Here is a 227752-nt window from a genome sequence, read left to right as displayed (position 1 = left end):
GGTGGCGCGGACCACGTCGACGGCCGCCAGCAGTGCCTGCGGTGAGTCGGTCCGCCGCCCGGCGAGGAACTCCAACTCGAACTGGTTGGGCGTCACGATGTCCGCCCGGGGCACCACCACGTCGCGCAGGTACTCGGGGATGCCCGGCCGGACGAACATGCCCCGACCGACGTCGCCCATCACCGGGTCGCAGCAGTAGACGGCGTCCGGGTTGGCGGTCTTCACCAGGGTCACCGCGTCGAGGATCACCGCGCCCATCGCCGGGTCACCCTGGTAGCCGGAGAGGATCGCGTCGGCGTCACCGATGACGCCACGGTCGGCGATGCCGGCGATCACCTCGGCGACGTCGGCCGGGGCGAGCAGCGGGCCACGCCAGGCGCCGTAGCCGGTGTGGTTGGAGAAGTGCACGGTCAGCACCGGCCAGACCTCGTGCCCCAGCCGTTGCAGGGGGAAGACGGCGGCGGAGTTACCGACGTGGCCGTAGGCGACCGAGGACTGGATGGACAGGATCTTCACCCGGTCATCATCGCGGTTCGCGGATGCTCGATCGGCGCAGGGGCGCCGCCACGGCCTGCCGGGTGGCCGCGGCGTTGCGGCCGCGACCACCCGGATCGAGCACCGGATAGATCAGCCGGTCGGTGCGACGACCGTCTGCTTGTTGAAGTTCTTGCCGTTGCCGTCCGGCTTGTAGTTCTTCTCCACGTTGCCGGCCGCATCCACCGAGAACCAGTGGACCGTGGTGCCGGCCGGGACGGTCAGCGTCTCGCCGCCCTCCCGGATGCCCGCCGACCCGTACAGTGCCGAGTCGTAGGTGGGCTTGGCTCCGTCGAGGGTGTAGAAGACCGCCGCCGGTTCGCTGGTGTCGAACTTCAGGTCGACCATGCCCGGCGTGGCGCTGGCGCTGACCGACACCGTGCTGGTCGGCCGCTGGTGGTCGGTGTCGAAGTCCCGGGCCACCCGCAGCATCTCGACCAGACCGTTGGAGAACTCCATGGTCTCCTCGTGCGCGGAACTCCACGGCGGCTGGAAGGACGTGCCGACCTCGAAGTTCCAGGCATAGATGCCGTACTTGTACCAGAGCATGTCACCGGAGTTGCCGGCCGCCGAGTAGAGCACGTCGGCGATCGGGCCGGTACGCGCCGGGGTGACCGCCAGGTTGCGGTGCCGCTTGATGGCGGTCAGGATCCGCGACGAGGCACCCCAGAACAGCGACTCCTCGGCCAGCGTGGGCCGCGGCGCCGAGATCCGGCCCGGGGTCGCGTACGAGCCGGGCGACCACATGAAGTAGTTGCCGGAGGAGTGCAGGTTCATCGAGAACTTGATGTTCGGCTGCGAGGCGAGCCAGTCCACGTTGCGGCTCTCCGGCTCGGACAGCTCGGCCGGCCCGGCGTACGTGCCGCTGGTGCAGCTCGTCGAGGCGCCCGAGTAGCCGTCGAAGAGGCTGTACTCGATGTAGTTGCGGTTGTTGTCCACGCCCCACGAGGTGCGGCCGAGGAAGTCACCCGACGTCTCCGGCGTGCAGTGGTTGGTCATGTTCTTGCGCTGCGAGGCGAAGTCGTAGAACGAGTAGTGCCCGCCGTCCGGGTTGATCGACGGGGCGATCCAGATGTCGAGGTTGTCCACCAACTGCTTGGTCTTGCCGTCGTGGCCGTAGTTGCGCAGCAGCCGTTCGGCGGTCTCGATGGTCACCAGCGGTGGTACCCACTCGCGGGCGTGTTCCTGCGCGTACGCGAGCACGCCCAGCTTGGAGCCGTCGCGGTGCTTGCCGATCCGGATGGCGTACACCGAGTGCGGGTCGCGGGAGACCGAGTCGGGCGCGGAGAGGCCGTCCGACAGCGCGGTGCGCGCGGCCGGCGCGACCACCCCGGCACCGGCGTTACCCCGGTAGGTGTACGCCTTGAGCAGCGTCCCCGCCTGGGCGTTGAGCGCGGCGGCCACCTGGGCGGCGGTGCTGGTGATCGCCCCGGCGGCGTTGGTGGCCAGGCTGACCCGGACCTGGGTACCGGTCACCGTCACGGTCAGCGGCGCGTCGGCGGCGCCCGGGTTGACCAGCTCGACCGAGATGTCGTTGCCGCCCTCGTGGCCCCAGGCCAGCGAGTCCACGCCGACCCGGCTGGCGTTGGCGCTGCCGAGCACGGCCTGTGCCTTGCGGCGGTAGCCGTTGGTCTGGTACGGCAGCTCGACGATCTCGGAGATCTTCGGGTACTGCGCGGCCAGTGCCTTGATCCGGTCGTACAGCTCGGTGGGGGTGAGGTAGCTGTTGACGAAGTCCTTCTGGTAGCCCGGCCCCTCGGGGGCGTCGCCGGAGATGGGCAGCCACTCCTGCACCTTGGCCACCGCGACGTCACCGGTGGGGCTGGTGATCCGCACGTAGTCGGGTCGGGTGGTGACCTGCGCGGCGCCACGGTGGTACAGGTAGACGCCGCCGTCGACGAAGCGGGTGATGTTCTGCGTACCGCCGGAACCGATCTCGGTGCCCGGGCCGCTGTCCCGCTCGACGGTGAGCGCGCTGGTCACGGTCTGACCCTGCGCCCACTTCGCCTCGACCGACAGCACCTGGTTCTCGCCGGAGGTGTAGTAGTCGGCACGGATGATCTTGACGTCGGAGACGGCGCTCTGGGCCGAGAAGGTCGCCGCGGCGGCGAACTCCCGGTTGTCGGCCAGGTGCTCGGCGATGGTCGCCTCACGCTCGGCCACCCGGGCCTGCGCGTCAGCCGGGGTGTGCAGGACCTCGCCGAAGGTGAAGCCGGCCGCGGCCAGGGTGGCGACCTCGTTGCCGGTCACCACGGCGTGCACCACGATGCCGTCGTCGGTGTGGTCGACGTGGTGGTCGAGGTCGACGCCGGTGGCCACCAGCGCGTCCAGTTCGGCGCTGTCGGCCAGCACCACCTCGACCACGTTCGGCGCCTCGTCGGCCAGCCGGCCGAGGTCGGCGGGGATCTCGGTGGTCGGCGCGGCGGCCTTCGGCACGACCGCCGCCGCCGGGCTGACCAGCAGCATCATGGCGGTGCCGGTGGCCAGCGCCACGGAGACGGGTAGCCGGTGTCGCCACCGGTTTCGGGTAAGGATCTCGGGCATGAGGGCTCGTGGCCCCTTCTCGGCGTGCGGCGGACAGGGGGTCTGCGGCTCGCCTGGGCTGCTCTCAGCTCCGTGAACAGCCATGGGCGATCCGCTCGGCGGCCGACGCTGCCCGCATCGCCGATTACGCAGCGTCACGCATCCGTCAGTAGGGAGTGATCATGTCGCGGATCACTCTCGTCCGCCGGAAGTGATCTGTCAATCGTCCCAAGGACTAGGACAGGTGACCGCGCCCACCTCGCCCCGACCGGCCCGGAAAGTGCGTTTGGCCTGCGTGCAGACTGGAGACGTAGAGCGTGGAGCTCGAATACGAGGGGGATCACGCGTGTCCGACAACGCCGACCGGCCCAGCCACACCACCGACCGGCCCGCCGAGGTGACCGACCCGCTGCTGTGGCGGCTCGGCCTGGACGTCGCCGACGCCCACGCCCCGGCGGAGGACGGCGGGTGCGCCCACCCGATCTGCGCCGGCCAGGACTGGCCCTGCGGGCCCTGGCAGCAGGCCCAGCGGGCGCTCGCCCTGGCCCAGGGCGGCGCGCCGGAAGAGGCGACCTCCGCCGCCGGGCAGCACGACGGATGGTCCACTCCGGCCGCACTGCCCAGTTGGGCGGCGCAGCAGTCGCGCCGCGGATCCGCCGCCGCCTGAGCGCCGCGGTCGGCCCGCTCGTCGCCCGACGGGGTTCGCTCGCCGTCGCCACCGCCGGCACTGCCCGGTTCGCCGCCGGCTGCCTGGTGCGCTGCCTGCCCTGCCTCGCCACCTCGTCCGGCCGTGGCCCGGCGCGGCCCGGCCCGGGCGGTTGACCGGCCAGCGGCGGTCACGGGGACGTCGCGGTGTCCTCGTCAGCCGCCGGATGGCACACGGTGAGCGCGGCGGGTACCGACCGGACCTTGAGCCGGCGGGTTCGCCCCCGCGCGCCGCCGTCCAGCTCGTACGTCTTGGCCTCGGCGAACCGGACCTTGATCCGGCGGCCCCGGGTGATCCGGACGAACGGCGAGTCCGCCGAGCGGCCGGCGGCCATCCGGCCGAGCGTACGCGCCCAGTCGACGGCACCGCTGGCGGTCGACACGCCGATCTCCAACGCCCCGTCGTCGAGGCGGGCGTCGTCGAAGGCGGGAATGCCGCCGGTGATCGTGCCGACGTTGCCGAAGAGGACGCAACTCGCCTCGCCCTCGAACCAGGTGTCCCCGTCGACCCTGATCCGGGTCCGGGTCAGCTCCCCGCGTACGTGGCGCAGCCCGGTCCACACGTAGGCGAGCCGACCGAGACGGCCCTTCAGCTCCCGGTCGGCCGCGCGGATCAGCTCGCCGTCGAAGCCGGCGCCGGCCAACACGGCGAAGTGTTCCCCGTTGAGTCGGCCCAGGTCGAGGCGGCGGCGCGGGCCGTGCAGGCCGATCCGGACCGCCGCCGGCAGGTCCTCGGGGATGCCGAGGTTGCCGGCGAAGAGGTTGGCGGTGCCGGCGGGCAGGATCGCCATCGGCGTACCGCTGCCGGCCAGCACATCGGCGCAGCGCTGCACCATGCCGTCGCCACCCCAGACGAAGACCAGGTCGGCGCCCCGGTCCAGGGCCTTGCGGACCTTCTTCGGCGCCTTGCGGCTCTTCGGCACCTCGTACCAGAGCAGGTCGCCCACCCCGGCGCCGCGCAGCGTCGCCCGCAGTTCGTCGAGGCCGCCGCCGAGGGTCTTCTTCCGGTGGGCCACCACCGCGACGGTGCCGGTGCGGTCCGCAGTGCTCGTGTCCATGGCCGCTTGGCTTACCCCGCCGCCGGCCGCGGCACGCCTGGGCCGGTCCGGGATCGAGCGGCCGTCACCCTGGCAGCTCGATCCCGGACCCGGCGCGGTCCACCGTGGTACGTCCGGCGGCTACAGGGTGCGGGTGAGGCGGTCGGCGAGGATCCGGGCGAACCGCGACGGGTCGGCCAGCTCGCCGCCCTCGGCCAGCAGGGCCAGGCCGTACAGCAGTTCGGCGGTCTCGGTGAGCGTCGCCTCGGCACCGCCCTGCTCGTGCGCCTTGCGCAGCCCGGTGACCAGCGGGTGATCCGGGTTGAGCTCCAGGATCCGCTTGACCTTCGGCACCTCGTGGCCCATCGCCCGGTACAGCTTCTCCAGGGTCGGGGTGAGGTCGTGGGCGTCGCCGACCACGCAGGCCGGTGAGGTGGTCAGCCGCGCCGAGAGCCGGACCTCCTTGACCGAGTCGGACAGTACCCCGGTCAGCCAGCCGAGCAGGTCGGCGTACTCGGTCCGCTGCCGCTCCCGCTGCGCCTCGGCCTCGCCGCGCTCCTCCTCGGTGTCCAGGTCGACCTCGCCCTTGGCGATCGAGCGCAGGGTACGGCCCTGGTAGCTGCCGACCCGCTCCACCCACACCTCGTCGACCGGGTCGGTGAGCAGCAGCACCTCGTAGCCCTTGGCGCGGAACGCCTCCAGGTGCGGGGAGTTCTCGAGGGTGGTGCGGTTCTCGCCGGTGACGTAGTAGATGTCGGCCTGGCCGTCCCTCATCCGGCCGACGTAGCCGGCGAGGTCGGTGAGTTCGGCCGGGTCGTTGGTGGAGGCCACCGAGACGATCTCCAGCAGGGTGTCCCGGTTGTCGGCGTCGTCGACCAGCCCCTCCTTGACCGCGGCGCCGAACTCGGTCCAGAAGGTGCGGTACCGCTCCGGCTGGTCGGTCTTGAGGTCCTTCACCGTGGCGAGGACCTTCTTGACCAGGCGGCGGCGCACCGCCCTGATCTGCCGGTCCTGCTGCAGGATCTCCCGGGAGATGTTCAGGCTCAGGTCGTGGGCGTCCACCACACCCTTGACGAAGCGCAGGTAGTTCGGCATCAGCGCGTCACAGTCGTCCATGATGAACACGCGCTTGACGTAGAGCTGCACCCCGCGCCGCCCCTGTGGCGAGAACAGGTCGATCGGCGCGTGCGACGGGATGAACAGCAGCGCCTCGTACTCGAAGGTGCCCTCGCCGCGCATGTGGATGGTTTCCAGCGGGTCGGCCCAGTCGTGGCCGACGTGCTTGTAGAACTCGTGGTACTCGGCCGGCTCGACCTCGCCGCGCGGGCGGGCCCAGAGCGCCTTCATCGAGTTGAGCGTCACCGTCTCGGTGGTGGCCTCGGCGCCGTCGGCACCGGGACGCTCGACGGCCATCCGGATCGGGTGGGCGATGAAGTCGGAGTACCGCTTGACGATCTCGCGGATCGTCCACTCGGCGGTGTAGTCGTGCAGGTTGTCCTCGGTGTCGGCGGGCTTGAGGTGCAGGGTCACCGCGGTGCCCTGGGGTGCCTCGTCGAGCGCGCCGAGGGTGTACGTGCCCTCGCCGGTGGACTCCCAGCGGGTGCCGCCGCTCTCGCCGGCCTTGCGGGTGGTCAACTCGACCCGGTCGGCCACCATGAACGCCGCGTAGAAGCCGACGCCGAACTGCCCGATCAGCTCCTGCGACGCCCCGGCCTCCTGGGCCTCCCGCAGTTGGCGCAGCAGTTCGGCGGTGCCCGACTTGGCGATCGTGCCGATCACCGAGACGACCTCGTCGCGGCTCATGCCGATGCCGTTGTCCCGCACGGTGAGGGTTCGGGCCTCCCGGTCGACCTCGATGGTGACGTGCAGGTCGTCGGTGTCCACCGCGAGGTCCTTGTCCCGCAGCGCCGCCAGCCGCAGCTTGTCCAGCGCGTCGGAGGCGTTCGAGATCAGCTCCCGCAGGAAGACGTCCTTGTTCGAGTAGATCGAGTGCACCATCAGCTGGAGCAGCTGACGGGCCTCGGCCTGGAACTCCAACGTCTCGGGCCGGTCGTTCACACCTTCTCCTTCCCACTCTCCTCGTCGGCCTCGACGATTCGCGGAAAGGATACGAGTGGTCGCTGTCCGCGTGCGCCGGGTGGTCCCCTCTTCGACACGGCGCCGGCCCGCCCCGGTGACGGGACGGGCCGGCGTGCCGGACGGGGTCAGCGACGGCGGCCGTACGCGCCGGCCACGAGGGAGACACCGAGCGCGGCGAAGGCGATCTGGATGAACAGTTCGATCCAGTCGATGCCGGCGGTGTCGTCCACGCCGAGCAGGGCCGCGACGAACGTGCCGACGACCGCGGCCACGATACCGATCAGCATGGTCAGCAGGATCGGGATGCGCTGGCGTCCCGGCACGACCAGCCGCCCGAGCGCGCCGATGATCAGGCCGATGATGATGGCGGTGAAGAAGCCGGTGATTTCCACGAGAGCCGTCCCTCCAAGCGTTCGGGTCGCCAGTCTGGTGCCCGCACCGGTGGTTCGGTCAAACTCCACCACCCACCCTCGGGCGCTTTGTGTCGGGACCGTCACACCGTCGCGGGACAACCGTCATGAAGGGGCTCAGCGCGGGCTGATCAGTGCCGCGTAGTCGGCCGCGGTGAGTGGCTCCGACGACAGCGAGGAGTCGGCCCGGGGAACGCTCAGCGGGACACCGTCGCGCAGGAAGCGCACGGCGGTCACATCGGTGCGGGCGGTGAGCGTACAGACGATCTGCCCGTACGCGAGCAGTTCGTCGATGCGGCCGGTCTCCGCGGCGGCCGGTGCGACGGTGACCGCGGCCTGCCCCTCGACCAGTTCGACCACGGCATTGCTCAGCGCACCCGGCAGGGCGCTGGTCAGTCCGTCGTCACGTTCGGCCGGAGTGGGCCCGGCCAGCAGGTCACGCAGTTGGGCGTCGGCCTCGGGGACCTCGTCGATCCGGCGGATCACCGGCACCAGCCGGTCCTCCCGGGTGAAGTAGAGCATCTCGGTCACCGCACCGGTCTCGGCGGCGGTGGGCATGGCGGTCGCGGTGTACGGGAACGGGCCGGGCGGCGGGGTGACCGTGCGGGGCCGGTCCTCACCCGGCACCCCGCAGGCGGTGACCAGGGCGAGCAGGGTGGCCGCCAGGACGCCCCGCACGGTGCGTACGGCGGTCACGACGACACGCTCCCGGGCAGGGTGACCCGGAACCGGGCACCGCCCTCCGGACGGTCACCGACCGAGGCGCCGCCGCCGTGCGCGACGGCGTGCTGGGCCACCAGCGCCAACCCGAGGCCGGTGCCGTCACCACCGCCGCGGTAGTTGGCCGCCCGGCCGCGTACGAAGCGGTCGAAGATGGCTTCGCGGTCCGCCACCGGCACCCCCGGGCCCTCGTCGTCCACCTCGATGATGCCGGTGTCCCCGTCGTGGGACAGCCGCACCTCGACCGGACCGGCCCCGTACCGTTCGGCGTTGTCGAGCAGGTTGGCCAGAACCTGCGCGACGCGACGCTGGTCCACCCGCCAGGTCGACGGCGTACCGGCGGACAGCCGCACAATCGACTCGGGCAGTTCCCGGTCGCGGCAGGCCTGCCGGGCCAACTCGGCCAGGTCGACCGGCTCCCGATGCGCCGGCTGGTCGCTGCGGGCGAGATCCAGCAGGTCGTTGACCAACTGCTGGAACCGGTCGATCTCGTCGGCCACCAGTCGAGCCGCGGTGGCGGTCCGCTCGTCCTGGTTCTCCCGACGCCGGGCCAGCACACTGGCCGCCGCGGCGAGGGTCTGCAGGGGCGAGCGCAGTTCGTGACTGACGTCGGCGGCGAAACGCCGGTCCCGGTCGATGCGCTGGGCCAACTCGTCCACCATCCGGTTGAACGAGGTGGACAGGCGGGTCAGGTCGGGATCCGTGTCCGGCGCGAGCCGGGTGGTGAAGTCGCCGGCGGCGATCCGTTCCGCGGCGTCGGCGACGGCGGTGAGTGGCCGCAGTCCGTGCCGGGTGGCGTACCAGCCGAGCGCCGCGCCGGAGCCGGCGACCATGATGGCGACCGCGGTCAGCGCCAGCGCGAGGATCTGGAAGGTCTGCTCCAACTCCCGCAGCGAGGCGAACTCGTAGAACGACGCCGACTCGGACAACGGCACGCCGACCAGCATGACGGGATGGTCGTCGACCCGGACCCGCTGCACCGCCGGCTCGCCCGCGGTGACCAGTTCCCGCAGCCGGGCGGGAACGGCGGCGGTCAGACCGTCGTTGTCGGCCGCCCGGCCGTACCACTCGCCGTTGAGGTACAGCACCGCCCGCCGGCTGGTGCCGGTATCGAGGGAGCGCAGCGCCTCCCCCACGTCCGGGTTCTCGGTCGCCAGGCCGGCACGGACCACCGCCGCGTCGTAGTAGGCCGCCCGCACCACGGCGCGTTCCCGCTCGTCGAGCAGGGTACGACGGGTCAGCTCGTAGGACACCAGCGCCATCGAGGCCGACAGCAGCAGTGCGCCCACGGCGAAGGCGGCGGTGACCCGGGCACGCAGTCCGAGGCGTCTCATCGCTGCAACTTGTAGCCCAGCCCGCGCAGGGTCACCAGATGTTTCGGATTGGCCGGATCGGCTTCGATCTTCTGGCGCAGCCGGCCCACGTGCACGTCGACCAGCCGCTCGTCGCCGGTGTCGTACCCCCAGACGCGGCTGAGCAGCTGCTGTCGGGAGAGCACCCGTCCGGCGTGCTCGACCAACTCGCAGAGCAGCCGGAACTCGGTACGGGTGACCGCCACCGGCTCACCCGAGCGGCGTACCTCCCCCGCTTCGGGGCTGACCTCCAGGTCGCCGAAGGCGTACACCGGGACCGGCTCCTCCGCCGGGGTGACGGTGCGGGCGCGGCGGCGCAGCGCGCGCAACCTCGCGGTCAGCTCCTTGATCGCGACCGGCTTGACCACGTAGTCGTCGGCGCCGGCCTCGAGCGCGGCGACGATGTCGTGCGTGTCGTCACGGGCGCTGACCACGACGATCGGCACGTCGTCGTCCCGCCGCAGCTGACGGATGCACTCGAAGCCGTCGATTCCGGGCAGCATCAGGTCGACGAGGACATAGTCGGCCGGGTTCCGGCGTTGCGCGCGCAGCCCCTCCTCGGCGGTCGCCGCCCCCTGGGCGTCGTAGCCCTCGTCCTCCAGGGCGAGCAGTAACGCCAGCCGGATCCGGTCGTCGTCCTCGATCACCAGTACCGCTGTCATACCCGGAATCATCCCCAAGCCCCCGCCGACCAGCCAATCGCCACCGGCATACGGGGGTTTTGTCACGCAACTGTCATACGTCCGCGCGGTGCCTGCCAACCCCGCTGGGCAGGGTGAGAGCCGACCTCGGGACAGCAGGGAGGGGGCACCGACGTGACCACGCCACGAGGCCCCGAGTGCACCGTGCCACTGGTGGAGGTGGCCATCACCGAGTTCGACCTGGCCTGCCTGCCGGAGACCGGCGCGGTCTTCGACCAGCTGCTCGCGCTCCACCCGAGACAGGTGACGATCGACCTCTCCGGTTGTCGGCACATCGACGCCGCAGCCATCGGCCTGCTGCTCGACGTGCACCGCCGGCTGGTGCGCAGCGGTGGCCTGCTGGCGCTCCGCAACCCCAACCCGCGCATCGCCCGCATCCTGCAGACCGCCCGGTTGGACCAGATCCTGCCGGTGCACACCGACAACACGACCGCCCCCGTCGAGGCACCGGCGGCGTCCACCAAGGCACCGACGGCGTCCACGGAGGCCGTCGCGCCGTCGACCGCCGGCCCGCCGCACGGTGTCGCCGGCCGCGCGGCGGCGTTCGGCCGCGCGGCCGTGCCCGTCCGGACCTGACACCGCAGACACCGCACCGAGGAGCAGGATGACCGTCGCCGGGATCGTCGCGGCCCTCGCCGTCGGCCTCGCCGTCGGCGCGCTCGGCCGACTCGCCGTCCCCGGCCGGTCGGGCGTCCCGCTATGGCTCACCATGACCATCGGCGCCGCCGCCGCACTGCTGGGCGCGATCAGCGCCTGGCTCGTCGGGGTCCGTGGGTTCAGCCTGCTGGGCCTGGTCGTCCAGGCCGGTCTCGCCGCGGTCGGCGTGGTGATCGTGGCCGCCACCGCCGGCAAGGAACGCTCCGACTCCCGCTGATCGTCTGCCCGGCGACGGCGCAGCCGCCCGTCGCCCCCGAGCCCGTGTCCCCGCCAGAGCCGGCGCGGCACCGGAGAGGAAGCAGGATGACCGTCGTACCGGACGACAATCTGATGACCCTGATCTGCGACGTGTGCGGCGAGACCACCACCGGCACCGCCTGTGTACTGCCCGACGCCGAGGTCGTCTGGACCCTGGTCTCCGACCACGGCTGGAGCGGTTCCCCGTTCGCGACCGGTCCGCACCGTTGCCCGCGGTGCAGCACCCTGCCGGCCGGCAGCACCCCACCCGACGACGACCGCCCGGTGGGCGGGGTCGGGGTCGAGCAGGTGGCCGAGGTGACGGTGACCGACGTCGCCCCGGACGCCGGTGACGCGCTGCGCGTCGCGCTGCGCACCGCCCTCGACGTGGGCGGAACGGTCGTGGTGGACCTGACCCGGGTCCAGGTCATCGACTCCGCCGGGCTGGGCCTGCTGGTACGGGCCCACCGCGACGTACGCGACCGTGGTGGGCGGCTCTGCCTGGCCGCACCGTCGAGGTTCATCCGCACCGTACTGCACACCATGAAACTCGCCGGGGTCTTCCCGATCTTCGACAGCCACGACGAGGCGCTCGCCCAACTGGGGGTGTCCCGGGACGGCGCGGCACTGGTCGACGTCACGCCGGCCGAGGCCGGGCGGCCCCGTACCGTCGCGCCCCGGTCCGCACCGGCGGCCCGGCAGCCCGCCGCCCGCGTCACCGTCTGATCCGCTCGCCGGCAGGGGTGCCCGACGTTCGTCCGGTACCGCCCGGGGCAACGTCGGCGCCGCGGACCGGGCTACTCGGCCACCGATTCCTTCCACTGCTGCCACCAGGCGCCGTCGGTGAGTTCACCGGCGGCGCGAAGCACGGCGACCAACGCGGCGGCGGGCAGCGCGGGCTCTTCGAGGCGTACGTCGGCGAGAATCCGTTCGAGTTCCCGTTGCCGTTCCCGCATCCCCCGCCCGACCAGATCCTTACCCGCGGAGGTCAACCCGACCCAGGCGGCCCGGCGGTCCTCGACGCGTTCGTGCCGTGCCACCAGTCCCTTGCGGACCAGCCGGTCGCACATCCGGGTGGCGGTGGACGACTGCACGCCGAGCAGCTTCGCCAGATCGATCACCCGCTGCGGGCCGGGTACCAGAACCACCAGTGTCCGGAACTGTTGCAGCGTGACGTCGGCGTCGATGCGCGCCAGTGTCCGCATGGCGACGGCGACCATCATCCGGCTCAGCGAGACGAGCGCGCCGACGAACTCGTCGGCCGACTCGACACTGTCACGCTCCGTGATCACCGACGACTCCGACTGGGTGGTCATGCCCCATGCTGGCACATTATGTTCCGGGGCCGGGCACCCGACTCGGTTGGCGACCACATCACTACCAGAGGTGATCACGGCCCGCCGAAGCCGGGCGACGCGAAACGCCTTCGACCGGCACCGGCGGCGCCGACGCGGAGTCTCGCCTCCTACCGTTCGTGCCCGGCGGCCCACCGCGCAGCCGACTACCCGGGCCGCCGAGAAACCGTCCGGCACAGCGACGCGATCGGCCATTGGCGAAGCGGATAATCATTCGCCGGCACATAGCAGAGAAAGCCAACTGTTGCCGAACAGCCGCGGAGAATGGTCGGCCGCCGACGATCGACGAAGGCTTGCGGCAGCCTAACATCGATCCGTGCACACCTGCAACGAACTCGCCACAGGGCGCCGGCCCCTGGCGAACATAGCGGATCCAATCAGGACTTATCTCCCCACGATCCGCGAGCCTGATCCAGCGGCACGTCGTCGAGGAATTGACTGTTGTCACCCGAGAGAATGCTATGTAGGTTGCGGTGGTCGCCATTCAACCGATGTTCACAACCCGCCGGACGGCTCGGAGGTCGGCAAGCCCATGCCCGCATTCGGACCGGTCGCCGCGGCGGCGACGCGGAGCAGGCGACCGCGGATCCCGTCCGGCACCGGCGGCGACACGCCGAGCCCCGCGCGACCCGCGACACCCACCGCCACGTAGTTGCAGAGTCACCGTCGGCACGGAAGCCTCTACCACTGACCCGAACCCCGCCATCTTCTCCGACGAGGAGCGTCGATGTCCGCTGCGGACGACAGCCAGCCGCGTGGCGCCCGGTTGGTGCTGCTCATCCTCCTGGTGGCGCAGATCATGGCGACGATGGACAACTCCATCGTCGCCGTCGCCACCAAGACCATCCAGGACGACCTGAACACCTCGGGTGCGGTCCTACAGCTCATCCTGTCCGGGTACACGTTGATGTTCGCGGTGCTCGTGGTCACCGGCGCGCGCCTCGGCGGCGACGTGGGACACCGCCGACTGTTCATGATCGGGCTGACCGGCTTCACGGTCAGCTCCCTGCTCTGCGGCATCGCCCCGACCGCCGGCACGCTGGTCGCCGCCCGCCTCCTGCAGGGCGCCTTCGGCGCCATGATGGTCCCCCAGGTCCTCTCGGTCATCCAGGTCGTCTTCACCGGCACCGCAAGGGCCCGGGCGATCGGGCTCTACTCGATGGTCCTCGCCCTCGGGGTCGCCGCCGGTCAGATCGCCGGCGGCGTGATCGTCAGCGCCGACCTGCTCGGCAGCGGCTGGCGAGCCGCCTTCCTGGTCAACGTACCGATCGGCCTGGCCCTGCTGGCGGCGGCGCCGCGCTACCTGCCGGGACACACCCCCACCGGGCGGTTCCGGCCGGACATCCTCGGCATCGTCCTGCTCGCCACCTCGATGGGCGCGGTGGTCGCCCCGCTGGTCTTCGGCCGCGAACAGGGCTGGCCGGCCTGGGCCCTGGGCAGCGTCGCCGCCGGCACCGTCGGCCTGGTGCTCTTCGTGCTGTACGAGCTACGACTGGCCGCCCGTGGTGGCCAACCCGTGCTGGAGATCGAAGCGCTACGCCCCCGTGGCGTGAAGTCCGGGCTGCTGGCCTGCTGCATCCTCAACTTCGCCTTCGCCGGGGTGCTGTTCCCGCTCACCCTGCACGTGCAGAACGGCCTGGGCTACACCCCGCTACAGGCGGGCCTGATGTTCATCCCGTACCCGGTGGGGTTCGCGGCGGTGAGTCTGACCTGGACGCGGCTGCCCAAGCAGCTGCACCGCCCCCTCCCGGTCGCCGGCCTGCTGGTCTTCGCCGCCGCGCTGGCCGCCCTGGCGGTCGTGGTCGCCGGCGGCTGGCCGATCCCGGTGGTGTCGGCACTGCTGCTGGTGGCCGGCGCGGGCATGGCGGCCGGGTTCAGCACGCTGGTGGAGCAGACCGCGGCCGCCGTCGGCCCGCGCTACGCCGCCGCGTTGTCCGCGCTGGTCTCCACCGGGACGCTGCTGGCCAGTGTGGTGAGTGTGGTCGTCGTCGGCGGCGTCTACCTGGCCACCGCCGAGAACGACCCGAGCCGCTCCGCGCTGGGCCTGAGCCGCAGTCTCTGGATCGACGCCGGCCTGCTGACCCTGGGCTTCCTGCTGGCGTACCGGACCTGGCGGCTGTCCACCCGCACCCGGGCCACGCAGACCGGACCGGACTCCCCCACCGAGACCGACGACGCCGAGACGGCAGCGGCGGGCGACACCACCGCAGCCGACCGGCGTGCGGTGACCGGTGCGGTCGCCGGTGGCCGGGGCGGACCCGACCGCGACGGCAGCGCCTGACCGCTGTCCCGGCGCGACGCCCGGCCCACGACGGTGGGCCGGGCGTCGCCCGGTGGGATCAGCCGGCCGGTAGCAGCTGCCGCACCTCCGCGTCGATCAACGCCGCCAGGGCGGGCAGGTTGGCCGGGGTCCACATCGAGTAGTGGTCGCCGGGCAGGGTCACCACCTCCATCGCCGGTGCCCACCGACGCCAGGCGGCGCGGCTGGCCTCCTGCTCCGCCTGCACCAGCACGGTCCGCCCCGGGTACGGGGCCGGACGGTAGCCGTAGATGGCCCGCATGTTGGCCCGGAACACGGCGTACCGGTGTGCGACGAAGTCCGCGTGCACGTCCGGCGGGATCAACCCGTGCCGGACCAGGAACGCGGTGAGCGCCGCGATCGGATCCGCCGCGTCGACCACCTCGGCACCCAGTGGCAGCGCCGCGGTGCCGGAGAGCCCGGCCAGGTCGGCCACGAACGTCTCCATGACCTGCCGCTCGCCGGGCAACGGCAGCGGACCCGGCGCATTGGAGTCGATCATCACCACGAGGTCGGGTGCCGCACCGTCGGCGGCGAGCTGACGGGCCATCTCGAAGCAGAGGAAGCCCCCCATCGACCAGCCGGCCAGCAGGTACGGCCCGTGCGGCTGGCGCTGCCGCAACGCGGCCACGTACCGGGCGGCGAGGGCCACCAGGTCCTCGACCGGCTCGGCGTCGCCCTCCAGCCCCGGCGCCTCGAAACCGTCCATCGGCTGCTCCGGATGCAACGCCCGACTCAGCGGCAGGTACCAGTACGGCGAGCCGGAGACCGCGTGCGGGCAGTACAGCCGGGGCCGCCCACCGGCCGCCTTGAGGGTGACCAGCGGCGAGGAGTCCGCCACCGGGCCCCGGCCGGCCAGCCGGGCCACCGCCCGGACCGTGGGGGTGGCGTAGAACTGCTTGAGCGGCACCGACACGCCGAGCCGCCCGGCGACGCGGGACAGCACGTGGGCCGCCTGCAACGAGTGCCCACCCAGGTCGAAGAAGGAGGTCTCGACGCCGACCCGGGGTGCCCCCAGCACCTCGGCGAAGATCTCCGCCACCTGCCGCTCGGTCGGGGTGGCCGCGGCGACCCCCGGCGCGGCCGGGTCACCCGCCTCGGGAGCCGGCAACGCCCGCCGGTTCACCTTCCCGCTGGTGGTCAGCGGCAGGGCCGGCAGCCGGACGAACTGGCCGGGCACCAGGTGCGCCGGCAGTTCCGCCGCCAGGTGCGTACGCAGTGCCGCGTCCGGCGCCGGCCCGGCCCCGTCCACCAGGTAGCCGACCAGCCGCTGTACGCCGTTGCCGTCCCGGACCACGGTGACCGCGGCCCGGGTGACGGCCGGATGCCGGTTCAACACGGCCTCGATCTCGTCCAGTTCGATCCGCAGCCCACGCAGCTTGACCTGGCCGTCCAGCCGGCCGCCGAAGTGCAGCCGGCCCTCGGCGTCCCAGTGTCCCTGGTCGCCGGTGCGGTAGACCCGCCCGCCAGGGTCGAACGGGTCGACGGTGAACCGCTGCCCGGTCAGCTCCGGGTCATTGAGGTAGCCGGTACTCAGGGCGGCCCCGCCGACCAGGATCTCGCCGCGTACCCCGACCGGCACCGGGTTGTCCCAGCGGTCCACCACGTAGGTGCGCCGGTTCGGCATCGTCCGCCCGATGGGCGGCGGTGACGGTGCCGTCCAGTCGGTGCAGTCGTACGCCAGACAGCCCACGGTGGCCTCGGTCGGACCGTACAGGTTGACGAACCGGCGACCCGGCCGGGCCCAGCGGGTCACCAGGTCGGTCGGGCAGACCTCGCCGCCCACCATCACCTCCCGCAGCGCGTCGAACCGGGCGGTGTCGCCCTCGGCCAGACCGAGCGTGGTCGGGGTCAGGAAGAGGTGGGTGATCCGTTCCTGGGCCAGGGTCTCGGCGAGCCCACCCGGGGAGAGCAGCCGGTCCTTGCCGATCACCACGACGGTGGCACCGGAGGTGAGCGCGGCGAGCACCTCACCGGCGGCCAGGTCGAACACGGGCGCGCAGCCGTGCAGCACCCGGTCACCGGGCCCGCAGCGCCACTGCCCGCGCATCCAGTCCAGATAGGTGACGAAGCCCCGGTGCGGCAGTTGGACGCCCTTCGGGTCGCCGGTGGTGCCGGAGGTGTGCAGCACGTACGCCAGGTCGTCCGGGCCGGTCGACGGCTCCGGTTCGACGCCGTCGGCCGGGTCACCGGTGTCGAGCAGCAGCGTCTGCCACGGCCCCGGCGGCACCCCGTCGGCGTGTTCGGTGCGGGTCAGCACCAGCCGGGCGGCGGCGTTGGTCAGGATCCGGCGCAACCGGTTCGGCGGGGCGGCGGTGTCCAGCGGCAGGTAGACCCCGCCGGCGTGCCAGACGGCGAGCGGGGTCAGCACCTCGTCCACGCCGCGGTCCAACAGCACCGGCACCAGGTCACCGGGGCGCAGCCCGGCGGCGCGCAGCCGGGCCGCCCGGCGGGCCGCCCGGTCCAGCAGATCCCGGTAGGTCAGCTGGTCGCCGTCGTGGCGCAGCGCCACCGCCGCCGGGGTGCGCTCGGCCTGGGCGCGGACCAGCTGGTAGACGGTGGCCGGGGCGGTCTCGCGCCGCGGCCCCGCGCCGAGCGCCAACACCCGGTCCCGTTCGGTGCCGGCGAGCATCGGCAACCGGGACAGCGGGGTCGCCGGGTCGGTCAGGCCGGCGTCGAGCAGCCGGGCCAGGTGTTCGAGCATGGTGCGTACCCGCTGCTGGTCGAACAGGTCGGTGGAGTACTCGGTGAGCACCGAGTACCGGTCGCCGTGGTCGACCAGGCTGACCATCAGGTCGAACCGGGACCGGTCCAGCCGCAGGTCGACCGGGGCGCTGTCGGTGCCGGGCAGGGCCGGCCCGCCCCAGGTGGAGCCGTCGAGCAGTTGCACGGCCACCTGGAACAGCGGGTTGCGGCTCGGGTCGCGGGGCGGCGCCAGCCGCTGCACCACCCGCTCGAAGGGGGCGTCCTGGTGTTCCCACGCGCCCAGACAGGTGTCCCGGGCCCGGTCGACCAGGGTGACGAAGCTGGGGTCGCCGGAGGTGTCCAGCCGCAGCACCCCCATGTTGGCGAAGAAGCCGACGACCGGCTCCAACTCCGGACGGCTGCGCCCGCTGAAGGTGGTGCCGACGGCCAGGTCGTCGGCGCCGGTGTAGCGGGCCAGCAGGGCGCCGAAGCCGGCCACCAGCACCATGAACGGGCTCGCCCCGGTCTCCTTGGCCAGTGCCTGCGTCCCGGCGTGCAGCTGCGGGTCCAGCGGATGGTCGAGCATGGCGCCCCGGAACGACGCGGTCGCCGGCCGGGGCCGGTCGGTGGGCAGATCCAGGGTGGGCAGGTCGGCCAGCCGGTCCGCCCAGTACCGCAGGTGGTCGTCCAGCTCGGCGGTGTGCTCGCGCTGCCACCGGGCGAAGTCGGGGTACTGCAACGGCACCGGGGCCAGTTCCGGCACCCCGCCCCGGCGGTAGGCGGCGTACGCGGCGGCCAGCTCACGGACCAGCAGGCCCATCGACCAACCGTCCACCACGATGTGGTGCACGGCCACCGCGAGGGCGTGTTCGGTCGGCCCGAGGCGGACCAGCCGGGCCCGGAACAGCGGTCCGGCGGCCAGGTCGAACGGCCGGTGCACCTCCCGGTCCTGTAACAGCGCCAACGCCGCCGGGCGGCGCCGCCCGGCGGGCAGGTCGGACACGTCGTCGACGGCCAGCTCCGCCGGGGCCGGCGGCCGGACCCGCTGGTACGCCGTACCGTCGACAGTCTCCAGCACGGTACGCAGCGCCTCGTGCCGGCGGACCACCTCGTCCAGCGCCCGGCGCAGCGCGCCGGTGTCCAGTTCCCCGGTCAGCCAGGAGGCCTGGACCAGGTTGTAGGTCGGCTCGGCGGGGGCGAGTTGGGCCAGGAACCACAGCTGCTCCTGGGCCCGCGACAGCGGTATCCGCTCGGCACCGGCGGGGCGTGCGGTGATCGTGGCCGGCTGCGCCCGGCGTTGGCGGCGCAGTCGTTCCAGCAGCAGCCGCCGGCGCTCGTCCAGTTGGGCGACCCTGCCGTCGAAGGTCTCGTCGGACATCTCACTCCTTTCGGGGGCACCGCGGCCCCGCCGCGTCGGCGGCGGGGCCCACGGGGTGACCGGCGATCAGTCCGCCGCCAGCAGCCGTTCCACCTCGTCGTCGCTTAGCTGCTCGATCTCGTCCAGCAGCTGCCACTGCGCCGCCTGCTCGGCGGCCCGCCGACGCCCGGCCAGCTCCGCCAGCGCGGCGACGCTCGGCGCGGTGTAGAAGTCCCGCACCGTCAGCGGTACGCCCAGCACGTCGGTGAGCCGGCCGACCGCCCGGATGGCCTGCAACGAGTTGCCGCCGCGCAGGAAGAACTCGTCCTCGACACCGACCCGGTCCAGGCCGAGCAGGTCGGCGAAGACACCCGCCACGGCGCGCTCGTCGTCGGTACCCGGTGCCACGTAGGCGGTCCGCGTGGCGCCGCCGTCCGGGGCGGGCAGTCGCTTGCGGTCCACCTTCCCGGTGCGGGTCAGCGGCAGCTCCGGCAGGCGCAGCACGACGTTGGGCACCATGTACCCGGGCAACCGGTCGGCCAGCGCCGGACGCAGCGTGTCGAGGTCGGCGTCGGTCAGCTCACCGACCACGTAGCCGACCAGGACCGCGTCGGCTCCGGAGCCGTGCACCGCGGCGGCCGCCAGCCGCACCCCCGGCGCCGCGCGCAGGGCGTGTTCGATCTCGCCCAGCTCGATCCGCAGCCCCCGGAGTTTCACCTGCCCGTCCCGGCGGCCGAGGAACTCCAACTGCCCGGCCCGGTTCCACCGGCCCAGGTCACCGCTGCGGTAGGCCCGGCCGTCGCCGGCCCGGTCGTCGGCGCCGAAGGCCGCCGCGGTCAACTCGGGACGGTCGAGGTAGCCGCGGGCCACCCCCGGCCCGGCGATCACCAGTTCGCCGGGCACCCCGACCGGGGCCAGCTCTCCGGTGTCGTCGACGACGTAGACCCGCCGGTTGGGCATCGGCCGGCCGATCGGCACCGGCGGTACCGGTTCGGCACCGGTCGGGCACTCGTACCAGGTGCAGCCGACCGTGGCCTCGGCCGGTCCGTACAGGTTGAACACCCGCCGGCCGTCGACGTTCCAGGTCGCCACCAGCGACGGCGGGGCCGGCTCGCCGGCCATCATGACCGCGCGCAGGTCCGGCAGCCGGGTCGGATCGAGCAGCCCCAGCACGGTCGGCGTGGTGAACACGTGGGTCGCCCCGGTGGCACGGGCCAGTTCGGTCAGCGCGCCCGGCTGGTGCACCTCGTCGGGGCCGGCGACCACGACCGCCGCCCCGGCGGCCAGCGCGCTGAACATCTCCCCCACCGCCAGGTCGAAGACCGGGGCGCAGCAGTGCAACACCCGCGCGTCCGGGCCGACCCCGAAGTCCGGCACCATCCACTCCAGGTAGCCGACGACCATCGCGTGCTCGATCAGCACCCCCTTGGGTTCGCCGGTGGAACCGGAGGTGAACAGCACGTACGCCACCGCGGACGGGCTCAGCTCCGACCGCCACGGCTCGTCCGCCGCCGCCGGCAGCTCGGCGTGCGGGTCGACCGCGCTGACCCCGTCGAGCGTCGCGGCCAGCGCAGGGTCGCCCACCACCACCCGGGCGCCCGTGTCGCGCACCTGGAAGGCCAGCCGGGCCGCGGGGGCCGCCGGGTCCATCGGGGCGTACGCGGCACCGGCCCGCAGCACCGCCAGGACGCTGACCACCTCGGCCACGCCCCGGTCGAGCAGTACCGGCACGATGTCGCCGGTGCGTACCCCCTCGGCGCGCAGCCGGGCGGCCAGCCGGCGGCTGCGCTCGTCGAGTTCGGCGTAGCTCAGCGTGCCCTCGCTGCTGATCACCGCCGGGGCCTGCGGGGCTCGGGCGACGCTGGCCGCGAAGAGTTCCGGCAGCGTGGTCGGCCGGTGCTCGCGTCGCTCGCCGCGGGCCAGGGTGAGCAGTTCGGCCCGCTCGGCGTCGTCGAGCAGCGGCAGCGCCGACAGCGGTGTCTGCGGCGCGGCGACGGCGGCGCGCAGCAGCCGTTCCAGGTGCCCGAACATCGCCCGGACCCGTTCGACGTCGAACAGGTCGGTGGCGTACTCGATCCGGAAGGTGATCCCGTCGGTCTCCTCGTACGCGTTGATCGCCATGTCGAAGCGGGAGACACCCGGGTCGACGTCGAGGAACTCGGCCGCCAGCCCGGGGAACCGGAAGTCGACCAGGTCGCCGCTAAGCAGGTCGATGGAGACCTGGAAGACCGGGTTGCGGCTGGGGTCACGGCGCCGGCCGAGACCGCCGACCACCCGCTCGAACGGGGCGTCCTGGTGTTCCCAGGCCGCCAGCAGGGTGCCCATGGTGCGGCGCACCGCCGTGGCGAAACTCGGGTCGCCGGAGAGGTCGGTCCGCAGCGCCAGCATGTTGACGAAGAAGCCGACCAGGTCCTCCAGCTCGGGCCGGTCCCGGCCGGCACCGGCGGTGCCGACCACGATGTCGTCCACGCCGGTGTAGCGCATCAGCACCGTCTTGAACCCGGCCAGCAGCACCGCGTACGTGCTGGCCTGTTCCTGCTGCGCCACCTGGCGCAGACCGTGCAGCACGTCGACGGGCATCCGGTGCACCAGCAGCGCGCCCCGGTTGCTGGCGGTGGCCGGACGGGGCCGGTCGGTGGGCAGGTCCGCCGTCGGCGCGTCGGCCAGCTGCCGCTGCCAGTACGCCAGCTGCGGCGCCAACTCGCCCGCGTCGAGGCGTCGGCGTTGGGTCAGCGCGTGGTCGGCGTACTGCAACCGCAGGGTGGGCAGTTGCGGCTGCCGGGCGTGGCGCAGCGCGTCGTAGTACTCGGCCAGGTCGCGGACCAGCACGCCGGCCGACCAGCCGTCCGCGCAGATGTGGTGCAGTACCAGGCTCAGCACGTGCTCGGCGCCGTCGAGCCGGAGCAGTCGGGCCCGCAGCATCTGGTCACGGCCCAGGTCGAACGGGGTGGTGGCGTCGCGTTCCAGTTCGACACGCAGCGCCTGGTCACGGTCGGCGACGGTGCTCAGGTCCGACACCGGCAGCGCGACGTCACCGGCCGGGGACACCAGCTGGTACGGGGTGTCGTCGTCGGCGCCGAAGGTGGTCCGCAACGCCTCGTGGCGGGCCACCACCGCGGTCAGCGCCTGCCCGAGCAGCTCGGCGTCGAGCGGGCCGGTCAGCCGGACCGGCACCGGGATGTGGTACGTCGGCTGGCCGGGGGCGAGCTGTTCCAGGAACCACAGCTGTTCCTGGGTCGGTGAGAGCGGCAACCGCTGCCCCTCGTGCCCGGCGGGCCGGCTGTCGTCGGCGCCCTGCTGCCCGGCGAGGGCCGCGCGGGCCGCCCGCAGCCGCTGTTCGAGGTCGGCGATCTCCTGCTCCAGGCGGGCCCGGGCCGGGTCGGCTGCCGGCTCGGCGACCGGCTCGGCGGGACCGGCGCCGGTCAGCAGTTGGGCGATCTCGCTCACCCGCGGTCTGGTGTAGAAGTCGCGCATGGTCGCGCTGACCCCGCCGACCTCGGCGATGCGGGACAGCACCCGGGCGGCCATCAGCGAGTTGCCGCCCAGCTCGAAGAAGTTCGCGTCCGCGCCGACCCGGTCGACGCCGAGCACCGCCGCGAAGATCTCGGCGACCTGCTCCTCCTGGACGGTACGGGGGGCGACGAACGCCTCCTGCGCGGCCGGGCCGGCCTCCTCGGGTGCCGGCAACCGGTTGCGGTCCACCTTGCCGACGCTGGTCAGCGGCAGCACCTCCAGGGCCACGAAGACATGCGGCACCATGTACGGCGGCAGGTCGGCGAGCAGGTGTTCCCGCAGTTGCTCGGTGTCCGGCGCCGGGCTGGCCGCCGGTACCACGTAGCCGACCAGCCGTTTGGTGCCGGGGCTGTCCTCGCGCAGCGCGACGGCGGCCTCGGCGACGCCCGGGTGTGCGGTCAGCGTCGACTCGATCTCCTCCAGCTCGATGCGCAGGCCGTTGAGCTTGACCTGGGTGTCGATCCGGCCGAGGAACTGAATCTGCCCGTCCTCGCTCCACACGCCCAGGTCGCCGGTGCGGTACATCCGCTCCCCCGGCCGGTACGGGTCGTCGAGGAACTTCTCGGCGGTCAGCTCGGGCCGGTTCAGGTAGCCGCGGGCCAGTCCCTCACCGCCGGTGACCACCTCACCGGGTACGCCGATGGGCTGGAGGTTGTTGAACCGGTCCAGCACGTACGCCACCCGGTTGGGCATGGCCCGGCCGATCGGCGGCTGGCCGGTCCAGGTGCGGTGCTCGCACTCGTAGTAGATGCAGCCGACGGCCGCCTCGGTCGGGCCGTACCCGTTGATGAACCGGCGACCCGGGGTGTTCCACCGGTTGATCAGGTCGCCGGTCACCGCCTCCCCACCGGCGATCATGTACTTGAGGTCGGGGTAGGCGCCCGGCGGGATGCGGCCCAGGATGGCCGGTGGGCCGCCGATGTAGGTGATCCGTTCGGAGACCAGCAGTTGCCCGATGACGTCCGGGTCGGTGCGGTGCTCCTCGGGTACGAACACCATGGTCACGCCGCGGGTCAGCGCGGTGAAGATCTCGCCCTCGGCGAAGTCGAAGATCGGCGCCATGTGTTGCAGCAGCCGGTCACCGGGGCCGAAGTCGAAGATGTTGCCGAGCCAGAGCAGGAACGTGTTGAGCGCGTGGTGCTCGATCATCACGCCCTTGGGCTTGCCGGTCGACCCGGAGGTGTAGAGCACGTACGCCAGGGAGTTCTCGTCGGCCAGTTCGGTCAGCGGTGCCGCCGCGCCGGCCGCCTGCTCCAGCGCCGGCCAGTCGGTGTCCACCAGCACCCGGGTGGCGCCGCTCTCCTCGGGCAGCCGGTCGGCCAACGCGTCGCGGGTCACCACCGCCTTGGCCGCGGTGTCGGCGAGGATGAACTCGATGCGGCGTACCGGGTGGCCGGGGTCCATCACCACGAAGGCGCCGCCGGCCTGCTGCGCGGCGACCATGCCGACGATCAGGTCGAAGCCGCGTTCCAGCAGCAGCGCGACGATGTCTTCGCGGCCCACGCCCAGATCCCGGAACCGGTGGGCGAGCACGGTGGCGCGGCGGTGCAGTTCGCCGTAGGTCAGCTCGGCACCGTCCAGGGTGGCCGCCACCAGGTCGGGACGCTCGGTGGCGAGCCGGGCGATCTGTACGTGCACCGGTTCCCGGGCCCGCTGCCCCTTCGGCCCCTGCCAGGTGTGCAGCAGCAGGGTGCGTTCCTCCTCGTCGAGCAGCGGCAGCGCCGACAGCGGGGTGTCCGGGGCGTCGACGGCGGCGCGCAGCACCCGTTCCAGGTGCCGCAGCAGCCGGGCCATCCGCGGCTCGTCGAACAGGTCCACCGAGTAGTCCGCGACCAGCCGGAGCTGGTCCGGGCTCTCGGTGGCGGTGATCGACAGGTCGAACGGGTGTCCGCCGGGGTTGGCGTCCAGCGCCGAGACGGTGAGGCCGGGCAGGTTCGGCTCGGTGCTCTGGGTGGCGCTGCCGAGCAGTTGCAGGCCGACCTGGAACAGCGGGTTGCGCGACGGGTCCCGCACCGGCTGGATCCGTTCCACCACCTTCTCGAACGGCACCTGCTGGTGTTTCCACGCCTCCAGCACCACGCCGCGTACCCGTTGCAGCAGTTGCCCGAAGGTGGGGTCGTCGGCCACGTCGGTGCGCAGCACCACCATGTTCACGAAGTACCCGATCAACGGTTCCAGCTCGGCCGGTTCCCGCCCGGTGGTGGTGGTGCCCACCACGATCTCGTCCTGCCCGCTGTAGCGGGCCAGCACCGCCTGGTACGCCGTCATCAGCGTCATGAACAGGGTGGTGTTGTTGCGGGCCGAGAGCTGCCGCAGCCGGTGCAGCAGGTCACCGCCGAGGGTGTGCGACACCGCGGCGCTGCGGTACGACATGGTCGCCGGTCGTGGCCGGTCGGTGGGCAGTTCCAGGGTGGGCAGCCCGCGCAGCCGCTGCTGCCAGTAGTCGAGCTGGCCGTCGAAGACCTCGTCGCTGAGCTGGTTGCGCTGCCAGGCCGCGTAGTCGCCGTACTGCACCGGCAGCGGTTGCAGCGCCGGGGGGCGACCGGCGTGGTGGGCCGCGTACAGCTCGGACAGCTCGTTGGTGAGCACCGCCTGGGACCAGCCGTCGGAGGCGACGTGGTGCATGGTCACCGCGAGCAGGTGGTCGGTGTCGTCGAGGCGGACCAGCAACGACCGGAACAGTGGCCCGGTCGCCAGGTCGAACGGGCGCCGGATCTCCTCCTGCACCCGGCGCTGCCCCTCGGCCAGCCGGGCCGGTGGGTCAGCGATGTCGCTGAGGTCGTCGACGACCAGTTGGTGCGGTTGTTCGCCGGGCTCGGCGACGTGCTGGTACGGCTCGCCGTTCTCGGCCCGGATGGTGGTCCGCAACGCCTCGTGCCGTTCGACGATGTCGGCCAGGGCCCGACGCAACGCGGTCAGATCCAGCGGGCCCCGCAGCCGGAACACCGACGGCACGTTGTACGTCGACTGTCCCGGCACCAGTTGGTCGAGGAACCAGAGCTGCTCCTGGAGGTACGACACGGGTGCGCGGTCACCGGCCTGGGGCCGGCGGGGAATCCGGGTGCTGGGCCGCTGGCGCTCGGTCAGCTGGGCGCCGACCTGCTTGAGCAGCAGTGCACGCTGCTCGGCGGTGAGGGTGGACAGGCGTTGGGCGTGCTGGGTCATGTCGCTCCTCGTCAGGAACTGCGGTGCGGTGCGGAAGGTCGGTGGGGTTCTGAGGTCATCGGGGGTCCACGACGGACAGCGCCTCGTCGAGGATCTCCAGGCCGGTGCGGACCTCCTGCTCGGTCGCGGTGCACGGCGGCAGCACGTGGACCCGGTTGGTGTGCAGGAAGGGCCACAGCCCGCGCTTGCGGCAGGCCGCCGCGAGTTCGTCCATCGGCCCGGGCGGTCCGCCCGGCGGTCCCAATGGCGGCAGCATCTCGCGGGTGTCCCGGTCGCGGACCAGCTCCAGCGCCCAGAACACGCCGAGCCCGCGTACCTCGCCGACCACCGGATGCCGGTCGGCCAGTTCCCGCAGGCCGGGGCCGAGTACCTCGGTGCCGAGCCAGGCGGCGTGCTCGACGATCCGCTCCTCGGTCATGGCGGTGATGGCGGCGACCGCGGCGGCGCAGGCCAGTGGGTGCCCGGAGTAGGTGAGCCCGCCCGGGTAGGGGCGGTCGGCGAACGCCTCGTGGACCCGCGGGCCCATCAGCACCCCGCCCAGCGGCACGTACCCGGAGTTCACCCCCTTGGCGAAGGTGATCAGATCCGGCACCACGTCCCAGTTCTGCACCGCGAACCAGCGGCCGGTGCGGCCGAAGCCCGCCATCACCTCGTCGGCGACGAGCAGGATGCCGTGCCGGTCGCACAGTTCCCGCACCCCGGCCAGGTACCCGGGCGGCGGCACCAGTACCCCGTTGGTGCCGACCACCGGTTCCAGGATCACCGCCGCGACGGTGCCCGGCCCCTCCAGGGCGATGACCTGTTCGAGGTGGGCCAGGGCCCGCTGCGCCTCCTCCTGCTCGGTACGGGCGTGGAACGCCGTGCGGTACAGGTACGGGCCGAAGAAGTGCACCACCCCGGCCGTCCCGGTGTCCACCGGCCACCGTCGCGGGTCGCCGGTCAGGTGCAGCGCCAGGTGCGAGGCGCCGTGGTACGACCGGTAGGCGGCGAGCACCTTGGGGCGGCCGGTGACCAGCCGGGCCATCCGGACCGCGTGTTCGACCGCGTCGGTGCCGCCGTTGGTGAACAGCACCCGGTCCAGGTCGCCCGGGGCGCGTTCGGCGATCAGCCGGGCCGCCCGGGCCCGCTGGTCGTTGCCGAACGCGGGGCTGACCGTGCAGAGCCGGGCGGCCTGCCGTTGGATCGCCGCCACCACCTTGGGGTGCTGGTGGCCGATGTTGACGTGGACGAACTGGGAGGCGAAGTCGAGGTAGCGGTTGCCCTCGTAGTCCCAGAAGTAGGAACCGAGCGCGCCGGCGACCGGCATCGGTCGCAGCGCCCGCTGCGCCGACCAGGAGTAGAACAGGTGGGCGCGGTCCTCGGCCAGGATGCCCGGCGCGGTCTCGGGTAGCGGATCGGTGTCGTGCTGGTGGTCGCTCACGCGGCTGCTCCCGTCGGGCCGAGTTGGTGGATACTGCCGGACATCGACAACGGAGAGGGGTGGTCGTGGTGCGCAAGGTCGCCGTGGTGTCCGGAGGTGGCACCGGCATCGGTCGGGCCATCGCCGACCAACTGGCCGCGGAGCACGAGGTGGTGCTGCTCGGCCGGCGCGCCGAGGTGCTGCGGGAGGCCACCGAGGAGCTGTCGTACGACGGGCGCCGGGTCCGCTCCGTCGTCGCCGACCTGTGCGAGCCGGCCGAGGTACGCCGGGCCGCCGAGGAGATCACCGCGGCCGGCGCGACGGTGGACGTGCTGGTCAACAACGCCGGGGGCAACTTCGCGCCGTACCCGAGCGACGACCTGGACACCACTCGCGAGCAGTACCTGCGCAACCTCGGCGGCAACGTGCTGCCGGTGGTGCTGTTGACCCAGGCGCTGCTGCCGGCGCTGCGCCGCCCCGGCGGCCGGATCGTCACGGTGAGTTCGATCGCCGCCTTCCGCGGCAACACCTCCTACGGTGCCGCGAAGGCCGCGCTGCACCCCTGGTCCACGGAGCTGGCCGGGCAGTTGGCCGCCGACGGCATCACGGTCAACGTGGTGGCGCCGGGTTACATCGGCGGTACGGATTTCTTCCGCGAGCGGATGACCCCGGAGTTCCACCGGCAGCGTTCGGCGCAGGCGCCGGTCGGCCGGGGCGGCACCGTCGCGGACGTGGCCGAACTGGTGGCGTACCTGGCCGGTCCGGGTGCGGGTTTCGTCACCGGTCAGATCATCCAGATCAACGGTGGTGCCCTGATGGGTCGGGGCTGACCGGACCGGCACGCGCCGGCCCGGGCGTGGACCGGGACCGGACCGGTGCCCCGGCCGGTCCCGGCAGCGGGCACCGGTCACTCCCGACCGCCCAGCCACTTGCGGGCCTCGGCCGCCGTACGGTGGGTCAGGTCGGCCGAGGCACCGAGGTAGCCGGCCGGGTCGAAGATGACCTCGATCTGCTCGTCCGACAGCAGCTCGCGCAGGTCCGCGCAGCCGTCCAGCAGCTCCCGCAGCGACCGGCCGGCATCCTGGGCGTGCTGGCTCAGCTCGTAGACCCGCTCGTGGGCGGTCTGCTTGCCGACGTGCTCGCCGAGAGCGAGCATCAGTCGCTCGGAGGCCAACTGGTCGGCGACGCTCCGGGTGTTCTCGCGCAGCCGGTCCACGTTGACGGTCAGCCCCTGCACCAGTTCCCGGGTGATCTCACAGGCGGCCAGGGTGTAGTGGGACACGTCCGGTACGCACGCCCACTCCACCCGCAGCGACCGCGAGTCCCGCTCGTGGTCGCCGATCATGCCGGTGAACGCGATGCCGGCCTGCGCGGCGGCCAGCTTCGCCATCACCACCACCTGCTCGCAGCGCTCCGGGTTGCGCTTGTGCGGCATGGTGCTCGACCCGACCTTGCCGTACCGCCACGGCTCGGTGACCTCACCGAACTCGGGTCGGCCGATGGTGCGGATCTCGTCGGCGATACGCCCCAGGGTGCCGGCGACCATGGCGGACGTGGTGACGAACTCGACCATCCGGTCCCGGGCCACGTGCCAGCCGATCGTCGGTACGCCCAGACCCAGCTGGGCGGCGAAGCGTTCCAGCAGGCCGATGCCCTCGCCACCGAAGCCGGCCATGGTGCCGGCCCCGCCGAACAGCTGCGCCACCACCACCCGGGAGCGCACGGTGGCCAGCCGCTCGGTGTGCCGGAGGATCTCGTCGATCCAGCTGGCGATCTTGAGGCCGAAGCTCATCGGCAGGGCGGCGCGGGCGTGGGTCCGCCCGACGGCGACCGTGTCGGCGTGCTGTTCGGCCAGCTCGACCAGGCAGGTGAGGATCTCCGCCAGCTCCCGGTCCAGTTCGTCGAGGGTGTCCCGGATCTCCAACGACTGGCCGGTGTCCTGGATGTCCTGGGTGGTGGCGCCGAAGTGGATGAACTCGCCGCTGCCGTCGGGGCAGGCGGCCTGGAAGACGCGCAGCAACCCGACCAGGGAGTGCCCGGAGCGGTCGATCTCCTCCTGCACCGCGTCGAGGTCGATGCGTTCCAACCGGGCCGCAGCGACGATGCCCTCGACCACGTGACCGGGGATCATGCCCAGCTCACCCTGCGCGCGGGCCAGCGCCGCCTCGATGTCGAGCCAGCGTTGCTTGCGGCAGACGTCGCAGTAGATCCGGCGACTGGCAGCGGTGGCGTACCGGTTGCCGTAGAAGCGTGAGTCGGTGATGTGCCCCCGCTCGTGGCGGCAGGTGTCGACCGAGTGTGCGTGGGTGACGGACATGGGTGCCTCCGGTTCAGCGACGGACGGGATGGCTGGCCGTGGTCAGCGGTCGGGTACGGAAGGGACTGCCGCCGTACGGCGCCTCGCCGGGGAACACCCGGGCGGCGGCGGCGGTGTCGTAGGCGACCTGGCGCAGCGGCAGGTCGCGGCGCCGGGCCTCGTCGGTGAGGTGGTCGACGAGCTGGCGCATCAGCTCGGTCACCCCGTCGAGCACCCCCTTCGGGCTGGGGCAGCGGGCCGGACCGAACAGCGCCTCCATCGACGCGGACCCGCCGATGCCGCCGACGAAGTCGGGCACCACCAGCACCCCGGCACGGTGCAGGGCGTGCTCCGCCTGCGGGCTCAGGCCGCAGTTCGCGCCGACCACCACCACCGGGGCCGCCAGCCGGTCGGCCCGCTCGGCCGGCAGGCCGTCCGCTCCGGCGGCGAGCAGCACCAGGTCGGTCGGCAGGTCGAACAGGGCGGTCGGCGGCATCCGCCGGGCGTGCGGCGCGAGCGCCGGCACCGGGGTGCCGGCCGGTTCGGTCAGCATCGCGGCCACGTCCAGCCCGCGCGGGTCGGCGACGCAGCCGTACTCGTCGGCGATCCCGGTGATCCGGACCCCCTCCTGCGACAGGGTGTACGCCGCCGCCCGGCCGAGGTTGCCGAAGCCCTGCAGGGTGCAGGAGAGCGGGCCGGGCAGGGCACTGGCCCGCGCCGCCATCACCGCCGCCTGGGCCAGCGCGTGCCCGGCCCGGCGCTGGGCCAGGGTCAGCGCGCCGACGTGCTGGTCGAGCAGGCTCATCCGGTCGACGAACTCCGCCGCGCTGAAGCCCTGGGCGCCGCGCACCGCGTACTTGATCGACGGGATGCCCTCGGCGGCGGCCAGTTGTTCCAGTTCCTCCCAGCGGGTGCCCATGTCGCAGCCCATGCTGAAGCGGGTCATCAGTTGGCCGCGCAGGAAGCCGAGGAACCGGCGCAGCGCCTCGGCCTTGCCCGGCGCGTGCGGGTCGTAGTCGATGCCGCACTTGGCGCCGTCGACGTTGATGCCCAGCAGCCGTTCCTTCAGGGTCATCCGACCGGCCAGTTCGGACAGGTCGGCCGCGGTCAGGCCGGGGGTGACCCGGCACCCCCCGGCGGCCAGCCGGCAGTCCAGTCCGTCGTAGGCCAGCCAGCCCCGGAAACCCTCGACCGGGTCGACGTACTCGATGACAGTGTTCACTGTTCCCCCAGCGGCGAAGGTGCGGACAGGCCCGCCGGTCGACCCTCGGCGAGGTAGCCGACGAGGCACCGTGCGGTCAACAGGCAGCTCGGGCGGCCCCCGTCGACCACCAGCAGGGCGGCCGACGGGTCGGTCAGCAGCGGGATCACGTCCGGCAGCGGCATCCCGGCGCCGACCTGCGGCGGCACCGGGCCCAGGTGGGCACCGACCGGCTCGTCCGGGCCGGCGCCGGCGGCGTACGCCCGGGCCAGCACCGCCGCGGTGACCGTGCCCAGGATCTCGGCCAGGCGTACCGGTGGCGGTGCGGCACTGACCAGCAGGTGCGTGGTGTCGGCGTCGCGCAGCAGCTTCACCGCGTGGGCGAGGGTCTCGTCGGGCCGGATCAGCGCCGGATGACCGCCGATGGCCGCGTCGCGGACCCTCGGCTGGTCGGTGGGCGGGTCGTGGAGGCCCAGGCCGGCCAGCCAGTCGTCGTTGAAGATCTTCGACAGGTAGCCCCGGCCGGAGTCGGGCAGCAGGACCACGACCAACGCCTGCGGACCGGCCTCGGCGGCGACCCGGGCCGCGGCGGCCACCGCCATCCCACCGGAGCCGCCGGTGAGCAGGGCGTCCTCGCGGGCCAGCCGGCGGGTCATCATGATCGCCTCGTGGTCGGCGACCGGAATGATCTCGTCCACCACGGTCGGGTCGTAGGAGTCCGGGTAGCTCGGCTGCCCGACCCCCTCCAGCAGGTACGGGCGGCCGGTGCCGCCGGAGTAGATCGACCCGTCGGGGTCGACCCCGACGACCCGCACGGCGCCGTCGGAGACCTCCTTGAGGTAACGGCCGGTGCCGGAGATGGTGCCGCCGGTGCCGATGCCGGTGACGAAGTGGGTCAGTCGGCCCTCGGTCTGCCGCCACAGCTCCGGTCCCGTGGTGTGGTAGTGCGAGTCCGGGTTGCTCTGGTTGGCGTACTGGTTCAGCTGCACCGCGCCGGGCCGCTCGGCGGCGATCCGGCGGGCCACGCTGCGGTACGAGTCGGGATGCTCGGGCCGCACCGCCGCCGGGCAGATAACCACCTCCGCCCCGTACGCCCGCAACACGTCGATCTTGTCGCGGGAGACCTTGTCCGGGCAGGTGAAGACGCAGTGGTAGCCCTTCTGCTGGGCGACGATGGCCAGCCCGACGCCGGTGTTGCCGGAGGTCGGTTCGACGATCGTGCCACCGGGCCCCAGCAGCCCCTGCGCCTCGGCGGCGGCCACCATCCGCAACGCGATGCGGTCCTTCACCGAGCCGCCCGGGTTGAGGTACTCCACCTTGGCGTACAACGGTGCCGAGTCGGCGGCGACCACCCGGCGCAGCCGGACCAGCGGGGTGTTCCCGATCAGGTCGGTCAGCGATTCGTACCGGCTCACGCGACACCCACCTCCACCTCGGTCGAGCCGCTCACGTCGATCCGCCGGTACGCCGAGATCCAGGACAGGCTGGTGCGTACGTCGACGACCACCGGTCCGTCGTGGGCCAGGGCGCGGGCGAGGGCCGGTTCGACGTCCTGCTCGGTGCCGACCGCCAGCCCCAGCGCGCCGTACGCCCGGGCCAGCGCGACGAAGTCGGGATTGTCCAGGTCGGTGGCGATGACCCGGCCGGGGTAGGCCCGTTCCTGGTGGGCCCGGATGGTGCCGTAGCTGCCGTTGTTGGCGATCACCACGATCAGCGGCAGCCGGCGGCTGACCGCGGTGGCCAGTTCGGAGCCGGTCATCAGGAATCCGCCGTCCCCCACGATCACCACGGTCGGTCGACCGGTACGCAGCGCGGCGGCCACCCCGGCCGGCACGCCGAACCCCATCGCGCTCGATCCGATGCCGAGCATCCGACCCGCACCGGTGAGCCGCAGGTAGCGGTAGAGCCAACTGGTGAAGGTGCCCGAGTCGAGGGTCACCACCACGTCGCCGCCGGTGAGTTCGTCCAGCCCGGCGACGAGCGCGCCGAAGGCCAGCCCGTCGTCGCTGGGATGGGTCGACCAGCGGGCCTTGGCCACCTCCACCCCGTGCAGTTCGTCGACCCACGCCACCCGCCCGGCGTCCACCCCGGCCGGGTCGGCCGCGGCGAGTTGTCGCAGGAACTGCACCGGGTCGGCGGCCACCCCGACCGTCGGCGGATGGGTCCGTCCCAGCCGCTGCGGATCGGGGTGGACGTGCACCAGCGGCTGCCGCGGGTTGCCCGGGCGCGGCAGCCGCCGCCCCAGCGTGGTCACGTCGTCGAGCCGGGTGCCGACCGCCAGGACCAGGTCGGCGCGGTCCAGCAGCGCCCGCTGCGCCGGCTGGGTGTTGTTGTGCAGGTGGCCGGCGTAGCAGGGATCCCGGTTGTCGAAGAGGTCCTGCCGCTTGTTGCTGGTCAGCACCGGCAGGTGGTGCCGGTGGGCGGCGGCGGCCAGCAACCGCCGGCCGGCCGGGTCGGCCAGCCCGCCGCCCGCCAGCAGCAGCGGACGCTGCGCGTCGCGCAGCAGGTCGAGCACCCGGTCGAGGTCGGCCGGTGCGACGGCGGCGGCGCCCGGCTGCCACCGCGCCGGCAGCGCCCCGTTCGGGTCCGCCGACTCCAGCACGTCCTCGGGCAGCACCAGCACCACCGGGCCGGGGGTGCCCGACTGCGCCACCCGCAGCGCCCGGGTGACGAACTCGCCGGTGCGGGCCGGCTCCAGCAGCACCAGCACCTCCTTGGCCAGGCCGCTGAAGGCGCGGGCGTAGTCGATCTCCTGGAACGCGTCGGTGCCGAGGTCGGACCGGGGCGCCTGGCCGACCACGAGCAGCAACGGCGCGGCGTCCTGCAACGCCGAGTGCACCGCGATGCTGGCGTTGGTGGCCCCCGGGCCGCGGCTGACCAGACACACCCCGGCGCGTCCGGTGAGTTTGGCGTCGGCGAGGGCGGCGAAGCCGGCGGACGCCTCGTGCCGGTTGGTCACCACGTCGATCGTGGCCGTGGCGTGCAGCTCGTCGAGGACCGCCAGGTAGCTCTCCCCGGCCACGCAGAACACCCGGTCGACGCCGTGGGCGCGCAGTGCGGCCACGACGGTGGCCGCGGCGGTGCGGGGTGGACCGGCCACCCGGTCCGCCCCGGTGCCTGTTGTCACGGCAGCTCCCCGTCGGCCGCCGAGGGCCGGAACTTGCTGTCGGCCAGGTTCGGCGGGTAGATGACCGCGGCGTCGTCGAAGGTCTGCCCGACCGTCTGGTACTGCATGACGACCAGCTCCGGCGGGTTGTGGTGCCAGTGCTCCGCGCCGCGCTCGAAGCGCAGCGGCCCGCGCCAGGTGTCGAACTCGGTGGACTCCAGGGCGTCGAGCAGCGCCTCCCGGCTGTCGGTGCCGGCCACCTCCAGTGCCTGGCCGATGATGGTGACGTCGGTGAACGCGCTCAGGCAGGTGTCCGGCGGGGCGAAGCCGTAGCGCTGCATGAACCGGTCGGTGAACCAGCGGCCGATCGGCGTCATCTCCGACCACGAGGGACGGAACTTGGTCGCCGGCCACATCACCCCGTTGCCGCCCGGCCCGGCCATCCGCCAGTAGTCCTGCGAGCGCATCGGGAAGCCGAAGGTCACCATCATCGGCACCGACGGCAGCAGGCCGACCTCGATGGCCTGCCGCAGGATGAGGTAGTTGTTGCCGACCGGGCCGCCGCCGGCGGCGACGTTGACGCCGTCGTTGATGAAGGCGTCCGGCCCCCACTCCTTCATCTGCCGCAGCTGCTCGGTCCAGTCCAGCACGCTCTCCTGCGCGAAGTCGAAGCGCAGGAACTCCATCCCGTGCACGGACTCGCCGTACTGCTGGAGGGTGTCGGCCATGGACTGACCGAAGACCGTGTCGGTGGCGATGATGCCGATCCGCCGGGCGCCGATGTCGGCCAGGCAGTCCATCATCAGCGGGGCCCGGTCGGCGATGGAGAAGTAGGTGCGGTAGATGGTCCGCCGCCCGTGGGTCACCGTGCTGTGGCCGTTCTCCACGAACATCGGCACGCCGATCTTCTCGCACATCTCCGCCACCCACGGCGTGGTACGCAGGTGCCACTGGCCGAGCACGGCGAGCACCTCGTCGACCATGGCCAGCTTCGCCATGCCGGCGACGGCGGAGCGGGGGAAGCCCTCGTGGTCGGCGGTGGCCATGTCGTTGTAGGCGACGAAGGAGACGTTGCGCCCGCCCAGGACGCCGCCGTGTTCGCGCAGGTACTCGGCGCCCAGCCGGGCCCCCCGGGAGACCAGCACGCCCGCCATGGCGTCGCCGGGGCGGGTCATCGGCGACAGGATCCCGATCTTGATCGGGTTGTCACCGGCGACCGCGTTCACCGCCTCGACCTCCTGCATGGCCAGTTCCATCGGGGTGGCGGCCGGCGCCGCCGGCTGCGGCTCACGCGGTGCGGGTACCTGGGTGTTCGTCGTGGTGGTCACGGCATCTCTCCTTCTGTGGGGTGGAGCGACCGGCAGGAGCGGAGGTCACAGTCGGTAGGCGGCCCGGTAGTCGGCGAAGCGGCGGCGGACACGGTCCTCGTCGAGCCCGTAGTCGGTCAGCCGGTACTGGTGGCGGCCGGGTGCGCTGCCCGAGGAGGCCCGGGCGGCGTCGCGGACCGCCCGCCGGGCCGTCGCGTCGAAGGGCAGTCCGGCGAACGCGCAGACCCGGGCGAGGGCCGCCATCGGGTCGGCGACCAGGTCGCGGTAGCGCAGATCGAGCACGGGCAGCCCGGCGAAGGCGTCGGCGCCGCGCAGTCCGGGCACGGCGGCGGCGGTCCGGTCGAGCCAGAACGCCCCGATCTCGTACGGGTCGACGTGGCCGGAGCGGGCCGCCCGGACGGTACGGGTGAGGCTGCACACCGAGGCGACGGTCGCCACCGGATCCCGGTGCAGCCGGACCACCCGGGCCTGCGGGTACGCGGCGGCCAGGTCGGCGCCGTGCCACAGGTGGAACGGGCACTTCAGCACCACGTGCCCGGTGCGACCCCCGCCGACGATCGCGGCCAGCTGTGCCCGGTGCAGCGCGTACGCCGGGCCGTGGTCCTGCCTTGCCAGCCAGTCCAGGTAGCCGGGCACGTGGTAGCGCAGGCCGAAGATCTCGGAGTGGAAGCTGTTGGCGATCAGCCGGTGACACTCCTCGGGCTTGCGGGCGTGCAGCGGGTGGATGGCGGCGAACGCGGGCGCGGCCCGGTAGTACTCGTCGACGTACCGGGTGGCGGCGGCGACCAGCTCGTCGACCGGCTGTGCCGCGGCCGGGGCCAGCAGCTCCCACAGTTGTGGTGCGCGCACACCGGGGTGGGCGGCGAGCAGCGACTGCAGCAGGGTGGTGCCGGTGCGGTGCAGCCCGGTCACCACGGTCACCGCCGGTGGCGGGCCCGCCGGCGGTCGGGCCGCCAGGCGCAGCTGGGTGCGCAGCGAGTTCACCAGCGAGGCCCGGGCGACCCGGGCGCCGTCGGCGGTCAGCCGCGCCTCGTCGTTGATCGCCTGCACCAGTCGCCGCAACGCGGGTTGGAAACGCAGGTCGGCGGGGCCGCCGGTGTCGAGGGCGGCCCGGGTCAACTCGTCGGCGTCGAGCACGGTGTCGGTCATCGGGCACCTCCCGGGCCGGTGACGGCGGAGCGGGTCGGGGCGGCGCGGGTCGCCAAGCGGGCGGCCTGGCTGCGCGTCTCGGCCTGGACGAAGAAGTTGATGTCGGAGCGGATCTCGTCGATCAGGCGTCCGCTGAGGCTGGCCCGGTCCACCCGCAGGCACTGCTCGTTGCGGCGTAGGGTGGGCCGGCTGAACGGCAGCCGACCGGCGCCGAGGTAGCGGATCGCGCCGGTGGAGTCGCGCTTGGGGATCACCTCGGAGCGGGCGTGCACGCTGGCGCTGAACGGGATGTCGAGGCGTCCGTCGGTGAACGCCTCGACGATCGCCGCGGACAGGTCCGGCGCCGCCAGTACCGGCTCGACCAGCTCGGCGACCTCCCGCTGCAACCAGTAGGTCTCCTCCTCCACCGTGGCCTCGTCCACCCGGACGAAGTCGAGCAGGTCGGTGCAGGCCAGCGCGGTGGTCCGGATCCCGGCGACGTTGGCCTCCGCGTCGGGGATGCCGCGCGCCTCCTGGTTGGTCTTGTTGATCACCTTGGCGGCGCCGCCGAGCCGGGCGGTGAGCCCGCCGTACAGAATCAGCGCGTCGGCCACGTCCGGATCGCGGGGGAAGACCCCCATGAACTCGTGCAGGACCGGGAAGACCTCCACGTGCTCCGGCAGGTACCGGCGGGCCAGCACCGGGATCGACCGCAACGCGGCGATGTCCTGGTGGACCTCGCCACCCTGGGGGTACGCCACGGACAGGCAGCGCACCCCGGCCAGGCTCGCCGCCCGGGCCTCCAGCAGGCAGACGGCCAGGCTCACCGACGGTGGCACCAGCACCGCGGTGAGGGTGCCGAACAACTCCCGGTCCACGATCACCCCGGTCTCGGCCAGTACGCCGCAGAGCCGGTCGACCTGAGCCCAGGCGGCCAGCGAACGGGCCAGCGGCACGTCCTTGGAGTACGGCAGGTTGTAGTCGATGCCGCCGCCCTCGAACGAGGTGAAGCCCGAGGCCAGTGCGACCGCGAACAGCTCGCGCGGGTCGGGCGAGCCGTGCCGGACCTCGATCGGGGCATCCACCAGTTCGTTGAGTTCCCGGCCGCGCCGCCAGCCGTGGGTCACCAGCGGGTAGCCGTTGAGCCCGGCCGGGTCACGTTGCAGCGTCTGGGCCGCGGAGCGGAACTGTTTGAGCCGGGTGAACGAGTCGATGGTGATGGTCAGGATGTCCGGCCGCCCTCGTTGTTCCAGGGTGGTCAGCAGGGTCCGCATCTCGCCGTGCCCGCCGACACCGCAGCGGGGCTGCACCACCGGCCGACCGCGTGCCGCCGCCGCGCGCAGCACCTCGACGGTCTGGCGCTTCGGGGACTTGCGGATGTACTGCATGATCTCCGTCCAGGGCGGCAACATCGCCGCGACTCGTGGCTCGAGGTCGAGCTCGGGAAGGTCAGACACCGGTCAGCGGGGTGACGCGGGCCGCGTGCAGCAGGTCCAGCAGCAGGGGGATCTGGTCGGCGTCGTCGAGGATGTGGTCCACACCCAGCCGCAGCAGCCGCTCCCGCTCGTCGCCGTCCTTGTGGCTGCCGACCGAGAGGTTCCCGCCGACGATCACCGGGCAGTGCAGGCGGCCGGCGGCGCGCAGCGCCGGCAGGTCGGCGAGATCCTCGTAGGCGTGCCCGTTGAGGCTGCCGATCAGCACCGCCTCGGCGTCGGGGTGGGCGCTCAGGGCCTCGGCGAACTCCTCCAGCGGCGTGCAGACGCCGAGGTTGACGACGAGGAAGCCGGCCTCCCGCAGCCGCATCGCGATGAGGTGGTTGGCCACCGCGTGCGCGTCGCTGCGGGCCACGCCGATGATCACGGTTCGTTGGGTGTTCCGGCTGGTCATGTGGGTCTTACCTCCTGGATGGACGGTCGTGGCCGTCAGTCGTCGAAGGCGGAGAAGACACTGCGTCCGCTCACCTGGGCGATCCGCGCCCGGTCGTACTCCTGCGGGTCGGCGTGCCGCAGCGAGTCGAAGACCAGGTTGATCGCCGGAACCAGCCCCCAGACCTCCCGGTACGGCGGCCAGCCCCGGTGCCCGGCGTCGATGTCGGCCTGCCGGGCGAAGATGTAGTTCGCCCAGTCCCGGCTCATCGGGTGCCGGTGGTGGAAGTCGTGCACCACCGTGTCGCCGGTGAGCACCAGATACCGCGCCGGGAAGTGCACCGTGAGCATCCGCAGCCACCAGCGGGCCCAGCGGGCGGCGCGGCGCAGCGGCCCACCCGGCGCGTCGGTCGGCGCCCGCTCGCCGATCATGATGGCGTTGGTCAGGCTGGCGAAGTACTCCCGCCCCCGCCGCTGGGACACCTCGGGTGCCGGGAAGGTGTGCTTCACGCACAGCCGCAGCGTGTTGCTGACCTGGTAGAAGAACGTCATCGGCAGCACCCAGGCGACCAGCAGGAAGACCCACTGGTCGAACCAGACGGCCAGGCCCACCACCGCGGCGTAGCCGGCCACCGTGGTCAGCCGCAGCGCCCAGCTCGCCGGGGCGAAGTAGGACTGCACCCGGCCGAGCAGGAAGTTCAGGTGGAACGTCGGGGACAGCAGCTTGCGCAGGATCAGGTGTCGCCACATCTGCCGACGGCTCATCCCGGGCCGCAGCTCCAGCCCGATCAGGAACGCCTGCACCGTCGGGTCCCGGACGGTCATGTGGTGCACCGCGTGGTGGTCGATGACGTGCTCGGTGCTGTACCGGGAGAAGTCCTGGACCATCAGCGCGGCGGCGACCAGCCGGCCGACCAGCTGGTCACGGCGGGGCCGAGCCCACATGTTCCGGTGCGCCGCCTGGTGGTACATCATCATCCGCAGGTTGCGGGCACCGTGCAGCGTCATCGACCAGCCCACCAGCAGCAACGCCAGCCACCACCCGCCCCGCCACAGCGCCACCCAGCTGACCGCCAGCCCGGCGAGCATCGAGGCGGTGGCCGCCCAGAGGTGGAGGCCGGGGGTCAGCCGCACCGGACGTTGACCGGTGTGCGGCTTGCCGGTGAGGAAGGTCAGCGGCAGGGCCAGCACCCCGGGCAGCCGGCCCATCGAGTCACGGGTCGACACCGACTCGTCGGTCGGGGTGTAGGCCAGGGTCGTACCCTGCGTCTGCGTCACCATCGTCGCGCTCCCTGACGATCTCTTCCGGCGGGCGTCAGGACCGGCCCGCCGCCTCCAGCGCCGCGCCCGCGGCCAGCACGTCGTCGATCACCTGGTCGAGCTGCTCACCGGTGGTCGCCGGGTTGAGCAGCATGAGCTTGAGCCACACGTCCTTGCCACCACCGGCGTTCGGCAGGAAGACCCGGGCCAACATGGCGTGCCCGTCGCGCATCAGCTGCCGGCGCAGCCCGCTGTTGAAGGTGTCGACGTCGGTGTCGCCGTCGGGCAGGTAGCGGAACAGCACCGTGCTCAGCACCGGCTCGGCGGCCAACTCCAGCTTCGGTTCCCGGCCGACCCGCGCCGCGCCGTACCGGGACAGGTCGTGGCAGGCGTCGACCATCGCCCCGATGCCGTCGCGGCCGTACGCCCGCAGGGTGGCGGCGATCTTCAACGCGTCGCACCGGCGGGTGGCCTGGATCGAGTGCCCGTACCGGCCGACGAAGCCCTCGGCGACGTCGTCGGGGGCGTTGAGGCTGGTCTGCTGGGCGGCGAGGTGCTCCAGGTGCGCCGCGTCGCGGGTCAGGAAGATCCCGGCCGACGCCGGTACCCAACCGAACTTGTGCAGGTCGAGGGTGACCGAGTCGGCCTCGGCGAGCCCGTCGAAGAGCGGCCGGAGCCGGTCGGAGAAGAGCGCGCCGCCGCCGTAGGCGGCGTCGGCGTGCAGCCAGACACCGTGTCTGCGGGCCACCTCGGCGAGTTCGGGCAGCGGGTCGACCCAGCCGAAGTCGGTGGAGCCGGCGCAGACGAACAACATCACCGGCAGGTGGCCGGCGGGCAACTCGGTCAGGATCCGGTCGGCCTCGGCCGGGATCATCCGGCCCAGTTCGTCGGCGGGCACCCGGATGATGCCGTCCGCGCCGATGCCGGCGATGCTGGCACCCCGGTCGACGGAGAAGTGCACCGTCTCGGTGCAGAGCACCACCGGGCGGACCCCGCCCACGGCGATGCCGCTGTCGAAGGTGGACCGACCGAACCGGCGCTGGTACGCCTCGTCCCGGGCCACCAGCATGGCCATGATGTTGGAGATGCTGCCGCCGGCGGTGACCGTGCCGCCCGCGTCGGTGCCGTAGCCGACCAGGTCGGCGAGGTCCTGGATCAGTCGGCGCTCCAGTTCCAGCGCGAACGGTCCCGCCTCCCAGGCGTGCATCGACTGGTTCAGCGCGCTGGTCACCAGGTCCGCGGCCACCGCCACGGCGGTGGGCGGGCACTGCATCCGGGCCACCGTGGCCGGGTGGCTGACGTCGACCGCCCAGTTGGCGTAGGCCTGGACGAGTTGCCGCAGCACCTCGGCGGGCTTGCCACCGGCCGCCGGGAGCAGCGGCTCGGCGAGCACGTCCTCGGCGTACGCGCGGACCGCCGTCGGGCCGCCGGGCGCGACCGGGGTGGCCCGGCCCTCGCCGACGTCGCCGAGCACGTCCAGCACGTCGCCGACAAGTGTCCGGAGTTGTCGCATGCTGTCGTGGTCGGTGGTGGCCACGAACGCGGGATCGTCACCGATGTTCGGCACTGGCACGGCACTTCCCTTTCTGGAGCGGAGGGGCGGGAAAGGGCAATCGGGCGCGGACCGGGCCGGGCCGTACGCGTTAGCGCGTCGACCCGTAAACGGTCGCCGAATTGGTCAGCCGACAGTAGTTTGCGAGCAGGAATGTCCGGGTTCGACGGATCGGGAGGCGACCCGACCGGCGAACCGTCCAACGCGATTGGCAGACAACTGCCCTCGCCTGCCGACGACGTTACAACCGCCCGGGCCATTGCGCCAGTGGAGAATCGAGGAACTAGAATCTCCGGCATGTCCGATTTGGAAAGACTGAGTACGACCAGTTGGGAACGATCCGATCGGCTGTTCCTGGAAATGGGCAAGCTCGATCGCACGACGGACGGCTTCCGCCTTTCGGGCACCGCGCTGTATCGGGGCCGCGGTGGTCCGACCAGCGCGACGTACCTCGTCGAGACCGACGGGGCCCGGCGTTCGCGGTCCGTCCGGGTGGAACTCGACGAGCCGACCGGCCCCCGTGTGCTGGCCCTGCGGGCCGACGAGGACGGCCGGTGGAGTTCCGCCGAAGGCCCGCTTGACCTGGACTTTCCCTGCGACGACGTGGACCTGGCGGTCACCCCGGCGACCAACACGCTGGCCATCCGCCGGCTCGGCCTCGCGGTCGGCGAGCAGGCCACCGCCCGCGTCCTGTGGATCCAGGTCCCCTCGTTCGGGCTGCGCGCCGTCGAACAGGGATATCACCGGATCGACCGCGACACCTACCGCTACAAAGGACGTTACGGCAGCTACAAACTAACGGTCGACGCGAATGGAATGGTGCTCGACTACCCGGGCGGCGGGTGGCGGTCGGCAGCACACAAGTTGAGCCGTCGACTGCCGTGACAATTCTCGCGACCCGGGCCGGGAATGGTGACCCGGCCCGGGCCCGCGATGACGGCGTCAGCCGCCGATATCTGCGAACATACGCTCCAACTCCTCTGCCGGGATAGCCTGAAGCATCCGCTCCTCGATGCGGTTGGCGAGCGCCTCGAGAACCGGAACCTCGAAGATGTCCTGCACGGCGAGATCGATACCGAAACGCATACTGACCGCCGCGATCATCGGTACCGCACGCAGTGAGTGCCCACCGAGTTCGAAGAAGTTGTCGTCCAGCCCGACCGACGGCACGCCGAGGATCTCCTGCCAGATCTCGGCGACGGCCTGCTGGGTGCTGGTCTCGGCCGGTCGGTGCGCGCCGCCCGCGCCGAGCGCCGGTTCGGGCAACGCCCGGAAGTCGACCTTGTTGTTCGGGGTCAACGGGATCGTGGGGATGGTGACGTAGTGGGCGGGCACCATGACGCTGGGCAGCGCGGCAGCCACCCGGGCGCGCACCACGGCGGGGTCGAAGGTCTGCGGGTCCGCCGGCACGACGTACGCGACCAGGGTGCGACGCGCGCCGATCACCGGTGCCGTCACCACGGCCGCGGCCACCGACTCGTCGTCGGCGACGGCGCTCTGGATCTCACCCAGCTCGACCCGCAACCCGTCGATCTTGACCTGGGTGTCCAACCGGCCGTGGAACTGGATGGTGCCGTCCGGCAGCCAGCGGCAGCGGTCACCGGTGCGGTAGAGCTGGTGCCCGTCGCCCGGGCGGAACACGTCCGGCAGGAAGCGCTCGCGGTTGAGGTCGGGTCGGTTGTGGTAACCCAGCGCCACCCCGGGACCGCCCAGGTACAGCTCGCCCCAGACGCCGATCGGCACCGGCTGGGAGAGCGGGTCCAGGATGTACGCCGTGGTGTTGTGCATCGGTCGGCCGATCGGGATCGACGGCCAGTCGGGATCCACGTACGTGATCTTGTGGCTGACGCTGAACGCGGTGACCTCGGTCGGGCCGTAGCCGTTGACCATCGACACGTGCGGCAGGCGTTCCAGCACCTGCCGGATGTGCGGCAGGGAGAGCACGTCGCCGCCGGCCATGAACTGCCGCAGCTCGCGCAGGTCGTCCAGGTGGGTGTCGATGGTGAGGTTGGCCAGCGGCGCGACCAGCCAGAGCGTGTCGACGCCCTGCTCCCGGACGGTACGCGCGACCCGGGCCGGGGTAGGCACCCCGGGTGGCAGCAGCACCACCCGGCCCCCGTTGAGCAGCGGGCCGAAGATCTCCAGCGTGCAGGCGTCGAACGAGAGCGGGGAGATCTGCAGATAGCTGGTGCGCTCGTCGAGCTGGAGGATGTCGGTGTTGATCACCAGACGGGCCACGCCGCGGTGGATGGTCTCGACGCCCTTGGGCCGCCCGGTCGAACCCGAGGTGTAGACGATGTAGGTCAGGTCGTCGGCGGTGTTCACGTTGACCGGGTTCGCGGCGGGCTGCGCGGCGATCGACGCCGCGTCGTCGGCGTCGTCGAGCACCAGCACCGTCACGTCCGGGCCGACCGGGGCCAACTCGCGGAGCCGGTTCAGGGTGACCAGGAACCGGGCCTGCGTGTCGTCCAGCATGAACGCGAGCCGGTCGGTCGGGTACGCCGGATCGAGCGGCACGTACGCACCACCGGACTTGAGCACCGCCACCACGGCGACCATCAGCTCCAGCGACCGTTCCAGGCAGAGCGCCACGAACGTGCCCCGGCCCACCCCGGCGGCTCGCAGCCGGTGGGCCAGCCGGTTCGCCTGCTCGTTCAGCTCGCGGTAGGTCAGGTGCTGGCCCTCGATGGTGACCGCCCGGGCGTCGGGGGTGCGCAGCACCTGCTCCTCGAAGAGTTCGTGCACGGTGACGTCCGACGGGTACGGCACGTCGGTGCGGTTGAACTCGTCGAGCAGTCGGGCCCGTTCCGCGTCGGCCAGGATCTCCAGGCGCTGCACCGGGGAGTCCGGTTCGGCCAGCGCGGCGCCCAGCAGGTTGACGTAGTGGCCGAGCATCCGTTCGGTGGTGGCGGCGTCGAACAGGTCCGCCCGCCAACTGAGGGTGAGCCGGACGTCCTCGCCGTCGGGCTGGGCCAGCAGCGCCAGGTCGGGCAGGGTCGCCGCGGCCGGCACCAGGCTCTGGGCGACGACCTCCACGGCGCCGAAGCAGTCGGTCGGGGCGGTGATCTCCTGGGCGGTGAACGCCGCCTGGAAGACCGGGTTGCGGGCCGGGTCGCGGGGTGGGCGTACCTCCTCGACGAGGGTCTCGAACGGCAGCGGCTCCGGGGCACCGGCAGCGGCGCAGAGCGCGGTGAACGGCGTGGCCTCGTCGGTCTCGGAACGCGCCACCCGCCAGGTGCTCGCCGGCCCCACCAGCTCACCGGTGGTCGCGTCCCGGCGGTCGTCGGCCACCCCGAGGGCCAGCACGGGCTGGCCCGACCACCGGTGCAGCAACGCCTGGAACCCGGCGCGCAGCACGTCGGCGGGGCGCACGCCGAGCCGGTCGGCCAGGCCGTCGACCTGCTCACGCACGGCGGCGGGCAGCAGCACGTCGACGGCACCGGCCTCGTACCGGGGCTGGACCCCGCGTACCCGGTCGGTCGGCAGTTCCAACGGCGGCACGTCCGCGAGGTGTTCACGCCAGGCGGCACCGGCGACCACCCGGGCCGCCTCGGCGGCCGTGCGCTCCCGTTGGGCGAAGCCGGCGAAGTCGTCGTCGGTGCCGGGACCGGAACGGGGACGGGCCGGGCCCGCCGCCGCACCGCAGCGCGTCCGGTAGGCCGCGCCGAGCCGGGCCACCACCAGCGCCAGGGACGTCGGGTCCGCCACCGCCCGGTGCGCGACGAGCAGCAGCAGGTGGTCGTCGGCGGCGAGGCGGAGCACCTCGGCCCGTAGCAGCGGACCACGCCCGAGGTCGAACCGGGTCGCGGCGGCCCGCTCGACGGCCCGCCGGGCCGCCTCGTCCCGCTCGGACTCGGGCAGCTCGGACAGGTCGGTGCTCGGCAGCACCGTCGGCACGGGCGCCGACCGCCGCTGGTGGGCCCGTCCCTGTTCCGAGCCGATCGCCCAGGACAGTACGTCGGCGCCGGCCACCACGTCGCCGAACGCGGCGGCGAGCGTGTCGGCGTCCAGTTCCCCGCGCAACCGCACCCGGTCGACCAGTACGTCGACGGGTGCGTTCACGTACTGGTCGATGAACCATGACCTCTCCTGTCCGAGCGACAGGCTCCGGCCGGTGTCACCTTGCTGCATCTGCTCGTCCCTCTCCCATCTCGACGCGATCGGGTCGTACGGATATCCGAAGGTCGGTGCGGCGGGCGCCGGCCCGGCCGTGGACCTGGTTCAGCCCCCGGGGGCCACCACCCGGTGAGGTTCGGGGCCGCCCTCGAGAACCGGGTAGGAGCCGCGGGTGTGCGCGTTGTGGAACAGCAGCGCGATGCCGAGCAGGACGACACAACCGAGCAGCACCGGCGCGAACAGGAACAGCCAACTGGGCTGGACCAGCATCACCAGCACGGTGTCGCCGCCGGCCGGCGGGTGGAACGAGCGGGTCAGTCCCATCACGGCCATGGCGAACCCGACGGCGACGCCGATCGCCCACGGCGCGGCGCCCAGCATCGACACCGCGACCAGGCCGACCACGGTGCAGATGAGGTGTCCGCCGAGGACGTTGCGCGGCTGGGCGAAGGGCGCCTGTGGCGCGCCGAAGAGCATCATGCAGGTGGAGCCCATCGGGGCGATCAGCAGCGGGGCGCCGGAGAGCAAGCCGAGCAGTGCCACCGTGCCGATGCCCAGTGCTCCGCCCACCCCGGCGAGCACCGCTGTCCGCAGCGACCAGGGTCGACCGACCCCGTGCGCCAACGACCGTACGACAAGCACGCGTCTCCCCCAGCCATGCCTTGACGTTGCCGTTCCGTAAACGGAGTGCTGCCCCCCGGCGTCACGCTCACGCGACCTCCGGTGCTGCGGCGCGTGCCCCTCCCCGAACTCTGGTACGCCCCCGGACAGCTCCCCCACCAGGCAGGACATTGGATCCGAGACCCCCGTCGCACGGGATCCAACATCGGGCAGCCTAACGCTTTAAGTGCATCCTGTCACTGGATAGCGTGTGACACGCAAGTGACAAACGCTGATGTTGTTAATTTATGGTTATCCCACCCGAGTGGGTGAGAACCGGACACCGTCGACATCGGATCCGGGGTTCTCCGCGCGCGGATTGAACCGATGTAGCAACGTGGCCGTACCTCTCGCCGAAGGGAGTGGCCCATGAAGCGCCTGACCCCGTTGCTCACCCTCCTGTCGGGGGCGGTGACGGCTGCTGTGCTGTTCACGATGAGTGCGCAGGCATCCCCGCCGGGCACCCAACCGGTCGCGGGGAACGGCCCACCGGCCGCCGCCGCGCCACCGGCCGACGACGTCGAGACCGACGTCGAGGCCGAGACACCGGCGGACGAGGAGCAACCCGACCCCGCGAGTACCCGACCGGCCGAGGTGTCCCCACCGTCCGGCCCGGGCCGGTCCGACAGCACCGAGGTCAACACGGTCGAGCAGAACTGGATCGGCCAGTTGGAGAACGGTGCCACCATCGCCATCACCGTCAAGGGCGGCAAGGCGGAGGCGTACGTCTGCGACGGCCGGGCGATGGAGGTGTGGCTCTCCGGCACGGTCCGGGACGGGAAGATCGAACTGACCGGCCCGGACGCGAAACTGACCGGCATCATCCGGGGGGACAACGCCAGCGGCGAGATGATCGTCGGCGTCCGGCGGTGGAAGTTCACCGCCGAGCCCGACGAGAAGGCGGTCGACGAGGCGGTCACCAAGTCCGGCTCGGGCACCGCCGCGGCGATCTACCGCGCCGACGACGAGGTCCGCAAGGCCGGCATCGACGGTGGATGGATCATGCTCCCCGACGGGACGCAGATCGGCATCGTCACCTGGAACGGCAAGCCGATTCCCGCACCGCCGTTGGATCCCGCCTTCTACAGCACCGTCGTCAACGGGGTCACCATCAACGCCGTACCGGTCGTCCCCGGGGCGCGGTGATGTCCCAGCACCGACAGGGCAACGTGCGTACGGTCCCCCGCCGGGCGCCCGCACCCGACGTCGAGGTGATCCGCGAGTTCGGCGGCCCGCCGCCGGGCGCCCAGCGGCGGCGCCCCTCGATGGTGGTACCGCTGCTGGTCGGGGCCGCGGTGGCGGTGGCACTCGGCGTCTACGGCCGCACCCACACTCCGACCGGGATCGCGGTCAACGTGGCCGGCTTCTCGTCGCCGCTGACGGTGAAGGTGTGGCTGGGCACCGGCGCGGCGTTCTTCGCGGTGATCCAACTGCTGTCCGCACTGGCGATGTGGGGGCGGCTCGGTGGCTTCTCGCCGTCCTGGGCGGGCCCGGCGCACCGCTGGTCCGGCCGGATCGCGTTCCTGCTCACCGTCCCGGTCGCGGTGCACTGCCTGTACGCGCTCGGCTTCGCCGACTTCGACACCCGGGTGCTGCTGCACTCCCTGTTGGGCTGCTTCTTCTTCGGCGCGTTCGCCACCAAGATGCTGACCCTGCCCAAGCGGGGTCTCGCCGGCTGGGTGCTGCCGGCGGTCGGCGGGGTCGTCTTCGTCGCCCTGATCGGGATCTTCCTGACCTCGTCGGTCTGGTACTTCACCACCTTCGGCATCCAGTTCTGAAACCTCGGGAAAGGCAAGGCAGCACAGATGAACCACGAGCAGGCCGGCTGTTGCCGGTCGCGGCGGGCCTTCCTGGCCGGCACCGGCGCGGCGGGAGTCGCCGCGCTGACCGGCTGCGCGACCTACGGTGAACCGGCCGCGGCACCGCCCGCGCCGGTCTCCCCCGGCGGCAGCGCCGACCCCTCCGGTTCGGGCGCGCCGGACGACGGCAGCGGGGCGCCGGCGTTGGCCACCCTCGCCGACATCCCGGTCGGCGGTGGCGCGATCTTCGCCGCGGCGGGGGTGGTGGTCACCCAACCCACCGAGGGCGAGATCAAGGCGTTCTCGGCCAAGTGCACCCACCAGGGCTGCACCGTCACCTCGGTGAACGACGGCGTGATCACCTGCGCCTGCCACAACAGTGTCTTCGACATCGCGGACGGTTCCGTCCGTAGTGGACCGGCCGGAGCCCCGCTGCCCGCCGCGAACGTCACCGTCGACGGTGACGCGATCCGGTTGGTGTAGGCGTACCCGATGACGCGGCCCACCCCAGGCCCGGGCCGCGCGGGGCCGTCCGGGGCGGTCACCCGACACCCGGACGGCCCCTGCCCCGACCCGTCCGGCGGGTGGGGCAGGAAGGGCCGCGCACCGTCTCGGCGGAATGGTGGTGACCCCGCCGACCGGAAACCGCCATTCCGCCGACAGGAAGTTGATCAGCCGACTAAACGGCGAGCGCCTCCCGGACGGTGCGTTCCGCGTCGCCGCCGCCGTCGCCCGCGGAGGTGACCCGCCCGGACTCCAACACGTGGTAGCGGTCGGCCACCCGCAGCGCGAACCCGAGGTGCTGCTCGACCAGCAGCACGCTGAAGCCGGTCTGCGCGATCAGCGCCACGATCCGGTCCTGGATCTCGGTCACCACCGAGGGCTGGATACCCTCGGTCGGTTCGTCCAGCATCAGCAGCCGGGGCCGGGTGATCAGCGCCCGGGCGATGGCCAACTGCTGGCGTTGCCCGCCGGAGAGCAGCCCGGCCCGGCGGCGCAGCAGCGTACGCAGCGCCGGGAACAGGTCCAGCACCTCGGCGGTGGCCGCCGCCCCGTCGCGCCGGCCGTCGGCGACCAGGCGCAGGTTCTCCGCCGCGGTGAGGTGCGGAAAGCACTGCTGGCCCTGCGGCACGTACGCGATGCCCCGGGCGACCCGCTGGTGCGGGGCGAGCCGGGTGATGTCCTCGCCGTGGAACTCGACCCGACCGGCGCTGGGCCGCAGCAGGCCGGCGGCGACCCGCAGCAGGGTCGACTTGCCGGCACCGTTGTGGCCGAGCACGGTGGCCACCCCGTCGCCGGGCACCGTGACGTCGACGCCGTGCAGTACCCGGCTACGTCCGTACCCGGCATGCACGCCGCGGATGGTGAGCATCATGCCTCCGTAGCCGTCGGGGCCGACCCGGCGTCGACCGGGTGGCCGAGGTAGACCTCCTGGACGCGCGGGTCGGCCTGCACCTGCGCGACGGTGCCCTCGCTGAGCACCCGACCCGCGTGCAGCACGGTGACCGTACGCGCGAAGCGGCGCAGGAAGTCCATGTCGTGCTCGATCACCACCACCGTACGGTCCTGGCTGACCTGTTCCAGCAGTTGCCCGGTGGCGTCGCGTTCCTCGTGGCTCATCCCGGCGACCGGCTCGTCGAGCAGCAGCAGCCGGACGTCCTGGACGAGCAGCATGCCGATCTCCAGCCACTGTTTCTGCCCGTGGGCGAGGGTGCCGGCGAGTTGGTCGGCCCGGCCCGCCAGGCCGATCACCTCGAGCGCCTCGGCCACCTCGTCGGGCACCCCGTGCCGCCGCCGCAACAGGGTCGCCCAGCTACGCCGGGCCCCGGCGGCGATGTCGAGGTTCTGCAGGACGGTCAGCTCCTCGAACACCGTCGAGGTCTGGAAGGTCCGGCCGACACCGAGACGGCTGATCCGGTGTACCGGGCGACCGAGCAGTTCCCGGTCGCCGAAGCGGACCGAGCCGGTCGCCTTCACCAGCCCAGTGACCGCGTCGACCAGGGTCGTCTTGCCGGCACCGTTGGGTCCGATGAGGAACCGGATGTCGCCCGGTGCCACGTCCAGGCTCACCCCGTCCACGGCGGTGAACCCGTCGAAGCTGACCCGCAGGTCGCGGATGGACAGCCCGTACAGCTGCTCGGTCATCAGCCCGCCTCCACCCTGGAGCGACGCAGCCGGACCAGCGGCCCGGGACGCCGCCCGCCGTCGGTGCGGCGACGGGCCAGGCCGACCAGCGAGGCCAGGCCGCCCGGCAGGAACGCCACCACCACCACGAAGAGCAACCCCTGCAGGTACGTCCAGGTGCCCGGGAAACGTTCCGACAGGGCGGTACGCGCCCAGGCCACCGCGACCGCGCCGAGCACCGGACCGAGTAGGGTGGCCCGCCCACCGACGGCGACGCCGATGACGAACTCGATGGACGGCACGATCCCGATCAGGGCCGGGGAGATGATGCCGACCGCGGGCACGAACAGCGCACCGGCCAGCCCGGCCATGCCCGCGGCCACCACGTACGCGACGAGCTTGACGGTGGCCGGGTCGTAGCCGAGGAACCGGACCCGCTCCTCACCGTCGCGCACCGCCACCAGCAGTTCGCCGTAGCGGCTCTGCATCAGGTGCCGGGTCAACGCCAGCAGGGCCAGCAGGATACCGGCGATGATGAAGTAGACCATCCGCTGGTTGACCGGGTCGTCCAGGTCGTAGCCGAAGAAGCCCTGGATGTCGGTGAGGCCGTTGGTGCCGCCGGTGGTGCCCTGCTGTCCGATCAGCAGGATCACCATGGCGGCGGCGAGGGCCTGGCTGAGGATCGCGAAGTAGGCGCCGCGGACCCGGCGACGGAAGACCAGCGAACCGAGGACGAAGGCGACCGCCATCGGCAGCAGCACCGTGGCGGGCAGCGCGAACCACGGGCTGGCGAACGGCCGCCACCACAGCGGCAGTTCGTCGAGTTGCCCGTACAGCATCATGAAGTCGGGCATGTTGCCCGGACCCGCGTCGGCGAGCTTGAGGTGCATGGCCATCGCGTAGCCGCCGAGGCCGAAGAAGACGCCCTGGCCGAGGGCGAGCATGCCGCCGCGCCCCCAGGCCAGGCCGATGCCGACCGCGACCATGGCCACGCAGAGGTACTTGGCCAGCAGCGACAGCCGGAAGTCCGAGAGCACCAGCGGCGCCACGGCGAACAGCAGGGCGGCGCCGAGGGCGAATCCGGCGGCGGCGCGGAAGCGGTGCCGCGACGGCCCGGCGGCCGGCTTCTCCACGGGCGGTGTGGGATCGACGTCGGTGGCGGGATCTCGGGCGACGGTGGTCATGCCAGACTCCGGGTTCGCAGGGTGAACATGCCCTGGGGCCGCCACTGCAGGAACGCGACGATGGCGACGAAGACCATCACCTTGGCGACGCTGAGGGTGGTCAGGTACTCGCCGGTGGCCTGCAGCACGCCCAGGCCGAAGGCGACGATCACGGTGCCCTTCAGCTGGCCGATCCCGCCGACCACGACCACCAGGAAGGCATCGATGATCAGGTTGGTGCCCATGGTGGGGCCGATCGGACCGAGCAGGGTGAGGGCGACCCCGGCGATCCCGGCCAGGCCGGAACCGATGAAGAAGGTCATCCGGTCGACCCGGGCGGTGGCGATGCCGGAGACGGCGGCCAGGTCGCGGTTCTGCACCACGGCCCGGATCCGGCGCCCCAGCGGCGTCACCCGCAGCGCGACGGTCAACGCGACGACCGCGCCGCCGGCCAGCGCCAGGATGAACAGCCGGTTGTTGGCCACGGTGATCCCGCCGGGCAGGGCGATGTTGCCGGTGAGCAGCTCCGGGGCCCGGGTCTGCACGTTGGGGCTGCCGAAGACGTCCCGGGCGAGTTGTTGCAGGATCAGCGACACCCCCCAGGTGACCAGCAGGGTGTCCAGCGGTCGGGCGTAGAGGCGGCGGATCAGCAGGATCTCCAGCAGTACGCCCATCGTGCCGGCCACCAGGAAGGCGACCGGCAGGGCGACCAGCAACGACCAGCCGGCCACGGTGACGACCTGTTGCAGGACGTAGGTGGTGTACGCGCCGGCCATGATGAACTCGCCGTGCGCCATGTTGATCACGCCCATCTGGCCGAACGTGAGGGCCAGGCCGAGCGCGATGAGCAGCAGCACCGCTCCGATGCTGACGCCGGTGAAGAGTTGGCCGATGAGAACTGTCACGGTGGGTGCTCCGTACTGCTGGTGGGGTGCCGACCCGGGCGGTGCGTGCCGCGCCGCCCGGGTCAGGGTCATCCGGATCAGCTCAGGCCCGTGGCGTCCGGGCCAGGGCCGGCCCGGTCAGCTCAGGCCGCCGGCCCACGGGTAGCTCTTGAGGTACGGATCCGGCGTGATCGGGTCGCCGGAGTTCCAGACCTCGGTGATCAGTCCGTCGGCGCCGACCTTGCCGACGCGGGCGGTCTTCGCGATGTGCTGGGTGGCGCCGTCCACCGTGACCAGCCCCTCGGGAGCCTCGAAGGTGATCCCGTCGGAGGCCTCCCGGACCTTCTCCACGTCGAAGGCGCCGGCCTTCTCCACCATCGCCTTCCACAGGTAGACCGAGACGTACGCGGCCTCCATCGGGTCGCTGGTCGGCTTGTCCGCCCCGTACTTGGCCTTGTACGCGGCGACGAACTTCTCGTTGGCCGCGCCAGGGGTGGTCTGGTAGTAGTTCCAGGCGGTCAGCTGGCCCTCCAGGTACTGGGTGCCGATGCTCTTGACCTCCTCCTCGGCGATCGACACCGACACCACCGGCATGCTGGTGGCGGTCAGCCCGGCGGACTTGTACTCCTTGAAGAACGCCACGTTGCTGTCGCCGTTGAGAGTGTTGAAGACCGCGTCCGCCCCGGCGGACTTCACCTTGTTGGTGATGGTGCCGAACTCGGTGGAGCCGAGTGGGGCGTAGTCCTCGCCCAGCACCGTCATTCCGTTTGCCTCGGCGTACGCCTTGATGATTTTGTTCGCGGTACGCGGGAACACGTAGTCGGAACCGACCAGGTAGAGCGACTTGGCGCCCTGCGCCTTGAGGTAGTCCAGGCCCGGGACGATCTGCTGGTTCGTCGTGGCGCCGGTGTAGAAGATGTACGGTGACTGCTCCAGTCCCTCGTACTGCACGGGGTAGAACAGCAGCGCCTTGTTCTTCTCGAACACCGGCTTGACGGCCTTTCGGCTGGCCGAGGTCCAGCAACCGAAGACCGCCGCGACCCGGTCCTCGCGGATCAGCTTCTCGGCCTTCTCGGCGAAGGTCGGCCAGTCCGAGGCACCGTCCTCACCGACCGGCTGGACCTTCTTGCCGAGCACTCCGCCGGCCGCGTTGATCTCCTCGATCGCCAGCATGATCGAGTCGCGGACGGTGACCTCGCTGATGGCCATCGTGCCGGACAGGGAGTTGAGCAGGCCCACCTTGACGGTGTCGCCGGAGACGTCGGCGGTGACGCCGGCGGAGGTGTTCGCGTCGGTGGTCTTGCTGCCGCACGCGGCCAGCGCGGCCGCGGCGACCAGGGTCATGGCACCCGCCAGGATGCGGCGTCCCCGGAACAGTGTCATCAATTCTCCCTGCGTCGGGCGTCAGGCGTGGAGTCAGTTACCCGGGAACGGGCGTCGGTCCCGGGTCGAGGTTGCTTCGGCGGTTTGCGGTGCGGTCCGTCGGAACGTCGCGCGGCGCCCGGCGCTGCGGGTGGACGCCGGCCGGACACCGATTTCGGATATCGGGCAGGGAAAGCTTCGATCCGCTTCGTTGCGCGGATGTTTCCCGATCCTCAATAGACTGTTTCCACTGCCGAGAGAGCGCAGGCGAGTGGCCACAAAAAATGCCGATGCCACGCCGACAGAAATCGGCTCAATGGCATCGGCATACGATTATCGGCCGCCGCGACGATTCATTTACGAGCACCCGTCGGACGGGTGACGACATTCGGTGCGGCGACCGAATACTTCACACAGGAAGTATCTTAGGCGGCAGGCGGTCCGCCATGTCAAGGCGCGGCCCGGCCCCCGAAGGTCACAGTTCGGCGAGGACGGTGAAGTCCAGCCCGTCGGCCTCGGCGAGGTAGATGCGCTGACGTACGTGCCGACGCCGTAACCGCAGCTCACCGCGGGGACCGTCGTACGACACCACGTCGGCGGAGGCCTCCACCGCCCGGACGTCCAACGTGCCGGCCTTGGCGATCAACGCGGCGAGCAACATGACTCCCTCGTAACAGGACTCACCGAGACTGCCCAGCGGCGGCGCCTCCAGGCCGAAGCGGCGGGCGAAGGCGCCGTGGAAGTCCAGGTTCTCCGGCGTGACCAGGCCGGCGAAGAAGCCGGCCGTGCTGAACAGCCGCCGGGTGTTGGCCGCGCCGCTGCCGAGCAGCATGTTCTCGTCCATCAGCGTGCTCAGCCGCAGGCAACGCTGGTCCAGTCCGGACCGGGCGAACGCCCGGTTGAACCGCACCGCGTCCGCCCCGACCAGCAGCATCAGCACCGCGTCGGCGTCACTGCGCTCGACCCGGCGCAGCACCTCGGCGTAGTCGTGGGTCTCCAACGGCAGGAAGTGCTGCCCGACCACCCGCCCGCCACTGCGCAGCGCGTACCGGTGCGCGGCACGGGTGGTGCGGCGCGGCCAGACGTAGTCGTTGCCCACCACGAACCAGCGCCGCACCCCCAGCTCACCGGCGAGTACCCGCATCGCCGGCCAGAGCTGCGCGTCCGGGGTCTCGCTGGTGAGGAAGACCCCCTCGGTACGCTCGCCGCCCTCGTACAGGGCGGTGTAGACGTACGGCACCCGGTGCGCGATCCGCGGCGCCACCGCCTGACGTACCGAGGAGATGTGCCAACCGGTGACGCCCTGCACCGCGCCGACCGACACCAACGCCTCGACCTCGGCGGCGACCTCGGCCGGCGGCGCCCCGCCGTCGACCGGGACGAGCCGCAGTTCCCGGCCGAGCACCCCGCCCCGCCCGTTGACCTCCTCGACCGCGAGCTGGGCGCACGACTCACAGCTCGGGCCGAACATGCCGGCCGGTCCCCGCATCGGATACACCAGCGCGATACTGACCACGCCCCGGTCGACGGTGAGCCAGGACGCCCCGGCGGTGATGCTCTCCCCCGCCTGCGGGCGCCCGTACCCCGGTGCCGGCGCGGACATGAACACATGGTGGCCGCCACCGATGGTGATGACCAGCCCTCCCCATCCAGCGGGACATCTCGGTACGATGACCCGGCAACCGCAAGGCGGGAGTGCCATGTCAGACCTTCCCGGCTCCGCAGCCGACCTGCTGCCCCTGCTCACCCGCGCCGAGCGGCTGCTCTCGCGCCGGGTCGGCGGGGTGCTCGCCGACGAGGCGCTCAGCATCGAGGCGTGGCGGGTGCTCAGCCTGCTCGCCGACGGCCTGGGCCACCCGATGAGCGAGGTGGCCGCCGAGGCGTCGCTGCCGCCGGGCACCCTGACCAAGCTGGTCGACCAGCTCGTCGACCGCAACCTCGTCTTCCGCCGGGTCGACCCGATCGACCGGCGTCGCATCCGGGCCTACCTGAGCGCCCGGGGCCGACGCGAGCACGAACGGCTCGCCGCGCTGGTCCAGGCCGAGTTGGCCGGGCTGGCCGGGGCCGACGACGCCGAGCTGGCCGGGCTGCTCGACGGCCTGATCGGCCGGCTGGACCCGAACCGCCGCCCGGCCCGCCACCCGGCCCCGAGCCCGGTCTGACCGCTTACGCCGGGCCGGACCCCGACGCACGTCCGACCCGGACCTCACCCGACCCGTCCGACCCGGACCTCACCTGATCGGCATGATCACGCTCGATCCGGGATCGAGTGGCTTCCGGGTGGTTCCGACACCACTCGATCCGGGATCGGGTCGGGCCGCACCTCGCCCAACGCGCAGGGTCGAGGGTCAGCCGCCGTCGACGGGACGGAACCGCGGGACGGAGTGGCGGACGCGCGAGGCACGGTTGGTGACCGGGCCGATGGCGTCGAACATGGTCCGGCCGAGCACCGCGTGGGCGCGTACCGCCGGATGGGTGCCGCCGTAGTTGTCCAGGTCGCCGAGGGAGTCGGCGAAGAAGGCGTAGGTCAGCGTCGGCGCACCGGTCGGGTCGAACATGATGCCGGCCTCGTGGCGGGCGGCGCCCAGCGAGTCGTAGTCCGCGCCGTACTTGGTGGCGACCCGACTGCGCTCCGCCGAGGACATGTCCCGGCGGATCCCGTCGTGGTAGCCGTTGATCCAGCGCAGGATCCCCAGCAGGAAGTCGCTCGACCGGGCCGACAGCAGGGTCTTGTTGGCCAGCCGCCACAACAGGTCGTGGGTCTCCCGCGGGGTGGTCACACCCAGGAAGAACCGGTTCGGGTTGGCCACCGGCTCGACCCGGGTGTGGGTGAAGCCCTTGGCGGCGAGGATCTCGTTGATCTCCAGCGCCGGCACCACCCGGCCGCACATCCGCACCGCCGTGTTGTCCGAGACCAGCAGCAGCGCGGTGAGGAAGTTCGCCACCGTGATCTCGTCGCCCCAGACGGTGTGCAGGAAGTAGATCCCGCTACCGCCCAGGATGATGTCTCCGGTCAGGTCGAGGCGCTGACCGAGCGACAGCTCACCACGGTCGATCTTGTCCATCACGGCCACCGCGACGGCGAGCTTCTGGACGCTGTAGCCGTGGGTCACCCGGTCCGCGTCGTCGGCCACGACCACGCCGAGCGCGCCGGCCGCGTCGACCATCGCGACGTGGGAGTGCCACACGCCGCCCGCCCGCGCCTTCTGGCTCTGGTAGGTACGCCGGATCAGCTCGGACGCGGAGCGGGGACCGCCCACGGAACCGGCACCGGCGAGTGGGACGCCGGTGCCCCCTGCCGCACCGCCCGGCGCCGCGGCGGCACCGTCCGGTGTCGCCACCAGCGCCGCCGTTGCCGCCCCGATCCCGATCGCGGCTCGACGACTCACCTGACTGACCATGCGTCACTCCCTACCTCGCGCGGTCCCGCCGACGGATGCCGGCATCGGACACACGGTGCCATACCGGCCGATCCGGCGGGGCACCGGTCCGAAGTGGACGGGCCGGGCCTCGGTCAGCGGCGGATCAGTGCGAAGACGCCCCAGCCCAGGTACTCGCGGCCGTAACGGACGTGACGTACCGGATCCTCGGTCAGCTCCCGCCGCAGCTCGTCGGCGAGCGGGTCGTCCGGGTTGTCGTCCAGCCACCGACGCAGGTTGAGCCAGTGTGCCGCCGCGTAGCGGTCCCAGCTGTCCTGGTCGGCCAGCACCATCTCCACCAGGTCCCAACCCAGCTCGGCGAAGAGGCCGACCAGGCCGGGCAGATCTCGGAAGTCGTCCCGGGTGCTCGCGTGGCAGCCCAGCACCGTCACCTGGTCGGGCGGGTCGATCCGCCAGTACGGCTCGCCGACCAGGGCCATCCCGCCCGGGCGCAGCTGCCGATCAAGGATCTCCAGGGTGCCGGCGACACCGCCGCCGATCCAGGTGGCACCGACGCACGCCGCCACGTCGACCGGCTCGCCCACCGGATGGTGGGCGGCGTCGCCGTGGACGAACCGGACCCGCTCGGCCACCCCCAGTTCGGCCGCCCGCTGCCGGGCGGCGGCGGTGAAGGCGCTGCTGATGTCGACTCCGGTGCCGACCACACCGTGATCACGCGCCCAGGTGCAGAGCAGTTCGCCCTTGCCGCTGCACAGATCGAGGATCGAGGTACCCGGTGCGAGCTTCACCGCCCGGCCCAGGGTGGCCAGCTTGTCGGCGTCGAAGGGGTTGAGAATCCGCAGGTCACCCTCGCGGATGACGAAGCTTCGAGGCAGGTCCATGAGGCACGCAGGATAACCGCCCGCGCTGGCCCGACCAACCGGTTTAGCGCCGCGAAGTCCGTACCGGGCCTACGGCGCCGGGGGCAGGTCCACCACGTCTGGCACGACGCGCAGGCCCAGCGCCCGCTGCTCCAGCCAGTCCAGCCGTACCGAGGTCCGCTCGGCCCGCTCGGCCAGTTCCAGCCGTACGCTCCAGATTGCCAGCAGCAGGGCCTGCAGGGAGTCCACCCCGAACGCCTCCTGGACCGAGTCGTCGCCCAGACCGTCGATCTGGAACGGGCAGCCCCAGTCGCCGGAGGTCGACAACGGATCAGGATGCGGTCTGCCGAACCGGACGAGCACCTCCGCCGAGTCGCCGGCCGGACCGGTCAACGCGATCCGTCGCTCCGCGACGACCTCCCCCAACTCGGACAACCTCAGTCCCCTCCCCGTCGACCGGAACCGCGATGCTATCCGGCGCCGCCAGCAGTTGCTCACGTTCCGATTCGAGCAGGGTACGCAGGGTGTGCGCGTCCGGTGCGGTGGCGGTCCACAGGGTCGCGGTGCCGCCGGTGAGCGGCAGTCGGGCCACGGTCCCCCGTACCGCGGGTGGTTCGGTGGGTCGGGCCGGGTCGACCACCAGCAGGGATCCGGTGGCCGGCGCGCCGCCGAGCACCGCCGGACCGGCCCAGCCGGGCGCGTCCGGGCCGACCGCGAGGCTCTGCCGCAGCAGCGGCCGGCCGGCCAGGTCGACTCCGGTGTTGACCTCGGCCCGGCCGGGCTGCTCGCCGTGCCGGCCGCAGATCAGCTCGTCGCGCCAGTGCAGGACGCCGTCCTCGGCGACGTCGACCTCGGCGTCGGCGACGTGGGCGCAGCCGGCCGCCGCGACCAGCTGCTCCGGCAGCCAGTGCAGGGCGGCCCGTTCGGCGACGGTCGCCCGGACCAGCATCCGGGAGACCGCGCCGGGGCGGCCGGGCAGGGCGATCGAGGCGGCCACGGTGTGCATCCGCACCCGCGCACCGGGGCCGACCTCGACGTCCAACCGCAGGTCGTCGCCGGCGAGCGGACCGGCCGCGCCGCCGACGACGTACACCGTGACGCCTCCGTCCCCGGCGGGGACCTGGCGCAGCAGCAGCGGGCTCTCGCCGCGCAGCTCGGCCAGGGTGGTCCGGCCGTGCCGGTCGGCGCGGGCCACCAGCCGGGCGGTGGCCCGCATCAGGCCGGCCCGGCCGCGACCGCGACGGCGGGCGTGGCCCGGTCCACGTCGGCCGCCGCGGCACCGCGGTGGTGGGCGAGTTCGTGGCGGATCCACGCGGCGACCCGGGTGGCGAGCGGGTCCTCGGTGATGGACTGGAACACGGTGGGCAGGTCGCCGCGGCGGGCGCGGGCGTCGCGGTCCATCACGGACAGGTCCGCGCCGACCATCGGCGCCAGATCGGTCTTGTTGATCACGAGCAGGTCGGCCGCGGTCACGCCGGGGCCGCCCTTGCGCGGCACCTTGTCGCCGCCGGCCACGTCGACCACGAAGATCTGCCGGTCGACCAGGCCTCGGCTGAAGGTGGCGGTCAGGTTGTCACCGCCGCTCTCCACCAGCACCAGGTCCAGCGGTCCCAGCGCGTCGGCCAGTTCGTCGATGGCGTCCAGGTTGGCGCCGATGTCGTCACGGATGGCGGTGTGCGGGCAGCAGCCGGTCTCCACGGCCCGGATCCGGGTCGGGTCGAGCACCCCGGCCCGCTTGAGGAAGTCGGCGTCCTCGGTGGTGTAGATGTCGTTGGTCACCACGCCGAGGCGCAGCTCGTCGGCGAACGCCCGGCACAACGCGGCCACCAGGGCGGTCTTGCCCGAACCGACCGGACCGCCGATGCCGACGCGCAGCGCCCGGACGGCGGCCGGCAGCGGCGCGTGTGGGTCGACTCCCGGTTCGGGGTGGGTGTGGGGAACGGACTCGTCGTGGTCGGCTTCAGGACGCAAAGAGACGCACCTCCCAGGTGGCGTGTGCTTCGGCATGGATGTCGGCAAGTGGCGCCGCGGCGGCCGGCAGCCGCCGCGGTGGTTGTTCGGCGGCCCGCGCCGCCCGCGCCGCGGTGGCGTCGCAGGCATCGGCGAGCCGTACCAGCAGGGTCTGCACCTGGTACGGGTCAAGGCCGAGCAGGCGTACGGCGGCGCTGGCCGAACCGGTCACCGTGGCGTGCACGGCGACCGTGGCGACCTGCGCCGGGTCGAGGCCGGCGGCGGCACCGACCAGCCCGAGTACGAGCGGCTGGTGCGGACCGCCCGGTGTGGCGGGCAGGTCGTCGAAGCCGGCGGTGGGCCAGATCGCCCGGCCGGCCCGCAGCAGGGCCCGTCCCTGCCGGCGGGACACCGTTCGCTGGGCCGGCGAGGCGGTCCGCGCGTCCAGTTCGACGTCGAGCCGAGCCAGCGCCGACCGCCGGTGCCGACCGTTCGGATCGGTACCGGGCGCCGATGCCGGCGGGTCCACCCCGGCGGCCCGGCAGGCCGCCGCCGCGAACGCCGCCGCGACCAGCCCGGCGGTGGCCAGTCGGCCGCGCAGGTACTCCGCCAGCGTGCTCAGGTCGGTGACCCGCCCGGCGGCGACGGCGGCCTCCAGACCCGACGAGTGGGCGTGTGCCCCGGCCGGGAACCGCCCGTCGGCGAGCAGCAACAGCATCGTCGACGCGGACATCAGAACAGGAAGTACCGCTGGGCCATGGGCAGTTCGGTCACCGGGTCGGGTTCGACCACCACACCGTCGATCCGGACGGTGAAGGTGTCCGGATCGACCTCGATGCGCGGCAGGGCACTGTTCTCCGGCAGGTCGGCCTTGCCGCGCGACCGTACGTCGGACACCGGCACCACCCGACGCCGCACCTCCAGTCGCAGCCCCGCGTCGAGCGCGGCGGGGGCCACGAACGCCAGGCTGGTGGCGGCGGCCGCACCTCCGTACGCGCCGAACATGGGCCGGGGCAGCATCGGCTGCGGCGTCGGGATGGATGCGTTCGCGTCGCCCAGCTGCGCGTACGCGATCATGCCGCCCTTGATCACCAGGTGCGGCCGGACGCCGAAGAACGCCGGCTCCCAGAGCACCAGGTCGGCGAGCTTGCCCGCCTCGACCGAGCCGATCTCGTGGTCGAGCCCGTTGGCCATGGCGGCGCAGATGGTGTACTTCGCCACGTACCGCCGGGCCCGGTGGTTGTCGGCCGCGCCGTCGCCGGGCAGCGCGCCCACCCGGGCCTTCATCACGTGCGCGCTCTGCCAGGTCCGCAGCACGATCTCACCGACCCGGCCCATGGCCTGCGAGTCCGAGCCGATGATGGAAATCGCGCCCAGGTCGTGCAACAGGTCCTCGGCGGCCATGGTGGACGGCCGGATCCGGCTCTCCGCGAACGCCAGGTCCTCCGGCACGGCCGGGTTCAGGTGGTGGCAGACCATCAGCATGTCGAGGTGCTCGGCCAGGGTGTTGCGGGTGTACGGGCGGGTCGGGTTGGTCGACGAGGGCAGCACGTTGGGCTCACCGGCGACGGTGATGATGTCCGGCGCGTGCCCGCCGCCGGCCCCCTCGGTGTGGTACGAGTGGATCGCCCGGCCGCCGACCGCCCGCAGGGTGTCCGCGACGAACCCGGCCTCGTTCAGGGTGTCGGTGTGGATGGAGACCTGCACGCCGGAGGCGTCGGCGACCCGCAGGCAGGCGTCGATGGCCGCCGGGGTGGTGCCCCAGTCCTCGTGCAGCTTGAACCCGCCGGCCCCGGCCCGCAGCTGCTCCCAGAGCGCCTCTTCGGAGACGGTGTTGCCCTTGCCCAGCAGCAGCACGTTGACCGGGAACGTGTCCAGCGCCTCGTGCATCCGCGCCAGGTGCCAGGCGTTCGGGGTGACGGTGGTGGCGCGGGTGCCCTCGGCCGGTCCGGTACCGCCGCCGACCAGGGTGGTGACGCCAGCGGCGAGCGCCTCGGTGACGATCTGCGGGCAGATGAAGTGCACGTGGGTGTCGACGGCGCCGGCGGTGAGGATCCGGCCGTTACCGGCGATCACCTCGGTGGCCGGGCCGATCACCAGGTCCGGGTGCACACCGTCCATGGTGTCCGGGTTGCCCGCCCGGCCCAGCGCGACGATCCGCCCGTCGCGCAGCCCCACGTCGGCCTTGACGATCCCCCAGTGGTCGAGGACGACCGCGCCGGTGATGACGGTGTCCAGCGCCCCCTCGGCCCGGGTGGCCCGGGACTGGCCCATCGACTCACGGATCACCTTGCCGCCGCCGAAGACCGCCTCGTCGCCGCCGGCACAGTGGTCGTGCTCCACCTCGATCAGCAGGTTGGTGTCGGCCAACCGGATCCGGTCCCCGGTGGTCGGCCCGTACAGCGCCACGTAGCGGTCGCGTTCCACGAAGCTCACGCCTCCGGCCTCCCGTCCAGTGCTCCGGCACACTCGCCGCGCAGGCCGGGCACGATCCGGGCGCCGCCCAGCGGCACCAGGTCGACGCTGCGGCTGACCCCCGGTTCGAAGCGCACCGAGGTGCCGGCCGGTACCGCCAGCCGCCGCCCCCACGCGGCGGCGCGGTCGAAGTCCAGGGCCGGATTGGCCTCCGCGAAGTGGTAGTGCGAGCCGACCTGCACCGGCCGGTCGGCGGTGTTGACCACCAGCAGGGTGGTCACCGGACGACCCGCGTTGATCTCCACCGGATCGGCGGCCGGCAGGATCTCCCCGGGGATCACGGGATCGGGTGGTGCACCGTCACCAGCTTGGTGCCGTCCGGGAACGTCGCCTCCACCTGCACCTCCCCCAGCAGCTCGGGGATGCCGTCCTGCACGTCGTCCCGGGTCAGGACGGTGCGGCCGGCGGCCATCAGGTCGACCACGGACCGTCCGTCGCGGGCGCCCTCCAGCAGGAAGGCGGTGATCACCGCGACGGCTTCCGGATAGTTGAGGCGCAGGCCGCGTTCGCGGCGGCGCCGGGCGACGTCGGCCGCCACGTGGACGAGCAGACGATCCTGCTCGTGTGGGGTGAGGTACACGGGTGCTCCCGGTGGGTGTCCGCGCTCCCGACAACCGCGGGCCCGGCGCCTCGACGCGCCGCCCGCAGGTCGGGGCTCGCCCGCCGGGTCGTCCGCCACGCCTGCGCGGGCGACGGGATTCCACCATCCCGGCCCGGCGTCGCGGAGCACCGGCGGTGTCTTCTCGGATGCGGACCGCACCACCCACCGCTGAGCAGACCGTAAGGGATCACGCGGGCCGCCGGCAACCGTGCGGCACGGACGATCCGGGAACCGGTATATCGCCACACCGAATAGTGCGGTACTGCTACGGACCGCGCTGACCGGTGCGGTACTCGGCAGCGTGCTCGGCTACGACCTGCTGTACACGCTGTATCCGCTGTTCGTTCGCATGATCGACATTCCGCGCTCGGTCGACGTACCGATCCAGGTGGGGGTCGGCGTCTACTACGGGCTACCGGCGGCCGGCATCGTCGTCACCCCGGTCACCATCGCCTTCGCCTGGTCCACCGACTACAGCACCGCACCGAAGGTGGTCGCCGTCGAGATCACCATGGTCCTGGCGGCGCTCGCCGGCGCCACGGTCCTGACCCGGCGCCTGGCCCTGCACCTCCGCCCGGTCCGGGCGTGAGGGTGGTCATAACGGGTGGACGCCGCCCCGTCACCGACTGCTAGCCTCGGCGACAGGTCATGAGCGCCAGCGTCAAGCCCCGGCTCGCTGGCCGGCAACCCTCGTCCGCGCAGGGGTGCCCCGGGTGAGGACCAGGCATCGGAGCTACCTCCGATGCAAGCGTGGCCTGGTTCCCCAGGTCATCACGACCTCGAGGAGACCCATGTCGTACGGAAGTCGACCCGCACCCGACGCGATCCGTCCGGGCCTGACCCGGCGCCGGCACGTCGACATGATGCGGGTCTGTAGCGCCGCGTGTAGCTGACCGCGTCGCCGCCAGTCACCGAGCCCTGCCGGATCGGCTGACCGTTCCCCTTCCCTCTCGTCCACCCATCCCAGCGGTCCGTCCCACGACGGACCGCCGGTGTGGCACGTCCGTGCCCGCCGCCGCTCAGCCAGGAGACACCTGTGCGAATCCTTCCTGCCCTGACCCGGGCCGCTGCCCTCGGCGTGGCCGCCACCCTGGCTGCCGCCACCCTCACCGCCTGCGGCGCCGACTCCGCCGGCACCGCCGAGAACCCGTACAACCTGCTCCAGCCGGGGGTGCTGCGGGCCGGCACGCTCACCGACGCGCCGCCGAACGTGTATCTCTCCGACGGCAAGTTCACCGGCTTCGACAACGACCTGCTGGTCGCCGCGGCCGACCGGCTCGGCCTGCGGGTGGAGTTCGTCGGCACCGACTTCTCGGCGTTGCTGTCGCAGGTCAACACCCGCAAGTTCGACATCGGCAGCTCCTCGATCACGATCACCGAGGCGCGGAAGAAGACGGTCGACTTCGGCAACGGCTACGACTTCGGCTACTTCGGCCTGGACGTGCCGGCCGGCTCGGCGCTCAGCAGCTTCGACGAGCTGCCCGGCAAGCGGGTGGTGGTGGTACAGGGCACCGTCCAGGACGACTACGCCACCAACCGGGGCCTCGACCCGGTGCGGGTACCCGACTACAACGGGGCGATCAACCAGCTCAAGGCGGGCACCGCGGACGCCTGGATCGCCCCGGCCGAGATCGGTGAGAAGACCGCCGCCGACAGCAACGGCAAGATCAAGGTCGCGGCGAAGGAACTCAGTCCGGCCCCGACCGCGTACGCCTTCGCCAAGGGCAACGACGCGCTGCGCGAGGCGCTGAACAAGGCGCTCGACGAGGTGATCGCCGACGGTACCTGGACCCGGCTACAGGAGCAGTACTACCCGGGCCGGCCGATCCCGGCCGACTTCACTCCGGGCAGCGGTGACGTCACCGCACCGGCCGGATCGGCGGCGCCCTCGGCGTCGGCCGCCTCCTGAGGTAGGACGACGAGCGAGTAGGGCGGAGGTCGACCGTGGATCCGTTGCGCACCCTGTGGGAGACGTTCTTCGACTGGGAGTCCATGCGCGAGGCGCTACCCGAGATGCTCACCGTCGGGTTGCCCAACACGCTGATCCTGGCGGTCACCGCCGCCCTGCTCGGCTCGGCGCTGGGCATCCTGCTGGCCGTCGCGGGCATCTCCCGCACCCGCTGGTTGCGGTGGCCGGCCCGGGTCTGGACCGACGTGTTCCGGGGCCTGCCGGCCGCGGCGACGATCCTGCTGATCGGCGTCGGGCTGGCCCCACTGGGCATGCAGGTGTGGGGGCCCAACCCGTACCCGCTGGGCATCCTCGCGCTGTCGCTGATCGCGTCCGCGTACATCGGGGAGATCTTCCGCTCCGGCATCCAGTCGATCGAGGCCACCCAACTGGAGGCCGCCCGCGCGCTCGGACTCTCCTGGGGCGAGGCCATGCGGTTGGTGATCATTCCGCAGGGCATCCGGCGGATCCTGCCGGCCTGGGTGAACCAGCTGATCGCCCTGATCAAGGACTCCAGCCTGGTCTACTTCCTCGGTCTGCTGGCCAGCCAGCGGGAACTGTTCCGGATCGGGCAGGACTACGCGGCCAACACCGGTAACCAGTCGGCGCTGCTGCTGGCCGGGCTCTGCTACCTGGCCCTGACGGTGCCGCTGACCCACGCGGTCAACTGGATCGACCGTCGGCTGCGGCACGGCCGACCGGCCACCGGACCGGCGCACGACGACCCCGACGACCTCGACCTGGCGCTGCCCGGCGCCGCCGGAGGGAACCAACGATGAGCAGCTCGGTCAGCCTGGCCCTGCGCGACGTGCACCTGGCCTTCGGCCGCAACCAGGTGCTGCGCGGGGTGGACCTGGAGGTGGCCCGGGGTGCCACCGCCTGCGTGATCGGCCCGTCCGGGTCGGGCAAGTCCACCCTGCTGCGCACCGTCAACCGGCTCCTCGAACCGGATCGGGGTGACGTGCTGCTGGACGGGCGCAGCGTGCTGCGCGACGACCCGGACGTCCTGCGTCAGCGGGTCGGCATGGTGTTCCAACAGTTCAACCTCTTTCCGCACATGAGCGTGCTGCGCAACGTCACCCTCGCGCTGCGCCGCAAGCGCCGGCTCGGCGACGACGAGGCGGTGGCGGTGGCCCGCGAGCACCTGGACCGGGTGGGGCTGGCCGCCAAGGCCGACGCCCGCCCCGGGCAGCTCTCGGGCGGGCAGCAGCAGCGGGTCGCCATCGCCCGCGCCCTGGCCATGCAGCCGGAGGTGATGCTCTTCGACGAGGCGACCTCGGCACTGGACCCGGAACTGGTCAAGGGCGTGCTGGCGTTGATGGCGGAGCTGTCCGCGCAGGGCATGACGATGGTCGTGGTGACCCACGAGATGGGCTTCGCCCGCGAGGTCGCCGACACGGTCGCCTTCATGGACGCCGGCGTGGTGCTGGAGGCCGGCGCGCCGAACGCGATCTTCGAAGCGGCGCAGCACCCACGCCTGCGCCGCTTCCTCTCCCAGGTGCTCTGAGCGACCGACCTCGGCCGTACGGTCGGGTCAGCCGTCTCCCATCGGCAGCTGCGCGTCGAGTTCCGGGCAGTACTTCATGGTGTAGTCCGACACCGGCGGCATGACCTCCCTGAGGTGCTCGGCGGCCTTGGCGAGGCGGGCGAAGCCGTCGGGATCCTCGGCCATGCTCTTGCCCGAGGTGTCGATGACCGCGCCATAGAACTCGCTGAGCGCCGCCGCCTCCGTCTTGATCTCGGCCGGCGCCGCTGCCACCAGCTCCCGCAACCGGGCATGTGCCTGAGCCGCATCGCCCTTCGCACCGCTCGCGCCCGGCTCGAACAACGGCTCCACCGAGTCGTTGAACGCCTTCACCACCTCACACCAGCTGTCGGCACCGGCCGGCTCGGCCCGGTCGGTGTCCTTCCCGCCGTCGGCCTGGGGACTCGCGCCGCCGGTGTCGGCCGTGCTGCCGCCGGCGGCCGGTGCCGGGTCGCCCGCATCGGGACCGCAGCCCGCCAGCAGCAACCCGACCGCGAGCGCGGCCAGCGCCTGGGCGGCCCGCCCTGGACCCCGCCGAGTTCTTCTCATCGATCTCTCCTCCGAGCTGCCCCGCCCCCGTCCGCCGTACCGGCGTCCGCCGACGCCACCAGCGCCGGCGATCCGGTTCCGGCAGCGGGGCACGCGTACTTTCCTGTGCGCAGTCTGACCGGCCGGTTTCGGGCGGGGTTCAGGAATCGTTCAGGCGGGCGGGCGAGCCCGCTCCGGGTGGGGGAAGACAGCGGGCTCGACATCCATCTCCCGCATCCGCGCGCCGTACTCCTGGTACCGGCGGTTGGCCTCGCCGTGCCGCCCGACCGCGGACAAGGCGCTGATCAGCCCGAGATGGGCCGGCTCGTCGTAGCCGTCCTCGGCGGTGAGGCGTAGGTACCAGCCGATCGCCGCCTCGTTACGCCCCAGGCACAGGCATCGCCGCGCCAGCCGGTGGGTCGTCTCGCGGTACAGGTCGGCCAGGACGGCGCGGGGCCGGTGCACCGAGTCTCCGGCGATCTCACCGTCGTCGCAGAGATCGCCGGTGTACATCGCCACCACCGCCTCCAGGCGGGTCAGCAGCCGGATGTCACCGTCGGTGGCCGCCGGATCCGGACTGCCGCTCGACGACGCCTTCGACGGGCTCGCGCTGTCCGCCACGATGACGGCGCGGGCCGCCTCCTGGAAGCGCACCGCGTCCACGGCGACGTGCGCCGGGTCGATCCGGACCGTGGTCGCATCCGTGACGAGGTAACGGTCGGCCGGATACCGCCGCTCCGGGTCGAACACGCCGCGCACGGTCGAGATCAGCACCGACAGGCGGCGTAGCGCCACCTCGGTTGCGGCCTGCGGCCACAGCGCGGCGGCCAGCGCGTCGCGGGTCACCGCCCTCCCGAGCTGCCCGGCCACCAGCCTGAGCAGTTCCCGCGCCTTACGGGACTGCCAGCTGCCCACCGGCACCGGCACCCCGGCCCGGCGGACCGTGAACTGCCCCAGGAGCTGTACCTCCACCTCGGGGACCGGAGCCGGCCCGATCGCCGCCAACGGTCCGGCGACGTGCCAGGCGCCTTCCTGTACGCCGGACTGGCGTAGCCGCTCGTACGCGATCTCCTCGGCCGCCCGGTCACCGGCGAGGCGGGCCTGGAGCAGGGCGTTGGTGGCGAGGGCGAACTCGTTGCCGAGTTCGGCCCAGATCGTCGCGGCTTCGACCAGGTCGGCGAGCAGCCGGCGGACAGTCCGGGGTGGGACCGTCACGGGGCTGGCCCGGTGGGTGGCGAGCGTGACGAGTTCCATCGCCTCGGCCAGCCCGGCGCGGTCTCGGCGCCGACCGGCCTCCGCGCGAACCTGTTCGCCGTACCGCAGGGCGGTCGGTGGGTCCGCGGAGCAGAGGGCGACCCACCCGGCGGCCAGTTCCGCCACGGTGGGCCCGGCGGAGCTGGGCATCGACAGCGCCCGTTCGGCGAGGCGGGTCGCCGCCGCCGGATCGTCGGCGTAGCTGATCCGGGCGAGCCCGGCACACGCCTCGACCAGCACCTGCGCGTTACCGTCCGGCTCACCCATGGCCAGGGCCGCCCGGTACGCGGCGACCGCCTGCCGGGTCGCCCCGCGGACCCGGTGCACCCGGGCGGTCAGCGTCAACCCGAAGGCCGCCAGCGGCGATCCGGCCCGCTGCCACCGGGCCAACGCCTGGTCCGCGTCACCGCGCGCACGACGCAGCTCGCCCAGCCCCAACCACGCCTCCGCCCGATTGTGCAGCGCCAACGCGAGCAGCATCTGGTGCCCGTGCAGCTCGCCCAGCCGAACCGCCTCGTCGAGTTCCGCGACGGCCGACCGGTAGTGTCCCTCCTCGACGAGCCGCGATCCGACGTTGCACCGGATGCGGAGTTGCTGCCCGAAGTCACCGGCTCGTTCGGCCGCCGCGAGGGCCTGGGCGTACGCGTGCTCGTTACCCGCGCGGTCACCGGCGCCGAACGCGGCCAACGCCTGCGCCAGGTAGGCCGCCGCCACCGCGGCGTCGTCCCCGCTCTGCTCCGCGACCCGGACCGCGTCCGCGGCCAACTGCCGGGTACGCGCCTGGTCGCCCTTCGCCCAGCGGGTCGCGGCCCAGCCGGCGAGTACCTGGGCCCGGTCCGCCAGCGCCAACGGGAGCCGGTCCCCCGGGTCGAGATCGGCACGCCGGTAGCAGGCGTCGGCCGCGTCGAACCGGCCACGCTGGTGCAGCAGCACACCGAGGCGCCAGGCCAGTCCCGCCGGCAACGGCAGATCCGCCGGCACGTTCGCCAGCCGGCGTAGCGCCTCGTCCTGCTGTCCCCGCTGGACGGCCGTCTCGATCGAAGTGAGCAGCTCACGCATGTGCGGACCATCCATGCCCGTGGTCTGAGCGTCCCCGTCCCACCGGGTCGAGTCTAGTGAGTTCCGCGTAGCTACCCCGGCGACGCGCGGCCGGCAACGGGGGTACCGGTGTGCCTCGGGCCGCCCCGGGCGCTCACCGCGGGGTGTCCCGCCTGCCGAAGGTGACCAGTCCGAGGGCGAGCAGGGCGACGGCCACCCCGGTCAGGGTGACCAGGGGCAGCACCGCGACGTCGGCGGCGGGCACCGAGGGTACGTGGGTGTAGGGCGACAGGTTGAGTGCGGCCTGCGGCAGCTCCAGCACCGCGCCCAGCTGCCCGAGCAGCAGAAAGGCGATCAGCACCGTCCAACTCAGCGCGACCGACCAGCGGGGCAGCGCGCCGAACAGGGCGGTCACCACCCCGGCGACCACCAGCAGGGCGGGCAGCCGCAGCGCCGCCGCCCCGGCCAGCTCGACGGTCCAGCCGATCGGGTCACCGGCGACCAGGCCGTACCCGAAGCCGGTGGTGACTCCGGCCAGCAGCACCAGCGCCAGCGCACCGAGTACGGCGCCGAGCACCTGCGTACCGAGCCAGCGGGTGCGGCTGACCGCCGTGGCGAGCAACGCCTCGAGGATGCCGTCGGACTCGTCGGCCCGGGTCCGCAGCAGGGCCTGCACCACGTACGCCCCGATGGTCAGGGCGAACAGCCCGAGCATCGCGGCCAGGTACGCGTCGACCAGTTCCGCGCCGCCGCCGAGCTGGGCGATCGCCTCGGCCGCCTGCGGATTCTCGGCGATCATGGCGTCGATCTCGTGTCCGGCCACCCCCATGCAGAGGCCGAGTACCGCGACCGCGACCGCCCAGCCGAGCAGGGCCCCACGTTGCAGTCGCCAGGTCAACCCGGCCGGGCTGAGCAGTCCGGCGGCGGCTCGGGCCGGCCCCCGCCGGGCGGCCAGCAGGCCGGCGCCGACGTCGCGGCGTTCGGCGAGCAGGTAGGCCACGGCGATCCCGGCGACCAGCAGGGCCGCCGGCAGCGCGAGGACCCACCAGCGTTGCGCCCCGAAGGCCCGGACCTGGGTGCCCCAGCCCAGCGGCGACAGCCAGGTCGGCCAGGCGCTGTCCAGTCGGATCGCGCCGGGGGCGCGTTCGCCGAGCACGTCACCGGCGGCCCGCAGCAGGAACGCCACGCCGACCGTGACGGCGGCGAGCGCGTTCGCGCCGCGGGAGGTGACCGAGAGCTGGGCGGCGACCGCGGCCAGGCCGGTGAAGGCCACCCCCACGCCGCCGATCGCCGCCGCTGCGGCCACCGACCCGGCGACCGACAGGCCGCTGCCGACGAGGGCCAGGGCCAGCAGCGCGGCGGCCGCCACGTTGGCGCCGACCACGACCACCAGGGCGGCGGTGAGCAGGGCGTACCGGCCGACCGGGGCGGCACCGAGCAGTTCGGCCCGCCCGGTCTCCTCGTTCTGCCGGGTGTGACGGATCACGGCGAAGGTGCTGAGCAGCGCGGCGAGCAGGGCGAGGGTGAGGTACGTCTCGGTGACCACCACGGCGCCGAGGTCGGTGCTGGCGATCGGGCCGTTGAAGGCCCGGGCGACGACGCTGCCGATCACGGTCTCGGCGTACCCGACGCGGGTCTGCTCGTCGGGGTAGAGCCCGGCGACGCTCTCGGCGAGGGCGTACCCGATCAGCGGGGTGCCGAGTACCCAGATGCCCAGCCGGATCCGGTCCCGGCGCAGGGCGAGCCGGGCCAGCCGGCCGGTGCCGGTGAGGCTGCTCATCGTCCACCACCGACGGAGGTGGACGACTCGACGGTGTCGCCGTAGTGGCGGAGGAACAGCTCCTCCAGGGTCGGCGGTGCGCTGGTCAACGCGCGGACCTGGAAGCGCACCAGGTGGCCGAGCAACGTGTCGAGGTGCGCGGGCTCGACCTCCAGCCGGACCCGGCCGTCGACCGTGCGGACCTCGTGCACGCCGGGCAGCTGCGCCACGCCGGTGAGTGGGCGTACCGTCTCGACGGTGACCGTGGTCCGGGCCAGGTGCCGCAGCTCGGCGAGGGTACCCGACTCCACCACGCGGCCCTCGCGGATGATGCTGACCCGGTCGCAGAGCGCCTCGACCTCGGCGAGCACGTGGCTGGAGAGCAGCACGCTGGCACCGGCCCCGGTCAGCCGCCGGACCTCCTCCTGGAAGACCGCCTCCATCAGCGGATCCAGTCCGGAGGTGGGCTCGTCCAGGACGTACAGCTCGACGTCGGAGGCGAACGCGGCGACGATGGCGACCTTCTGCCGGTTGCCCTTGGAGTAGGTGCGGCACTTCTTCGTGGGGTCCAGTTCGAACCGGCGCAGCAGCTCGTCCCGGCGCCCCTCGTCGAGGCCGCCGCGCAGCGCGCCGAACAGGTCGATCGCCTCGCCGCCGGAGAGGTTGGGCCAGAGGTTGACGTCGCCCGGCACGTACGCCAGCCGGCGGTGCAGCGCGACCGCGTCCCGCCACGGGTCGCCGTCGAGGACGCGCACCTGGCCGGAGTCGCGGCGCAGCAGGCCGAGCAGGATCCGGATGGTGGTGGACTTGCCCGCGCCGTTGGGCCCCAGGAAGCCGTGCACCTCCCCCGGTTCCACCCGCAGGTCGAGCCCGTCGAGGGCGCGTACGCCGCCGAAGGTCTTGACCAGGTTGTCGATGGAGATCACGGACATGGGGTGCCTCCCGCCGTACCGGTGCCTACTAGCGACTGCACTGACCGATGGTAAGGGACCGCCGCCACGCCCCTTCCGCCGGTCAGCGGCGGCTATCGTGATGGCCATGACCTGGGCGGAGACCGACGGCACCCGCAGCCGGATCCTGCGCGCCGCGCTCGACCTGTTCGCCGAGCAGGGCTACCAGCGCACCTCACTGCGCCAGATCGCCGAGCGGTTGCGGTTGACCAAGGCGGCGATCCTCTACCACTTCCCGAGCAAGGCGCACCTGCTCACCGACCTGGCCGAGCCGCTGATCCGGGATCTGGAGACCCTGCTCGACGCCGCCGCCGCGCTGCCGCCCGCGCGGGCCCGGTGGATGCTCGTCGAGGGTTGGGCGGACACCATGCTCAGACATCGTCGCTCCCTGGGCATGCTCTACCACGACCTGGCCCTGGTCGACCGGGGCAGCAACTACCAGCGGCTGGTGCGGATCGTGCTGCGGGCCAACGAGATCGTCGCCGGGCCGGATGCCGGTGTCGGCGAGCGGATCCGCGCGGTACAGGCCCTGTCGGCCTGCGGCGATCCGGTGTTCTTCTTCACCGACGTACCCGACGAGGTGTTGCGCGCCGACATCCTCGACGGCGTACGCCGATTGTTGGCCGACTCGCCGCCGGCAGGCCACGGCGCGGACCGGGCCGGGCCGACGCCGCCCACCGGCGGCACCCCTTCCGACCGGCGTCGACCGGGCCGGCCGCCGGCGCTGGGGCCGGAGCAGGTGTCGGCCGTTCGCCGGATGTACGCGGCGGGCCGCCACTCGGTCGACGAGATCGCCGCCGCGTTCGGTGTCTCCCGGGCCACCGTCTACCGGCATCTCGAATCGTCGGACAATAACGAGACAGTTTCGAGCTAGTTCTGCGACAGCCCCGCCGGGCGACCGGAGCCCGCGGCGGTCAGCGCACCAGACCGATGCCGCCGTACGTGCGGTCGTGGGCCGGGAAGTTCTCGGCCGTGTACGGCGCGTAGATCCAGGTACGCAGCGAGTTCGCCGCCGTGTCGACCTCCACCAGCCGCACCGGGTTGGTCCGACGGGAGTGGAACGTCTGCAGGAACGAGTAGATCCGGTTGCCGTGCACACCGGTGTCCACCCGGGAGGCCGCGGTGCCGGTGTGCCCGGAGAAGACCATCCTGATGTTGGGATAGCGCCGGATCAGGTTGTCGTAGAGGTACTGCGGGCTGGTGGAGCCGAAGCCGGCGCTCTGCCCGATGGTCGCGTCACTCTCCAGGTAGTGGTGGGTGACGACGACCACGTTGTGCCGGGGGTGGGCGGCGACGACCGCCTGGGCCCAGGCGACCGCGGCCCGGCGCGGCCACAACTCCAGCGTCAGCACCAGCCAACGCACCCCGCCGGCCGCATAGGTCGCGTACGCGTTGTCCACCTTGCCGCTCTCGAACCGGCCCTGCACCCCACCGAAGCGCTCGGCGGTGAAGTAGCGGTTGAACACCGTCGTGTCGCGCAGCAGCGGACCCGCCGGGCTACGTCGCTCACCGTCGGGACCGAAGACCTGCCCGTCGTGGTTGCCGATCGCGAGCGTGTACGGCACCCCGACCGTCTCCAGTGGTCGCAGCGCGGCGGCGGCCCGGACGTACTGCACGTGGTCGGGGGTGTCGTAGTTGACCACGTCCCCGGAGTGCGTGACGAAACGCAGGTCGAGCGCGGCGCGCTGGGCCACCAGCCAGTCGACGCGCTGCCGCAGCCGGGTGTCCGAGGCGGTCAGCACCTCCTCCTGGGTGTCCGGTACGACCGCGAAGCTGAACCTGGTGTCGACCACCGGCGCCGACTCCACCCGGGCGTACGCCAGATGCACGTTCCGGTCGCACTGGCCGGTGAAGCGGTCGTTGACCAGGTCGACGCGGACGGTGTGCTGCCCCGCCGGCAGCGCCGCCCCCACCTGGTGGCTGCCGTAGTCGGTGGTGCTGTCGACGGTGACCTCGCCGACCGGGCTGCCGTCCACGCTGACCCGGACCACGGGCCACCCGTCACAGTGGTCGCCGATGGCGCCCAGTACCAACGTGCCGGGGCCGAGCACGGTGGTCAGCGCGTGGCTGCCGTTGTGCCACAGCGTGGCATGCGTGCCCGATGGCGGCAGCGGTGTTCCGGTGGCCGGCTGGATCGTCCCGTTCACCACGACGAACGGCGACGGTCCGGCCGCGTTCGCCGAACCCGCCAACACGCCGGCCGACAGTACGACCACGACCGCGACGATCGCGCGGGTGACCCGCATTGGTTTGCCCCTCTCCACGGCAGGCTCCCGGGCCCGATATCGGGATGCTAGGGCAGACCGTCCAGGTTCGCCCGTCACCGCGCCGTCACCGTACTGGCACAGCCGGTATGCGAGCCGCGGTCATCCGGCCGCCGCCGTTCACGCCACGTCCACCCAGTCGAGGGTGCGCCCGACCGCCTTGCGCCACCCCGCGTAGCCGGTCGCGCGCTGCTGCGCGGACCAGGACGGCTGCCAGCGCCGGCTCTCGTGCCAGTTCGCCCGCAACTCGTCGGTGTTCTTCCAGAAGCCGACGGCGAGGCCCGCGGCATAGGCCGCGCCGAGGGCGGTGGTCTCGGCGACCACCGGCCGGCTGACCGGCACGCCGAGGATGTCGGCCTGCAACTGCATGCACAGGTCGTTGACGGTGACCCCGCCGTCGACCTTGAGGCACTCCAGGGCCACCCCCGAGTCCTGCGCCATCGCCTCGGCCACGTCGCGGCTCTGGTAGCAGATCGCCTCCAGCGTCGCCCGGGCGATGTGGGCGTCGGTGTTGTAGCGGGACAGCCCGACGATGGCGCCCCGGGCGTCGGCGCGCCAGTACGGGGCGAACAGGCCGGAGAAGGCCGGTACGAAGTAGACGCCACCGTTGTCGTCGACCTGGCGGGCGAGGTCCTCGCTCTGCGCGGCACTACTGATGATCTTCAGCTGGTCGCGCAACCACTGCACCGCCGACCCGGTGACCGCGATGCTGCCCTCCAGCGCGTACACGGCCGGCTGGTCGGCGAACTGGTAACAGACCGTGGTGAGCAGCCCGGCCGCCGAGCGGACGATCTCGGTACCGGTGTTGAGCAGCATGAAGTTGCCCGTCCCGTAGGTGTTCTTGGCCTCCCCCGGCGCGAAGCAGACCTGCCCGACGGTGGCCGCCTGCTGGTCACCCAGGTCCGCGGTGATCCGGACCGGCCCGGCGAACGGGCCGCTCGGCCGGGTCACGCCGTAGCCGTGCGGGTCCGACGACGCGACGATCCGCGGCAGCATGGCCCGGGGGATGTCGAAGAAGGAGAGCAGTTCGTCGTCCCAGTCCAGCGTCTCCAGGTTCATCAGCATCGTGCGGCTGGCGTTGGTGGGGTCGGTGACGTGGGCGCCGCCGTCGGTGCCGCCGGTGAGGTGCCAGAGCAACCAACTGTCGGTGTTGCCGAAGACGGCCGTACCGCGTTCGGCGGCCGCCCGGACGCCGTCGACGTTCTCCAGGATCCACTGGATCTTGCCGGCCGAGAAGTAGGTCGCCGGCGGCACGCCGGCCTTGCGCCGGATGACCTCGCCCCGGCCGTCGCGTTCCAGCGCCGCGGCGATCCGGTCGGTGCGGGTGTCCTGCCAGACGATGGCGTTGTAGTACGGGCGGCCGGTGCGCCGGTCCCACACCACCGTGGTCTCCCGCTGGTTGGTGATGCCGAGCGCGACCAGATCCGAGGCGGCCAGGCTGTGCGTGTTCAGGGCGGTCCGTACGACGGTCTGGGTCCGGTCCCAGATCTCCACCGGGTTGTGCTCCACCCAACCGGCCCGCGGCAGGATCTGCTGGTGTTCGAGCTGGTGACGACCCACCTCGTTACCACCATGGTCGAAGATCATGAATCGGGTGCTGGTGGTGCCCTGGTCGACGGCACCGACGAAGTCGGCCATGCGAGAGGTCTCCCTGTCGTGGTCGTCGCGCCCGCGGCGGATTCGGGTGCCAAGCGTTGCGCGGATTGAAGCAGAGCAAAGCACGTGCCGGGGACGGCGGCCAGCGGAGTGCGGCACGGGACCGGGTCGGGCGACACCGGTCGGGCCAGTGACCAACCGGCCGCACGGGGTGATCCCGGTCACCCGACCACCGGGCTCAGGGCCGCCGGAAGACGCAGAACTCGTTTCCCTCCGGGTCGGCCAGCACGGTCCAACGCGGCAGCGTACGGACCACGGTGGCGCCCGCCGCCAGGATGGCGTCGAGTTCGCCGTCCCCGATCGCCAGGTCCAGGTGGATGCGGCCCACCGGGGGCAGTTCCTCGGCGGGCGCTACCCAGATGTGCAGGCCGTCCCCGGTCGACGCACCCAGCAGCACCGATTCGGCCGGTCCCAGGGCGCGTTCTGCCAGCTTCTTGAGATCGTCGGGGACGATGGGCAGCCCGGTGACAGTGCTCCAGAACGGGGCGATCAGGTAAGGGTCACGGCAGTGGATGACGATCGCGGCAAGCTGTGGCATGCGGCCACGGTAGCGGTGCCCCCAGGCCACCCCCGGTACGGCGTCCTTGCTGCTGGGCAAGGGTCGCGGATGCCGCCGGACGACGTACTCTGCCTGCATGAACAACCTCGGTCGACCGGATGCCAGTGGCCCGAGCGGCCCGTCTCCCGGCGATGACGAGGTCACCTCACTGCTCTCGCTGCCGTTCACCGCGCAGACGGTGACCACGCTGCGCCACCTGCTCGCCGCGCGGATCGCCGCCGCGGGCCTGCGCGGCGACGCCGCCGAGGATCTCGTGCTGGCCGTCCACGAGTTGGTCACCAACGCCGTGCTGCACGGCGGCGGGCAGGGCCGGCTCGACCTGTTCCGACACGCCGACCAGCTGGTATGTGAGGTGACCGACCACGGCCCCGGCGGCGCCGACCTGACGGTGAACCTGCCGGCGACGAACACCCCGGGTGGTCGCGGGCTGTGGCTGGCCCACCAGCTGACCGGCGCGCTGACCCTGACCCGCCGACCGGACGGCATGACCGCCAGCGTCACCGCGAGCCTGGACCAGCAGCCGCCCGCCCAGCCCGGGGTGATCAACACGACCGGCCTGCCGCCCACCAGCACGCCGAGCGGGGACGGGCCGCCGCCCGGATAGACCGGTCCGGCGGCCCGACCCGGGTCAGCCGTTCTGCTTCTGCTGGCAGGGTACGCAGAACCGGGCGTGCGGCAGGATCTCCAGCCGCTCCCGTGGGATGGCCGTACCGCACTTCTCGCAGTCGCCGTACCGCCCCGCGGCCAGTCGCCGCAGCGCACCGGCGATCTGCTCGATGCTCTGCCGGGCGGCGATGATCAACGCGGCGTTGGTGTGCGCCTCGGCCGGGTCGCCGGTGTCGGCCGTCAGCTGGGTCAGCCGAGCCGTCTGCGTCTCGTACTCGTGGGTCAGCGTCGACTCCAGTTCGGTGAGCCACTGCTGGTCGTACATGTCGGTGCTCATGTCGAGAAACTCCCTCCGGAAAAAGAAAAGGCCGAAGCCGTTGGCTTCGCCCTTGGTCGTCCGTGCTGGGTGGACGAGTTCCGGAGGGCTCCGGCCGGCGGGGCGGGGCTGGCCGTCACCGGCCTGCGCGCAGATCCGACCCCGACGGGTCGCCGCGACGGACAGCGAGGTCGCCGTGGCTACGGCGACGCGGTCCGAGAGTGCGGCGGGGTACATCGACCCACCATAGGCCGACCGACACCGGAAGCCAATCGCATTCGTCCACGACGGCGACCGCCCTCGGCCCGGCCGGCTTACCGCACATCACCACATACTCGAACTAAAGTCGCTAAAGTCCCATACAGTGACAGGGCTTGACCGACGCGCGTGCCGCGGGTTCGGCTCCCCAGCCGCCGACCGCCGTCGGCCGGGCACGGCCCCGGGAGGTGCGATGTCGGACGCGGTGAGCGACTTCTTCGAAGGCCTCGCCCGCAACGGCGCGCGGATGCTGCGGCAGATCTCCGGGACGGTCCGTTTCGACCTCGACGGCCCCGACGGCGTGGAGCACTGGCTGGCCGCCATCGACCAGGGCCGGATCACCGTGGGCCGGGGTGGCGCCGAGGACGCCGACACGGTGATCAACGCCGACCGGGAGCTGTTTCTCCGGATGGCCCGCGGCGAGGTGAAGCCGGTACCGGCGTGGCTGCGCAACGACTTCACCGCCGACGGCGACTTCCGCCTCGTGATGGTTCTCGAACGGCTGTTCGCCCCGCCCCCCGGCGCCCGCCACCCGCGGGCGGCTGCCGGGCGGCAGCAACCGACGGGCGGTTCGGCGGCGTGATGAAGAAGCTGGTCCGGATCCTCGACGGCAACATCTTCGCGCTCAGCGAGGACAACGGGGACATGACCTTCAGCCCCACCAACCCGGCCGGCTTCTTCGGCTTCGACACCAGGCTGCTCTCCACCTGGCGGTTGAGCATCGACGGGGAGCCGCTGCACCCGCTGGCGGTGCACGAGCCGAGCTACTACCGGATCCGGTTCTTCCTGGTGCCCGGCAATCCGACCCACTACGTCGACGCCAAGGCATCGGTCATCCGCGACCGGTGGATCGCGGACAGCAGCTTCACCGAACGCCTCACCGTGCTCAACCACACCGGCCAGTCGGTCGACCACGTGGTCCGCATCGACATCGACTCCGACTTCGCGCCGATCTACCACGTGGTCTGGCCGCAGGCGTCGGCGCTGCGCGGTTACCGGGAGGTCGCGGAGGACTGCCTGCGGCTGGGCTACCGGCGAGACAAGTTCCACCGGGTCACGGACGTCTCCACCAGTGAGGCGGCGGAGGTCGACGAACGCGGGTTCACCTTCCGGATCCGGATCGGCCCACAGGGCAAGTGGAGTACGACGCTGCGCGTCAAGGGGTTGGTGCTGCGGCCGGACGGCGCCGACGTACGGGACCGGTTGCGGTACGCCGAGGCCCAGGTCGGTTCGCAACTGCGCCACGACCTGACCCACTGGCTGGCCGACGCGCCCCGGCTGCACTGCGACTGGGAACCGATGACCATGACCTACCAGCGCGGCCTGGTGGATCTGGCCGGGTTGCGCTTCTCCCCCCTCGCCATGCCGCACGAGACGATGCTGGCCGCCGGACTGCCCTGGTCGGCCACGATCATCGGCCGCGACTCCATCATCACCAGTTTCCAGACCCTGCCCTTCGTCCCCGGGCTGGCCGCCACCACCCTGCGGCTGCTCGCCCTGGACCAGGGGTCGGTGCTCGACGACTTCCGGGACGAGGAGCCCGGAAAGATGCTCAACGAGTTCCGGTACGGCGAGATGGCGGCGTTCGAGGAGCGACCACAGTCGCCGTACTTCGGCGGCGCCGACGTCACGCCGCTGTTCGTCGTACTGCTCGACGAGTACGAGCGCTGGACCGGCGACGCCGCCCTGGTGCGCGAGCTAGAGGACGCCACCCGGGCCGCGCTGCACTGGATCGACGAGTACGGCGACCTGCGCGGGGACGGTTACCTCTGGTACCAGCCGCGCAACGAGCGCAGCGGCGCGCTGAACCACTGCTGGAAGGACTCGCCGGAGGCGATCTGCTACCGCGACGGCCGGTTGCCCGGGCTGCCCCGGGCCACCTGCGAGTTGCAGGGCTACGCGTACGACGCCAAGCGGCGCGGGGCGCGACTGGCCCGCGAGTTCTGGGGTGATCCGGCGTACGCCGACCGCCTGGAGCGGCAGGCGGAGGAGCTGAAGCGGCGGTTCAACCAGGACTTCTGGATCGCCGACGGCGAGTACTTCGCGTTGGCGCTCGGCCCGGACGGCGACCAGGTCGACGCGCTGGCGTCGAACATGGGTCACCTGCTGTGGAGCGGGATCGTCGAGCGGCCCAGGGCCGAGGCGGTGGCGGGCCACCTGCTCGGGCCCCGGTTGTTCTCCGGCTGGGGGGTACGCACCCTCGCCACCGGCCAGACCAGCTACAACCCGCTCGGTTACCACGTCGGCGCGGTGTGGCCGTTCGACAACTCGCTGATCGCCTGCGGGCTGTACCGGTACGGCTTCGTCGCCGAGGCGGGCCTCATCGCCGAGAGCATCATCGACGCCGCCCAGCACTTCGCCGGGCGGATGCCGGAGGCGTTCGCCGGCTACGACCGGGAGCTGACCCGGTACCCGGTGCCGTACCCGGCGTCGAACAGCCCGCAGGCGTCCGCCACGGGGGCGACCTTCCTGCTGCTGCGTACCCTGCTGGGCCTGGAGCCGTACGGCGAACACCTGGTGGTGCATCCGGCGGTGCCGCAACGGTTCGGCCGCATCGAACTGCTCGAGATCCCCGGTCGCTGGGGACGGATGGACGCGATCGGCAACGCCCGCCTGGTCACCCGTTGACCCGGACGCAGCACCACCGCGGCGGCGCCGGTAACGTGCATCGGCATGACCGGGGTGGCGTACTCGCACTGCTCGTACTGCGGCACGGCCTATCCGGCGGACGCCGGCTGGCCCCGGCTCTGCGCCGCCTGCGACCAGACGGTCTGGCGTAACCCGCTGCCGGTGGCGGTGGCCCTGCTGCCGGTACGCACACCGACCGGGCCCGGCGTGGTCGTCGTCCGGCGCGACATCGAGCCGGCCCGCGGGCTACTCGCGCTGCCCGGCGGTTTCATCGAGTACGGCGAACAGTGGCAGGACGCGCTGGTCCGCGAGTTGCGCGAGGAGACCGGGCTGCACGCCGACCCGGCCGGGGCGAGGCTGGTCGCGGTGCACAGCGCTCCGGCCGGCGGCACGATGATGATCTTCGGCGAGTTGCCCGCCCGCCCGGTCGGGGAGCTGCCGCCGTCGGCGCCGACCACGGAGGCCACCGAGTGGCTGGTGCTGACCGCCCCCACCGAGCTGGCGTTCTCCACCCACACCCAGGTGTTGGCCGAGTTCTTCGCCCGCCGGCAGGGGTGAGCCGGTCGGCGGCCTCAGCTGGCGGCCGGGGTGAGTTCGGCTGCCGGCGCGCTGTCGAGGGGGGATCCGGACGGTACGGGCGGCGTGGCGAACGGGATCCCGGCGGGCTGGGCGGCGGTCGCCGGGTCGCCCGCCGGATGCCGCCACAGCCCGCGCTCGCGCAGGACCGGCAACACCCCCTCACCGAACCAGTACGCCTCCTCCAGGTGCGGCTGTCCGGACAGCACGAACTCGTCGATGCCGAGGGCGTGGTACTCGGCGATCCGGTCGGCCACCTCGGTGTGGTCGCCGACCAGGGCGGTACCGGCGCCGCCGCGTACCAGCCCGAAGCCGGCCCACAGGTTGGGAGCGACCTCCAGGCCGTCCCGGGCGCCACCGTGCAGGTCGAGCATCCGGCGTTGGCCCTCCGACTCGCTGCGGCGCAGCCCCTCCTGCGCGGCCCGCAGGTCGGCCTCGGCGATGCCGGCCAGCAGCCGGCGGGCCTGGGCCCACGCCTCGTCGCTGGTGTCCCGCGCGATGACGTGCAGCCGGATGCCGAAGCGGACGGTACGCCCGGCCGCGGCGGCCAGCCCTCGGATCCAGTCGAGCTTGGCGGCGACCTGGGCCGGCGGCTCCCCCCAGGTGAGGTAGACGTCGCTGTGCCGGGCCGCGACCGGACCGGCCGCCGCGGACGAACCGCCGAAGTAGACCGGCGGCGCCGGGTCGGGTAGCCGGGCCAGTCGGGCCTGTTCGACCCGGACGTGTTCGCCCGCGTGGTCGACCGTCTCGCCGGCCCACAGGGCGCGTACCACGTGCAGGAACTCGTCGGTGCGGGCGTACCGGGCGTCCTTGTCCAGGAAGTCGCCGTAGGCGCGCTGCTCGTGGGCCTCGCCACCGGTGACGACGTTGACCAGCAGCCGGCCACCGGACAGCCGCTGGAAGGTCGCGCCCATCTGGGCGGCGAGGGTCGGCGAGAGCAGGCCGGGCCGGAAGGCCACCAGGAACTTCAGCCGCTCGGTGACCTCGGCCAGCATGGCGGTGCTCAGCCAGGCGTCCTCGCACCAGGCCCCGGTGGGCGTCAGCGCGCCGACGAAGCCCAGCTGTTCGGCGGTGCGGGCGATCTGCCCCAGGTAGGCGACGGTGGGCGGGCGGGAGCCGCCGGCCCGGCCCACCGGCACGCCGTGGCCGCCACCGACGATGTCCCGGCTGTCGCCGTAGGTGGGCAGGAACCAGTGGAACGTCAACGACATGGCTCGATCCTCCGGGGCGAGGTGTGGCTGGTCGGGTCGACCGGCTCCGGGGGAGTCGTGCCGACACCCGAACAGACTACCCATAAAACCTATCGGGTTAGTAGGCTGTTGGCGCCGCCGGACGGTCGTCGATGTCCGCCGGTTCCCCCTGCCGCTGTCGAGGAGTCCTCATGCGTACCCCTGCCCCACGCCGCTTCCGCGTCACCGCCGCCCTGGCGACGCTCACCCTGGTCGCCGTCGGCGCGCTGACCGGCTGCGGCGGCGAGTCCGCCGGCGGCGACACTCCCCGACTGCGCATCGGCTACCAACGCTTCGGCGGACTGAGCCTGGTCAAGGCCCGCGCCGAGGCGCCCGACGCCGAGTGGTCGCTGTTCGAGAGCGGCCCGGCGCTGACCGAGGCGCTCAAGGCGGGCTCCATCGACATCGGCCAGACCGGGGAGGCACCACCGATCTTCGCCGCCGCCGGCCGGATCCCGTTCCAGATCATCGGCACCTCGGAGCCGATCCCGCAGGGCGAGGCGGTACTGGTCAAGGAGGACTCCGGGCTGCGCACCTTCGCCGACCTCAAGGGCCGTACGGTGGCGCTGAACAAGGGCTCCAACGTGCACTGGCTGCTGGTCCGCCTGCTGGCGGCGAACAACCTGACGTTGCAGGACATCAACGTCAAGTACCTCAAGCCCGCCGAGGGCCGGCCCGCCTTCGACAACGGGCAGGTCGACGCCTGGGTGATCTGGGATCCCTACTTCGCCCTCGCCGAGCGACCGGGGGTACGCATCCTCGCCGACGCCACCGGCCTGGCCAGCAACCGCGAGTACGTGCTGGCCCATCCGGACGCGTTGGCGCAGAAGTCCGAGCAGATCGAGGCGTTCCTGCGGACGTACCGGACGGTCACCGACTGGGGAATCGCCAACCCGGCCGAACGCGCCGCGGTGCTCGCCCCGGAACTGAAGATCCCCGAGGACGTCACCAGCCGGGCCCTGGCCCGCAGCGCCCGCGCCCTGGCCCCGGTCACCCCGGCCGTCGGCGACGAGTTGCAGGCCATCGCCGACGGCTTCGCCACCCTCGACCTCATCCCCGAACCGGTCGACATCCGCGGCCGAATCGACGACCGCTTCACCAAGGTGTTCCAGTGACCAGGGCAGCCCTCGTACCGCCGGCACCGGTGACCGCCCCGGCCACCACGCCGGGCCCCGCCCGACGGCCCGGACGCACCCTGGCCTGGCGCCGGTCGGCCACCCCGCTGCTGCTGGTCACCGGTTGGGAGGCGGCGGCCCGCTTCGGGCTGCTGGCGCCGGAGAAGCTGCCCGCACCCAGTACGGTGCTGGCCACCGGTTGGCGGCTGGCCCGCGACGGCACCCTGCTGACCCACCTGCTCGACTCGCTCACCCGGGCCGGCACCGGCCTGCTCATCGGCGGCGGGCTCGCCCTGCTCCTCGGCGCCCTCGCGGGACTGCTGCGCGTCGGCGACGACCTGGTCGACCCGCCGGTGCAGATGGCCCGGATGCTGCCGCATCTCGGCCTGGTACCGCTGCTGATCATCTGGGTCGGCATCGGCGAGTCGCTGAAGGTCAGCCTGGTGGCGCTCGGCGCCTTCTTCCCCCTCTACTTCAACACGTACGCCGGCATCCGGGATATCGACGAGCGGCTGGTGGAGGCGGCCCGTACCTGCGGGCTGGGGCTCGCCGCCCGGCTGCGGCACGTGGTGCTGCCCGGTGCCCTGCCCGCGCTCTTCCTCGGCCTGCGGTTGGCCATCGGCGCCGCCTGGCTCAGCCTCGTGGTCGGCGAGCAGGTCAACGCGCAGACCGGGATCGGCTTCCTGATGATGGAGGCCCGGGAGTTCAGCCAGACCGACGTGGTGGTCCTCGGCCTGCTCGTCTACGCCCTGCTCGGCCTGCTCTCCGACGTGGCCATCCGCACCCTGGAGAGGAGGACGCTGTCATGGCGACGCGGACTCCGGGCCACCTGACCGGCGCACCGGTGCTGACCGCCGCCGACGTACGCCGCGACTTCGGTGCCGTACCGGTGCTGGCCGGCGTCTCGCTGGGCATCGCACCGGGCGAGGTGGTCGCCCTGCTCGGCGGCAGCGGCTCGGGCAAGAGCACCCTGCTGCGGATCCTCGCCGGGCTGGACGCCGAGGCCACCGGCGAGATCGACCTGCGGGGCACCGCCGCGGTGGTCTTCCAGGAGCACCGGCTGCTGCCGTGGAAGCGGGTCGCGGCCAACGTCGCGCTCGGACTCGCCGGACCGGACGTGGCAGGCCGGGTCGCCCGGGCGCTGGCCGAGGTCGGCCTCGCCGACCGGCACCGGGCCTGGCCCGCCGAACTCTCCGGCGGGCAGGCGCAACGGGTCGCGGTCGCCCGGGCGCTGGTCCGCGAACCGGACGTACTGTTGCTCGACGAACCGTTCGGTGCGCTCGACGCGCTCACCCGGCTGCGCATGCAGGGTCTGTTGCGTCGGCTGCGCGCCGAACACGGCTTCGCCGCGCTGCTGGTCACCCACGACGTGGAGGAGGCGCTGCTGCTCGCCGACCGCCTGCTCGTACTGGAGGACGGTGTCATCGCCGAGGAGTTGCCGGTGCACCTCGGGCCGACCCGGTCCCCCGACGATCCGGCGTTCGGTGCGCTGCGCCGCCGCCTGCTCGACCGCCTCGGCGTGCCGGCACCCTGAGGCGCCGGCGTACGCCCCGGCCGGCGGCGCCGCCGTGCCGGCGCCCCCGTGCCGGCGCCCCCGTGCCGGCGCCCCCGTGCCGGGGACCGGTTTCGCCCGGTCCCCGGCCGCGGGCCGTCGGCGAGATCAGCTGACCGTGAAGCCGGCGAACAGCAGCGAGGCCAGGCCGAGCGCGAGGACCAGGTTGAACACGGTGGCCGCACCGAACACCGCCACCGGACGCCAACCGGCCTGCCGCAGCGCCGCCACCCGCACCTCCAGCCCGATGCTGACGAACGCCAGGATGAAGAACCAGGTCCGCAGGTCGTTGACGATCGAGATGGTCGCCTTGCCGTCGGCACCGGCCGCGTCGAGGTACCAGGTGGCGATCACCGACGCCGCGACGAAGCCCAGGACGAACTTCGGGAATCGACGCCACAGCTCACCGAGCCCGGGACGAGCCGCACCGGCCCGCCGCTCGACGTGCAGCGCGAAGTACGCGGTGAGCGCCACCGCGACCACTCCCATCAGGGCGTTCTGAGTGACCTTGACGATGCTGGCGATCTGCAGGGCGTCCTCACCGGCCAGCGCACCGGCCGCGGTGACCGCCGCGGTGGTGTCGATGTTGCCGCCGATCCAGGCGCCGGCCACCGCCGATTCCAGACCGAGCAGGTCGGCCAACCAGGGCAGCAGGAAGATCGACGGTAGGGCGAAGACGATCACCAGGCTGGCCGTGTAGGCGAGTTGTTCCCGGCGGGCGCGGACCGCCCCGGCGGCGGCGATGGCCGCGCTGACCCCGCAGATCGAGACGGCCGAGGCGAGCAGGGCACGCAACCTGTCGTCCAGGCCGAGCCGGCCGGCCAGCCACCAGGTGAACAGGAACACCCCGGTGATCAGCAGAACCGCCTGGGCGATGGCCGGTCCGGCGGCGCTGGCGATCACGGCCAGGTTGATCGAGGCGCCGAGCAGCACCAGGCCGGTCTTGATGAAGAACTCGGTACGGAAGGCGGCGGCGATCCGGTCGCGCAGCCCGGTCAGCGTGACCACGAGATTGCCGAGCAGGCCCAGCAGGATGGCGTAGACCGGGTACTCGATCGCCGCCGCGACGTCCTCCACCGCGGTGCCGGCCGCCCACTCGGGCACGTTCTGTTCGAGATAGCGGGTCAGCCCGGCGAGGACCAGGACCACCAGCAGACCGACGGCGGTCCAGGCCCAGAACGGGCCGGATCGGGCAGCCGCAGCGGGCGGCACGGCCGCTGGATCCGCTGGCGGGTCGGCCGGCTCGGTCGACGGCGGCTCGGTCGACGGCGGCTCGGTGCTGGTGGCGACCGGTGGCCGGTGGTCCGACGGGTCGGCGTCCGGTACGGGTCGGGTGGCGTCGGCGGTCATCAGGGCACCAGCCCGGCGGGGATCGCGCCGACCAGGACCAGGCCGAGCAGGGCCAGGCCCAGGATGGTCGCGGCCCAGTCCTCGTTGAAGGCGAACCGGCTCTCGGGCGCGGTGGGTGACGGTCGGGGTTCCGGGTTGCTCATCGGAGTTCCTTCGGCGGGTCGGGAGGGATGGGCGAGCGCCCGCCGCCGACGGCGTACCGGGCGAATCGCATCCCTATATTCCTACCGAGAAAGTAGGATTACAAGCCCGGCTTTGTTGATCGGTCCACCCGAACGCCCGAGTCGCCCGAGTCGCCCGAGTCGTCCGGGTCGGCACCCCCGCACCGCGCAGGCGTGAGCGTCGCCGGGATGGGTAGTCGTGGGCGCCGCGCCGTAGCGGTCCGGCCGGGGCCGGTAGACAGGTAGCGGCCCGGCCGGGGCCGGGGCCGGCCCGGCCGGTGGACACGTTCCGGGGAGCAGATGAGCAGTGCACCGCAGACGTCGGACGACGTCATCGAACTGCGGGTTCACGGCGTCTCCGGCGCCGGGGCGGAACAGATCCTGGGCCGCCCGCACAGCCACCAGGTCGCCGGGGACGCCAGCGGCGGTTTCCACCGGCCGTTACCCGGCTATCCGGACGCCAAGGGCCCAGCCGGGATCACCGTGGAGGCGTACCGGTGGAGCGACCTGCCCTCCGGGACCACGGTGCGCACGCTGTCGCTGGTCTTCCTGCTGCCGTTCATGCTCTGCAACGTCGCGATCTGGATGCGCCCGGCCCACCGGGGTGCCTCCGGCGCCTGCCTCAAGGCGCTGTGCCGGCTGCTCGCACTCACCCTGACCATGCTGTACGTGCTCGCCGCGATGGGGGTGGCCCTGGACGTCATCGCCTGGCGCTGCCTGCCGAACGAGTCGTGCCTGGCCGGGCGGCCCTGGTTGTCCTGGCTCGGCGGGCGGCCCACCGGGCTGCGCCTGGCGGTGTGCGCCCTGCTACCGGCCGCCGCCCTCGGTCTGGTCTGGCGACTCGGTGCCCGACCGGGCCACAACTTCGACGCCTTCCACACCACCACCACGACCGGCTCGGCCGCACACCAACTCAGCGCCGTCGGCCAGTGGGACAGCGCACCGGTGGTGGGTCGACTCCGTTCGCTGCACGTCGCCACCGGGTTCACCACGCTCTGTCTCGGGCTGCTGGTGGCCCGGGTCGCCGCGGGCCCGTCAGCCCTGGGCATCGCGCTCCTCGTCGGCACCGCCGCGCTGCTCGGCAGCTGCGCCGTACTTCTCTGCGTGCACCCGTGGATCGACGCCGTGTCCAACGGCTTCGTGGACCGGCTCTGCACCGGCGTGCGTACCGTCGCCTGCCTGCTGACGGTCCTGGTGCTGGTGGCCGTCGCGATCGACCCGACACCCTGGCGGCCCGGCGTGGGACTGCCGGGGTACAGCCTGACCGGCGCACTGGTCATCCTGGTCCAGGCCGTCCTGCTGCTGGTACTCGGCACCATGGTCTTCGCCAGCCGGGGACAGCTGCGGGGCACCGTCGCCGGTCCCGCCGACCCCACCGGCCGGCTCGACCCGGACGAGATGCGTCGCGGTCTCGGCCGCGACGGGCTCGGCGCCGGGCCGTTGCAGGGCCTGGGCGCACCGGTCATCGCCGCCGTCGCCACCGGCCTGGCCGTCGCCCTCTCCGCGGACCTCGTCTTCCGGGTCGCCGACCTGCTCAACCGTCGTGCCGCAGCCGACGGCGAGCGGAACATCGGCGCGCCGCTCGGCTTCAAGTGGGCGATCTTCGTCTTTCTGGTGGCCGCCGTGATCGTACTGCTGACGGCGATCGTGGTGACCCTGGCCAGCCGCCCCGCCCGGATGCGAACCGCCCGGGCGACCGTGGCCCGCGACTTCCCCGACGCCCCACCCGCGGCCCGGCACCGGTTGTACCAGGTCGAACGGACGATCGCCCGGGCCCGGTTCACCGAACGCCTGGAGCTGCTCGCGGTGGTCTACGCCTGCACGGTGGGCGCGGGCATGCCCACCATCCTGCTCGGCATGCAGGAGCTCTCCCCCGGCGTGGTCGTACAACGCCTCACCGGGATACCGGAGGCGGCGACGAACTTCGGCATCCAGGTGGGCAGCCTCCTCATCGCGGTGGTGGTCCTCGGCCTGCTCGTCGGCGGCATCTTCGCCTACCGCACCGCCGAGTTCCGGCGCTACGTCGGGGTGGTGTGGGACCTGGGCACGTTCTGGCCCCGGGCGGCGCACCCGTTCGCGCCGCCGTGCTACGCGGAACGGGCGGTACCGGAACTCAGCCGGCGGATCACCTACCTCACCGAACAGGGACACGGCGTGCTGCTGACCGGCCACAGCCACGGCGCCGTACTGCTCGCCGCCACCGTGTTGCAACTGCCGCACCAGGTGTGCGGCCAACTGGCCCTGCTGACGTACGGGTCACCGCTGCGCCGGCTCTACGGACGGCTCTTTCCCGCGTACGTCGACGACGAGGTGCTGTGCGAGGTGGGTGATCGGGTGAACTGGCGGTGGGTGAACCTTTGGCGGGACACCGACCCGATCGGTGGCTGGGTGTTCTCGCCGCACCGACCGGGGCGGCAACCGATCCGGTCCGGCCCGCCGGGCACCGTCGACCGGCGGCTGCGGGATCCGGCCGACGTGGTGTCGCCGCCGGGCGACAGCGTTCCGCCACCCATCATCGGGCACTGGCCCGGCGAGTCCGACCCGCGGTTCACGGCCGCGATGACCGAACTGGTGGGCAAGCTGCGGGCCCGGCACCGGCGGCGCTGACCGGCGCCGAGGGCCCGGGCAGCGGCTATCCTTCGCCGGTGAGCACCTCCCGCGACGGCGAGCGGACGCTTGTCGCGTCCAACCGCAAGGCCCGGCACGACTACACGATCCTCAAGACCTACGAGGCCGGCATCGTGCTGGCCGGTACCGAGGTCAAGTCGTTGCGGGCCGGCCGCGTCTCGTTGGTGGACGCCTTCGCCCACGAACGCGACGGGGAGATCATGCTGTACGGCCTGCACATCGCCGAGTACGGCTACGGCACCTGGACCAACCACGCCCCCCGCCGGACCCGCAAGCTGTTGCTGCGCCGGGTGGAGATCGGCCGGATCCTGGCCCAGATCCGGGAGGGTGGATTCACCCTGGTACCGCTGTCGATGTACTTCTCCGGCGGCTGGGCCAAGGTCGAACTGGCCGTGGCGAAGGGCCGCCGGTCGTACGACAAGCGGCAGGCACTCGCCGCCCGCGACGCGGACCGGGAGATCGCCCGGGAGCTCGGCCGCCGCCTCAAGGGCAGGTCACGACCCGACTGAGGTCGACGCCGGATAGCCCGGCACCAGGCCCGTGCAGCGCGGATCCGGCGGGCCGACGGGGCGGCGCGGCAGCAGCCACTCCAGGGCGGTGTCCTCCACCGGCCACCCGGCCACATCCACCCGACTGTTCGGCACCCGGTCCGCGTCGGGGCAGAGCACCTGCGCCTGGACGTGGTCGTTGGGCAGGAAACGGACCTCACCGGAGCGACTCAGCACGAGGGTCATCCGGTCGGTCACCGTCACCGCCTCGCCCAGTACCACCTCCTCGGTCTGCGCCTCGCCGACCTCGACGGCCACCGCCGGCAGCAGCGGCACCCGCAGGAACACCACCCCGGTCACCAACGGCATCAGGGCACCGGCGGTGTAGACGACCGCCCGGGTCAACGCCGGGGCCGGCCGCGACGGCACCGGCCCGGTCAGCACCAGCGCACCGGCCGGCGGCAGCGCCAGCAGCAGCGCGGTGCCCAGCTCGCCGTGCTCCACGGCGGTCCGGATGGCCGGGGCGAGCCAGGTGTAGCCGGCCGCGGCCACGACGATCGGCAGGATCACGCCGGTGGCCAGCAGCAGGCGCGGCCGGTCCGGGAACCGGGCACGGGACTGCAGGGCGACCAGCCACACCAGCAACATCACCAGGGTCGGCAGGAACCGCAGCTGCCAGGTGAGGGCGGCGAGGGCGGCCGACACGACCAGGACCCAGCCCGGCGTACGCGCGGCGGCGTAGGCGAGCAGCGAACGCTCCGCGTCGAACCGGTCCGGTGCGCTGACCTGCCACAGCCGGCCGAGCACCACGGGCACCAGCACCACCAGCGGCACCACCCAGACCAGGGCGATGAGCAGGGCGCTGAGCAACCCCAGCGGGCTGACGTACTGCACGAGCAGCAGCATCGTGGACATGTCCTGCCGGCTGAGCCGCCACAGCCGCAGCACCAGCAGCAGCACCGGGAAGGCCGGCAGCAGGGTCAGCAGCCACTGTTGCGTCTGGCGCGCACCCGAGCGGCGCCGGGCGACGGGGCCGGCCGGGGCCGGTTCGGGTCGGGCAGCGCGAACCTCTCCCACGGCCAACGCCGCACCTCCACCTTGTCCGATGGCGCCGGCGGCGGTTGCCGATCCACCGCGACCTGCTGATCGACGTTGTACTGCTGCGCGTGGCCGAAGTACTTGTCGAAGGCTGCCTGCCACCGTTTGCCGTTGCGACCGGTCCGCGCCTCTTCCAGGGAGAGGTTGACCAGGTCACGCATTGCCGGGTCGGGGCCGGTGTTCACGCCCCAGAGTTCGTCACCGTCGGCACCGATGTCGGCGTGGTGCAACGGCTTCGGGTTCGTCAGCTTGGTCATCGGCGGTAGGTCGCCGACCGGCGGCGGCGCCACGAAGCCGGCCAGGATCGCCGCGTCCGTGGTGACCGCGTCGATCTCGCCGTCGTACAGCTCCTGGATGCACTGGCTGATCCGGTTGCGGCCGTGGGCCTGCGCCCCGGCCGCGGTCAGGTTCTGCTCGGCGGTCGAGGTCGCCAGCGTGCAGACCTTCTTGCCGGCGAGATCGGCGAAGGTGGTCGGCCGCAGGCCGCCGGACTTCAGGGTGACCACCGACTGTTCGGTCTGCAGGTAGGGCGCCGAGAAGATCACGCCCTGCTCGCGGCGCTTCGCGGTGATGCTGTACGAGGCGACGACCAGGTCGACGGTGACGAAGCGTCCGTCGGGGGTGCGCGCCTGGCGGCGGGCCCGATCCTCACTCTCGATGGGCAGGAACTTCACCCGGGCCGCCTCGAAACCGAGATCCTCCGCGATCAGGTATGCGATCTCGATGTCGAAGCCCGCGAACGTGCCGCCCTCCAGCAGCTGCGACACCCTGGGCTGGTCGTCCTTGACCCCGATGAGCAGTTCCTGCTTGCCGGTCAGTCCGGCTTGCTCCCGCAACTGGGCGCGGCTGGGCGGGCCGGCCACGCTGACCGCCCGCACGATCGCCACCACGGCCACCACCAGCAGGAGGATCAGGGCGGCCAGGCGGAGCCGGCGCACCCGCGCCGACGCACCCGGGCCATCCGGCACACCCGGGCCATCCGGTCGCCCGGCCGGCGGACCCGCGGCGGGCGAATCCAACTCGCTCATCGTCACCCCCGTAACCGGCTGATCGTGGCGCTCCATTGTGGCCGACCGAGGCCACCGGGCGACGCACAGTTGCCCAAGCGTGACCCGGGCCGCCGCGGCGGGGTGTGGTCAGCCGGCCAGGCGGTCGGCGTGGGCGGCGCGCAGTCGGGCCAGCGCGGGATCACCCGGCGCGGCCCGTCGCTCCAGCTCCGTCCACGCCTCGGCGAGCGCCGCCCGGATCGCCCGCAGCTCGGCGGCGTGCCGGCGGCCGGTCTGCTCGCGCAGTGCCTCGAGGCGCCGTGCCCAGCCGGCGGTGACCTCGGCCAGCCGGTCGGCGTCGGCGCGGACCTGTGCGGCGGTGCGGACCGCGGCGACCGGCACGATCGCCGCGACGGGTCGAGGGTCGCCGTCGCGGGTGACCACGGTGACGGTGTCGGTCAGCTCCGCCATCGCGACGAGCTGACTCAGTCTGGTGCGCGCCTCGCGCAGTGGCAGCGAGCGCGGCGGGAGGTCGCGTGGGGTGAGCGCAGGGACAGCCATGGATACATCTTCGGTGTCGGGTACGACACTTTCCGCGACCGTCCGGCCGGGACGGCCGCATGGGGTTGGACAACCAGTACCACGGCATGGGCAGCGCCGAGTTCCACGCCGCGATGACCGACATGCTGCTCGCCGGCTTCCCGGTCGCCGGCAACCCGGATCGCCGCTTCCCCGCCCTGCGGGCGGACCAGGTCGCCTTCGGCGCACCGTCCTCGGTCAGCGCCGGTAACGGCTACCTCGCCCCGGCCGGTGTCCAGTCGGCGGTCACCTGCCTGGTCCGAGGAGAGGGCTGCGGCGGCTACACCCCGCGCAGCGGCACCAACCCCGACTTCCGCGGGCTGATGACCTGGTCGATCAACTGGGACCGCTACTACCAGTGGGAGTTCAGCCGCAACCACGGGCCGTACCTGAGGGCCCTGTCCTGACCGGGTCGTGGCCCCGACCGACGTCGCTCGGGGCCACGACCGGCCCGGCCGGCACCGCGTGGGTCAGCGCGGAGGGTGGTCCCGCCGGGACGGGAACTGCGCGCCCGGTCGGGCCAGGGTGGAGCGGGCGCGCAGCCCCACCGGATCGGGGACGTCGACCGCGGCCGGCTCCGCCGCCGCCGGCCGGACCTGCCGGGTGCCCAGGTACGCCGCCGCGGCGAGGTCGTCGTCGGTGGGCGCGGCGAGCAGCGCGTAGATCAGCCCCACCACACCGAAGATCACCAGCAGTACGATCGGGATCAGCAGCGTGCCCACCTCGGCACCGGTGACGTCGCCCTGTCGTTCGTGCAGGTGCACCGAGAGGGCACTCATCCCGGTGAAGTGCATGCCGTTGACCGCCACGCCCATCACCAGCGCCGAGGCGAAGATCGCCAGCCCCCGGCGGACGGTCATCGCGAGCCAGAGCGCGACGGTGGCGGCGACCACGGCGATCAGCACGGAGAGCGCCACCCGCACCTGGTCGTAGCCCAGCCGCCCGTCCATCCGCATCGCGGCCATGCCCGTGTAGTGCATCGCCGCCACCCCGGCGCCGGTGAACAGGCCCCCGACGAGGACGCGTACCACCGAGAGTCGGCCGGTCCCCACGATGGCCAACCCGATGCCGACCGCCACCACCGCGATCAACGCGCTGGCGACGGTGACCGGCACGTCGTACCGGATCCGGGAGCCGGTGACGGCGAAGCCGAGCATGGCCATGAAGTGCATGGTCCAGATCGCGGTGCCGCCCAACGCCCAGGCCGCGAGCACCCCCCACCAGGCCCGCTGACCGGCGCTGGGCGCGGTACGGATCCGGCTGGCGCAGACCAGGCCGAGGATGGAACCGAGCACCGACAACGCATAGCTGAGCGCCGGTGTGATCCATCCGTACTCAAAGTGATTGATTTCTGCCAAGGTGGCTCCCCCCAGAGCTGTGCCGGCACGCAGCTGACGCGCCGGTAACATGATCGGGGAACGCCCTACCAGGCACAATAGGATCACCGGACACTGCTTTCGGTGCCCTCACGATGACGCAGAGCTGCGTCGATTCGACCGCCCGGTGATCACTCTGGGTAATGCTCAGGCGGGCGCATGGTAGGCGAGCACACCCCGGTTGACCACTCCGATCGCCTGCCGTGCGGTGGCCCGCAGCTCGGCCGAGGCACCACCGGAGTCGGCCAACTGACCCAGCAGGTCGACCACCTGGCGGGCCCACCGGACGAAGTCGCCGGCCGGCATCTCACCGTCGAGTTCATGCCCACTGGCCAGCACCTTCGCCAACGCTTCGCCCCGGGCCCAACGGTAGATCGGCCACGCGAAGCCCAGATCCGGCTCCCGGGTGACGGTCAGCCCGCGCGCCGCCTCGTCGGCCTCGATCTCGCCCCACAGCTTCAGGGTCGCCTCGACCGCCTCGGCCACCGGACCGCGTGGCAACGAGGCGCGCTCGTCGACGTCGCGGCGGGCCTCGAAGACCACCACGGAGACCGCCGCGGCCAACTCGGCTGGCGACAGTCCGTCCCAGACCCCCCGGCGCAGGCACTCCGCGACGAGTAGGTCGGCCTCCGTCCAGATCCGGGCGAGCATCCGTCCGGCGTCGGTCACCTCCGCCTCGGCGGTGAGGTACCCCCGGGAGGTGAGCAGCGCGACGATCCGGTCGAAGGTCCGCGCCAGCGAACCCGTCCGACCGGCCACCCGCTGACGCAGTTCCTCGGTGTCCCGCTCCAGCCGCCGACGGCGCTCGGCCCACCGGGCGTGCTCCTCCCGTTCCGGGCAGGCGTGGCACGGGTGGCGCCGGAGTTCGGCGCGCAGCTGGGTGACCTGGTGGTCCTCCCCCGACTGCCGGCCCCGGGCGCCCCGACGGCTGTGCCGGTCCAGGCCGGTGCCGCTGACCTGCGCCGCCAGGTCCCGCCGGGCGGCGGGGTTACGGTGGTTGAAGTGCTTCGGCACCCGGATCCGGGCCAGCACCTCGGCGGGCGTGGTGAAGTCGGCGGGACTGACCCGCCCGGCCCAGCGGTCCTGGGTCAGCACCAGCGGGCGGGGCTCGCTGAACCCACCGGCGGCCGGGTCGAGCACGACGGCCAGACCGGCCCGCCGCCCGGAGGGCACCCGGATCACGTCACCGACGCGCAGGCGTTCCAGCGCCGTCACCGCCGCCGCCCGGCGCTGGCTCTGCCCCTGTCGGGCGATGGCCCGTTCCCGGTCGGCGATGGCCACCCGCAGCGCGAAGTACTCGTCGAAGTCGCCGTGGTGGCACTCCGCCTCCACTCCGTACGCCTCGATGGTCTCGTCGTTGCGCTGCACCTGCCGGGCCAGCCCGACCACCGACCGGTCCGCCTGGAACTGCGCGAACGAGGACTCCAGCAACGCCCGGGCCGGCTCCGCGCCGACGCTGCCGACCAGGTTCACCGCCATGTTGTACGACGGTCGGAAGCTGGACCGCAGCGGATACGTGCGGGTGGAGGCGAGACCGGCCACGTGCCGGGGGTCGGTCTCCGGGGACCACACCACCACGGCGTGCCCCTCCACGTCGATGCCCCGGCGCCCGGCCCGCCCGGTGAGCTGCGTGTACTCCCCCGGTGTCAGGTCGACATGCGCCTCGCCGTTGTACTTGACCAGTCGTTCCAGCACCACGCAGCGGGCCGGCATGTTGATGCCCAGCGCCAGGGTCTCGGTGGCGAAGACCGCCTTGACCAGCCCCCGGACGAACAGCTCCTCGACGACCTCCTTGAACGCCGGCAGCATCCCGGCGTGGTGCGACGCCAGCCCACGCTCCAGGCCGTCGAGCCACTCCCAGTAGCCGAGCACCGACAGGTCCTCACCCGGAATGGCGGTGATCCGGGACTCCACCACCCGGCGGATCTCGGCCCGCTCCTCGGGCGAGGTGAGCCGCAGCCCGGCGGCCAGGCACTGCTGCACCGCGGCGGCGCAGCCGGCCCGGCTGAAGATGAACAGGATCGCCGGCAGCAGCCCCTCGCGGTCCAACCGCTCGACGATGTCGGGCCGCATCGGACCGCGCCAGCGCGGTCCGCGACGCCCGCCGCCGGGCCCGGCCGAACGCCCCTCACCCAGGTCGAGGCGGCGCATCGTCTCCCGGGTGTAGCGCAGCAGCTCCGGATGCACGTCGTGCTTGCGGGCGGCGGCGGCGTCGTGGAACAGGTCGAACATCCGCTTGCCGACCAGCATGTGCTGCCACAGCGGCACCGGCCGGTGCTCGCTGACCACCACCGTGGTCTCGCCGCGCACGGTGATCAGCCAGTCGGCGAACTCCTCGGCGTTGGAGACCGTCGCCGACAACGACACCAGGGTGACCGACGCGGGCAGGTGGATGATCACCTCTTCCCACACCCCGCCCCGGAACCGGTCGGCCAGGTAGTGCACCTCGTCCATCACCACGTACGCCAGGCCCTGGAGAGTGGCCGAGCCGGCGTAGAGCATGTTGCGCAGCACCTCGGTGGTCATCACCACCACGGGCGCGTCGCCGTTGATGGCGTTGTCGCCGGTGAGCAGCCCCACCTGCTCGGCACCGTAGCGGTCCACCAGGTCGTGGTACTTCTGGTTGGACAGCGCCTTGATCGGCGTGGTGTAGAAACACTTGCGCCGGGTGCCGTCGGTCGGCGCCGGCTGCCCCGGCGTGCCGCGCAGCGCCAGGTGTACGGCGAACTCGCCGACCACCGTCTTGCCGGCACCGGTCGGCGCGCACACCAGCACACCGCTGCCCCGCTCCAGGGCCTGACACGCCTCGCGCTGGAAGTCGTCGAGGTCGAACCCCAGGTCAGCGGTGAACTCTTCCAGCGCCGGGAACTGTGAGGCCTGGGCGGCCCGGCGGCGCGCCGCGGCGTACCGCTCGGCGGGGCTCGACATGTCCCCAAGATTAGTCCGTGCCTGCGACGGGCACCGGGCAAGGCCGTCCGGCAGGGCGGTCGGAGTGGGTCGGTAGGGTGCACCACGTGCCGGATCATGCCGAACCGACCGACCCCGTACGCGACGGTGACGCCGCCGCCCGCCCGGGCCCGTCCCGCCGGCCCGTGCAGGCGGTGCTGCTCGACTTCCACGGCACGCTCGCCCAGGTCGAGGAACCCCGCGAGTGGGTGCTGGCCGCCGCTGCCAGCTGCGGCGTGGAACTGGACCGGGTCCGGGCCACCGCCCTGGCCGACCGGCTGCTGACCGCCGGCCGGGCCGGTGGGCCACTGCCTACCCGGGTGCCACCACACCTGGCCGAACTCTGGGCCGACCGGGATCTGTACGAGCACGCCCATCGGGGCGCGTACACCGGGCTGGCCGAGACCGTCGAGACCGGCATCGGCGGTCTCGCCGACGCGCTCTACGAGCGGCTGCTGGTGCCGGCCGGCTGGGTGCCGTACCCGGACACCGCGCCCACCCTGACCGCCCTGCGGGCGGCCGGCGTACGGGTGGCGGTGGTCAGCAACATCGGGTTCGACATCCGACCCCACTTCGCCGCCTGGGGCCTGGCCGACCTGGTGGACGCCTTCGTACTGTCGTACGAGGTGGGCCGTTGCAAGCCGGATCCGGCGATCTTCTGGCGGGCCTGCGGGATGCTCGGTGTCGACCCGGAGCAGGCCCTGATGGTCGGCGACACCGCCGCCGACGCCGGTGCCGTCGCCGCCGGTTGCACCGCCCTGGTCCTACCCACCGCCGACCCGGGCCGCCCCAACGGCCTGGGCTCCGTCCTCTCCCTGGCCCACCCCTGACAGCACCCCGCCGCCCGCCGCGCCCCGCCCTCACCCCCCGCCCCGCCCGCGATCTTGCGGTTTCGGTCGCCGATACAGGGGGTTTTGTTCGCTTTCGTCCCGACGGCAAGTACAAGATCGCGGAGGCGAGGGCACGGCGAAGGCGCGGCGAGGGCGGGGGCCCCGGGGAGTGGGGGCGGGGAGGGAGGGGCGGGGGGTGTCAGCGGAGGAGGTGGATGGCGGCGGGGACGGCGGTGATGGTGACCGGGAGGGGCAGCGAGCGCTCTCCGTCCGCGTAGGTGGTGATGCCGCCCTCCGCGGCGACCGTGACGGTGCGGACCCGGTAGGTGCGTACCAGCGGGTGGGTGACATGGGTGCCGGCGTAGATGCGCGGCTTGACCCGGATCAGCGTGCGTCGGTCGAACCGGCCGCCGACCACCACGTCGAGCAGCCCGTCGGTCGGGTCCGCAGCCGGGCAGATCCGCATCCCACCGCCGTAGCTGGCGCCGTTGCCGACCGCCACCAGCACCGCGTCGACCTCGACCCGCTCGCCGTCGAGGGTGAGGGTGTAGCGGCGTGGCCGCAGCCGGGCCAGTTCCGCGACGATAGCCAGGTCGTACCGGCGGGGGCCACGCGGCCAGCGCATCCGGTTGGCCCGCTCGTTGACGATCGCGTCGAAGCCGGCCGCGAGAACCGCGCCGTACCAGCGGACGGTGCCGGCGGAGCCGGTCATCCGGGCCAGGTCGACGGGGCGGCTGCGGCGCTCCCGCAGGGCCGCCGTGATCACGTCCACCGCCGCCCGCGGTTCGGCCGGAAAGCCGGTGTCGGCGGCGAAGTCGTTACCCGTCCCGGCCGGGACCGGGCCGAAGGGTACGGCGGTGCCGGCGACCGCCTGCACGGCACGGTGCACGGTACCGTCGCCGCCCACGGCGACCAGCGCGGCAGCTCCCTCGGCGACCGCCGACCGGCAGGCCGACTCGGCCTCGTCCGCGCTGGCGGCGGGCAGCAGCCGCACCGGCCGACCGGCCGCCGAGAGCCGGTCCAGCAGGTCCGGCAGCAAACCCCGGTGCCGGCCACGCCCGGCGGTCGGGTTGGCCAGTACGGCGACGGGCCCGTCGGGGATCGGGCGGTGATCGTCTGCGGTCACGGCGTGCACCGTACCCGTCGGACCGTCGGCCCTGTCCAGCCCGCGCCGTGCGGATTCGGCACCGCGGCCCCACGCACGCACGAAACGCCGCCCCCGAAGGGACGGCGTTCCATGGTCGATCGGTCCCGATCAGGTCACGTCGTCGTAGCGCCGTTCGATCGGCCTGGGTGCGGCCACCGGTTCCGGGGCGTCGATCGGGCTGACCCGGTCCACCGGGCGTCCCGACTCCACCGGGTCACGGTCGAACTCCAACGGCGATACCTCGTCGTCATCGATGCCGGCGTAGATCTCCTTGCCGCGTCCCCGCCGCTTGTCGTTGAGGAACGCCACCCCGACCGCGATGAAGTAGAGCAGGCTGAGGCAGAGCGCCAGCAGCGTCATGCCGAACGGGCCCGGGTCCGGCGTGGCCACCGCCGCGAACGCGAAGCAGATGAAGACCACCACCCGCCACCAGCTGAGCAACCGCTTGGCGCTGACCACCCCGGTGAAGTTGAGCATCAGCAGGGTGAGCGGGAACTCGAAGGCCACCCCGAACAGCAGGATCATGGTGGTGACGAAGCTGATGTAGCGGGTCACCTCGAGCTGCGAGTCGGTGCCGGTGACGCCGGCCTCCATCAGGAACGCCAGGCCCTTGTCGACCACGAAGAAGGCGAGCACCGCACCGGCGGCGAACAGCGGCGCCGCGATCGTGACGAAGACGTACGCCCACTTGCGCTCGTTGCGGTGCAGCCCGGGCGCGATGAACGCCCACAGCTGGTAGAGCCAGACCGGGGCACCGATGATCAGCCCGATCCAGAGCGCCAGCTTGAGCTTGAGCACGAAGCCGTCGGCGGGGGCGAGCATCAGGAACTGCTGGCACTCGCCGTCGACGATCATCCCGGGCAGCCGGCAGTACGGCTGCGCCAGCAGGTCGAATGCCGGCTGGGCGAGCAGGTAACCGATGATCAGTCCGACCACGATCGCCAGTGATGCCCGGAACAATCGGGTACGCAGTTCGCGGAAGTGCTCGATGAGGGTCATCGAGCCGTCGGCGGCCCGTTCGAAGTTGCTCGGACCACGCTTACGCAGGGCGAAGGCCACGGCGCTCGGGCCCCTCGCTCAGTTTTCGCGGACGCGCTGCACCGGGTCGACGACCGGCTGCTGCACCGTGCCCTGGTACGGCTGCTGCTGGGGCTGCTGCGGCGCGAGTGGCTGGTAGCCGGCCTGCGCGTCAGCCTTGCTGGCCAGGTCGCGGTCGTCGTCGTCGGCCAGGCTCTTGGTCTCGGCCTTGATGATGCGCAGCGAGCGGCCCAGGGAGCGCGCCGCGTCGGGGAGCCGCTTCGCGCCGAAGAGCAGGATCAGCACGACCACGAGTACGGCGATGTGCCAGGGCCTGAGGGCACCCATGTGAAGCTCCAGTCGCTTGTGTCAACGGGGGTGGTACCGCAGCCCATGGTACGTGCGCCAGAGGCTGTTGCCACCCACCGGGCGGTGGTGGAATTCTCCCGGCGGGTGAAGTCTCGGCCACCTGCGAGTGTCGCGTCAACCACTGGTTGGATCTTCGTAGCCGGAACCGGGCCGCTGGACCCGGCAGCGCCGATCAGTCGCCGCGCCGCGACCTGATCAGAGTCAGTCGCTGCTGGCTGGTCTCCAGCCGGCTCTGCAGCCCCTCGGCCCGCTGTTGGAGGCTCTCCGCCGCCGCGCGCAGCGCCGCCGCCTCGTCGGCCCGTTGCTTCAGGCGCACCGCGGCCCGGCGCAGCTGCGGCAGCCGGGCCAGCACGGGTCGGACCGCCAGCGCGAGCACGATCAACGGCACCAGCACCAGGGCGAGCACGATCCACTTCAGCACCGGGTCAGCCTACTGCCTGGGTGCGGTCGCCGCCGGGTCGGCGCCGGCCGGCACCGGCGCCGCGTACGCGTCGAGGGCGGCCACCGCCGTGTCGCGGACCTGCTCGGCCAGCTCGGCCGGGGCCAGCACGGTGACCTCCGGGCCGAGGCCGAGCACGAACCGGCGGGCCCAGCCCAGGTCGGTGACCCGCAGCGAGACCACCCAGCGCTCGCCGTCGGACTCGACCCGCTCACAGGGGTAGTACTCGGTGATCCAGCGCTCGCCCCGGCCGATCCGCAACGTGATCAGCGGCAGGTCGGGCGAGGGCCGGAACACCCCTTCGCTGAGGTCGTGCGGGCGGGCCTGGGGCGGCACCACGGCCGGCTCGTCCAGCTCGGTGACCGCGTCGATCCGGTCGGCCCGGAACAGCCGTACCGCCTCGGCCCGCCGGCACCAGGCCTCGACGTACGCCCGGCCGCCGAACATCAGTACCCGCAGCGGGTCGATCACCCGCTCGGTGGTCTCGTCCCGGGCGGCGGTGTAGTAGGTGATGCCCAGCGCGCGCCCGCTCTGCACCGCGGCGCGCAACTGCTCGACCCGCCGCGAGTCGCCCGGCAGCCGCACCTCGACCGGCGCGCTGACCAGGTCACCGGCCGCGTCCTCGATCTTGGCCAGGGCCCGCTCGACGGCCTCCCGGTTGGCCACCCCCGGCGTCTCGGCCAGCATCCGCAGCGCGACCACCAGGGCGAGGGCCTCGTCCGGGGTGAGCCGCAGCGGACGGTCGATGCCGGCGTCGTAGGTGATGGTCACCCGGTCGCCGTCGAAGGCCATGTCGATCAGGTCGCCGGGGCCGTACCCGGGCAGTCCGCAGACCCACAGCAGCTCGAGATCCTCGCGCAGCTGCCGCTCGGTCACGCCCAGGTCACCGGCCGCCTCGGCGATCTCGATGCCGGGGCGGGCCAGCAGGTAGGGCACCAGGTTGAGCAGTCGCGCCAGCCGGTCGGCGGAGGTCCGCGAGGCCGGTCGGGTCATCGGGTCACCGCCATCGAGTCGTGCCGGGCGGCGATCTCCTTGAGTCGCTGGATGACCGCGTCGCGTACCTCGGGTGGTTCGAGCACCCGTACCTCGGGGCCGTAGCCGACGAGGTGGCCGGCGAGCTGCTCCGGGTCGGAGTACGGCAGGATCAGCCGGTCCGCGGCGGGCCCGGTGGTGACGCTGACCGCCCAGCGGCGCAGCCCGGCGGCCCGGCCGGGGGTGACCAGCACGGTGGCCCGGCCGGCGTGTTCGGGTGAGCCGGACCAGCGGGCCACGTGGCTGATCAGGTCGACGCCGACCGGCGGCTGGTAGGCGCCGGTCGGACCGGTGGCCCGGACCTGGCCGACCACCCGGGAGAGCCGGAAGCAGCGGGCCGCGTCGCGGTCCAGGTCGTGCCCGACGACGTACCACCGGCCGCGCCAGCAGACCACGCCCCACGGTTGCAGCCGGCGGCGGGTGGGGGCGTCCTGGTCGGGTACCCGGTAGTCGAAGCGGACCTCGCGCCGGTCCCGGGCGGCGGCGGTCAGCGGCGCGAACGCCGGGTCGACGGTGACCATCGGCTCCAGCCCGAGGGTGGCCTGCGGATCCACGTCCACCCCGGCGGCACGCAGCTTGGCCAGGCCGGAGGACGCGGCGGCGGCGAGGCCGGCATGCTGCCACAGCCGCGCGGCGATGCCCACGGCGGCAGCCTCGTCCGGTTTGAGCGGGATGTCGGGCAGCGCGTACTCCCGGCGGGCGATCCGGTAGCCGGGCTCCGCGTCGAACGCGCTCGCCGTCCCGGTCTCCAGCGGTACGCCCAGCTCCCGCAGTTCGGCCTTGTCCCGCTCGAACTTGCGCTGGAATGCCTCGTGCTCACGGGCGTCGTCCGGGTCGTGCTCGTAACCCGGCACGGTCGCGGCGATCTGCGCGGCGGTCAGGAACCGACGCGTGGACAGCAGGCAGATCACCAGGTTGACCAGGCGTTCGGTGCGGCTGCGCGACACCCCGTAGACGCTAGCAGCCCGCCGTCCTCCCGACGCACCCACGCGCCGCCGGTCCACACCCACCACCACCCCAACTCGCCGATCATGAACTTGATGTCGCCGCTATGTCGTCTTTGCACCATCTTGTCCCGACCGAAACTCCGTGATCGACGGCGCGGGTGGGCCGCGCACGGGCGCGCGGGGGTGGGGCAGGGCGGCGTGGGGGTGGGGGTTAGCGTCGGGGGATGGTGCGGTGGCGGGTGGGGACGGTGGCGGGGCTGCGGCGGCGGTGGGCCGGGGCGGTCGAGCTGGACGTCGAGTTGGCCGACGGTACGGCGATGCGGGCGCTGGCCTACCCGGAGCTGGTCGGCACACCAGAGCCGGGCGACCGGGTACTGCTCAACGCCGGCGCCCTGCTGATGGGACTCGGCACCGGCGGGTACGCCCTGGTCGTGGCGCTGCCGGACCGGCTACCGCCGGACCCGCCGCAGGCGTCGGAGAGCCGCGACGCCGGTCACCTGGTGAAGGCCCGCTACACCCCGCTGCAGCCGATCCTGCTCGGCGTCGACGAGGAGGCGTCGCCGCACCACGCGGTGGTGGCCGCCGCCGAGGACGTGGCCGGACTGCCGGTGGTGACCGCCGACCTGCACTCGGCGCTGCCGGCGATCCTGGCCGGTATCCGCGCCGACTCCCCACAGACCCGGGTGGCGTACCTGCTCACCGACGGCGGGGCGCTGCCCGCCTGGTTCTCCCGCACCCTCGACGCCCTGCGCGACGAGTTGGTCGGCACGATCAGCGTCGGGCAGGCGTTCGGCGGTGACCTGGAGGCGGCCACGCTGCACACCGGCCTGCTCGCCGCCCGCCACGTGCTGCACGCCGACGTGGCGGTGGTCGCGCAGGGCCCCGGAAACCTCGGCACCGGCACCCGGTGGGGCTTCTCCGGGGTGGCGGTCGGTGAGGCGGTCAACGCCATCGCCACGCTGGGCGGGCGCCCGGTCGGCTCGCTGCGGATCTCGTCGGCCGACCCGCGGCCCCGGCACCGTGGCGTGTCCCATCACAGCCTGACCGCGTACGGCCGGGTGGCGCTGGCCCGGGCGGAGCTGGTGGTGCCCGACGGCCTGGAGCCGGCGCTGGCCGCGCAGGTCGACGCCGCGTTGGTGCCGCTGGCCGAGCGGCACGACGTGCGGACGGTGGACACCACCGGACTGGACGCGGCGCTACGCGCCAGCCCGGTGCCGCTGTCCACGATGGGCCGCGGGCTGGACGCCGACCATGCCTACTTCCTGGCCGCCGCCGCGGCGGGCCGGTACGCCGCCCGCCTCAGGCAAGAATGATCAGAGCCAGCCAGGCGCCGACGATCAACGCCAGGGCCAGGGCCAGCACCCAGGTCGGAACGGTGTACTCGCCGCGGCGGTTGCGCTCGACCTCGGCGCGGACCTTGTCCCGGCGGCGTTCCAGCCAGCCCTGTCGCTGGGTACCCGGGGTGGGGGGTTCGGGAGGCATCATGGTCCGCCCAGCGTACCCGGGCCCGCCCGTACGCTGGGCAGGCCCGGTGCCGCCGGTCACATGCTGGCGATCAGCCGCTCCACCCGCTCGTCGTACGCCCGGAACGGGTCCTTGCACAGCACGGTGCGCTGCGCCTGGTCGTTGAGCTTGAGGTGCACCCAGTCCACGGTGAAGTCGCGCCGCTTCTCCTGGGCGTGCCGGATGAACTCACCGCGCAGCCGGGCCCGGGTGGTCTGCGGTGGCGTCTCCTTCGCCTCGAAGATCTCCGGATCGGTGGCCACCCGGTCCACGTCGCCGCGCCGCTCCAGCAGGGCGTAGAGGCCCCGACCCCGGCGCAGATCGTGGTAGGCGAGGTCCATCTGCGCGACCCGCGGATGCGACAGCGGTAGGTCGTGCTTGCGCTGGTAGCGCTCGATCAACCGCAGCTTGGTCACCCAGTCGATCTCCCGCGAGACCGGCTCCAGGTCGCCGGTCTCCACCGCCCGCAGCACTCGACCCCACAACTCGACCACCCGCTTCGCGGTCTGGTCACCGCCCCGGCGCTCCACGAACTCGGTCGCCTTGGCCAGGTACTCCTGCTGGATCTCCAGGGCGCTGACCTCCTTGCCCGAGGCCAGCCGCACCTTGCGCCGCCCGGTGATGTCGTGCGACACCTCCCGGATCGCCCGGATCGGGTTCTCCAGGGTGAGGTCACGCATCACCACCCCGGCCTCGATCATCCGCAGCACGATGTCCGCGGTGCCGACCTTCAGCAGCGTGGTGACCTCGTTCATGTTGGAGTCACCGACGATGACGTGCAGCCGGCGGTACCGTTCGGCGTCGGCGTGCGGCTCGTCCCGGGTGTTGATGATCGGGCGGCTGCGGGTGGTCGCCGAGGAGACCCCCTCCCAGATGTGCTCGGCCCGCTGGGACAGGCAGTACACCGCGCCGCGCGGGGTCTGCAGCACCTTGCCCGCGCCACAGATCAGCTGCCGGGTGACCAGGAACGGGATCAGCACGTCGGCCAGCCGGCCGAACTCGCCATGCCGGGAGACCAGGTAGTTCTCGTGGCAGCCGTACGAGTTGCCGGCCGAGTCGGTGTTGTTCTTGAACAGGTAGATCTCGCCCGCGATGCCCTCGTCGTGCAACCGCTTCTCCGCGTCGATGAGCAGCCCTTCCAGGATCCGCTCGCCGGCCCGGTCGTGGGCCACCAGGTCGACCACCGAGTCGCACTCCGGGGTGGCGTACTCGGGGTGCGAGCCGACGTCCAGGTAGAGCCGAGCGCCGTTACGCAGGAAGACGTTACTCGATCGGCCCCAGGACACCACCCGGCGGAAGAGATACCGGGCTACCTCGTCAGGGGACAGCCTGCGCTGTCCGCGGTAGGTGCAGGTGACGCCGTACTCGGTCTCCAGACCGAAGATTCGCCGCTCCATGATGAGACATTAGCCGTACCGAGGCCCGGTTCGTCACTGTCGCGGCACCTGCACCCGATCTCGAGGTCACCCTCGGCCGGGTGACGCCCCACCGGACCGGCCCGCCAGGTACCTCCGGCACGCCTCGTAGTCGGGCAGCAGACCGGAGGCCCGGGCCTGTGCCAGGCTCGGCGCGGCGGCGTCGCGGGCGGACAGCAGCGGGGTACCGGCCGGCCACCGGATGGCCAGCTCCTCGTCCAGCGGATGCACGGCATGTTCGGCCGTCGGGTTGTACGTGGTCGAGCAGAGGTAGCTCAGGGTGGCGTCGTCGGTCAACGCGCAGAAGCCGTGGCCGAGCCCCTCGGCCAGGTAGACCGCGCGCCGGTCGACGTCGTCCAGCCGGACGCCCTCCCAGCGGCCGAAGGTGGGCGACCCGACCCGCAGGTCCACCACCACGTCCAGCACCGCGCCCCGCACACAGGTGACGTACTTCGCCTGCCCCGGTGGCACGTCGGCGAAGTGGATGCCGCGCACCACGTCCCGGGCCGAGACGGACAGGTTGCCCTGCGCCAGCCGCAGCGGGTGCCCGACCGCCTCGGCGAGCCGGTCGAAGCGGTACCACTCCAGGAACAGCCCGCGCGGGTCACCGTGCTGCTGCGGGGTGACCTCCCAGGCGCCCTCGATGCTCAACGGCCGCAGCTTCATCCGGCCACCCCCGGCCCGGCGGGCGAGCCGCTCGGCTCGACGCGGCCGGCGGCGAGCAGCGCCAGCAGGTAGTCGCCGTAGCCGCTCTTGGTCAGCGGTTCGGCCAACGCCCGCAGCTGCCCGTCGTCGATCAGCCCGGCCCGCCAGGCGACCTCCTCGACGCAGCCGATCTTCATGCCCTGGCGCTCCTCGATGACCCGGACGAACTCGGCGGCCTGCATCAGCGAGGTGAAGGTGCCGGTGTCCAGCCAGGCGGTGCCCCGGTCCAGGACGGTCACCGACAACTCGCCCCACTGCCGGTACGCCTCGTTCACCGCGGTGATCTCCAGCTCGCCGCGGGCGCTGGGGGTGAGCCCGCGGGCGATCTTCACCACCCGGTTGTCGTAGAAGTACAGGCCGGGCACCGCGTAGCGGGACTTCGGCCGCGCCGGTTTCTCCTCGATCGACCGCACCCGGCCGTCGGCGTCGAAGTCGACCACGCCGTACGCCTGCGGGTCGGCCACCGGGTACGCGAAGATCCGCCCGCCCACCGGGTCACCGGCGTCGGCGAGCTGCCGGCCCAGCCCGACGCCGTGGAAGATGTTGTCCCCCAGGATCAGCGCCACCGCCTCGTCGCCGATGAAGTCCGCACCGAGCAGGAACGCCTGGGCGATGCCCTCCGGCCGGGGCTGGGCGACGTACTCCAGCCGCAGGCCGAACTGGCTGCCGTCGCCGAGCAGCCGCTGGAACTGGTGCTGCTCCTCCGGCGTGGTGATCACCAGGATCTCGTGCACCCCGGCCATCACCAGGGTGGACAGCGGGTAGTAGATCATCGGCTTGTCGAAGACCGGCATCAGCTGCTTCGACACCGCCCGGGTGATCGGCCACAGCCGGGATCCGGTGCCACCGGCGAGCAGGATTCCACGCACCCGGGGAGCCTACCGGTAGCCGCCGGGCCCGGCACGTCGCGCGTACCCGGCGGTTGGGGGCGGTTCGCGTAGACTTCCGGACCCGTGAGGATCCTGGTAACCGGCGGCGCCGGGTTCATCGGTTCGGAGTACGTGCGGATGCTGCTCGGCGTGCCCGGCGGCACCGCCGAGGGCGTACCCGCGTTGGAACCCACGGGCGTGACGGTGCTCGACGCGCTGACGTACTCCGGCAATCCGGCCAACCTGGCGCCGGTCCGCGACGACCCTCGACTGCGGTTCGTCCAGGGTGACATCCGTCACGCGGAGGTGGTCGACGAGGTAGTCGCGGGGCATGACGTGATCGTGCACTTCGCCGCCGAGTCACACGTCGACCGCTCGATCGCCGGGGCCGCGCCGTTCGTCAGCACCAACGTGCTGGGCACCCAGGCGCTGCTCGACGCCGCCCTGCGCCACGGGGTGCGGCGGTTCGTGCACGTCTCCACCGACGAGGTGTACGGCTCCATCGCGGAGGGCTCCTGGACCGAGGACTGGCCGCTGGCGCCCAACTCCCCGTACTCGGCCTCGAAGGCCGGCTCGGACCTGCTCGCGCTGGCCTACCACCGCACCCACGGCCTGGACGTGGTGGTGACCCGCTGCTCCAACAACTACGGGCCGTACCAGTTCCCGGAGAAGGTCATCCCGCTGTTCGTGACCAACCTGCTCGACGGCGGTACGGTGCCGCTCTACGGCGACGGCGGCAACGTCCGCGACTGGTTGCACGTCCACGACCACTGCCGGGGCATCGCCATGGTCCAGGAGAAGGGCCGCGCGGGCGAGGTGTACCACATCGGCGGCGGTACCGAGCTGACCAACAAGGAGCTGACCGGCCGGCTGCTGGACGCCTGCGGCGCCGGCTGGGACCGGGTCGTCACCGTCCCCGACCGCAAGGGTCACGACCGCCGGTACTCGCTGGACATCACCAAGATCAACCGCGAGCTGGGGTACGCGCCGAGCATCACCCTGGGCGCCGGGCTGGCCGAGACCGTGGCCTGGTACCGGGACAACCGCGCCTGGTGGGAACCGCTGACCGGGACCGCGAACGCATGAGGATCCTGGTGACCGGCGCCGGTGGGATGCTCGGGCGGGACCTGGTCGAGGTGCTCGCCGAGGCGCCGGAACACACGCTGACCGCCGCCACCCGGGCCGACCTCGACATCACCGACCCCGCCGCCGTACGCGCCGCGGTGGCCGGTCACGACGTGGTGGTGAACGCCGCCGCCTGGACCGACGTCGACGGCGCCGAACGGGACGAGACCGCCGCGACCGCCGTCAACGGCACGGCGGTGGCCCACCTCGCCACCGCCTGCGCCGCCCACGGTGCCCGCCTGCTCCAGGTCTCCACCGACTACGTCTTCGCCGGCGACGCCGGCACCCCGTACCCCGAGGACGCGCCGACCGCACCGCTCAACGCGTACGGCCGCGGCAAGCTCGCCGGTGAACAGGCGGTGGCTCGGCTGCTGCCCGACGCCGGCTACGTGGTGCGCACCGCCTGGCTCTACGGCGGCCACGGCCGCAACTTCGTCACCACCCTGCTCGACCTGGCCGAACAACGCGAGTTCCTCGACGTGGTCGACGACCAGCGGGGCCAACCCACCTGGTCGTACGCGCTGGCCCGGCAACTGGTCGGGCTCGCCGGGGCCGCCCTGGCCGGTCGGGCCGCGCCGGGCGTCTACCACGGCACCTGTGCCGGCGAGACCACCTGGTACGGCCTGGCCCGGGCGGTGTTCGCCGGACACGGGCTCGACCCCGACCGGATCCGCCCCACCACCAGCGCCCGGTTTCCGCGTCCCGCCACCCGCCCGGCGTACAGTGTGCTAGGGCACGGCCGATGGGCCGACGCGGGCCTGCCGCCGCTACCGGACTGGCACGCCACGCTGATCGAGGCGCTCACCCCCGCCGCTCCACCCTCCCCGTGGAAGGTCGCATGAAGCTCACCCTGGTCACCGGGCTGACCGGACTGGTCCTGCTGGCCACGATCGTCGAGCTGCTGCGCCGCCGGCAGCTCCGGGAGAAGTACGGCATGCTCTGGCTCGGGCTGCTGTTCGTGGTCATCCCGCTGTCCCTGTTCCCCCGGCTGCTCGACGGCGTCGCCGACCTGCTCGGCGTGGCCTCCGGGGTCAGCCTCGTGCTCTTCCTCGGCATCGTCTTCCTGCTGCTGGTCTGCATCCACCTCAGCTGGGAGGTCAGCGCGCTGGAGGAGGAGACCCGGACGTTGGCCGAGGAGTTCGCGCTACTGCGCGCCGAGGTCGAGGCCGACCGGGCCGAGCGGGCGGAGCGGCCGGAACTGGTGAGCCGCGATGGTTAACGGCAAGCGTCTGCTCGTCATCATCCCGGCCCTCAACGAGGCCGGCTCGATCGCCGACGTGGTCCGCGAGATCCGCGGCGAGCTGCCCGGCGTGGACGTACTGGTCGTCGACGACGGCTCCGCCGACCGCACCGCGGCCGTCGCCACCGCGGCCGGCGCCCGGGTCGCCCGGCTGCCCTACAACCTTGGTGTCGGTGGGGCGATGCGGCTGGGTTACCGCTACGCCCACGAGCACGACTACGACGTGGCGGTGCAGATCGACGCGGACGGGCAGCACGACCCCCGGTACGTGCCGAAGCTGGTCGACCTGCTCGACGACTACGACCTGGTCATCGGCGCCCGCTTCGCCGGCGAGGGCGACTACACCGTACGCGGGCCGCGCCGCTGGGCGATGGGCATGCTGTCGACGGTGCTCTCCGGCCTCGCCGGCACCGCGCTGACCGACACCACCTCCGGATTCCGCGCCGCCAACCGCCGGATGATCGAGATGTTCGCCCGCTGGTACCCGGCCGAGTACCTCGGCGACACCGTCGAGACGCTGGTGCACGCCGCCCGCCGCGGCTACCGCATCCAGCAGGTCCCGGTGGCCATGCGCCGCCGGATGGCCGGCACCCCGAGCCACTCCCCCGCGAAGGCGATGGTCTACCTCGGTCGGGCACTGGCCGTGCTCACGCTGGCGCTCATCCGCCGGTGATCCGTCGACTGCTCCGCCTCGTCCCACCCGGCACCCTCCCCGTCGGCGGCGGGCTGGCCCTGGTCGGCCTGGCCGCGTACGTGCACCTCGCCGTCGCCGGGCACAGCCTCACCGCCGACGACTACTCGTCGTTGTCGGTGCTCTGGTCCATCGTCTTCACCGTCGGCATCGGCGTGTTCCTCCCGGTCGAACAGGAGGTGGCCCGGCTGGTGGCCGCCCGCCGCACCCGGGGGCTGCCCCCCGGGCCGGTGCTGGCCCGGGGCGCCACCGTCGCCGCCGCCGTACTCACCCTGCTGCTGGCGGCCACCGTCGCCACCGCCGACACCCTCGCCGACCGGCTCTTCGCCGGCGACCGGACGATGGTGGCGGCGCTCGGCGGCGCACTCGGCGCACTCGCCCTGGCCCACACCACCCGGGGCGTGCTCTCCGGGCTGCACCAGTTCGGCTGGTACGGCACCCAACTCGGCGTCGACGGCGGCCTGCGCATCGGGTTGGTCGCCGCGCTCGCCCTGGCCGGCGTCGACTCGCCGGTGGCGTACGCCCTGGTGCTGGTCGTCGCGCCGCTGCTGGCCGTCGCGCTGACCGCGCCACCGGTGGCCCGGGCCGCCGGCGGCGGGAACCCGGTGCCGTGGCCGCCCCTGCTGCGCGGCCTCGCCCTGCTCACCGTCTCCAGCCTGCTGTCCCAGGTCGTGGTCAACGTCGGCGTGATCAACGTACGGCTGCTCGCGCCGGCCGACGTCGCCACCGCCGGGGCGCTGCTCTCCGCGCTGGTGCTGGTGCGGATCCCGCTGTTCGTCTTCGGCTCGATGCAGGCCGCCCTGCTGCCCGGGCTGTCCACCGCCGCCGCCACCGACGACGAGGCCGCCTTCGCCGGTCTGCTGCGCCGGGCGCTGGCCGTGGTGACCGCGCTGGGCATCGTCGGTGGCACACTGGCCGTACTGCTCGGACCGTGGCTGGTCCAGCGCCTCTTCGACGCCCCCGACGTGCTCGGGCACGCCGACTTCGGCTGGCTCGCCCTGGCCACCCTGGCGTACCTGTGGGCGATGGTGCTCGGCCAGGCGCTACTGGCCCGCGACCGGCACCACGCGCAGGCCACGGCCTGGACCGTCGGCGTCGTCGCACTGGCCGCCGCTACCCTCGCCCCGCTGACCGTCGCGCTGCGCGTCGAACTCGGCTACACGGTCGGCTCCGTGGTGGTCGCCGCCGTCATGATCGTCCTGCTGCGCCGCCGGCAGACCCCGACCCCGCCCCCGCCCCCGTCCGCCGCGCCGGCCGCCGTGCCCGCGACCACCCCCGGAGGGAACCGATGAGCGCACCCCGCGTGACCGCGGTGATGCTCGCCTACGGCGCCGAACCCTGGCTGGTCGACGCCGCGCAGGCGGTACTGGCCAGCACCGGCGTCGAGATCGAACTGGTGGTGGTCGACAACGGCTGCACCGGCGACGGCATCGACGTGGTCAAGGGACTACCCGGCGTACGGCTGATCCGCCCGGAGGCGAACACCGGCTACTCCGGCGGCTGCAACCTGGGCGCCGCCGAGGCCACCGGCGACTGGCTGGCCTTCGTCAACTCCGACGCCGTGGTGGCACCCGACGCCCTCGCCAAGGTCGTCGCGGTCGCCGCCGAGCCCGGCGTCGGCGCCGCGATGGCCTCCATCCGGCTCGCCGACCAACCCGACCTGATCAACACCTCCGGCAACCCGCTGCACTTCACCGGCCTGTCCTGGGCGGGTGGCAACGGGGAACCGGCCACCGCGCACGCCCACCGTACGGTCGTACCGTCGCTCAGCGGCTGCTGCTTCGTGATCGGTCGGCAGCGCTGGACGGAGCTGGCCGGCTTCGCCGACGAGTACTTCGCCTACCACGAGGACACCGAACTCAGCCTCCGGCTGTGGCAGCGCGGCCTGCGGCTGGAGTACGTACCGGACGCCGTGGTCCGCCACCACTACGAGTTCTCCCGCAACGACCTCAAGCTCTACCTGGTCGAACGCAACCGCCTGATCACCCTGCTCACCGCGTACCAGGGCCGCACGCTGACCCTGCTGGCCCCGATGCTGCTGCTCACCGAGACCGCCATGCTCGCCGCCGCGCTGGCCGGCGGCTGGGGCCGGCAGAAGGTCCGCGGCTGGGCTTGGCTGTGGCGGCACCGCGACTGGGTCCGCGCCCGCCGCCGTCGGCTACAGGGCGAGCGTAGGCTCGGCGACGGCGCCATCGCCCACCTGATGACGGCCCGGGTGGCCCCCTCGAACGTCGCCGCACCCCCCGGCATGGGCGTCTTCAACGCCGTCGCCGCCGCCTGGTGGGCCCTGGTCCGGCCGCTGCTGGCCCGCGACTGACCCGACCTGCCGCCGTCGACCGACCGCCCGAGTGGGCGCGCCACGCGGTCGCGCGGCACACCGGTCCGGGACGCCATCCTGCGCGCTCACCCTGATCGCGGTGTTGATGCTGCTGCGCGACGCGAGGAGGACTCCCCCGGCACGCCCCGCTCTGCTTCACTCCGCGCACCGGTTCGGCCCGGTTTCGTTGCGTGGAGTGAAGCAGAGCAAAGGGTCCACAGCGCACCTCGGGTCGGGGCGCCGGTGCCGGCCCCGGGCCGGGCGGCGTCAGCTCTCGGACTTGTCGCCCGGCTTATCCTCCAGGTCGGCGGAGCCCGCCGAAGTGGTCGGCTTGTGCGCTTCCTCCGTCGGCGTGGTGGGAGTCCTCGCCCGGTCGCCGGCCGACTCCGCGTCGCCGGCCGACTCCGCGTCGCCGACCGCACTGCCGTCGAGCAGGGCGGTCAGGGCCGCGCCGGTGATCCGCCGGAAGGTACGCCCCACCCGGTTGCGGTCCAGGACCGCCACCTCCAGCTGGTTGGCGGCGATCGTCCGGGCGGCACCGCCCTCACCACCGACGCTGCCCAGCGCCTGCACCGCCACCCGTACCGCCTCGCCGAGCGACATGTCCGGCCGGTGGTTCGACTTCAACACCCCGGCGATCGCCTCGGACTGCCCGCCCATCGCCATCCGGCCCGGCTCGTCGGTCACCGAACCGTCGTAGGTGTTCCGGTAGAGGGAGTCCTCCTCGGGCGTGGCACCCACCTCGGCCACGCAGATCTCCACCTCGAACGGCTTGGACTGTTCGGTGAAGATGGCGCCGAGCGTCTGCGCGTACGCATTGGCCAACCCGAGGCCGGTGACGTCCCGCCGGTCGTAGCTCAGGCCGTTGAGGTCCGCCATCCGCACCCCGGCCCGGCGCAGGTTCTCGAACTCGTTGTACCGGCCGACGGCGGCGAAGCCGATCCGGTCGTAGATCTCACTGACCTTGTGCAGGGCGCTGGACAGGTTCTCCGCGACGAAGAGCACCCCGCCGGCGTAGCTCAGGACCACCGCGCTGCGGCCCCGGGCGATGCCCTTGCGGGCGAGCTCGGAACGGTCGCGCATGATCTGCTCGGGCGAGGCGTAGAACTGCATGGCCACGGCGGCGGCTCTCCTTCGGGCACGGTACGGGACAACTGCGGGTCAGCTACGGGCGGGCGGCTCAACCGCCCGGGTTCTCCATCCGGCCGGCGACCACGCTCTCGGCGATCGCCGACGTCTCCGCGTCGGTCAGCCGGTACGTCCCCTCCGCCGTCGCGGTCATCACCACCGGGTAGATCCGCCGGGTCAGGTCCGGCCCGCCGGTAGCGGTGTCGTCGTCGGCGGCGTCGTAGAGCGCCTCCACCGCCAACCGCACCGCGTCGTCCACGGACAGCCCGGCCCGGAACCGCTTCTTCAGCGCCGACTTGGCGAACAGCGAGCCCGAACCGATCGCGTCGTAGCCGGTCTCCTCGTACGGGCCACCCGTGACGTCGAAGCTGAAGATCCGTCCCGCCCGGGCCGGATCCTTCGCGGCCAGGTCGAACCCGGCGAACAACGGGATCACGGCCAGGCCCTGCATCGCGGCACCGAGGTTGCCCCGGATCATCGAGGCCAGCCGGTTGGCCTTGCCGTCGAGCGAGAGCATCGCGCCCTCGATCTTCTCGTAGTGCTCCAGTTCCACCTGGAACAGTCGCATCAGCTCGATGCCGATGCCGGCGGTGCCGGCGATGCCCACCAGCGAGTACGCGTCGGCCGGGTGCACCTTCTCGATGTCCCGCTGGGCGATCAGGTGGCCCATGGTGGCCCGCCGGTCGCCGGCCATCACCACACCACCGGCGGCGGAGATGGCCACGATGGTCGTGGCGTGCGGGGCCAGGTCGGCGGCCATCCCCGGGGGCAACGGCCGGCGGCCGGGCAGCATCTCGGGAGCCACCTTGCTCAGGAACGAGGTGAAGGAGGACGTCCCCGCGTTGGTGAACACATCTGGTAGACGCCCGGATGGATCAAAACCCGCTGCCACGTGGTTCCTCTCAGGTACGTGATGGCCCGGGCCAGCCTCGTCGGACTGTCACGGAACTGGCCGAGACCACCGTTGCAGTTGAAGCAGAGTATCCCGCGCACCCACCCGGTGCGATGATCGTGGTCCACATGTTCCGGATCGGGGTCACCGCACACCCCGCAGACCCCACCCTGCTCGGCCAACAGCTCGTCGAACTCCGCCTGCCCGATCCCGTAGCGACTCCGCAGGTGGTATTCGCGGGTCCCACCGTAGAGCCGCTGTTTCGTCTCACGCGTTCGGGTGTTGTGGCAGGGCTTGCAGTAGGTGGCGTAGCCCGAACTGTCGGCGCGGTTGCGGGGAAACTCGGCAAGCGGTTTGACGCTGCCGCAGTCCGCGCAGAATCGGTGCCCGTCAGGCACCTCTCGGGCTGGCTTCACTTCCCGGGCATGCTGAAGCTTCACCCGTTTGGCGTAACTGGCCTTCGACCGGATGTTGAAACATGGCTTGCAGTAGCTACCTCGACCATTGGGACGCTTGCTGTTCGAGCAGAATTCTTCAGGCGCCTTCCACTGACCGCAGTCACGGCAGCGAAGCTGACCGCTTCCGTCGTCCCGCACTCCCGCCATGTCCGATTTAGGCCTATATGTTCACTGGCCTCCCTTTTGCACGTATCCTCTCACGAATTCCTCGGCGTTCTCCTCGAGGACGGAGTCGATCTCGTCGAGCAGGTCGTCGACGTCCTCGGTGATCTCGGCGTGCCGCTCGGCGACCTCCGGGTTCGCCTCGACGGTGACGTCCTCGACCTCTTCGCCCTGGCGGGACTTGCCCGACTGCGACTGACCGCCGCTGTCACGAGTGGCCACTGTTGCCTCCTCCACGATCTCCCTGCGATGAACTTACCTCGCGGGAGCGACGAAACGCCCGCCGCGCGCCGGTTCGAAAGCGGCGCGCGGCGGGCGTACCCGGTGCCGACCGGTCGCTCAGCCGCCGGTGAGCGACTCCAACAGGTCCTTGGCGCTGGCGCAGCGGTCGAACAACGCCCCGACGTGCCGCCGGGTGCCGCGTTCCGGCTCCATCATCGGCACCCGCACCAGCGATTCCCGGCCCACGTCGAAGATGACCGAGTCCCAGCTGGCCGCGACCACCTCGGAGGCGTACTGCGCCAGGCAGCGGCCCCGGAAGTAGGCGCGGGTGTCCTCCGGCGGTTCGGTCATCGCCGAGCGACTCTCCTCGTCGGTCAGCAGCGTCTTCATCGAACCGCGGGACACCAACCGGTGATAGAGGCCCTTCTCCGGGCGCACGTCGGAGTACTGCAGGTCGACAAGTTGGAGCTTGTGCGAACCCCAGGCCAGCTTCTCCCGGTCCCGGTAGCCCTCCAGCAGCCGCAGCTTGGCCACCCAGTCCAACTCGTCGGCGCAGAGCATGGCGTCGCGGCCGAGCCGGTCCAGCACGGACTCCCAGCGGTCCAGCACGTCGGCGGTCTGTTCGTCGACGTCGCTGCCGTAGCGGTCCTCGACGAACGCGCGCACCCGTTCCAGGTACGCCCACTGCACGTCCAGCGCGGTCAGTCGGCGTCCGTCGCGCAGCCGCATCCGATGCGACAGCGACGGGTCGTGACTGACCGCCCGCAGCTCGCCGACCGGGTCGGCGATGCCCAGGTCGGCACCGAGCGCCTTCTCCTCGATCATCGTCAGGATCAGCGCGGTGGTGCCCACCTTCAGGTAGGTGGAGATCTCCGAGAGGTTGGCGTCGCCGATGATGACGTGCAGCCGGCGGTACTTGTCGGCGTCGGCGTGCGGCTCGTCCCGGGTGTTGATGATCGGCCGCTTGAGCGTGGTCTCCAGGCCCACCTCGACCTCGAAGAAGTCGGCGCGCTGGGAGATCTGGAAGCCGCTCTGCCCGCCGTCCTGGCCGATGCCGACCCGACCGGCGCCGCAGACGATCTGTCGGGTCACGAAGAACGGGGTCAGGTACGCCACGATGTCGGCGAACGGGGTCTGCCGCCGCATCAGGTAGTTCTCGTGGGCGCCGTAGCTGGCCCCCTTGTTGTCGGTGTTGTTCTTGTAGAGGTGGATCGGCGCGGTACCGGGAATGGTGGCCGCCCGACGGGCCGCCTCGGCCATCACCCGCTCCCCCGCCTTGTCCCAGCGGACCACGTCCCGGGGGGTGGTCACCTCCGGAGTGGAGTACTCGGGGTGGGCGTGGTCGACGTAGAGCCGGGCCCCGTTGGTGAGTATGACGTTCGCCAGCCCGAGATCCTCGTCGGCCAGCGCCTCGGCCGGGTCGTACGCCGCGCCCGAGTAGGTGAAGCCCCGGGCGTCCCGCAGTGGCGACTCCTCCTCGTAGTCCCAGCGGGCCCGGCCACCCCGGTTCAGTTCCGGTCGGGCTCCGTAGGCGTTGACCACCTGGGAGGAGGTGACCATCGGGTTGGCTCCGGCCTGGCCGGGCACGGAGATGCCGTACTCGACCTCGGTGCCCATGATCCGTCTTACGCTCATCGACCTACCCGCTTCGCTTGCCCGATCGGTCCCCGTCCCTTCCGAGCGTAGTCGGCAGTCGGGCCCACGGGGGCGTGGCGGTGTGGTCGGTACGCAGCGGGTCGTGCGGGTCAGCTCGGCGGATCATCGACGATCATCGTCTCGACGGTGATCCGATCGGCCAGCTCAGGGTACTCACGCAGCATCCGGTTGACCCGTACCCGGGCCCCGTCGGTGGCCATCACCAGGCGGATCTCGCCCGGCACCCGGTGCAGCATCTGCGAGGTCCGGTCCGGTTCGACGAAGACCATGTCGTAGATGCCGGCCTCGGTCTGCGCGGTGGTGCCCTGCAGGGTGGAGAGGCAGATGCTGGCCAGGTAGGACTGGTAGGGCCGGCGGTCGAGGATCAGCGTGGTGACGCCGTCGACCGCCGGGTACCGCTGGTATGCCTGCTCGCACACGGCCGCGGCCCGGCCGGGCGGGTCGAGCTGCTGGTGCACCCACCGCTCGGCCCAACTCTGCCGGTCGACCACGAGCAGGCTGCGGTGCCAGCCGGTGACGCCGACGAAGAAGACCGTGGCGGCGGCGACGGCGACGGCGGTGAGACCGGCCAGCACGGTACGCACCGGGCGGCCCCGCCGCGGCACCGGCAGCAGCCGCACCACGGCGGCGGTACCGACGATGAGCAGCACGGTGGTGAGGTGCCCGGCCTTGTTGAAGTAGTAGCCGACCTCGCCGCCGAGGCTGAGGCTGGCCTGGCCGATGGCCAGGGTGAGTAGCATGCTGACCAGCAGCACGAACAGCCAGCGACGCCAGGCCGGGTCGACCCGGCCGACCCGGACGGCGTGCACCAGCAGGGCCGGTACCACGAACGCGCCGAGGCCGCCGAGAGCGAGCCAGGTCTCGGTGACGTCCGGCCCGACGGTGGCGGCGAGTGACTCGGTCTGGTTGGCACGGAACACGCCGAGCAGGATCGGTACCGGGGCGAGGACGGCGGTGGTGACGCCGATGAGCAGCGAGGTGGCCAGCCGACGGCGGATCTCCCGGCGCCGCAGCAGCAACGCGCCGAGCACGAGGATCCCGGCAGCGGGCAGGAACAGGTAGTAGGTGTAGCCGATGCCGACCAGCAGGGCGCCCAGCAGCAGGAGATGTTCGCGGGGTGCGGCGACCGGCCGGGCGACCAGTACCGCGAGGACGACGGTGAGGGTCAACCCGAGCGTCTCGGTGGGATAGCCGGAGAGCAGCATCCGGGGCATCTGGGTGCCGAGGACCAGGGCGCCGACGACGACGGTGAGTACGGTCCGGCTCAGCGGGTGCAGCGGCCCGGGTAGCCGTTGCGCGGCCCAGAACAGGACGAGCACGAACAGCCCGAAACCGGCGAGGTTCCACCAGAGGAACGGCTCCACGGCTGCCGCGCCGGCCGGCGCGGTGCCGGGCGCGGTGCCGGGCGCGGTGCGGTGCCCGTCGAGCAGGGCGACCAGCAGGTGCCAGCCCTGGGGGTAGTAGACCAGCAGGGAGAGCAACTGGTCGCGGACCGCGGCCGGGTCGAGGAAGACGTACCCGCCGTGCTGGCCGATCACGTCGACCAGGCTGAGGTGGCGCAGGTAGTCCTCGCCGCGACCGAAGACGGTCAGTCGTCCGACCAGGTCACCGGCGCGCAGCAGGGGCTGGGCGAGGTACCAGACGAGTCCGGCGGTGGCGGCCACGGAGAGCAGGTCGGCCCAGCCGGGGCGGGGCAGGGTGGGCCGGCGGCCGGTGGCCAGGGCGGTCAGGACGAGCACGGTGAGGGCGGTCCCGCCGACCGGTAGCGGTGCCATCCCCCACGGCCAGACCGTGAAGAGCAGCCCGGCCGCGGTGGTGAGGCAGATCAGCAGGACGGCGGCGAGTAGCACCCGGTCGAGCAGGGTACGGCCGCCACGGAGCAGGCTGGCGGTGGCGAGCAGCACCAGCGGAGGCAGGGCCCACCGGGCGTCGAGGGCGACCGCGACGAGCGGCAGCAGCCAGGCCGCGGGCAGGGCGACCAGCGCGACGAGGAGCCGTCGGCGGTACGGGGAGCCGGGGCTGGGGGTCAGGGCCGGGGCGACCGGCGGTGCGAGGGCGCTCTGCTCGGCGGGCACGCGGGATCCTTGACGGGGTAGGAGGAGATGTCCCGGAGTCTACCGGTGTCGCCCGGTTCCTGCCCGCCGCCGTGGGGCGTACGCCGCGTGCGCAGGGCCCGTGACGCGAGGCGTCACGGGCCCTGGTAGCGACCCGGTCAGAGGTACTGGCCGGTGTTGCTGGCGGTCTCGATGGAACGGCCGGCCTCGGTGCCCTTGCCGCCGGAGACGAGCGTGCGGATGTAGACGATCCGCTCGCCCTTCTTGCCGGAGATGCGGGCCCAGTCGTCCGGGTTGGTGGTGTTGGGCAGGTCCTCGTTCTCGCGGAACTCGTCGACGCAGGCGTCGAGCAGGTGCTGTAGGCGCAGCCCCTTGCGGCCGGAGGTGAGGAACTCCTTGATGGCCATCTTCTTGCCCCGGTCGACGATGTTCTGGATCATCGCACCGGAGTTGAAGTCCTTGAAGTAGAGGACTTCCTTGTCGCCGTTGGCGTAGGTGACCTCGAGGAAGCGGTTCTCCTCGGTCTCCGAGTACATCCGCAGGACCACCGCGTCGATCATGGCGGCGACCGTGGCCTGTGCCTCTCCGCCGTGCTCGGCCAGGTCGTCGGCGTGCAGCGGAAGCCCGGCGAGGATGTACTTGGAGAAGATGTCCTTGGCCGCCTCGGCGTCCGGACGCTCGATCTTGATCTTCACGTCGAGTCGGCCGGGGCGCAGGATCGCCGGGTCGATCATGTCTTCCCGGTTGGAGGCGCCGATGACGATGACGTTCTCCAGCCCCTCCACGCCGTCGATCTCGCTGAGCAGCTGCGGCACGATGGTGTTCTCCACGTCGGAGGAGACACCGGAGCCCCGGGTCCGGAAGATCGAGTCCATCTCGTCGAAGAAGACGATGACGGGGGTACCCTCGCCGGCCTTCTCCCGAGCCCGCTGGAAGATCAGCCGGATGTGCCGCTCGGTCTCGCCGACGTACTTGTTGAGCAGCTCGGGGCCCTTGATGTTGAGGAAGAAGCTGGTGTGCTTCTCCTCGCCCCGCCGTTCGGCGATCTTCTTGGCCAGCGAGTTGGCGACCGCCTTGGCGATCAGCGTCTTGCCGCAGCCGGGCGGGCCGTAGAGCAGGATGCCCTTCGGCGGCCGGAGCTGGTGCTCGCGGAACAGGTCGGCGTGCAGGAACGGGAGTTCCACCGCGTCCCGGATCTGCTCGATCTGGGAGTGCAGGCCGCCGATGTCGGCGTAGTCGACGTCCGGCACCTCCTCCAGCACCAACTCCTCGACCTCGCTCTTCGGAATCCGCTCGTACGCGTACGCCGAACGCGGTTCGATCATGAGCGAGTCGCCGGCCCGGATCGCACTGCCGATCAGGGTCTCGGCCAGGTGCACGACCCGTTCCTCGTCGGAGTGCGAGACCACCAGCGCCCGGTCACCCGGTGCGCCCTCGGGGCCCGCGAGGATCTCCTTGAGCATGACCACCTCGCCGACCCGCTCGTAGCCGAACGCGTCCACGATGTTGAGCGCGTCGTTGAGCAGGACCTCCTGGCCGCGCCGGAGTTCACCCACGTCGAGCGAGGGCGAGACGGCCACGCGCAGCTTGCGCCCGCCGGTGAACACGTCCACCGTGCCGTCTTCGTGTCGGGCCAGGAAGACGCCGTAGCCGCTCGGCGGCTGGGCGAGCCGGTCGATCTCCTCCTTGAGGGTCACGATCTGCGCGCGAGCCTCCTTGAGGGTGCTCACGAGCCGTTCGTTGTTCTCGGTCAGCCGGGCCAACTGCGCCTGGGTGGCAGCCAGCCGCTCTTCGAGCTGCCGGACGTGTCGGGGGCTTTCGGTCAACTTGCGCCGCACCAGAGCGAGTTCCTCTTGAAGGAACGCGACCTGCGTGGAGAGATCGTGGGCCTCCTTCTCCCACCGTGCGGCGCGCGAGTCCGCGTCGTCGCTGCGTGCCACGTCCCACCTCCCCGGGGGGCTTGAACGTTCTGACCTAACACTAGCCGCTATGAGCCCGATTCGGTCCTCCGCAACGCGCCCGTCACCGAAGCTTGATCGCCAAGGGTGGGTTCGCGGACGGGTACCGGCATTCGGGTACCGTCGGGGGGTGGGACGGGAGAACATGGGGGGTGCGCCGGTGGCCGAGGTCGCAACCGACGAGCTGCAGGTCTGGGTGGATCAGGATCTCTGCACGGGCGACGGGCTGTGCGTGCAGTACGCACCCGAGGTCTTCGAGTTCGACGTCGACGGCCTGGCCTACGTCAAGGGTCCCGACGGCGAGCTGCGGCAGTCCCCGGGTGCCCGGGTCGACGTGCCGGAGCATCTGCGCCTTGAGGTGATCGACTCGGCGCGGGAGTGCCCGGGCGAGTGCATCCACGTCGTACGCGGCAGCGACGGCGTCGAGGTGGCCGGGCCGGAAGCCGAGGACTGACTCCCCGTCCGGCGGGCGATGCCGGGCCGGCCTCCGGCCGGGCTGCGGGGTCGCCCAGCCCGCGGGCGACCGTCGACCAGCTCGGCGCAGTGGGGCCGCCGACCGTCGACCAGCTCAGAGCAGCGGGCGGCCGACCACCGAGGCGACCAGCCGGGCGAACTCCTCCAGCCGGGCGATCTGCCCGGCGCCGCCGTCGTCGAGGGTCTTGCCGAACCGCAACGCGTCGTGGCGCGGCCCACCGGGCGTCTCCTCGCTCGGCGGGGTCTCGTCGAGCGAGGTCAGCAGCAGGTACACGTCGATGCTGTCGACGCGGATCTCACCGTTGTCGTGCCGGAACAGCCGCCGACGGCAGCCGACCTCGGTGACCGAGGAGACCGGCACCACCCGCAGCGAAGAGGTCATCGACCCCGGTGGCCCCTCCCCCGGCGGTACGTCCTCGCCGTGCCAGAGCACCAGCCGGCTGCCGTCGCAGACGACGACCTCCTGCCACACGCCGTTGACCTCGTTGACGAACCGTTCCAGGGTGAAGCCGAGCACCGAGGCCCCGCGCAGTACCCCGCCGAGCGCCTCGAGGGCCACGTCCGGGTCGCGCAGGTACGCCCGCGCCGCCGATTCGAGGTCGGTGTAGGGCGACCAGTCGGGGAAGACCGCCGGCAGGTCGCCGCCGCCGAAACCGGGACGGCTCATGCCGTCGCCTCACTGCGCCGACCTGCGTCCAGGATCAGCCCGTTCACTCCCAGCCGCCCCATTCCGCCGTCACGGCCTGTCCGCCTCCTGCGTCGCGTCCAGTCGGGCCCCCGGTGCGGTGCCCGCCTGCTGGGCCGCCTCCGCCGCCCGCAGCGCCTGGCGACGTTGCGCGTACGCCTCGGTGCCCTTGCTCGGCTTGCGCCGCCGGGGCGGAGCGGTGACTCCGGGGGCGAGCTTACGCGCCGAGACGAGGAACGCCGTATGCGCGATCATCCGATGGTCGGGCCGGACCGCCAGCCCCTCGGCGTGCCAGTCCCGGACCAGTGACTCCCAGGCCCGCGGCTCGGTCCAGCCGCCGCGCTCCCGCAACGCCTCGACCAGCTCGGACAGCTGCGGGGTGGTGGCCACGTAGCCGATGAAGACGCCGCCGGGCAGCAGCGCCCGCTCGACCATGTCGAGGTTCTCCCACGGGGTCAGCATGTCCAGGATGATCCGGTCGAAGCCGGTCTCGGTGCACTCGGCGACGTCGCCGACGTGCAGGTGCCAGGCCGGGTGCGGGGCGTTGAAGAACGCCTCCACGTTGCGGCGGGCGATCTGGGCGAAGTCGTCGCGCACCTCGTAGGAGTGCAGTTCACCGGTGGTGCCGACGGCCCGCAGCAGCGAGCAGCTCAACGCACCGGACCCGGCGCCGGCCTCCAGCACCTTGGCGCCGGGGAAGATGTCGCCCATGGCGACGATCTGCGCCGAGTCCTTGGGGTAGATCACCTGGGCGCCGCGGGGCATGGAGAGCACGTAGTCCGACAGCAGTGGCCGCAGCGCCAGGAAGGCGGTGCCGCCGCCGGAGGTGGTGACCACGCTGCCGTCGGGCAGCCCGATCAGGTCGTCGTGCGCCAGGATGCCCCGGTGGGTGTGGAACTGCTTGCCCGGCTCCAGGGTGACCGTGTGCATCCGGCCCTTGGGATCGGTCAGCTGGACCCGGTCGCCGGGCCGGAACGGGCCCCGGTGCACGGCGGGCAGCTCCGGCTTCTCGGCGGGCACCGCGGTGCCCGGGGCGGCCGGGTTCGATTGGGTCACGGTCACGAGTTCATCTTCCGGTGAGGTTCGAGCAGTTGCGCCAGATCCGCGATGTGCAGAATGCCGACGACATCTTCGCCTGCCGTCACGAGGTACTGCGCGCCCGGGTGTGCCTGCACCGTCTCCAGCACCTCTTCTCCGGCGGTGGTCACCGGCACGGTCGGCAGGTCGGTGACCGCGCGGGCCACCACGTCCACCGCCAGCCAGGGCCGGCGGGCCGGCGGTACGGCCGCCGCCGCGGCCGGGTCGACCAGGGCCGTCGGCCGGCCCGCGGAGTCGGTCACCAGCAACGCGACCGGTCGCTGCGACGCCAGCTCGGCGGCCCGCCGCTGGGCCTCGGCCAGCGGGGTGGCGGTCGGCACCCGCAGCACCGGGCGGGCCAGTCGGGCCAGGTCGACAAGCGGGAGCCGCCGGGCGATGCGGGCCATCCGGATCGACTGCCCGGCGCCCTGCCAGATGGTCAGCGCGACCAGGGCGGTCAGCGGCAACGCCAGCAGGCTCAGCAGGTCGGCGGCGTAGAGCAGGCCGACCAGCGCCACCGTGCCGACCGCGAGGACGCGGCCGACCCAGCCGGCCACCTCGGTGGCCCGGTGCCGGTCGCGGGTGAGCGCCCACAGCACCGCCCGCAACGCCCGCCCGCCGTCCAGCGGCAACCCGGGCAGGATGTTGAACAGGGCGACGATGACGTTGCTGACCGCCAGTTGGAAGGCGAGTTGGTCGGCCACGGTGCGGTCGGGCAGGGCCAGCGTGGCAGCGACCGCCGCCACGCCGAGCACCGCCGAGACCGCCGGCCCGGCGAGCGAGACCAGCAGGTCCACCCGCGGCGACGGCGCCTCGCGTTCCATCTCGGTGTACCCGCCGAGCAGTTCGAGGGTGATCCCCCGCACACCGATGCCGAAGTGTCGGGCGGTCAGCGCGTGGCCGAGTTCGTGGGCCAGTACCGACCCGAGCAACGAGACGACGAACCCGGCGCCGACCAGGTAGCCGACCGCCGGCGACAGTTCCAGCCGCTGCCCGGCCAGTTCGCCGTAGAGCACGATGATCAACAGCGCGAGCAGCAGGATCGAGGCGTTCAGGTACAGCGGCACCCCGAAGACCCGGCCGACCCGTAGCCCGGGTCGACGTGCCGCCCGCGGCTGCCTGCTGCGCTCCATCGGCCTGATGCTACGCGCCGGGAGATCACCTACCGGTGCGGCGGCGGCGCCACTGTCACAGCGGTGCCCTACTCTTCCACGGCATGACGGCGGATCCGGTGATCACCCAGCAGGCTCCGACTTCGACGCAACTGCCGGCGACGGTGCGCGCCTCGCTGTCACCGTCGCGGGCGGCGGACTTCAAGACCTGCCCGTTGCTCTACCGGTTCCGCAGCATCGACCGGCTGCCCGAGCGGCCCACCGTGGAGCAGGCCCGGGGCACGCTGGTGCACGCGGTGCTGGAACGGCTGTTCGACCTGCCGCCGGCCGGGCGCACCCCGCAGGCCGCCGGTGACCTCGTGGCACCGCAGTGGGATCGGCTGGTCACCGAGCAGCCGGAGCTGGCCGGGCTGTTCGACGACGAAGGCGGGGTCGACGCGGCCGAGTTCCTGCGTTCGGCGGCGGCCCTGCTGGAGGGCTACTTCGCGGTGGAGGATCCGCAGCGGCTGGAGCCGGCCGAGCGGGAGAGCCTGATCTCCGCCGTGATCGACGACGAGTTGCTGATCCGCGGCTACCTCGACCGGCTCGACGTCGCTGCGGACGGCGCGCTGCGGGTGGTGGACTACAAGACCGGTGGCGCGCCGCGGGAGGCGTTCGAGGCCCGGGCACTGTTCCAGCTCAAGTTCTACGCGCTGGTGCTGTGGCGCACCCGGGGCGTGGTCCCCCGGGTGTTGCGCCTGCTCTACCTGCGCGACGCCGAGGTGTGCGACTACACCCCCGACGCGGAGGAACTGGTGCGTTTCGAACGCACCGTGGTGGCGCTGTGGCGGGCGATCGAGCAGGCCACCGCCGCCCGGGACTTCCGGCCCCGACCGAGCCGGCTGTGCGACTGGTGCAGCCACCAGGCGCACTGCCCGACCTACGGCGGCACGCCACCGCCCTTCCCCGAGCCGGCGGCGGCGCCGGACCCGCTGCGGGACGCCCGCTCCGGGCCGGTCGCCCCCGGCGCCGACGAGTGACTCCTCCGCAGGGATGAGGCCCGGCTCCCCATCGGAGACGATCTTTCGCCGCCGAGGGCGGTTAGCGTCAGGGACGTGGGTACGCGGCTGAGACAGTGGCTGCGTCGGCGGCCACCGGCCGGCGACGCGCTGCTGGTCGTCGGGCTGGTGTTGGCGGAGGCGCTGTTCACCGTCCTGACACCGCAGGAGTTCTGGCCCCAGCCACTGCCGGCGGCACTGAGCTGGAGCCTGCTCGCTGCCGCCCCGGTGGCGCTGCGCCGGGTGGCCCCGTGGCCCGCCGTGCTGGCCGCGCTGGCGACGCTGGCCCTGCCCGTCGCGCTGGACGTGACGCCGACCACGCAGAGCCTGACCCTGGTCGTGCTCACCTACACGATGGCGGCATACCAGCCGGTGCGTCCGGCGTTGCTGGCCGCGGTGGCGATGTGGGTGCCGGTGGCGGTGGTGGCCGCCGAACGGCCACCGGAGGTGCTGCCGCAGGTCAGCGCGGCCTACCTGGTGGCGAACAACCTGCTGGTCGGGATCGTGGCGTTCTCGGTGGGGCGGACCGTGCAGGCCCGGCGGGCCTCGACCGAGGCGCTGCGGGAACGGGCCCGGGTCGCCGAGGCCAACCAGCGTTCCCTCGCCGAGCAGGCGGTCGCCGACGAGCGGCGCCGGATCGCCCGGGAACTGCACGACGTGGTGGCGCACCACGTCAGCGTGATGGGGGTGCTCGCGACCGGCGTACGGCGGGTGTTGCGGCGGGATCCGGACGCCGCCGACGAGGCGGTCGGCACGATCGAGGAGACCAGCCGGGCCACCCTACGGGAGCTGCGCCGGCTGCTGGACGTGCTGCGTACCGAGTCCGAGCCGGCGGCCGAGTTGGCCCCGCAGCCCGGGCTCGCCGGCATCGAGGCGCTGACCGAGCAGGTCAGCGAGGCCGGGCTACCGGTGACGCTGACCGTGGCGGGTACGCCGGGGGCGCTGGAGGAGGGCGAGGCGTTGACCGTGTACCGGATCGTGCAGGAGGCGCTGACCAACGCGCTCAAACACGCCGGCACCGCCACCGCGCAGGTACGGGTGAGCTTCACCGGTGACGCCGTCGAGGTCGAGGTGACCGACACCGGCCGGGGGCCGGCGCCGACGCCGCAGCGGGTCGGGCACGGCCTGGTGGGGATGCGGGAACGGGTCGCCCTCTACGGTGGGATCCTGCACACCGGGGCGCGGTCCGGCGGCGGCTACCGGGTGTACGCGCGGATTCCGGTCGAACCGCTGGCCGGTACCCGGTGAGCGACCCGCTGACCTCGGAGGAGGACCAGATGGCCGACCGGACGGCACCGGCCCGGCCGGTACGCATCCTGCTCGCCGACGACCAGCCGTTGCTGCGTACCGGCTTCCGGATGGTGCTGGGCGCCGAGCCGGACCTGGACATCGTCGCCGAGGCCGGTGACGGCGTGGAGGCGGTGGAGTTGTCCCGCCGGCTGCTGCCCGACGTGGTGCTGATGGACATCCGGATGCCGCGGATGGACGGGGTGAGCGCCACCCGGGCCATCGTCGACGCCCGGCTGCCGGTCCGGGTGCTCATCCTGACCACCTTCGACCTCGACGAGTACGTGGTGGGTGCGCTGCGGGCCGGCGCCAGTGGCTTCCTGGCCAAGGACGTACCGGCCGAGGACCTGGTCACCGCCATCCACACGGTGGCCGGCGGCGACGCGGTGGTCGCGCCGCGGATCCTGCGGCGACTGCTGGACCGCTTCGCCGACGTGCTGCCCGATCCGACGGCGTCGCCGCCGAAGGGACTGAGCGCGCTCACCGACCGGGAGCGTGAGGTGTTGGTGCAGGTCGCCCGGGGGCTGTCCAACGCCGAGATCGCCCGGGCACTGTCGGTCAGCGAGACAACCATCAAGACCCACGTGGGGCACGTGCTGACCAAGCTCGGGTTGCGGGACCGGGTACAGGCGGTGGTGCTGGCGTACGAGTCGGGCCTGGTCCGACCTGGGGCGTAACGCGGCCGTTGCATCCGTCACCTACCGTGACGATCTGCGTTGGTATCCGGTTGACCCTCACGTGGCGGCAGCGTCGACGATGGTCGCGCGCCGCCCGGCGGACGGGTCGGCGGCGCGGGATCGGGGACAACCCTGACTTCGCGTGGGGGGTACCCGCACCCGGAAATCCGTCTCGGCTCCACCCGGAGTCGGACGGATCGGCGTCCGGGGGCGCAGATGATTGGACTCGTGCCGGACCAGCGGGGGCGGCGCGATGGGACAGCTACGGAGAGGTTCTTGACGTGACCGCTACGACAGGCGAGCCGGCATCGGTCGCGGCCCGGGCGAGCGACGTGTGGAAGGTTTACGGCAGCGGCGAGGCTCAGGTCATGGCGCTGCGGGGGGTGAGCGCCGAGTTCGAGCGCGGGCGGTTCACCGCGATCATGGGCCCGTCGGGGTCCGGCAAGTCGACGCTGATGCACTGCCTGGCCGGTTTGGACACGGTGACCCGGGGGACGGTGCAGGTCGGCGAGACCACGGTCACCGGCCTCGGCGACGCGGGGTTGACGAAGCTGCGCCGCGACAAGGTCGGCTTCATCTTCCAGCAGTTCAACCTGTTGCCGACGTTGACGGCCAAGGAGAACATCCTGCTGCCGCTGTCGATCGCCGGGCGCAAGCCCGACCCGGCCTGGTACGACGTCGTGATCGAGACGGTGGGGCTGCGGGACCGGCTCGACCACCGGCCGGCGCAGCTCTCCGGTGGCCAGCAGCAGCGGGTGGCGTGCGCCCGGGCGCTGGTGGCCCGCCCCGAGGTGATCTTCGCCGACGAGCCGACCGGCAACCTGGATTCCCGTTCCGGCGCCGAGGTGCTGAACTTCCTCCGCAACTCGGTACGGGAGCACGGCCAGACGATCGTCATGGTCACCCACGACCCGACGGCCGCCGCGTACGCCGACCGGGTGGTGTTCCTCGCCGACGGGCAGATCGTCTCGGAGCTGATCGAGCCGACCGCCGACACGGTGCTGGACACCATGAAGAAGCTGGACACCCCCGCCGAGGTGGCCCGCTGATGTTCCGGGCGACACTGAAGAGCCTGCTGGCCCGCAAGGTCCGCCTGGTGCTGTCCGGGCTGGCGGTGGTGCTCGGCGTCATGTTCGTCTCCGGCGCCTTCGTGCTCACCGACACCCTCGGCCGTTCCTTCGACTCGCTGTTCGCCGACGCGTACGCCGAGGTGGACGTCAACGTGGCGGCCAAGCCGAAGCTGGCGGTCAACGAGTTCGAGGGCGAACAGTTGCAGACCCCGTTCCCCGCGTCCGTGGTGGACACGGTGCGGGCGGTGCCCGGGGTGGCCGAGGCCACCGGCACGGTGGTCGCCGACGGCGCCCGGTTGATCGGCAGCAACGGCAAGGTGGTCGCCTCGTTCGGCCCGCCGCAGCTGGGCGGCAACTGGGTCGGCGAGGGTGACCTGGTCCAGCTGCGGGAGGGCCGGGAACCGCGGGCCGACGACGAGATCGTGATCAACAAGGGGCTGGCCGACGCCGGCCGGGTGGCGGTCGGCGACCGGGTCGGTGTGCTCACCCTCGCACCGCGCAAGGACTTCACCATCGTCGGCATCTTCGGCTACAGCGGTGACCGGGACTCCCTCGGCGGGGTCAACGAGGTCATGTTCACCACGCCGACGGCCCAGCAGTTGATGCTCGGCGAGCCGGGTGCCTTCAACAACATCGTGGTCACCGCCGCGTCCGGGGTCTCGGACGAGTCGCTGCGCGACGCGGTGGCCGCGGCGGTGGGCGACGACTACGTGGTCAAGACCGGTGAGCAGCTCTCCGCCGACGCCGCCGCCGGGCTGAAGGAGGGGCTGACCTTCTTCAACCGGATCCTGCTCGGCTTCGCCGCGGTGGCGTTGCTGGTCGGCACGTTCCTGATCCTGAACACGTTCTCGATCATCGTGGCGCAGCGCACCCGGGAACTGGCCCTGCTGCGGGCGGTCGGCGCCAGCGCCCGGCAGATCATCGGTTCGGTGGTGCTGGAGGCGATCGCCATCGGCCTGATCGCCTCGCTGTTCGGCCTGGCCGCCGGCATCGGCATCGGCGCGCTGCTGGCGTACCTGTTCAGCAACCTCGCCGGTGGGATGGCGCTGGCCGGGATCGCGGTGCCCGCCTCCGCGGTGATCGGCGCCTTCGGCGTCGGCCTGGTGATCACCGTGCTGGCGGCGCTGCTGCCGGCGCTGCGGGCCGCGCGGATTCCCCCGATCGCGGCGATGCAGGACGTGGCCACTCCGGACCGCCCCCTGACCAAGATCACCATCGCCGGTGCGGTGGTCACCTCGGTCGGCGCGGTGCTGCTCTTCCTCGGCCTCGGCGGGCACGCGGGCGGCAACACCCTGGCCACCATCCTCGGCGGCGTGCTCTTCGCGTTCATCGGCGTCGCCCTGCTCACGCCGCTGATCAGCAAGCCGGTGGTGGCAGCGCTCGGCGCCGTCTTCTCCGGCTGGGTGCCGGGCAAGCTGGGCCGGCTCAACTCGGGCCGCAACCCGCGCCGTACCGCGATCACCGCCGCCGCCCTGATGGTCGGCATCGCGCTGGTCACCGGCATCACGGTGATCCTGGACTCGGCCAAGAGCAGCATCAGCGGGCTGGTCCAGGACAACGTCCGGGCGGAGTTGGTCATCGCCGGGGCACAGAGCGGACCCCGGCCGCCGAGCTTCGACCCGGCGGTGCTCGACCAGACGAAGGCGATCCCCGGGGTTCGCCTGGTCGACGGCCAGTACGGCGACATCGCGCTGCTGGGCGACCAGCGCACCTGGGTGGGTGCGGTCACCGAGCCGGCCGCGATGCGGCAGGTCTACGGTGCCACGCCCGTGGCCGGCGACATCGACCGGCTGGCGGCCGGGCAGATGATGATCAGCTCGGATGCGGCGGAGTCGCGCGGGTTGTCGGTCGGCTCCACGGTGCCGGTGCAGTTCGCCCGCGGCGAGCCGCAGACCTACACGGTGACCGGCGTCTACGAGAGCTCGCCGATCCTCGGCCCGGTGATCATGCCGGCCGACGCCGCCCGCAACTTCAGCATCACCCAGCCGATCCAGGCGTTCATCCAGCTCGAACCAGGAGCCCGGGTGGCCGACGTCCTGCCGCGGGTCGAGGCGCTGTTGGCGAACAGCCCGGAGGTGTCGGTGGCCGACCGGGACGCGTTCATCGAGGAGCAGACCGGGCAGCTCGACAGCCTGCTCACGATGATCCAGATCCTGCTGGCGCTGGCCATCGTGATCGCCGTACTCGGAATCATCAACACCCTCGCCCTGTCGGTGCTGGAGCGGACCCGCGAGCTGGGCCTGCTGCGCGCCATCGGGCTGCGCCGGTCGCAGACCATGGGCATGATCACCGTCGAGGCGGTGGTGATCTCGGTGTTCGGCGCGCTGCTCGGCGTGGCCGTGGGCACCGGACTGGGCGCCGCGGTGGTCGAGGCGCTGCGCGAGGAGGGCATCAACAAGTTGGTGCTGCCCTGGGGACAGATGGGGATCTTCCTCGGCCTGGCCGCGCTGATCGGCGTGATCGCCGCGGTCCTGCCCGCGATCCGCGCCGCCCGGATCAACGTCCTGGGCGCCATCGCCCACGACTGAGATGCTGGGAAGGGCCCGCTCTCCATGCCCGGCGTGGAGAGCGGGCCCTTCTGGGCGTCCCGGCTCAGCGCAGCAGGCCGGCCAACAGGTCCAGGTCCGCCGCGAGCAGGCTCTCCAACTGGTGTACGCCGTCGCTGGGCGCCAGCGGCACCTCGGCCGGTACGGCCAGCACCGCCGCACCGGCGGCGACCGCACTTGCCACCCCGGTGGCCGAGTCCTCGATCGCCACACACCGTTCGATCGGTACGCCGAGCAGCCGCGCGGCCGTCAGGTACGGCTCCGGGTGCGGCTTGGTCGCGTCGACCTCGTCACCGCAGACCACCACGTCGAAGCTGTCCCGGCCCAGGGTGTCCAGGGCGATCTCGACGAGTGCCCGGCCGCTGGAGGTGACCAGGGCGGTCGGGATCCGCGCCGCCCGCACCGCGCCGAGCAACGCCAACGCTCCCGGCCGCCACCGCAACCCGGTGCGGAAGAGTTCGAGGATCCGCGCGTTGATCCACGCCGCGCTGGCCGCCGGATCGCGGTACGGCTGGCCCAGGTCGTCGTGCAGGATCCGCATCGAGTCGGCCATGCCGGTGCCGACGATCGCCCGCCGGGCCGCCCCGGAGAGGGTGCCCCCGTAGGTCTCGGCGAGTTCGGCCAGGGCGACGTCCCAGAGTCGCTCGCTGTCGACCAGGGTGCCGTCCATGTCGAAGAGCACGGCGGCGGGATGGCGGCTGGTCACCGGATCCTCCTCGGTTCGGGTACCCGCTGAATCCTGTCAGCCCGTCACCGCCGTACACCCGGCACAGTGACCTTTCTCAACCCAACCCGCAGGCCGACAGGGACTGCTCGTAGCCCCGGAAGAACGCCTCGGCGCGCTGTTCCGGGGTGCCGTGCGAGCCCTCGGCGAACCACGGCTGGCCCGGGTCGTCGCCGACGGCGAGCAGTCCCTCGTGGAACTCCTCCAGGTCCCCCTCGGCGAGGGTGAGCCAACCGGCCCGCACCGACCCGCCCAGGTACGCCCCGGCCATGCAGTCGGCCTGCAACTCCTGCTGGATGGTGAAGTTGTACTTGACACCCAGGCGGGTCTGGATCCCGTGGGCGTACTCGTGGCCGATCAGGTAGTACACGAACGCGTCGCCGACCTGCCGGAACGCACGGAAGGACCAGTTCACGTCGTACGCGATGTAGTCGCTGACCGTGCAGTAGACGGCGTTGTTGCGGGGCACCTCCTGCCCGCCGCAGGAGATCTCCCCGTCGCGCTGGTACGGGATCACCCGCCGGATCGGCCGCAACGACGACCCGGACGCCTCGAACTGCTGCGCCCAGTAGCGTTCGGCGGTACGCAGCGCCACCGAGACGTCCTCCTGGAACTCCTCGACGGTGTCGGTGCCGTCGGCCCGGGTCACCTCGACGCTGGGTGACGCAGGTTCGCCTGGCCCGGTCGGTCCGGTCGGCCCGGTCGGTTGCCCCACCGGGTCCACCATGCACGCGGCGGCGGCGACCAGCGCCACCACCAAGCCGGCGATCCTGCCCGGTCGCCGCCCACGACCCGCTGACGCCACCGCATCCTCCCGCCTCGGCGATGCCGGATCCAGTACCCGAAGGGTACGGTCGGCATGCCATGTTGCCGACTGGTACGCCGTACCGCCCGTTCCGGTTCACCGCCACGCCGCCCGGAGGCCGAAGCGACCCGGCGGCGGGCGGCTCAGGGGCTGGCGGCTCAGCGGCGGGCGACCCGGCGGGCTGGCGGCTCAGGGGCTGGCGGCTCAGCGGCGGGCGACCCGGCGGGCTGGCGGCTCAGGGGCTGGCGGCGAGGAAGACGAAGGCGGCGAACAGCACCAGGTGCACCCCGCCCTGCAACAGGGTGGCCCGCCCCGGTACGACGGTCAGCACGCCGGTGACGACGGTCAGGGCCAGCAGGGTGACCTGGGTGCCGCCGAGGCCGAGCAGCAGCGGTCCTTCGAGCCAGATCGAGACGATGGCGATGGCCGGGATGGTCAGGCCGATGCTGGCCATCGCCGAGCCGAGGGCGAGGTTGAGGCTGATCTGCACCCGGTCCCGACGCGCGGCACGGGCCGCGGCGAGCGTCTCGGGCAGCAGCACCAGCAGGGCGATGATGACGCCGACGAACGCCGGTGGCAGGTTCACCGCGGCCACCCCGGCCTCGATCGCCGGGGAGACCGACTTGGCGTCGCCGACCACGGCCACCAGGGCGACCAGCAGCAGACCCAGGCTCATCATGGCCCGCCGGGTCGACGGCGGGTCGGCGTGCACCTCCTCCGGCAGTGCCTCGCCCTCGCTGCCCACCGGCAGGAAGTAGTCCCGGTGCCGGCCGGTCTGCACCATCACGAACAGGGCATACAGCGCCAGCGACACCACGGCGGCGAAGGTCAGCTGGGCGGGGCTGAACTGCGGCCCGGCCCGGCCGATGGTGAACGTCGGCACGACCAGGCTCAGGGTGGCCAGGGTGGCCACGGTGGCCAGCGCGCCACCGGTACCCTCCGGGTTGAACACGGCCAGGCGTCGACGCAACGCGCCGATCAGCAGGGAGAGGCCGAGGATGCCGTTGCAGGTGATCATGACGGCGGCGAAGACGGTGTCCCGGGCGAGCGACTGGGTCTTCTCCCCACCGCTGATCATCAACGTGACGATCAGGGCCACCTCGATGACGGTGACCGCCACGGCCAGCACCAGCGAGCCGTACGGTTCGCCGACCTTGTGCGCCACCACCTCGGCGTGGTGCACGGCCGCGAGGACCGCGCCGGCCAGGAACAACGCCACCACGACCACCAGCACGCCGCCGAGCTGCCGGTTCCAGGTCAGCCCGAGCACCAGCAGGGCGGCGATCGGTACGAACACGGTCCAGGTGGTCATCGTGCGGCGCAACGCGAGCATGATCTACATCCTGCCAGCCATCATGATCATGAGCGGCGAAGCCTCCGAGAGTCCCCCGTCTGCGCGCCGACTTCCACCGCCGGGCGTCCGCCGGACGTCCGGCGCGCGACTTCCGCCAGACGACGGGCGGGGCGCGGGCGCGGGGCGACGGGGCGACGGGGCGACGGGGCGACGGGGCGACGGGGCGCGCCTACCATCGATCCCGTCCGGGCGGCGGCCGTCCGGGCGGGACGGGGGCCATGGAGACGGCAGCAGGTACGCCGCGGTGGGCCGGCGTGCCCCGCCGGATCCGCGTCGTGGTCGTCGCCGCGGCGGGCGTCCTCGCGTACGGCGGAATCGTCCACCTGGGCGACCTGGTCGGACTCCGGCCGGGCGGACCGGACGCTTCCTCGACGCCCGGTTGGCTGCTGCTGTACTTCACCTCGCTGACCGTGCTGGATCCGCTCGCGGCGCTGCTGCTGGCACTGCGCCGACTCGAAGGGCTATTCCTGGGCTGCGCCATCCTGGTCACCGACGCGGCGGCCAACGGCTACGCCAACTACGTCCTGGATGGCACCGCGGGAGTGACCCCCGGTCGGGTCGGGCAGGCGGTGATCACGGCCCTCGCCGTAGCGTTGCTCCTGGCCACCCCCGCAGTGGCACCCTGGCTACGCCGCCCGGGCGGCCTTTGGAACTGAGCCGACCGGCCTCCGGAACTGAGCCGACCCGGGCGACGTCCGGGACCGAACCGACCCGGGCGACGTCCGGGACCGAACCGACCCGGGCGACGTCCGGGACCGAGCCGGCCTGGTTCGCGGCGACCCGGGCGGTCGACACGCCGGGCGTGGACCGCCCCGGGTCCGCCACGAACCCGCCCCCCGAATCGCCAGGGGCGCTCACCGTGGCCGCAGGCGCGCGCGGTCGTGACACCGCTCCTCGAAGCGTTGCTGGGCATCGAGGACCGCGTCGGCGTAGCGGTTGGCCCAGGCGCCCATCAGCCGCATCGGCTCCAGCAGTGCGGCACCCGCTTCGGTGAGCGCGTAGTCGACACGGGGCGGTGCCTGCCGGTACGGCCGGCGTTCCACCAGTCCGTTGTACTCCAGCCGGCGCAGCGCCTCATTGAGCACCTTGGCGCTGATCCCGCCGATCCTGGTCCGCAGTTGCGCCGGGCGGGTCGGCCCGTGGGCGGCCAGGGTGTAGACCACCACGCTGTCCCACCGGTTGGCGAGAATCTCGAACGCCAGGCGAGCCCGGCAGTCGGAGGTGAAGCCGTCGGCCAGTTCCATGGACGCGCCCATGCCACCATCCTGCCCCAGGCGTCGGGCACCGTTTGGTCTCCATCGGCCTGCCTAGCGTCCACGGTGGTGGGTCGCCCGGCCCGCCGATCGGGTGTTGGGAGCGTACGGATGAAGATCGGGATACTCGGTACGGGTGGGATGGCGGCGGCGCTCGGCGGTGCCTGGGTTGCCGCCGGGCACGACGTGCTGGTCGGTGGCCGAAGTCCGCTACGGGCGCGCCGGACCGCCGAACTCGCCGCCGCCGGAGCCGGCAGCCTGGCCGACGCGGCGCGCCACGGCGACGCCGTCCTGCTGGCGGTGCCGGCAGCGGCGGCCCCACGGTTGGTCACCGAACTGGCCGACGATCTCGCCGGACGTACGGTCGTCGACTGCACCAACCCACTGGTACCGACGGACGACGGGTTGCTGCTCGACGTCGGGGAGACCGGTTCGATCGCCTGGCGACTGGCGACCGCCGCGCCCGGGGCGTACGTGGTCAAGGCGTTCAACCTGTGTCACGTCAGCAGCTGGACGCTGCGTCCACCCACGTTCGAGAACGTGCCGCTGGCCGTGCCGTTCTGTGCCGACCATCCCACCGCGGTCGCCGCGACGCGGACCCTGATCGACTCGATCGGTTGCACGCCGGCACCATGCGGCGGGCTGGTCCGGGCGGCGTATCTGGAGGCGACGGCGGCGTTGGCGATCGGCATGTGGTGGGCGGGCCTACAACCGCGGAACGCCTTCCCGTCTCCCGCCGAGGCGCCGCAGTCCTGGGCGGCCTCCCCCCGTTCCTGAGGGGTCGGCCGTGGTCGGACGGCTCGGCAGTTGACCCGGCGGGCCGGCGTCGGACCGAGACGGGGCCGGCGTCGGACCGACGAGCCGGTATCGGGGCGTCGAACTCTCGGGTCAGAGCGGCAGGCCGGCCGGACCGGTGGTCCGGTCGGCCTGCGCGCGGGCCTGCGCCAGGATTGCGTCGGCCTCGGCCCGGGCCGCCGCCAGAATGCCCTCCGACTCCCGCTTCGCCTCGTTGCGATGGTCGGCGGCCTGTTCTTCGGCCATCTGGAGGATCTGCTCGACGCGGGTACCCAAGCCGGCCAGCGTCGGCCCGTCGTCGGCCAACTGGAACCCGCGGATGCGCCGCGGCACCGGCGCGCGGTCAGCCCCGTCGAGGTGGGCTTCCGCGCTGAGGGTGGGTGCCGACGAACCGAACACGGTCATGGTGCCCCCGGCCAGGATCACCACCAGGGCAGGCCAGATGGCCACCTCGCCGAGGAGGATGCCACCTATGGCACCGAAGCCGAATCCGAAGAGCAGGGTCTGAGCGGGCTTGACTCGCATCCGTCCTCCCGGCTGATCCGCAGGCGACGTCCCCGAGCGTCCGGGTGCGCGTACCTGGACGTCCAGGTTCGCAGACCGGGTCAAGCCCAGACGCCGGTCACCCAATGCCCGGGCCCCGGCGGGGTGCCGGGCCCGGTGCGGGTGCCGCCGTTGCGCCGTAACAGAGCACACCCCAGACGCGGGATGCCACCCTTGCGGCGGAACGGAGTCGATCACGTCGGTCGGCCCCGGCGGCACTAGCCCGACCGTACGCACGAGTGCCCCGACCGGTCAGCCCACCCGGCGGCCTCACCACGGCCTGAGCGCCCACCGGAACAGTGTTCGTGCAGCTCAGGCCGGGTGACGGCGTCACTTGGCGTTGAAGTAGCTGGCCTCCGGGTGGTGCACGACGATGGCGTCGGTGGCCTGCTCCGGCATGAGCTGGAACTCCTCCGACAGCTGCACGCCGATCCGGTCGGCGCCGAGCAGCTCCACGATCTTCGCCCGGTCCTCCAGGTCGGGGCAGGCCGGGTAGCCGAACGCGTACCGGCAGCCGCGGTAGTCGGTGCGCAGCAGGCCGGCCAGGTCGGTCGGGTCGTCGTCGGCGACGGTACGGCCGCCGGGCAGGGTCAGCTCGGCCCGGACCCGCTTGTGCCAGTACTCGGCGAGTGCCTCGGTGAGCTGCACGGAGAGCCCGTGCACCTCCAGGTAGTCGCGGTACTCGTTGCGGGCGAACAGTTTGGCCGCGTACTCGCTGACCGGCTGCCCCACGGTGACCAGCTGCAACGCGACCACGTCCAGGTCGTCGCCGCGGGGGCGGAAGAAGTCGGCCAGGCAGAGCCGGCGTTCCTGACGCTGCCGGGGGAAGGTGAACCGGGCCCGCTCGGCGTGCCCGTTCTCGTCCAGCACCACCAGGTCGTTGCCCTCGGAGTAGGCCGGGAAGTACCCGTACACCACTGCGGCTTCCAGCACCTGGTCGGCGATCAGGCGGTCGAGCCAGTAGCGCAGCCGGGGCCGGCCCTCGGTCTCCACGAGTTCCTCGTACGACGGGCCCTTGCCGCCGCGCGCACCGCGCAGGCCCCACTGGCCCATGAAGGTGGCCCGCTCGTCCAGCAGCGCCGCGTAGTCGGCCAGCGGCACCCCCTTGATCACGCGGGTGCCGTAGAACGGCGCGGCCGGCACCGGTACGTCGAGCGCCACGTCGGAGCGGACCGAGGCGTCGCTCAGCTCGGGCAGCGACTCGGCGACCACCGCGCGCTGCCGTTCCCGGCGGGCCCGGCGGGCCGCGAGGGCCGCCTCCCGCTCGGGGTCGACGACCGGGGCGCCGCCGCGCTTGGCGGTCATCACCCGGTCCATCAGGGACAGTCCCTCGAAGGCGTCGCGGGCGTAGTGCACCTGGCCGGGGAACATCGACCGCAGGTCGTCCTCGACGTACGCCCGGGTCAGTGCCGCGCCGCCGAGCAGGACCGGCCAGCGCTCCGCGACCCCGCGCGAGGTCATCTCGGCCAGGTTCTCCTTCATGATGACCGTGCTCTTGACCAGCAGGCCGGACATGCCGATGGCGTCGGCCCGGTGTTCCTCGGCGGCGTCCAGGATGGCGGAGATCGGCTGCTTGATGCCGATGTTCACCACCTCGTAGCCGTTGTTGGACAAGATGATGTCCACCAGGTTCTTGCCGATGTCGTGCACGTCGCCCTTGACGGTGGCGAGCACGATGCGGCCCTTGCCGCCGTCGTCGGCCTTCTCCATGTGCGGTTCGAGGTACGCCACCGCGGTCTTCATCACCTCGGCGGACTGCAACACGAACGGCAGCTGCATCTGGCCGGAGCCGAACAGCTCACCGACCACCTTCATGCCGTCGAGCAGAATGTCGTTGATGATGAGCAGCGGGGCGGTGCCGGCGGCCATCGCCGCGTCCAGGTCGGCCTCCAGGCCGTTGCGCTCGCCGTCGATGATCCGCCGCTTGAGCCGCTCGTTGAGCGGCAACGCGGCCAACTCCTCGGCCCGGGTGGCCCGCGCCGAGGCGGCGTCGACGCCCTCGAAGACCTCGATGAACCGCTGCACCGGGTCGTAGCCCTCGCGGCGGCGGTCGTAGACCAGGTCGAGGGCGATCTCGCGCTGCTGATCGGGGATCTTCGACATCGGCAGGATCTTGCTGGCGTGCACGATCGCCGAGGTCAGCCCGGCCTGCACGCACTCGTGCAGGAAGACCGAGTTGAGTACCTGCCGGGCCGCTGGGTTGAGCCCGAACGAGACGTTCGAGATTCCCAGGGTGAAGTTCACGCCGGGCCAGCGGCGGGCGATCTCCCGGATCGCCTCGATCGTCTCGATGCCGTCGCGGCGGGTCTCCTCCTGGCCGGTGGCGATCGGGAAGGTCAGCGCGTCGATCAGGATGTCCGCGCGGCGCAGCCCCCACCGGCCGGTGAGGTCCTCGATCAGCCGCTCGGCGACGCGTACCTTCCACTCCTTCGTCCGCGCCTGGCCCTCCTCGTCGATGAGCAGCGCGACCACGGCGGCGCCGTGCTCGGCCACCACCGGCATCACCTTGGCGTACCGGGACTCCGGGCCGTCGCCGTCCTCGAAGTTCACCGAGTTGACCACGCACCGGCCGCCGAGCATCTCCAGCCCGGCCTCGATCACCGCCGGCTCCGTCGAGTCCAGCATGATCGGCAGGGTGGACGCGGTGGCGAACCGCCCGGCCAGCTCGCGCATGTCGGTGGTGCCGTCGCGGCCCACGTAGTCGACGCAGAGGTCCAGCAGGTGCGAGCCGTCGCGGGCCTGGCTGCGGGCGATCTCCACGCAGGACTGCCAGTCGGCGGCGAGCATCGCCTCGCGGAACGCCTTGGAGCCGTTGGCGTTGGTCCGCTCCCCCACCATCAGCACGCTGGCGTCCTGGGCGAACGGGACGTGGTGGTAGATCGAGGAGACGCCCGGGTCGGCACGCGGTTGACGCGGACCGGGCCGGGCGCCGTGCAGCCGCTCGGCGAGCAGCCGGACGTGCTCGGGGGTGGTACCGCAACAGCCACCGATCAGGGAGACGCCGTACTCGGTCACGAACCGTTCCAGGGCGTCGGCCAGCTCGACCGGGGTCAACGGGTAGACCGCGCCGTCGGCGGTGAGCTGCGGCAGGCCGGCGTTCGGCATCACCGACAGCGGCACCCGGGCGTGCTGGGACAGGTAGCGCAGGTGCTCGCTCATCTCGGCCGGGCCGGTGGCGCAGTTCAGCCCGATCAGATCGATGCCGAGCGGCTCGATCGCGGTCAGCGCGGCACCGATCTCACTGCCGAGCAGCATGGTGCCGGTGGTCTCCACGGTGACGTGGCAGATCAGCGGCACCCGCCGGCCCAGCTCCGCCATCGCCCGCTGCGAGCCGATCACGGCGGCCTTGACCTGGAGCAGGTCCTGGCAGGTCTCCACGATCAGCGCGTCCGCGCCGCCCTCGATCAGGCCGGCCGCGTTCTCCTGGTACGCGTCGCGCAGGGTCGCGTAGGCGGCGTGACCGAGGGTGGGCAGTTTGGTGCCGGGCCCGATCGAGCCGAGTACGAACCGGGGCCGCTCGGGCGTGCTGTACGCGTCGGCCGCCGCACGGGCTATCCGGGCGCCGGCCGCGGACAGTTCCCGGATGCGGTGCTGGATGTCGTACTCGGCGAGGTTGGCGAGGTTGGCACCGAACGTGTTGGTCTCGACGCAGTCCGCACCGGCCGCCAGGTACTCCTCGTGCACCGCGCGTACCACCTCGGGGCGGGTGACGTTGAGGATCTCGTTGCAGCCTTCGAGCCCGTCGAAGTCGTCCAGGGTCAGGTCGGCGGCCTGGAGCATCGTCCCCATCGCCCCGTCGGCGATGAGGATCCGTTCTGCCAGCGCATCGAGCAACGTAGTCCGCACACCCTCAGGGTAGTGCGGCAGCGGGTACCGACATCCCCACGCGCCACCGGTTCCCACATTGTGTCACCCGGATCACGTTGTCCGCTTCCGCCACAGATGCCGGGCCTGTCGCCCGATCAGGGTGGGCTCGGCGGCCCCGGACCCGGCTGGACTGCTCCCCCGATCCGGCGCGGCCGACGGGCCGCGTCCCGGCGCGGCACGTAGGCTGACGGATGTGAGGGACTACAGCGACACCACCATGCACGGCGGGCGGACCACCGGGGTCGCCGACGACCCGCGCGGTGAGGTGACGGCGTGACCGAGTTCGACGGACTGCCGGTGCTGCGGTCTCCGGTGGCGATCGCCGCCTTCGAGGGCTGGAACGACGCCGCCGACGCCTCGACCGCCGCCGTGGAACATCTGGAACAGGTGTGGGAGGCCCGGCCGATCACCGAGCTGGACCCGGAGGACTTCTACGACTTCCAGGTCAGCCGGCCCACCATCACGATGGCCGACGGCGCCACCCGGCGGGTGGAGTGGCCGACCACGCGATTCACCGTGGCCAGCCCGTCCGGCACCGATCGGGACGTGGTGCTGATCCGGGGCATCGAGCCGAGCATGCGCTGGCGCACCTTCTGTGAGCAGGTACTGGAGATCTGCCACAGCCTCGAGGTCGAGCGGGTGGTGCTGCTCGGCGCGCTGCTAGCCGACGTGCCGTACACCCGGCCGCTGCCGATCAGCGGCAGCGCCTCCGACGCCGACGCCGCCAAGCGGTACCAGCTCACCCCCACCCGCTACGACGGGCCGACCGGCATCGTCGGCGTACTGCACGACGCCTGTACCCGCGCCGAGGTCGACGCGGTCTCGTTCTGGGTGCACGTACCGCACTACGCCAACAACCCGCCCTGCCCGAAGGCGACCCAGGCCCTGCTGCACCGGGTCGAGGAGGTCCTCGACCTGCCGGTACCGATGGCCGACCTGGCCGAGGAGGCCGCCGAGTGGGAGCAGCGGGTACGCAACGCCGCCGAGCAGGACGCCGAACTCGGCGAGTACGTCCGTGAACTGGAGGAGCGTGTCGGCGACGCCGGCATCACCCCGCTGACCGGCGACGAGATCGCCCAGGAGTTCGAGAAGTACCTGCGCCGTCGCGGCGGCTCCGCCGGCCCCACCGCCGGCTCCTGGTAACCCACCCCCACCCCCACCCCCGCGCCCGCGCCCGCGCCCGCGCCCGCGCGGTTGATCATGAGGTTGGCGGCACGCTGGAGATCAACCAGTGCCGCCAACCTCATGATCAACACGGACTTCTGGGCGGGTTGGGGTGGCGGAGGGCTGTCTGCGTAGGGCATCCTAGGAGCCTAGTGCTGATGGGGGTTCGAGGATGCAGATCAATCCGGGGGCGGCGGAGTTTCCGCATCGGCAGATCGCCGCGCAGCTCAAGGCACAGATCCGGCGCGGCGACTGGGGGCCCGGTGAGCGCCTACCGTCGATCCCGGCCGTCGCCGAGCTGTTCGGTGTGGCGAAGCAGACCGCGCAACGCGCCGTCGACCAGCTGCGGGTCGAGGGCATCCTGATCACCAAACCCGGCTCCGGTACGTACGTACGGGGCACCCGGCGGCGGCTCAACCGGCTATCCCGGGGACGCTACGGCGGCTTCCGCGGCTACCACACCGATCTGGCCGCCCGGTACCGGCAACAACTCGTCACCGTCGGCCGCTCCCCCGCGCCACCGGAGGTGGCCGACGCGTTCGGCGTACCGGACGGCACCGAGCTGCTCTGCCGCCGGCACCTGGTCCGCACCGAGGACTCACCGGTCGAGGTGGGAGCCTCCTGGTTCCTACCGGCCGAGACCGCCGGCACCACCCTGGAACGCGCCGAGGCGTTCGGGCGCCCGCTCTACCAGGAGGCCGAGGAGGCCACCGGCCGGCGGTACGCGACCGCCACCGACACGATCAGCGCCCGCCAGCCCAGCCGGGAGGAGGCCGAAACCCTCCAGATCCGGCCGGACACCCCCGTGCTGCACCTGCTGCATGTGGCGTACGACGCGCACCGCAAGCCCATTGAGGTGGCCCAGGCGACCTGGCCCGGCCCGGTCACCACGCTCACCGAGGAGTACAAGATCCCCGCCCCGACCCCGACCCCGACCCCGACCTAATCCTCGGCTAACCCCCACCCCCACCCCCACGCGCCCGCCCGCCCCATGCCCGCCTCGCCTCACGCCCGCCTCGCCTCACGCCCGCCTCGTCTCACAGGGGCCTGTCTCGCCAACGGTGTTTCCGGGGGGCCACAAATGCCCCGTAAGAAGGGCGACTGGAACTGCAAGATCACCGAGACGGAGCCGGGGAAGCGCGGGGGGAAGCGCGGGGGGAAGCGCGGGGGGAAGCGCGGGCGGGGAAGCGCGGGCGGGGAAGCGCGGGCGGGGAAGCGCGGGCGGGGCGGTAGGGGCGACGGAAGGGAGGGAGGGAGAGGGAGAGAGAACGAGGGTGGCTGTTAGAGGCGGATGCCTAGGAGGGCGTCCAGGGTGTCGGCGAACAGGGCCGGTGCGGCCGGGTCGGTGGTGGCCTCGGCGGCCCCGGTCAGGGTCAGCTCGGCCCACTCGTCGGCCAGCCGTAGCGCACCGGGCGAGTCCAGGTCGTCGGTGAGGCGGTCCCGTACGCCGGCCAGGAACGCCGCGCCGGACGGCCCCGCGGGTGCGACGACGGCCTGCCGCCAGCGGCCCAGTCGTTGCTCGGCGGCGGTCAGCAGGTCGTCGGTCCAGGAACGGTCGGCGCGGTAGTGGCCGGAGAGGAGCGCCAACCGCACCGCCATCGGGTCCACCCGGTCGGCGCGCAGCCGGGAGACGAACACCAGGTTGCCCCGGGACTTGGACATCTTCTCGCCGTCCAGGCCGATCATCCCGGCATGCACGTAGTGCCCGGCGAAGGGGGCCGCCCCGGTCAGCCGCTCGGCGTGCGCGGCGGAACACTCGTGATGCGGGAAGATCAGGTCGTTGCCGCCTCCCTGCACGTCGATGGTGGCATCGAGCAGGCCCAGGGCGATCACCGCGCACTCGATGTGCCAACCCGGCCGGCCCGCGCCGAGGTCGCCGCCGGGCCAGGACGGTTCGCCGTCGCGGGCGCCGCGCCACAGCAGCGGGTCCAGCGGGTCACGCTTGCCGGCCCGGTCCGGGTCACCACCGCGTTCGGGGAAGATCTCCAGCATCTCGGTGCGGGACAGGTTCGACTCGTAGCCGAAGCGCGGGGCGGCCGAGATGTCGAAGTAGACGTCGCCGGTACCGTCGTCCAGGCGGTACGCGGCACCGTCCTTGAGCAGTACGAGCACCTTCTCGGCGATGTCCGGGATCGACTCGACGGCGCCGACGTAGTGCGCCGGCGGGATGATCCGCAGCGCCTCCATGTCCTCCCGGAACAGCGCGGTCTCCCGCATGGCCAGGACCTTCCAGTCCTCGCCGTCGCGCTCGGCGCGTTCCAGCAGCGGGTCGTCGATGTCGGTGACGTTCTGGACGTACCGCACCTGGTGGCCCGCGTCGCGCCACATCCGCTGCACCAGATCGAAGGTGATCATGGTGGCGGCGTGCCCCAGGTGGGTGGCGTCGTACGGGGTGATGCCGCAGACGTACATGGTCGCCGGACCGTCCGGATCGGCCGGCTGCACGCTCTGCCGCGCCGAGTCGAACAACCTCAGCGGCCCGCCCCTGCCCGGCAACCGCGGCACCTCGTGCCCCACCCAAGACTCCATGCCCGTCAGCCTAACCAGCCTCGGGTCACGGCCACGGCGGGCCAGGAGTGATCAAGACCTCAGGCTCACAGCGGGGGCCACGGCACGGCCGGCCACTCCGCTGACGGCTGGGGGAAACGGCAGTGCTCGCGCAGCCGGTCGACCCGGGCCGCCAACTCGGCGATCTCGCCGAGGGTGAGATGCTCGGCGAGTTCCGCGCCGAGCGGGCCGGCGACCTGGCGGGCGAGCCGGTCGAGGGCCTGGACGCCGTCGGCGGGCAGCAGCCGGCCGGCCCAGCCCCACAGGACGGTACGCAGCTTGCCCTCCACGTGGAAGCTGACCCCGTGGTCGACACCGTAGATCCGGTCGTCCGGTCCGAGCAGGACGTGACCGCCCTTGCGGTCGGCGTTGTTGATCACGGCGTCGAAGATCGCGAGTCGGGCCAGCCGCGGATCGTCGGCGTGCGCCAGGGCGTACGGGGTGCCGTCGTCGTCGCGGGCCGCGGCGACCGGGAACCACCGGGGCGGCAGCGCGTCGGCCGGCACGAACCCGACCAGCGGCTCGGCGTCGTCCGGCTCGTCGATCCACAGCTGGCACGAACCCGGACCGAACGGCCCCTCGCGTAGCACGGTCGGCGGCACCAGGTCCCAGCCGGTGGCCACGGAGACGAGGTAGGCGGCGACCTCACGCCCGGCCAGGGTGCCGTCCGGGAAGTCCCACAGCGGTCGTTCGCCCCGCACCGGCTTGTACACACACCTCGCGGTCTCGCCGTCCAGGGTGAGGATGCCCCGCAGGGTGGTGTTCGAGGCGTCCACGAGCCGGCCTTCCACGGTCAGCTCACCGTCGCGCAACAGCCGCAACGCCGCCTCGCCGTCCTGCCGGGGTGCCACGCCGGACGAGGTCACCGGTGGTAGCCGTTGTTCCGCGGGCAGAGGTGACCGGCCGGGTCGAGCGGCTGGCCGCACAGCGGGCAGGGCGGGCGGCCGGCGTTGACGACCCGCCGGGCTCGTTCGATGAACGCGCGGGTCGCCTCCGGGGTCAGCCGCACCCGAAGGCGGTCGAGGTCCTCGTCGGGTTCGACGTCGTCGGGTTCGTCGTCCTCCTCCGACTCGCCCAACTCGATCTCGGCCTCCGCCTCGCCGACCGCGATCGCCTCGATCACCACGGTGGCGGTGTCCGCGTCGAAGGCGAGGCCGAGCGTGCCGACCCGGAACTCCTCGTCGACCGGTGTGTCCAGCGGCTCGTTGTCACCGAGCGACGTCGGCGCCTCGGGTAGGTCCACGCCGAAGCGGCGCTGTGCCTCGGTGAGCAACTCCTCCAGCTTCTCGGCGAGCAGAGAGACCTGGACCTTCTCCAGCGCGACGCTGACCAACCGCCCGCCGCCGCGTGCCTGCAGGAAGAACGTGCGTTCCCCCGGCGGCCCGACGGTCCCGGCGACGAACCGCTCCGGCGGCTCGAAGGCGTGCACCTGGTGGGTCATACCCACGACCCTATCCGGCGACCCCGGGGACCGCGCACCCCACCGACCCGAAAGCCGGTAAGCTCCCGGGCCACCATCCGCCCGGTCGCGGCTGCTCCGTCGGCCCACCGCGCCGCCGCACCGCCGTCGATCCGCCGCGCGGCCGCGCCGACGTCAGCCCGCCGCGCCGCCGCGCCGCCGTCGATCCGCCGCGCCGCCGCGCCGCCGGTCACCGCGCGGCTCCGGCGCCGCCGCCGACCGCGGCGTCCGAGTCGGCCCGGCGACCGGTCCGGCGGCGCCGCTTGCCGGGCGGCGGCACCAGCCCGGCCAGGTCGCCGCCGACGTCGTTGAGCCGCAGCAGAAACGGGCGCAGCGGGGTGTAACGGATCGCGGTGACCGACGCCGGGTCCACCACGATCCGCTGGAAGAGATCAAGGTGTACGCCGAGGGCGTCCGCCACGATTGCCTTGATCACGTCCCCATGGCTGCACGCCAACCAGACCGCCTCCGGGCCGTGTTCCGCGTTCACCCGGGCGTCCCTGGCGCGTACCGCGGCGACAGCCCGGGCGGCCATCTGGGCCATCGCCTCGCCCTCGGGGAAGACGGCCGCGCTGGGATGCTGCTGTACCACCGGCCAGAGCGGCTCCTTGGCGAGCTTCTTCAGCGGCTGCCCCTCCCAGGTGCCGTACCCGCACTCGATGAGCCCGTCGTCCAACTCTGGCGAGGCCTGTGGCAGCGCCAGTTCGAGGGTCTGCCGGCAGCGGACCAGCGGGCTGCTCACGACGGCCGCGAACGGCAGTGCCCGCAGGCGCTCGCCGACGGCGCTGGCCTGGGCCCGGCCGGTCTCGTCCAGTTCGACGGGTTGGCGGCCGGCCAGGCCACCGTCGGCGTTGGCGGTGGTACGTCCGTGCCGCAGGAGCAGAAGTGTCGCCACGTACCCACCCTAGGTGCCCGATGTCCGGTCTCCGCCGGTGGTGGGTACACCGCCGGTCGCGCGGCGTACCGGCGGTGCCGGGTTCGACCGGCGTGGGCGGCGGGTGACTGGACCGCCCGGGTACGCCGAATGTCGGATATGCCGGCCTCGGGTGGGCCGGCTCCGGGCGGAATGCCGGGCGAGTGGGGGGCGTTGTAACGGGTGGCTGACCGAGCAGGGCCCCGCGACGCACCCCGATCAGACCCCCGGATCGAGACGGTGGCGCCTCGGGAATGACCCGCCCCGGTCGGTCGTTGTAACCGGTCCCGGCGCCGCGAAGAGCCATCGGCCCGCGAGCCCGCCGGTCCGTTCTTCAACCTCTCTGCTCTGCCAGGCGCCGATCCGGCGCCGGTGTCACCACGGCCGCCCCCAGGCGGTGACACCCGACCCCCGGAATGGAGCATCCCCATGAACACCATGCTGCGTAAGAGCGTCCTCGCCATCGCCGGCCTCACCGTCGCCGGTGGCCTCGCCGCCGGACCCCTGAACCACGCCACCGCCGACACCACCACCACCACGGGCAGCCTGTCCGCCGCCGTCCAGGCCGACCGGCCCGACACGGGCAAGCTCATCCCGCACGGTGTGCAGGGCGCCCAGTCCCGGATCGACCTGAACGACGAGCAGACCGCGAACACCAAGGCGATCATCGCGGCGACGAAGAAGGCCGGCATGGACGAGCGTGCCGCGGTCGTCGCCATCGCCACCAGCCTGCAGGAGTCGAAGCTGGAGAACCTGGGTCACCTGGGTGACCGTAACGACCACGACTCGCAGGGCCTGTTCCAGCAGCGTCCGTCCAGTGGCTGGGGCACGGTGGAGCAGATCACCGACCCCGAGTACTCGACCCTGGCGTTCCTGAAGGGTCTGCAGCAGGTCGACGGGTGGCAGGACATGCCGCTGACCGTGGCCGCGCAGACGGTGCAGGTGTCGGCGTACCCCGACCACTACGCCCAGTGGGAGCAGCAGGCCGCCGACCTGGTCGCCCAGCACTGGAACAGCTGACCCACCGCACGACAACGATGGCCGGCACCCGGTATCCGGGTGCCGGCCATCGGCGTCTTCACCACCCCGATGTCGAGAGGGGTCCGTCCGCTACCCGAGGCGTCGAGAAGGAACCCTTCCTGTCCGCTCAGGTGGCGCTGATGGTTCCGGTGAGCAGGAGGGCGAAGACCAGGGTGCCGACCGCCACTCGGTAGAGCACGAAGACGTACAGGGTGTGGTGGGCGACGTAGCGCAGCAGCCAGGCGATGGCCGCGTAGCCGACCGCGAACGCGATGAGCGTGGCGACCACCATCTGCGCCACGGTGGGCACCGACGTGCCGGGCGCCGCCGGTTCGAAGACGTCGCCCAGGCTGAAGATCCCGGACATCACCACCGCCGGGATGGCCAGCAGGAACGAGTAGCGGGCCGCGGTCTCCCGGGTCAGGTTGAGGAACAGGCCGAAGGTGAGGGTCGCTCCCGACCGGGACACGCCGGGGATGAGGGCGAGCGCCTGGGCGAAGCCCATCACCACGCCGTCACGCATCCGGAAGTCCTTCAGGGTCCGGGTCTGCCGGCCCCAGTACTCGGCGAAGGCGAGCACGAAGGCGAACACGATCAGGGTGGTGGCCACCACCCACAGGTTGCGGGCGGTCTCCCGGATCTGGTCCTTGAACAGGAAGCCGAGGGCACCGATCGGGATCGAGCCGACGATCACGTACCAGCCCATCCGGTAGTCCAGGCTGCTCCGGACCGATTTGTCCCAGATGCCGACCACCCAGGTCCGGCCGATCCGCCAGATGTCCTTGGCGAAGTAGAGCAGCACGGCGGCCTCGGTACCCAGCTGGGTGACCGCGGTGAAGGAGGCACCGGCGTCCTGCTCGAAGAAGATCGCCGAGGTGATGCGCAGGTGCCCCGACGAGCTGACCGGCAGGAACTCGGTCAGGCCCTGGACGATGCCCAGGACGATGGCTTCGACCCAGGTCACTCCCCGACTCCCGAGAGGTCGAGTGCCTCGGCGACGGTACGCAGGGTCTGTACCCCGCTGTCGCGGTCGGCGGCGAACAGGGTCACCGAGAGGGTCGTCACGCCGGCCTCGGCGTACTGGCGCATCCGCTCGGCGATGCGTTCCTTCGGACCGAGCAGCGAGGTCCGGTCGATGAACTCCAGCGGCACCGCGGCGGCGGCGTCGCGCTGCCGCTTGGCCAGGTAGAGGTCCTGTACCTCGCGGGCGGCGTCGCCGTAGCCCATCCGGGTGGCCAGTTGGTTGTAGAAGTTCTGCTGCCGGCTGCCCATGCCGCCCACGTACAGGGCGGCGTACCAGCGGACCAGTTCGGCGCAGGAGTCGAGGTCGTCGCCGACCACCACCGGCACGGAGGGCACCACGTCGAACCCGGCCAGTTCCCTGCCGGCCCTGGCCCGCCCGGCGGTCACCGAGGCGAGTTGCTCCTGGGCGTACTCGGGGGCGAAGAAGACGGCCAGCCAGCCGTCGGCGATCTCGCCGGCCAGTTCGAGGTTCTTCGGGCCGACGGCGGCCAGGTAGATCGGGATGTGCTCGCGCGGCGGGCGGAAGCCCAGCCGCAGCGCCTTGCCGGGGCCGTCGGGTAGCGGCAGGGTGTAGAACTCGCCGTCGTAGGCGACCTCCTTGCGGCCCACCGCGAGCTTGACGATGTCGACGTACTCGCGGGTGCGCGCCAGGGGCTTGCCGAAACGTACGCCGTGCCAGCCCTCGGAGACCTGCGGGCCGGAGACGCCCAGCCCGAGCCGGAACCGGCCGCCGGAGAGCGCGTCGATGGTCGCGGCGGTCATCGCGGTCATCGCAGGGGTACGGGCCGGAATCTGCATCACGGCGCTGCCGATGTCGATCCGCTCGGTCTGCCCGGCCATCCAGGCGAGCATGCTCGGCGAGTCGGAGCCGTACGCCTCCGCCGCCCACACCACCGAGTAGCCGAGCCGGTCCGCCTCCTGAGCCAGGGCCAGATGATCAGCCGGTGTGCTCCACGCTGTCTGATATCCGAGGCTTAGCCCGAGTCGCACAGAGTCCTCCCCCATCCGCAGTCGCATCAGGTTACGCAATGGCGGCGGTGGGGACGATCACCGGCTCACCGGAGAATCGCCGGCAGACTTGACGGGAGCGAGGATATCGGTCCGGCCCGGTTCGAAATAAGGTTCACCCATGCAGCAGCGACCGCTCGGCCGAAGCGGGCTGGCGGTTTCCCGGCTCGCGCTCGGCACCATGACCTGGGGCCGGGACACCGACGCCGACGATGCGGCGGCGCAGCTGAAGAGTTACCTGGACGCGGGCGGCAACCTGATCGACACCGCCGACGTGTACGGCGACGGCGACGCCGAGGCGGTGATCGGCTCCCTGCTGGGCACCCTGGTGCCGCGGGAGGACCTGCTGATCGCCACCAAGGCCGGGCTGCGGCCCGGTGGTGGTCGGCGCCGGGACGGCTCACGCGGGCACCTGCTGCGTACCCTGGACGCCTCGCTGCGGCGGTTGGGCACCGACCACGTCGACCTGTTCCAGGTCCACGGATACGACCCGCAGACGCCGCTGGAGGAGACCCTGGCCGCGCTGGACCACGCGGTGGCCAGCGGCCGGGTGCGCTACGTCGGCGTGTCGAACTTCTCCGGTTGGCAGACCGCCCGGGCCGCGGCCTGGCAGGCGGCCTGGCCGGGACGGGCCCCGGTGGTGGCCGCCCAGGTGGAGTACTCGCTGCTGGAGCGGGGGGTGGAACGAGAGGTGCTGCCGGCCTGCGACGCGCTGGGGCTGGGGGTGTTGCCCTGGTCGCCGCTGGGTCGGGGGGTGCTCACCGGCAAGTACCGGCACGGCCGCCCGGCGGACTCCCGGGCGGTGTCGCCGCACTTCGAGCGGTTCGTCGCCACCTACCTGGAGCCGCGCTGCTCCAGCATCGTGGAGGCGGTGGCCACCGCCGCGAGCGGGCTCGGGGTCTCCCCGCTGGAGGTGGCGCTGGCCTGGATCCGGGACCGGCCCGGGGTGACCGCGCCGATCCTCGGTGCCCGCACCAGCGGGCAGCTGCTCGGCGCGCTGCAGGTGGAGCGGATGACCCTGCCGGAGGAGATCACCACGGCGTTGGACGACGTGTCGGCGGTGGAGGTCGGCTACCCCGAGCGGGACGGCTGAGCCACCGGGCGGCGCGGGTCACCCGGTTCAGGGTGGCGCCGGGCGGGTCCGGCTGGGCAGCATAGGCCCATGGACTACGAGTACGCGCCGCTGCGGTTGCCGCCGAACGTCGACCGGTTGACCGCCGCGGCGCAGCTGGCGATCCAGGCGGAGTTCTCCGGATGGGAGCTGGCCCGGGTGCAACTGTTCCGGGACGGCACCCGCCAGGTGGTGCTGCGCCGTCGCCGAGTCGGTACGCCGCAGCCGGGCCTGTCGTACTGACCCGGCGGCCCGGGCGCCGCGGACCCGCCGGGTCCGGGGCCGGTGCCCTTCGTGCCACCAGCCGCGTGCCGGGAGCCAATCACGCTCTCGGCAGCCGGACCAGCACCGCCGGGATCGGCGGACCGGCCCCGGCGGCGACTTCCTGATCCGTTTACGCGCTCAGCTCGACAGGCCCCGCAACGCACACCGGCGAGCCCCGGCCGGGGCTCGCCGGCCGGTGCTCAGTGCGCGTGGTCGTGTTCCTCGTCGAGTTCCAGGAACGGGTGCTCGTCGAGCCGGCCGACCAGCCGGTCGTCGGCCGCCGGCTGGAACGGGCCGACCGGGTCGTCGTCGTCGAAGGACTCCAGGTCGACCGGGGTGCCGACCTCGCTGACCATCACCACGCCGTCGAGCGGCTCCAGCTCCGGCACGTCGAGCGCGCCGAGCGAGCCGTCACCGCTCTGCAGCAGTTCCAGCACCGCCTCGCCGACGCCCTCCACCGGCGGCACCTCCTCGTCGGCCGGGGTGCCCTCGCGCCGGGCCGCCTCGGCGATCCGGATCAGCGCGGAGACGCTGGGCACCCGGTAGTCGCGCCGCTGGCGTACCGAGATCACCTGCGGGTGCGGGTCCGTCGGCTCGACCCCGTCGACGCCGGCGAAGCGCTGGTCGGCCTCGTCCGGGTCGATCGACTCGACGTCCCACGGAGTCACCTCGCCGAAGGCGTCCATGAGTTGCTCGTCGTACGCGAACGACGCGTTGTTCAGCGCGACGTACGCCCGCCAGACGTCGTCGTCGTCGATCCGGCCCTGCGCGGCGCGGACGGCGGCCAGGTGGTGGCGGGCCGCTTCGATCACGCGCTCGAGGGCGGCGTCCAGCTCACCGTGCTGGTCGGTCATGTGCGGCGTCCCTTTCACGTTGGGGTGAATCCGAGGTACTGGCGTCCATCCGGACGCCGGTTAGCAGGTACGCAGGAACCGGTCGAGAACCCGCACGCCGAACTGTAGTCCGTCCACCGGAACCCGCTCGTCGATGCCGTGGAACAACGCCGAGAAGTTCAGATCGGCCGGCAGGCGCAGCGGCGCGAAGCCGAAGCAGCGGATGCCCAACTGCGAGAACGCCTTGGCGTCGGTGCCGCCGGAGAGCATGTACGGCACCGGCCGGGCGCCCGGGTCCTCGGCGACCAGCGCGGCGGACATCGCCGCGACCAGGTCGCCGTCGAAGGTGGTCTCCAGGGCGGGCTGGCGCTGGACGTACTCGATGGCGATGTCGGGGCCGACCAGCTCGCGCAGCTGCCGTTCCAGCAGCTCGGACTGGCCGGGCAGGCTGCGGCAGTCGATGGTGGCGCTGGCCCGGCCCGGGATCACGTTGTCCTTGTAGCCGGCGGCGAGCCGGGTCGGGTTGGCGGTGTTCCGGATGGTCGCGCCGATGATGTTGGAGATCGGGCCGAGCTTGGCGATGGCGGCCTCCGGGTCGTCCGGGTCCAACTCGATGCCGAGGACCTCGGAGACCTCCTCCAGGAAGGCCCGTACGGTGTCGGTGACCACCACCGGGAAGCGATGCCGGCCGATCCGGGCCACCGCCTCGGCCAGGGCGGTGACCGCGTTGTCGTCGTGCACCATCGAACCGTGGCCGGGCCGGCCCTTGGCGTGCAGCCGCAGCCAGTCGATGCCCTTCTGCGCGGTCTCGATGAGGTAGAGCCGCCGCGAGTCGTCCACGGTGTACGAGAAGCCGCCGACCTCGCCGATGGCCTCGGTGCAGCCGTCGAAGAGTTCCCGGTGCCGGTGGGCGAGGAAGTGGGCGCCGTACTCGCTGCCCGCCTCCTCGTCGGCGGTGTACGCCAGCACGATGTCGCGGGTCGGGCGGACCCCGGTGCGCTGCCAGTGCCGCACCACGGCCAGCACCATCGCGTCGAAGTCCTTCATGTCGATGGCGCCACGGCCCCACAGGTACCCGTCGCGCAGCTCACCGGAGAACGGGTGCACCGACCACTCGTCGGCGTCGGCCGGTACCACGTCCAGGTGGCCGTGCACCAGCAGCGCCCCCCGGCTGGGCTCGGTGCCGGGGATTCGGGCGACCACGTTGGCCCGGCCCGGGGCGGATTCGAGCAGCACCGACTCGACGCCGACCTCGGCCAGCTTCGCCGCGACGTACTCCGCGGCGTGGCGTTCCCCGGCGCTGGTGGCGTTGTCCCCGGTGTTCGTGGTGTCGATGCGCAGCAGGTCGCGGCAGAGGTCGACGACCTCGTCGGTGGGCGCGGGCGCGGGGAGGGCGGAGTCGGCGTTGCTCGTCATCGCCTCTTCATACCAGTCGACCGGCCCTCGCGGCGCGGCGCAGGTCACCGCGCGGTCCGAGGATCCGGCCGGCGGGTACGCCGCGGCGACGGTTTCGGCGCGGGCGGGTGCGGGTACTGCCGCGCGCGGCCGTTGCCATATCATCGGCGCTCCGCCCGCCCGTCGAGGAGGCGACCGTGTCCGTCCACCTGCCGCCGCTGCCGCCCGTACCGGGCGACGGCTACCAGCCCGCCGGGCGCAGCATCGCCGCCACCATCGCCGAGGAGCACCAGCAGCTGCTGGAGCTGACCCGGCGGCTGGTCGGGCCCGAGCCGGATCCGGCGCACGGGCGGGAGATCCTGATCGCCGCGCTGTCCCGGCACCTGTCGGCCGAGGAGCAGTACCTGTTGCCCGCCATCCGGCAGGCGCTGACCGACGCCGACGAGCCGGTCGGTGAGGTGTTGGCCGGTGACGCCGCCCTGCTGATGGCGCTGCGGGGGCTGACCGACGACCGACTGGCGATGGTGGCCCAACTGGTCGAGGCGCACGTGACGGCGGTCGACGCGCTGGTGCAGCGGCTCTGTGCCGCCGCCACCGAGGAGGAACTGATCCGGCTGGGCAACCGGCTGGAGATCGCCGAGGAGGCCGCGCCGACCCGCCCGCACCCGGGCATCCCGCACACCCCGCCGTGGAACCGGATCGTCGAGCCCGCGGTGGCCCTGGTCGACAAGTTGCGGGACGCGGTGACCGGCCGACACACCCAGCTCAGCGAGCTGAACGAGCCGCCGTCCCGCTGAGCCGGCCGGCGACAGGTTCATGGTCGTTGATCCGTCCGGGCCCTTCCGCCAGCTGCTCCGTGGCCCTACGGTCACGCTATGAATCTGGAGTTGCGCCACCTGCGGGTGGTCTGCGCCATCGCGGAGACCGGGAGCGTGACCAAGGCGGCCTCGACGCTCGGCCTGGCCCAGCCGGCGCTGACCGCCCAGCTTCAGCGCATCGAACGGACCCTCGGCGGGCCGCTGTTCGAACGGGACCGCCGGGGTGCTCGCCCCACCGCCCTCGGCGAGCTGGTGCTCGCCCGGGCCCGGGTACTGCTGCCGGCGATGAAAGGGCTGCAGGACGAGGCGGCCCGACTGGCCGGGGCGGGTGACGCGCCACGCCGCTACCGGTTCGGTGGGGTGAACAGCCCCATCCTGGGCCGGCTGGTGCACCGGCTCGCCGCCGAGCAACCACAGGCCCAGATCACCACGTACGCGTCCTGGTCGGTCGACGAACTGGCCCAGATGGTCGCCGGAGGGCGGCTGGACTACGCGCTGACGGGGGTGTGCGGTGACTCCACCCCGTCGGCGGACTACGGGTTGAGTTGGCGGGAGGTCGCCGTCGACCCGGTGATGGTGCTGTTGCCGGAGGTGCATCCACTGGCCGACCGGGACGAGGTGGCGCTGGCCGAACTGCGGCAGGAGCAGTGGGTGGCGGCGCCGGGTGACGGCTGTTTCGGCGACTGTTTCGCCGCGGCCTGCGCCCGCGCCGGTTTCACTCCGCGCAAGCTGTACGAGGCCGACGTACGTGGCTGCATCGACCTGGTGGACGCCGGTGAGGCGGTGGCGTTGTGTCAGGCCACGTTCCGGCCGGTGGCCGGGCTGGTGACCCGCCGGCTGGCCGGTGCGCCGCTGCGCTGGCGGCTGATGCTGGGCTGGCATCCGGAGTCGCCGGCCGCCCGGGTGGCCGAGCTGGTGCTGGAGACCGCGCTGACGGCGTACACCGATTCGCTGGCCCCGCACCCGGCCTACCTGGCCTGGTTGTTGCGCAATCCGACGTTCGGGTTGCGGCGCCCGGTGACGGCGGTGGCCGAACGTGGGGTGCGAACCGCCTGACGACGGGTAATGGGTCGCCCATGACCGACCTCTATCCCGCCGCCGACGACCGTGAGGTCCTGCGCGAGGCGGCCGCGCGGCACACCGCCGCGGTCCGGGACGTGGAAGCCTTCCTGCGCCGGTTGCCGGAGGTGCCTGACCCGGCCGACCTGACCGAGTACGCCAACCTCATCACCCGCGAGGAACAGACCCGCGCGGACCGGCAGGGCGCCGCGGACGGCGCCGGCCTGACCATCGCCAGCCTGGAGTCCGAGTAGCCGACGCCGCGTCGTCCCGGCCCGTCGGGGGCCGGGACGACAGCGGAGGTACGGCGGACGACGGGCCGGTCAGCGTTCGACGAGTACGTCGTGCCCGAGGTCGAGCAGCGAGTGCCGCCACTCGTCGTCGGCGTTGCCGCGGCCGGGTTTCGCCGCGGTCAGCGAGCGGATGCGCTCGACGGCGTCGCGCATCACCTCGATGTCCTGCGGGGTCAGGTCCACCTTGCGTTTGCGCAGCACGGCGAGGATCTGCCGGCCCGGTTCCGGCAGGTCCAGGTCCGGGTTCGGGCCGAACGCCTCCGCACCGGAACCCCGGGTCAGCAGCCACTGCCGCAGCTGTTCGGACGGCACGTTGACCTCGGCGTGGAAGTCCTCCCAGAGCACTTCCACCTCGGGGTCGAGTCGCTGCTCGCGTACCATCAGCCCTCCTCTGCCGGTGGCGACCCGGGTGCCCCCGGGTGCCCCTCGTCGGTCTGCCCGCCCAGCCCCTCCGCCGGCACCTGCACCCGGGCGGGGTTCGCGGTCGGCGAGGCCACGATCGGGTCGACGCGGTCCTCGTCGCGGGCCTGCTCCGGTTCGGTCATCGATACCTCCCGGTCAGCGGGGATGCCGGTCAACGCGGGTGGGTGGTCGAGGCCGCCCGGTAGCCGTGCTCACCGGCCGCCACCTCGAAGTTGAGCTGCCCGTCGCGGGCGTCGACGGTGACCCGTTGGCCCGGCGACACCTGCTGGTCCAGCAGCATCCGGGACAGTTGGTTGTCCACCTCCCGCTGGATCACCCGACGCAGTGGCCGGGCACCGAACTCCGGCTGGTAGCCGTGCTCGGCGAGCCAGTCGATGCCGGCGTTGGTGAAGTCCACCTGGATGTCCTGGGCGTGCAGCCGGCGGCGGGTCTCCTCGAGCATCAGCTCGGTGATCTGCCGCAGCTGCGTGGCCTCCAACCGGCGGAAGATGATCACTTCGTCGATCCGGTTGAGGAACTCCGGGCGGAAGTTCTCCTGTAGCCGGCGCATCAGCCGTTCCCGCAGTTCGTCGCTCTCCTGCTGGCTGCCGGGCTCGCCGGCACCGAAGCCGACCGCCCGCTGGGCGCCGGTGATCAGCTCGGAACCGAGATTGCTCGTCATGATCAGGACGGTGTTCTTGAAGTTGACCGTACGGCCCTGGCTGTCGGTCAGCCGCCCCTCGTCGAGGACCTGCAACAGGATGTTGAACACGTCCGGGTGGGCCTTCTCGATCTCGTCGAGCAGCACCACCGCGTACGGGCGGCGGCGTACCGCCTCGGTGAGCTGGCCGGCCTCCTCGTACCCGACGTAGCCGGGCGGCGCGCCGACCAGCCGGCTGACGGTGTGCCGCTCCTGGAACTCGCTCATGTCCACCCGCACCATCCGGTCCGCCTCACCGAAGAGCGCCTCGGCCAGGGCCCGGCCCAGTTCGGTCTTGCCGACGCCGGTGGGGCCGAGGAACAGGAAGCTGCCCATCGGGCGGTTCGGATCGGCCAGTCCGGTACGGGAGCGGCGTACCGCCTCGGCCACCGCGGCGACCGCGTCGTCCTGCCCGACGACCTTCTCGTGCAGGTGACCCTCCAGCCGCAGCAGGCGGACCCGTTCCTCCTCGGTGAGCTGGCTGGCCGGGATGCCGGTGGCCCGGGAGACCACCTCGGCGATCTCGTCCGGCCCCACCTCGGGCACCTGGCTGCCGCTGCCGTCGTCGCCTCGGGCCCGGTGCACCTGGTCTTCCAGCTCGGCGACCCGGTCGCGCAGGGACGAGGCGCGTTCGTACTGTTCGTCGGCGACCGCCTGTTCCTTGTCCCGACGTACCTCCTCGAGTTGCTGCTCCAGGTCGCGCACGTCGGCGGCGGGGGTGCGGGTCCGCAGCCGGACCCGGGCGCCGGCCTGGTCGATCAGGTCGATCGCCTTGTCCGGCAGGTACCGGTCGGTGATGTACCGGTCGGAGAGTTCGGCGGCGGCGATCAGCGCCTCGTCGGTGAAGCGCACCTGGTGGTGGGCCTCGTAGCGGTCCCGCAGACCGCGCAGGATGGACACCGTGTCCTCGCCGCTGGGCTCGGGTACGAAGACCGGCTGGAAGCGGCGGGCCAGCGCGGCGTCCTTCTCGATGCTGCGGCGGTACTCGTCCAGGGTGGTCGCGCCGATCACCCGCAGTTCGCCGCGGGCCAGGGCCGGCTTGAGCATGTTGGAGGCGTCCATGCCACCCTCGCTGCCCGCGCCGCCCGCGCCGACCAGAGTGTGGATCTCGTCCAGGAAGATGATTAGCTCGTCCCGGTTCGCCCTGATCTCGTCGATCACCTTCTTCAGCCGTTCCTCGAAGTCGCCCCGGTACCGGGTGCCGGCGACCAACCCGGCCAGGTCCAGCTGGATCACCCGCTTGCCCAGCAGGGTCTGCGGCACGTCACCGTCGCAGATCCGCTCCGCCAGGCCCTCCACGATCGCGGTCTTGCCGACGCCGGCCTCACCGATCAGCACCGGGTTGTTCTTGGTACGCCGGGACAGGATCTCCACCGCCTGTTCGATCTCGTCGGCGCGCCCGATCACCGGGTCGATCTGGTCGTTGCGGGCCAGCTCGGTGAGGTCCTGGCCGTACTGGTCCAGGGTGGGGGTACCCCGGTCCGGGCGAGGCTGGGCCATCGGCCCACGTTCGGCGTTGGCGGCCTGCAACGACTCCGGCTGGATCCGCCCGGCGGCCAACATCCGGCCGGCCGGCGACTCCGGGTTCAGCGGCAGCGCCATCAGGATGTGTTCGGGGCCGATGTAGTTGGCGCCCATCGCCCGGGACAACTGGTGCGCGTCGAGCAGCGCCCGTTTGGCCGCCGGGGTCAGCGACAGGTTCGGCGGGACCTCGCCGTGCGGCGCCCCGTCGGCCCGCCCGCCCAGCGCGTTGACCAGGGTGTCCGGGTCCGCTCCGGCGCGGCGGACCAGATCCTGCAGGGGTTCGCGTTGCAGCGCGGCCCAGAGCAGGTGGTCGGTGTCCAGGTCGTTGCTCTTCTTCTGGGCGGCCCGGCGGGCCGCGTCGGCCAGCATCTCCCGGGCGTCGGCGGTCATCAGCCGGGTGATGTCGACCCGGTGCGCCGGCCGCCGCCCTCCCTCGCCCCGGCCGAAGTACCGGGCCAGGAACTCGTCCCACGGGTCGGAGCCGAAGTCGCCGGGTCCAATCATGTCTGTCCTCCGCGGGTCGGGCGCGAGACGGTCGGCACGGGCTACCCGGACCACGCCCGGACAAACGCCGCCGACCGTCCGGCCCACGCGCTACCACGGCGGCGCGGCGCACGGACCGGACGCCCGGCGGATGGCAGGGTGGCGGGATGGACCGCAAACCGCTGCTCATCGTGGACGCCGCGAACGTGGTCGGGTCCCGGCCCGACGGCTGGTGGCGTGACCGGGCCGGCGCGACCGCCCGGCTGCGGGACACCCTGCCGTCGGTGGGCGACCAGGGTGTGCCACCGGAGCTGCCGCCGCCGGTCGAGGTGGTGCTGGTGGTGGAGGGTGCCGCCCGCGACGTGCCCGGGGTCGACGGGGTGCGGGTCGTCGCCGCGGCCGGCTCGGGTGACGACACCATCGTCGACCTGGTCGCCGAGGCCGCTGACCGGCGAAGGTTGGTCGTCACCGCCGACCGGGCGCTGCGTGAACGGGTCACCGCGCTCGGTGCCGAGGTGTTCGGCCCGCGTTGGCTACGGGACCGGCGCACGGGCGATCGGGGGGCCGTCGGAGGCCGCGAGCGTAGCGCTAAGTGATCTTCCGACCGCGAGTCCCACGAATCGGACTCGCGGCGCCTGCGGTCGACAACCGGTCAACGCGGCGGCAACACTGACAGGGCGTTTGTTCTCTCCCCGACCGGCATAGGCTCTAATGGAGTCCTCCCCGCCCCCAGGAGGTTCCGAGTGGCGAGCGTCGCCGAGCTCAAGGCAGCCATCGACATCGCGCTCCAACAGATCGGTGACGGCCAGAGCGCCGTGCAGGCCGCCGGCGAGAAGCTGGCCGAAGCACAGCAGACCCTCGCCGGCGCGTTGGAGGGCAGTGGGCACACCACCGTCGAGGCGGCCCAGGCGTCGTTGACCCAGGCCGGCCAGGAGCTCGAGGAGTGCCTCGCCGCGACGCTCGTCGCGGTCGAGCAGGCCCAGCAGTACGTCTCGACGCTGTAGGGGCGGGGCGTGTCCATCGTCGAGGATGTCGGCGCGCAGGTACGGGCTGCCGCCGAGGAACTGCCGCTGGGCCTGCTGGCCCAGGCGCTGGAGAGGTTCGGGCTGGCCACCGAACGGCTGCGCTGGGTACGCCAGGAGTCGGCCGACCCGATGGGGGTGCCGGAACTCTCCGCGGCCACCGAGCACGCCGAGACCGCCGGGTACGCGCTGCGGGTGGCCCAGGAGCAGCTGACCGCGTACCTCGCCGCGATCGGGCTGGCCCCCGACGGCGCGCCACCGCCCGCCGCCACGCAGGACCGCCGCCCGGTGCACGACGCGCCCGGCGCGGCCGAGCCGGTGGCCGTGGCGCCGGAGCCCGCCGGTGAGGTGCGACTGCGTCGCTGGTGGTCGGTGCGGGTGGCGGAGCTGACCGGCGGGCGTGAGGGCCCCGCGGAACAGCCCGACGAGCGGATCAGCGACCCGCAGGAGTTGCTGCGCCGGGTGGTCCGCGGCGTCCGGGCCGGCGACCGCGACCGGCTGCACCGCGAGCTGCGCGACGCGCACGCCGACGTCGGCATGGGGCTGGCCGCCGTGGCGCCGCCGCTGCTGCGCGACCTCGCCGGGGAACTGCTCGGCCACCCGCCGCGGGGCGACGACCTGGCCCGGTTGCGTCGTGAGCTGGACGGCCGGGTCCGGGACCTGCTGCCCGGCCTACCCCCGCCGGTGCTGGACACGCTGCTCACCCGGGTCTGCCGGATGCCGCCACCGCGGCGCGGCGACGACGAGCAGCCGCACGCCGCCGATCCGGCGGTCACCGCCGGGGTGCTCACCGGTGTCCTACTCGACCGCCTCGGCCGTGACCTGCCGTCGGCCACCACGGAAAGGAACGGCGCGCTGTCGACGCCTGGCGCAGTGAACTCCCCCGGCGGCGGTACCCGGCCCCGGCGCGACACACCGTGGGCCGGGCCACCCACGCGGCCCGCCGCGGGTGACGGGGTGACCGGACGGCCCGGGTACGGGGTCGATGGCTGACCGGCGTAACCAGCTGGTCGCCCGGGTCCGGGAGATGCTCGCCGAGGCACTCGGCGCGTCCCGCGCCCGGTCGGCCGCCGCGCAGCTCGCCCTGACCGGCGCACGGGACCGGGCGGTCCGGGTGCGCCGGGCCGCCACGGGCGTACCCGAGCGGGTGGGTGCCGAACGCGACCGCCGGCTCGCCGAGATCGACGCCCAGCACGCGGCCCGGCTCGCGGCGCTGGCCCGGCAGGCGGCGCAGGCCGCCGCCCGGGAGGCGCCCGGTGCGGGTTCGGCGCAGTGGTCGGTTTGGCAGCCGACCCCGGCCGGCCGGGGTGAGCCGCCGGGCGCGGCCCGGGTCGGCACCGTCCGGCTGCCGGAGGCCGAACCGGTACCGGCGCTGGTGGCGTTGCTCGACGGCGGCCACGTGGCGCTCGACGGGGACGCCGACGGCTGCGCCGCGGTGGTCGCCGCGCTGCTGCTGCGCAGCCTCGGCCGGGCGGCGCCCGGCAGCGTACGGGTGGTCGGCTACGACCCGGACCGGTTGGGCGGCGGGCTGGCCGGTTTCGCCCCGCTGGGCACGGCCGGGCTGCTCACCTTCGTCGGTCCCGGCGGGCTGGGTCGGCTGCTGGACGACCTGGTGGAGCAGATCCGCCGGATCAACGAGACGGTGCTCGCCGGTGAGCACGCCTCGCTGCGTGACCTGGCCGCCGCGACGGGTCGGCGGCCGGAACCGTGGCGGGTGGCGGTGGTGCTCGGCGGCGACGAGTTGTCCCGGCACGAGCGCAGCCAGCTCGACCGGGTGGTCCGGGCCGGCGCGGCGTGCGGCGTACACCTGATCGCGCGGGGGGTGGCCCTGCCGGACGACCCGACGCTTACCCGGGTGGCGGTCACCGGTGACACCGCGCGCGTCGGCAACCTCGCCGTCCAACTGGATCCGCCCCCGCCGGCCACCTTGGTCACCGAGACCTGCCGGCAGATCGCCTCGGTGGTCAGCGCCGGGCCGGCACCCACCCCCTTCACCGACCTGCTGCCCCCGCCGGAGCAGATGTGGCGGGAGGATTCGGCGATCGGCCTGACGGCGCCGATCGGCGAGGGGCCCAACGGCCGGCCGGTGCTGGTCACCCTCGGCGACTACCCGCCGCACGCGCTGATCGGCGGCCCGTCCGGCACCGGCAAGACAAACCTGATCTTCGCCTGGATCGGTGCGCTGGCCGCCCGCTACTCCCCCACCGAGCTGGAGTTCTACCTGCTCGACTTCAAGGAGGGGGTGTCCTTCGCCCGGTTCGCCCAGGGCCGACGGGATCCGAGCTGGCTGCCGCACATGCGGCTGGTCGGGATCAACGTCAACACCGACCGGGAGTTCGGCCTGGCACTGCTCCGGTTCCTCGCCGAGGAGCTGCGCCGACGCGCCGACGCGGCGAAGAAGCACGAGGTCACCAAGCTGGCCGAGCTACGCGCGGTGGACCCGACCGGGCACTGGCCCCGGATCGTCGCGGTGGTGGACGAGTTCCAGATGTTGCTGGCCGGCCGGGACGCGGTGGCCCGGGAGGCGGCCGACCTGCTGGAGGACCTGGCCCGGCGGGGTCGTTCGCAGGGCATCCACCTGGTGCTCGCCTCGCAGGACGTACGCGGCATCGAGGCACTGTGGGGGCGTCCCGCGCTGGTCGCCCAGTTCACCCTGCGCATCGCGTTGCCCAAGGCACTGCGCATCCTGGCCGAACGCAACGACGCCGCGCAGTCGCTGCCGAAGTTCCACGCCGTGGTCAACGCCGAGTCGGGCCTGCCCGAGGGGAACGAGGTGGCCCGGATCCCGTCGGCCGGCGACTGGGAGACGTGGAGCGAGTTGCAGCACCGGCTGTGGCGGATGCGGCCCGCCGAGGCGGCGCCGGCCCGGCTCTTCGACGGTGACGCGATCCCGCGGCTCGCCGACGCGCCGGACTTCCGGGCGCTGGCGGCGCCGGAGGTCGGTACGCCACGCGGGCCGGTCGCGCTGCTCGGCGAGATCATCGACGTGCAGGCCCGGTCGGCTGCGCTGCGGCTGCCCCGGGCGCCCGGCCGCAACCTGGCCGTGCTCGGCACCCGGGTCGACGAGGCGTGTGCGGTGCTGGACGCGGCGGCCCGGTCCCTGGCCCGGCAGCACCGGCCGGGCAGCGCCCGGTTCTCCATCGCCTGCCTCGACCCGGACGCCGACCCGGCCGCCCGGGCGTTGTACGAGGATCTCGCCGACGACGCCGCCTGGTACGACGAGGAGACCGTGGTCGAGCTGATGGCCGAGACGGCCGGGGGCCTCGGCGCGCCGGGCGGCGGCGCCGCCCCGCACTACCTGCTGCTGTTCGCCGTCGACGCGGCGGCCGGGGCGCTGGCCGCACGGGTCGGTCGGGCCACCGGAACGGAGCACCTGCGCCGGATCCTGCACGACGGGCCCGAGCGGCGTACCCATGTGCTGGCCTGGTGGCGCGGGGTGGCGCGGATGCGCGCCGACCTGGGCGGGCCGGCGGCCCGCACCGACCAGATCGGCGCCTGGGTGGCGCTGGACACCCACGGCGGGGAGCTGGGCTCGTCGCTGTACCCGGGCACCGGCGGGCCGGACTGGTATCCGCGCCCGTGGCGGGGGCTCTTCTTCGACCGGGCGGTACACCGTACCGGGCAGACCATTATCCCCTATGGACCGTCACGTTGAACGAACCGGTGACCAGCCAGACGTACGCGGCCCAGCTGCGGCGACTCGCCGAACTGACCGCGCGGGTACAGCAGCAGCGGGCGGAGGCGCACGCCTGGTACGAACAGCAGTGCGCGGCAGCCGACCGGGCGGTGGCCGAGTCGGCCGACGAGGTCAACCGGGCCGAGCGGGAGCTGGCCGCGGCGCGGGAGACCCAGGAGCGGGTGGACGCCGAGGTCGGGGCGCTGTGGCAGGAGTTGAACGTCCGGCTGGGCGGCGGTGGTCGGCGGGCCGGCACGCCGCCGGCTCCGGCCGTGGACGCCACCGGTGACCCGTTGCCGCTGCTGGACGGGGTGCGGGACCTGCTGCGCCGGACCCGGCAACGTGGCGAACTGCCGGGCAACGTGAACCCGCTGCTGGTGTTGTGCGGGGTGGGCGGTGCGGTGCTGGCGTACGCGGTGGGTGCCGGGGCCCGCGCGCTGGCCGGACGTACCGACGGCGAACTGGCCGTCGGGCTGCCGGTGTTGGCGCTGGTGGTGACGCTGCTCGGTCCGGTGCTGGGGCTGATCCCGGCCCGCCTGATCGCCGACCGCCAGCACGCCGCTCTCAGCCCGCGCCCCGTCCTCCTGGTGGTGGCCGCCGGCCTGACCACCACCCTCCTCCTCCTCACCACCCTCTGAACACCGCCTCACCCGCCCGCACGTCCTCTCCCCCTGTCCATGATCTTGCACTTTCCGTCGCCACATAAGGGGCACATTGGGACACAAGCAGGACCGAAAGTGCAAGATCCGCGAGGCGGGGAGGCGGGGCGGGTGGGCGGGGGTTATGCGGGGGTGAGGAGGGCCTCGCGTAGTAGGCGGCGGGTGAGGGTGAGGCGGTCGGCGTCGGTCTCCAGGGCGGGCAGGTCGCCCACCCGGGTGACGGCGCCGGTGAGCAGGGCGCGCACCGCGGGTTCGCACTGGGCGGGCAGGGTGATCGTCCGGTCGAACAGGCGCAGCGCGACCCGGTCACCGTCGCCGGTGAGCTGCCAGCGCAGTCCGGGGCGCACCGCGACCCGGCTGTCGGCGGTCAGCGTGTGCAGCGCGGCGGCCTGCGCGAGGGGCCGGATCGGGGCGGGACGAGACGCCGGCCAGACCCGCTGCCGCAGCCGGTCCGCCACCGCGGCGGGTTCGGCGCGCAGCAGCCAGTCGCGCAGCGCCTCCACGGTCTCGGTCAGCTCCGGTTCGATGGCGTCCGGGTCGGCCAGGTCGATACCGAGCGGCAGGGTGGCCCGCAGCCGGCGGTCCTCGGCCGCCAACGCCAGCAACTCCTCGACCAGCGCGTACCGGGTCACCGCGCGGATGCCGACGGTCAGGTGCAGCGAGCTGGACTCCTGAGCCTGGGCACTGTGCAGCCAGCCGCGCGGCAGGTACAGGGCGTCGCCGGGTTCAAGCAGCACGTCAAGTGCGGCCGGGCCCTGGGCGGTGGCGGTGATCTCGTCGGCCCGGCCACCCCACGGCTGGCGCTCCAGCGGGTCGGGCAGCACCGGAGGGTGGATCCGCCAGTGCTTGCGCCCGTCGACCTGCAGGACGAAGACGTCGTGGGTGTCGTAGTGGGTGGCGAAGCCCTGGCTGCCCGGCGGGGTGAGGTAGGCGTTGACCTGTAGCGGCTGGCCGACGGCGTGGCTCAACTCCCGGGTGAAGTCGATCAACGGCGGCCAGTTGCGGTGCAGGCCCTGCAGGACGAGGGTCGCGCCGCCCGCGTACAACTCCAGGATCTTCTCGTCGAGGACCTGGTCGCCGATCTCGGCGCCGGCACCGCCGCCGCCGGTGTAACGCGCCGCCGGCAGCACCTGACCGTCCTTGGCGACCCGCAGGAACGGGGTACGCAGACCGCGGCGGCTGAGTAGTTCGTCGGCGTCGTCGGGGCTCAACAGGTCGGTGAAGCCGGCCGGGTTGGGCAACTCGGCGCAGCGGGAGAGCAGCGGGGTCTGTCCCCAGTGGGCGGCGGCGAACTTCGCCGGTTCCACGCTGACGCAGCGGGCCAACGCGGACGGGTACGGCACCGCCGGGCGGCCAGTGCCGCCCGGCGGGTCGAGTCGCGTCATGGTGTGCGGCTATCGGGCGGCGCCGTCGGCACCACCATCGTGCTGGCCGGGCGTGGCCCCACCGTCCGCCGGACCCTCGGCACTACCGTCGGCACCACCATCGTGCTGCCCGGGGGTCGCGCCGCCGTCCGCCGGACCCTCGGCACTACCGTCGGCACCACCATCGTGCTGCCCGGGCGTGGCCCCACCGTCCGCCGGACCCTCGGCACTACCGTCGGCACCACCATCGTGCTGCCCGGGGGTCGCGCCGCCGTCGGCCGGGCCCTCCAGCCCGCCGCCGCCGGTGCTCTGGATGTCGTCGTCGTTGAGTGGCATCGTGCTCCCTCGGATGGACCCGCCCCCGCCGTCGGTGGGGTGCGTCGTGCCGCGGGTGGTACCCCGCGCCCGATCTTCTCTAACCACACTGCACCCCACGGTAGACGCCCGAACCGACCGACACGCCCGGTTCGCCGCGTCCGCCGACGCGGGCCGGGACCGGCTGTCCGGTGCGGTGCGGTGGTCTACTGCCTGGTGACCAGCGGCGAGGCCGGCATCGACGGGCTGCTTCGACAAGGGGTGGCGTCGCGGCTGGCCCACGAGGCGTACCTGACCGGGCTGGGCGACGGCGGCTTCGACGCCGAGAAGTTCCTGGAGGGTGGCGCCCGGCCGGTCGGCAGCCGGCTGGGCGTGCGCTACGGCACCTCGTTCGAGGTGTTCCACCTCGACCTCTGGTAGGCATCGTCTCCGGTAGCGCACACGTGTGGCCCGCCCGCCGGTTGGCGGGACGGGCCACGACGTGCCGGGTCAGGGCAGGATCTGCGCGAGGTCGGCGGGCATGTTGGCCCGCACGTCGTCCCACTCGCCCTGGGTGATGTGCCGGCGCAGGGTGTCCAGCACCACCTGGACCACCCGCTCCGGGCCGCCCTCCACGTCGTACGGGAAGCCCTGGCGGACCTCGTAGAGGAAGTCGTCGCGGTTGAGTTTGATCGGCACGTCCTGCGGCTGCCAACCGTCGAAGTAGATGCCGCGGACCAGCATCGGCAACTGGGCGGAGAACTCCACGCTCTCCTGCACCGGCAGCCGGTCGCGCAGCAGGTGCAGCACGGTACGCAGGGCCGCGTACGACTGGTTGCGCTGCGCCTTCGGCCACCCGTACGCCTGCTCGATGTCCTTGAGAATCAGGTTGGTCTTGTCCACCGAGGACTCGACCGCCGACTGGAACTGCTCAGCCATCTGTCCACCCCCGTAGGTCGGTCTCCCACCGTCGGTCGTCGTGACGTCGCGGCGGACCCGCCGGGCCGCGCCGCGGCCGGATCGGGCTGCCCCACCCGAGACGTCGTGCCCGCCGGGCTCGCCCGGACGCGCCGACGACGTGCAGGACGGCGTCGCGCCGCCGGTGTGGCACCACCCGAACCGCCACCACCAACCACCTCCGTGGTCTCACTTCCGTACGGACGGCGACCACAGTGCCGCCCGCTGCCCCCATCCTCCGGAACACCAAGGTGACCCGCCCTCACCCCACCCGAATGACCCACCCCACCCCCACCCCACCCCACGAGGAGGCCGGGAGGGGGACGGGAGGGGCCGGGTGGGGGTTTAGGGGGTGGAGAGGAGGGATTGGAGTTGCTGGGCGTTGGTCTGGGCGAAGTCGCGGTAGCAGTTGTTCATGAGCACGTGGGTCTGCTGCGTGCGGTCGGCCAGTTCGCGGAGTCTGGGAGCCCAGTCGGCCAACTCGCGGTCGGAGTAGCGGTAGCCGAACTTCTCGTGGATGTCGCGGCTGGTCCACTTGTCGCTGTGGCCGTGGAAGCGCACCACCGCGAGGTCAGCGGTGGCGGCCAGCACCGGCGGGATCGACGAGCGGTGGCCCTGCGGCATGTCCACGCTGACGTACGCCAGGCCGTGTCCGCGCAGGAAGTCGAGGGTCTCGGTGGCGTTGTCGCCGTCGAGCCAGGAGGCGTGCCGGAACTCGAAGACCGGACGCAGCGGCGCGCAGCGCCGGGTCACCTCCAGCAGGTACTGCTTGTTGTCCCGGCGGATGGTGAACCAGGGCGGGAACTGGAACAGCAACGCACCGAGCCGGCCCGCCTCGACGAGTGGATCCAGCGCGCTGAGGAAGCGGGTCCAGATCTCCTCGTACGCCTGCGGCGGCAGGTCGCCCGGGTAGACGTTGCGCTTGTCGGTCCGCGGTCGCAGGTCCCGGTAGATCGCACTGACCTTGGTGGGGTGGCCGGTGAGGAGGCTGAACGCCTTCACGTTGAAGGTGAAGCCGGGCGGGGTGCGTTCGGCCCACAGCCGGGCGGTGCGCTCGGCCGGCGGCGAGTAGTAGGTGGCGTCGACCTCCACCAGCGGAAACTGCCGGGCGTAGTAGGCCAGGCGTCGTTCGGGAGTGTCCGCCGCGGCCGGGTACCAACCGGAGTCCAGCAGCGTACGGTCGGTCCAGGACGCGGTGCCTACCCTGATCTCGCCCATGGGTGAGGTTCACCGCGTCCCGGACCGGTCGGCAGCCGTCTCGGGTCAGGCCGCCCGACGTTCGCGGGTCTGCTTGCAGGTCACGCAGGTGGTCGCCGAAGGGAAGATCTCCAGCCGTTCCACCGGGATGGGTGCCGAGCAGCCCTCGCAGAAGCCGTAGGTGCCCTCGTCGAGCCGGGTCAGCGCGTGCTCGAACTGGGCGCGCCGGTCGAGAATGGTCCGCAGCAGGGACTGCGCGGTGTCCCGCTCGGCGGTCTTGGTGCCGCTGTCGGCCTGGTCGTCGCCCGCGGTGTCGCCGACCTCGACCAGCCGGAGCACCTGGCTCTGCTGCACGGCCTGCTCGTACTCCTCGGACAGCTCGGCGTAGCGGGCCTGCAGGGAGAGTCGGATCTGGTCGATCTCCGCCTGGGATCGGCCCGTACCGACCGTGTCGTGGACGAGCATGGCTGCCTGCCTTTCGTGGGCCTCATAGTCTTCGCGGGCGGGAGGTTCCCCACCCGGTCGTACCGCCCAAGCGGTGATCACCCGGGCGCTGTGAGCCCCGCGATTACCCCCGGCCCCCGGGAGTCAAACCGGGTCGTCAACGGATTCCACGATCGCGGGACGACGCGGGTCGTCCACCCGGACCACCAGGTCGGCGAAGGCGGCCGGGACGACCTCGTCGGTGTAGCGACCGAAGGCGGGCAGCGTCCAGGCCAGGTCGGGGTGGGTACGCCGGCCCAGTGCCGCGGCGGACAGTTCCAGGTGCACGGTGACGTCGAACGGGAGTCCCCCGCCGAGCAGGAACGCGCCACTGACCAGGACCACTCCACCGGGGGGCAGTTCGAGGTAGCCGGCCCGACTGGCCCGGTCGGCTCGGGCGTCCCACAGCGAGGGCAGCAGCCGGCCGCTGCCGTGCGGGCCGGCCGGGTCGAGTACCTCTCGGCGCAGGCCGGCCTCGTCGACCCAGCCCTCGTAGTACGCGTCCGGATTGGTCCGGCCGCGTTCCAGCCGGACGGAGGCGGGCCGCAGGAAGTCCTCGGTCCGGATGTGCAGGGCCGGGCGGCCCAGCGCCCGCAGCGGGTCGACCAGGGCGGCGGCCAGTTCCTCGGGCCGGGCGGCGGGTGGGCCGTCCACGCCGACCCGCAGCCGTCCGGCCGGCTGCGCCCGGGCGAGCCGTTCGGCGAGTTCGGCGACGAGTCGCCGCGGTGAGATCGGACGCACGCGCATCCGACCATCGTGCCCGGTCACCGCCGGGTGGTTCAGCCGGCCTGGTCGAGGGTGACCCGGGCGTCGTCGGCCAGCCGGTAGCCGACGCCGTAGACGGTGGTGACCAGGGGCACGTCCACTCCGACCTTGCCGCGCAGCCGGCGTACGTGCACGTCCACCGTGCGTACTCCGGCGTGCTCGTAGCCCCAGACCGCGTTGAGCAGTTGGAGCCGGGTGAAGACCCGGCGGGGGTGCGCCACCAGGTGCAGCAGCAGGTCGAACTCCAGCCGGGTCAGCGGCAGCGGTTCGCCGTCTCGCAGCACCGACCGGGAGGAGGCCAGGATGTGCAGGGTGGGCACGGTCGGGACGAGCTGACGCGCGGGCGACCGTCCGGCCGGGACGGCCTCGGTGCGCCGTTCCGGTACCACCACGACGCCGCCGGTCACGGTGCCCTCGCCGCGCTCCAGGATCTCCCGGGCGGCCTCCAGCAGCCGGTGCGCGGCCGGCGTCAGCGACTCCTCACAGGCCAGCGGGATGGACAGGGTGACGGTGATGACCGGGGCGGTGGCGGTGGTGGGCCGACGCTGACCACCCGGGGGCCGACCGGGAACCGGGGGTTGGGACGTATGCCATCCGGCGCGCGACGAAGCGGGGCTGACCGACATGGTCCTCCTTGGCTGGTCCGGGTTTTCCCCACGGCCCCGGGACGCCGCCTCATCGATGCTTCCCGGCGCCCGTCCGAGGGTCAAGGGGCGGCTACGTTGCATGAATGTGACAAATGACCGACACATCGGAGCCGGCCGCTCGCTCTGCGTACGAAGCCAGATGATTACAGCAGAGTCGCCAAGTTGACCTGATGCGGGGGTCGGGCCCGGAGTTCACGTTCCCCCGAAGGTGTCACGCCTACCGGCGGTGACGTCGCCTGGTCGCGCTCCCATCCCGCGCGTGTATCGCGGGCGAGACAGCACCGCGCGGCGTGCCGGATGTCGGGGACACGCCGCGCCGCACTGCCCGGAATCAGCGTTCGATGATCACCCGGGCGTCGTCGGCGAGCCGGTAGCCGACACCGTGGACGGTGGTCAGCAGCGGTGTGCCGTCGCCCAGCTTGGCGCGCAACCGGCGCACGTGCACGTCGACCGTGCGCGCCACCGCGTGGTCGTAGCCCCAGACCGAGTTGAGCAGCTGGAGCCGGGTGAAGACCCGACGCGGCCGCTCGGCCAGGAAGAGCAGCAGATCGTACTCGATCCGGGTCAGCGGGACCACCCGGTCGCCGTGGCGCACCGTCCGGGGTCCGGTGAGGATCCGTACGCCGGAAGGGTCCTCCTCGACCGACGGGCGTACGACGCCGTCGGACGACAGCGGCCCACCGTCACCGGACTCGGGTGACAGCGGCCCACCGTCACCGGACTCGGACAGCAGCAGCCGGCCGTCACCGGACTCGGCCAGCTCGCCGAGCAGTTCCAGCAGCCGGGCCAGGCGCGGGTTGCCGGCTCCCGAGGCGAGGTCGACGGTGATGGTCAGGGTCGGCCCGGTACGCGGCCGGGCCGGCCGGGCCCGGTTGGTACGGCCGGGCGGGTACTGGCGCGGACCGATGGCGACGACGGACATGGTGGCCTCCTGGGGAACTACCGCCACGCCGGTGGGCGTGGATGTTCAGTGGGACACCCGACCGGCGGTCGCCGGGGGCGCGAGAGTTGACGGTCGGGCCGGCGGGGTCGGCCCCAGCACCGGCAGGCCGGCGATCCGCCAGGCGGCGAAGCCGCCGATCGCGTCGGTGGCCCGGTGCAGGCCGAGGTCCTGCAACGAGGCGGCGGCCAGCGACGAGGTGTAGCCCTCCTGGCAGAGCACGACCACCGGCAGGTCGTAGCCGACGGCCTGGGGCAGCCGGGCCGCACAACGCGGGTCGAAGCGCCACTCCAGCACGTTGCGTTCCACCGCGAGCGACCCCGGCACGGTGCCGTGTGCGGCCCGCTGCGCGGCGGGCCGAATGTCGACCAGCAGGGCGCCGGCCCGGTACGCCAGGTGCGCCTGCTCGGGGTCGAGGCGGTCGAGCCGGGCCCGGGCGGCGGCCAGGATCTCGTCGATCCCGCGCGAGCCCGGCGGCGGCACCGGCGCCGGACAGTTGGCGGCGGCGGGGTCGGTCTGCGACATCATCGGTTCCTTCCAAGGTTTTCTCAGCGGGGTGCCGCACCGGTCGGCACGGCGGGACGCGATCACCATGCCACCCCGGCCTCGGCCACCTCGGCGACCGCCAGCCGCCCCCCGGTGAGGTGGTAGCGGGTCATCCGGCGCAGGGCCGGGCGGTAGACGTGGACGCTGACCGCGGGCGTGGCGTGCCGGTTGGTCACCACGTGCACGTGCCGGGGGCCGAACCGGCGGCCGGATCCGGCGGCGAGCAGGTGCGGGCGCAGCCGTCCGCCACTGACCGTCCCCTCGGTGAGGACGCCGGTGGCGACCAGGAAGGCACCGGAGGAGCCCCCGTGGTCGTGCAGGTCGGTGCCCTGGCCGGGCAACCAGCTCAGTGCCCACACCTCGTGCTCGTCGTCCGCGGCGAGTCGGGCGTACCACCGGCTGGCCGGGTCGAAACGCAGCGGCACCGGCCAGCTCGCGGGGGCGGCGGCCCAGCGCCGAGCGACGGCGAGCAGGTCCGACTGCTCGGAGACGGGCAGGGCAGACATGGGTTCCTCACGGCGGGTCAACGGCTGACGGTCCCGACCAGTCTAGACGGTAAACCCTATAGGTTTAGTAGGTAATCCTACATGTTGGGAGGGCGTCCGTTCGCGGGGCGGGACCGGTCGAGATGAACGACGCGGCGACGCCGACTAGCCTGGACCGGTGAGCGAGGAACTCGACGCCGAGACCCTGGAGTTCGCGCACCGGATGTTCGACCTGGCGCGCGACGGCGCGACCACCGAACTGGCCGGGTACGTCGACGCGGGGCTGCCGGTCAACCTGACCAACGAGAAGGGCGACACGCTCCTGATCCTGGCGGCGTACCACGCCCACCCGGAGACGGTGGCCGCGCTGCTCGACCGGGGTGCCGACCACACCCGGACCAACGACCGCGGCCAGACGGCCCTGGCCGCGGCGGTCTTCCGCAGCAGCGCCGACGGGGTACGCGCCCTGCTCACCGCCGGTGCCGACCCCGACCACGGCAGCCCGTCCGCGGTGGAGACCGCCCAGTTCTTCGACCTGGCGGAGATGCACGCCCTGCTGCGTCCGGCCTGACTCGCGCCGGCCCGGCACGGGGCCGGGGCTAGCGTCGGGCCTCGATGAGGAAACGCCGGGCGTGGGCGACGAACGGTCCTTCGGTGCGGATTCGCTCGTGCAGGCGGGCCAGCGCCGGCCGGTGCGCCGCCACGGTGAAACCGGGCACCGTCCAGACCACCTTGCGCAGGAACCAGACCACGGCGCCGATGTCGTGGAACACCGTGCGCAGGGTGGCCGTACGCAGGTCGACGACGGTCAACCCGGCCGCGGTGGCCGCCGCGACCGCCTGCTCCGGGTGCCGGTGGGCCGGTGGCGGCAGCGGCCCGAGGATCGCCTCGCTGAGTTCGCGCACGGTGCCCGGACCGATCTGCTGGGACAGGAACGTGCCACCCGGCCGCAGCAGGCGCGCCACCTCGGGCCAGTCGGTGCGTACCGGATGCCGACTGACCACCAGGTCGAAGGCGCCACCACGCAACGGCAGCGGCGCGTCGGGGTGCACCGCCACCACGCTGGCTCCGATCGGACGGAGCCTCGCCCGGGCCACCGGCACGTTCGGCGGCCACGCCTCGGTCGCCACCAGCAGCCGGGGTGGGTGGGGCACCTCGGCGAGCACCTCTCCCCCGCCGGTGTCGATGTCCAGCGCCGCGTCGACCGTCGCCATCCGCGCCGCCACCAGGCGGGCGTACCCCCACGGTGGACGCTCCTCGGTGGCCCGCCCGGCGAGCCAGTCGAAGCCCCAGCCCTCGACCGGCGCGGCGGCGCCGTCGGCGATCAACTCTTCGAAGTCCACGTCTCGGGGCACAGGGTCAGCGTCTCCGGGCGGCTCCGCCGGGGCAACAGATTTTGTCGGTACCCGGCCCGGGGCACGAGGTGGCGACCCGACCCGGGCGAACTACGGACGGGGGCGGACGACCTCGCCCGTCCGCGCCTCGGCGCCGCGCAGGACGCCGCGGCCGTACAGGGTGCCACGGCCACGCCGGGCGCCACGGCCACCCGGGGTGCCGGCGCCACGCAGGGCGTCGAAGCTGGTCGGTTCCACCCGCCCGGGCTCGTAGTGGCGCACCAGCCGCGCGCCGAGCGCCACGCCGAGACCGCCGACGGCCAGCGCGAGTACCTCGACGGCCAGCAGTACGGCGGTGGCGCCCCGGTTCGACGCCTCCGCCCGCACCAGGCAGGAGAGCAGGAACAGCCCGGCCATGCCGGCGTTGACGAGGTTGAAGCTGATCGCGGTGCGGCGGGTCCGGTCCGGCGGCACGTCCCACAGGTCGACCATGCCGGCCACCATGGTCAACCCCGCCGCCACCAGGGCGGCCACCACCGTCCAGTAGCCGACCTCGCCGAGTAGGGCCGGGCCACCGGCCACCTGGGCGAAGTCGAAGATGGTCGCGCAGACGAAGAGCCCGTACGGGAACGTCACCAGCATCGGTTGGATGGGGTGTCCCTGCACCCGCAGTCGGCTCTGCATCGTTCCCCCTGGGATTGGAATCAGCCCACCGATCCAGGGTGCTACCCGGGCGCCAGCGCGGCGAAACGAGCGCCGTTCAGTTCTCCCGGGGCCGGGAGACCGTGCTGACCAGTCGTTCCGCCACCTCCCGCAGCGGGATGGCCAACGACGAGGCCGCACTGCGCAGGACGTCGAGGGCGTCCTCGGCGGGGCAACCACGCTGCGTCATGATCACGCCGACGGCCTGGCCGATCACGCCGTCACCGAGCAGCGCGGCGTCCCGCGCGTCGGCCTGCGCGGCCCGTCGTTGCCGGTCACGCACCGCGGCGAGCAGCAGGCCGGCGTGTTCGGCGAGCAGCATCGCGGTCAACTGGTGGCCGGTGGTCAACGTGTCGGACTCGCCCGCGTAGAGGTTCACCGCGCCGACCACCTGGTCGTCGACGTCGACCGGGGCCGAGATGACGCCCCGCACGCCCAGCTCACGCGCCCGGGGCGTCCAGTCCGGCCAGCGGGCCTCGGCGGCGAGGTCCGCCGCGCCGACCATCTCCCGCCGCCGGATCGCGTCCATGGCCGGCGTGTCCGCGCCGTACCGCACGTCGTCCAGGCCGCTCATCGAAGCGTCGGAGGCGGCCACCCCGGCCGGCTCACCGGCCCGCAACGCGGTGAACCCGCACCAGCTCACCCCGGCCAGGGCGGCCCGGGTGATCCGCACCAGCGCGGCGAGCGCCTGGTCGAAGTCGTCCAGGGCGATCAGTCCGGCGGTCAGTTCCCGCAGCAGGGCCGCCGTCTCGAGTACGCCGAGAGTCTCTGTCACCGGTGGACTCGTCTCCAGGTTCACCGGCCCGCCGCCTCCGTACGCCTGGCCAGCGTCGTCACCTGTCTCCTCCTCGGCTGGAACCCGGGCACCCCGACAGCCCGAACATCACGACCCGGCCTACTACCCGCGCCGCCAACGGTCGAAACGGTGCAAACCGGGTCGCCTACCAGGATACGGCTACCACGGGGAGAGGCTGGCCCGGCCTCCGGTGTCGGTCGGCGGCGGTGTCGGCCCGCGGACCGACACCGGTCAGCGAGCCCCGGCCCCGGTCAGGCGTCGACCGACCGACGCGATCAGACGGTCCAGCTCGGAGCCGAACGGGTTGTCGTGCACCAGGTACGTCCAGGTGGCGCTCGGCCGCACCAGCTCGGCCTCGTCCGGCTCCCACTCCTCGTCGAACTCGGTGTCGGCGAAGGTGGCGAGGGTGCGCGCCTCGATCTCCGGGATCAGGTTGTTGAACGCCGGAACCGCGGACCGGTGGAACTCGTCGAGCGGGTCGAGGCGCCCCAGGGCCCGCAGGTGCACGCCCTCGCGGACCTCCGACAGCTCGGCCAGGTGGTCGGCCCAGAGCCGGTCGAGGTGGTAGAGGGCGATCGACCGGGCCACCCGGGCGAGCAGGTCCTCGTCCATCTCGCCGGCCTTCTCCGGCATCTTGTCCAGCAGCATCAGCGCCGCGACGTCACTGGTCAGTAGCCGCTCCCGGCGCTCGGCGAGGGCCTTGCGCTGCTGCTCGATCACCACGCTGTAGCGCCAGGTGTTGCGATGGATCTCGTGGTTGACGCCCTCGGCGACCCGCTGGGCGTGCTCCACCGCGTAGTCCACCTGGGCGTCGGTGACCAGGCCGTCGGCGTTCATCCGGGGCGACGGCGGCACGGCGTCACCGGCGTGCCGGACGACCAGGTCGTCCTCCAGGCTGACGAAGAAGACCGAGCCGCCGGGGTCGCCCTGCCGGCCGGCCCGCCCGCGCAGTTGGTCGTCGACCCGGCGGCTGTCGTGCCGGCCGCTGCCGATCACGTAGAGGCCACCGAGTTCGGCCACCTGCTCGCGGTCGGCCTGGTCGCTGCCGCCGAGGCGGATGTCCACCCCCCGGCCGGCCATCTGGGTGGAGACGGTGACCGCGCGGTGCGCGCCGGCCTCGGCGATGATCGCCGCCTCCTCGTCGTCGTTCTTGGCGTTGAGCACCACGCACGGCACCCCGGCCGCGTTGAGCCCGGCGGCGAGCTGCTCGGACTCCTTGACGTCGAGGGTGCCGACCAGCACCGGCCGCCCGGCGGCGTGGCAGCGCGTGATCTCGTCGATCAGCGCCTCCTCCTTCTCCGCCCGGGTGGCGTAGATGCGGTCCGGCTCGTCCACCCGCACGCACGGGGTGTTCGGCGGGATCACCGCGACCTCTAGGCCGAAGAACTCCCGCAGTTGGTCGCCGACCAGCACGGCGGTCGCGGTCATGCCGCAGACGGTCGGGTAGAGACCGATGTACGCCTGCACGGCGATGGTGCCGAGCACCTCGCCCTCGGCGGTGGCGTCCAGCCCCTCCTTGGCCTCGACCGCCGCCTGCAGCCCGTCGGGCCAGCGGCGGCGCTGGGCCACCCGGCCCCGCATCTCGTCGATCAGTTCGACGCTGCCGTCGCGGACGATGTAGTCCACGTCGCGGTGCAGCAGGGCGTGCGCGTGCAGCGCCACGTTCACCGCGGAGAGCTGCTCGACGTTCTCCTCGTCGTACAGGTCGATGCCGAGCTTGGCCTCGACGGCGGCCAGGCCGGCGGAGGTGAAGGCCACGCTGCGGCCGTCCTCGGCGACCGTGTAGTGCTTGCCCTTGCGCAGGCCGCGTACCAGCGCCGCGGCGGCGTGCACCGGATCCTGCTCACCGGGTACCGAACCGGCGAGGACCATCGGCACCCGGGCCTCGTCGATGAGGATCGAGTCGGCCTCGTCGACGATCGCGGTCCGCAGCGCCGGCTGGACCCGGTCCTCGACATCGGTGACGAGCTGGTCGCGCAGGAAGTCGAAGCCGGCCTCGCTGACCGAGACGTAGGTCACGTCGCAGGCGTAGGCGGCTCGCCGTTCCACCGGCGTGGACGCCTCGTTGACCCAGCCGACGGTGAGCCCGAGCAGGGTGTAGACCGGCTCCATCCACTGGGCGTCGCGGCGGGCCAGGTAGTCGTTGACGGTGAGCACGTGCACCGGGCCGTTTCCGAGCCGGACGTGCCCGTACGCGGCGATCGCTGCGGTCAGCGTCTTGCCCTCACCGGTGGCCATCTCGGCGACCTTGCCGGAGAGCAGGGACATCGCGCCGAGCAACTGGACGTCGTACGGTCGCTGGTCGAGGCCGCGGCGGGCGGCCTCACGGCCGAGCGCGCAGATATCCTCGTAGCGCGACGCCGCGGCCGCCGCCTCGGTGAGTTCGGCGTCGTCGAACGCCGAGACCTCCTCCGCGCGGGCCTCGATGGCCGGCAGCAGCTTCTCCAGCGGGGCCAGGTCTACCGTGGTTCCCGGGCGCTGGAGGAACCGGCGGAACCTGGTCTTCAACCGTTGCGACACACCCATGAGCGGCAACGGTACGCGACCGGCGGCCGGTTTTGCGCCCTGCCCGGCGCGCCGTGCCGGGTGGGTGGGCGTCCGTGCAGGTGGCGGGCGTCCCGGGGATGGCCGCCGGTGGGATCTCGATCGCGCCGATCGGCTCGACGTCGACGAAACCGGACAGCCCACCGGCCCGGCGCAATCAAACGTTCATCACCTGAAAACGCGCCCGGAGCACGGTGGTGATCAAGCTGGTGGGATCGATCCGGTTAGCTAGCGCGAAGTACTGGGAAACCCATCTCCCGGTCTTCCCGCTGAAGGGGGTGCCTGTGCGGAACAGCGAAACTCTGGTCTCGCCCGTGGTCGAGGCCTGGGCCACCTATCGGACCACCTCGGCGGCGGACTGGCCGACTCGTCGACTCATCCAGGCCAAGGGCGACAGCCGGGTCAGCGTGGTGCTGCCGGCCCGAAACGAGGAGGCGACGGTCGGCGCGATCGTCTCGACCATCCGGGAGCACCTGGTCGACCGGGTGCCGCTGGTCGACGAGCTGATCGTGGTCGACTCGCGCTCCACCGACCGCACCGCGGAGGTGGCCCGGGCGGCCGGTGCCGAGGTGGTCAGCCAGGACTCGATGACCCGCGACCTGCCCCGACTCACCGGCAAGGGTGACGCGCTCTGGGCCGGGCTGGCCGCCGCCGAGGGCGACGTGGTGGCCTTCGTCGACGCCGACCTGCGGGAGTTCCGGCCGCACTTCGTCACCGGGCTGCTCGGGCCGCTGCTCACCGACCCGTCCGTCGACTTCGTGAAGGGGTTCTACCACCGGCCGCTGGTCGGCACGAGTGGAGTGGAGGCCGACGGCGGTGGCCGGGTGACCGAGCTGATGGCTCGCCCGATGCTCAACCTGTTCTGGCCGGAGCTGGCCGGCTTCGTACAACCCCTGGCCGGCGAGTACGCGGGCCGCCGCGAGGTACTGGCGCAGGTGCCGTTCGTCTCCGGGTACGGCGTCGAGACCGCCATGCTGATCGACCTGCTCGAACTCGTCGGGCTGGACGCGCTGGCCCAGGTCGATCTGGGTGAACGCAAGCACCGGCACCAGGACACGGCGGCGTTGGGGCGGATGTCGGCCCAGATCATGTTGACCGCCTGGTCGCGGCTGCAGCGGCGGGGCTGGGCCAGCCCGGACATGCTGCCCACCGCACTGCTCACCCAGTTCCGGCGCGGCGGCTCCGAGGCGCTGCCGAACCTGGACCGGGAGATCGTGGTCAGCGACGTGGCCGTGGCAGAGCGGCCGCCGTTGGCGGAGTTGCGGCACCGGGTTCCACGCCGACGGGTCGCCGCCGCCTGACCGGCGGGTACGCACCCGAACCCGGCAGCCCGGGTACGCAGCCGGAACCCCCGGCAGCCGGGTGCGCAGTCCGGCTGGTCCGCCGAGGAAGGGGTACCGACCCGATGACGCTGACCGTCCTGATGAACGCCGGTCCGTGGCTGCCCGTGCCGCCGCCCGGTTACGGCGGGATCGAGAACGTCGTCGCCACCCTGGTGCCCGAGCTGCGGCGGCTGGGCGTGCGGGTGGTGCTCGCCTCGGTCGGCAGCAGCACGCTGCCCTGCGACGAGCGCGTCGGGGTCTTCGCCGAGGGTCAGTTCGGCGCCCTGCAACGGCCGTACAACCAGGTCTGCGGGGTGGCCCAGGCGCACCTCGCGGGCGTGGTGCGGCAGTTGCACGCCCGCGACGACATCGACCTGGTGCACGACCACGTGGAGGCGGTCGGGCTGGCCATGCTCACCGCGATGGGCCCGGGTGCCCCGCCGGTGCTGCACACGCTGCACTGGGACCTGGGCAAGCATCCCGAGCTGTACGGCGGCCTGGACGGCGGCGCGCGGGTCCGGGTCAACGGGGTGTCCGCCGCGCAGCTGGCCCGGGCCCCGCGGGCGCTGCGGGAACACTCGGTCGGCCACGTACACCTGGCCACTCCGCTGGCCACCGAGGCGCACCGGCGCCCACCGGTGGTCAAGGGCGAGCACGTGCTGGTGCTGGGTCGGGTCAACCCGGGCAAGGGCCAGGACCTGGCGGCCCGGCTGGCGCACCGGGTCGGGTTCCGGCTGGTGCTGGCCGGGCCGGTCGGCCCGTACCACCGGCCGGCGGAACTGGCGGCGGCCGGCGCCGAGGCACGGCAGAACCCCGACGTGCGCTTCTTCCACGACGAGGTCGCGCCGTACGTCGACGGCGACCGGGTGCGGTGGATCGGCACGGTGGCCGGGCGGGACCGCGACGACCTGCTGGCCACCGCCCGGGCCACGCTGTTCCCGCTGCGTTGGGAGGAACCCGGTGGTACGGCGGTGGTCGAGTCGCTGGCCCTGGGCACGCCGGTGGTGGCGCTGGCCCGGGGTTGCCTGCCCGAGCTGGTCGAGCACGGACGTACCGGGCTGCTCACCGGTGACGAGGCGGAGCTGGGTGACCTGGTGCTCGCCGCCGACCTGCTGGAGCCCGACGAGTGCCGGCGGGAGGCCGCCGCCCGGTTCACCCCGGCGGTGATGGCCCGCCGCTACGCCGCCCTCTACGAGCGGGTCCGTCGCTCCGACGCCGCCGTACCCGCGCTGCGCGCCGCATGACCGGCACCACACCACCCGCGGGCGTCGTTTCGTGCCCCCGGGGGCCGGGTAGTTGGCAGGCTCGGCGAAACCGGTGGAACGAGGGCGGAGATGGCGAGCCGGATCACCTGCGAGGTACGCGACGGGTCACCTGTCAGCGTCGTACGCGTCGCCGGCACCCTCGACCTGACCACCACCCGCGAGGTGTACGCGGTGCTGGACCGGTGTCTGGCCGGGCAGCCCGACGCGCTGGTGGTCGACCTGACCGACCTGAGCTCACCCGACCAGTTGGCGGTGGCGGTCTTCGCCGCCGCGGCACGGCGGGCCGCCGACTGGCCGGTGGTGCCGATGGTGCTCTGCGCGCCGGATCCGGTGCTGGCCGCCCGGCTGGCCCGGTCCACCGTCTGCCGGGTGGTGCCGGTGCGACGCAGCTGCGCGGAGGCGACCCGGGTGGCGGGTGCCTGGGCGGTGCCGCGGCTACGGGCCAGCCTGGAGCCGGTGGCGGCGGCCTGCCGGCGCGCCCGGGAGCTGGTGACCGACGCCTGCGCCCGGTGGGATCTGCCCGAGGCGGTCGGACCGGCCTCGATCGTGCTCAGTGAGCTGGTCGGCAACGTGGTCCGGCACGCCGGCACCCCGATGCAGGTGACCGTGACGCTGCGCCGGCCGTGGTTGCACCTGGCGGTGGTCGACGGCAGCCGCGAGGCGGTCGAGCCGGGCCGGCCCGGCCTGCGCGACGAGGGCGGCCGGGGGCTGCTGCTGGTACGCGAGTTGGCCGAACGCTGGGGTTGCGCGCCGGCCGGTGACGGAAAGGCCGTCTGGGCAACACTAGCGGCGAATTGACCGAAACTCCCCCTCTCGCCTGGTTACATGGTCGGCGGGCCGGGTAGCCCTGCCCGTCCTTTCCGTCGTCAGCGGGGTGAGAGCTCATGCCCAAGCGGGTACCCACCGAACCCGGCCAGGACCGGGGGCCGGCCATCCTCGCGCCGGCCCGGTTCGGCGGCTATCCCGGCTCGGTGAACAAGCCCGTGCGCGGCGGCAAGCTGCTCCGGTTCCTGGCCACCACCGATCACAAGCAGATCGGGCTGCTCTACCTGATGACCTCGTTCGGCTTCTTCCTGGTGGCCGGGATCGAGGCGATGGTGATCCGGGCGGAGTTGGCCCGCCCGGGCCTGCAGTTCCTCTCCCCGGAGCAGTACAACCAGCTGTTCACCTCGCACGGCGCGGTGATGCTGCTGCTGTTCGCCACCCCGGCGGCGTTCGGGTTCGGCAACTACATCGTGCCGATCCAGATCGGCGCGCCGGACGTGTCGTTCCCCCGGCTCAACGCCCTGGCGTACTGGCTGTACCTGTTCGGCGGGTTGATGGTGCTCGGCGGGTTCTTCACGCCGCAGGGCACCGCCGACTTCGGTTGGACCGCGTACACGCCGCTGAGCACCGCCGAGCACTCCCCGGGTGTCGGCGCGAACATGTGGGTGATCGGCCTGGTCGTCTCCGGTCTGGGCACCATCCTCGGCGCGGTCAACCTGATCACCACGATCCTGACCCTGCGCGCCCCCGGCATGACCATGTTCCGGATGCCGATCTTCACCTGGAACATGCTGTTCACCAGCGTGCTGGTGATCCTGGTCTTCCCGCTGCTGGCCGCCGCGCTGCTCGCGCTGACCGCGGACCGGCTGCTCGGCGCGCACGTGTTCAGCCCGGAGACCGCCGGGCCGATGCTGTGGCAGCACCTGTTCTGGTTCTTCGGTCACCCCGAGGTGTACATCATCGCGCTGCCGTTCTTCGGCATCATCACCGAGGTCATTCCCGTCTTCTCCCGTAAGCCGATCTTCGGCTACACCGGTCTGGTACTGGCCACCATCGCGATCACGGTGCTGTCGATGACGGTGTGGGCGCACCACATGTTCGCCACCGGCCAGGTACTGCTGCCGTTCTTCAGCATCCTGAGTTACCTGATCGCCGTACCCACCGGGGTGAAGTTCTTCAACTGGATCGGCACCATGTGGAAGGGGCAACTCACCTTCGAGACGCCGATGTTGTTCTCCATCGGCTTCCTGGTCACCTTCCTGCTGGGCGGCCTCACCGGCGTACTGCTGGCCAGCCCGCCGGCCGACTTCCACACCCACGACACGTACTTCGTGGTGGCCCACTTCCACTACGTCGTCTTCGGCACGGTGGTGTTCGCGCTCTTCGCCGGCTTCTACTTCTGGTGGCCGAAGATGACCGGCCGGCTGCTCGACGAGCGGCTCGGCAAGCTGCACTTCTGGACCATGTTCGTCGGCTTCCACGGCACCTTCCTGGTGCACCACTGGCTGGGCAACGAGGGCATGCCCCGGCGCTACGCCGACTACCTGCCCACCGACGGCTTCACCACCCTGAACACCATCTCCAGTGTGTTCTCGTTCGTCCTCGGCGCGTCCACCCTGTTCTTCATCTGGAACGCCTGGAAGTCGTGGCGCTTCGGGGCCCTGGTGACCGTGGACGACCCGTGGGGCTTCGGCAACTCGCTGGAGTGGGCCACCAGTTGTCCCCCGCCGCTGCGCAACTTCGACCGGATGCCCCGGATCCGCTCGGAGCGACCGGCGTTCGACGCCAAGTACGGCGAACTCGTCTCCGACCTGGGCCGCGACCTGCCACAACGGACCACCCGGCCGCCGCAGGAACTGGGTGCGGAGCTGCGGCGGGAGGAACATCCGCCCGAGTCGCCCAGCGCCGAGGGGGCACGGGGCGCGCGGGAGGCCGTCGCGTACCATCCGGCGCCGCAGTCCGGCGCCCGGCCGGTGGAGGTGCCGGAGCCGGAGGAGGTGCGCCGGCCGAGCTTCGACGAGACCGACGAGCCGGAGGAGAACCCGCTGGGGGCCGAGCGGCGTCCGCAGCCCAACGACCGCTGGCGCCATCCGCGTGGCCGGGGCGACGGCACGGAGAACTGAACCGGGAGTACGCACCGGGGCGGCACCGGTCAGGTGCCGCCCCGGGTCGTGCCCGGCCCGGCCGCCGAACGGCCCGGGGGGGTTCCGATGTGGTGGTGGCCGGTCAGCGTGAGCGGGCCGCGGCGGCGCGCGGTTGCTTGGCCGCCACCGGCTCGCCCTCGGCCGGACCGTTCTGCCAGGGTGGCGGGGCGTCGGCGAGCATCGCCTGGCGCAGCCAGGTCAGTGCCCGCGACAGCAGCCGCGACACGTGCATCTGGGAGATGCCGAACCGGGCCGCGATCTCCGCTTGGGTCTGGTTGCCGTAGAAGCGCATGGCCAGGATCCGCCGCTCCCGCCAGGGCAGCCGGTGCAGCAGGCCGCTGACCGTCACCCGGTCGTCGACCGACTCCAGCGCGATGTCCGACTCTCCCACCAGGTCACCGAACTCGGCGGAACTCTCCCCGCCCACCGGTGCGTTCAGCGAGGCCGGGCTGTAGCCGGCCGCCGACTCCAGCGCGGCGAGGATCTCCTCCTCCGGCGTCTCCAGCCGCTTGGACAGCTCCGCGACCGTGGGTGCCCGGGACAGCTCGCTGGTCAGCGCCGCCGTGGCCTGCCCCACCTCGAGGATCAGGTCCCGCAGCCGGCGGGGCACGTGCACGCCCCAGGTGCGGTCGCGGAAGTGCCGCTTGATCTCACCCACGATGGTGATCGCCGCGTACGCGGTGAACGAGCCACGTTCCGGGTCGTACCGGTCGACGGCGTTGACCAGGCCCAACCGGGCCACCTGCTCCAGATCCTCCAGCGGTTCCCCGCGGCCCCGGTAGCGGCGTGCCAGTCGCCCGGCGAACGGCAGGGCGAATCGGACCAGGTCGTCGCGGGCCTCCTGGCGCCGTTCCGGTGGCAACCCCTCGATCCGTGCCGCGTACGCCAACGCTGCCGCGTCGAGATCCTCCAGGCCCCGATCGGTGGGTGGTGGTGTGGTTGTGGTGGTCTGTCCGAACATCCGCGCCTCCCTCAGGAAGGACCCCGCCCGGATTCGGCCGGCATCGGGCACGCGCGTGGACACGCACGGGCCGGTGAGTGGTACGTGATTGGGATGCGAAACGGGCGACGGCGCCGTGCCACGCCAAGGTGATCAGCCTGTCGCAGCCGGCGGTGTTCCCGCTCCGTAGGTACTCAATCACGGGATCGCGGGTTCGCGAGGATGTTTCGCCAGCCCGATGTCAACAGACCAGCAGGCCGTGCCGGCTACCACCGGCGCGCAGCGCGGCGAGCGCGTCCCGCGCCCTCAGCGGCGCCGGTGCGGGCAGGTCGTACGGCTGCGCCCGGAGCACCTCGGTGGCCCGGCGGGTGGGCACCGTGGTGACCGGGTAGCCGCGCGCCGAGGCCCGGTCCAGCGCCCGGCGTCGGCGCCCGAACCCGGCTACGGCCAGCCACTGCGGCAGCCCGGCGAGCGCGGGCGACCGGACGCCCGGCGGTTCCGGCAGCACGTCCACCGAGCTGAACGGTTCGCTGCCGGCCAGCCACCACTCGGCCTGCTCGACGCAGCGGCGGGCGGCGTTCTCGCACCAGTACGGCACCAGGCCGGCCCGGAGCACCTGCCACGGGTCGAGCAGCCGGCCGCACTCGACCACCAACCGGTCGCCGGTCTTGCCGGCGGCCCGCAGCCAGCCCCGGTACAGCTCGGCGGTGGCCACGCTGAGCGCCTCCGGGGCGGGCACGAGCAGCCGGTGCACCGGGTGGCCGGTCTTTGCGGCCCAGTCGCGCACGCCGTGTTCGAAACCGGACTCCACACCGTGCTCGGCGCCACCGGGCGGGGTGGAGACCTCCGGCGGTGCCCAGTTGGCGGGCTCACCGCCGGCGCTGCGCAGCACCTGACGCAGCGCCGGGCTGTCCGGGTGGAAGTCCACCGGGTCGAGGCCGCTGCCCGGGCAGCCCACCTGGAAGCTGTGCCCGTCCGCGGCGTCGAGCACCGGCCAGGTCCGGGCGTCGCGCAGCACCAGGATCGTGGCCTGCGGTTCGAGCCGGTCGGCCAGGAACCGCCGGTACGCGGCCGGCAGGCGCCGCCAGCGGCCCGTCAACGCCACCGTCACCCCGGCCAGCACGCCCCGGCTCGCCGGGCAGTGCACCTGCCGTACGTGCAGATCCGGGTTGCCGGCGAGCAGCCGCCCGGCCAGTGCGGCACCGTGGTCCAGGGCGGCGTCGGGACGGTCGACGTTGCCGTGCGGCCAGTGGGCGAGCATCTCGAATCCGGCGGGCAGCCAGGGCATCCCGAGGGCCGTCGCGAGGTGGGCGACGGCGCCGTGCGGCGAACCGAGCAGCAGGCCGGGATAGCGGCGGCGCGGGTACTGGTCGGCGAACCACTGTGCGACGCGCTCCGCGTCCACCTCGGTCGCCTGGGTCGGGGTCAGTGCGACCCGGCCGGCGGAGCGCACGGCCGCGGCCCGGCGTACCGGGTCGGGGGTGCCGGCGAAGCGGGACACCGGTCCGGCGTGGCCGAGGTCGGCGCAGTCCGCCCCGCGCAGGGCACGGGCGGTGGCCCCGACCAGGATCCGGGCCAGGCTGCCCGTCGCCACGATCCGGTCGCCGGTCAGTCCGGCGCCGGCCGCCGTGAGTGGCGGGCGCGTCCCGCGCACCGGCCCCACCCTGCCTCGTTCGCTCACGCGGCCCGGCTTCCCGCCACGTTGCGGGTTAAACAGGGCATCACTCCACCGAACGGCATCAACCATCTGATCTTGACCATTCCCGCCGTACCCCGCAGCGTCGCGCGGGCATGGGGCAGGGCGTGCGGGTCAGGGTGCGGCCACCACGTCCAGGACACACGGGCGGTCGGCGGTCAGCGCCCCGTCCCAGGCCGCGCCGACCAGCTCCGGCCGGTCGACGCGTACGCCGTGCAGCCCGAGCAGCCGGGCCCAGCCCGCGTACGGGACGTCGTCGGCCAGCTGACGGCCCGGGTGGCCGGACCGGGTGTTGAACACCAGCACCACCAGTCGCGGATCGGGCCACTGCGGCCAACCGCGGGCGACGGTGACCAGCTCGGCCAGCCCGTGCGAACGCATGCCGTCGTCGGTCACCAGGGCGAGCACCGGCCGCTCCGGGGCGGCCAGCTTGGCGGCCACGGCGGCCGGCAGGGCGGCACCCGTCGCGGCACCGCCGGGCTCGGCGAGCACGGTCGTACCGGGTGGCAGCCGGTGGGCGTAGCGGGCGAGGTTCGGCTCGCCGTCCACGGCCACGATGCCGGGGCGGGGCAACCGGAGCCGCAGTTCCTCGAAGACCAGGCGGGCGGCGGCACCGCCACCCACGACGGTCCGGCGCCGTCCGGGCGCGCCCGCGGGCACCACCAGGCAGACCGGACCTGGCCCGGCGACGGCGTCCCGCAGCGCGGCCTCCACCAGGTCGGCACCCCGGGCCGGGTCGACCGCGTGGAACACCCGGCGACACACCGCGCCGAAGCTGCGGTCGACAGGCCCCCACCGGTCGTCCGCCGACGCCACCGGCGGATGTTCGGCGACGATCGCCAGGACGGGCAACCCGTGCTGCCGGGCGGCGTCGAGGCCGGCGAGCAGCCCGTACGCGCTCGCTCCGGCGGACGCCAGGCAGACGCCGACGCCGCCGGTGAGCCGGGCGTGGGCGACCGCCATGAGCGCGGCGCTGGCCCCGGGCCGGGTGGGCACGAAGGTGACCTCACCACCGGTCGCGCTCAGGGCCTCGACCAGCGGCGCGGCCGTCTCGCCGGGATGCCCGAAGACCCGCGGCACCCGCCAGGCCGCCAACCGCGCGACGACCGCCTCCGCCAGCACCGGGTCGGCCAGGTCCAGCACGGCCGACCCCGGCCCGGCCCGATCCGGGCCGGGCGGGCTCGGGTCAGGCACCGTCCCGTCCGGGCGTGGACGGGTCGACATAGCGCAGCACCGCGCCGACCCCGTCCACCAGTTCCGGCGCCTCGTCCGGGCCCAGCACGGTCAGCTCGGCGTCGGTGCCGACCAGCGCGCGGACCAGCGCCGCGTCGGCGCGGACCCGCTGCGGATCGCGGGTGCCGGTCAGCTGGCCGGGCTCGGTGGCGATGTCGGTGGCCGCCGACCCGATCCAGAGTTCACCGTCGGCGGACGGGTCGTCCACGATCAGCATCGTGTCCACCTGGTTGCGCTGCAACGCGGCGACCACGGCGTCGAGTCCGGCACCGACGTCCTCCTGCATGCCGAAGCGGTCCAACGCCGCGCTGATCCGCTGATCGGCGACCTCGGCGATGGTCTGCACGGTGAGGTCGTCCAGCAGGGTCTGGTCGGCGCCGCCGGCCCGCGAGCCGGCGTCGGTGCGCACCACCAGGTCCTGCCAGCGCTCCGGCATCTGCGCGGCGATCATGCCGGTGGCCCGGACGTCACCGGCGACCACGACCACCTCGGCACCGACCCGCTCGGCCAGCTCGACCGTGGCGGCGGTGACGTCACCGGCGTTGTGGTGCCAAGCCTCCATGGCGGCGCGCTGGTAGCGCGACTGGGACCAGCCGCCGGGCTTGACCCGGCGCAGCTGGTAACTCTCCCGCCCGACGACGTGTGCCCGGCGCGGTACGCCACCGGCGCTGACCGACATCGCGTCGGCGCCGGTACGGTCGGCCAGCACCCGGACCCAGGCCACCTGCTCGCCCCGCTGGGCCAACAGCGGCATCACGTGCGGCAGTGGCGCGAACCCGGCCAGGTCCCGGCGGGGTGGGGCGGACAGGTACTCGGAGAGCACCACCCGGCCGCCGGTGGCGAAGACGGCCAGGCCGTAGTCGCCGGGCATCGGGTCGTGGCCGCGGATCACCCGGTCGACGGCGGCCACGGTCGGCTCGTCGGCACCCTGCTCGGCCAGCTGCCGTTGCAGGCCACGCCAGCGAAGATCGAGTGCGGCGTGCGCGTCCTCGGTGTCCAGGGACGCGTCCAGGTAGACCGAGCACCACGGACCGGGACGGTCGTAGAGCGGGCGCAGGAAGGACAGCTGCATGCTCGACCCCTTTCCAGCTCGGCCCCGCGCTTACCCGTCCGACCCGGCTTGTCACCTGCCCGCCACCGCGTGACCGGTTTTCATTCACGTCGTTCAACCCGGAGGGCCGATACGATCTGTGCACGGACGCGAACTCTGGGTGGTGGCAATGGACACGACATCGTATTCCCGGCGCAGCCTCCACCCGACCGGACGCATCCTCACCGCCCGGGTCGTCCGCCTGCTGGACGGCTACCCGCGGGAGGTGCGGGTGGGGCAGCCGGTGCTGGTGTTGGTGCTGGCCGCCGCCGGGGTGGTCGGTCTGCTCGCCAAGTTGGTCCAGGCCGCGCTCTCCGCCGGCTCCGGCACCGGCCGGCGCAAGTTCAAGGAGCTGAAGAAGGGCCCCGAGTACCTGGTCACCCCGATCCGGCTGCGCGACTCCGACAACCGGTTGTACGAGGTGGAGCTGCACGGGCACCTACCGCAGAGCGCCCTGCATCCGGCCGACCACGTCCAGCTGACCCTGCGCGACCAGGGCGATCCGGACCTGCCGCCGAAGATCGAGCGGATCGTCAACCTCACCACCGGGCAGTTGCTGCGCCCGCGTACCGCCACCATGTGGTCGCACCTCGGGCCACCACTGCTGTTGCAGGCCGCACTGGGCGTCCTGCTGCTCGCCGGGCTGGCCGCCTGCACGGCGCTGACCTGAGGTCTCCGGCGACGAGGACTACCGGGCCGGCCAGCCGACCGGGGCGGGCTCGCGGACCGGTTCGGTGACGTCGAGCATGCCGCGGCGGCGGGCCCAACGCTCGAAGACCAGAGTGGCGAACGGCGGTACCGCGCAGGCCAGGGCCACACCGGTGGCCAGCAGGCTCCACCGGTGCAGCCGGGCCACGGCCAGCACCAGCGCGCCGTAGACCACGAAGAGCGCGCCGTGGATCGGGCCGAAGATCTGCACCCCCAGCTCGTTGCCGGGCGGGCCGTACTTGGCCGCCATTCCGGCCAGCAGGCCGGCCCAGGAGATCGCCTCCGCGATCGCCGCCGCCACGAACAACCGGGTCACCTTCGCGCGCACGAAGGTCATGTTAGCGGCGTACGCCCCGGGCCCCGCCCGCCGGGCCGGCGACGCGACGGCGGTCACCGCACGCCGGACGGTGGACAACGGGACGGACTTCCGCCCGGTGGCATGGACATGCGACGTTGGGGGTACCAGCGGTGACAGGGTGGTGACCATGGGCGAGGAAGTCGCTGTGCAGACCTTCAGCCGGCAGGACCGGGCTCGCTACCGGGACAAGGTACGCCGTTGTCTCGACGTCTTCGCCGAGATGCTGCGCGAGTCCCGGTTCGATGTCGACCGGCCGATGACCGGCCTGGAGATCGAGCTGAACCTGGTCGACGACGACTCGATGCCGACGATGCGCAACACCGACGTGTTGCGGGCGGTGGCCGACCCGAGCTTCCAGACCGAGCTCGGCCAGTTCAACGTCGAGATCAACGTGGCGCCGAGGCGACTGGCCGGCACCGGCCTGGCCGAGTTCGAACAGAGCGTACGAGCCAGCCTGAACGCCGCCGAGCAACGGGCCCGCACGGTCGGCGCGCACCTGGTGATGATCGGCATCCTGCCCACCGTGCGGCCCGAGCACCTGACCGCGGCCACCCTGTCGGCCAATCCCCGGTACGCGCTGCTCAACGAACAGATCTTCGCGGCCCGGGGCGAGGATCTGCGGATCTCCGTCAACGGGGTGGAGCGGCTGGCGGTCACCGCCGACACCATCACCCCGGAGGCGGCCTGCACCAGCACCCAGTTCCATCTCCAGGTGGGCCCGAGCCAGTTCGCCGACTACTGGAACGCGGCCCAGGCCATCGCCGGCATCCAGATGGCGCTGGGCGCGAACTCGCCGCTGTTCTTCGGCCGGGAACTGTGGCGCGAGACCCGCATCCCGCTGTTCCAGCAGGCCACCGACACCCGCCCCGAGGAGATCAAGACGCAGGGCGTACGACCTCGGGTGTGGTTCGGGGAACGTTGGATCACCTCGGTGTTCGACCTGTTCGAGGAGAACGTGCGCTACTTCCCGGCGCTGCTGCCGGTCTGCGACCCCGAGGATCCCTCCGAGACGCTGGCCGCCGGTGGCGTACCGACCCTGAGCGAGCTGCGGTTGCACAACGGCACGATCTACCGCTGGAACCGGCCCGTCTACGACGTGCTCCGGGGCCGCCCGCACCTGCGGGTGGAGAACCGGGTCCTGCCGGCCGGGCCGACCGTGCTGGACACCGTCGCCAACGGGGCGTTCTACTTCGGGCTGGTCCGGGCGCTGGCCGAGGCCGACCGGCCACTGTGGTCGCAGATGTCGTTCAGTGCCGCCGAGGAGAACTTCAACACCTGCGCCCGGCACGGCATCGACGCGCACGTCTTCTGGCCCGGCCTGGGCTACCTGCCGGTCACCGAACTGGTGCTGCGCCGGCTGCTGCCGCTGGCCGCGCAGGGCCTGGACCGGTGGGGCGTCGAGCCGGGCGAGCGGGACCGGCTGCTCGGCGTCGTCGAGCAACGCTGCCTCTCCGGCCGCAACGGGGCGAGCTGGCAGGTGGCGACGCTGCACCGGCTGGAGTCCGCCGACCAGCTCGACCGGCCGGCGGCACTGCGCGAGGTGGTCCGGCACTACGTGGAGTTGATGCACAGCAACCGCCCGGTCCACGAGTGGCCGATCCCCTGACTGCACGCCTGACCAACTCCCGGCGCAGAGAGTGATCGGATCGACACGGCGATTACGGTGGGTGCGTTCCGTCCGCCGGGTCGAGAGGATCCGCCGATGCCCCGCTCCCTCCGTCATGCCGTCGGGTTCACCGTCGTCGGCCTCGGCGAGGAGCAGGTGGGCCGGCACGGCGGCTGCACCGGCCCGGACGGCGGGACGCTGCTCGCCACCGACGTGCCCCACCACTGGCCGCTGTACCTCACAGTCCCTGCGGGTGGGCGGCGCACCGCTCACCGCCGACTTCGACCTGACCGGCCCCGCCACACCCTGAACCGGTTCGACGCGCAACGGTACGCGAGCCTGGCGGCACAGGGCAGCCGGCGCCCTCGGCGGGTGGCGGGTGGCGGGTGGCGGGTGGCGCTCAGGCTGTCACCCGGGCCAGGAAGCCGGCGAGGTTCGTGACGGTACGGGCGATCTTCTCGTCCAGGCTGATCGTCTCGTGCAGCCGCGCGCCGGCCCCGGCGTCCTTCTTGCCCCGCAGGTAGAGCGAGCAGGACAGGTCGCTGCACAGGTAGGTGCCGACGGAGCTACCGTCCCGACCGGCCCGACCGGCCCGAGGGGCGACCAGCAGGCTCACTCCCACCTCCGGTGAGGTCAGGCAGATCGAGCACAGGTTGCGCCGGGCCGGTCCCGGGCCGGCGCTCGGGCGGCGCAGGACCAGCGCTACCGGGCGGTCCGCGGGGACGGTGACGAGGTAGGCGCGATCCGGCGTCTGCGGGTCGCGCCAACCCAGGTAGTCCAGGTCGGCCCAGGGGCGGGTGGCCAGGTCACGTGGCACGGAGAGGCGCTTCGCCTCGCCCTTGCTGCAGTTGACGAAGGCGGCTCGGATCTCCGGCTCGGTCAGCGGTTCCATAAGTCTATGGTTTTTTTCCTAAACTGTTTAGGCAAAGCCGATACAGGTGTTCTGCCACACACGCCCGGGGAGGGACATGCCACGGCTGGGACTCAACCCGCACCGGCTCGCGCTCGGCGGCGCGGAGCTGGCCGACGAGGTCGGCTTCGAGCAGGTCACCGCCTCCGCACTGGCCCAGCGGTTCGGCGTCAAGGTGGCGAGCCTCTACTCGCACATCCGCAGCACCCACGAGCTGAAGGTCCGCATCGCGCTGTTCGCACTGGACGAGTTGGCCGACCGGGCGGCCGAGGCGTTGGCCGGGCGGGCCGGTAAGGACGCGCTGTTCGCGTTGGGCAACGTCTACCGCGACTACGCCCGCGAACACCCCGGCCGGTACGCCGCGACCCACCTGCGGCTCGACCCGCAGACGGCGGCGGCGAGCGCCGGCCCACGCCACGCCCAGTTGGCCCGCGCGGTCCTGCGCGGCTACCAACTGGACGAGCCGGCGCAGACCCATGCGGTACGGCTGCTCGGCGGCGTGTTCCACGGCTTCGCCAGCCTGGAACTGGGTGGCGCGTTCAGCCACAGCACCCCGGACAGCGAGCAGTCCTGGACCTGGACCCTGAACGCCCTCGACGCGCTGCTGTCGGCCGGGCCACCGGACGCCGGTTGAGTCCACCGGGGCCACCGGACGCCTGCTGGACCGTCGGCGGCGGCGCGAGAGCCGACCGCGTCCGCGGGTGCCGGACACCCACGGGCGCGGTTCGACCGACTCAGCTCTGCGTGATGACCTCGTTGCCGGCGAGGCTCTCGGTGCGCTGCTGGATCAGCGTCCGCAGCCGCTCGGCGTCGCTGCCGGCGGCCGCGGCGTCGTACCCGTCCACCGTGGCCAACACCTCGGTTATCGCGTCCACCGCGGCCAGCGCCGTACCGTCGGCGAAGACCTGTTGGTAGAGGGCACGGTAGGCGTCCTCGTACACCTGCTTGAACTTCGCACTGGCCAGGAAGCGCTCCTTGAGCTGGTGGCCGCTGCCGCCGGGGCCACCGTTGCCGCCGGGACCGCCGTTGCCGCCCGGCCCGGCGTCCCCGCCGCGGACGGCGCCGTTGTCCGGGCGGGTGCGGCCGGTAGGAGACTCCGCCTGGCGTCCGCCGTCCGCTCCGACGGGGTCCGGAGCGGCACCCTCCGCGGTGGCGGAGTCCGGAGTAACCTCCGCGGTGGCGGAGTCCGGAGCCGCGGTGGCCGGACCGGCGTCGTCGCGGAGGCCGACGCCCGGTACGGCTGCGCCGCCGAGCCGGCCCTGCTCGTGCGGTCCCTGGGTGGCGCTGCCGCTGAACGCGAGGTTGTAGTCCCAGCCGATGACGGTGAACCGTTTCGTGCCCAGGTCGTACCAGAGGTAGTAGTTGCGGCCCGGACCGGACATGTCGTCGAAGTTGAGCAGCAGGTTCTGCCACGCCGCGTACCGGGCGAAGGACGCCACGTCGACGTGGTCGGCCAACTGCTCGTCGAACTCGACGTCGCTGGCGTTCTCGACCCACCTGATCAGGTCGATCACCGGTTGCAGGTCCTGGCTGCCCTTCATGGTGATCTGTTTGAAGTCGTCGGCGTACTCGGTCTGGTCGTCACCCTGGTCGGTGAACCGGCTGGTCGCCAGCGACTTGTAGAGCACCCCCGAACCGTCGAAGTCCTCGGCGAAGTTCCCGTCGGGATGCTCGACGACCAGGCGGGCCGTGGTGGGCCGGTCGTTGACCGTGAAGCTGGTGTAGGCGTACTCCTGGGTCACCTCACCGGCGGCGGCGAGCAGGTCGAGGGTCACCGCTTCGTTGAGCACGGTGGAGCCGCCGCCCATCCCGGCCACCCGCACCGCGATGTCCCGGTGCCCCTGGTACCGGCGGCCGTCGACGTACTCGTCGAAGCGGATCAGCCACGGCAGGGTCTCCGGCTCCTCGGCCCGCAACGTCGTCTGGCCGAACCCACCGGTCCTACCCTGACCACCCGGGCCGTCCTGACCACCGGGGCCGTCCTGACCACCGGTCCTGCCCTGCGCACCGGGGCCGTCCTGGCCGGCCGCCGTCTCCTGACCGGCTCGCCGGTCCTGGCCGTCGGCTCCGTCCTCGCCGACACCGCGTTGCGGGGTCTGTCCGTCACGGCTCAGGCTGCGCAGCGTGGAGTTGCCCTTGAGCCGGATGCCGACACTCGGCACGGTGGTGCCGTCGATGACCAGGTCGGCCTCGATGTACTCCTTCTCGCCCTCGTCGTAGAAGGCGTCCAGCATGCGCTCGTAGTCGGCGTCCCGGAAGACCAACTCGATGCGGTGCGCCACCGTCTCGTCGAACAGGTCGACCGTGCCGGCGATGTTCTGGGTGACCACGTCACCCCCGGTGTCACTCGCGCTGGTCACGTACGGGCGGATCCGTACCGTGCTGAGTGTGACGGTGAGTACGAGCAGGAGTGTGAGGCAGCTGGCCAGGAACTTCCAGTAGTGCCGGATCCGGAGCGGGATCCGGCGCTTCCCGCGCATCACAGGTCCGTCTGGTCGTAGCCGGTCAGTACGGTCACCCGCTGGCCGCCGGTCCGCTCGGCCAACGCGTTGATCAGGTCGCTGGGCTCGGCACCCTTGCTCAACCGCACCGTGTACATCATCTCGGTGAGCGCGCCGCCCCGGATCGTCTCCATGCTGACCAGTTCGAACTCGCTGGTGAAGCGGATCAGCACGTCCTGGATGTGCTCGGTGTGGTTGCCGGTCGGCGGCACCTGCACCTTGACGACCTGACGCTGCACGTTGGAGGCGAACCAGTTGAAGCGGTACATCAGCACGATGATGAGGCTGATCGCGACGGCCGCGACCACGGCCAGCAGGTAGAACCGGGTGCCGCAGGCCATGCCCACGCCCATCACCAGGAAGATGAACCCGACGTCGCGGGTCTCCTTGATGGCGTTGCGGAACCGCACCACCGACAGGGCACCGACCAGGGCGAAGGCGCGGGCGATGTTGGAGCCCACCACAAGCATGATCAGCGAGATGAGCATGCCGAGGATGACAAGCGTCTGCACGTACGACTGGCTGTACGACACGTTGCGGTGGGTGAACCGGTAGACCCAGCCGATCATCGCGCTGAGCAGGAAGGCCAGCGACATGGCCAGGGCGATGTCGCCGACGCTGAAGGTGCCGGACAGATCCTGGAACTCGAACGGCATGGGTCAGACCTCACTCTTGGCGTAGTCGGCGGATTGCGGGTGGGACGGCAGGAAGTCGTCGGCGGCGGCGTGGTGCAGCGAACGGGGAACGCGACCGAAGGCCTCGACGCTCTGGCAGTACTTCGACATCCGGACGATCGACAGGTTCGTCCGGGCGGCCAGGTCGGTGAGCCAGTACGGCACCCGCTCGTTCGCCTTGATCTCCAGCACGGAGAAGCTCGCCGGCACGATGAGTCGGTTCTCGGCGTCCGCGCCGAGGTGGAAGTCGCGGTCCCGGCCGCGTACCCGGTGGTCGAGGGTGACCCGCAGGCCGGTGTCGGAGTCCCGGCCGACGAACGCCTCCCGCTGGTAGCCGGTCATCGCCACCGGCCGCAGATCCAGACCGCAGAGCAGTTCCAGGACCTCGTCGAGGAAGGCCCGCTGCTCGGGGGCGTGTGCGACCAGTTCCCGCCGGTCGCACAGCGCGCGGGCCAGGTGGTACGGCAGGGCCACCCGGCGCTTCTGGGTGACCCGGTTCACCCGTTGCTTGATCTCGACGTGCACGATGCTGTCGTCGGTGACGGTGGCGCGGTCGCCGTAGTGCCGCACCCGCAGCTTGCGGCGGAACCTCAGCCCTTCGATCTTCTCCCAGTAGAAGCGCAGCCCGGCGGTGTCGTAGTAGACGCTCCACACGCCGTATCCGGTGTCGCCACCGTGGCGGTCGCGGTCCATCCGGGCGGCGAACCGCTCGCGCAGCGCCGGCAGGTCGCCGACCGGTACCAGATACTTGATCTCGTACCGGTTGAAGGCGTGCAGCCCGCTGGGGGCGTGTGACGCGGCCCCACTCCGGTCGGTACCGCCCGGCCGCCCGTCGTCGGGCGGCGACGGTGGCGCTGCGGTGGACGGCTGGGGGTCTGGGGCGCGGGACGGAACCCGCCGCAGCCATGAGCGCATGTGGGCTGGCCGATCTGTGCGGTGACAGGGACCAGCGAATGCAAACAGCCGAGACTATGAACCAGCTTTGGATTCCGGGTGAACCGACGGTGAACCCGCGTGGTGGTTCAGCCGCCCGCGCGCCACACCGTCCACAGGCCGTACAGGGCGGCGACGCCGAGCGCCACCGTGCCCAGCGCGACCGCCTGGCGGCGCTGCCCGCTCGGACGGACCCGGGCGACGACGGTGGCCACGTAGAGCGCCGCCACGATGATCGTCCAGAGCCACGCGGTGGAGATCCGTTCGTCGACCCGACATCCGGCCGGTGCCGGGTGGATCGCCGGGCACACGTCGGCGCGCGGCAGGGCCAGATACCAGAAGCCGGCCCAGGCGAGGACCGCGACGGCGCTGGCCACGGCGACCGCCAGCCAGGATCGGACAGCTGCGGGCACGGCCACCTCCATCGGGACACCGGGGCGTCAGGCGTCCAGGACGCCGGAGGCGGCAAGCGTACCGGCCGCGCCCGGACGCCCCGGACGGCACCGCCCGCCGTCGACGGTGTTCGATCGCCGTCGACGGCGGGCGGGCGGCCGGGCCGGAGCCGGTCGGTCAGTCGACGCCGAACTCCATGGCGGCGCGGTCGAGCGCCTCGTCCTCGACCGAGGAGACCCCGCGGGAGGCGATGGCCTCGGCGCCGCCCTGCGGCATCGCGCCGATCAGGCCGGTGGAGGCCGCCTGGGCGGCACCGACGACCCGCTGCGGGGTGCCGCCGCCGACCATGCCGAGGTTCGCGTACTGCTCCAGCTTGGCGCGCGAGTCGGCGATGTCCAGGTTGCGCATGGTGAGCTGGCCGATGCGGTCCTGCGGGCCGAACGCCGAATCCTGCGTACGCTCCATCGACAGCTTGTCCGGGTGGTAACTGAATGCCGGGCCGGTGGTGTCCAGGATCGAGTAGTCCTCGCCCCGGCGCAGCCGCAACGTGACCTCGCCGGTGACCGCCGTACCGACCCAACGCTGCAACGACTCGCGCAACATCAGCGCCTGCGGGTCCAGCCAGCGGCCCTCGTACATCAGGCGGCCCAGGCGGCGGCCCTCGTTGTGGTAGTTGGCCAGGGTGTCCTCGTTGTGGATGGCATTGACCAACCGTTCGTACGCGGCGTGCAGCAGCGCCATGCCGGGGGCCTCGTAGATGCCGCGGCTCTTGGCCTCGATGATCCGGTTCTCGATCTGGTCGGACATGCCCAGGCCGTGCCGCCCGCCGATGGCGTTGGCCTCCAGCACCAGGTCGACCGCGCTGGGGAACTCCTTGCCGTTGATCGTCACCGGGCGGCCCTGCTCGAAGCCGATGGTGACGTCCTCGGTGGGGATCTCGACCGACAGGTCCCAGAACTTGACGCCCATGATCGGGTTGACCGTCTCGATGCCGGTGTCCAGGTGTTCCAGGGTCTTCGCCTCGTGCGTGGCGCCCCAGATGTTGGCGTCGGTGGAGTACGCCTTCTCGGTGCTGTCCCGGTACGGCAGGCCGCGTTCCAGCAGCCACTCGGACATCTCCTTGCGCCCGCCGAGTTCGGTGACGAAGTCACCGTCGAGCCACGGCTTGTAGATCCGCAGCTGCGGGTTGGCCAGCAGGCCGTAGCGGTAGAACCGCTCGATGTCGTTGCCCTTGAAGGTGGAGCCGTCGCCCCAGATCTGGACGTCGTCGGAGACCATCGCCCGGACCAGCAGCGTCCCGGTGACCGCCCGGCCCAACGGCGTGGTGTTGAAGTAGGCCCGCCCGCCCGAGCGGATGTGGAAGGCGCCGCAGGTCAACGCCGCCAGCCCCTCCTCGACCAGGGCGGCCCGGCAGTCGACCAGCCGGGCGATCTCGGCCCCGTAGTTGTGCGCCCGACCGGGCACCGAGGCGATGTCGGGCTCGTCGTACTGGCCTATGTCGGCCGTGTAGGCGCACGGGATGGCGCCCTTGTCGCGCATCCACGCGACCGCGACCGAGGTGTCGAGGCCGCCGGAGAAGGCGATGCCGACACGTTCACCGATGGGCAGGGAGGTCAGAACCTTGGACACAAGGAAGAGTATGCACCAGCGCGCATACTCATGCAAGCCGGATGTCGGGAAGGGCACACGCAGCACCTGGTCAAGGCGCACGGGGGCACCCGGTCGGGTGCAGAGCGCCCTGGACAAGGGCAGCCTGTTCACCGTCCGGCTGCCGGAGGCCGGGGCGGGCGGTCGAGCAATCTGAGAGAAGTCGAGCAATCTGGAAGAAACCCGCGCCGCAATCCATCCATCATCATCGTTGTTAACCCTCCGTGATGATGAGGAGCGCCGCATGGCCCAGACCGACAGTCATCCCCGCCGTCTACGCGTCACCGACGAGCTCCGCGTGCCGTCCGAAGCCACCTCGGTCTTCGTCCCCGGCGAGACGCCACGTCGACGCGGGCTGATCATCGCGCTCAGCGTGTTGGCCGGCTTCCTGCTCACCGTCGTCTGGTCGGCGGAGTTCGTCGACTCGACCATCGGCGACAACATCGCCAACACGATGCTGGGTCACGACGCGAAGGAGACTCCGATCAGCGGGGTCGTGGCGGGTGTGCTCTTCGCGTTCGTCTCCGGTGTCGCCGGCACCTTCACCGCCTGCAACATCGCCGCCTTCGGCGCCATCGCCCCGCTGGCCGGCACCTCCGGCAGTCGGCTCGGCCGCTTCCTGACTCCGCTGCGTCCGCTGGGCTGGATGGCGGTCGGCATGATCGTGGTGTCCGCCGCCTACGGCGCGCTCGTCGGACTGGTCGGCACCTCGATGCCCCAGTTCTCCACCGCACCGAACACGCCCGGATCGCTGTCGCCGCGCAGCATCCAGTCCATGGTGGTCTTCGGCCTGATCGGGCTGATCATGATCTATCTGGGGCTGGCCGCGCTACGGGTGGTGCCGGACCCGTTCGCCCGGATCGCCCGCCGCTACCCCAACGCGCCGCTGGTCTTCATGGGCGTACTCATCGCCGGTTTCCTGATCGGACGCCCGTTCCCGCTGTTCCGCCAGATGTTCCGGGACGCCGCGGAGAGCGGCAACCCGCTCTACGGCGCCGCCGCGTTCACCCTCCAGTCGATCGGCAACATCATCATCATGGCGGTGTTGTTCCTGCTGCTGGCCTGGTTCGCGGGCAGCCGGCTGCAACGCTGGTTCGCGGCCCGCCCGAGCCGGCTGGCGGCGACCATCGCGGTCGCGTTCATCATCGCGGGTGCCTTCACGTTCCTCTACTGGGACGTCCGCCTGCTCGCCCGCCGCGAACTCATCCCCTGGTACCCGACCGCGCCCTGGGCGTGACCCCGCCCGACCCGACACCTGACCGCCCCCGGCCGACCGGCCGGGGGCGGCTGTCACAGATCGGCTCCGACCGGCGTCTGATGCCCGAGACCGGCAAGCCGCAAGGAGGAGAGATGACCAGCAGGATCCCCCCGACCGAGATCACCGGTGTCCAGGGCGCCCTGATGAAGACGATCGCCAGGAGGATGGTCGGCACGGTGCCCGAGCCGCTCGGCGTGCTGTGGCACCACCGGGCCGTACTCAACGCCACCATGAGCCTCGGCCGCAAGGCCAACCGGTGGGACGAGTGCGACCGGGACCTGAAGTCCTACGCGCACATGGCGGTGGCGTCCCTGATCGGCTGCTCGTTCTGCCTCGACATGGGCTACTTCCAGGCCCGCAACGAGGGACTCGACCTGACCAAGGCCCGCGAGGTACCCCGCTGGCGCGAGTCGGACGCCTTCACTCCGGTGGAGCGCGACGTGCTGACGTACGCCGAAGCGATGTCCCAGACGCCGCCGACGGTCAGCGACGAACTCTCCGGTCGGCTGCTCAAGCTGCTCGGTGCGCCGGGGCTGATCGAACTCACCGCGTTCATCGGCGCCGCCAACCTCGCCGCCCGGATGAACGTCGCCCTCGGCATCGAGGCGCAGGGCTTCGCCGCGACCTGCGGCCTGCCGCCCCTGGCCCGGCCGTCCGCGAACCGGGCCTGACGACCCCACCCGCACGATCACGCCCGATCCGGGATGCAGTGGCCTCCCCGCACCGGGACACCACCCGATCCCGGATCGAGCGTGACCTCGCGCTACCGTCCACCGGCCGCCGAGGTCAGGGTCGGCGTGGGAGGCCCCCGGCACCCGTACGGCTACCGTCGACTCGTGACCTGGACCGAACCTGCCGTCTGGTACGCCAACCTGCCGGCCTTCCACGCCTCCACCGGCGCTCTGATCACCAACCCGGCCGGTGACGTACTGCTGGTCAAGCCCCGCTACCGCGACTACTGGGCCTTCCCCGGCGGCGGCATCGAGGCGGACGAGCACCCGCACGACGGCTGTGCCCGCGAGGTCCGCGAGGAGTTGGGCCTCACGTTGCCCGTCGGCGACCTGCTCGTGGTGGACTGGGCGCCACCTGAAGGGCCACGGCTGCGGGCCCTGATCCACCTCACCTTCGACTGCGGCACGCTCACCGGCACGGAACGTTTCGAGCTACCCGACGACGAACTCACCGATGCCGCCTTCTTCCCGCCGGACGAAGCCGAGCGACGCCTCCCGACCGCCGTGGCGCCACGGGTGAGCGCCGCGCTCCGCGCTCGCACCCGGCGCACGGCGATCTACCTCCCCACGGCCCCACCCGCACATCGGCGGCCCGGAGAGAGCGGGCGGCCACCGGCGGCAACGCAGGACGGGTCAGCGCGGGCGTCGCCGACCGTCGGTGATGAGTTATCGGGCCCCGGCCCGTCACACCTGTGACGGGACACGACAAGCGGAAGGACGACGTGATGGGTGCGCAGACACGGTTGGCGGAACCGGGCGGGCTGGGCCAGGTAGACGAGCCGGCGTTCACCGGGCTGGCGGAGCGGCACCGGCGGGAGCTGCACGTGCACTGCTACCGGATGCTCGGGTCGTTCGAGGACGCCGAGGACACCGTGCAGGAGACGTTCCTGCGGGCCTGGCGACGGCGGGAGACCTTCGAGGGGCGGTCCACGTTCCGGGCCTGGCTGTACCGGATCGCCACCAACGCCTGCCTGGACCTGCTCGCCCGGTGCCGCCCGGAGCCGGCGGTCGGCGGTGAGGTGCGGTGGTTGCAGCCGTACCCGGACCGGCTGCTCGACGAGCTGCCCGCGGGCGACGCGGACGAGCCGGAGGCGCTCGCCGTCGCGCGGGAGACGATCGAGCTGGCGTACCTGGTCGCGGTCCAGCACCTGGCGCCGCGCCCACGGGCCGTGCTGATCCTGCGCGACGTGCTCGGCTGGCCGGCGAAGGAGGTCGCGGAACTTCTCGGGGACTCCGTCAACTCGGTGAACAGCGCGTTGCAGCGGGCCCGCGCCGGAATGCGGGAGCACCTGCCCGCCGAGCGGCAGGACTGGACCGGCGGCGAGGAGGACGCCGGCACCCGCGAGCTGGTCCGGCGCTATACCGACGCCAGCGTGGCCACGGACATCGACCGGCTGGCCGCCCTGCTGCGCGACGACGTCCGCTGCTCGATGCCGCCCACGCCGGGCCTGCACGTCGGCCGCGACGCGGTGGTCAAGGACTGGGTCGACAGCGGCTTCGAGGGCATGACGGGCCTGCGGGCCGTACCCACCTCGGTGAACCGGCAGCCCGCCGTCGCCTTCTACCACCGGCGGGAGCCCGCGGGCGGGTACCTGCCGCTGACGGTCGACGTGCTGCGCATCAGCGGCGGGGCGATCACCGAGATCGTCACCTTCCACGACGACCAGTTCCCGCGACTCGGGCTGCCCGCGCAGCTACCCACGGACGGCACGGAGTGGCAGCGGTAGGCCAGTCAGGAGAGCTGGAAGACGGAGGAACGAGATGAGCAGCATGAACGACACCAGCGCCGACACCCGCGCGGCCACCGGCCGGACCCGCCCCGCCCGCCCGCTGCGCGGGCTGCTCGTCACCGGCCTCGGTGCCACGCTCGCGGCGGTGGCGGCCACCACGATCACCGCCGCGCTCGCCCGGGCGGCCGGCGTCGACTTCGAGATCCCCGACGGCGGCGAGGCGATCCCGTTACCCGGGTTCGCCGTGGTGACCGGATTCTTCGCACTGGTGGGCGTCGTCATCGCCACCGCCCTGCTTCGCTGGAGCAGCCGACCCGCCGAGCGGTTCGGGTGGACGGCCGGGTCGCTGACCGCGATCTCGCTGGTCCCGCCCTTCCTCGTCGGGGCGAGCAGCGCAACCGTGGCCGCCCTGGTCGGGTTGCACCTCGTCCCGGCCGCGGTGATGATCCCGATCCTGACCCGCGCCCTGCGCGCCCGCACCGCCTGACCCTCGGCCGGCATCGGCCGCACCCTGCCGGGCCGCGCGTCGCCCGACGGGTCGGCGGCCGGGCCCGACGAGGGTGCCACGCGGGCTGCTGGCCGGACAGCACCTCCAAGCCCAGTGGAGCCAATGCGCCCGTCCACGTCCTCACGACGCCACGATGGCCGCTGTCTCCGCTGGTAGTTCGATGCGGTCGCGTTGGACGGTGACGCCCTCTCCGGTGGCCAGCAGCACCCGCCGGGCCACTCCCGGCAGGGTGATGCGTTGCGGCTGGTGGGCGAGGTTGGCGGCGACCAGGCAGCCGCCGCGGCGCATCACCAGGAAGCGGTCGCCGTGGCGTACGTCGATGGCGAACAGGTGCGGGTCGGACAGTTCCGGACGGGACTTCCGCAGCGCGATGAGCCGGCGGTAGAAGTCGTACATCCCGCGGTGGTCGGGTTTCTCCAGCTCGGCCCAGTCCAACCGGGAGCGTACGAAGGTCTGCCGGTCCTGGGGGTCGGGCACGGCGGCGGCCGACCAGCCGTGGGTGGCGAACTCGCGGCGGCGGCCGGACACCACGGCGGCGGCCAACTCCGGCTCGGGGTGACTGGTGAAGTACTGCCACGGCGTGCTGGCCGCCCACTCCTCCCCCATGAACAGCATCGGGGTGAACGGCGCGGTCATCAGCAGGGTGGCGCCGACGCGGAGCATGGCGGGCGACACGCTCGCGGTCAGCCGGTCACCGGTGGCCCGGTTGCCGATCTGGTCGTGGTTCTGCAGGTACGCGACGAAGCGGTGGCCGGGGGTGCGCTGGTCGACGGGGCGACCGTGTTGGCGGTGCCGGAAGCTCGACCAGGTGCCGGTGTGGAAGAAGGCGCCGCGCAACACCTCGGCGAGGCATTCCATGCTGCCGAAGTCGCCGTAGTAGCCCTGCTGTTCGTCGGTGAGCAGGGTGTGCAGGGCGTGGTGGGCGTCGTCGTTCCACTGGGCGTGCAGGCCGTAGCCGCCGGCCTCCCGTGGGGTGATCAGCCGGGGGTCGTTGAGGTCGGACTCGGCGATCAGGGACAGCGGGCGGCCCAGGTGCACCGACAGCGACTCGACCTCGACGGCGATCTCTTCCAGCAGGTGCACCGCACGGGTGTCGGGCAGCGCGTGTACGGCGTCCAGGCGCAGGCCGTCGACGTGGTAGTCGCGCAGCCACATCAGCACGCTGTCGACGATGAACCGGCGTACCCCGTCGGAGTGCGGACCGTCCAGGTTGATCGCCTGACCCCAGGGGGTGCTGCGGTCACTGAGGTACGGCGCGAACATCGGCGCGTAGGCCCCGGAGGGCCCGAAATGGTTGTAGACGACGTCGAGGATCACCCCCAGCCCCTTGGCGTGGGCGGCGTCGACCAGCCGTTTCAGGCCGTCGGGGCCGCCGTACGGTTCGTGTGGGGCGAACCAGCAGACCCCGTCGTATCCCCAGTTGTGTTCGCCGTTGAAGGCGTTCACCGGCAGCAGTTCGATCATGTCGACGCCGAGTTCGACCAGGTGGTCGAGCCGGCCGATCGCCGCGTCGAAGGTGCCTTCCGGGGTGAAGGTGCCGACGTGCAGCTCGTAGAGGATGCTGCCGGGCAGTTGCCGGCCGGTCCAGGAGTCGTCGGTCCAGGTGAAGGCCGAGTGGTCGTAGACCCGGCTGGGACCGTGTACCCCGGCCGGCTGCCACCGGGACCGGGGGTCGGGCAGCGGCTGGTCGTCGTCGCCCAGCAGGAACGCGTAGTCGGGTCCGGCGCCGGGTACCTCGACCCGCCACCAGCCGTCCCGACCGGCGCGCATCTCGTGGTCGGCGGCGCCGGGCAGGCGCAGCCGCACCCGCTTCGCCTCCGGCGCCCAGACCGTGAACTCGGACATGACGCAGCCCTCCCGGGTCAGGTGGTGGGCACCAGCAGCGCGACGGGATAGTTGGCCAGCAGGTCCGCCAGGCGGACCCGACCATCACTGTAGACCCGCCCGGTGAACAGGCACGACATCTGTTTGACCGGTAGTGACAGGGTGGTGTCGCGCCAGCCGCCGTCGGCGGCCAGCCGCAGCGGCAGCCGGGTGGCGACGGCCAGCGCACCGCCGCGGTCGAAGGCGACGACGTGCCCGGCGGCCGGACCGTGCCCGGTGACCGGCCGGTAGTCGCCGAACAGCTCCGGGCGGTCCCGGCGGGCCCGCAGGGTTCGGGACACCACGAGCAGCTTGGCCGCGCCGCCCTCGTCCACCGGCGGCAGCCAGCCGGCGTCGAGCCGGGCCAGCATCTCCCGGCGTACGGCGAAGTCGACCGGACGGCGGTTGTCGGGGTCGACCAGGGAGTTGTCCCACAGCTCGGTGCCCTGGTAGGTGTCGGGCACCCCGGGCATGGCCAGTTGGACCAGCTTCTGGCCGAGCGAGTTGGCCCAGCCGGCCGGGGTGATCTCGGCGGCGAACGCGGCCAGTTCCGGCGCGACGGTCGGGTCGTCGTACCCGGCGTCGACCAGGGCGTGCATAGCCTGTTCGAAGGCCGGGTCGGGGTCGGTCCAGCCGGTCGAGACGGCGGCTTCCCGGGCAGCCTTCTCGGCGTACGCGTGCAGCCGCTCGCGTTCGATCGGCCAGGCGCCGACGGCGGTCTGCCACAGCAGGTGGGCCAGGGCGGCGTCGGGCAGCGGCACCGCCGCCATCCACCGGGTGACCAGCTCGGCCCAACGTCGTGGCGCTTCGGCGAGGACGGCGAGGCGGGCCCGGACGTCCTCACCACGTTTCGTGTCGTGGGTCGACAGCGTGGTCATGCTGGCCGGCCAGCGGGCGTGGCGGTCGGCGGCGAAGCGATGGAAGCGGCCGGGTCGGGTGCCGAAGTGGCTGGGGCTGCCGCCGACCTCGTTGAGGGCGACGAACCGGCTCCACCGGTAGTAGGCGGTGTCCTCGACGCCCTTGGCCATCACCGCTCCGGTGAACTGCGGGAAGCGGCGGCCCAGTTCGTCGTCGGGGTCGCGCAGCCGGCGGGTGATCGCGTCCAGCGCGCCGGTCAGGTCGGTGCGGCGGCGGCCGGCCTCGGCGCGGGCGTTGGCCAGGTGCCGGGCCCCGTCGGGCGGGTAGCCGCGGTAGACCGGGAACGCGGCGGCCAACTCGGCCAGGGCGGCGCGGGCCGCGTCGGGGTCGACGTCCGGGGCGAGGGCGGCCAGCCGGGTCAGTTCGGCGGCGAGCAGCCGGGTGGCGGCGCCGAGCTTGGTGTCGTGGGTCAGGTCGGCCCAGGAGGTGGCCCGGCCGACCAGCCGGGTGTCCAGGGCGGTCAGCTCCGCCTCGGCGTCGCCGTCGACGAACAGGCCGCAGACCGCCGCGAGGGCGTCGTAGCCGGTGGTGCCGTCGACCGGCCAGGCCGGCAGTTCCTCGCCGTACTCCAGGATCTTCTCCACGACCAGCCAGGCGTCGGGGGCGGCGGCACGCAGCCGGGCCAGGTAGTCGGCGGGGTCACGCAGGCCGTCGGGGTGGTCGACCCGGATGCCGTCGATCTCGCCGGCCGCGGCCCAGGCCAGGATCAGCTCGTGGGTGGCGGCGAACACCGCCGGGTCCTCCACCCGCAGCCCGGCCAGGCTGGCCACGGCGAAGAACCGGCGGTACGTCAGCTCGGCGTCGCCGCGCCGCCAGGAGACCAGTTCGTAGTGCTGCCGGTCGTGGACCTCGCCGGGGCGGCCGTCGCCGGTGCCGTCGGCGATCGGGAAGCGGTGCTCGTGGTAGCGCAGCTCGCCGTCGGCGACGGTGAGGTCGGCCAGCGCGTCCGGGGTGTCGGCGAGCACCGGCAGCAGCAGCCGGCCGGCGTCCCAGTCGATGTCGAACCAGTCGGCGTACGCCGACCCGCGCCCCCGGCGCAGCACGTCCCACCAGGCCGGGTTGGCGGCCGGTACGGCGACCCCGGCGTGGTTGGGCACGATGTCCACGACCAGGCCCAGCCCGACGGAGCGCAGCGCCCACAGCAGCCGCTGCCGGGCGGCCTCGCCGCCGAGTTCCGGGTTGACCTTGCGGTGGTCGACCACGTCGTAACCGTGCGCGCTGCCGGGGGCGGCGGCCAGCAGCGGCGCGCTGTACAGGTGGGTGACGCCGAGGTCGGCGAGGTAGCCGGCGAGGCCGGCGGTGGCGTCGAGGTCGAAGTCGGGACGCACCTGCACCCGGTAGGTGGCGCCGACCGGTCGAGGGGTGTCGGACATGTCAGGCGACCCTTTCCAGCACCACCAGGGACCGGTCCGGTACGCAGACCGTGCCGCCGGCCTCGATGGTGGTGCCCTTGTCCTGGTCGGGTTCGACGGTGCTGATCACGAGCTCCCAGCGTTGGCCGAACTCGGCCGGCGGTGGGGTGAAGTCCAGTGGTGCGTCGTGGGCGTTGAAGCAGAGCCAGAAGGAGGCGTCGTGGTGGCGTTGGCCGTACTGGCCGCGTTCCCGGATGCCGTCGCCGTTGACGAACAGCGCCACCGAGCGGCCGAAGTCGTTACCCCAGTCCTCGCCGGTCATCTGCCGCCCGTCGGGGGTGTACCAGGCCAGGTCGGGCAGGGGTTCGTCGATCTCCCGGCCGCGTACCGGCAGGCCGGTGAAGAAGCGGCGACGCTGGAACACCTGGTGCTGGCGGCGGAACTCGACCAACCGCCGGGTGAAGTCCAGCAGCTCGGTGTCGATCGCGTCCCAGTCGATCCAGGCCAGTTCGCTGTCCTGGCAGTAGGCGTTGTTGTTGCCCCGCTGGGTGCGGCCCAGTTCGTCGCCGTGGCCGATCATCGGTACGCCCTGCGACAGCAGCAGGGTGGCGATGAAGTTGCGCCGCTGCTTGGCCCGCAGCGCCAGTACCCCGGGGTCGTCGGTGTCGCCCTCGACGCCGCAGTTCCAGGACCGGTTGTGGCTCTCCCCGTCCCGGTTGTCCTCCCCGTTGGCCTCGTTGTGCTTGTCGTTGTACGACACCAGGTCGGTCAGGGTGAACCCGTCGTGGCAGGTGACGAAGTTGATGCTGTGGAAGGGGCGACGGCCGTCGTCCTGGTAGAGGTCGGCGGAGCCGGAGATGCGGGAGGCGAACTCGGCGAGGGTCGCCGGCTCGCCGCGCCAGAAGTCGCGGACGGTGTCCCGGTACTTGCCGTTCCACTCGGTCCACTGCGGCGGGAAGTTGCCGACCTGATAGCCGCCGGGGCCGACGTCCCACGGCTCGGCGATGAGCTTGACCCGGCTCACCACCGGGTCCTGCTGGACCACCTCGAAGAAGGTGGAGAGCCGGTCGACCTCGTAGAACTCGCGGGCCAGGGTGGCGGCCAGGTCGAAGCGGAAGCCGTCGACGTGCATCTCGGTGACCCAGTACCGCAGCGAGTCCATGATCAGTTGCAGCGAGTGCGGGCTGCGGACGTTGAGGCTGTTGCCGGTGCCGGTGTAGTCGACGTAGTAGCGCCGGTCTTCCTCGGAGAGCCGGTAGTAGCTGGGGTTGTCGACGCCCTTGAAGCTCAGCGTCGGACCGAGGTGGTTGCCCTCGGCGGTGTGGTTGTAGACCACGTCGAGGATGACCTCGATGCCGGCCGCGTGCAGCGCCTTGACCATGCCGCGGAACTCCTGCACCTGCTGCCCGACGTGGCCCAGCGCGGAGTAGGCGTGGTGCGGGGCGAAGAAGCCGATGGTGTTGTAGCCCCAGTAGTTGCGCAGCCCCAGGTCGGCCAGGCGGTGGTCGTTGACGAACTGGTGCACCGGCATCAGTTCGATGGCGGTGATGCCGAGCCGGGTCAGGTGCTCGATCATCGGCGGCGAGGCGATCCCCGCGTACGTACCGCGCAGCTCCTCGGGGATGCCGGGCAGCCGCATGGTCAGCCCGCGTACGTGCGCCTCGTAGATGACCGAGTGGTGGTACGGGATGCGCGGTGGCGCGTCGTTGCCCCAGTCGAAGTACGGGTTGACCACCACCGACTTGGGCATGAACGGCGCCGAGTCGGTCTCGCTCATCCGTTCCGGCTCGCCGTGGACGTAGTCGTAGACCGCCGGATCCCAGTGCACGTCCCCGTCGACGGCCTTCGCGTACGGGTCGATGAGCAGCTTGTGCGGGTTGCAGCGCAGGCCGTTCGCCGGGTCGTACGGGCCGTGTACCCGGTAGCCGTACCGCTGCCCCGGCCCGATGCCGGGAATGTAGGCGTGCCAGACGTACGCGTCGACCTCGCGGAGTTCGACCCGGCGCTCGTGGCCGACGTCCCACTCGTCGAAGAGGCAGAGTTCGATCCTCTCGGCCACCTCGGAGAAGATCGCGAAGTTGGTGCCCATCCCGTCGTAGGTGGCACCGAGGGGATACCGCTCGCCCGGCCAGACCTGCATGTCGCTCCTTCGGCCCAGTGTCATGAGCGCGCCCGCACCATGAGCACACCCGCCCGGGGGATCCGGGGTGATGCGCGGGGCGGTAATGCCCCGCACGGTCCGCCACCAATCCATCCGATCGGGTGAATGCCGGGTGTCCGGCCGACCGACCCGGGATGAATCCTCACGGTGCCGTCAGTCACTGTGACCGTCCTCAAGGTGCGGATCCGGCCGGCATGACGTTTCCTTGGTGTCGGGCAAGTGCTCACGCGCCGGCGATCCCTGATCCGCGGGTGCGCGGTCGCGCGCTCTCGATCCTCGCACCGTCGGCCGCGTACGCGCGTGTCCGAAACCCAACGTTGTTCCCTCGCCGCCATCGTCGTCGGCGCGTTCCCTCCTGCACGGACGGAGACTGATGTGACGACCCTGCGGATCGGCGGGCGTACCGCCACCGCCACGGACCGGGTGCACCGGCCCACGCTCACCTCGCGACCCCAGATCCCGGCCCAGCCGGGCCCGGCCACCCCGCCGCGGACCCACCGCATCCTGATGCTGTCCTGGGAGTTCCCGCCGGTGCTCGTGGGTGGCCTGGGTCGGCACGTGCACGCCCTGTCGACGGCCCTGGTCGCCGCCGGGCACGAGGTCACCGTCGTCACCCGGCACGCCGAGGGCGCCCCGTTGGAGGAGTACGTCGACGGCGTACGGGTGGTGCGGGCCGCCGAGGATCCGGTGACCTTCCCGCTGGCCACCGAGAGCCTGCTGGCCTGGACGATGGCGTTCAACCACACGCTCACCCGGGCGGCCCTGCGGGCCGCCGAGACCGGCGGGTACGACGTCGTCCACGCCCACGACTGGCTGGTCGCGCACACCGCGATGACCCTGCGCGAGCACCTCGACCTGCCGCTGGTGACGACCATCCACGCCACCGAGGCGGGCCGGCACCAGGGCTGGCTGCCCGGCGAGATGAACCGCACCATCCACGGCGTCGAGCAGTGGCTCGGCGGCGAGTCGACCCGGGTGGTGGTCTGCTCCGGCTACATGCGCGACGAGGTGACCGGGCTGTTCGGCGTGCCGGCCGGTCGGGTCGACGTGGTGCCCAACGGGGTGGAGCCGCACCGCTGGCGCGCGCCGGCGACCGCCGTCGCCCGGGCCCGGGCCCGGTTCGCCGGTGCCGGTCCGCTGGTCACCTTCGCCGGCCGGCTGGTGTACGAGAAGGGGGTGCAGCACCTGCTGGCCGCGCTGCCCCGGCTGCGTGAGCGGCACCCGGGCCTGCGCGCGGTGATCGTCGGCGACGGCCCGTACCAGGGTGAGCTGGCGGCCGACGTGCGGCGGCTCGGCCTGGCCGACACGGTCAGCCTGCCCGGGTTCCTCGGTGGCACGGAACTGCCCGCGGTGCTGGCCGCCTCGGACTGCTTCGTGGTGCCCAGCATCTACGAGCCGTTCGGCATGGTCGCCCTGGAGGGCGCCGCCGCCGGTGCGCCGCTCGCGGTCGCCGAGACCGGCGGGCTGGCCGAGATCGTCGAGCCGGGTGTCACCGGGACGACGTTCCGCCCGCACGACCCGCACTCGCTGGCCGAGGCGGTGCACGCCCTGCTGTCCGACCAGGAGAATGCCCGGACGCTGGCCCGGCGGGCCCGCACCATGGTGCACGAGCGGTACGGCTGGGCGGCCATCGCCAGCCGGACCGCGGCCACGTACGCGGCGGCCATCGCGCAGGCCCCGGGCTTCACCGCCGAGCAGGCCGCCCGGCAGATGGCGCACGGCCGGGCACGCGCGGTGGTGCCGGAGGGCAACCTGCTCGCCGCCGCCGGTCTGCGCACCGGCTGATCCGGGCCCGGTCCTCCCCGCACCCCGTCGGGCTTCGACAGATGTCGGAACCCGACGGGGTGCGGTTGCTCCGCCTGTCGACCTCCACCGGAACCAGACCCGTTCGGGCCGCCGATTCTGCCGTTACGATCTTGTATCCGCACTGGTCAACGGCCGTTCACATCCGACAGACTCGCGTACATCCAACGGGGGCGGGTCGAGGAGGGTGTCGGTGCGGGTGCTCCTGGTGGAAGACGACCTACGCGTGTCGGCGGGGCTCGCCTCGGCGCTGCGGCGGCGGGGGCACGAGGTGGTGCAGGCGGTCACGGCCGCGGAGGCGGTCGAGGCGGAGCCGGTCGACCTCATCCTGCTCGACATGAGCCTGCCCGACCGCGACGGGCTGGAGGTGTGCCGACGGATCCGTCAGCACAACGAGGTGGTCGCCATCATCGCGGTGACCGCTCGCGGTGAGGAGCAGGACCGGGTGGCCGGGCTGCGCGCCGGTGCCGACGACTACGTGGTGAAGCCGTTCTCGATGGTGGAGTTGCAGGCGCGTATCGAGGCGGTGATGCGCCGGACCACCCGTACCGTCCAGACGGTGGCGGCGTTGCAGGTGGGCGCGCTGCGCATCGACGTCGACGCCCGACGGGTCTGGGTCGCCGACCGGGAGGTCGGCCTGTCCCGCAAGGAGTTCGACCTGCTGGTGGCGCTGGCCCGGCAGGCCGGCACGGTGGTGCCCCGGGACCGGTTGCAGTTGCAGGTCTGGCAGACCACCTGGGCGACCCGGCACAACCTGGACGTGCACGTCGCGGCGTTGCGCGGCAAGCTCGACGACGCCGGACTGGTGGAAACGGTACGCGGTGTCGGGTATCGGCTCCGGGCGGGCTGAACCGCCGGTCGGCGGCGGCGACACCACGGGGCCGGGAATCTCAGATGATCCTCAAGATTCCCAGCTCGCGGCCCCGCGACCGGTCGGTGGCGGGTGTGCTGAGCGGTACCCAGCCATCCCTCCTGTTTGGAGATCCCCTTTGCGATACAGACGGACAACGGCCGGTGTCTTCTCCAGTCTGCTCGCCGCCATCCTCGCGGCGACGGCGCTGCCCGCCCAGGCCCACGGCCAGCTCGCGGGTACCGCCCTGCAGCTGCAGGCGGAGCCGAACCAGGTGCAGGACGTGACGGTCGTCCAGGGTGCCGGGTACGCGACCCTGGCCTGGACCCACGTCGACGGGGCCACCGACTACCAGATCGAGCGGACTCCGGTCGCCGACGACGGCACCGCCACCGGCAACTCGGTGATCGTCGGTGTCTGGCGTCCGAACCGGCAGATCAACAACTCCGAGCCCACCTTCGCCGACGCCGGGTTCGCCCCCGGCAACCGGTTCCAGTGGCGCGTGCGGGCCCGCTTCGGTACCACGGCTCAGCCGTACTCGGCGCCGGTCGCCGGCACCACCAACGCCCACTGGGGCGACCCGGGCACCCCGGGGCAGAACCTGCGTACCCAGTGGGAGAACACGCTGGGCGCGCAGTACACCAGCGACGTCAACGAGTACGCCTACACGGCGGCGATCGACGAGCTGAGCGACCGGGTCCGGGTGGTGGAGATCGGCCGCACCATCCAGAACCGGCCGATCAACATGTTCGTCATCGGCTACCCCACGCCGCCGGCCACCCCGGAGGCCGTGGCCGCGACGAACCCGCTGCTGGTCAACTGCAACGTGCACGGCAACGAGCCCGGTGACCGTGAGGCCTGCTTCATCATGGCCCGGCAGTTGGCGTTCACCGACGACCCGGCCACCCTCGACCGGCTGTCGAAGACCACGATGCTGATCCTGCCGACCATCAACGGTGACGGCCGGGCGGCCAACAGCCGGGGCAACTCCACCGGTCAGGACCTGAACCGGGACTACTCGCTGATCCGCCAGCCGGAGACCCAGACCTTCGTGGAGATGATCCGCGACTACCGGCCGATCGCCAGCTACGACGGGCACGAGTACGGCAACACCAACACCGGTGACCTGCCGATGCTGCCGCCGCGGCACGCCAACGTGGCCCAGGGAATCTTCGACGAGTCGCAGCACATGATCGAGGGTCACATGTACACCCAGGGCGCCAAGGACGGCTGGTGGGCCTGCCCGTACGGGTGCACCGGGGCCAACGTGGGCCTGGGTGAGGAGACCATCCTGCGCAACACCCTCGGCCTGAAGAACGTGGTCAACTCGCTGCTGGAGCTGCGCAGCTCCGGCGGACCGACCCGGCCGGACGAGGGCAACACCGCCAACAACCGCCGCCGCAAGACGTACTCGGCGCTCTGGACGTTCAACCAGTTCCTCGCGTACCACGGGGCGCGCGTCGGCGACATCACCGCCGCCCGGGCCGAGGCGATCAAGTTCCAGTCGGCGAACACCGGCCGGATCGTCTTCCGGGGTTCCCGTCCGATCGAGGCGTACCCGGCTCCGCACCCGGGTGACACCCCGCCGCCGGTGGACGCGCCGACTCCGGAGCGGATCCTGGAGCAGGTGCCGTGTGCCTACAAGCTCACCGAGGAGCAGTACCACGGGGCGCGGACCGACGGTCCGGCCGGCCGGCAGACCACCGTGGCACAGCGGCTCGCCGCCCACGGCTGGAAGGTGGTCAAGGTCGCCGACGGCTACCTGGTGCCGATGTCGCAGCCGGAGCGGGGTCTGGTGCCGCTGCTGCTCGACGGGCAGGCCGCCGAGGGCCTGGTCGCCGGTGAGCGGGTAGCCCCCACGCTGACCGGTACCCACAACGGTCCGCTGACGGTCTCCGGGGTGGCCTGCCTGGACGGCGCCACCGTCCGGGGTCCGGTCCGGGTCCAGCCGGGCGCCACGCTGATCGTCAACGGTGGCTCGATCAACGGGCCGGTGGACGCCAGCGGCGCGGCCGGGTTCGTGCTGACCGACAGCACGGTCAACGGTCCGGTCAACGTCACCGGCGTCCGGGGCCCCGTGGTCCTGGTCGGCAACAAGGTGAGCGGCCCGGTCAACGTGGTCGACAGCGCCGACGTGGCACCGCTGATCGCCGGAAACACCGTCAACGGCCCGCTGGGTTGCACCGGCAACGGCATCGCGCCGACCAACCTGGAGGTCGCCAACTCGGTCAGCGGTCCGAAGTTCAGCCAGTGCGCGAGCCTGTGAGCTGAGCTGAGCCCGCACCGATGACCGTCGTACCGGCAGGCCGGTTCCGCGCCCGGCCTGCCGGTACCCCTCACCAGCGGAAGTGGAGCAGATCGTGACCGACACCCTTGCTTGGGCCGCGCGACCGCCGGCCCGCCGGGATCGCCGGCGGGCGACGCTCGTCGGCGCGGCTCTCACCCTCCTCGTCGTGGCGAGCGGCTGCACCGGCGCGAACGGCGGATCCGGTACGTCGTCCGGCCCGCCGGTGACGGTCAGCGTGACCGGACCGCTCTGCGACCAACTGCCGGCCGGGGACGAGCCGGGCAACCCGGGCTCGCTGGCCGGTCAGCCCGCCGACCAGGCCCTGCAGTGGATCCCGGTACTCACCACCTTCGAGGCGGCGGTACGGGCCACCGGCCTGGCCGACGAACTGACCGGAACGCCGGGGGTGACGATCCTGGCCCCGACCGACGACGCGTTCGCGGCCAAGTTCTCCCGCACCAACCTCGACGAGTTGCTGCTGCACGACACCGACGAGCTGCGTGGGCTGCTGCGCGACCACGTGGTCACCGGCTCGTTGCCGGTTGCCGAGCTGGTCGACGCCGGCAGCGTGACCACCCTCGCCGGTACCCGGCTGGCCGTCACCGGCCAGGAACAGGGCGCCCGCGTCGCGGACCGGGCCGACACGGTGTGCGCGGACTACCAGGCGTCCAACGCCCGGATCCACGTGATCAACCAGGTACTCGGCTCGCTGCCCACCACGGCGGGCACCGAGGACGACCACGACCACACGGCACACTGACCGCCGCGGGGCTCAACCCCCTCCTCGCGGACCACGACGGCCGCCGTCCCCCGATCGGGGACGGCGGCCGTCGTCCGGTGCCGCGAGGAGCCGTCAGCGCTTCTCGAGGGGGAGGTAGTCCCGCTCGGTGGCGCCGGTGTAGATCTGCCGCGGACGACCGATCTTCGTCTCCGGGTCGTTGATCATCTCGCGCCACTGGGCGATCCAACCCGGCAGCCGGCCGAGGGCGAACAACACCGTGAACATCTTCGTCGGGAAGCCCATGGCCTTGTAGATCAGGCCGGTGTAGAAGTCCACGTTCGGGTAGAGCCGCCGGGAGACGAAGAAGTCGTCGGCGAGGGCGATCTCCTCCAGCTGCATCGCGATGTCCAGCATCGGGTCGGGCTTGGCCATCCGGCCGAGCACGTCCTGGGCGGCCTTCTTCACGATCGCGGCGCGCGGGTCGTAGTTCTTGTAGACCCGGTGGCCGAAGCCCATCAGCTTGACGCCGTCCTGCTTGTCCTTCACCTTGCGGACGAAGGACTGCACGTCACCGCCGTCGGCCTGGATCCGCTCCAGCATCTCCAGCACCGCCTGGTTGGCGCCGCCGTGCAGCGGGCCGAACAGGGCGTTCACGCCGGCCGAGACCGAGGCGAACAGGTTGGCGTTGCTGGAGCCGACCAGCCGCACGGTGGAGGTCGAGCAGTTCTGCTCGTGGTCGGCGTGCAGGACGAACAGCATGTCCAGTACGCGGGCCATCACCGGGTCGACCTCGTACGGCTCCGCCGGCACGCCGAACGTCATCCGCAGGAAGTTCTCCACGTAGCCCAGCGAGTTGTCCGGGTACAGCAGCGGCTGCCCGATGGACTTCTTGTAGGCGTACGAGGCGATGGTCGGCACCTTCGCCATCAGCCGGACCGTGGACATCTCCACGTGCTCGGCGTCGAACGGGTCCAGGCTGTCCTGGTAGAAGGTGGAGATGGCGCTGACCGCCGAGGAGAGCACCGCCATCGGGTGCGCGTCCCGGGGGAAGCCGTCGAAGAACCGGCGCATCTCCTCGTGCAGCAGCGAATGCCGGCGGATCCGCTCGCTGAACTCGGTCAGCTGCTCGCCGGTCGGCAACTCGCCGTAGATCAGCAGGTAGGAGACCTCCAGGAAGGAGCTCTTCTCGGCCAGCTGCTCGATCGGGTAACCCCGGTAGCGCAGGATGCCCGCGTCGCCGTCGATGTAGGTGATCGCGGACGAGCAGGCGGCGGTGTTGACGAAACCCGGGTCGTAGGTGGTGAGTCCGGTTTCCTTCAGCAGCTTGCCCACACCGATACCGGCGGGGCCCTCGACCGCGGAATGTACCGGCATCGACAGCTGCCCGCCGGGGTGATCGAGCTTGACTTCCGTCATGTGTTTCCTCGCTTCGCCGGCAGATCTACGTTGAATTGCCTTCGCTTCTACCGTAATTGCGGTGGCGACAACACCGCCCGCGGTGGTTCGGCGGTGAGGTATGCGTCACCCGATTCCCGACCGGACGGCTGGGAAACCCCGACGACCAGGACGGAAAGGAACGGACGGCACACGAAGCGTGGAAGTACGCGAGCGGGACGAAGCTGTGCGACGGCTCGACGGCCGGGTCACGAGCCGGTACGGCTCAGGAGATGGTCAGGTGACGCAGGCCACCGTCGGCCTCGACGAGGTACAGGTCGAGCCGGTTGGCGCCGGGGTGGAAGAGCCGGTCGTCGGCGATCAACGCGGCGAAGCGACGGCCGCCCGGATCGGGGGCGACCACCGGCACCACCGTGGCCACGGTGCCGTTGACCGCGACCGCCAGCGCGGTGCCGTCGGGAACCTGGTCGGGCAGGGTGCCCCAGATCATCGCCGGCAGGTCGCCGCTGTCCGGGTCCACCGCGCGGAAACCGTCCTGACCGCCGACGCGGGCGGTGGGGCCGGGCGGCGCGGCGCCCACGCCGGTGCCGACCAGCGGGTGCGGCGCCGGGGGCGGCTGCGGCCCGGGCACCCCGCCCTCGATCGGGGTCGGCTCGGCGGGCCGGTCGTAGAACACCTTGCCGGGATCGCGCGGTGCCTGGCGCGCGGAGCGGCCGTCGACCCGGTGCGGCAGCCGGATCGCGGCCTCGTCGGCGATCGTGGGCAGCAGGTCGACGTGCTCCCAGTTGCGGTCGTCGATCCGGCCGGCGCGCTGCCCGGGCGTCTTGACGAACATCGGCACCCAGGCCACCTCGTCGGCGGCGGCCCGGATGGCGTCCATCCCCCGTCCCTGCGCGCCCTTGGTGAAGCTCACCCCGTGGTCGGCGGTGACCACGACCAGGGCCTGGTCCCACAGCCCGTTGTCGCGCAGCGTCCGCAGCGTCTCACCGATCAGCCGGTCGGTGTAGCCGAGTTGCGCGAGGTGCCGGGCACGGGCCAGGTCCACCCAACCGTCGCCCTCGTTGGGGAACTCCTCGGGCGCCTCGTAGCGTGCGCCCGAGGGCAGGTAGGCCCACGGTGAGTGCGGCATCAGCAGGTGCAGGAAGTGCAGCGTCGGCCGGGCCGAGGGGGTCAGCCCCTGCAGGAAGCTGGTGAACCGGGCCGGCTGGTTGACGTTCAGGCTGTCCCAGCGGAACTTCGGGTCGTCCGGCACCGGCTCGGCCGCGTCGATGCCCGCCTCTTCGACGGTCTGTTCCCGGTACGAGTTCTCCGGGTCGATCCGGCTGTCCCACGGCGCCGTCACCTGACGCAGCAGCCGGCCGGTCTCGCGGGTCAGCACCCCGAGGCCCTGTTCCGGGGTGACGGGCTGTTCACAGCGGCTGGGCGGGCAGAGCCGGGTGATGCTCTCCTCGGCGCGGATGTCGTACAGCCCGCCGAAGGCGGTGAAGAGGTTGTCCGGGTAGTGCGAGTAGTGCGGGGCGACCGGCTCGGCCGGGTACCGGCCGGTCAGCATCGCCGGCAACGCGTACGGCGTCCAGCCGCTCACCCCGGTCGCGTTGCGGTACCAGGTGGAGGCGTCGGCCAGCGCCGCGAAGTTCGGGAACCGTTCGGCGTCGATCCCGCCGTCCGCGCCGAGCAGGGAGACCAGCGGCAACTCGTCGAGGACCAGCATGACCACCGGTGGGTGCAGGCTGCCGGTGGCCGTACCGGCCGCGCCGCCGTCGCCACGCGGCAGCACCACCGGCGCGGTCGGTGAGGCGAACAGGAACAGCCCGACGAAGATCAGCGGACCGGCACCGGCCAGTCGCAGCACCCGACCCGGGGCCCGCCACCGCCGGTGCGCGGCCGCCGCGGCGGCGCCGGCCACGGCGGCCACCAGCAGCAGCGGTACGCCCCGCAGCGGAGTGAGGTGGCGACCGACCTGCACTGCCAGCGCGGCCACCAGCAGGCCCACCAGCAGGGTGTGCGTCGCCGCCCGCACGGCCGGGCCGGCCAGCCCCGACAGCACGCCGAGCAGCCCCACCGCCACCGGCGGCAGGACCGCGATCAGGGCCACCAGCAGCAGGATCTCGCTCCGGTCGGCACGGTGGAACAGGAAGAAGTCCGGGCTGCGGCCGAGCACGTCCAGCAGCGGCTGGGTGATCACCAGTCCGAGCAGCGCGGTGGTCTCCAGCAGCCGCCCCGTCTCGGCCCGCCAGCCGCCACACCCCCAGCGCCACCGGCGTACCCGCGGTCGGCGTACCTGCGGACCGTCGGCGGGTGCCGACTCGCCGACGCCGACCGGACCGACCTCGACCGGGGTACGGTCAGCCACCCAGGGCCACCCGGTAGAGGGTTCTGCTGCCCGAGGGCAGTTCCAGCCGGTCTTCGACGGTGCCCCGGGCGGCGAGCAGCGCCTCGAAGGCGTCCCGCCGATAGTCGGGGAAGATACCGTCGGGTTTGTTGGCCAGCAGCCGGCGGGCCATCGCGTCCTCGGGGTGGACGAACTCCACCACCAACCGGCCGCCGGGCGCGGCCAGCTCGGCGAGACACCCGACCACCTCGGGCAGCGGTACGTTGCGGCCGATCGCCAGGTGGTGCACCAGGGCCAGGGCGAGCACGGTGTCCGCACCGGCCCGGGCGGCGAAGGAGGCCCGCTCGACGCCGCGCCAGCCGCCGCCGGGCGACGGGTCGGCGAGGTCCATCACCAGCGGCAGCACCCGGCGCTCACCCTCGCCGCGCAGGGTGCGGTAGAGCCGGTCGACCACCGCCGGGTCCTGTTCCACGGCGACGACGTGGTCGGCGTGGCGGGCGGCGATCCGCGAGTACCGGCCGTCGTTGGCGCCGAGGTCGAGCACGAGTCGTCCCCGACCGGCGCTGGTCAGCGCGGCGGTCACGAACCGTTCCTTGGCGGCCCGGTCGGCCTCGGAGTAGCCGCAGGTGCGCTGGTAGTCCACCCAGTGGCTGGCGGGCGGCTCGTGTTCCAGGCGGCGGACCAGCTTCTCCATCCCGCGTACCGAGGCCAGCGCCAGTTCCCGGCTGTAGCCGGCGTCGCGCAACTGCTCGCGTACCGCGGCGGTGCTCCGGTCGGCGTTGCGGCGTTGCGCCCGCCCGTGCAGGTGGACGTGGGTCGGCACGCCGGGCAGGAAGCGGCGGGCGCCCTTGAACAGGCGGGCCATCTGGTCCGGTTCGATGCCGTCGACCCGGGCCCGCAACCACGGCTGGAAGTCCAGCCCCAGGTGGGCACCGAGCAGCAGCGGGTAGAGCAGGGTCTGGCAGAACTGCCGGTAGCCGGCCCAGGGTTCCCCCTCGGCCAGCGGGGCGAACGAACCCACGTCGATGAAGACCGGTTCGGTGCCGCGCCACTGGAGGTTGTACGCCGATCCGTCCTTGGTGGTGAAGCCGGCCGGCAGGGCGGCCCGGAGGATCTCCAGGTGCAGCAGCGCGGCGTCGCGCAGCATCGAGAAGGACCACTCGTACGGGTGCGAGACGAACGGGATGCGTTCGTGCCGCAGCAGCGCCGCCCAGTTCGCCGGTGCCGCCTGCGCCGGCAGCTCCTCGGTGCCGCAGACCTTGCCGGCGGCCATCAGGGGCGGGAAGAAGGCGCTGCCGGCCAGGGCCCGCCAGTGTGCCGCCGCGGTCTCGTCGAGCGCGCGCAGTACGTCCGGCCCGGCGTGGAAGATCCGGTTCGCCGGGTCGCGGAACGAGCCGGGTTCGGCCCGCAGGTCGGTGTCGGACGGTGCCGGCCGCCCGGCCGGGCCGGGGTGCGGGATCGTCATACCGGGCGGGTCAGCTCTGGTCGGTGGGCTGGCGGCGGAAGCGGCTGACCAGTCTGCGCCAGTAGAGCTTGGCCGCCACCGCGACGCCGGCGACCCCGCCGACCACCGCCTGCACGATCAGGCTGCCGGATCCCGCGTCCAGGTAGGCCAAGTGTTTCACCGACCGCTCCTTTCCCCTCGCCATGTCCATACCCGGCATTACCACAGAATGTTCATGTTTCGGATTTAGATGGTCGAGCCGGACTTCTGCCACCGTACGCTGCTCTTCGCTGTCCTGTCGGGCACAACGCCCACTTCTTCCCGACCGTTTCGTTCAAGACGGTGACCGGGGACCGTCCGTAGCCTGCCCCCATGACGCCTGAACTGGACCTGATCGGCCTGGTCACCACCGACCTGGCCCGCAGCCTGGAGTTCTACCGCCGGCTGGGGCTGGAGATCCCGTCCGGCGCGGAGCAGCAGCCGCACGTGGAGGTGACGTTGCCCGGTGGCCTCCGGCTCGCCTGGGACGACCTCGCCACCATCCGGTCCTTCGACCCGGACTGGACCCCGCCGGTGGGCAGTTCCCGGACGTCGTTGGCCTTCCGCTGCGCCGAGCCGGCGGAGGTGGACCGCTGGTACGCCGAACTCACCGCCGCCGGGCACCACGGCCACCGGGCGCCCTGGGACGCTGTCTGGGGCCAGCGCTACGCCGTGCTGCACGACCCCGACGGCAACGCCGTCGACCTGTTCGCCGCCCTCCCGGCCCCGCCGGAGTGAAGGGTCCGGGCCGCCGGGGCGCAACCTCACGCCGCGACCGGGCCGCCGCGAGACGCCGGGGCTCAGCCGGTGAGCAGCGCCGTGGGCGGCACCCCGGCGAGATCCCGGACGTCCCGGGTCAGGTGGGCCTGGTCGGCGTAGCCGCTGCGGGCGGCCACCTCGGCCAGGGACACGCCGGTACGGGCCAGCGCCAGCGCCCGGTGCATCCGCAGGATCCGGGCGAGGGTCTTCGGACCGTACCCGAACAGGTTCCTGCTGTGCCGCAGCAGGCCGCGCGGGTCGAGGCCGACCTCGGCGGCGGTCGCGGCCACCGTGGCGCCGGCGGCGAGCGCGGCGGCCACCCGGGCACCGAGCGGATCCGGGCCACCCGCGACCCGCAGCCGGTGCGTGGCCAGCTCGACCAGGACGCGCGCCGGGTCGCGCTCGGCCCGCTCGGCCAGCGGTTCGACGACCCGTGGGCCCCACACCTGCGGCAACGGCACCCGCTGGTCGCGCAGCCGGACCGCGGGCACGCCGAGCACCGCCGGACCGACCCCGGGCGGCAGCCGCAAGCCCACCCACCGCTCCCCCGGCGCACTGGTGCCGAGGTGCGCGGTGCGGTCCGGACCCGCCACCAGCAGCCCGACCCGGCTGGACCAGAGCAGGTCGACGCAGCCGTCCGGCAGCACCCGGGTGGTCACCGCAGCCGCCGGTGCGGTGCTGGTCCACAGCACCGCACCGGCGACGCCGGCCGATCGTTCCCGGTACACGCCACCAGCCTGCCACCCGGCCGGTCGGACCCGCCGGTGCGCCCCGCTCAGGCCGGCGGGTCGACGCTGGGCTGGGGCAGCCGGACAGTGAAGACGGTGTGCCCCGGCCGGCTGCGTACCGCGACGCCGCCGTGGTGGGCCTCCACCACGGCGGCGACGATGGCCAGGCCGAGGCCGGTGCTGCCGTGGGCCCGGGAGCGGGAGCTGTCGCCGCGGGCGAAGCGTTCGAAGACCTCGTCACGCAGTTCCGGCGGTACGCCGGGACCGTCGTCGGTGACGCTGAGTTCGGCGACGTCGTCGGCCAGCCGCAGGCTGGTGGTGACGGTGCTGCCCGGCGGCGTGTGCACCCGCGCGTTGGTCAGCAGGTTGGTCAGCACCTGATGCAGCCGGGCCGGGTCGCCGGGCACCCGGACGACCTGTTCGGGCAGGTCGAGCTGCCAACGGTGCTCGGGACCGGCGACGTGGGCGTCGCTGACCGCATCCACCACCAGCGCGGTGAGGTCGACCGGCTCGACCGCGAGCGGCCGACCGGAGTCCAGCCGGGCCAGCAGCAGCAGGTCGTCGACGAGGCTGGTCATCCGGGTGCTCTCCGACTCCACCCGGCGCAATGCGTGCGCCACGTCGGCCGGCACCTGGTCGCGGCCGCGGCGGGCCACCTCGGCGTAGCCGCGGATCGCGGCCAGCGGCGTACGCAGTTCGTGGCTGGCGTCGGCGACGAACTGGCGTACCCGGGTCTCGCTAGCCTGCCGGGCGGCCAGCGCGGCGGCGACGTGCCCGAGCAGCCGGTTGAGCGCGGCCCCCACCTGCCCCACCTCGGTACGCGGATCCGTGTCGGCCGCCGGTACCCGTTCGGAGAGCGCCACCTCGCCCCGGTCCAGGGGCAGTTCGCTGACCCGACCGGCGGTGGCGGCGACCCGGCGCAGCGGGCGCAGGGTGGCCCGGACGATCAACGTGCCGGCGGCACCGGCGACGAGCAGGCCGACGGCGGTGACGCCGGCCTGGGCGAGGACCATCCACCACACGGTGTCCGCCACCTCGGTCAGCGGCACGCCGAGCACCCGTTCGGTCCCGCCGGAGGACGGCCGGGCGACGACCCGGTAGCTGCCCCGGTCGCCCAGGTGCAGGGTGTGCGCCTGGCCGTCGGTGGGCACCGTGGCCAACGCGCCGACCTGGTCGACCGGTACCGCCTCCTCCTGCCGTTCGGCCAGCGTCCACGCCTCAATGACCTGCCCGTCCACGACGCGGGCGTCGATCGTGCCGGGTGGGAAGCCGCGCGGTACCCGCACGTCGGACCAGGGCGGGCTGCCCGGACCGGGCTCCCACGGCGTCGCGCCGCGGACCCCGGTCATCGGGAGCAGTTGGGCGTCCACCCGGGAGATCAGGAACTGCCGCAGCGCGGCCGTGGTGATCCCGCCGATGGCGAGGCTGACCACGGCCAGCAGGGCGACCAGGGTGACCACCAGGCGGGTCCGCAGCGACCGTCCCGCCAGCCACCGCCGCACCCCGTTCACTCCGCCGGCTTGAGCAGGTACCCGGCCCCGCGCAGCGTGTGGATCATCGGCTGCCGACCGGCGTCGATCTTCTTGCGCAGGTAGGAGATGTACAGCTCGACCACGTTGGCCTGGCCGCCGAAGTCGTAGTTCCACACCCGGTCGAGGATCTGCGCCTTGCTCAGCACCCGCCGGGGGTTGCGCATCAGGTACCGCAGCAGCTCGAACTCGGTGGCGGTCAGGGTGATCAGCTGCCCGTCGCGGCGCACCTCGTGGCTGTCCTCGTCCAGGCTGAGACCGCCGACGGTCAGCACCGCGTCCGGCCGGGTGGCGACGGCGAGGCCGGAGCGGCGCAGCAACGCCCGCAGCCGGGCGATCACCTCCTCCAGGCTGAACGGCTTGGTGACGTAGTCGTCGCCGCCCACGGTCAGCCCGGCGACCCGCTCCTCCACCGCGTCCTTGGCGGTCAGGAAGAGCACCGGCACGGTGGGGTCGTCCTCGCGCAGCCGACGCAGCACCTGGAAACCGTCCAGGTCCGGCAGCATCACGTCGAGCACCACCGCGTCGGGCCGGAACTGCCGGGCGGCGCGCAGCGCCGTCATCCCGTCGCCTGCCGTACGCACCTGCCAGCCCTCGTACCGCAGCGCCATCGACATCAGGTCGGTCAGGGTCGGCTCGTCGTCGACCACCAGCACCCGCACCGGCTCCCCGTCGGGCCGACGCAGCTCCACGCGACCCGACCCGAGCTCTCCCTCGGTCATCACGGCCCCCATCGTGGTCCGGCCCGCTGGATCCGGCTTGTGTGAATCCTGTGGGCCGACTGTGCGGGTGGAGGCCCGCCGGTCACTCGGTCACACCGACCGGATCGGTTCGGACGAAACGCATCGTCCAGACCGTGCCGTCGGGCCGCTGCCGCGCGTAGAGATGGTCGGCGGCCGGCGTGGGCGCCGCCGCGGGCCGGCGGAGCACCCACAGCCGGGGCGGCGCGCCGTCCGGGCCCGCCGGCAGCGTCCGAATCAGGTCGTGGGCCGGGCCGCCGACGAAACGTACGGTCACCTCACTCATCACCCGTTCCCCTCCCACCTCTCCGGCACCTCGGCGCCCCGGCTCGCACGCTAACGCACCAACCCCGTCCTGAGGCCGGTTTGCCCTGATCGGAGGTGGGGTACCGTGCCGAAGCCACGGGCGCGGCGCGGGTCGCACCGGGCGAGCCGCGCCGAGTCGCGGCGAGGCGGCACGAGGGCAGGGAGCGGTCGATGAGGACGCTGGACGGGCGGTACCGGCTCGAACAGCGCATCGGTATCGGCGGCATGTCGGAGGTCTGGCGGGGGCACGACGAGGTGCTGGACCGGCCGGTGGCGGTGAAGCTGGTGTCGCCGGGGCTGGACGGCGAGGGATCGGTCGAACGCATCCGGGCCGAGGCCCGTTCGGCGGCCCGGCTGGTGCATCCGAACGTCGCCAGCGTGCACGACTTCGGCGCCTGCGCCACGGTGCCCGGCCGGGAGGCGCCGTACATCGTGATGGAGCTGGTGCCGGGCGAGACGCTCGCCGTCCACCTGCGCGCCGGCCCGCTGGACTGGCGGATCGCGGTACGGGTGTGCGCCGAGGTGAGCGCCGCGCTGGCCGCCGCCCACGCGCACGGCATCGTGCACCGCGACGTCAAGCCGGCGAACGTCATGCTCACCCCGGCCGGGGTGAAGGTGCTCGACTTCGGCATCGCCGCCCCGGCCGGCGCCGACGACCCCACGCCCGAGGGCATCGTGGTCGGTACCCCCGCCTACCTGGCACCGGAGCAGCTGTGCCGGGCACCGGCCACCCCGGCGGCGGACATGTACGCCCTGGGCGTACTGCTCTACTACTGCCTGACCGGACGGCTGCCGTACGCGGCCGACAGCGTCACCCAGTTGCTCGGTCCGGACCGGCGGCAGCCGCCGCAGCCCCTGCCCGAGGTGCCGGGGCTGCCCGCCGAGGTGGCCGAGCTGTGCCGGCGCTGTCTCGCCGAGGATCCGGCCCGCCGGCCGAGCAGCGTGGTCGCCGCGCTGCTGCTGGCCGAGGCGGTGGACGCCCGGGTCTACGTGCCGATGCAGCAGCCGCTGCTGCCCCGACCCCGACCGTCGTCGGTCAGCCCGTGGAACGACCAGGCCGCCGCCGCGGCCACCGAGGCGGCGGGCGCGCTCCGGTTCACCACCCGGCACCCCGGCTGACCCGCCGGTTTCACCGCACCACCGGCGGGTAGCCGGGCGGGGAGTGACGGGGAGGAACACGATGCCGAGTTCCTGGCTGAACGAGATTGCCACCGCGACCGCCGAGGGCGGCCACATCCACACCGACGACGAGGCGCTCTCCACCACCCTCGCCTCGCCGCTGGCGGCGCACTGCACCGGGCTGACGCCGTCGCAGCTGCTCGCCGCCGCCTTCGCGTCCTGCCTGCACCACGCGGCGGTGGAGGCGGCGGGTGGGATCACCGACGAGGCGCACACCGTGCAGGTACGCGCGGAGGCGAAACTGGGCCGGGACGACGACGGCCGGTACCGCGCCGACGTGCACGCCTCGATCGCCTCGGTCGGGTTGAGCCGGCAGCAGCTCGCGGAGTTGGTCGAGCACGCGGAACAGTTGTGGCCGTTCTCCAGCGCGGACGGCAGCCGGCACCGGCTCACCGTCACACCGGCGGAGAACGGACGGCACTGAGCCGTCCGCCGGCCGCCCCTTCACCGGTTGGCCCTTCACCGGTTGGCCCTTCACCGGCTGGCCCTTCACCGGTTGGCCCGGCGGCCGGTTGGCCCGGCGGCCGGTTGGCCCGGCGGCCGGTTGCGGTGTCGGCGTACCGCCCGGCGCTGGACCGATCAACCCTCTCCGACGCGACTCCGGGCCGACCCACGGGTCGGCCGTTCGGGGGATGCGCACCGGGACTGGAATCGACCTCGACGAGATCACCAGTTCCTGCCCGCCTGTCCCGGCAATTACGATATAAAGGGAATTACGGATAACGGCGGGATATCCGCTATCGGGACGATCGCGGAGAATCGCGCGACGAATAGCAGCAAACTGTGACCCATGCCACCAACCGGGCCGATGGCAGCGGGCCGCAAGCTTTCTAGCCTCGGCGGGTGCATCCCGACGACCAGATCGACCAGAAGCTGACCCCCCAGCAACCGGCGAGCCGCTCGGCCGATGGAGCATCGTCCGAACGGGTGGGCGGCCGGCACCGCGCTGCGGTTCCTCCGCGCCGCGGCGTCCGGGCCCTGCTGGCCTCCACCCCGATGCGGGTGGCTCTCGCCACGGGCGTGACCTGCTGCCTCGGCGCGACCGCCGTGGCGGTGGCGGCCACCCGCGAGGCCGCCGAGCCGGTGCCCCTGCCCCGGGTGGCCGAGGCGGTCGCCGACCGTGCGCTGGCCGCCGAGGACGACCCCGCCTCCCGCTCCCTGGAGCGCAGCCCCTCCCCCACGCCGGCAAGCCCCAGCCCCAGTCCGTCCGCCTCCCCGACGGCCAAGCCCTCGACCAGCCCGAAGCCGAAGAAGTCGCCGGCCAAGCCGGCCCGCCCCAAGCCGGTCGCCGGGCTCACCCAGGCACAGATGGACAACGCCAAGGTGATCGTGGACGTCGGTGTCGAGATGAAGATCCCGCGTCAGGGTCTGGTCGTCGCGGTCGCCACGGCGATGCAGGAGAGCACCCTGCTCAACTACGCCAGCGGCGTGCTGCCCGAGTCGCAGGAGTACCCGCACCAGGCCATCGGCTGGGACCACGACTCGGTCGGCCTGTTCCAGCAGCGGCCCAGCAGCGGCTGGGGCACGGTACGCGAGCTGATGCGCCCGGCGTACGCGGCACGGGCGTTCTACACGGCGCTGCTCGAGGTGCCCGGCTGGCAGCAGATGAGCCTGACGATGGCCGCCCAGGCCGTGCAGATCTCCGCCTACCCGTACGCGTACGCGCAGCACGAGGAGCGGGCCAGCACAGTCGTGGCCGCGCTGACCTGACCGCCCCGCCCGACCGACGCGCGGGGACGGCGGTCGCCGTCGGTATCGACGGCGACCGGGTCAGCCCCGCTGCTTGGGCAGGACGACGACCCGACCGAAGAACTCGTCGATACGGTGGACCACGTCGTTGAAGTCGTCCAGGTCGATCGGCTTGGTGACGTACGCGTTGGCCTGCAGCGTGTAGCTGCTGATGATGTCGGTGTCCGCGTTCGAGGTGGTCAGTACGACGATCGGAATGGTCCGCAGGTCGTCGTCACCCTTCACCTCACCCAGCACCTGCCGCCCGTCCTTGCGGGGCATGTTCAGGTCGAGCAGGATCACGTCCGGACGTTGGGCGCCGGTGTGCCGGCCCTCACGGCGGAGGAACTCCATCGCCTCCTGGCCGTCACCGACCACGTCGATGACCTTGTCGACGTCCGAGGTCGCCAGGGCTTCCTCGATCATGAGCACGTCGCCCGGGTCGTCATCCACCACGAGGATGCGAACCGGGTCAAGGGTACGAGCGGCCATCACTACCTGCCTCAGGTCGGCGAGCACGGAGTCTGCGAATCTCGCGCTGGCGGGGAATCTAGCCCATGGCCGGACGATCGGTGGCCGAAGGGTCGGCCGGGTCGGTGGGGTAACCCAGCACCTCGGACAGGCCGGTGACCTTGAGTACCCGCTCCACCCGGCCGGTCGCGCCGGTCACCCGCAGCCACCCACCCGCCGCAGCCGCCCGGTTGTCGCCGCGAACGAAGACCGCGATACCTGTCGAGTCACAGAAGGTGAGGTCGGTCAGGTCGACCAGGAGTTTCCGCTCCCCCGCGTCGGTCAGCCGGTCGATCACGGCAGTCAACTGGGGTGCGCTGCCCATGTCCAGCTCACCGGCAAGGCGGAGGTGGGCCGGCCCACCTCCGTCACGTTCGGCGTACGTGACGGTGAACGTCACGGCAATCCCCTCTCGCCACCCAGGACGGATGCTTGCAGTGAGGCAAGTATAGGGCGATCCCCACGGCGGGCCGCAGTTTACGCCTCCGGTGCGGACGCCCGCCGCTCCGGCGACGGCAACGATACGTAACCGTCGGCGAGATAGCCCGCGGCGCGCGGGAAGTCACGCAAGGCGCCGGAGAGGTGACGCAACGTACCGGCAATCGCGACGGCCGGCACCCCCCGACTGTCCAGAATGGCCTCCAGCCACTCGACGAACTCGGTGAACAGGGATCCGTCGTCGACATAGAGGGCGGCGGCCAGGAAGTCCAGGATGTAGCCGAGGTCGCTGACCGTGGAGTCCAGCTGGGACGGCGTGTAGACACGGGTGGCCGGCATCCGGTGCGCCAGCTCGGCCAACGCACTGTCGATCAGTTCAGCGCGGCGGCTGATCAGGCCCGCGTACTCGTCGTCGGCCAGCTGCGCGAGACCGGCGGGCGGGCTCGCCCGCAACGCCCGTTCGTCGGCGAGCAATTCGGCGGCGGCCGGCGCGTCCGGCGCCCAGGCGACCCCGAGCCGCCGGGCCCACCGGCCGTCCACGCCGAACCCGCGGCCACCGACCACGATCGGCACGTCCGAACGCCGGCACGCCTCGATCATCCGGTGCGCCTGCGGCAGCCGCATCGGCAGCGCGCAGGCCAACGCCACCGCGTACGCGTCGTGCCGGTGCAGATACGACACCAGGTGCGCGGCGGGCACGCTGGCCCCGAGGAAGGTCACCTGCCAACCCCGCAACCGCAGCACCTCGGCGACCAGCCGCGCCGGCAGCGCGTGCCACTCGCCGTCCATACAGGCCACCACGACCCGGCCCCGCTCCGGGCGCACCCCGGCGTACGCGGAAACCGCCGCCACCACCTGCTCGCTGACGTGCGTGGCCGCGTGCTCCTGGGCCACGTTCCACTCGTTACGCGCCCACCGCTCCCCCACCTCGGCCTGTGCCGGGGCGACCAGATCCAGCAGCACCCGGTCGGCGGGTACCCCGGCGTCGAGCAGCCCGCGCGCCACCTCGACGGCGGCCGACTCGTCCGCCTCGGCGAGACACCGCAGATACTCGGGGTACGCCGCCGCCGGCAAGGCTCCCGTCACCGCGACGGTCACGGAGTCGCCGCCCGGCTGGCCGGTGACACCGGCGCGGGCACCGCGTGCAGGTGCCGCTGCGGCCGGCCGGCGGTGGTGGCCCGCAGCGCGAGCACCGCGATGTCGTCGTGGTCGCGTTGGGCCAGCCAGTCGCAGGTCACCTGCTCGATCCGTTCGGCCAGGGCCGGCGCCGGCATCCGTTGGCAGCCGGTCATCGCCTGCACCAGCCGGTCGGTGCCGAGTTGCTCCGTACCCCGCCGGCCGCCCCGCGCCTCGGTCACGCCGTCGCTGTAGAGCACGCACGTCTCTCCCGGTGCGAGCCGGGTAGTGACCTGACCCACCCGCGGATCCGGCACCACGCCGATGAGCATCCCGCTCAGTGGGAGCTGCTCGACCGCACCGGAGGAACGCAGCACCAACGGAGGGAGGTGACCTCCCCCGGCCAGCGTCAACGCCAGACCGCCGTCGCGGTGCGGCCGGACCACACCCAGCACCAGTGTGGCGAAGCGGCCCTGCCCGTGGGCCAGGGTGGTCTCCAGCAGGGCGTCGTTGAGCAGCCGCAGCAGCCGGGCCGGCTGCGCCTCGACCCGGTGCAGCGCGTGCAGGCACTGGCGCAGTTGCCCGGTGAAGACGGCGGCCTCCACGCCCTTGCCCGAGACGTCGCCGAGGAAGAACACCGAGCCGCCGTCGGGCAGCCGGTGTGCGCCGTAGAAGTCGCCGCCGATGCGCAGACCGGCCTGGGCCGGTCGGTACGCCGTACCCCACTGCACGCCCGGCGCCTGCACCGGCTCCGCCGGCAGCAGGCTGGCCTGTAGCGTGTCGGCCACCTCGGCCTGGTCGCGGTAGAGCAGGGCGGTGGTCAACGCCGCCCCGGCCCGGGCGGCGAACACCCGGAGCAGGTCGATGTCCTCCTCGTCGAACCACCGGGCGGCCGGTCGGGCGACCAGCAGCACCCCGACGGGGGCGTCGCGGCCGGGCAGCGCCACCAGCCGGGCACAGACGTCGGCGGCGGACAGCCCGGGCAACCAGCCCGCCTCGACGGCCTGCTCGGCCAGCCAGTCGACGGTGTGCGGGGTCAGTCCGCGCAGGCTGTCGGTCACCGACGAGGGCAGTTCCGCCGCGGCCAGCAGGCCCTGGTCGACCTTCGGGCCGTCGTCGCCGGCCCGCTGCGCCCGCCACCAGCGGGCCCGCCCGGACCGGGGCGCCAACACCAGCACGGCCACCTCGGCCAGCGCGGGCACCGCGAGTCGGACCACCGCCGCGGCGGCCCGGTCGGGATGCAGCGGGTTGCCGAGCTTCTCGCCGACCACGGCCAGGAACGCCGCGCGGGCCTGCTCCGCCGCCAACGCGTCGACCGACCCGAGGTGCTCGGTGACGTCCTCCACGTACCAGCAGCCGCGGCCGGCAGACAGCGCGACCCGGCGGGTACGCAGCCGACGTCCGTGGTGGGTGAACTCGGCGATGCCGGCGTGCCACCCGTCGAAGTTCGCGAGCGTCCCGCCCGGTACGGCCTCCGGTAGCAACCGTTCGGCCACCGGGCTGACGTGCCACACCACGCCGTCGGGGCCGCAGACCACGACGCCCTCGCGGAGATGTTCGGCGATCTCCGGCCAGTCCCGTCCGGCCGGGGCACGCGACGACTCCAGCCACTCCTCGGCGGCCGGGGAACGCGGCGGTTGCACGGCCGTCGGCGGCGCGGACCCGGGCGCGGCAGACCGCCACGCCGGGGCCAGGGAGGCACTCGGTGTGGCTAACCGTCCGTCGCCCGGGTCGATGTCCCTGACGTCGGCACCAGTCACCAGCTGAGCCCCACTCCTTCTCGATCGCCGCACCCGCGTCGAGCGGCGTGCCTGGTCGCGTCCCAGCAACCAGCCTACGCCGGTATCGCCGCGCCGCCACCTGGGCGACCGCCCGACCACGCCCTCGCCCCGCCCGTCGAGCGGCCCGCCGCGCTGGTTGTTACGATCCGAGCGCCCCTGCCCGCCCGCCACCGCGGAAGGCGTGATCGTTGCTGTCCCACGGTCGAAGACCCGAGACGACGCCGCTGAGCCTGTCCGTCGA

The 227752-nt window shown here is 72.5% G+C and carries 208 protein-coding genes, 2 pseudogenes and 1 riboswitch (2 of these 211 cut by a window edge); of the genes and pseudogenes, 78 read left to right on the top strand and 132 right to left on the bottom strand.

Annotated elements, in window-relative coordinates:
• Together pdxY and D2L64_RS02110 are read right to left on the bottom strand one after the other, a co-directional pair.
• Nucleotides 1-516, bottom strand: partial view of a pyridoxal kinase PdxY gene (pdxY, locus tag D2L64_RS02115; protein WP_119572708.1) — the 5' portion only. 336 nt of this gene lie to the left of the window's left edge; 516 of the gene's 852 nt are visible here — the first part of the coding sequence; the start codon lies at nucleotides 514-516; its stop codon lies off the left edge, out of view.
• Between the two features lie 111 nt (nucleotides 517-627).
• Complete coding sequence (locus tag D2L64_RS02110; protein WP_119572707.1) at nucleotides 628-3078, bottom strand: M14 family metallopeptidase; 2451 nt, start codon at nucleotides 3076-3078, stop codon at nucleotides 628-630.
• Between the two features lie 325 nt (nucleotides 3079-3403).
• On the opposite strand from D2L64_RS02110, the gene D2L64_RS02105 reads away from it, so the two are divergent.
• Nucleotides 3404-3724, top strand: a complete 321-nt coding sequence (locus D2L64_RS02105; protein ID WP_119572706.1) for a hypothetical protein — start codon at nucleotides 3404-3406, stop codon at nucleotides 3722-3724.
• 169 nt (nucleotides 3725-3893) lie between these two features.
• Here the strand turns inward: D2L64_RS02105 and D2L64_RS02095 are convergent, their stop codons facing one another.
• The 6 genes from D2L64_RS02095 to D2L64_RS02070 form a co-directional block, all read right to left on the bottom strand.
• Complete coding sequence (locus tag D2L64_RS02095; RefSeq protein WP_119572704.1) at nucleotides 3894-4820, bottom strand: diacylglycerol/lipid kinase family protein; 927 nt, start codon at nucleotides 4818-4820, stop codon at nucleotides 3894-3896.
• A gap of 120 nt (nucleotides 4821-4940) precedes the next feature.
• On the bottom strand, nucleotides 4941-6857 hold the full coding sequence (gene htpG, locus D2L64_RS02090; RefSeq protein WP_119572703.1) for a molecular chaperone HtpG: 1917 nt from the start codon (nucleotides 6855-6857) through the stop codon (nucleotides 4941-4943).
• 146 nt (nucleotides 6858-7003) lie between these two features.
• Entirely contained in the window at nucleotides 7004-7270 is a 267-nt protein-coding gene (locus tag D2L64_RS02085; RefSeq protein WP_119572702.1) for a GlsB/YeaQ/YmgE family stress response membrane protein, read from the bottom strand.
• Nucleotides 7271-7405: 135 nt separating this feature from the next.
• Nucleotides 7406-7984: a GerMN domain-containing protein gene (locus D2L64_RS02080; protein WP_407663046.1), complete on the bottom strand. Its 579-nt coding sequence runs from the start codon at nucleotides 7982-7984 to the stop codon at nucleotides 7406-7408.
• On the bottom strand, nucleotides 7981-9342 hold the full coding sequence (locus D2L64_RS02075) for a sensor histidine kinase (RefSeq protein ID WP_119572701.1): 1362 nt from the start codon (nucleotides 9340-9342) through the stop codon (nucleotides 7981-7983). Before D2L64_RS02075 ends, D2L64_RS02080 begins: the two co-directional genes overlap by 4 nt.
• The gene (locus D2L64_RS02070; RefSeq protein WP_119572700.1) at nucleotides 9339-10022 is read right to left on the bottom strand and encodes a response regulator transcription factor; all 684 of its coding nucleotides are present in this window, start codon (nucleotides 10020-10022) and stop codon (nucleotides 9339-9341) included. The genes D2L64_RS02075 and D2L64_RS02070 overlap by 4 nt, the downstream gene beginning before the upstream one ends.
• 153 nt (nucleotides 10023-10175) lie before the next feature.
• On the opposite strand from D2L64_RS02070, the gene D2L64_RS02065 reads away from it, so the two are divergent.
• The 3 genes from D2L64_RS02065 (at nucleotide 10176) to D2L64_RS02055 (ending at nucleotide 11681) form a co-directional block, all read left to right on the top strand.
• Entirely contained in the window at nucleotides 10176-10637 is a 462-nt protein-coding gene (locus D2L64_RS02065; protein WP_119572699.1) for an STAS domain-containing protein, read from the top strand.
• Nucleotides 10638-10665: 28 nt separating this feature from the next.
• Nucleotides 10666-10935 carry a GlsB/YeaQ/YmgE family stress response membrane protein gene (locus D2L64_RS02060; RefSeq protein ID WP_119572698.1) on the top strand — a complete coding sequence of 90 codons (270 nt, stop codon included), beginning with the start codon at nucleotides 10666-10668 and terminating at the stop codon, nucleotides 10933-10935.
• 86 nt (nucleotides 10936-11021) lie between these two features.
• Entirely contained in the window at nucleotides 11022-11681 is a 660-nt protein-coding gene (locus tag D2L64_RS02055; protein ID WP_119572697.1) for an STAS domain-containing protein, read from the top strand.
• A gap of 71 nt (nucleotides 11682-11752) precedes the next feature.
• On the opposite strand, the gene D2L64_RS02050 is transcribed toward D2L64_RS02055, so the two are convergent.
• Entirely contained in the window at nucleotides 11753-12271 is a 519-nt protein-coding gene (locus tag D2L64_RS02050) for a MarR family winged helix-turn-helix transcriptional regulator (protein ID WP_158603429.1), read from the bottom strand.
• A gap of 766 nt (nucleotides 12272-13037) precedes the next feature.
• On the opposite strand from D2L64_RS02050, the gene D2L64_RS02045 reads away from it, so the two are divergent.
• Nucleotides 13038-14591: an MFS transporter gene (locus tag D2L64_RS02045; protein WP_199714364.1), complete on the top strand. Its 1554-nt coding sequence runs from the start codon at nucleotides 13038-13040 to the stop codon at nucleotides 14589-14591.
• Between the two features lie 58 nt (nucleotides 14592-14649).
• Here D2L64_RS02045 and D2L64_RS02040 read toward each other — a convergent pair whose 3' ends face one another.
• From D2L64_RS02040 to D2L64_RS02030, 3 genes are all read right to left on the bottom strand, one after another.
• On the bottom strand, nucleotides 14650-18672 hold the full coding sequence (locus D2L64_RS02040; RefSeq protein WP_119572695.1) for a non-ribosomal peptide synthetase: 4023 nt from the start codon (nucleotides 18670-18672) through the stop codon (nucleotides 14650-14652).
• Nucleotides 18673-18738: 66 nt separating this feature from the next.
• Nucleotides 18739-25329 carry a non-ribosomal peptide synthetase gene (locus D2L64_RS02035; RefSeq protein ID WP_119572694.1) on the bottom strand — a complete coding sequence of 2197 codons (6591 nt, stop codon included), beginning with the start codon at nucleotides 25327-25329 and terminating at the stop codon, nucleotides 18739-18741.
• Nucleotides 25330-25384: 55 nt separating this feature from the next.
• Complete coding sequence (locus tag D2L64_RS02030) at nucleotides 25385-26749, bottom strand: aspartate aminotransferase family protein (protein WP_119572693.1); 1365 nt, start codon at nucleotides 26747-26749, stop codon at nucleotides 25385-25387.
• Nucleotides 26750-26817: 68 nt separating this feature from the next.
• Here D2L64_RS02030 and D2L64_RS02025 point away from each other — a divergent pair, with 68 nt between their 5' ends.
• Nucleotides 26818-27558 (top strand): SDR family NAD(P)-dependent oxidoreductase, encoded by a 741-nt coding sequence (locus D2L64_RS02025; RefSeq protein WP_119572846.1) that lies wholly within the window; start codon nucleotides 26818-26820, stop codon nucleotides 27556-27558.
• 77 nt (nucleotides 27559-27635) lie between these two features.
• On the opposite strand, the gene D2L64_RS02020 is transcribed toward D2L64_RS02025, so the two are convergent.
• From D2L64_RS02020 to D2L64_RS01975, 10 genes are all read right to left on the bottom strand, one after another.
• Nucleotides 27636-29045, bottom strand: a complete 1410-nt coding sequence (locus D2L64_RS02020) for a class-II fumarase/aspartase family protein (protein WP_119572692.1) — start codon at nucleotides 29043-29045, stop codon at nucleotides 27636-27638.
• A gap of 13 nt (nucleotides 29046-29058) precedes the next feature.
• Entirely contained in the window at nucleotides 29059-30246 is a 1188-nt protein-coding gene (locus tag D2L64_RS02015) for a Glu/Leu/Phe/Val dehydrogenase dimerization domain-containing protein (protein ID WP_119572691.1), read from the bottom strand.
• Nucleotides 30243-31640 (bottom strand): pyridoxal-phosphate dependent enzyme, encoded by a 1398-nt coding sequence (locus tag D2L64_RS02010; RefSeq protein ID WP_119572690.1) that lies wholly within the window; start codon nucleotides 31638-31640, stop codon nucleotides 30243-30245. The genes D2L64_RS02015 and D2L64_RS02010 overlap by 4 nt, the downstream gene beginning before the upstream one ends.
• Complete coding sequence (locus tag D2L64_RS02005) at nucleotides 31637-33352, bottom strand: thiamine pyrophosphate-dependent enzyme (protein ID WP_233558707.1); 1716 nt, start codon at nucleotides 33350-33352, stop codon at nucleotides 31637-31639. Before D2L64_RS02005 ends, D2L64_RS02010 begins: the two co-directional genes overlap by 4 nt.
• Entirely contained in the window at nucleotides 33349-34587 is a 1239-nt protein-coding gene (locus D2L64_RS02000) for an ABC transporter substrate-binding protein (RefSeq protein WP_119572845.1), read from the bottom strand. Before D2L64_RS02000 ends, D2L64_RS02005 begins: the two co-directional genes overlap by 4 nt.
• A gap of 117 nt (nucleotides 34588-34704) precedes the next feature.
• Nucleotides 34705-35808 carry a sulfotransferase family protein gene (locus tag D2L64_RS01995; RefSeq protein WP_119572688.1) on the bottom strand — a complete coding sequence of 368 codons (1104 nt, stop codon included), beginning with the start codon at nucleotides 35806-35808 and terminating at the stop codon, nucleotides 34705-34707.
• Nucleotides 35805-37244: a methylaspartate mutase gene (locus D2L64_RS01990; protein ID WP_119572687.1), complete on the bottom strand. Its 1440-nt coding sequence runs from the start codon at nucleotides 37242-37244 to the stop codon at nucleotides 35805-35807. Before D2L64_RS01990 ends, D2L64_RS01995 begins: the two co-directional genes overlap by 4 nt.
• Nucleotides 37237-37674 carry a cobalamin-dependent protein gene (locus D2L64_RS01985; protein ID WP_119572686.1) on the bottom strand — a complete coding sequence of 146 codons (438 nt, stop codon included), beginning with the start codon at nucleotides 37672-37674 and terminating at the stop codon, nucleotides 37237-37239. The genes D2L64_RS01990 and D2L64_RS01985 overlap by 8 nt, the downstream gene beginning before the upstream one ends.
• Nucleotides 37675-37709: 35 nt before the next feature.
• Nucleotides 37710-38933: a fatty acid desaturase gene (locus D2L64_RS01980; RefSeq protein ID WP_119572685.1), complete on the bottom strand. Its 1224-nt coding sequence runs from the start codon at nucleotides 38931-38933 to the stop codon at nucleotides 37710-37712.
• 34 nt (nucleotides 38934-38967) lie between these two features.
• Nucleotides 38968-40485 carry a pyridoxal phosphate-dependent decarboxylase family protein gene (locus D2L64_RS01975; protein ID WP_233558704.1) on the bottom strand — a complete coding sequence of 506 codons (1518 nt, stop codon included), beginning with the start codon at nucleotides 40483-40485 and terminating at the stop codon, nucleotides 38968-38970.
• Nucleotides 40486-40617: 132 nt separating this feature from the next.
• On the opposite strand from D2L64_RS01975, the gene D2L64_RS01970 reads away from it, so the two are divergent.
• Nucleotides 40618-41349: a putative glycolipid-binding domain-containing protein gene (locus tag D2L64_RS01970; RefSeq protein WP_119572684.1), complete on the top strand. Its 732-nt coding sequence runs from the start codon at nucleotides 40618-40620 to the stop codon at nucleotides 41347-41349.
• Nucleotides 41350-41406: 57 nt separating this feature from the next.
• On the opposite strand, the gene D2L64_RS01965 is transcribed toward D2L64_RS01970, so the two are convergent.
• Together D2L64_RS01965 and D2L64_RS01960 are read right to left on the bottom strand one after the other, a co-directional pair.
• Nucleotides 41407-44595 (bottom strand): non-ribosomal peptide synthetase, encoded by a 3189-nt coding sequence (locus tag D2L64_RS01965; protein WP_119572683.1) that lies wholly within the window; start codon nucleotides 44593-44595, stop codon nucleotides 41407-41409.
• Nucleotides 44596-44685: 90 nt separating this feature from the next.
• Complete coding sequence (locus D2L64_RS01960; protein WP_158603428.1) at nucleotides 44686-45222, bottom strand: HPP family protein; 537 nt, start codon at nucleotides 45220-45222, stop codon at nucleotides 44686-44688.
• Nucleotides 45223-45609: 387 nt separating this feature from the next.
• Between D2L64_RS01960 and D2L64_RS01955 the strand changes: the two genes are divergently transcribed.
• The 3 genes from D2L64_RS01955 to D2L64_RS01945 all read left to right on the top strand — a co-directional run bounded on the left by D2L64_RS01955 (nucleotide 45610) and on the right by D2L64_RS01945 (nucleotide 47522).
• Nucleotides 45610-46386, top strand: a complete 777-nt coding sequence (locus D2L64_RS01955; protein ID WP_119572681.1) for a hypothetical protein — start codon at nucleotides 45610-45612, stop codon at nucleotides 46384-46386.
• A 119-nt stretch (nucleotides 46387-46505) separates the two neighbouring features.
• Nucleotides 46506-47018: a DUF6529 family protein gene (locus tag D2L64_RS01950; RefSeq protein WP_233558725.1), complete on the top strand. Its 513-nt coding sequence runs from the start codon at nucleotides 46506-46508 to the stop codon at nucleotides 47016-47018.
• 27 nt (nucleotides 47019-47045) lie between these two features.
• Nucleotides 47046-47522 carry a Rieske (2Fe-2S) protein gene (locus D2L64_RS01945; protein ID WP_119572679.1) on the top strand — a complete coding sequence of 159 codons (477 nt, stop codon included), beginning with the start codon at nucleotides 47046-47048 and terminating at the stop codon, nucleotides 47520-47522.
• Nucleotides 47523-47718: 196 nt separating this feature from the next.
• Here the strand turns inward: D2L64_RS01945 and urtE are convergent, their stop codons facing one another.
• The 6 genes from urtE to D2L64_RS01915 all read right to left on the bottom strand — a co-directional run bounded on the left by urtE (nucleotide 47719) and on the right by D2L64_RS01915 (nucleotide 54175).
• Complete coding sequence (gene urtE, locus D2L64_RS01940; RefSeq protein WP_119572843.1) at nucleotides 47719-48411, bottom strand: urea ABC transporter ATP-binding subunit UrtE; 693 nt, start codon at nucleotides 48409-48411, stop codon at nucleotides 47719-47721.
• Nucleotides 48411-49184 carry an urea ABC transporter ATP-binding protein UrtD gene (urtD, locus tag D2L64_RS01935; RefSeq protein WP_119572678.1) on the bottom strand — a complete coding sequence of 258 codons (774 nt, stop codon included), beginning with the start codon at nucleotides 49182-49184 and terminating at the stop codon, nucleotides 48411-48413. Before urtD ends, urtE begins: the two co-directional genes overlap by 1 nt.
• Entirely contained in the window at nucleotides 49184-50347 is a 1164-nt protein-coding gene (gene urtC, locus D2L64_RS01930; RefSeq protein WP_119572677.1) for an urea ABC transporter permease subunit UrtC, read from the bottom strand. Before urtC ends, urtD begins: the two co-directional genes overlap by 1 nt.
• On the bottom strand, nucleotides 50344-51231 hold the full coding sequence (urtB, locus tag D2L64_RS01925; protein WP_119572842.1) for an urea ABC transporter permease subunit UrtB: 888 nt from the start codon (nucleotides 51229-51231) through the stop codon (nucleotides 50344-50346). The genes urtC and urtB overlap by 4 nt, the downstream gene beginning before the upstream one ends.
• A gap of 117 nt (nucleotides 51232-51348) precedes the next feature.
• Nucleotides 51349-52593: an urea ABC transporter substrate-binding protein gene (gene urtA, locus D2L64_RS01920; protein WP_119572676.1), complete on the bottom strand. Its 1245-nt coding sequence runs from the start codon at nucleotides 52591-52593 to the stop codon at nucleotides 51349-51351.
• A gap of 454 nt (nucleotides 52594-53047) precedes the next feature.
• On the bottom strand, nucleotides 53048-54175 hold the full coding sequence (locus tag D2L64_RS01915) for a substrate-binding domain-containing protein (protein WP_233558703.1): 1128 nt from the start codon (nucleotides 54173-54175) through the stop codon (nucleotides 53048-53050).
• 97 nt (nucleotides 54176-54272) lie between these two features.
• Between D2L64_RS01915 and D2L64_RS01910 the strand changes: the two genes are divergently transcribed.
• Entirely contained in the window at nucleotides 54273-54734 is a 462-nt protein-coding gene (locus tag D2L64_RS01910) for a MarR family winged helix-turn-helix transcriptional regulator (RefSeq protein WP_119572674.1), read from the top strand.
• 186 nt (nucleotides 54735-54920) lie between these two features.
• Here D2L64_RS01910 and D2L64_RS01905 read toward each other — a convergent pair whose 3' ends face one another.
• The 9 genes from D2L64_RS01905 to D2L64_RS01865 form a co-directional block, all read right to left on the bottom strand.
• Nucleotides 54921-55961 (bottom strand): serine hydrolase, encoded by a 1041-nt coding sequence (locus tag D2L64_RS01905; protein ID WP_233558702.1) that lies wholly within the window; start codon nucleotides 55959-55961, stop codon nucleotides 54921-54923.
• Nucleotides 55962-56086: 125 nt separating this feature from the next.
• The gene (locus tag D2L64_RS01900; protein ID WP_119572672.1) at nucleotides 56087-56833 is read right to left on the bottom strand and encodes an SAM-dependent methyltransferase; all 747 of its coding nucleotides are present in this window, start codon (nucleotides 56831-56833) and stop codon (nucleotides 56087-56089) included.
• 69 nt (nucleotides 56834-56902) lie between these two features.
• A complete protein-coding gene (locus D2L64_RS01895) occupies nucleotides 56903-57175 on the bottom strand; it encodes a DUF6968 family protein (protein ID WP_407663045.1) in 273 nt (90 codons plus the stop codon).
• Nucleotides 57144-58028: an urease accessory protein UreD gene (locus D2L64_RS01890; protein WP_119572670.1), complete on the bottom strand. Its 885-nt coding sequence runs from the start codon at nucleotides 58026-58028 to the stop codon at nucleotides 57144-57146. Before D2L64_RS01890 ends, D2L64_RS01895 begins: the two co-directional genes overlap by 32 nt.
• A complete protein-coding gene (gene ureG / locus D2L64_RS01885) occupies nucleotides 58028-58783 on the bottom strand; it encodes an urease accessory protein UreG (protein WP_325049890.1) in 756 nt (251 codons plus the stop codon). The genes D2L64_RS01890 and ureG overlap by 1 nt, the downstream gene beginning before the upstream one ends.
• Nucleotides 58773-59495, bottom strand: a complete 723-nt coding sequence (locus tag D2L64_RS01880) for an urease accessory protein UreF (RefSeq protein WP_119572668.1) — start codon at nucleotides 59493-59495, stop codon at nucleotides 58773-58775. The genes ureG and D2L64_RS01880 overlap by 11 nt, the downstream gene beginning before the upstream one ends.
• On the bottom strand, nucleotides 59495-61198 hold the full coding sequence (locus D2L64_RS01875) for an urease subunit alpha (protein WP_119572667.1): 1704 nt from the start codon (nucleotides 61196-61198) through the stop codon (nucleotides 59495-59497). Before D2L64_RS01875 ends, D2L64_RS01880 begins: the two co-directional genes overlap by 1 nt.
• A complete protein-coding gene (locus tag D2L64_RS01870; protein ID WP_119572666.1) occupies nucleotides 61195-61518 on the bottom strand; it encodes an urease subunit beta in 324 nt (107 codons plus the stop codon). Before D2L64_RS01870 ends, D2L64_RS01875 begins: the two co-directional genes overlap by 4 nt.
• Entirely contained in the window at nucleotides 61515-61817 is a 303-nt protein-coding gene (locus D2L64_RS01865) for an urease subunit gamma (RefSeq protein WP_119572665.1), read from the bottom strand. Before D2L64_RS01865 ends, D2L64_RS01870 begins: the two co-directional genes overlap by 4 nt.
• Nucleotides 61818-62046: 229 nt before the next feature.
• On the opposite strand from D2L64_RS01865, the gene D2L64_RS01860 reads away from it, so the two are divergent.
• From D2L64_RS01860 to D2L64_RS01845, 4 genes are all read left to right on the top strand, one after another.
• Nucleotides 62047-62427: a hypothetical protein gene (locus D2L64_RS01860; protein WP_147376165.1), complete on the top strand. Its 381-nt coding sequence runs from the start codon at nucleotides 62047-62049 to the stop codon at nucleotides 62425-62427.
• Between the two features lie 55 nt (nucleotides 62428-62482).
• A riboswitch (SAM riboswitch) is annotated at nucleotides 62483-62595 on the top strand.
• Nucleotides 62596-62874: 279 nt separating this feature from the next.
• On the top strand, nucleotides 62875-63747 hold the full coding sequence (locus D2L64_RS01855) for an ABC transporter substrate-binding protein (protein ID WP_119572663.1): 873 nt from the start codon (nucleotides 62875-62877) through the stop codon (nucleotides 63745-63747).
• Nucleotides 63748-63782: 35 nt separating this feature from the next.
• Nucleotides 63783-64565, top strand: coding sequence for an amino acid ABC transporter permease (locus D2L64_RS01850; protein ID WP_119572662.1), 783 nt, complete (start codon nucleotides 63783-63785; stop codon nucleotides 64563-64565).
• A complete protein-coding gene (locus tag D2L64_RS01845; protein WP_119572661.1) occupies nucleotides 64562-65293 on the top strand; it encodes an amino acid ABC transporter ATP-binding protein in 732 nt (243 codons plus the stop codon). Before D2L64_RS01850 ends, D2L64_RS01845 begins: the two co-directional genes overlap by 4 nt.
• Nucleotides 65294-65320: 27 nt before the next feature.
• Here D2L64_RS01845 and D2L64_RS01840 read toward each other — a convergent pair whose 3' ends face one another.
• The 4 genes from D2L64_RS01840 to D2L64_RS01825 all read right to left on the bottom strand — a co-directional run bounded on the left by D2L64_RS01840 (nucleotide 65321) and on the right by D2L64_RS01825 (nucleotide 70822).
• A complete protein-coding gene (locus tag D2L64_RS01840) occupies nucleotides 65321-65860 on the bottom strand; it encodes a hypothetical protein (RefSeq protein ID WP_147376164.1) in 540 nt (179 codons plus the stop codon).
• Nucleotides 65861-66010: 150 nt separating this feature from the next.
• A complete protein-coding gene (locus D2L64_RS01835) occupies nucleotides 66011-68152 on the bottom strand; it encodes a BTAD domain-containing putative transcriptional regulator (protein ID WP_119572659.1) in 2142 nt (713 codons plus the stop codon).
• A 133-nt stretch (nucleotides 68153-68285) separates the two neighbouring features.
• Entirely contained in the window at nucleotides 68286-69911 is a 1626-nt protein-coding gene (locus tag D2L64_RS01830; RefSeq protein ID WP_119572658.1) for an ABC transporter permease, read from the bottom strand.
• Nucleotides 69908-70822, bottom strand: a complete 915-nt coding sequence (locus tag D2L64_RS01825) for an ABC transporter ATP-binding protein (RefSeq protein WP_119572657.1) — start codon at nucleotides 70820-70822, stop codon at nucleotides 69908-69910. Before D2L64_RS01825 ends, D2L64_RS01830 begins: the two co-directional genes overlap by 4 nt.
• Before the next feature lie 106 nt (nucleotides 70823-70928).
• Between D2L64_RS01825 and D2L64_RS01820 the strand changes: the two genes are divergently transcribed.
• Nucleotides 70929-71714, top strand: a complete 786-nt coding sequence (locus D2L64_RS01820) for a TetR family transcriptional regulator (protein ID WP_147376163.1) — start codon at nucleotides 70929-70931, stop codon at nucleotides 71712-71714.
• Between the two features lie 40 nt (nucleotides 71715-71754).
• Here D2L64_RS01820 and D2L64_RS01815 read toward each other — a convergent pair whose 3' ends face one another.
• The 3 genes from D2L64_RS01815 to D2L64_RS01805 form a co-directional block, all read right to left on the bottom strand.
• Nucleotides 71755-73086 carry a metallophosphoesterase gene (locus tag D2L64_RS01815; protein ID WP_119572655.1) on the bottom strand — a complete coding sequence of 444 codons (1332 nt, stop codon included), beginning with the start codon at nucleotides 73084-73086 and terminating at the stop codon, nucleotides 71755-71757.
• Nucleotides 73087-73224: 138 nt separating this feature from the next.
• On the bottom strand, nucleotides 73225-74742 hold the full coding sequence (glpK, locus tag D2L64_RS01810) for a glycerol kinase GlpK (RefSeq protein ID WP_119572654.1): 1518 nt from the start codon (nucleotides 74740-74742) through the stop codon (nucleotides 73225-73227).
• A gap of 196 nt (nucleotides 74743-74938) precedes the next feature.
• Entirely contained in the window at nucleotides 74939-75298 is a 360-nt protein-coding gene (locus D2L64_RS01805) for a VOC family protein (RefSeq protein ID WP_119572841.1), read from the bottom strand.
• Nucleotides 75299-75395: 97 nt separating this feature from the next.
• Between D2L64_RS01805 and D2L64_RS01800 the strand changes: the two genes are divergently transcribed.
• Nucleotides 75396-75923 carry an ATP-binding protein gene (locus D2L64_RS01800; RefSeq protein WP_119572653.1) on the top strand — a complete coding sequence of 176 codons (528 nt, stop codon included), beginning with the start codon at nucleotides 75396-75398 and terminating at the stop codon, nucleotides 75921-75923.
• 24 nt (nucleotides 75924-75947) lie between these two features.
• On the opposite strand, the gene D2L64_RS01795 is transcribed toward D2L64_RS01800, so the two are convergent.
• A complete protein-coding gene (locus D2L64_RS01795; protein WP_119572652.1) occupies nucleotides 75948-76262 on the bottom strand; it encodes a TraR/DksA family transcriptional regulator in 315 nt (104 codons plus the stop codon).
• Between the two features lie 430 nt (nucleotides 76263-76692).
• Between D2L64_RS01795 and D2L64_RS01790 the strand changes: the two genes are divergently transcribed.
• Genes D2L64_RS01790 through D2L64_RS01780 form a run of 3 tightly spaced genes read left to right on the top strand, consistent with a single transcriptional unit; the run spans nucleotide 76693 to nucleotide 79685 of the window.
• The gene (locus D2L64_RS01790) at nucleotides 76693-77082 is read left to right on the top strand and encodes an SCP2 sterol-binding domain-containing protein (protein WP_119572651.1); all 390 of its coding nucleotides are present in this window, start codon (nucleotides 76693-76695) and stop codon (nucleotides 77080-77082) included.
• Nucleotides 77082-79127: an amylo-alpha-1,6-glucosidase gene (locus tag D2L64_RS01785; protein WP_119572650.1), complete on the top strand. Its 2046-nt coding sequence runs from the start codon at nucleotides 77082-77084 to the stop codon at nucleotides 79125-79127. Before D2L64_RS01790 ends, D2L64_RS01785 begins: the two co-directional genes overlap by 1 nt.
• 45 nt (nucleotides 79128-79172) lie before the next feature.
• Nucleotides 79173-79685: an NUDIX domain-containing protein gene (locus D2L64_RS01780; protein WP_119572649.1), complete on the top strand. Its 513-nt coding sequence runs from the start codon at nucleotides 79173-79175 to the stop codon at nucleotides 79683-79685.
• A 14-nt stretch (nucleotides 79686-79699) separates the two neighbouring features.
• On the opposite strand, the gene D2L64_RS01775 is transcribed toward D2L64_RS01780, so the two are convergent.
• Nucleotides 79700-80914 (bottom strand): LLM class flavin-dependent oxidoreductase, encoded by a 1215-nt coding sequence (locus D2L64_RS01775; RefSeq protein ID WP_119572648.1) that lies wholly within the window; start codon nucleotides 80912-80914, stop codon nucleotides 79700-79702.
• A 170-nt stretch (nucleotides 80915-81084) separates the two neighbouring features.
• On the opposite strand from D2L64_RS01775, the gene D2L64_RS01770 reads away from it, so the two are divergent.
• Genes D2L64_RS01770 through D2L64_RS01760 form a run of 3 tightly spaced genes read left to right on the top strand, consistent with a single transcriptional unit; the run spans nucleotide 81085 to nucleotide 83581 of the window.
• The gene (locus tag D2L64_RS01770) at nucleotides 81085-82047 is read left to right on the top strand and encodes an aliphatic sulfonate ABC transporter substrate-binding protein (protein WP_119572647.1); all 963 of its coding nucleotides are present in this window, start codon (nucleotides 81085-81087) and stop codon (nucleotides 82045-82047) included.
• Complete coding sequence (locus D2L64_RS01765; RefSeq protein WP_119572646.1) at nucleotides 82044-82880, top strand: ABC transporter permease; 837 nt, start codon at nucleotides 82044-82046, stop codon at nucleotides 82878-82880. The genes D2L64_RS01770 and D2L64_RS01765 overlap by 4 nt, the downstream gene beginning before the upstream one ends.
• Nucleotides 82853-83581 carry an ABC transporter ATP-binding protein gene (locus D2L64_RS01760; RefSeq protein WP_119572645.1) on the top strand — a complete coding sequence of 243 codons (729 nt, stop codon included), beginning with the start codon at nucleotides 82853-82855 and terminating at the stop codon, nucleotides 83579-83581. Before D2L64_RS01765 ends, D2L64_RS01760 begins: the two co-directional genes overlap by 28 nt.
• 126 nt (nucleotides 83582-83707) lie before the next feature.
• Here the strand turns inward: D2L64_RS01760 and D2L64_RS01755 are convergent, their stop codons facing one another.
• The gene (locus D2L64_RS01755; protein ID WP_233558701.1) at nucleotides 83708-84949 is read right to left on the bottom strand and encodes a YeiH family protein; all 1242 of its coding nucleotides are present in this window, start codon (nucleotides 84947-84949) and stop codon (nucleotides 83708-83710) included.
• Nucleotides 84949-85092, bottom strand: a complete 144-nt coding sequence (locus D2L64_RS27475; protein WP_199714363.1) for a hypothetical protein — start codon at nucleotides 85090-85092, stop codon at nucleotides 84949-84951. The genes D2L64_RS01755 and D2L64_RS27475 overlap by 1 nt, the downstream gene beginning before the upstream one ends.
• A 318-nt stretch (nucleotides 85093-85410) precedes the next feature.
• On the opposite strand from D2L64_RS27475, the gene D2L64_RS01750 reads away from it, so the two are divergent.
• Both D2L64_RS01750 and smpB read left to right on the top strand, forming a co-directional pair.
• On the top strand, nucleotides 85411-87717 hold the full coding sequence (locus D2L64_RS01750; RefSeq protein WP_119572644.1) for a hypothetical protein: 2307 nt from the start codon (nucleotides 85411-85413) through the stop codon (nucleotides 87715-87717).
• Between the two features lie 38 nt (nucleotides 87718-87755).
• Nucleotides 87756-88247 carry an SsrA-binding protein SmpB gene (gene smpB / locus D2L64_RS01745; RefSeq protein ID WP_119572643.1) on the top strand — a complete coding sequence of 164 codons (492 nt, stop codon included), beginning with the start codon at nucleotides 87756-87758 and terminating at the stop codon, nucleotides 88245-88247.
• On the opposite strand, the gene D2L64_RS01740 is transcribed toward smpB, so the two are convergent.
• The 3 genes from D2L64_RS01740 to D2L64_RS01730 all read right to left on the bottom strand — a co-directional run bounded on the left by D2L64_RS01740 (nucleotide 88233) and on the right by D2L64_RS01730 (nucleotide 90871).
• Nucleotides 88233-89303, bottom strand: coding sequence for a hypothetical protein (locus D2L64_RS01740; RefSeq protein WP_119572642.1), 1071 nt, complete (start codon nucleotides 89301-89303; stop codon nucleotides 88233-88235). The two genes, smpB and D2L64_RS01740, sit on opposite strands and share 15 nt — an antisense overlap.
• A complete protein-coding gene (locus tag D2L64_RS01735) occupies nucleotides 89207-90262 on the bottom strand; it encodes a transporter substrate-binding domain-containing protein (RefSeq protein WP_119572641.1) in 1056 nt (351 codons plus the stop codon). Before D2L64_RS01735 ends, D2L64_RS01740 begins: the two co-directional genes overlap by 97 nt.
• Nucleotides 90263-90460: 198 nt before the next feature.
• Complete coding sequence (locus D2L64_RS01730; protein WP_119572640.1) at nucleotides 90461-90871, bottom strand: type II toxin-antitoxin system Phd/YefM family antitoxin; 411 nt, start codon at nucleotides 90869-90871, stop codon at nucleotides 90461-90463.
• 59 nt (nucleotides 90872-90930) lie between these two features.
• On the opposite strand from D2L64_RS01730, the pseudogene D2L64_RS01725 reads away from it, so the two are divergent.
• Nucleotides 90931-91296 (top strand): annotated as a pseudogene (locus tag D2L64_RS01725) (chitinase); the annotation flags it as partial.
• A 63-nt stretch (nucleotides 91297-91359) separates the two neighbouring features.
• Here D2L64_RS01725 and D2L64_RS01720 read toward each other — a convergent pair.
• Nucleotides 91360-92247: an MHYT domain-containing protein gene (locus D2L64_RS01720; RefSeq protein ID WP_119572639.1), complete on the bottom strand. Its 888-nt coding sequence runs from the start codon at nucleotides 92245-92247 to the stop codon at nucleotides 91360-91362.
• Between the two features lie 165 nt (nucleotides 92248-92412).
• A complete protein-coding gene (locus D2L64_RS01715; protein ID WP_119572638.1) occupies nucleotides 92413-95193 on the bottom strand; it encodes a DEAD/DEAH box helicase in 2781 nt (926 codons plus the stop codon).
• Between the two features lie 164 nt (nucleotides 95194-95357).
• Here D2L64_RS01715 and D2L64_RS01710 point away from each other — a divergent pair, with 164 nt between their 5' ends.
• The gene (locus D2L64_RS01710; protein WP_119572839.1) at nucleotides 95358-96041 is read left to right on the top strand and encodes an HAD family hydrolase; all 684 of its coding nucleotides are present in this window, start codon (nucleotides 95358-95360) and stop codon (nucleotides 96039-96041) included.
• 199 nt (nucleotides 96042-96240) lie between these two features.
• Here the strand turns inward: D2L64_RS01710 and D2L64_RS01705 are convergent, their stop codons facing one another.
• From D2L64_RS01705 to D2L64_RS01680, 6 genes are all read right to left on the bottom strand, one after another.
• Entirely contained in the window at nucleotides 96241-97176 is a 936-nt protein-coding gene (locus tag D2L64_RS01705; RefSeq protein ID WP_119572838.1) for a diacylglycerol kinase, read from the bottom strand.
• A gap of 120 nt (nucleotides 97177-97296) precedes the next feature.
• Nucleotides 97297-98247 (bottom strand): twin-arginine translocase subunit TatC, encoded by a 951-nt coding sequence (tatC, locus tag D2L64_RS01700; protein WP_119572637.1) that lies wholly within the window; start codon nucleotides 98245-98247, stop codon nucleotides 97297-97299.
• An 18-nt stretch (nucleotides 98248-98265) separates the two neighbouring features.
• Complete coding sequence (gene tatA, locus D2L64_RS01695; protein ID WP_119572636.1) at nucleotides 98266-98553, bottom strand: Sec-independent protein translocase subunit TatA; 288 nt, start codon at nucleotides 98551-98553, stop codon at nucleotides 98266-98268.
• Nucleotides 98554-98746: 193 nt separating this feature from the next.
• Nucleotides 98747-98995 (bottom strand): hypothetical protein, encoded by a 249-nt coding sequence (locus tag D2L64_RS01690; RefSeq protein ID WP_119572635.1) that lies wholly within the window; start codon nucleotides 98993-98995, stop codon nucleotides 98747-98749.
• 9 nt (nucleotides 98996-99004) lie between these two features.
• Nucleotides 99005-100006, bottom strand: coding sequence for a helix-turn-helix transcriptional regulator (locus D2L64_RS01685; protein ID WP_119572634.1), 1002 nt, complete (start codon nucleotides 100004-100006; stop codon nucleotides 99005-99007).
• The gene (locus tag D2L64_RS01680; RefSeq protein ID WP_119572633.1) at nucleotides 100003-100992 is read right to left on the bottom strand and encodes a helix-turn-helix transcriptional regulator; all 990 of its coding nucleotides are present in this window, start codon (nucleotides 100990-100992) and stop codon (nucleotides 100003-100005) included. The genes D2L64_RS01685 and D2L64_RS01680 overlap by 4 nt, the downstream gene beginning before the upstream one ends.
• A gap of 224 nt (nucleotides 100993-101216) precedes the next feature.
• On the opposite strand from D2L64_RS01680, the gene D2L64_RS01675 reads away from it, so the two are divergent.
• Nucleotides 101217-102305: a DUF3866 family protein gene (locus D2L64_RS01675; protein ID WP_119572632.1), complete on the top strand. Its 1089-nt coding sequence runs from the start codon at nucleotides 101217-101219 to the stop codon at nucleotides 102303-102305.
• Here D2L64_RS01675 and D2L64_RS01670 read toward each other — a convergent pair.
• From D2L64_RS01670 to rfbA, 4 genes are all read right to left on the bottom strand, one after another.
• The gene (locus D2L64_RS01670; protein WP_119572631.1) at nucleotides 102292-102477 is read right to left on the bottom strand and encodes a hypothetical protein; all 186 of its coding nucleotides are present in this window, start codon (nucleotides 102475-102477) and stop codon (nucleotides 102292-102294) included. The two genes, D2L64_RS01675 and D2L64_RS01670, sit on opposite strands and share 14 nt — an antisense overlap.
• A 56-nt stretch (nucleotides 102478-102533) precedes the next feature.
• A complete protein-coding gene (pafA, locus tag D2L64_RS01665) occupies nucleotides 102534-103892 on the bottom strand; it encodes a Pup--protein ligase (RefSeq protein ID WP_119572630.1) in 1359 nt (452 codons plus the stop codon).
• 66 nt (nucleotides 103893-103958) lie between these two features.
• Nucleotides 103959-104576 carry a dTDP-4-dehydrorhamnose 3,5-epimerase family protein gene (locus tag D2L64_RS01660; RefSeq protein WP_119572629.1) on the bottom strand — a complete coding sequence of 206 codons (618 nt, stop codon included), beginning with the start codon at nucleotides 104574-104576 and terminating at the stop codon, nucleotides 103959-103961.
• Entirely contained in the window at nucleotides 104573-105484 is a 912-nt protein-coding gene (gene rfbA, locus D2L64_RS01655; RefSeq protein WP_119572628.1) for a glucose-1-phosphate thymidylyltransferase RfbA, read from the bottom strand. The genes D2L64_RS01660 and rfbA overlap by 4 nt, the downstream gene beginning before the upstream one ends.
• An 84-nt stretch (nucleotides 105485-105568) precedes the next feature.
• Between rfbA and rfbB the strand changes: the two genes are divergently transcribed.
• The 6 genes from rfbB to D2L64_RS01625 are packed head-to-tail and all read left to right on the top strand — an operon-like array spanning nucleotide 105569 to nucleotide 110857.
• The gene (gene rfbB / locus D2L64_RS01650; protein WP_119572627.1) at nucleotides 105569-106570 is read left to right on the top strand and encodes a dTDP-glucose 4,6-dehydratase; all 1002 of its coding nucleotides are present in this window, start codon (nucleotides 105569-105571) and stop codon (nucleotides 106568-106570) included.
• Nucleotides 106567-107451: a dTDP-4-dehydrorhamnose reductase gene (gene rfbD / locus D2L64_RS01645; protein WP_119572837.1), complete on the top strand. Its 885-nt coding sequence runs from the start codon at nucleotides 106567-106569 to the stop codon at nucleotides 107449-107451. Before rfbB ends, rfbD begins: the two co-directional genes overlap by 4 nt.
• Nucleotides 107448-107828, top strand: coding sequence for a DUF2304 domain-containing protein (locus D2L64_RS01640; protein ID WP_119572626.1), 381 nt, complete (start codon nucleotides 107448-107450; stop codon nucleotides 107826-107828). Before rfbD ends, D2L64_RS01640 begins: the two co-directional genes overlap by 4 nt.
• A complete protein-coding gene (locus D2L64_RS01635) occupies nucleotides 107821-108522 on the top strand; it encodes a glycosyltransferase family 2 protein (protein ID WP_119572625.1) in 702 nt (233 codons plus the stop codon). The genes D2L64_RS01640 and D2L64_RS01635 overlap by 8 nt, the downstream gene beginning before the upstream one ends.
• A complete protein-coding gene (locus D2L64_RS01630; protein ID WP_233558699.1) occupies nucleotides 108519-109832 on the top strand; it encodes a polysaccharide biosynthesis protein in 1314 nt (437 codons plus the stop codon). Before D2L64_RS01635 ends, D2L64_RS01630 begins: the two co-directional genes overlap by 4 nt.
• Nucleotides 109829-110857 carry a glycosyltransferase family 2 protein gene (locus tag D2L64_RS01625; protein WP_119572624.1) on the top strand — a complete coding sequence of 343 codons (1029 nt, stop codon included), beginning with the start codon at nucleotides 109829-109831 and terminating at the stop codon, nucleotides 110855-110857. The genes D2L64_RS01630 and D2L64_RS01625 overlap by 4 nt, the downstream gene beginning before the upstream one ends.
• Nucleotides 110858-111124: 267 nt before the next feature.
• Here D2L64_RS01625 and prcA read toward each other — a convergent pair whose 3' ends face one another.
• The 7 genes from prcA to arc form a co-directional block, all read right to left on the bottom strand.
• Complete coding sequence (prcA, locus tag D2L64_RS01620; RefSeq protein ID WP_119572623.1) at nucleotides 111125-111976, bottom strand: proteasome subunit alpha; 852 nt, start codon at nucleotides 111974-111976, stop codon at nucleotides 111125-111127.
• A 61-nt stretch (nucleotides 111977-112037) separates the two neighbouring features.
• Complete coding sequence (gene prcB / locus D2L64_RS01615) at nucleotides 112038-112877, bottom strand: proteasome subunit beta (RefSeq protein WP_199714362.1); 840 nt, start codon at nucleotides 112875-112877, stop codon at nucleotides 112038-112040.
• The gene (locus tag D2L64_RS01610; protein ID WP_233558698.1) at nucleotides 112796-113317 is read right to left on the bottom strand and encodes an endonuclease VII domain-containing protein; all 522 of its coding nucleotides are present in this window, start codon (nucleotides 113315-113317) and stop codon (nucleotides 112796-112798) included. The genes prcB and D2L64_RS01610 overlap by 82 nt, the downstream gene beginning before the upstream one ends.
• A 186-nt stretch (nucleotides 113318-113503) precedes the next feature.
• Complete coding sequence (locus D2L64_RS01605) at nucleotides 113504-113719, bottom strand: ubiquitin-like protein Pup (protein WP_013734319.1); 216 nt, start codon at nucleotides 113717-113719, stop codon at nucleotides 113504-113506.
• A gap of 117 nt (nucleotides 113720-113836) precedes the next feature.
• Nucleotides 113837-115354, bottom strand: coding sequence for a depupylase/deamidase Dop (gene dop / locus D2L64_RS01600; protein WP_119572620.1), 1518 nt, complete (start codon nucleotides 115352-115354; stop codon nucleotides 113837-113839).
• 110 nt (nucleotides 115355-115464) lie between these two features.
• The gene (locus D2L64_RS01595) at nucleotides 115465-117450 is read right to left on the bottom strand and encodes a hypothetical protein (RefSeq protein ID WP_119572619.1); all 1986 of its coding nucleotides are present in this window, start codon (nucleotides 117448-117450) and stop codon (nucleotides 115465-115467) included.
• Nucleotides 117451-117587: 137 nt separating this feature from the next.
• Nucleotides 117588-119369 (bottom strand): proteasome ATPase, encoded by a 1782-nt coding sequence (gene arc / locus D2L64_RS01590; RefSeq protein ID WP_119572618.1) that lies wholly within the window; start codon nucleotides 119367-119369, stop codon nucleotides 117588-117590.
• Nucleotides 119370-119547: 178 nt separating this feature from the next.
• Between arc and D2L64_RS01585 the strand changes: the two genes are divergently transcribed.
• Complete coding sequence (locus D2L64_RS01585) at nucleotides 119548-119841, top strand: ferredoxin (protein ID WP_119572836.1); 294 nt, start codon at nucleotides 119548-119550, stop codon at nucleotides 119839-119841.
• A gap of 114 nt (nucleotides 119842-119955) precedes the next feature.
• Here the strand turns inward: D2L64_RS01585 and D2L64_RS01580 are convergent, their stop codons facing one another.
• The 3 genes from D2L64_RS01580 to D2L64_RS01570 all read right to left on the bottom strand — a co-directional run bounded on the left by D2L64_RS01580 (nucleotide 119956) and on the right by D2L64_RS01570 (nucleotide 122756).
• Nucleotides 119956-120528, bottom strand: a complete 573-nt coding sequence (locus D2L64_RS01580) for a hypothetical protein (RefSeq protein WP_119572617.1) — start codon at nucleotides 120526-120528, stop codon at nucleotides 119956-119958.
• 69 nt (nucleotides 120529-120597) lie between these two features.
• Entirely contained in the window at nucleotides 120598-121566 is a 969-nt protein-coding gene (locus tag D2L64_RS01575; RefSeq protein ID WP_119572835.1) for a tRNA (adenine-N1)-methyltransferase, read from the bottom strand.
• A gap of 38 nt (nucleotides 121567-121604) precedes the next feature.
• Nucleotides 121605-122756: a M50 family metallopeptidase gene (locus tag D2L64_RS01570; protein ID WP_119572616.1), complete on the bottom strand. Its 1152-nt coding sequence runs from the start codon at nucleotides 122754-122756 to the stop codon at nucleotides 121605-121607.
• Nucleotides 122757-122839: 83 nt separating this feature from the next.
• Between D2L64_RS01570 and D2L64_RS01565 the strand changes: the two genes are divergently transcribed.
• From D2L64_RS01565 to D2L64_RS01545, 5 genes are all read left to right on the top strand, one after another.
• Nucleotides 122840-123754 carry a RecB family exonuclease gene (locus tag D2L64_RS01565; RefSeq protein ID WP_119572615.1) on the top strand — a complete coding sequence of 305 codons (915 nt, stop codon included), beginning with the start codon at nucleotides 122840-122842 and terminating at the stop codon, nucleotides 123752-123754.
• A gap of 75 nt (nucleotides 123755-123829) precedes the next feature.
• A complete protein-coding gene (locus D2L64_RS01560; protein WP_119572614.1) occupies nucleotides 123830-125020 on the top strand; it encodes a sensor histidine kinase in 1191 nt (396 codons plus the stop codon).
• Between the two features lie 29 nt (nucleotides 125021-125049).
• Nucleotides 125050-125736, top strand: a complete 687-nt coding sequence (locus D2L64_RS01555; RefSeq protein WP_119572834.1) for a response regulator — start codon at nucleotides 125050-125052, stop codon at nucleotides 125734-125736.
• Nucleotides 125737-126017: 281 nt separating this feature from the next.
• Complete coding sequence (locus D2L64_RS01550) at nucleotides 126018-126785, top strand: ABC transporter ATP-binding protein (RefSeq protein WP_119572613.1); 768 nt, start codon at nucleotides 126018-126020, stop codon at nucleotides 126783-126785.
• Nucleotides 126785-129334 carry an ABC transporter permease gene (locus tag D2L64_RS01545; RefSeq protein ID WP_119572612.1) on the top strand — a complete coding sequence of 850 codons (2550 nt, stop codon included), beginning with the start codon at nucleotides 126785-126787 and terminating at the stop codon, nucleotides 129332-129334. The genes D2L64_RS01550 and D2L64_RS01545 overlap by 1 nt, the downstream gene beginning before the upstream one ends.
• 64 nt (nucleotides 129335-129398) lie before the next feature.
• Here the strand turns inward: D2L64_RS01545 and D2L64_RS01540 are convergent, their stop codons facing one another.
• From D2L64_RS01540 to D2L64_RS01530, 3 genes are all read right to left on the bottom strand, one after another.
• Nucleotides 129399-130034, bottom strand: coding sequence for an HAD family hydrolase (locus D2L64_RS01540; RefSeq protein ID WP_119572833.1), 636 nt, complete (start codon nucleotides 130032-130034; stop codon nucleotides 129399-129401).
• Nucleotides 130035-130134: 100 nt separating this feature from the next.
• Nucleotides 130135-130881, bottom strand: coding sequence for a neutral zinc metallopeptidase (locus D2L64_RS01535; protein WP_119572611.1), 747 nt, complete (start codon nucleotides 130879-130881; stop codon nucleotides 130135-130137).
• Between the two features lie 235 nt (nucleotides 130882-131116).
• Nucleotides 131117-132214 (bottom strand): calcium:proton antiporter, encoded by a 1098-nt coding sequence (locus D2L64_RS01530; protein ID WP_119572610.1) that lies wholly within the window; start codon nucleotides 132212-132214, stop codon nucleotides 131117-131119.
• A 239-nt stretch (nucleotides 132215-132453) separates the two neighbouring features.
• Between D2L64_RS01530 and D2L64_RS01525 the strand changes: the two genes are divergently transcribed.
• The gene (locus D2L64_RS01525) at nucleotides 132454-132891 is read left to right on the top strand and encodes a hypothetical protein (RefSeq protein ID WP_119572609.1); all 438 of its coding nucleotides are present in this window, start codon (nucleotides 132454-132456) and stop codon (nucleotides 132889-132891) included.
• Nucleotides 132892-133089: 198 nt separating this feature from the next.
• Here D2L64_RS01525 and D2L64_RS01520 read toward each other — a convergent pair whose 3' ends face one another.
• Nucleotides 133090-133491, bottom strand: a complete 402-nt coding sequence (locus tag D2L64_RS01520; RefSeq protein WP_199714361.1) for a winged helix-turn-helix transcriptional regulator — start codon at nucleotides 133489-133491, stop codon at nucleotides 133090-133092.
• Here D2L64_RS01520 and D2L64_RS01515 point away from each other — a divergent pair.
• Nucleotides 133375-134265 carry an NADPH-dependent F420 reductase gene (locus D2L64_RS01515; RefSeq protein ID WP_407663044.1) on the top strand — a complete coding sequence of 297 codons (891 nt, stop codon included), beginning with the start codon at nucleotides 133375-133377 and terminating at the stop codon, nucleotides 134263-134265. The two genes, D2L64_RS01520 and D2L64_RS01515, sit on opposite strands and share 117 nt — an antisense overlap.
• A 150-nt stretch (nucleotides 134266-134415) precedes the next feature.
• On the opposite strand, the pseudogene D2L64_RS28440 reads toward D2L64_RS01515, so the two are convergent.
• Nucleotides 134416-134574: pseudogene (locus D2L64_RS28440) on the bottom strand (cell division protein DivIVA); the annotation flags it as partial.
• Nucleotides 134575-135156: 582 nt separating this feature from the next.
• Nucleotides 135157-138660 (bottom strand): methionine synthase, encoded by a 3504-nt coding sequence (gene metH, locus D2L64_RS01505; RefSeq protein ID WP_119572606.1) that lies wholly within the window; start codon nucleotides 138658-138660, stop codon nucleotides 135157-135159.
• 306 nt (nucleotides 138661-138966) lie between these two features.
• On the opposite strand from metH, the gene D2L64_RS01500 reads away from it, so the two are divergent.
• Nucleotides 138967-139836 (top strand): PAC2 family protein, encoded by an 870-nt coding sequence (locus tag D2L64_RS01500; RefSeq protein WP_119572605.1) that lies wholly within the window; start codon nucleotides 138967-138969, stop codon nucleotides 139834-139836.
• A gap of 193 nt (nucleotides 139837-140029) precedes the next feature.
• A complete protein-coding gene (locus D2L64_RS01495) occupies nucleotides 140030-140803 on the top strand; it encodes a GntR family transcriptional regulator (protein WP_119572604.1) in 774 nt (257 codons plus the stop codon).
• Nucleotides 140804-141138: 335 nt separating this feature from the next.
• Here D2L64_RS01495 and mshC read toward each other — a convergent pair whose 3' ends face one another.
• From mshC to D2L64_RS01470, 4 genes are all read right to left on the bottom strand, one after another.
• Nucleotides 141139-142386 (bottom strand): cysteine--1-D-myo-inosityl 2-amino-2-deoxy-alpha-D-glucopyranoside ligase, encoded by a 1248-nt coding sequence (gene mshC / locus D2L64_RS01490; RefSeq protein ID WP_119572603.1) that lies wholly within the window; start codon nucleotides 142384-142386, stop codon nucleotides 141139-141141.
• A gap of 65 nt (nucleotides 142387-142451) precedes the next feature.
• Nucleotides 142452-143270 carry an SCO1664 family protein gene (locus D2L64_RS01485; RefSeq protein WP_119572602.1) on the bottom strand — a complete coding sequence of 273 codons (819 nt, stop codon included), beginning with the start codon at nucleotides 143268-143270 and terminating at the stop codon, nucleotides 142452-142454.
• On the bottom strand, nucleotides 143267-143845 hold the full coding sequence (locus D2L64_RS01480) for a DUF3090 domain-containing protein (RefSeq protein ID WP_119572601.1): 579 nt from the start codon (nucleotides 143843-143845) through the stop codon (nucleotides 143267-143269). The genes D2L64_RS01485 and D2L64_RS01480 overlap by 4 nt, the downstream gene beginning before the upstream one ends.
• 208 nt (nucleotides 143846-144053) lie before the next feature.
• On the bottom strand, nucleotides 144054-144758 hold the full coding sequence (locus D2L64_RS01470) for an MSMEG_4193 family putative phosphomutase (RefSeq protein ID WP_119572599.1): 705 nt from the start codon (nucleotides 144756-144758) through the stop codon (nucleotides 144054-144056).
• A gap of 447 nt (nucleotides 144759-145205) precedes the next feature.
• On the opposite strand from D2L64_RS01470, the gene D2L64_RS01465 reads away from it, so the two are divergent.
• The gene (locus D2L64_RS01465; protein WP_119572598.1) at nucleotides 145206-145796 is read left to right on the top strand and encodes a hypothetical protein; all 591 of its coding nucleotides are present in this window, start codon (nucleotides 145206-145208) and stop codon (nucleotides 145794-145796) included.
• A gap of 127 nt (nucleotides 145797-145923) precedes the next feature.
• On the opposite strand, the gene D2L64_RS01460 is transcribed toward D2L64_RS01465, so the two are convergent.
• Nucleotides 145924-146760, bottom strand: a complete 837-nt coding sequence (locus D2L64_RS01460) for an undecaprenyl-diphosphate phosphatase (protein WP_119572597.1) — start codon at nucleotides 146758-146760, stop codon at nucleotides 145924-145926.
• On the bottom strand, nucleotides 146757-147809 hold the full coding sequence (locus tag D2L64_RS01455; RefSeq protein ID WP_119572596.1) for an LLM class F420-dependent oxidoreductase: 1053 nt from the start codon (nucleotides 147807-147809) through the stop codon (nucleotides 146757-146759). Before D2L64_RS01455 ends, D2L64_RS01460 begins: the two co-directional genes overlap by 4 nt.
• Before the next feature lie 139 nt (nucleotides 147810-147948).
• Here D2L64_RS01455 and D2L64_RS01450 point away from each other — a divergent pair, with 139 nt between their 5' ends.
• Nucleotides 147949-148920, top strand: coding sequence for an aldo/keto reductase (locus tag D2L64_RS01450; protein WP_119572595.1), 972 nt, complete (start codon nucleotides 147949-147951; stop codon nucleotides 148918-148920).
• A gap of 69 nt (nucleotides 148921-148989) precedes the next feature.
• Complete coding sequence (locus D2L64_RS01445; protein WP_119572594.1) at nucleotides 148990-149181, top strand: DUF5703 family protein; 192 nt, start codon at nucleotides 148990-148992, stop codon at nucleotides 149179-149181.
• A 221-nt stretch (nucleotides 149182-149402) separates the two neighbouring features.
• Here D2L64_RS01445 and D2L64_RS01440 read toward each other — a convergent pair whose 3' ends face one another.
• Together D2L64_RS01440 and D2L64_RS01435 are read right to left on the bottom strand one after the other, a co-directional pair.
• Nucleotides 149403-150056: a hypothetical protein gene (locus D2L64_RS01440; RefSeq protein WP_119572593.1), complete on the bottom strand. Its 654-nt coding sequence runs from the start codon at nucleotides 150054-150056 to the stop codon at nucleotides 149403-149405.
• 60 nt (nucleotides 150057-150116) lie between these two features.
• Complete coding sequence (locus tag D2L64_RS01435; RefSeq protein WP_119572592.1) at nucleotides 150117-151451, bottom strand: M20/M25/M40 family metallo-hydrolase; 1335 nt, start codon at nucleotides 151449-151451, stop codon at nucleotides 150117-150119.
• 176 nt (nucleotides 151452-151627) lie between these two features.
• On the opposite strand from D2L64_RS01435, the gene D2L64_RS01430 reads away from it, so the two are divergent.
• From D2L64_RS01430 to D2L64_RS01420, 3 genes are all read left to right on the top strand, one after another.
• Nucleotides 151628-152227: a hemerythrin domain-containing protein gene (locus tag D2L64_RS01430; RefSeq protein WP_119572591.1), complete on the top strand. Its 600-nt coding sequence runs from the start codon at nucleotides 151628-151630 to the stop codon at nucleotides 152225-152227.
• Between the two features lie 78 nt (nucleotides 152228-152305).
• Nucleotides 152306-153304 (top strand): LysR family transcriptional regulator, encoded by a 999-nt coding sequence (locus tag D2L64_RS01425; RefSeq protein ID WP_119572590.1) that lies wholly within the window; start codon nucleotides 152306-152308, stop codon nucleotides 153302-153304.
• Between the two features lie 20 nt (nucleotides 153305-153324).
• Nucleotides 153325-153561, top strand: coding sequence for a hypothetical protein (locus tag D2L64_RS01420; RefSeq protein ID WP_119572589.1), 237 nt, complete (start codon nucleotides 153325-153327; stop codon nucleotides 153559-153561).
• 69 nt (nucleotides 153562-153630) lie between these two features.
• Here D2L64_RS01420 and D2L64_RS01415 read toward each other — a convergent pair whose 3' ends face one another.
• From D2L64_RS01415 to D2L64_RS01410, 3 genes are read right to left on the bottom strand one after another with little or no spacing between them, the layout of a single operon-like run.
• A complete protein-coding gene (locus tag D2L64_RS01415; RefSeq protein WP_119572588.1) occupies nucleotides 153631-153981 on the bottom strand; it encodes a DUF3140 domain-containing protein in 351 nt (116 codons plus the stop codon).
• Nucleotides 153981-154145, bottom strand: a complete 165-nt coding sequence (locus D2L64_RS27470) for a hypothetical protein (RefSeq protein ID WP_199714359.1) — start codon at nucleotides 154143-154145, stop codon at nucleotides 153981-153983. The genes D2L64_RS01415 and D2L64_RS27470 overlap by 1 nt, the downstream gene beginning before the upstream one ends.
• Nucleotides 154146-154174: 29 nt before the next feature.
• A complete protein-coding gene (locus tag D2L64_RS01410) occupies nucleotides 154175-156730 on the bottom strand; it encodes an ATP-dependent Clp protease ATP-binding subunit (protein WP_119572587.1) in 2556 nt (851 codons plus the stop codon).
• Nucleotides 156731-156876: 146 nt separating this feature from the next.
• On the opposite strand from D2L64_RS01410, the gene D2L64_RS01405 reads away from it, so the two are divergent.
• The 5 genes from D2L64_RS01405 to D2L64_RS01385 all read left to right on the top strand — a co-directional run bounded on the left by D2L64_RS01405 (nucleotide 156877) and on the right by D2L64_RS01385 (nucleotide 162045).
• Nucleotides 156877-157305 (top strand): PIN domain-containing protein, encoded by a 429-nt coding sequence (locus tag D2L64_RS01405; RefSeq protein WP_119572586.1) that lies wholly within the window; start codon nucleotides 156877-156879, stop codon nucleotides 157303-157305.
• A 147-nt stretch (nucleotides 157306-157452) separates the two neighbouring features.
• Nucleotides 157453-157713 carry a hypothetical protein gene (locus D2L64_RS01400; protein ID WP_119572585.1) on the top strand — a complete coding sequence of 87 codons (261 nt, stop codon included), beginning with the start codon at nucleotides 157453-157455 and terminating at the stop codon, nucleotides 157711-157713.
• Nucleotides 157714-157722: 9 nt separating this feature from the next.
• Complete coding sequence (locus D2L64_RS01395) at nucleotides 157723-158724, top strand: hypothetical protein (RefSeq protein ID WP_119572584.1); 1002 nt, start codon at nucleotides 157723-157725, stop codon at nucleotides 158722-158724.
• The gene (locus D2L64_RS01390) at nucleotides 158717-161386 is read left to right on the top strand and encodes an FtsK/SpoIIIE domain-containing protein (protein ID WP_119572583.1); all 2670 of its coding nucleotides are present in this window, start codon (nucleotides 158717-158719) and stop codon (nucleotides 161384-161386) included. The genes D2L64_RS01395 and D2L64_RS01390 overlap by 8 nt, the downstream gene beginning before the upstream one ends.
• On the top strand, nucleotides 161383-162045 hold the full coding sequence (locus tag D2L64_RS01385) for a hypothetical protein (protein WP_119572582.1): 663 nt from the start codon (nucleotides 161383-161385) through the stop codon (nucleotides 162043-162045). The genes D2L64_RS01390 and D2L64_RS01385 overlap by 4 nt, the downstream gene beginning before the upstream one ends.
• Nucleotides 162046-162188: 143 nt before the next feature.
• Here the strand turns inward: D2L64_RS01385 and D2L64_RS01380 are convergent, their stop codons facing one another.
• Nucleotides 162189-163451, bottom strand: a complete 1263-nt coding sequence (locus D2L64_RS01380; protein WP_119572581.1) for a cupin domain-containing protein — start codon at nucleotides 163449-163451, stop codon at nucleotides 162189-162191.
• A gap of 9 nt (nucleotides 163452-163460) precedes the next feature.
• Nucleotides 163461-163766, bottom strand: a complete 306-nt coding sequence (locus D2L64_RS01375) for a hypothetical protein (RefSeq protein WP_119572580.1) — start codon at nucleotides 163764-163766, stop codon at nucleotides 163461-163463.
• A 180-nt stretch (nucleotides 163767-163946) separates the two neighbouring features.
• On the opposite strand from D2L64_RS01375, the gene D2L64_RS01370 reads away from it, so the two are divergent.
• On the top strand, nucleotides 163947-164165 hold the full coding sequence (locus D2L64_RS01370) for a hypothetical protein (RefSeq protein WP_233558697.1): 219 nt from the start codon (nucleotides 163947-163949) through the stop codon (nucleotides 164163-164165).
• 69 nt (nucleotides 164166-164234) lie between these two features.
• Here D2L64_RS01370 and D2L64_RS01365 read toward each other — a convergent pair whose 3' ends face one another.
• From D2L64_RS01365 to D2L64_RS01325, 8 genes are all read right to left on the bottom strand, one after another.
• Nucleotides 164235-164663: a DUF2267 domain-containing protein gene (locus D2L64_RS01365; RefSeq protein ID WP_119572579.1), complete on the bottom strand. Its 429-nt coding sequence runs from the start codon at nucleotides 164661-164663 to the stop codon at nucleotides 164235-164237.
• 363 nt (nucleotides 164664-165026) lie between these two features.
• Nucleotides 165027-165899, bottom strand: a complete 873-nt coding sequence (locus tag D2L64_RS01355) for a DUF72 domain-containing protein (protein ID WP_119572578.1) — start codon at nucleotides 165897-165899, stop codon at nucleotides 165027-165029.
• Nucleotides 165900-165944: 45 nt separating this feature from the next.
• Nucleotides 165945-166343, bottom strand: coding sequence for a TraR/DksA family transcriptional regulator (locus D2L64_RS01350; RefSeq protein ID WP_102660563.1), 399 nt, complete (start codon nucleotides 166341-166343; stop codon nucleotides 165945-165947).
• Nucleotides 166344-166466: 123 nt separating this feature from the next.
• A complete protein-coding gene (locus tag D2L64_RS01345) occupies nucleotides 166467-167108 on the bottom strand; it encodes a nucleoside/nucleotide kinase family protein (RefSeq protein ID WP_119572577.1) in 642 nt (213 codons plus the stop codon).
• A gap of 32 nt (nucleotides 167109-167140) precedes the next feature.
• Complete coding sequence (locus tag D2L64_RS01340; protein ID WP_119572576.1) at nucleotides 167141-167752, bottom strand: winged helix-turn-helix domain-containing protein; 612 nt, start codon at nucleotides 167750-167752, stop codon at nucleotides 167141-167143.
• A gap of 352 nt (nucleotides 167753-168104) precedes the next feature.
• Complete coding sequence (locus D2L64_RS01335) at nucleotides 168105-168695, bottom strand: winged helix-turn-helix domain-containing protein (RefSeq protein WP_119572575.1); 591 nt, start codon at nucleotides 168693-168695, stop codon at nucleotides 168105-168107.
• Nucleotides 168696-168740: 45 nt separating this feature from the next.
• Nucleotides 168741-169241, bottom strand: coding sequence for a rhodanese-like domain-containing protein (locus tag D2L64_RS01330; protein ID WP_119572574.1), 501 nt, complete (start codon nucleotides 169239-169241; stop codon nucleotides 168741-168743).
• Nucleotides 169242-169300: 59 nt separating this feature from the next.
• The gene (locus D2L64_RS01325; protein WP_119572573.1) at nucleotides 169301-169765 is read right to left on the bottom strand and encodes a cysteine dioxygenase; all 465 of its coding nucleotides are present in this window, start codon (nucleotides 169763-169765) and stop codon (nucleotides 169301-169303) included.
• Between the two features lie 157 nt (nucleotides 169766-169922).
• Between D2L64_RS01325 and D2L64_RS01320 the strand changes: the two genes are divergently transcribed.
• Complete coding sequence (locus tag D2L64_RS01320; RefSeq protein ID WP_119572572.1) at nucleotides 169923-170315, top strand: ankyrin repeat domain-containing protein; 393 nt, start codon at nucleotides 169923-169925, stop codon at nucleotides 170313-170315.
• A 28-nt stretch (nucleotides 170316-170343) separates the two neighbouring features.
• Here the strand turns inward: D2L64_RS01320 and D2L64_RS01315 are convergent, their stop codons facing one another.
• The 4 genes from D2L64_RS01315 to secA2 form a co-directional block, all read right to left on the bottom strand.
• The gene (locus tag D2L64_RS01315) at nucleotides 170344-171099 is read right to left on the bottom strand and encodes a class I SAM-dependent methyltransferase (protein WP_119572571.1); all 756 of its coding nucleotides are present in this window, start codon (nucleotides 171097-171099) and stop codon (nucleotides 170344-170346) included.
• 90 nt (nucleotides 171100-171189) lie between these two features.
• Nucleotides 171190-171762, bottom strand: coding sequence for a DUF2231 domain-containing protein (locus D2L64_RS01310; protein WP_119572570.1), 573 nt, complete (start codon nucleotides 171760-171762; stop codon nucleotides 171190-171192).
• 76 nt (nucleotides 171763-171838) lie between these two features.
• Nucleotides 171839-172579, bottom strand: coding sequence for a GAF and ANTAR domain-containing protein (locus tag D2L64_RS01305; protein ID WP_119572569.1), 741 nt, complete (start codon nucleotides 172577-172579; stop codon nucleotides 171839-171841).
• 228 nt (nucleotides 172580-172807) lie between these two features.
• On the bottom strand, nucleotides 172808-175102 hold the full coding sequence (gene secA2, locus D2L64_RS01300; protein ID WP_119572568.1) for an accessory Sec system translocase SecA2: 2295 nt from the start codon (nucleotides 175100-175102) through the stop codon (nucleotides 172808-172810).
• Between the two features lie 302 nt (nucleotides 175103-175404).
• On the opposite strand from secA2, the gene D2L64_RS01295 reads away from it, so the two are divergent.
• From D2L64_RS01295 to ctaD, 4 genes are all read left to right on the top strand, one after another.
• Nucleotides 175405-176421 (top strand): glucosyl-3-phosphoglycerate synthase, encoded by a 1017-nt coding sequence (locus D2L64_RS01295; RefSeq protein ID WP_119572567.1) that lies wholly within the window; start codon nucleotides 175405-175407, stop codon nucleotides 176419-176421.
• 104 nt (nucleotides 176422-176525) lie between these two features.
• The gene (locus tag D2L64_RS01290; protein WP_119572566.1) at nucleotides 176526-177686 is read left to right on the top strand and encodes a glycosyltransferase; all 1161 of its coding nucleotides are present in this window, start codon (nucleotides 176526-176528) and stop codon (nucleotides 177684-177686) included.
• A gap of 90 nt (nucleotides 177687-177776) precedes the next feature.
• The gene (locus tag D2L64_RS01285) at nucleotides 177777-178505 is read left to right on the top strand and encodes an ATP-binding protein (protein WP_119572565.1); all 729 of its coding nucleotides are present in this window, start codon (nucleotides 177777-177779) and stop codon (nucleotides 178503-178505) included.
• 86 nt (nucleotides 178506-178591) lie between these two features.
• Complete coding sequence (gene ctaD / locus D2L64_RS01280; RefSeq protein ID WP_119572564.1) at nucleotides 178592-180595, top strand: aa3-type cytochrome oxidase subunit I; 2004 nt, start codon at nucleotides 178592-178594, stop codon at nucleotides 180593-180595.
• Nucleotides 180596-180698: 103 nt separating this feature from the next.
• Here the strand turns inward: ctaD and D2L64_RS01275 are convergent, their stop codons facing one another.
• From D2L64_RS01275 to D2L64_RS01260, 4 genes are all read right to left on the bottom strand, one after another.
• A complete protein-coding gene (locus D2L64_RS01275) occupies nucleotides 180699-181577 on the bottom strand; it encodes a SigB/SigF/SigG family RNA polymerase sigma factor (RefSeq protein WP_119572563.1) in 879 nt (292 codons plus the stop codon).
• A 220-nt stretch (nucleotides 181578-181797) separates the two neighbouring features.
• Nucleotides 181798-183210, bottom strand: coding sequence for a hypothetical protein (locus D2L64_RS01270; RefSeq protein WP_119572830.1), 1413 nt, complete (start codon nucleotides 183208-183210; stop codon nucleotides 181798-181800).
• A 156-nt stretch (nucleotides 183211-183366) separates the two neighbouring features.
• Entirely contained in the window at nucleotides 183367-184446 is a 1080-nt protein-coding gene (locus D2L64_RS01265; protein WP_233558696.1) for a thiamine pyrophosphate-binding protein, read from the bottom strand.
• A complete protein-coding gene (locus D2L64_RS01260; RefSeq protein ID WP_119572562.1) occupies nucleotides 184439-185557 on the bottom strand; it encodes a baeRF2 domain-containing protein in 1119 nt (372 codons plus the stop codon). Before D2L64_RS01260 ends, D2L64_RS01265 begins: the two co-directional genes overlap by 8 nt.
• A gap of 148 nt (nucleotides 185558-185705) precedes the next feature.
• Between D2L64_RS01260 and D2L64_RS01255 the strand changes: the two genes are divergently transcribed.
• The gene (locus tag D2L64_RS01255) at nucleotides 185706-186245 is read left to right on the top strand and encodes a hypothetical protein (protein ID WP_407663043.1); all 540 of its coding nucleotides are present in this window, start codon (nucleotides 185706-185708) and stop codon (nucleotides 186243-186245) included.
• Between the two features lie 18 nt (nucleotides 186246-186263).
• Here the strand turns inward: D2L64_RS01255 and D2L64_RS01250 are convergent, their stop codons facing one another.
• Nucleotides 186264-186620: a DUF3817 domain-containing protein gene (locus D2L64_RS01250; RefSeq protein WP_119572827.1), complete on the bottom strand. Its 357-nt coding sequence runs from the start codon at nucleotides 186618-186620 to the stop codon at nucleotides 186264-186266.
• Nucleotides 186621-186768: 148 nt separating this feature from the next.
• On the opposite strand from D2L64_RS01250, the gene D2L64_RS01245 reads away from it, so the two are divergent.
• Nucleotides 186769-188247, top strand: coding sequence for a glutamate--cysteine ligase (locus D2L64_RS01245; protein WP_119572826.1), 1479 nt, complete (start codon nucleotides 186769-186771; stop codon nucleotides 188245-188247).
• A gap of 400 nt (nucleotides 188248-188647) precedes the next feature.
• Here the strand turns inward: D2L64_RS01245 and D2L64_RS01240 are convergent, their stop codons facing one another.
• Nucleotides 188648-189139, bottom strand: a complete 492-nt coding sequence (locus tag D2L64_RS01240) for an FBP domain-containing protein (protein WP_119572561.1) — start codon at nucleotides 189137-189139, stop codon at nucleotides 188648-188650.
• Between the two features lie 76 nt (nucleotides 189140-189215).
• Between D2L64_RS01240 and D2L64_RS01235 the strand changes: the two genes are divergently transcribed.
• Nucleotides 189216-189791, top strand: a complete 576-nt coding sequence (locus D2L64_RS01235; RefSeq protein ID WP_119572560.1) for a TetR-like C-terminal domain-containing protein — start codon at nucleotides 189216-189218, stop codon at nucleotides 189789-189791.
• 100 nt (nucleotides 189792-189891) lie between these two features.
• Here D2L64_RS01235 and D2L64_RS01230 read toward each other — a convergent pair whose 3' ends face one another.
• From D2L64_RS01230 to argG, 5 genes are all read right to left on the bottom strand, one after another.
• Nucleotides 189892-191637, bottom strand: a complete 1746-nt coding sequence (locus D2L64_RS01230) for a CotH kinase family protein (protein WP_119572559.1) — start codon at nucleotides 191635-191637, stop codon at nucleotides 189892-189894.
• The gene (locus D2L64_RS01225; protein WP_119572558.1) at nucleotides 191637-192314 is read right to left on the bottom strand and encodes a DUF4956 domain-containing protein; all 678 of its coding nucleotides are present in this window, start codon (nucleotides 192312-192314) and stop codon (nucleotides 191637-191639) included. The genes D2L64_RS01230 and D2L64_RS01225 overlap by 1 nt, the downstream gene beginning before the upstream one ends.
• Nucleotides 192315-192317: 3 nt before the next feature.
• The gene (locus tag D2L64_RS01220) at nucleotides 192318-193247 is read right to left on the bottom strand and encodes a polyphosphate polymerase domain-containing protein (RefSeq protein WP_119572557.1); all 930 of its coding nucleotides are present in this window, start codon (nucleotides 193245-193247) and stop codon (nucleotides 192318-192320) included.
• 107 nt (nucleotides 193248-193354) lie between these two features.
• Nucleotides 193355-193678, bottom strand: coding sequence for a hypothetical protein (locus tag D2L64_RS01215; RefSeq protein ID WP_147376162.1), 324 nt, complete (start codon nucleotides 193676-193678; stop codon nucleotides 193355-193357).
• Nucleotides 193679-193835: 157 nt separating this feature from the next.
• Nucleotides 193836-195287 (bottom strand): argininosuccinate synthase, encoded by a 1452-nt coding sequence (argG, locus tag D2L64_RS01210; RefSeq protein ID WP_119572555.1) that lies wholly within the window; start codon nucleotides 195285-195287, stop codon nucleotides 193836-193838.
• A 262-nt stretch (nucleotides 195288-195549) separates the two neighbouring features.
• On the opposite strand from argG, the gene D2L64_RS01205 reads away from it, so the two are divergent.
• From D2L64_RS01205 to D2L64_RS01185, 5 genes are all read left to right on the top strand, one after another.
• Complete coding sequence (locus tag D2L64_RS01205; RefSeq protein ID WP_119572554.1) at nucleotides 195550-196542, top strand: hypothetical protein; 993 nt, start codon at nucleotides 195550-195552, stop codon at nucleotides 196540-196542.
• A 113-nt stretch (nucleotides 196543-196655) separates the two neighbouring features.
• Nucleotides 196656-197234, top strand: a complete 579-nt coding sequence (locus D2L64_RS01200; protein ID WP_119572553.1) for a carboxymuconolactone decarboxylase family protein — start codon at nucleotides 196656-196658, stop codon at nucleotides 197232-197234.
• Between the two features lie 165 nt (nucleotides 197235-197399).
• Nucleotides 197400-197990: an NUDIX domain-containing protein gene (locus D2L64_RS01195; RefSeq protein WP_233558695.1), complete on the top strand. Its 591-nt coding sequence runs from the start codon at nucleotides 197400-197402 to the stop codon at nucleotides 197988-197990.
• 29 nt (nucleotides 197991-198019) lie between these two features.
• Nucleotides 198020-199021: an RNA polymerase subunit sigma-70 gene (locus tag D2L64_RS01190; RefSeq protein ID WP_119572825.1), complete on the top strand. Its 1002-nt coding sequence runs from the start codon at nucleotides 198020-198022 to the stop codon at nucleotides 199019-199021.
• Nucleotides 199022-199055: 34 nt separating this feature from the next.
• Nucleotides 199056-199511, top strand: a complete 456-nt coding sequence (locus tag D2L64_RS01185; protein WP_233558694.1) for a DUF6069 family protein — start codon at nucleotides 199056-199058, stop codon at nucleotides 199509-199511.
• Nucleotides 199512-199652: 141 nt separating this feature from the next.
• Here D2L64_RS01185 and treZ read toward each other — a convergent pair whose 3' ends face one another.
• Genes treZ through glgX form a run of 3 tightly spaced genes read right to left on the bottom strand, consistent with a single transcriptional unit; the run spans nucleotide 199653 to nucleotide 205805 of the window.
• On the bottom strand, nucleotides 199653-201377 hold the full coding sequence (treZ, locus tag D2L64_RS01180) for a malto-oligosyltrehalose trehalohydrolase (protein ID WP_119572551.1): 1725 nt from the start codon (nucleotides 201375-201377) through the stop codon (nucleotides 199653-199655).
• A gap of 17 nt (nucleotides 201378-201394) precedes the next feature.
• Nucleotides 201395-203686, bottom strand: coding sequence for a malto-oligosyltrehalose synthase (gene treY / locus D2L64_RS01175; RefSeq protein WP_119572550.1), 2292 nt, complete (start codon nucleotides 203684-203686; stop codon nucleotides 201395-201397).
• A 1-nt stretch (nucleotide 203687) separates the two neighbouring features.
• Nucleotides 203688-205805: a glycogen debranching protein GlgX gene (glgX, locus tag D2L64_RS01170; protein ID WP_119572549.1), complete on the bottom strand. Its 2118-nt coding sequence runs from the start codon at nucleotides 205803-205805 to the stop codon at nucleotides 203688-203690.
• Nucleotides 205806-206201: 396 nt separating this feature from the next.
• Here glgX and D2L64_RS01165 point away from each other — a divergent pair, with 396 nt between their 5' ends.
• The 4 genes from D2L64_RS01165 to D2L64_RS01150 all read left to right on the top strand — a co-directional run bounded on the left by D2L64_RS01165 (nucleotide 206202) and on the right by D2L64_RS01150 (nucleotide 211526).
• On the top strand, nucleotides 206202-207611 hold the full coding sequence (locus D2L64_RS01165; protein WP_119572548.1) for a glycosyltransferase family 4 protein: 1410 nt from the start codon (nucleotides 206202-206204) through the stop codon (nucleotides 207609-207611).
• Between the two features lie 211 nt (nucleotides 207612-207822).
• Entirely contained in the window at nucleotides 207823-208479 is a 657-nt protein-coding gene (locus D2L64_RS01160) for a response regulator transcription factor (RefSeq protein WP_119572823.1), read from the top strand.
• 139 nt (nucleotides 208480-208618) lie between these two features.
• Nucleotides 208619-210745: a M14 family zinc carboxypeptidase gene (locus D2L64_RS01155; RefSeq protein WP_233558693.1), complete on the top strand. Its 2127-nt coding sequence runs from the start codon at nucleotides 208619-208621 to the stop codon at nucleotides 210743-210745.
• A gap of 94 nt (nucleotides 210746-210839) precedes the next feature.
• Nucleotides 210840-211526, top strand: a complete 687-nt coding sequence (locus tag D2L64_RS01150; RefSeq protein WP_158603427.1) for a fasciclin domain-containing protein — start codon at nucleotides 210840-210842, stop codon at nucleotides 211524-211526.
• 93 nt (nucleotides 211527-211619) lie between these two features.
• Here the strand turns inward: D2L64_RS01150 and D2L64_RS01145 are convergent, their stop codons facing one another.
• The 4 genes from D2L64_RS01145 to D2L64_RS27465 all read right to left on the bottom strand — a co-directional run bounded on the left by D2L64_RS01145 (nucleotide 211620) and on the right by D2L64_RS27465 (nucleotide 216839).
• On the bottom strand, nucleotides 211620-212903 hold the full coding sequence (locus tag D2L64_RS01145) for a citrate synthase (RefSeq protein ID WP_119572546.1): 1284 nt from the start codon (nucleotides 212901-212903) through the stop codon (nucleotides 211620-211622).
• Between the two features lie 244 nt (nucleotides 212904-213147).
• Nucleotides 213148-215235 carry a sulfatase-like hydrolase/transferase gene (locus tag D2L64_RS01140; RefSeq protein WP_119572545.1) on the bottom strand — a complete coding sequence of 696 codons (2088 nt, stop codon included), beginning with the start codon at nucleotides 215233-215235 and terminating at the stop codon, nucleotides 213148-213150.
• Entirely contained in the window at nucleotides 215228-216679 is a 1452-nt protein-coding gene (locus D2L64_RS01135) for a class I SAM-dependent methyltransferase (RefSeq protein WP_119572544.1), read from the bottom strand. The genes D2L64_RS01140 and D2L64_RS01135 overlap by 8 nt, the downstream gene beginning before the upstream one ends.
• Nucleotides 216680-216689: 10 nt before the next feature.
• Nucleotides 216690-216839 (bottom strand): hypothetical protein, encoded by a 150-nt coding sequence (locus D2L64_RS27465; RefSeq protein WP_199714358.1) that lies wholly within the window; start codon nucleotides 216837-216839, stop codon nucleotides 216690-216692.
• A 191-nt stretch (nucleotides 216840-217030) separates the two neighbouring features.
• On the opposite strand from D2L64_RS27465, the gene D2L64_RS01130 reads away from it, so the two are divergent.
• A complete protein-coding gene (locus D2L64_RS01130) occupies nucleotides 217031-217435 on the top strand; it encodes a VOC family protein (protein WP_119572543.1) in 405 nt (134 codons plus the stop codon).
• Between the two features lie 62 nt (nucleotides 217436-217497).
• On the opposite strand, the gene D2L64_RS01125 is transcribed toward D2L64_RS01130, so the two are convergent.
• The 4 genes from D2L64_RS01125 to D2L64_RS01110 all read right to left on the bottom strand — a co-directional run bounded on the left by D2L64_RS01125 (nucleotide 217498) and on the right by D2L64_RS01110 (nucleotide 220739).
• Nucleotides 217498-218184 (bottom strand): helix-turn-helix domain-containing protein, encoded by a 687-nt coding sequence (locus D2L64_RS01125; RefSeq protein ID WP_119572542.1) that lies wholly within the window; start codon nucleotides 218182-218184, stop codon nucleotides 217498-217500.
• A gap of 47 nt (nucleotides 218185-218231) precedes the next feature.
• Nucleotides 218232-219674: a sensor histidine kinase gene (locus D2L64_RS01120; protein ID WP_119572821.1), complete on the bottom strand. Its 1443-nt coding sequence runs from the start codon at nucleotides 219672-219674 to the stop codon at nucleotides 218232-218234.
• A 17-nt stretch (nucleotides 219675-219691) separates the two neighbouring features.
• Entirely contained in the window at nucleotides 219692-220435 is a 744-nt protein-coding gene (locus tag D2L64_RS01115; RefSeq protein ID WP_407663042.1) for a response regulator transcription factor, read from the bottom strand.
• Nucleotides 220436-220517: 82 nt separating this feature from the next.
• The gene (locus tag D2L64_RS01110) at nucleotides 220518-220739 is read right to left on the bottom strand and encodes a hypothetical protein (protein WP_119572540.1); all 222 of its coding nucleotides are present in this window, start codon (nucleotides 220737-220739) and stop codon (nucleotides 220518-220520) included.
• A 191-nt stretch (nucleotides 220740-220930) separates the two neighbouring features.
• Here D2L64_RS01110 and D2L64_RS01105 point away from each other — a divergent pair, with 191 nt between their 5' ends.
• From D2L64_RS01105 to D2L64_RS01095, 3 genes are all read left to right on the top strand, one after another.
• Complete coding sequence (locus tag D2L64_RS01105) at nucleotides 220931-221878, top strand: serine/threonine-protein kinase (RefSeq protein WP_119572539.1); 948 nt, start codon at nucleotides 220931-220933, stop codon at nucleotides 221876-221878.
• Between the two features lie 61 nt (nucleotides 221879-221939).
• Nucleotides 221940-222362, top strand: coding sequence for an OsmC family protein (locus D2L64_RS01100; RefSeq protein WP_119572538.1), 423 nt, complete (start codon nucleotides 221940-221942; stop codon nucleotides 222360-222362).
• 419 nt (nucleotides 222363-222781) lie between these two features.
• Entirely contained in the window at nucleotides 222782-223648 is an 867-nt protein-coding gene (locus D2L64_RS01095) for a hypothetical protein (protein WP_119572537.1), read from the top strand.
• Nucleotides 223649-223708: 60 nt separating this feature from the next.
• Here the strand turns inward: D2L64_RS01095 and D2L64_RS01090 are convergent, their stop codons facing one another.
• From D2L64_RS01090 to D2L64_RS01075, 4 genes are all read right to left on the bottom strand, one after another.
• Nucleotides 223709-224158: a response regulator gene (locus tag D2L64_RS01090; RefSeq protein WP_119572536.1), complete on the bottom strand. Its 450-nt coding sequence runs from the start codon at nucleotides 224156-224158 to the stop codon at nucleotides 223709-223711.
• Between the two features lie 58 nt (nucleotides 224159-224216).
• A complete protein-coding gene (locus tag D2L64_RS01085) occupies nucleotides 224217-224576 on the bottom strand; it encodes an STAS domain-containing protein (RefSeq protein ID WP_119572535.1) in 360 nt (119 codons plus the stop codon).
• 77 nt (nucleotides 224577-224653) lie between these two features.
• On the bottom strand, nucleotides 224654-225700 hold the full coding sequence (locus D2L64_RS01080; RefSeq protein WP_233558692.1) for a cobalamin B12-binding domain-containing protein: 1047 nt from the start codon (nucleotides 225698-225700) through the stop codon (nucleotides 224654-224656).
• A gap of 8 nt (nucleotides 225701-225708) precedes the next feature.
• The gene (locus tag D2L64_RS01075) at nucleotides 225709-227490 is read right to left on the bottom strand and encodes a PP2C family protein-serine/threonine phosphatase (protein ID WP_119572533.1); all 1782 of its coding nucleotides are present in this window, start codon (nucleotides 227488-227490) and stop codon (nucleotides 225709-225711) included.
• Nucleotides 227491-227699: 209 nt separating this feature from the next.
• On the opposite strand from D2L64_RS01075, the gene D2L64_RS01070 reads away from it, so the two are divergent.
• Nucleotides 227700-227752 carry the 5' portion of an STAS domain-containing protein gene (locus tag D2L64_RS01070; protein WP_325049888.1) on the top strand. The gene runs 346 nt beyond the window's last position, so the window shows 53 of its 399 coding nt (coding positions 1-53); the start codon lies at nucleotides 227700-227702; its stop codon lies off the right edge, out of view.

It is taken from the genome of Micromonospora radicis (assembly GCF_003583405.1).
Taxonomy (GTDB): domain Bacteria; phylum Actinomycetota; class Actinomycetes; order Mycobacteriales; family Micromonosporaceae; genus Micromonospora; species Micromonospora radicis.
Note: the sequence above shows the minus strand (reverse complement) of the source record. Positions and strands in the feature narration are given on the sequence as shown.

Bases quoted from the DNA above. Each gene is read 5' to 3' on its own strand.
- D2L64_RS02110 (WP_119572707.1), bottom strand. From the start codon at position 3,078: ATGCCCGAGATCCTTACCCGAAACCGGTGGCGACACCGGCTACCCGTC.
- D2L64_RS02095 (WP_119572704.1), bottom strand. From the start codon at position 4,820: ATGGACACGAGCACTGCGGACCGCACCGGCACCGTCGCGGTGGTGGCC.
- D2L64_RS02075 (WP_119572701.1), bottom strand. From the start codon at position 9,342: ATGAGACGCCTCGGACTGCGTGCCCGGGTCACCGCCGCCTTCGCCGTG.
- D2L64_RS02070 (WP_119572700.1), bottom strand. From the start codon at position 10,022: ATGACAGCGGTACTGGTGATCGAGGACGACGACCGGATCCGGCTGGCG.
- D2L64_RS02060 (WP_119572698.1), top strand. From the start codon at position 10,666: ATGACCGTCGCCGGGATCGTCGCGGCCCTCGCCGTCGGCCTCGCCGTC.
- D2L64_RS02055 (WP_119572697.1), top strand. From the start codon at position 11,022: ATGACCGTCGTACCGGACGACAATCTGATGACCCTGATCTGCGACGTG.
- D2L64_RS02050 (WP_158603429.1), bottom strand. From the start codon at position 12,271: ATGACCACCCAGTCGGAGTCGTCGGTGATCACGGAGCGTGACAGTGTC.
- D2L64_RS02045 (WP_199714364.1), top strand. From the start codon at position 13,038: ATGTCCGCTGCGGACGACAGCCAGCCGCGTGGCGCCCGGTTGGTGCTG.
- D2L64_RS02040 (WP_119572695.1), bottom strand. From the start codon at position 18,672: ATGTCCGACGAGACCTTCGACGGCAGGGTCGCCCAACTGGACGAGCGC.
- D2L64_RS02035 (WP_119572694.1), bottom strand. From the start codon at position 25,329: ATGACCCAGCACGCCCAACGCCTGTCCACCCTCACCGCCGAGCAGCGT.
- D2L64_RS02020 (WP_119572692.1), bottom strand. From the start codon at position 29,045: ATGTCCGTCACCCACGCACACTCGGTCGACACCTGCCGCCACGAGCGG.
- D2L64_RS02000 (WP_119572845.1), bottom strand. From the start codon at position 34,587: ATGGAACTGGCCATGCAGGAGGTCGAGGCGGTGAACGCGGTCGCCGGT.
- D2L64_RS01995 (WP_119572688.1), bottom strand. From the start codon at position 35,808: ATGACCGACACCGTGCTCGACGCCGACGAGTTGACCCGGGCCGCCCTC.
- D2L64_RS01985 (WP_119572686.1), bottom strand. From the start codon at position 37,674: ATGACCAGCCGGAACACCCAACGAACCGTGATCATCGGCGTGGCCCGC.
- D2L64_RS01980 (WP_119572685.1), bottom strand. From the start codon at position 38,933: ATGGTGACGCAGACGCAGGGTACGACCCTGGCCTACACCCCGACCGAC.
- D2L64_RS01970 (WP_119572684.1), top strand. From the start codon at position 40,618: ATGTCCGGGTTCGACGGATCGGGAGGCGACCCGACCGGCGAACCGTCC.
- D2L64_RS01965 (WP_119572683.1), bottom strand. From the start codon at position 44,595: ATGCAGCAAGGTGACACCGGCCGGAGCCTGTCGCTCGGACAGGAGAGG.
- D2L64_RS01955 (WP_119572681.1), top strand. From the start codon at position 45,610: ATGAAGCGCCTGACCCCGTTGCTCACCCTCCTGTCGGGGGCGGTGACG.
- D2L64_RS01950 (WP_233558725.1), top strand. From the start codon at position 46,506: ATGGTGGTACCGCTGCTGGTCGGGGCCGCGGTGGCGGTGGCACTCGGC.
- D2L64_RS01945 (WP_119572679.1), top strand. From the start codon at position 47,046: ATGAACCACGAGCAGGCCGGCTGTTGCCGGTCGCGGCGGGCCTTCCTG.
- urtE (WP_119572843.1), bottom strand. From the start codon at position 48,411: ATGCTCACCATCCGCGGCGTGCATGCCGGGTACGGACGTAGCCGGGTA.
- urtD (WP_119572678.1), bottom strand. From the start codon at position 49,184: ATGACCGAGCAGCTGTACGGGCTGTCCATCCGCGACCTGCGGGTCAGC.
- urtC (WP_119572677.1), bottom strand. From the start codon at position 50,347: ATGACCACCGTCGCCCGAGATCCCGCCACCGACGTCGATCCCACACCG.
- urtA (WP_119572676.1), bottom strand. From the start codon at position 52,593: ATGACACTGTTCCGGGGACGCCGCATCCTGGCGGGTGCCATGACCCTG.
- D2L64_RS01915 (WP_233558703.1), bottom strand. From the start codon at position 54,175: ATGTCCGCGCCGGCACCGGGGTACGGGCGCCCGCAGGCGGGGGAGAGC.
- D2L64_RS01910 (WP_119572674.1), top strand. From the start codon at position 54,273: ATGTCAGACCTTCCCGGCTCCGCAGCCGACCTGCTGCCCCTGCTCACC.
- D2L64_RS01900 (WP_119572672.1), bottom strand. From the start codon at position 56,833: ATGGACCTGCCTCGAAGCTTCGTCATCCGCGAGGGTGACCTGCGGATT.
- D2L64_RS01890 (WP_119572670.1), bottom strand. From the start codon at position 58,028: ATGCGGGCCACCGCCCGGCTGGTGGCCCGCGCCGACCGGCACGGCCGG.
- D2L64_RS01880 (WP_119572668.1), bottom strand. From the start codon at position 59,495: ATGTCCGCGTCGACGATGCTGTTGCTGCTCGCCGACGGGCGGTTCCCG.
- D2L64_RS01845 (WP_119572661.1), top strand. From the start codon at position 64,562: ATGAGCAGCTCGGTCAGCCTGGCCCTGCGCGACGTGCACCTGGCCTTC.
- D2L64_RS01840 (WP_147376164.1), bottom strand. From the start codon at position 65,860: ATGAGAAGAACTCGGCGGGGTCCAGGGCGGGCCGCCCAGGCGCTGGCC.
- D2L64_RS01835 (WP_119572659.1), bottom strand. From the start codon at position 68,152: ATGCGTGAGCTGCTCACTTCGATCGAGACGGCCGTCCAGCGGGGACAG.
- D2L64_RS01830 (WP_119572658.1), bottom strand. From the start codon at position 69,911: ATGAGCAGCCTCACCGGCACCGGCCGGCTGGCCCGGCTCGCCCTGCGC.
- D2L64_RS01825 (WP_119572657.1), bottom strand. From the start codon at position 70,822: ATGTCCGTGATCTCCATCGACAACCTGGTCAAGACCTTCGGCGGCGTA.
- D2L64_RS01820 (WP_147376163.1), top strand. From the start codon at position 70,929: ATGACCTGGGCGGAGACCGACGGCACCCGCAGCCGGATCCTGCGCGCC.
- D2L64_RS01815 (WP_119572655.1), bottom strand. From the start codon at position 73,086: ATGCGGGTCACCCGCGCGATCGTCGCGGTCGTGGTCGTACTGTCGGCC.
- glpK (WP_119572654.1), bottom strand. From the start codon at position 74,742: ATGGCCGACTTCGTCGGTGCCGTCGACCAGGGCACCACCAGCACCCGA.
- D2L64_RS01805 (WP_119572841.1), bottom strand. From the start codon at position 75,298: ATGCCACAGCTTGCCGCGATCGTCATCCACTGCCGTGACCCTTACCTG.
- D2L64_RS01800 (WP_119572653.1), top strand. From the start codon at position 75,396: ATGAACAACCTCGGTCGACCGGATGCCAGTGGCCCGAGCGGCCCGTCT.
- D2L64_RS01795 (WP_119572652.1), bottom strand. From the start codon at position 76,262: ATGAGCACCGACATGTACGACCAGCAGTGGCTCACCGAACTGGAGTCG.
- D2L64_RS01790 (WP_119572651.1), top strand. From the start codon at position 76,693: ATGTCGGACGCGGTGAGCGACTTCTTCGAAGGCCTCGCCCGCAACGGC.
- D2L64_RS01785 (WP_119572650.1), top strand. From the start codon at position 77,082: ATGAAGAAGCTGGTCCGGATCCTCGACGGCAACATCTTCGCGCTCAGC.
- D2L64_RS01780 (WP_119572649.1), top strand. From the start codon at position 79,173: ATGACCGGGGTGGCGTACTCGCACTGCTCGTACTGCGGCACGGCCTAT.
- D2L64_RS01775 (WP_119572648.1), bottom strand. From the start codon at position 80,914: ATGTCGTTGACGTTCCACTGGTTCCTGCCCACCTACGGCGACAGCCGG.
- D2L64_RS01770 (WP_119572647.1), top strand. From the start codon at position 81,085: ATGCGTACCCCTGCCCCACGCCGCTTCCGCGTCACCGCCGCCCTGGCG.
- D2L64_RS01760 (WP_119572645.1), top strand. From the start codon at position 82,853: ATGGCGACGCGGACTCCGGGCCACCTGACCGGCGCACCGGTGCTGACC.
- D2L64_RS01755 (WP_233558701.1), bottom strand. From the start codon at position 84,949: ATGACCGCCGACGCCACCCGACCCGTACCGGACGCCGACCCGTCGGAC.
- D2L64_RS27475 (WP_199714363.1), bottom strand. From the start codon at position 85,092: ATGAGCAACCCGGAACCCCGACCGTCACCCACCGCGCCCGAGAGCCGG.
- D2L64_RS01750 (WP_119572644.1), top strand. From the start codon at position 85,411: ATGAGCAGTGCACCGCAGACGTCGGACGACGTCATCGAACTGCGGGTT.
- D2L64_RS01730 (WP_119572640.1), bottom strand. From the start codon at position 90,871: ATGGCTGTCCCTGCGCTCACCCCACGCGACCTCCCGCCGCGCTCGCTG.
- D2L64_RS01715 (WP_119572638.1), bottom strand. From the start codon at position 95,193: ATGTCGAGCCCCGCCGAGCGGTACGCCGCGGCGCGCCGCCGGGCCGCC.
- tatA (WP_119572636.1), bottom strand. From the start codon at position 98,553: ATGGGTGCCCTCAGGCCCTGGCACATCGCCGTACTCGTGGTCGTGCTG.
- D2L64_RS01685 (WP_119572634.1), bottom strand. From the start codon at position 100,006: ATGACCCGACCGGCCTCGCGGACCTCCGCCGACCGGCTGGCGCGACTG.
- D2L64_RS01675 (WP_119572632.1), top strand. From the start codon at position 101,217: ATGGTGCGGTGGCGGGTGGGGACGGTGGCGGGGCTGCGGCGGCGGTGG.
- D2L64_RS01670 (WP_119572631.1), bottom strand. From the start codon at position 102,477: ATGATGCCTCCCGAACCCCCCACCCCGGGTACCCAGCGACAGGGCTGG.
- pafA (WP_119572630.1), bottom strand. From the start codon at position 103,892: ATGGAGCGGCGAATCTTCGGTCTGGAGACCGAGTACGGCGTCACCTGC.
- D2L64_RS01660 (WP_119572629.1), bottom strand. From the start codon at position 104,576: ATGAAGCTGCGGCCGTTGAGCATCGAGGGCGCCTGGGAGGTCACCCCG.
- rfbD (WP_119572837.1), top strand. From the start codon at position 106,567: ATGAGGATCCTGGTGACCGGCGCCGGTGGGATGCTCGGGCGGGACCTG.
- D2L64_RS01640 (WP_119572626.1), top strand. From the start codon at position 107,448: ATGAAGCTCACCCTGGTCACCGGGCTGACCGGACTGGTCCTGCTGGCC.
- D2L64_RS01635 (WP_119572625.1), top strand. From the start codon at position 107,821: ATGGTTAACGGCAAGCGTCTGCTCGTCATCATCCCGGCCCTCAACGAG.
- D2L64_RS01625 (WP_119572624.1), top strand. From the start codon at position 109,829: ATGAGCGCACCCCGCGTGACCGCGGTGATGCTCGCCTACGGCGCCGAA.
- dop (WP_119572620.1), bottom strand. From the start codon at position 115,354: ATGAGCGTAAGACGGATCATGGGCACCGAGGTCGAGTACGGCATCTCC.
- D2L64_RS01580 (WP_119572617.1), bottom strand. From the start codon at position 120,528: ATGAGCCGTCCCGGTTTCGGCGGCGGCGACCTGCCGGCGGTCTTCCCC.
- D2L64_RS01570 (WP_119572616.1), bottom strand. From the start codon at position 122,756: ATGGAGCGCAGCAGGCAGCCGCGGGCGGCACGTCGACCCGGGCTACGG.
- D2L64_RS01565 (WP_119572615.1), top strand. From the start codon at position 122,840: ATGACGGCGGATCCGGTGATCACCCAGCAGGCTCCGACTTCGACGCAA.
- D2L64_RS01555 (WP_119572834.1), top strand. From the start codon at position 125,050: ATGGCCGACCGGACGGCACCGGCCCGGCCGGTACGCATCCTGCTCGCC.
- D2L64_RS01545 (WP_119572612.1), top strand. From the start codon at position 126,785: ATGTTCCGGGCGACACTGAAGAGCCTGCTGGCCCGCAAGGTCCGCCTG.
- D2L64_RS01530 (WP_119572610.1), bottom strand. From the start codon at position 132,214: ATGCTCGCGTTGCGCCGCACGATGACCACCTGGACCGTGTTCGTACCG.
- D2L64_RS01525 (WP_119572609.1), top strand. From the start codon at position 132,454: ATGGAGACGGCAGCAGGTACGCCGCGGTGGGCCGGCGTGCCCCGCCGG.
- D2L64_RS01520 (WP_199714361.1), bottom strand. From the start codon at position 133,491: ATGGGCGCGTCCATGGAACTGGCCGACGGCTTCACCTCCGACTGCCGG.
- D2L64_RS01495 (WP_119572604.1), top strand. From the start codon at position 140,030: ATGCAGATCAATCCGGGGGCGGCGGAGTTTCCGCATCGGCAGATCGCC.
- mshC (WP_119572603.1), bottom strand. From the start codon at position 142,386: ATGGAGTCTTGGGTGGGGCACGAGGTGCCGCGGTTGCCGGGCAGGGGC.
- D2L64_RS01480 (WP_119572601.1), bottom strand. From the start codon at position 143,845: ATGACCCACCAGGTGCACGCCTTCGAGCCGCCGGAGCGGTTCGTCGCC.
- D2L64_RS01465 (WP_119572598.1), top strand. From the start codon at position 145,206: ATGAACACCATGCTGCGTAAGAGCGTCCTCGCCATCGCCGGCCTCACC.
- D2L64_RS01450 (WP_119572595.1), top strand. From the start codon at position 147,949: ATGCAGCAGCGACCGCTCGGCCGAAGCGGGCTGGCGGTTTCCCGGCTC.
- D2L64_RS01445 (WP_119572594.1), top strand. From the start codon at position 148,990: ATGGACTACGAGTACGCGCCGCTGCGGTTGCCGCCGAACGTCGACCGG.
- D2L64_RS01440 (WP_119572593.1), bottom strand. From the start codon at position 150,056: ATGACCGACCAGCACGGTGAGCTGGACGCCGCCCTCGAGCGCGTGATC.
- D2L64_RS01435 (WP_119572592.1), bottom strand. From the start codon at position 151,451: ATGACGAGCAACGCCGACTCCGCCCTCCCCGCGCCCGCGCCCACCGAC.
- D2L64_RS01425 (WP_119572590.1), top strand. From the start codon at position 152,306: ATGAATCTGGAGTTGCGCCACCTGCGGGTGGTCTGCGCCATCGCGGAG.
- D2L64_RS01420 (WP_119572589.1), top strand. From the start codon at position 153,325: ATGACCGACCTCTATCCCGCCGCCGACGACCGTGAGGTCCTGCGCGAG.
- D2L64_RS01415 (WP_119572588.1), bottom strand. From the start codon at position 153,981: ATGGTACGCGAGCAGCGACTCGACCCCGAGGTGGAAGTGCTCTGGGAG.
- D2L64_RS27470 (WP_199714359.1), bottom strand. From the start codon at position 154,145: ATGACCGAACCGGAGCAGGCCCGCGACGAGGACCGCGTCGACCCGATC.
- D2L64_RS01410 (WP_119572587.1), bottom strand. From the start codon at position 156,730: ATGATTGGACCCGGCGACTTCGGCTCCGACCCGTGGGACGAGTTCCTG.
- D2L64_RS01405 (WP_119572586.1), top strand. From the start codon at position 156,877: ATGGACCGCAAACCGCTGCTCATCGTGGACGCCGCGAACGTGGTCGGG.
- D2L64_RS01390 (WP_119572583.1), top strand. From the start codon at position 158,717: ATGGCTGACCGGCGTAACCAGCTGGTCGCCCGGGTCCGGGAGATGCTC.
- D2L64_RS01380 (WP_119572581.1), bottom strand. From the start codon at position 163,451: ATGACGCGACTCGACCCGCCGGGCGGCACTGGCCGCCCGGCGGTGCCG.
- D2L64_RS01375 (WP_119572580.1), bottom strand. From the start codon at position 163,766: ATGCCACTCAACGACGACGACATCCAGAGCACCGGCGGCGGCGGGCTG.
- D2L64_RS01365 (WP_119572579.1), bottom strand. From the start codon at position 164,663: ATGGCTGAGCAGTTCCAGTCGGCGGTCGAGTCCTCGGTGGACAAGACC.
- D2L64_RS01355 (WP_119572578.1), bottom strand. From the start codon at position 165,899: ATGGGCGAGATCAGGGTAGGCACCGCGTCCTGGACCGACCGTACGCTG.
- D2L64_RS01350 (WP_102660563.1), bottom strand. From the start codon at position 166,343: ATGCTCGTCCACGACACGGTCGGTACGGGCCGATCCCAGGCGGAGATC.
- D2L64_RS01345 (WP_119572577.1), bottom strand. From the start codon at position 167,108: ATGCGCGTGCGTCCGATCTCACCGCGGCGACTCGTCGCCGAACTCGCC.
- D2L64_RS01340 (WP_119572576.1), bottom strand. From the start codon at position 167,752: ATGTCGGTCAGCCCCGCTTCGTCGCGCGCCGGATGGCATACGTCCCAA.
- D2L64_RS01335 (WP_119572575.1), bottom strand. From the start codon at position 168,695: ATGTCCGTCGTCGCCATCGGTCCGCGCCAGTACCCGCCCGGCCGTACC.
- D2L64_RS01330 (WP_119572574.1), bottom strand. From the start codon at position 169,241: ATGATGTCGCAGACCGACCCCGCCGCCGCCAACTGTCCGGCGCCGGTG.
- D2L64_RS01325 (WP_119572573.1), bottom strand. From the start codon at position 169,765: ATGTCTGCCCTGCCCGTCTCCGAGCAGTCGGACCTGCTCGCCGTCGCT.
- D2L64_RS01310 (WP_119572570.1), bottom strand. From the start codon at position 171,762: ATGCAGAGCCGACTGCGGGTGCAGGGACACCCCATCCAACCGATGCTG.
- secA2 (WP_119572568.1), bottom strand. From the start codon at position 175,102: ATGGGTGTGTCGCAACGGTTGAAGACCAGGTTCCGCCGGTTCCTCCAG.
- D2L64_RS01290 (WP_119572566.1), top strand. From the start codon at position 176,526: ATGACGCTGACCGTCCTGATGAACGCCGGTCCGTGGCTGCCCGTGCCG.
- D2L64_RS01285 (WP_119572565.1), top strand. From the start codon at position 177,777: ATGGCGAGCCGGATCACCTGCGAGGTACGCGACGGGTCACCTGTCAGC.
- ctaD (WP_119572564.1), top strand. From the start codon at position 178,592: ATGCCCAAGCGGGTACCCACCGAACCCGGCCAGGACCGGGGGCCGGCC.
- D2L64_RS01275 (WP_119572563.1), bottom strand. From the start codon at position 181,577: ATGTTCGGACAGACCACCACAACCACACCACCACCCACCGATCGGGGC.
- D2L64_RS01260 (WP_119572562.1), bottom strand. From the start codon at position 185,557: ATGCAGCTGTCCTTCCTGCGCCCGCTCTACGACCGTCCCGGTCCGTGG.
- D2L64_RS01255 (WP_407663043.1), top strand. From the start codon at position 185,706: ATGGACACGACATCGTATTCCCGGCGCAGCCTCCACCCGACCGGACGC.
- D2L64_RS01250 (WP_119572827.1), bottom strand. From the start codon at position 186,620: ATGACCTTCGTGCGCGCGAAGGTGACCCGGTTGTTCGTGGCGGCGGCG.
- D2L64_RS01245 (WP_119572826.1), top strand. From the start codon at position 186,769: ATGGGCGAGGAAGTCGCTGTGCAGACCTTCAGCCGGCAGGACCGGGCT.
- D2L64_RS01240 (WP_119572561.1), bottom strand. From the start codon at position 189,139: ATGGAACCGCTGACCGAGCCGGAGATCCGAGCCGCCTTCGTCAACTGC.
- D2L64_RS01235 (WP_119572560.1), top strand. From the start codon at position 189,216: ATGCCACGGCTGGGACTCAACCCGCACCGGCTCGCGCTCGGCGGCGCG.
- D2L64_RS01230 (WP_119572559.1), bottom strand. From the start codon at position 191,637: ATGCGCGGGAAGCGCCGGATCCCGCTCCGGATCCGGCACTACTGGAAG.
- D2L64_RS01225 (WP_119572558.1), bottom strand. From the start codon at position 192,314: ATGCCGTTCGAGTTCCAGGATCTGTCCGGCACCTTCAGCGTCGGCGAC.
- D2L64_RS01220 (WP_119572557.1), bottom strand. From the start codon at position 193,247: ATGCGCTCATGGCTGCGGCGGGTTCCGTCCCGCGCCCCAGACCCCCAG.
- D2L64_RS01205 (WP_119572554.1), top strand. From the start codon at position 195,550: ATGGCCCAGACCGACAGTCATCCCCGCCGTCTACGCGTCACCGACGAG.
- D2L64_RS01200 (WP_119572553.1), top strand. From the start codon at position 196,656: ATGACCAGCAGGATCCCCCCGACCGAGATCACCGGTGTCCAGGGCGCC.
- D2L64_RS01190 (WP_119572825.1), top strand. From the start codon at position 198,020: ATGGGTGCGCAGACACGGTTGGCGGAACCGGGCGGGCTGGGCCAGGTA.
- D2L64_RS01185 (WP_233558694.1), top strand. From the start codon at position 199,056: ATGAGCAGCATGAACGACACCAGCGCCGACACCCGCGCGGCCACCGGC.
- treZ (WP_119572551.1), bottom strand. From the start codon at position 201,377: ATGTCCGAGTTCACGGTCTGGGCGCCGGAGGCGAAGCGGGTGCGGCTG.
- treY (WP_119572550.1), bottom strand. From the start codon at position 203,686: ATGTCCGACACCCCTCGACCGGTCGGCGCCACCTACCGGGTGCAGGTG.
- glgX (WP_119572549.1), bottom strand. From the start codon at position 205,805: ATGCAGGTCTGGCCGGGCGAGCGGTATCCCCTCGGTGCCACCTACGAC.
- D2L64_RS01145 (WP_119572546.1), bottom strand. From the start codon at position 212,903: ATGACGGAAGTCAAGCTCGATCACCCCGGCGGGCAGCTGTCGATGCCG.
- D2L64_RS01135 (WP_119572544.1), bottom strand. From the start codon at position 216,679: ATGACGATCCCGCACCCCGGCCCGGCCGGGCGGCCGGCACCGTCCGAC.
- D2L64_RS01130 (WP_119572543.1), top strand. From the start codon at position 217,031: ATGACGCCTGAACTGGACCTGATCGGCCTGGTCACCACCGACCTGGCC.
- D2L64_RS01115 (WP_407663042.1), bottom strand. From the start codon at position 220,435: ATGACCGAGGGAGAGCTCGGGTCGGGTCGCGTGGAGCTGCGTCGGCCC.
- D2L64_RS01110 (WP_119572540.1), bottom strand. From the start codon at position 220,739: ATGAGTGAGGTGACCGTACGTTTCGTCGGCGGCCCGGCCCACGACCTG.
- D2L64_RS01105 (WP_119572539.1), top strand. From the start codon at position 220,931: ATGAGGACGCTGGACGGGCGGTACCGGCTCGAACAGCGCATCGGTATC.
- D2L64_RS01100 (WP_119572538.1), top strand. From the start codon at position 221,940: ATGCCGAGTTCCTGGCTGAACGAGATTGCCACCGCGACCGCCGAGGGC.
- D2L64_RS01090 (WP_119572536.1), bottom strand. From the start codon at position 224,158: ATGGCCGCTCGTACCCTTGACCCGGTTCGCATCCTCGTGGTGGATGAC.